This is a genomic window from Acidiphilium sp. PA, assembly GCF_026191915.1.
Taxonomy (GTDB): domain Bacteria; phylum Pseudomonadota; class Alphaproteobacteria; order Acetobacterales; family Acetobacteraceae; genus Acidiphilium.
The window spans coordinates 1-225855 of sequence record NZ_JAIMBY010000003.1 but is presented as its reverse complement, the minus strand read 5'-3'; the positions used below and the strand labels follow the sequence as shown (position 1 = coordinate 225855).

Genomic DNA, 225855 nt, shown 5'->3' with positions numbered 1-225855 from the left:
GATCGCCTGCCACCATTACGCGCCGTTCTTCGTCGCTCCGGACATTCGCGCCGCCTGTGAGTTCCTGGCCGAAGCCGTCGCAACCCGCATTGCCGCGTTCGAGAGTTTCGTGCTGGCGCAGGCCGAGCTAGCGGCCCGGCGGCTGGAACAGCGCATGGCCGAAGCGTTGTCGCGCGAGGGCAACTGGAAAAGCGCGCTGTTCGACAATCCGCCATCGCTGCTGCACCCGGTGCGCGCCACCGGTGCCGCCCTGCTGTTCGACAACGAGGTCACGGTAACCGGCGATGTGCCGGGCACGCAGGACATCCGCGCCATCGGCGCCTGGCTCGACAGCCGGGCGCCACAGTCTGGCGCGGAACCGACCAAGCTTGATCAGGCCATGATCATAACCGCGTCGCTCGCCGGTGAGGCCCAGCAATTCGAGGCGATTAAGGCGGCGGCGAGCGGGGTGCTCGCGGTATCGCTGTCCAGCGAACCCGGCACCTATCTGATCTGGGTGCGGCCCGAACAGGTGCGCACCGTCACCTGGGGCGGCGACCCGACCAAGCCCGTCACGATCGGGGACACACCGGCCGACCTGTCGCCGCGCCGCTCCTTCGCGCAATGGCATCAGGTGATGCGGCTGCAAAGCGAACCATGGACCGAGGCCGATATCGCCGCAGCCCGGCTGATCGGCGCCATGGTCAGCGACGTGGTGCTGCAATCACGCTCGGTGCGCATGCTGATCGCACAGGATCAGCTCGAACGCGTCCGCCGCGAGGTCGCCGTCTCGACCCAGCCGGTGATCGTGGCCGACGTCAACGGTGATATCCTGTTGATCAACCGCGCCTTCACCGCCCTGGTCGCCGGCGCCAACCATCCGCTGCAATCCCTCAGCGACCTGCCGCCCCTGTTCGTCGATGCCGACTCCGTGGCCGACCGGTTGCAGGCGCTGCGGACACACCGGCTCAGCTGGCGCGGTGAAATTGCGATCCGGCGCGACAGCGGCGAAGCGCTGCCCCTGCTGATCCGCGCGGACCCGATTTTGGCCACCGCAGACCGCGTGCTCGGTTTCGCGCTGATCATGAGCGACATGTCCGAACAAAAGGCCGCAAGCGTGGCACGGCGACGTTTTCAGGATGGCATCATCGAACAGAACCGCACGCTCAGCGGCCTGATCGCCTCAAAAGAGGACATGGTCGTGCAGACTCTGCTGAAATCGGTCTTCGAAAACGCCCAACTCGCCGCCCTTGAAATCACCGACCGGCTCGACCCGTCACGTATGCCCGAAATGCTCGAAAGCGTTCGCGATTCCGTCCGCCGCACGACCGCCGTGCTGCAGAACCTGTTCATCCATGATCCGCCGGGCGACGAGGCATGATCCCAACCGCCTCGATCGAGCCGGGCGCGGCAGACAAACCAAGCCGATCGACCCGCCCCGAAAACAGCGCGCTCTCACGGGTCTACTCCCGCTGATCTTTCGCAGCCTCCGCCGCGCGGTCCCGCTTCAGGCTCCGCCGCACCGAAACCAGCGACCAGACCGCCCCGGCCAGGACAACGAGTTCCAGGCCACCGAATTCCAGAAACGTCGCGTAATGGCCGAACAGCTTCAGCATACGGCTCAGTCGATCGGTTCAAGCGTCCGAGCCGGTTCGTGCTGCTTGGCCGCCGGCCGGGGTATCAGCTCAGGCGGCAGCGCAGGCAGGCGCGGCGCGGGCGGGGGTGCCGGTTCGCTGCTGCCCTGACTGGGTTCGGCGACCGGCTGCATCTTGAGCTGAATCCAGATGCCATAGGCCGCGATCACGGCGATCAACCCGCCGAAATCGACCAGCGGAAAAATGCGCGGGCCGCCAAGCGCGTAGTACATGAAACTGGTCTTCACCGCCGCATAGGCCGCGGCGATCTGCAAGATCGGCCGCATGATCTCGCCGGCGGCGAAAATCATCGGGTTGATCGGCTCATACGCCTCCAGCCGCTTCAGCCGGCGGGCGCGAATCCCGTGCAGCACGAAGGCCGCAGCGGTCAGATAGAGCGAAAGTCCGATGGCGGTATCCAACATAGGTCGATCCTCCTCGCACGGATTTAGGGTGGACAGGCGAAATCGCCAGACAGTTCAACACGCACGCCCTGCGCGACACGATCAATCCGCTCCAGCCGCTCGATCAGCATGATCACCCGCGTTCCCGGCCCGATCGACTCGCGCACCGGCAACGCCGCGGCCTCGATCAGAAATTGCGTCTCGGCACAGGTCAGGGCCGGCAGTCGCAACGCGGGCAGCATGGTGCGCGCGACGGCCAGGGCGGCAAGACCCAGCTTGCGCGGGGCCGAGACCCGTGCCCGCCGCGTGATCGAGTCATGACCCGCGCGCGCCAGCCCCCGCCCGATCGCGCGATAGATCATGCGCGCCGCCTGGATCCCCGGCCGGCAATCGAGCGGCAGGCGCGCAATGCCCGGTCGCGCCCGATCGTAGAAACGCTCAGCCTCATCGAGCAATTGCGCAATCACCTGCCCCAGATCCGGCGAAAATCGCGGTGCGGCCAGAAACGCCTCGGCATCGATGCCCCGTGCCGCCAGCCAGTCGAGCGGCAGATACAGCCGCCCCGCGCGGGCATCCTCGCCCACATCGCGCGCGATGTTGGTGAACTGCATCGCAATCCCCAGGTCGCAGGCCGCACCCAGGCTCTCCGCATCGCGCCTGCCCATGATCAGCGTCATCATGGCGCCGACCGAACCGGCCACCCGCGCGGCATAGGCCCGCGCATCGGCAATCGTCTCGTGCCGCCGGCCGGCGGCATCCCAGGCGAGGCCCTCGATCAGGGCATCCGGCAGCGTGCGCGGAATCGCATGGGTTTCGATCATCCGGGCAAACGCGCGATCGACCGCATTGTTCTCGGGCCGGCCGTGATAGGCCCGGTCGAGCCGCTGCGCGAGCCGCGCCACCGCCGCCCCCTTGTCCGCACCGTCATCCACCGCGTCATCCGCGACGCGGCAGAACGCGTAGAGCGCGGTTGCCGGATGGCGGATGCGCGCCGGCAACAGGCGCGAGGCGGCATGAAAACTCAGCGAACCGCCGCGCAGCATCGCGGCACAGGCGGCCATATCCGGATCGACGATCCGCTCAGACATGCTGTCCAACCTCCCGCCGCGCCGCCGACGACATGATGGTCGGCACGAGACCATCGAGCACCCGCGCGGTCGACAGCACCCCCGGCACCCCGGCACCCGGATGCGTCCCGGCGCCGACCAGAAACAAGTTCCGCAATTCCTCGCTTGCATTATGCGGCCGAAACCATGCGCTCTGCGTCAGCACCGGCTCCATGCCGAACCCGGCCCCCAGGGTCGAGGCGTATCGGCTCTCGAAATCCGCCGGCGTCATGATGCGCGAGGTCACCACATGCCCCGCCAGCCCCGGCAGCATGGTCTCTGCCAGCCGCCGTTCCAGCGCCTGGCGATACGACTCGGCCTGCGTTGCCCAATCGATATCACCGCCAAGATGCGGCACCGGCGCCAAAGCATAAAACCCATCGCACCCCGGCGGTGCCAACGAAGGGTCGGTCGCGGTCGGTCGGTGCAGATAAATGCTCATGTCGGTCGCAAGTGTCTTGTGTTCGAAAATATCATCGAGCAGACCGCGGTAGCGTGGCCCCATGATGATCGCGTGATGCGGCACTTCGGGAAATTTGATGTCGGTGCCGAAATACCAGACGAACAGGCCCATCGAATACCGGGTCGCTTTCAGCTTGCGGTCGGTCCAGCGCCGGCGCGGCGCATCGCGCAGCAGATGACGATAGGTATGCGCGGTGCACGCGTTGGAGACCACGATATCCGCTGAAATCCGCGTGCCGTCATCGAGCGCCACCCCGGTCGCCGCGCCATCGGCAATCGTGATCCGGTCGATATTGGTATTCAGCCGGATGCTGCCGCCCTGCCCCGCAATCAGTCGTGCCATGCCCTCGACGATCCGCCCGGTGCCGCCCATGGCGAAATGCACGCCGTGCGCGCGCTCCAAATGCAGGATCATTGCATAGATCGCGCTCACCTTGAACGGATTGCCGCCGACCAGCAGCGGATGAAAACTCAGCGCCGCGCGGATGCGTTCATCGCGCACATGGCGCGCCGCCAGGGCATACACGCTGCGATGCCCGGAGAGCCGCACCAGGTCCGGCAGAATCCGCGCCATGTCCGTCCAACGGCCGAACGGCACATGCCCGAGTTGCTCGAAACCGATTTTATAAATCCGCTCGGTCAGCGCGATGAACCGCTCATACCCCGCCAGGTCGCCCGGCGCGAGCCGCTGGATCTCGGCGCGCATGAACGCCGGATCGGCCGAACAATCGATGTACGATCCGGTATCGAACCGGATCCGGTAGAACGGGTCGATCGGCACCAGCGTCACGTCATCGGCAAACCGCCGTCCCGCCAGCGTCCACAACTCCTCCAGCAGGAACGGTGCCGTAATGATGGTCGGCCCGGCATCGAAGGTGAACCCGTCCTGGCGGAACACCGCGGCGCGCCCGCCCGCCTGCTCGCACCGTTCCACCACACTCACACGCCAGCCCCGCGCGCCGAGCCGGATGGCGGCCGCCAGACCGCCGATCCCCGCCCCGATCACGATCGCATGCGGCCGCTGCGGATCATCCAGTGCGCCGCGCCCGGGCATCGCGTTCATGTCCCGATCACCCCGATCTCGCGGGCGAAATCCGCAATGATCGCCGCGGTTTCGGCCGGTGCCTCCTCATGCGCCAGATGACCGAGCCCGGGCATCGAAACCAGCCGCGCGCCCGGCACGATGCGCGCGATCCGTTCCGCCTCGCGCGGCGGAATCGAGCGATCGTTGGCCCCGGTCACCAGCAGCAGCCTCGACGCCAGGTCCGGCAGACTGGCCTCGATCGGGTCGAGATCCCAGTTCGCCATCATGGTCAGCGCCGCGGCGGCATGGCCGCTGCGGCGCACCAGCGTCGCGTAATGCGCCTCCCCGGCGGCATCGATGGTCGATCCCGTGCTGGCCAGCAGGCGGCGCACGATCGTCGGGTTCTTCGCGCGCCAGGCGAACAGCCGCGGCACCAGCGGGTTCATCGCGAACATTTTGGCGATCGGCGAAAATACCCTGGTCACATTGCCGCGATACGGCAGCAACGCGCCGTTCAGGCTGACCAGCCCGGACGGGGCGACCGTTCCGCCGCCGCACAGATCGATCCCGATCGCCGCGCCCGCCGAATGGCCGATGATGATTGCCGGTGCGATATCAAGCACCCCGAGCAGCGAGGCCACCGCGCCCGCCATGCCCGGCAGCGACATGCGCGGCCAGACGGGCGTTTCGGTGAACCCGTGGCCGGGCAGGTCAGGTGCCACCACGGTGAAATTCGCCGCCAGCGCCGGTGCCAGGTCGCGCCAGGAATGCGTCGCCGCGCCGGTGCCGTGCAACAGCAGCGCCACCGGCCCCTTGCCCATGATCTGCACATGAAACCGCAGCCCGCCCGCCTCGATGAAACGGCTGGCCGCCCGGTTCGGCCAGTTGGTGCCGTCGCGCTGCCAGTTCGGGGCGCCGTCGCCCAGCAACGCCTGCCACAGCGAGGTCTCTTCGATCGTCATTGCCGGCTCGGACATCTCAATGGCCATTCTGGTCATTCCCCTAGGCCGCCTGGGCGCGGACGGCGTTGCTGAGTGCGGCGGCATCGGCGTAGGGCAGCGGCAGATAGCGCCCGTCCATCAGGCGCGCGAGCTCGGCCGCGAACCCGCTGCGGCGCGGCGCGGTATCGATCACCATGCCCGCGAGTCCCGCGGCGGCGCAGGCCTGGGCGGCGGCGCGGGCATCGCGCCCGGCGGCCTCGCGCCCCGGTTTGCCGTCCCGCCCGATATTGGCCCCGCCATCGGTCAACAACACGATCAACGGGCTGGCGCCGCGCCGGCGTTCGGCAATCCCCAGGGCGCACGCGGCATCGATACCCAAGGCCAACGGCGTCGCCCCGCCGCCTGGCAGGGCAGCCAGGCTGCGCCGCGCCCGCGCCAGCGCCCCGGTCGGCGGCAGCAGCAATTCCGCGCTGCGATTCCGAAACGCGATCAGCGCAACCTGGTCACGCCGCACATAGCAATCCGCCAGCAGAATCTGAATCGCCCCCTTCGCCTCGGCGAGCCGGTTGAGCGCGGACGAACCCGACGCATCGACCGCGAAAATCGCCACGGTGCGCACCGGCGCGATGAACCGCTTGATCCGGAAGTCCTCGGCGCGGACCAGCACCCGCGGCATCGGACCCGGGTGTTGCACGGCCCGCTCGCGCCGTCGCAACGGCTGCATGGGCGCCGCGGCGCGCAACGTGTCGATCAAGGCCAGCCGCGCGCCATGGCCAGGCCGCCCGGGCCGCACGCCCGCCGGGCGGCCCCGGACACCCCCCTGCGCGATCGGCGTCTTGCCCCCAGCGGCACGCGCGGCACGGCGCGGCCCACCCGACATCGCCAGCGCCGCCAGCAGATCGAGCGGCAAGGCGCTGCGGGCCGCATCGAGCACACGCTCGGCAAGTTCCTCCGAAGCATCGCCCGGCGGCTCCTCCTGCAACTGGTCATCCCCCTGCGTCTCGCGCGCCTCGGGCGGCGGCGCGGCGTCCGGCTCGTCCTGTGATTCGGGTGGCGGCTCGGGGGGTGGTTCCGGTGCCGGCAGCGTCGTCGCGCGCGGCGCCAGAATCAGCCGCGCCGCCAGAATGGCGTCCGCATCGTCGATGCTGCGCCGTCCGGCCAATGCCGCGGCCGCGCGGGCGGCACGCAACGCCAAAATCGGTGCGCGCGGCGAATCGATCCCTAGCGCCGCCGCCGTGCGGCACAGCGCAATCGTGGTCTCATCACGCAGCACGATCCCAGCCAACCGCCGCCGCGCCCGGGCGATCGCGCGCGCGCCCGGCCAGACGAAATCGTCATCGAGCATCGCCTCGTCGAGCACGAAAGCCAGCCGGTCGCACAGCGTGCCGGGGGCTGCCTCGTCATCGCCGATCCCCTCATCCAGCGCGACGACACCGAACCGTGCATCCCGCTCGCTCATCACGCCATCGCGCGCCACACTTACCACGCCGCGGTCGAGCACCGCCGCCAGCTTGCCGGCCAATGAACGATCCAGCCGTTCCGCCATCGGGATCACCACGACGCCGCCATCGACCTCGGCCAACAGGCCGCTCGCCACGATTCTGGACCCGGCAGACAGGGTCCCCGCCAGATCGAGCCCGCCGAGCAGCCGATCATCGGTAATATGCGTTGGCAGGCGCCGCACCGGCGTGGCGCCGGGCAGCAGGCCGCGCAACCGGCTCAAAAAACCGTCCCGTGCCGGCCCGATCCGGCTGCGGATCACCATGCCGCCCAGCCCGACCGGATCGATCGCGAACAGGCAGGCAGCGAGGCCAGCGTCGCGGGTCGGTTTGCGCGGCGCCGGCAGCGGGCTCATGCGGCAATCGCCGCCTGGCTGAACAGCGCGGCCATGGCACGCTCGACCCGCGCGCCCGCCAGCGATTCATCGAGCGGATCGCGCCGCAACCGATGCCGCAGCGCCGCCGGCGCGACCGCGCGCAAATGGCTCTCGGTCACCACAGTATCACCCTCCAGCGCCGCTTCGGCGCGGGCCGCGCGCAGCAGTGTCAGTTCGCCGCGCAGACCATCGGTGCCAAGTTCGATACAAAGCCTCGCCGCCAGCCGTAAAATTGCCTCCGGCACGTTGACCAGCGGCAGGAGTTTCATCGCCCCCACCAATTGCCGCCGCAACGCCGCCTCATCGGCGGCAAACCGCCGCATGAACGCCGCCCGGTCGTGTTCGAACGCATCGCGCCGCCGGACCACTTCGATCCGCTGGTCCAGATCGGTGGGCGTCTTCACCTCGACGCACAGGCCGAACCGGTCGAGCAACTGCGGCCGCAACTCGCCCTCCTCGGGATTGCCGCTGCCGATCAGCACGAATCGTGCCGGGTGGCGCAGGCTGAGCCCCTCGCGCTCGACCACATTCTCGCCCGACGCCGCGACATCGAGCAGCAGATCGACCAGATGATCCTCGAGCAGGTTGATCTCATCGATATATAAAAAGCCCCGATGCGCGCGGGCCAGCAGGCCGGGCTCGAACGCTTTCACCCCATCGGCCAGCGCCCGTTCCAGATCGAGCGCGCCGACCACCCGGTCCTCGGTCGCGCCGAGCGGCAGATCGACCACGGGAATTCTCACCCGCTCCGATGCCAGCCGCCCCGCCGCCCGGCGGGCGCGGCACTCGGGGCACAGCGCGCTGCGCGAAGCGGGATCACAATGATACCGGCAGCCAACCACTGCGCGCATGGTCGGCAGCAGCGCCGCCAGCGCGCGCACCGCGGTCGATTTGCCGGTGCCACGGTCGCCGAACGCCAACACCCCGCCCAGCGTGGGCTCCACCGTCGCAATCAACATCGCGCGGATCATCTCGGTCTGGCCGACGATCGCGGTGAACGGATACAGCGCCATCACTCGGCCTGCGCGGTGGCCGTGAACGGCGCATTCAGCCGCACGATCACGAGGTTCAGGTAACCGGCAAACGTCACCCAAAGCAGATACGGCACCAACAGCAGCGCCGCGGTGCCGGCAAATTGCGCGGTGGTGACGACCAGCGCCAGAATCGTCAGCCAGAGCGGCGCGATATCGATCAAGGCCAAATCCGGCCGGCGCATCTTAAAAAACAGCACACTCCACGCGAGATTGAACACCGCATTGATGCCGAACAGCACCAGCAGCACCGTCGCGCTCGTCACACTCGGTGCAGCTTCCCACCCGATCACCCCGGCCCCGGCAATCAGGGCGAAAATCAACGTCCAGACCGGGCCGAACAGCCAGGTCGGCGGCTGCCACGAGGGTTTGCGCAAACCGCGATACCAGGGCCCGATCGTTGTCACGGCCCCGCCAGCGCCGGCCACCACCGTCGCGGTCACCGCCGCGACCAGAACCGGTCCCCAATGGCCGCCCAACCAACTCATCTGATTGCGATCTCCTGTCCGCGTGTCACGAAACTGCCCGACCGCCAGCGTCGTCATGCCTGCATCAGCCGGGTCAGCCGTACCATGTTCTTGGCAAAGATGCGCGCGTGCACGATCGGCTTCGCTCGCACCAGCGCCTTGTTCATATAGGCCTGCCAGGTCATCGCCTGAACATCGGAGTCCCCGCAGATAGCCACGAACAATTCGCGCCGCCGGTCGCTGGAATACCAGAAATCCTGCATGAAGCCGAGCACGAAAAACACCATGCCGTGCGTCTTCATGAAGCGCTTGCGCGCGGTCCTCAGCGCCTTGGCATCACCGGTCCGGCAGAATTCGTCCACGGCCTCGCCCGCCAGTTGCCCCCCGAGCATGGCGTAATAGATCCCCTCGCCCGAGGCCGGCGCCACCACCCCGGCGGCGTCGCCCGCGAGCAGCACGTTGATCCCGTCATCCCAGCGCGGCAGGGGTTTGAGCGGCAGCGGCGCGCCTTCCGAGCGGATCGTCTCGGCACCGGTCAAACCCGCCGTGCTGCGCAGATCACCCACGGCCCCGCGCAGCGAAAACCCCTTGACCGCACTACCGGTCCCGATGCTCGCGGTCTCGCCATGCGGGAAAATCCAGGCATAGAAATCGGGCGATACCTTGGCGTCGTAATAAATCTCGCATTGCTGCGGATTCCACCCCGGCGTGCCGGCCGGCGGTGCCTTGATCACCTCATGATAGGCGAACACCCGCTTGTGCTTGTCCGCCCCGGGAATCGTCTGCCGTGCCACCGCTGAAACCGCGCCATCGGCGCCGATCACCGCGCGCGCCACCACCGCACCCACGCCATCCCTGGTCCTGTAGTGAATGATGGTGCGGCCCGTCGCATCGCGCTCGATCCGTTCGAATCGCCCCGTGCGCCGCTCGGCCCCCGCCGCCGCCGCCCGGTCGCGCAGGAACGCATCGAACATATCACGATCGACCATGCCGACATACCCACCGTCATCGATCGGCATCGCGACCTTCTTGGCCTTCGGCGACACGATATTGGCGCCGCGCGCCTTCGCCACGATCAGATGCTCGGGGATCGCGTAATCGCGGATCAGCCGCGGCGGCACCGCGCCGCCGCAGGGCTTGATCCGCCCGTCGCGATCCAGCAGCAGCACGGTGCGCCCGGCGCGCGCCAGCGTCTCCGCCGCGGTCGAACCCGCCGGGCCCCCGCCAACCACCACCACGTCGTATTCGGTCATCTGCGTCATCTCAAACCCCCGTCGCGGCGAGCGCGAACGCGCTGACCAGCATGCCCACAACATAAAGCGTCGTGCCCGTGGCATTGTACCAGGGCGCGCGTTCGCGCGGCTTTTCGAGCAAGCGGCGCATCAGAAACAATTGAACCAGCAGCGAGACCCCGATCAGCGCGGCCGCCAGCGGATGATGCCAGCCGATCATGAATTCGATGACGCACACCTGCGGCACCGCCATGATGATGCACGCCACGATCGAGGCGCGCAGCACACCGAGTTGCGCCGGCAGCGAGCGGACGCCGATTTTCAGATCGCCCTCGATCGATTTGAAATCATTCAGCGTCATGATGCCGTGCGCACCGGCACTGTAGAGAGCCGCGATGATCAGAGTATGCGGTGCGGGCAGCGCGTTGCGCATCACCGCCGCCCCGGTGAACCACGGCACGCCCTCGTAGCAGAGCGCTACGGCGGCATTGCCCCACCAGCCGTTCATCTTGAAGCGGAACGGCGGCGCGCTGTAGCCCCAGGCGGCCGCCAGCGCGAACACCGTGGCGCCGACCCCCCACGGCCCGAGCGGCAGTGCTACCAGCAGCGAAGCGCCCGACCAGATGATCGCGATATACAACCCCCAGCGCCCCGGCATCCGGCCCGACGGGATCGGCCGATCGGGTTCATTGATCGCATCAACATGCCGATCGAACCAGTCGTTCACCGCCTGCGATGTGCCGCACACCATCGGACCGGCCAGCACCATGCCGAGCACCAGCTCCGGCCAGCGTGCCGCAAGCGGCGCGCCCGAGGACACCACCCCGCACATGAAAGCCCAGATCGCCGCAAACCAGGTGACCGGCTTGAGCAGTTCGAGACAGACCTTCAAATCGGGCAGACGCACCGAAGTCGCAGGCCGATCGAAAGTAATGCTGGACTTTTCGGCTGGCGTCATCCGGTCTCCGGTTCTGGGTTATGCGACGCCCAGCGCCTCGGCATCCATCATGCCGTAACGCCGGAGTTTCACGTAAAGACTCTGGCGCGACAGCCCGAGCATCTCAGCCGCCGATGCCCGGTTATCGCCGGTGATCTTCAGCGCTGCCTCGATCGACAGGCGCTCGATCACCTCGGTCGCCTCGCGCACGATCTCCTTGAGCGAAACACGCCCGATCAGCTCACTGATCTGTTCGAGCGAGCGCGGCACCGCACGCGTGGTGGCCGCCGGCGGAATGAACTCGGGCGCGGTCCGCCGGCCGATATTGCGGATCGCAAAGCCAAAGCACGGCTTGCCGCCGTTCATCACCGTCACCGCCGAAATCTCGACCTCGGTCTGGGTGCCGAACTCATCGCGCAGAAACGTCGGGTAGAGCCGCACCGAACCATGTTGGCGCAGGTTGGCACTCAGCACATTCAGATCGACCCCCGGCCGCCCCAGCCAGCGATCGAGCGTCTGGCCATGGGCCTGCTCCTCCGAGCCCAGCTGGGTCATATCCAGAAACGCGGCGTTGGCCGCAAGCAGCCGCCCGTCGTTTCCGGTCACGACGAACCCATCCGGCGCGCTCTCGATCAATTTGAGCAGTTTGGCCTTGCTGTCCGACAACAGATTATGCGGATCGACCGGGCTGACCGGCGACAGGCGCAGCAGATAATTCTGCCCCTCGCCCTGGCGCAGCAGAAACGCCGAAATCCTCATCTCGCCGTCATGATCGGCGAGCCGGATCCGCACGTCATCCATCCGCCCGGCGGCGCGGATGCTGCCGAGCAGCTGCTCCAGCGCGCCCCGGCTCTCGGGCTCGACCAGCCCGGCAAACGCCAATCCGGCCAGTTTGTCGCGATCGCCGAACAACCTTTGCGCCGCCGGATTGGCCTCCACGATCTTTTGCGACTGACCATCGAGCACCAATACCGGCTCGGCCGACATTTGGAACAAAATCCGGTAGCGCGTCTCGACATGGCGCAGCCGCGAGTAATCCCGCTCCAGCGATTGCTGCACATCGACCAGGCGCTGCTGCAACGCGGCCAGTGCCCGCAGGTCCCGCCCGAACGCAATCGCCCGGCCGCTGTGGCCGACCGGAATGGTCGAAAACAGGATCGGCACATCCTTGCCCTCACGCGCCGGGTAATTCACGTGCCGCCCCAGCGGGTTGGGTCGCTCGTCCGCCTTGCCCGCCATGTCCTGCAGCATCTCGGTCACCTTGATCCGGCTCTCGACCGTTACGGTGTCCGCCCAGGGTCGCCCGATCCAGGTTTCACTCTGGTCGAATTCATTGGCGAAGCTGGTACTCTGAAACGCAACATCGCGAACGATGCCCTTACGGTCCACGATCAAGGCGATATCCGCAGCGGCGGCAATCAACATGCCCGCAGCATCGGCATCGACATCGGCAAGCCATTTAGCGGGCGATTTAAAGGCTTTCATACACGACCACACTTTCGAATATATAAGTATCTGCAGATGTAACCTTGTCACCTCTCCGTCAACTTGTTTCGCCTCGTTCCGAGCTCGACACATCCTGGCCCATCATGTGCCGAACCATCCGGGCCGTTCGCTATCGAATTGCCGCGAGGGCACGCTCAATCATCGAGTCCGCCTCGAACAATGCCGCCTGGCCATCCCGCGCCGTCGCATCCGCGCCGACGAACTGCGCGCGCTCGGGATGGTCAGCGAAAGCCCGGCCACCGACCATCACGCCAAGCGCCGGATTGAGCGCCGTGCGCCGCAGCGCGCGGATCACCGCGGGAAGACCCTTCAAGCCACCCTCGCCGCTCACCGAAAGCCCCACCACATCGAACCAGTTACGCCGCACGATCGACATCAGCGACGCCCGGCTCAGCAACGCTTCGGTCTGCACGATCCAGCCCGCCCGGCGGAACAGATCAGACAGCACCGCGATACCGAAACTATGCTGCTCCCCCGGCGCCGCCGCGATCAGAAAGTGCCGCTCGCGGCCTCTGAGCATCGGCGCCTCGCTGACCGGATCGGCGGTATCGCGCAGGATCTGATTGAGCCGGATCATCGCGAGGGTCACCGCGGCGAAATCGGCCCGATCCTCATCCCACAAATCACCGAGACGCCGCGCGGCGGGGGATAACAATCCCTGCAGGATATTGTCACGCGTGGCGCCCGCAGCCACGAACCGGGCGAGCGTCGCATGCGCCTCGATCAAATTCTCGGCCAGGATCAGGTCGACGAATCGCTCCACCTCGACCCGGGTTGAGCAGACCACGGCGGCGGCATCGTCCGGCCGCACACGGCTGGCCAGCATGCGCGGCAACACCTCGGTTGCAATCGTGCGTTCAAGCAGGCTGGACCATGGCCGGATCACCGTCTGGCGGTGCAGTTCGTCCGCGATCGCCTCATAGACATAAGGCTTGGCCGGAACCGCCCCGCCCGGGCTTCTGCGCGGTGAAGGACCGATCGTGGGGCCGGTCGGGCCAACGGCAACACGATCACGTTCAGAACGGCCGGGCTGACCCCGCGATCCTTGGTGCTGTGTGGCGTCTCTCATCGATAGCCCTCCTCAACTCGCGATCGAACATGCACCCGAACCATGTCGAGTGTCAAGTTTGATTGACGTAAATAAAGATTGACAGTTGATATTCCGGGGGGGTAGCTTTCGCCTCGTCGCTGACCCGCGACAGAGGAAACTCTGATGAACCAAGCTACCGAATTGTTCCATTCCCATGGCCTTCTCCCGGTGATCTGGTGCGGTGCCGCAAGCGAAATAGCCGGACACTTATTAACCGATCGTTTTTTCGTGGCGGGATCGAACGCCTCCTTTCAGGACATGTCAAGCGATGTTTACAAAGGTCGTTGAGCGGCTGACCGGTGCCGTCAATTGCTGCCCATGGGAAGGGCACGGCTATGGCCGCCACCAGAGCAGCGCCGCGCAGCCGCGCCGTACGCCGTTCCTCTATAGTGTCGAGGAACGCCGCCGGCGCGACGCCACAAAATGGACGCTGGTGCAGGGCATTCTGGCACCCATCCAGTTCGTGGTCTTCCTGGTCAGCCTCAGCCTGGTCGCGCATTATCTGATCACCGGCAACGGTCTTGCCCTGGCGACCGATTCCATCCTGGTCAAAACCGTTGTGCTGTTCACGATCATGATCACCGGCGCGATCTGGGAACACGAGGTGTTCGGCAAATATCTGTTCGCGCGCGCCTTCTTCTGGGAAGACCTGTTCAGCATGCTGGTGATCGCGCTGCACTCACTCTACGTGCTGGTGCTGTTCATCCATATCGCCGGCCCGCGGACGCAAATGATGATCGCGCTCGCGGCCTATGGCACCTATCTGATCAACGCGATGCAGTTCGTCATGAAACTGCGCGCCGCCCGGCTGGAAGCGCCCGGCCACGGGGCGGTGACGATCTGATGAGCGTCTGCACCACCCCCCCTGCGGCAACCGCGCCCGACATCATCCGCCAGCGCGGCCAGCGTGAAGTCTTCTGCGGCCTGACCGGGATCGTCTGGCTGCACCGGCGGATCCAGGATGCGTTCTTCCTCGTGGTCGGATCGCGCACCTGTGCTCACCTGGTGCAATCGGCAGCAGGGGTGATGATCTTCGCCGAACCCCGCTTCGCCACCGCCATCATCGAGGAGCGCGACCTCGCCGGCCGCGCCGATCTCGATGACGAACTCGACCGCGTGGTGACCCGCCTGATCGAACGCCGCCCGGACATCAAACTCCTGTTCCTGGTCGGCTCCTGCCCTTCCGAAGTCATCAAGCTCGACCTTACCCGCGCCGCCGCACGGCTCGACGAACGGTTCGGCCGCCTTCCCCGCATCCTCGCCTATTCCGGCAGCGGCATCGAAACCACGTTCACCGAAGGTGAAGACGCGTGTCTCGAAGCCTTGGTTCCCACCCTGGCCGATGCAGGCACCGCCAACGGCCTGATGGTGGTCGGTGCGGTGGCCGATATCGTTGAGGACCAGTTCCGCCGCCTGTTCACCGCCATCGGCATCGAACGCATCGATTTCCTGCCCGCCCGCCACGCCGGCGCGATGCCCGCGGTCGGGCCGAATACCAGGTTCATCCTCGCCCAGCCCTTCCTCGCCGCCACCGCACGCGCCCTGCATGAGCGTGGTGCGCGCCGGATCGCCGCGCCCTACCCGCTCGGCGCGGAGGGCACCCGCCTCTGGATCGAAGCCGCCGCCGCCGCCTTCGGCATCGACCCCGCCCGCACCGAAAGCGTGCTCGCCCTGCCCGCCCGCCGTGCCACCGAGTCGCTCGCCGCGGTCCGTGCCAAACTGGCCGGGCGCAAAATCTTCTTCTTCCCCGATTCGCAACTCGAAATCCCGCTCGCCCGCTTCCTTGCGCGCGAATGCGGTGTCGAGCTGGTCGAAGTCGGCACACCCTTCCTCCACCGCGACCTGATGGATGCCGAACTGGCGCTGCTGCCCTTCGCCACGCAACTCTCCGAGGGCCAGGACGTCGAACGCCAGCTCGACCGTTGCCGCGCCGAACAACCCGATCTGGTGATCTGCGGCCTCGGCCTCGCCAATCCGCTCGAAGCCGAAGGCATCGCGACCAAATGGTCGATCGAACTGGTGTTCAGCCCGATCCACGGGTTCGAGCAGGCCGCCGACCTCGGAAATCTCTTCGCCCGGCCGCTCGCGCGCCGCGCTCTGCTGGCGGTATAGCGCCATGCAACTGACCCTCTGGACCTATGAAGGCCCACCCCATATCGGCGCGATGCGCATCGCCACCGCGATGCAGGGCGTGCACTACGTGCTGCACGCACCGCAAGGCGACACCTACGCCGATCTGCTGTTCACCATGATCGAACGGCGGGACCGCCGCCCACCGGTCACCTACACCACGTTCCAGGCGCGCGACCTCGGCTCCGATACCGCAACCCTGTTCAAAAACGCGGTACGTGACGCCTATGATCGTTTCAAACCCGAAGCAATGATCGTCGGCGCCTCCTGCACCGCCGAGCTGATCCAGGACGATCCGGGCGGCCTCGCCGCGGCACTCGGCCTGCCGATCCCGGTCATCCCGCTCGAACTCCCCGCCTATCAGCGCAAGGAAAACTGGGGTGCTGCCGAAACCTTCTATCATCTGGTCCGCGCCGCAACCAACGGCGTCGCGACACCGGATCGCACCGCCCGCCCGGTCGCGGTCAACATCCTCGGCCCGGCCGCACTCGGCTTTCGCCACCGCGACGATCTGATCGAAGTGACCGACCTGCTGGGCAAGCTCGGTGTCTCGATCAACGTGATCGCCCCGCTCGGCGCCCGCTTCGCCGATCTCGCGCGCATCCCGGCGGCCGATGCCAATATCGTGCTCTACCCGGAAATCGCCGGAACCGCGGCGGCCTATCTTGCCCGCAAATTCGGCCAGAAAACCATCACCACCGTACCGATCGGGCTGAACGCCACGCGCGACTTCGCGGCCGAAATCGCGGCCCTGACCGGCCGCGCCGTCCCGGATGATCTGGAAAGCCAGGCCCGCTCGTCCTGGTACGCCCGCTCGATCGACAGCACCTATCTCACCGGCAAGCGCGTCTTCATTTTTGGCGACGCCAGCCACGCCATCGCCCTCGCCCGCATCGCCGCCACCGAAATCGGCTTCACCATCGCAGGCCTCGGCACCTACAGCCGCGAGTTCGCCCGCGAGGTGAAAGCCGCCGCTGCGCTCTACAACGTCGAAGCCCTGATCAGCGACGATTACCTGACCGTCGAAGCCGCCATCGCCGCCGCCCAGCCCGAGCTCGTGCTCGGCACACAAATGGAACGCCACATCGCCAAACGCCTCGGCATTCCCTGCGCGGTGATTTCCGCCCCCACCCATGTGCAGGATTTCCCGGCCCGTCATTCGCCCTTCGCCGGCCTCGAAGGCGCCAACGTGCTGTTCGACACGCTGACCCACCCGCTGATGATGGGTCTCGAAGAGCATCTACTCGGCATGTTCCGCGACGATTTCGAATTCAACGACCAGGCTGCCCCCTCGCATCTCGGCGCCGAAGCCGCCGCACCGGTCGCAACCGCGCCCATCCTCACCGGCTGGGAACCTTCCGCCGAAGCCGAACTCAAGAAAATCCCGTTCTTCGTGCGCGGCAAGGCGCGGAAGAACACCGAAATCTTTGCCGCCGAGCATGGCGTGACCCTCATCACGATTGAAACAATCTACGATGCAAAAGCCCATTTCTCCCGCTGACCAGGCGACGCCGATCCGCGTCGCCATCGTCACGATGGACAGCCATCTCGATGGCGTGATCGAGGCCGGCCGCAAATCCCTGACCCGCGAATACCCCGGCCTGTCGATCGAACTGCACACCGCCGACCACTGGGCGTCCAACAAAACCGCGCTCTCCGCCTGCACCGATGCGATCGCCCGCGCCGATATCGTGATCGCGACCATGCTGTTCCTCGATGATCACATCAAACTGGTCCAACCCGCCCTCGCCGCGCGCCGCGACTCCTGCGATGCGATGCTGTGCGCCTTGTCCGCCGCCGAGGTGGTCAACCTGACCCGTCTCGGCCGGCTCGACATGAGCAAGGAGGGCAGCGCCGCCCTCAAATTCCTGAAAAACCTGCGCCCGAAGCGCAAGGATGCCTCGGCCGCCGAATCCCAGATGCGCACCCTGCGCCGCCTGCCGAAAATGCTGAAACTCATCCCCGGTGCGGCACAGGATCTGCGGAGCTATTTCCTCGCCCTTTCGTACTGGCTGGCCGGCTCGTCGGAGAATATCGAAAGCCTGATGCGGATGCTGATCCGCCGCTACGCAACCGGCCCGCGCGGCGCGCTGAAAAGCAAGCTCGCCGTGCCCGCGCCGCGCGAATACACCGAAGTCGGCGTCTATCACCCCCGCATGAACGGCCGCATCGGCACCGACCGTACCGAGGTGCCGCACTGCACCCGCGCACGCGGCACGGTCGGGCTGGTGCTGCTGCGCAGCCTGCTGATCTCGGGCGATTGCGCCCATTACGACGGCGTGATCTCCGCGATCGAGGCGACCGGCTATCAGGTCCTGCCCGTGTTCGCCGCCGGGCTCGACGCCCGCCCGGCGATGGACCGATATTTCGTCAAGGATGGCATCCCCACCGTCGATGCCGTGATCTCACTGACCGGATTTTCATTGGTCGGCGGCCCCGCCTACAACGATTCCAAATCGGCCGAAGCAGCGCTCGCAGCCCTCGACGTGCCCTATGTCTCGGCCCACGCCCTCGAATTCCAGCCGATCTCCGCCTGGGAAGCCGACCCGCGCGGCCTGACGCCGATCGAGGCGACCATGATGGTCGCCCTGCCCGAACTCGATGGCGGCATCGTGCCGATGACCTTCGGCGGCCGCGTCGGCGGCACCGGCGAGAACGCCCGCGCCATGTCGGTCCATATCGAGCGCGCGGCGATGCTGGCCAACCGCGTCGGCCGGCTGATCCGCCTGCGCAAGGCGGCCCGCGCCGATCGCCGCATCGGCCTCGTCATCTTCAACTTCCCGCCCAACGCCGGCGCCACCGGTACCGCGGCCTATCTCTCGGTGTTCCAGTCGCTGTTCAACACGCTCACCGCCCTGCGCGACGCCGGCTACACCGTCGACCTGCCGTCCGATGTCGAGGCCCTGCGCGCCATGATCTGCGTCGGCAACGCGCCCCAGTACGGCGCGCCCGCCAATGTCGCGGTGAAAATCTCCCGCGACGATCACGTCCGCCGCGAGCCGCATCTCGCCGAGATCGAGACAATGTGGGGCCCCGCACCGGGCCGGCAGAATACCGATGGCGCATCGATCTTCGTGATCGGCGCGCAATTCGGCAACGTCTTCGTCGGCGTCCAGCCAGCCTTCGGGTTCGAGGGCGACCCGATGCGCCTGCTGTTCGAAGGCGGCTTTGCCCCCACCCATGCGTTCAGCGCCTTCTACCGCTGGCTGCGGGAGGATTTCGCGGCCCACGCCGTGCTGCATTTCGGCACCCACGGCGCGCTCGAATTCATGCCCGGCAAACACGCAGGCATGACCGGCAAATGCTGGCCGGACCGGCTGATCGGCGATCTGCCGAATTTCTATCTCTATGCCTCGAACAACCCGTCCGAGGGCATGCTCGCCAAGCGCCGCGCCAACGCGACCCTGATCAGCCACCTCACCCCGCCGGTCACCCAGGCCGGGCTCTATCGCGGCCTGGCCGATCTCAAGGCCAGCATCCTGCAATGGCGCAGCCTGCCGCCGGATGCGCCGGCATCCGAACGGCTCGACCTCGAAGCGCTGATCCAGGCGGATGCCGCCAAGCTCGATCTCGCCCAAGCCGAACCCGCCTGGGGCGATACGGCCGAGCCCGCCATCGCGCAACTCGGCATCGCCCTGCTTGATCTGGAGTATTCGCTCATCCCGATGGGTCTGCACGTGGTCGGCAGCCCGCCGAACGCCGAACAGCGCACCGATCTGCTGAACGCGGCCAACATCACCGACCCCGCCGAGCGCAGCCGGCTCGATGCGCTGCTCGGCGCCGACAGCGAACTCCCCGCCATCATCGCCGCGCTCGATGGTCATTACATCCGCCCCGCGCCGGGCGGCGACATCCTGCGCAACACGGCCATCCTGCCGACCGGGCGCAACATCTACGGTTTCGATCCGTTCCGCATGCCGAGCCCCTACGCCGTCTCCGATGGCGCCCGCCAGGGCGCCCGGCTGATCGCCCGCCACCAGGCGGAATCCGGCGCGCTGCCGGAAACCGTCGCCCTGGTGCTCTGGGGTTCGGACAATCTGAAATCCGAAGGCGGCCCGATCGCCCAGGCGCTCTGGCTGATGGGCGCCCGGCCGCGCCGCGACTCCTACGGCCGCCTCGCCGGTGCCGAACTCATCCCGCTCGATGAACTCGGCCGCCCGCGCATCGATGTGGTCATCACCTTGTCCGGCATTTTCCGCGACCTGCTGCCGCTGCAGACCAAACTCCTCGCCGAGGCCGCCCTGCTCGCCGCCGAAATCAACGAACCGGCCGCGCAGAACTTCATCCGCAAGCACACGCAGGATTTCATCGCCCAGCACGGCGGCAGCATCGAGGACGCGGCGCTGCGGGTCTTCAGCAATGGCGACGGCACCTATGGCGCCAACGTCAACCAGCTGGTCGATTCCGGCGCCTGGCAGAACGAGGATGAACTCGGCAACGCCTTCGTCAAGCGCAAGGGCTTCGCCTACGGTGTCGCCGGCCGCGCCGAACGGCACGATGCGGTGTTCGGCGCCATCCTGAAAACCGTCGATGTCGCCTATCAGAATCTAGAATCGCTCGATCTCGGCGTCACCACGATCGATCATTATTTCGATGGGCTCGGCGGCATGAGCCGCGCGGTCAAGGCCGCCCGCGGCACCGATGCGGCCCTCTACATCGGCGATCAGACCACCGGCGAGGGTACTATCCGCACGCTGAGCGAACAGGTCTCGATCGAAACCCGCACCCGCATGCTGAACCCGAAATATTTCGAGGCGATGCTGAGCCATGGCTCGGAAGGCGTGCGCAACATCGAGGCTTCGGTCACCAACACGCTCGGCTGGTCCGCCACCACCGGCCAGGTCGAGCCGTGGATTTATCGTGAAATCAGCAACGTTTTCGTGCTCGACCCTGAAATGCGCGAGCGGCTTGCAAAACTCAACCCGATCGCCTCGGCCAGGATCGCCGGCCGCCTGCTCGAAGCACACGAGCGCAACTACTGGACACCCGATGACGCCACGCTCGAAGCGCTGCGCGCCGCCGGTGCCGAACTCGAAGACCGGCTCGAAGGGCTGGATATGGAGCGCGCAGCATGAACGACATCAGCACGATCAACAAACTTGCGAGCCGCATCCAGGGTTCGAGCTGCAGCACCTCCTGCGGCGATGGCGAGGGCAGCGTGCAGGTCGCTCTCGACCCGCAGGTGAAAATCACCGGCGCCAAGGTGTTTGCGGTCTATGGCAAGGGCGGCATCGGCAAAAGCACCACCTCGTCCAACCTGTCCGCCGCGTTCAGCAAACTCGGCAAGCGCGTACTCCAGATCGGCTGCGATCCCAAGCATGATTCCACCTTCACGCTCACCAAGCGCCTGGTCCCCACCGTGATCGACGCGCTCGAAGCGGTCGATTTCCACCCCGAAGATCTCCGCATCGAGGATTTCGTCTACGAGGGCTTCGGCGGCGTGCAGTGCGTCGAAGCCGGCGGGCCGCCCGCCGGCACCGGCTGCGGCGGCTATGTCGTCGGCCAGACCGTCAAACTCCTGAAAGAGCACCATCTGCTCGAAGATTCCGACGTGGTGATTTTCGACGTGCTGGGCGATGTCGTGTGCGGCGGCTTCGCCGCCCCCCTGCAGCATGCCGATCGCGCCCTGATCGTCACCGCCAACGATTTCGACAGCATCTTTGCCATGAACCGCATTGTCGCCGCGATCGCGGCGAAGGCGAAAAACTACAACGTCCGCCTCGGCGGCGTGATCGCCAACCGCTCGGCCGCGACCGACCAGCTCGATAAATACAACGCCGCCACCGGCCTCTCGACCCTGGCCCGCTTCGCCGATCTCGACGTCATCCGCCGCTCGCGCCTGAAAAAATCCGTGCTGTTCGAAATGGAAGACAGTCCCGAACTCGATGCGGTGCGCGCCGAATACATGGCGCTGGCCGAAACCCTCTGGGCCGGCGTCGAGCCGCTGACCGCCGTGCCGCTGAAGGACCGCGAGATCTTCGACCTGCTGGGATTCGAATGATGGCAGGCGAAACCTACCAACTCCGGCGTGGCGAGATCGAGACCTATTTCGATCGTACCGCCGCCGCCGCCTGGGCGCGCCTGACCTCGGATGCCCCGGTCAGCGGCATCCGTGCCAAGGTCCGCGCCGGGCGCGATGCGATGCGCGCCACCCTGCTCGGCTATCTGCCGCTCGACCTCACCGGCGCGCGCGTGCTCGATGCCGGCTGCGGCACCGGCGCGCTCGCCATCGAAGTCGCCCGCCGTGGCGCCGATGTCGTCGCGGTCGATCTCTCGCCCACTTTGGTCGACCTCGCGCGCGAACGCGCGGCGAGCGACCCCGCCGCCTCCCGCATCGATTTCCGTGCCGGTGACATGCTCGATGCCGCGCATGGCGATTTCGATTACATGGTCGCAATGGATTCCCTGATCCATTACCGGCGTGACGATGTAGTGACATCCCTCGCCCGCATCGCACCCCGCGTCCGCCACGGCATGATGTTCACCTTCGCCCCGGGCACGCCGCTGCTGATCACCGCCCGCGCGATCGGCCGCCTGTTCCCGCGCAGCGACCGCTCACCCGCGATCGAACCACAGCCCGAGCGCAAACTCCGCCGCGCCATCGCACAAAATCCGGCGCTCGCGGGGTTTTCGCCCCGCCGCACCACGCGGATTTCACGCAGCTTCTACATCTCCCAGGCGCTGGAGTTGTCCCGATGAAAAACCGCGCGATCGAACGCACCAAAACCAAAGGGCGTGCGATCGAACGCACCAAAACCAAAGGGCGTGCGATCGAACGCACGATGACCCCCTTCTGGATGAAGCTCGACACCAGCTGGCTCCCCTTCGCCGATGCCGCGACCCCCGAACTGCCGATGCGCCGCCTGCTGCGCCTGGCTTTGTTCCAGCTCACCGTCGGCATGTCGGCGGCGCTGATGATCGGCACGCTCAACCGGGTGATGATCGTCGAGCTGCACGTCTCGGCCGCCCTGGTCTCGTTCATGATCGCCCTGCCCCTGCTGCTCGCGCCGGTGCGCGCCCTGATCGGATTTCGTTCGGATGGCTATCGCTCGGTGTTCGGCTGGCGCCGGGTGCCGTTCATCTGGTTCGGCACCATGGCGCAGTTCGGCGGCCTCGCGGTAATGCCCTTCGCGCTGATCATCCTGAGCGGCCACGCGGTCGGCCTGCCGATCTGGGGCAAGATCGGCGGCGCGCTGTCGTTCCTGATGGTCGGTGCCGGCATGCACACCACCCAGACCGCCGGCCTTGCGCTTGCGACCGATCTTGCACCCGAGCACGCCCGTCCGCGCGTGGTCGCCATGCTCTGCGCCATGCTGCTCGCCGGCATGATCGGCGGCGCGCTGCTGTTCGGCTGGCTGCTCACCCCCTACAACCAGTTCCATATGATCCAGGTGATCCAGACCACCGCGCTGATCACCATCGTGCTCAACAGCATTGCTCTGTGGAAACAGGAACCCCGCCGCCGCTATGCGGATGACGAGGAATTGCCGGCCCGCCGCGCGGGGATGGAATCGCTCTCGGCCGCCTGGGCACTGTTCCGCGCCCAGCCGCTCGCCATGCGCCGCCTGGTCACCATCGGTCTCGGCACGCTCGCCTTCTCGATGCAGGATATTCTGCTCGAACCCTATGGCGGCCAGGTGCTGCATCTGCCGGTCGGTGAAACCACCGCCCTCACCGCGCTGCTCGCCGCCGGCGCCGGTGCCGCCGCCCTCGTCGCGCGCTGGCGCCTGACCCGCAACGGCGATCCCTACCGCATCGCCGCCGCCGGCACGCTGGTCGGCCTGCTCGCGTTCAGCTGCGTCATCTTCGCCGCCCCGCTGCATTCGGGCCTGATCTTCGGCGGCGGCGTCGGCCTGATCGGCTTCGGCGGCGGGCTGTTCCTGGTCGGCACCCTGTCCGATGCGATGAGCCGCGTCGTCGGCGATATGAGCGGGCTTGCCCTCGGCGCCTGGGGTGCGGTGCAGGTGCTCGCCTCGGGCATCGCCATCGCCATCGCCGGCACGCTGCGCGGCACCATCGCGACACTCGCCGCGCACGGCAGCTTCGGCCCCAGCTTCACCGGCCCGGCCGTCGGCTACGATGCGGTCTATCACGTCGAGATCTATCTCTTGTTCGCAACCCTGATCGCGATCGGGCCGCTGGTCCGCCGCTCCTCCACCGCAACCAACGCGCTGACGCAGCAGGACGCTGCGTTCGGCCTGAAATAACCACGAGGTCCGTCATGCAAACCGGTGCAATCACTCCCTATATCGACGTCGCCCAGCTGGTGCTCTACGCGTTCTGGATCTTTTTCTTCGGCCTCGTGTTCTACCTCCAGCGCGAGAGCAAGCGCGAAGGCTATCCGCTGGTCACCGGCCACAAGGGTGAACGCCTCGAAGGCTTCCCGCTTCTGCCGACCCCGAAGACCTTCATCCTGCCGGATGGCACGACCAAATCCGTGCCCTGGAACGAGCCGATCGAGGTGATCAACGCCCGCGCCAGCGCGCCGTGGGATGGCGCGCCGATCATCCCGCTCGGCAATCCGATGCTCGATGGCATTGGACCAGCCTCGTACACCCAGCGCTCCACCCACCCCGAGCTGATGCCCGAAGGCGAGGTTCGCATCGCCCCGCTCCGCGTCGCGACCGACCATTGGGTCGCCGCCGAAGACCCCGATCCGCGCGGCGCGCCGGTGATCTGCTGCGATGGCGTGATCGGCGGCACCGTCGTCGATATCTGGATCGACCGCGCCGATCAGATGCCGCTCTGGCTTGAAGCCAGCGTCGCATCCGACCCCGCGAGGCGCGTGATGTTCCCGATCGCGCTGTGCCGCGTGATCGCCAACAACAACCCGTTCGACAACGCCTGGGTCAGTTTCGGCAGCATCGTCAGCGGCAGCCGCGGCACCGCCGGCCTGCCCCGCTCGGCCAGCGGCGTCTCGGTGAAACTCGCCTCGGTCACCGCGGCGCAATTCGCCATCGCGCCGCCCATCGCGATGCCTGACATCATCACCCCGCGCGAGGAAGATCGGCTGATGGCCTATTTCGCCTCCGGCCACCTCTACGCGACGCCGCAGCGTTCGGAGCCGCTGCTGTGAGCGGGCGGACCCGCGGTCTGCCGCATGCGCTGCCGCAAGGCGAAACCTTGCTGTGGCAGGGCTCGCCCACCTTCCGCGCCCTGGCGTTGGGGGCGTTTCATGTCAGGGCCTGGGGCCTCTACGTCGCCGTCATGCTGGTCTGGGGCATCGTCAGCGCGCTGATCTCGCATCATTCGCTGCGCGTCGCGGAAGCCGCCGGGTTCTGGTCGCTGTTCCTCGGCCTGCTCGCGCTGGCCGTGGTGCTCGGCTTCGCGCTGCTGACCGCGCGCACCACGATTTACACGATCACCAGCAAGCGCGTCGTGATCCGCTACGGCGCGGCGATCCAGAAACACGTCAACCTGCCGTTCCGCGCCATCCAGGCGGTCGGGCTGCGCACCGCGCCCGATGGCACCGGCGACATCGTGATGACGCCGGAAGCCGATCGCAACCTGTCCTACCTGCTGCTCTGGCCGCATGTGCGCGCGGGCCGGCGCGGCCGGGTGGAACCCGTGCTGCGCGGCATCCCCGATGCCGCCGGCGCCGCCCGCGTGCTCGCCGCCGCGCTCGATCCCTCGCGCGCACCAGCCGCGATCCTGCCGATCGCAGCGCCCCCTGCGCGTGACACCCGCCAGGAGAGCGAGGCGATGAACGCGCTCGCCTCGCGCGGCCACGCGGCATGAGCGGCGCCGCACCCTTCCATGATGACGACGCGCCGCCGCATGTGCCGCGCTGGGCGGTGATCGCGGCGGGGTGCATCATGTTCGGCACCGTCGCCCTCGCCACGATCTCGCGCCTGACCACGCCAGACTACAGCCTGCCCGCCGCCACCGCGCCGATCATGGCGGTCCGTTTCATCCAGAACGAGGCACAGGCCCTGCTGGTGCAGAACGCCGCCAGCGGCCAGCCCATCACCACCATCGCCCCAAGCGCCGATGCCTTTCTGCGCACCACGCTGCGCACCATGATCGAGGCCCGCCTGGCCGATGGGTTCTCACGCACCGCCCCGTTCCTGCTGATCCCCGCCGCCCATCATGTCCTGATCCTCGATGATCCGACCACCGGCGAGCATATCGATCTGCAGGCGTTCGGCCCCAGCAATTCCGGCCAGTTCAAGGCCCTGATGCCTCACCACGGAGACCGCTCATGATCGGCACCAAGCAACGCATCGATCTGCGCTGCCAGATCGACTTCGAACAAACACCGCAAAGCCTGCACGCGCACGCCATTCCGCAGGATATCGAAATCTGGCCCGGTGATGAAATCCTGCTGCATGATGCGCCCGAGATGGTCGGTTTCGGTGAACGCCTGACCGGCGAATGCACCGCGACACTGCTCCGCGCCGGCCGCCTCGAACGGGCGTGGATGCAATTCCGCTCGCTGTTCGAAATCGGCGAGCTTTACGAAGTCGGCTTCCAGCCGCTCGAAGATTTCAACATCGCGCCGACCCATACCGGAGTCTGAGATCATGAACGCCATGACCAGCACGCTTGCCGCGCCCGCCGCCCGCAGCGCGCCGAACGCCCAGACCGAAGCCGCACAGAACAGCACCATGCTGAGCCCGCGGTTCTACACCACCGATTTCGCCGCGCTCGACCGGATCGACGTGGAGCCCATCCGCGATCAGTGGGAAACCCTGATGGCCGAGTTGAAGGCCGACCCGAACAAGGGTCATTTCGCCCGCACCGATGAATTCAAGGTTGATATCTCCGGCATGTCCGAAGGGCTCCGCCGCGAATTCCTCGATTTCCTGGTCAGCTCGGTCACCGCCGAATTCTCCGGCTGCGTGCTCTATGCCGAAATCAAGAAACGCTGCGGCAACGAAGATCTCCGCCGCCTGTTCGGCTACATGAGCCGCGATGAAGCCCGCCACGCCGGCTTCATCAACGAGGCGCTGCGCGACCTGAACACCCGCGTCGATCTCGGGTTCCTGACCCGGGCGAAAAAATATCATTTCTTCAAGCCGAAATTCATCTTCTATGCGACCTATCTGTCGGAAAAGATCGGCTACGCCCGCTACATCACCATATACCGCCAGCTCGAAGCCCATCCCGAGCTGCGCATCCACCCGATCTTCAAATGGTTCCGCGAATGGTGCAACGACGAGTTCCGCCACGGCGAGGCTTTCGCCCTGCTGATGCGCGCCAACCCGTGGATGCTGACCGGCATGAACAGGCTCTGGGTGCGGTTTTTCCAGCTCGCCGTGTTTGCCACCATGTATGTGCGCGACCACGCGCGGCCCAATTTCCACGCGGCGCTCGGGCTCGATCCCACCGCATACGACATGCAGGTGTTCCGCATCACCAGCAAAATCGCCCAGCAGGTGTTCCCGATCACGCTCGACATCGAAAACCCCGCCTTTCTCGCGGGACTCGAACGGCTGCGGAAAATCGACGTCGCGAACCAGGCGATCCGCGATGTGCCGGGCATCGGTGCGAAACTCAAACGGGCGAGCCACGCCGTTCGCGCCGCCGCCAGCTTCGCGCGGCTCTATCTCATGCGCCCCAAGGCCCAGGCATTGCCGGCCGACGTGCGTCTGCAACCCACCTGGTAAGCCTGAGGTTTCCATGAGCAATTACATCATCCCCGGCCTGTTCGCCCTGTTCGTCTGGTGGTTCAGCACCGGCGCGATCATTTTTCTCGATGGTCTGCCCCGGCCCACGTTCAAATGGAGCATGCTGGGTGCCACGACGGTCTTTGCGATCTGTGTCATCGGGCTGGTGAAGGTCAGCAGCGAACAGACCGTCGCCGCCGCGTACTGGGCGTTCGGCTTCGGCCTGTTCGCCTGGGGCTGGCAGGAAATCAGCTTCTACATGGGCTTCGTCACCGGCCCGCGTACCGCCTCCTGCCCGGAAAACTGCAAGGGCTGGAAACATTTCGGCCACGCGATCCAGACCAGCCTGTGGCATGAACTCGCCATCATCGGCTCGGCGGCCATCATCGTCGCGTCCACCTGGGGCCAGCCGAACCAGATCGGCGTCTGGACCTTCATGGTCCTGTGGTGGATGCATCAGAGCGCGAAGCTCAACGTCTTCCTGGGCGTGCGCAACCTGAACGAAGAGTTCCTGCCGGAACATCTGAACTTTCTGAAGAGCTTCCTCAAGCGCAAGCCGATGAACCTGCTGTTCCCATTCTCGATCACGATCTCGACCGTGATCGGCACCATCATGTTCGAACACGCCGGCCGCGCCACCACGGGCTTCGCCCGCGCCGGCGACACCTTCATCGGCGTGATGATGGCGCTTGCCATCCTCGAACACTGGTTCCTCGTCCTGCCGCTGCCGGCCGGCAAACTCTGGAAATGGGGGCTGAAATCCCGTAAACCCGCCCATGCCTTCGACGTGGAAATCGTCGCCGGCTTTCTCGGTGCCGGCAAGACCACCTTCATGCGCCGCCGGCTCGACATGCTCAGCAACATCCCGGTCGAAACCCGCGAAAAGACCGTTGTCCTGGTCAATGATTTCAGCACCGTCGGCATCGATGGCTCGCTGCTGCGCGGCCAGGGTGCGGATGTCGTCGAACTGCCGAACGGCTGCATCTGCTGTACCCTGAAAAACGACCTCGCGAGCCAGCTCGAAGAGGTCGTGGGCAAATTCGCGCCCGACCGCGTGCTGATCGAACCCTCCGGCGTCGCCGATCTCGCCTCGCTGATCGGCGTGCTGGAACGGCCTGCCATCGCCCCGTTCAAGCGCAGCCTGTCGGTCATCACCATGATCGACGCCAGCGCCTTCCTCGGCGATTTCGCTGAAATGCAGGGGCATTTCACCGCCCAGGCCAGGCTCGCCTCGCTGCTGATCGTCAACAAGACCGATCTGGTCAGCGCCGCCGAACGTGACCTGGTCGAGGAAACCCTGCAGCGGCTGAACCCGGATGTGCGGATCATCACCGCCCGCTACGGCTCGGTGCCGGCCGACGTGTTCGCGGCGACCACCAAACCCCGCAAAGACCCCACCGCCGCGGATGACGAACGCGCCACCACCCCCGCGCCTGCCGTGCGGCATGTGCAGGAATACGAAGTCAGACCGGCCCTGGCCCCGATGCCGGCCCCGCAGCCCGCCGCCCGCGCGCCCCATGTGCACGACGACGACCATGCGCACGATCACGCTGGCTGCACCGATACCGGCTGCGACCACCCCGACCATCACCACGATCACGATCACGACCACGCCCACCAGGACGCGCTCGGCTTCAGCTCCTGGGCCGGTACGCTCGATACGATCTGCGACGCCGATGCGCTGCGCCACGTGCTCGATGCCGCCGCCGCCGGCAGTTTCGGCAGCATTGCCCGGCTGAAGGGCCTTGCCCGCATCGGCCGCGGCTGGGTTCAGTTCGACATCGCCGGCCACCGCGCCAGCATGGGTGCCTTCGCCGCCCCGGCCGATGAGGAACCCCGCGTCATCGCGATCGGCCGTAACCTCGACGAAGCCGGCCTCGCCGCCGCCTTCGCCGGCTGCTCCATGCGCCTTGCGGCCGAATAAGCCATCGATCTGGGAGATCATCCGAATGAACTACGAAACTTTCTTCACCGCCGGGCTCGATCAACTCCGCAAGGAAGGCCGCTACCGCGTGTTCGCCGATATCGAACGCCACGCCGGTAATTTCCCCCACGCCACCCAGTACGGCGAAGGCGGTGAGCGCCCCGTTACCGTCTGGTGCTCGAACGACTACCTCGGCATGGGCCAGCACCCCACCGTGCTCAGCGCGATGCACGCCGCCCTCGATCGCTGCGGCGCCGGTGCCGGCGGGACCCGCAACATCGCCGGCACCAACCACTACCATACCGTGCTCGAACATGAACTCGCCGATCTGCACGGCAAGGATGCCGCCCTGCTGTTCAACTCGGGCTATATGTCGAACTGGGCCTCGCTCTGCACACTCGCCCATAAACTACCCAACTGTGTTGTTCTGTCCGATGCGCTCAACCACGCCTCGATGATCGAAGGCATCCGCCACAGCCGCGCCCAATGCGAGGTGTTCGCCCATAACGACCCCGCCGACCTCGCCCGCAAGCTCGCCGCCATCGATCCCGCCCGACCCAAACTGATCGCCTTCGAATCGGTCTACTCGATGGACGGTGACGTCGCGCCGATCGCCGATATCTGCGATGTCGCCGACCAGTACGGCGCGATGACCTATCTCGATGAAGTCCACGCGGTCGGCCTGTACGGCCCGCGCGGCGGCGGCATCTCCGAACGCGACAACATCGCCCACCGCCTCACCGTGATCGAAGGCACGCTCGCCAAAGGCTTCGGCGTCATCGGCGGCTATATCACGGGCTCGACCGCGCTGTGCGACTTCGTCCGCAGCTACGCCTCCGGCTTCATCTTCACCACCGCCCTGCCACCCATGGTCGCCGCCGGCGCGCTCGCCAGCATCCGCCACCTCAAGTCCAGCACCGCCGAACGCGACCGCATGCACGACCGCGTCGCCCGCCTGCGCGCCAAACTCACCCGCGCCGGACTGCCCCACCTCGAAAACCCCAGCCATATCGTCCCCGTCATGGTCGGTGACCCGGTCCAGTGCAAAACCATCAGCGATACCCTGCTCGATCGCTTCGGCATTTACGTCCAGCCCATCAACTACCCGACCGTCCCCCGCGGCACCGAACGCCTGCGCCTCACCCCCTCACCCCTGCACACCGACGCCGATATCGACCACCTGGTCGACGCCCTGGCGACCATCTGGCACGAAATGTCGATCCAGTTGGCGGCTTGATGAGTGGCGCTGGGAATAGGGAAGGCCAGGGGCTCTGCCCCTGGACCCCGTTAAAGGCGGAGCCTTTAAAATCCATTAGTTTTAGGCAAGGGGAGGGCGACACAGGCCAGATCGACGGAAAGTCCGAGGCAGCGCCCTCCCCTTGCCTAAAACTAGCGGGTTCTAAGGGCTAAGCCCTTAGTGGGGGTCGAGGGGGCAAAGCCCCCCGCCTTCCTTACCCCCAGCCTCACCCACCATGCCGCACAACCGGCCACGACATTACGTGGCCGGCGGGGACGATGGGCACCAACGTGGCGATGATGGCATCGACGGTGTCGGTGTCGGTGCAGAATTCGATGGCGAGGGGCAGGTCGACGTCGAAGTGCAGCATGTCGGCGGCGTGGATGATGCCTTTGGCGGAGAGTCCGGCGATGCCGCGCAGGACGGAGGCACCGGTGATGCCTTGGGATTGCAGGGATTTGAGGATGTCATCCATCAGGGATTTGCGTTTGCCGTGATCGGATTCGTGGATGGCGATGCGGATCATGGTGGCTGGCTGGGTCATGGTTGAGCTTCCTTACAGGTTGCGGGCGGCGTAGGCGCCGAGGAACACGCCGGCGAAGCCGAGTCCGACCGAGAGTGCGACGTACAAGGCGGCTTTCAGTGCTTCGCCATTTTCGACCAGCAGCAGGGTTTCGAGTTCGAAGGTCGAGAAGGTGGTATAGCCGCCGAGGAAGCCGGTGAGCACGCCGGTCCGGATTGCGGGTCCGAGGTCGAAGCGTTCGAGGGTTGCGAAGAACAGGAAGCCGATCAGCAGGGAGCCGAGCAGGTTGATGCTGAGCACGGCGAACGGAAAATCGCGTCCCAGGGTGTTCTGCACGGCGATGGTCTGGCCGTAGCGGGCCCAGCAGCCGAGCGTGCCGAAGACGGCGATGGCGAGGAGTGTTTTCATATGTGTCCTTTCGTGATGGCAACCACAGATGCACGCGCGCCGCCCGGTTGGGGGCGGTGTGGCGGGTGTTGGGTCTGCGGTGGATTTGCGGGCACGGCCTGATCCTTCCGAACGACGGATTTGCAAGGAACAGGAGTCATCAGCCCCGCGGGCGGTTATATGGCGAACTCCATCGCCAAAGGCAGATTGTTGGCTCAAGCAAATTTTGTCAAACCAAAAAGTTTTGGCTTCTTTTTTACAAAAAGGAAGCGCTTCCCTGTCCGCCGCCGCCCCTGCCAAACACGTCTGGATTCCACCGATGCCCCATGACCCGATCCCAGTGCTCCGCCAACCGCCGCTCTCGCTGCAGGAACTACGCACCCGGCGCCGGGCGTCGCGCGGCGGGCTTACGCCCGCGCCGGTGCCGATCAAGCGGTTCGACAATCTGGCGGTCTGGATCACCAGCCGGGTTGGCACGATGGGGTTTTTTCTGGTCATTTTCACCTGGACGGTCACCTGGCTGGGCTGGAACGTGCTGGCGCCGAAGCCGTTGCAGTTCGACCCGCCGATGGCTTTCGTGTTCTGGCTGTTCATTTCCAACGTCATTCAGATTCTGCTGATGCCGTTGATCATGGTGGGTCAGAACATTCAGGGCCGCCAGGCGGAATTGCGGGCGGAGCACGATCTCGACATCAATGTCCGTGCCGAGGCGGAAATCGAGGTCATTCTGACCCATCTGGAATATCAGAACGCGCTGCTGATCGCGATGCTGCGCAAGCTCGACATCAATCTCGACGAGGTCCTGGCCAATACCGCGCCGGACGCCTGCGCTAGCGGCGCGCCCGCAGAAACCGGCTGAAGGCGCGCAGCGAGATATCCGACACGTGATGCTCGATGCCCTCGGCATCCGCCTCGGCGGTGTCCGGGGGCACGCCGATCGCTTCGAGCACCTGCACGACCAGCCGGTGGCGCGTGCGCACCCGTTCGGCCAGTGCGAGGCCGGCCTCGGTCAGGAACACGCCGCGATAGGGTTTTGCGGTGGCCAGCCCTTCGCGCTTCAAGCGGTTGATGCTTTTTGCCGCGGTCGGGTGCGAGACGCCGAGGCGCCGTGCGATGTCGATCGGCCGTGCCTCGCCGGTGGCGGCCAGGAGATCGGCGATCAATTCCACGTAGTCTTCGAGCAGGGCGGTCGATTGCGCGGTCCGCGCCCGGCCGAACCGCTCAGCCTGGGTCGGCTCGGCGGGCAGGCCGTCGTCGCGATGCGGGCCGGCGGTCATGATGTCTCCGAAGGCATCTGTCACCCATAGCCGCGCCGGCGGCAAACGCCAATTTTTGGCTATTTGATCCGCTTGGGCAACCACAAGGCCGCGAGGCCCAGCACGGGCAGGAAGGCGCAGATGCGGTAGACGGTGGTGATGCTGGTCCAATCCGCCACCACGCCGAGCCCTGCGGCCCCGAGACCGGCGACCCCGAAGGCGAGGCCGAAAAACAGGCCGGAGACGGCGCCGACGCGCCCGGGCATCAGATCGTTGGCAAACACCACGATCGCCGAGAAGGCCGATGACAGGACCAGGCCGATCACCACGCTGAGCGCCACCGTCGCGGTCAGGCCGACATAGGGCAGCACGAGGGTAAAGGGCAGGACGCCGAGGATCGAGCCGATGATCACCGCGCGCCGCCCGATGCGATCGCCGATCGGCCCGCCGATCATGGTGCCGGCCGCCGCCGCCGCGAGGAACACGAACAGATCGATCTGCGCCTGCTGGACGGTGATGTGGAACCGGTGGATCAGATAGAAAATGTAGTAGGAATTGATGCTGGCGAGATAGACGAATTTCGACATCATCAGCACGCCGAGCAGCACCAGCGGCACCACGACGCTGACCGGCTTGACGCCGGCGACCACGGCGGTGCGGACCCGGGGCCTCGCGTGGCCGCTGGCGCGGAACCAGACGCCGACCGCGGTCAGGATCGCCATGCCGAGCAGCGCGGCGAGCGAAAACCACGCCATGCTTGCGCGCCCGCGCGGCAGGATGAAAAACGCGGCCAGCAACGGGCCGAGCGACTGGCCGAAATTGCCGCCCACCTGAAAGATCGACTGGGCAAACCCGTGCGCGCCGCCGGATGCGACGCGCGCGATCCGCGAGGATTCGGGGTGGAAAATCGAGGAGCCGACCCCGAGCAGGGCCGCGGCGCCGAGCAATTCGGGATAGGTGCGGGCAAAGGCGAGGCCGACCAGACCGGTCAGGGTGAAGCCCATGCCGACCGGGAGGGAAAACGGCTGGGGCCGGGCATCGGTATAGAGGCCGATCATGGGCTGGAGGATCGACGCCGTGACCTGATAGACCAGCGTGATCAGGCCGATCTGCGCGAAATTCAGGTGAAATCCGCCTTTCAGCAGCGGATAGATCGCGGGTAGCAGGACCTGCATCATGTCGTTCAGCATGTGACAGATGCTGATCGCGATCAGGACCGCAAAGCTCGTCCGCGCCACCGTGGAGCGCCGCGTTTCAACCACCATGCTCACGAAAGACTGCCCCCGGCCCAGACGATGATGCGCAGTATTGCGGTAATCGGACAGCAATTACGCCAAATCGGGCGGCGGCGCACCTTTGTTCTCCGCAACGAAGCCATGCTAACCAGCTGGCATGAACGCTTCGACCCCGCATGTCCGCTTCGCACCCTCGCCCACCGGCTATCTCCACGCCGGCAATGCACGGCAGGCGATCGTCAATTATCTGTTCGCCCGGGCGCGGGGTGGGCGGTTCACGCTGCGGATCGATGATACCGATGCCGAACGCTCGCGGCCGGTCTATGAGGCCGCGATCGAGCAGGATCTCGCCTGGCTCGGCGTGACGTGGGATGACAAATTCAACCAATCCGCCCGGCTCGACCGCTATGCCGCGGTGGCCGAGACGCTGAAACGCGCGGGCCGGCTGTATCCGTGCTTTGAATCGGAAGAGGAGCTTGCGGCCAAGCGCGCGCTGCGCGCCAAGCGCAAACTGCCGCCGATCTATGATCGGGCCATGCTGTCGCTGACGCCGGAGCAGCGCGCCGCCGCCGAGGCGAACGGCAAGACGCCGTACTGGCGGTTCAAACTTTCGGACGGGGCTGCAATCTGGGACGATCTGGTGCTTGGCGAGCGGACCATCCGGTTCAATACGCTGTCCGACCCCGTGCTGATCCGCGCCGATGGCACGCCGCTTTATACCTTCACCTCGGTCGTCGATGATCTCGATACCGGCATCACGCATGTGATCCGCGGGGAGGACCATACGACCAATACCGCGGTGCAGATGGATCTATGGCGGGCGCTGGCGCCCGGAAAACCGCTGCCGGCGTTTGCGCATCTGCCGCTGATCTCGGATATCGCAGGGGATAAACTCTCGAAACGCTCGGGCAGTGTTTCGTTGCGGACGTTCCGGCGCGATGGGATCGAACCCATGGCGCTGGCGGCCTATCTGGCGCGGCTGGGCTCGCGGCGGGACCCGGAGCCGCTGACGCTGGCCGAACTCGCCCCGAGCTTCAATCTCGAGGCGTTCTCGCGCGGCGCGCCGCGGTTCGATGCGAAGCAGTTGCTCAGCCTCAACCGCCGCATCCTGCACAATGTTGCGTTCGATTTCGTGGCCGACCGGCTGCCCGAGGGGGCGAGCCCGGCGTTCTGGCAGGCGATTCGCGGCAATATCGATCTGCTTTCCGAGGCCCGGCACTGGTGGGAGATTACCCACGGGCCGATCGACCCGCCGGAGATTCCCGAAGCAAGGTCGATCCTGCAGGCCGCACTGGGCAGCCTGCCCGAGGCGCCCTGGGATGAGACGACGTGGAAATCCTGGACCACGATGATCGCCGCTGCGACCGATACGCGCGGCAAGGCGTTGTTCATGCCGCTGCGGCTCGCGCTGACCGGCGAACCGCACGGGCCCGATCTGGCGGCGTTGCTGCCTCTTATCCCGCGCGCGCTGGTGATCGAACGGCTGGAACGCGCGGCGCGGTGAACGAGGCGGTCGGGCCGGGCGGAACGGTCGGACGATCGCTGGTCGCAGTGGATATGGGCACGGTTCGATCCGAAATCGAACAGGGTCAGATCGACGGTGGCCCGCGTTAATCATCGGGTAACGTCTCGCTTGTAATGGTATCGGCAAGCGGCTGTTTAGCGTCCCGCCGCCCAAATCGAGCTGGCACTGCGCTTACCGGCGCGTGCAAACGCTGAATTAAGGCGTGCTGGACGAGGGGACGGCTGAAAGGACTGATGTGGTGGGAATTTCTGCCCTGTTCGGGACCGGCGGCAGGACGATGGGGGCAAATCCGCCGGTATCATCCGTCGGAACCGCCGTCCGTCACCGGATGAGCGCACGCTGGGCTGCGTTTCGGGCTCTGATGGCTTTGCCCTATGACGATCCGGATCTGGCGCACGCCCAACTGACGGTTCTGGCGCGACAGATCCCGATGCTGTTCATCATTCTGACGACCAATGCCCTGGCGCTGGCGGCTACGCATATCGACACGGCACCGCCGTTCCTTACCATTGTGATGCCGGCGCTGTTCTGTCTGCTCTGTGCCCATCGTGTCAGGTTCTGGCATCGGTTTTCGCTGACATCGGTCGACGGGGCCGGCGCGTTGCGGTTTCTGAGGACGATTACGCGTGTGGTTGCGATCCTGGGGCTGGTGTTCACCGGCTGGTCGCTCGCGCTCTACCCGTATGGCGATTCCTACGCCCACTGCCATGTCGCCTTCTATATGTCGATTACCGTGGTCAGCTGCATTCTCTGCCTGACGCAGCACCGCAGCGCGGCCTTGCTGCTCACGTTTCTCGTGCTGATTCCGTTCACGATTTTTTTCCTGATCACCGAGAATCTCGTGCTGATCGCCATGGTTGGCAATGTTGCTATCGTCACCTGGGGTTTGATCATTATCATGCTCCGCAACAACCGGAGTTTCGCCAAGCTGGTGGTCGCGCAGCGCAACGCGCAGCGATTGTCGAATGAAAACCTGCGGCTGGCCCAGCAGGATGGGTTGACCGGTCTGCCCAACCGCCGGCGGTTCATGGCGGAGCTCGACGATACTCTGGCAGCCGCCCAGCAGTCCGGCGCGTGTTTTGCTGTTGGCATGATCGATCTGGACCGGTTCAAGGCGGTCAATGACAGTTACGGCCATGGCGCCGGCGATCGGCTGCTGGAACAGATCGGCGCGCGGCTGGCGACCATCGCCGGGGCGGATCGGTTCATTGCCCGGCTCGGTGGCGATGAATTCGGTGCGATTTTAAAAGACACCGCCAGCGAGGCTGCCATTCTGGCGTTCGGAGCCCGGCTGCAGGCGTTGCTCGACGCGCCGTTCGCGCTCAACGACACGGCGCTGGCCACCATTGGCTGTTCGATCGGGGTTGCGACCTTTCCGCAGACGGGTCAGACGGCGGAGGATTTGTTCGAACGGGCCGATTACGCGCTGTATGACGGCAAGCAGCATCGCAAGGGCGAAATCGTGCTGTTTTCGCAGGCGCTGGAGACCGAAATCCGCACATCGAGCCAGATCGAACAGGCGCTGCGCAACGCGGATCTTGAACGCGAGCTATGGCTTGCGTTTCAACCGATCGTCGATGCGACGACCAACGCGGTGCCCGGCTTTGAGTCGCTGGCACGGTGGCAGAGCCCGGAGCTTGGGGCGGTCTCGCCTGGGGTGTTCATTCCGATTGCCGAACATGCCCAGTTGATCAACCACATCACGCTTGTGCTGTTCGGCAAATATCTCGATGCCGTGCGTCTGCTACCGGCCCATACGATTGTGAGTTTCAATCTCTCGGCCCATAATCTGAGTTCGCGCGCCACGATGGCAAAAATCCAGGAGATGCTGCGCGGCTCGGGCGTCAGCCCGTCACGCGTCTCGTTCGAAATCACCGAAACGGCGCTGCTGCGTGATTTCGACCTTGCGGCGGAGACGATCGAGACCTTGCACGCCATGGGGGCGAGCATCGCGCTCGATGATTTCGGTGCGGGGTTTTCGAGCCTTGGTTATGTGCATCGCCTGAAACTGGATAAGATCAAGATCGACCGCAGTTTCGTCAGCAATATCGAAAACAGTGAAACGGCGCCGAAAATCATTCGCTCGCTGATCGATCTGTGCCGCAATCTCGAAGTCGTCTGCGTCGTGGAGGGGGTTGAAACGCCGGCGCAGTTGGCGCTGCTGCTCAGCCTCGGCGCCAAACTCATCCAGGGCTATCTGTTTGCAAAACCGATGCGGCTCGAAGCCGTCACGGCCTGGTATGAAAGCCGCAACCGGTTGGCATTGCCGCTCTATCCCGATCGGCTGTGCGGGTGATGTGAGGCCGGGGAAGGCGACAGGATTTCCGGTATTTTGTTACGATATCGTAATGATATGGGCGTGCGAAGATGCTGGGTTCAGGCGGGTTGAATTTTGAAATGGGGGGTTGGGGTTTGGGTGTCGGGTGGGGTGGGGTCTGACGTGCCGAAGAGGATGTGGCGGCGGGAGTCTGGTGGTGGGGATGTGGTGACGGGGGGTTGTGCGGGCAGGTCGATGCCCATGGCGTGGTAGAGCGGGGCGAGGATGCGGATGAGGCGGGGGTTGGCTTCGAGGAGGCCGGCGAATTCGGGGTCGGTGAGGATGGTTTGCAGGGCGAAGCGGGTGAAGCCGGTTTCGGGGATGAGGCGGTAGAGCCAGGCTTCGCGGCACGGCAGGGTGAGGCGTTTGCGGCGGGCGCGGGGTGGCTCAGTGGGTTGGGCTTCGGGGTTGGGTTCGGGGGTTGGTTTGGCGGCTGGTTTGGCGCGCGGTTGGATGGGGCCGCGGGCGAGGGCGGCGAGGAAGCGGGTGGTGAGGTTTTGCAGGCGGGTCCAGATCCGGTTGACCATGGGGATGGGGACGTAGCCGGCGGGTCCGTGTTCGGCCACGGCGTCGCACAGCGCGTTCATCATGACGATGAAGCAGCGGATGACGAAGGGGGGATTGGTTGGAGTTGCGCGCACGCAAGCATGATAGGCGGCAGGCCGGGGGGTGAGAAAGCGTTTTGTTAGGATTTTTGTTAGTTTCAATCGTTTTGTCGTGACAAGGCGCACGGGGTTTTTTGCAACTATATGTCGTTCTGACGCGCAGAGGTCGGCGTTGGCTTGTTGGAGCAGGCATTCGTCCGTGCGTCTGGTCGAACAAGCCGGATCATTTCTCTAGACGTCTCACATATTGATCTTATGCTTATTTTTTCTTGGTCGTTGGCCGATTATTATTCTGCCGATCGGTGCCCGTCGTGACCGATTGCCATTGACCATTGACCGCGTGGAATTTAGAGATCGTTACGCGTCCGATTAAGCCGTCGAACTTGTGATCGATACCGTCTCGATGCAGGCCACCAAAGATAAGAAGGGGAATTATCATGAAGTTAAAGTGTCGGCGTCTCGTCGCTGTGGTTCTTCCAGGGGTGGTGGCCTCCGTGATGTTTGCCTCGGCCGCCCTGGCGGGCGTGATTGGTACCGGGACGACGAATATTTCGTATTCCGGGCAGATTGCTACTGAGACCGTGGGCCAGACGGGTTTGTACGACATCGCGGCGTATGGCGCCGATGGTGGCTCTACTCAGGGCGGCGGGCTGGGTGGCCTTGGTGCCGCGATTGGGGGGCAGGTCGAACTCAGCGCGGGGACAATTCTGGATATTCTGGTCGGCGGGGCCGGCGGTATCGGCATTAATGGGCTTGGCGGCGGCGGCGGTGGGAGTTTCGTGGTCCTGGCCGGGCAAACAGCGTTGACACCGCTCGTCATTGCAGGCGGCGGCGGTGGTGGTGGCGCGGGCACCGGTTTGAATGGCCAGAATGGTAGCGGTGCTGCGGCATCGGGCGTTGCTGGTGCAGGCGGTGCAGGTGGATACAACCATGGCGGTGGCGGTGGTGGTTTTGGCACAGGGTCTACGAACCCGTTCGGTAATGGCGGTGCCGGCGGGAACTACGGTCAGAACGGAGGGTCCGGGACGGTGAGTGGAACCGGCACCGGCGGTGCGGGCGCAGTGTTCGCAGCGTCCAATGGCAGTCCTGGCGGTCATGGTGGCAATGGAGGTTATGGCGGTGGCGGTGGCGGTGGCTGGGGTGCCGGCGGCGGTGGCGGTTACATCGGCGGTGCCGGTGGAAGTGGCGACCTCGGCCATGGCGGCGTCTCGTTTCTGGCTGCGGATGTGACGACGCTGTCCTTATCGAGCGTGTTCAATGAATTCACAGGCGGTGATGGGCTCGTCACTTTCATGTTGGTGCCGACGCAGCCGCCCAGCGACGTTCCTGAGCCGGCTTCGCTGACCTTGCTGGGTGCCGGTGTGGTGGCGCTGGGTCTGGTCCGCCGCCGCCGGACACAAACCTGAGCAATCACCGGCCGGGCGGCTCGTTGGTGATGTAACTTGTCGGCCAGCCATGGTGGTGCCGTGGCGTCCGAACGTTCGTTCATGGTGAAATCCGGCCGGCTGTTTACGCCGAGCACGTTGGTTAGGTCACGGTAGCCTTCCCCCACGCCGGACGCCCAAATTCAAAAAAGTTTTTTGGTTCTTTTTTTCAAAAATGAGCCTTGCGCCGCCCGCTTACCCCGCCCGCCCGCGTCATGACCCGTTGGTCGCTGCAATGCAGGCAGGCGGTGCGGCCCGATGATTGGGACGCACCGCGCGCGGAGGGGCGGATCAGGCGGTTTTGCGGCGGCGGCGGAGCACCACGCCGAGACCGATCAGGCCTGTGCCAAGCAAGGCGAGCGAGCCGGGTTCCGGGACGTTCACCTTGTTGTCCACTTCGGCCAGCAGGATGTTGCCGCTGAGGGCGGTGACGTCGAGATAGCGGTAGGTGCCGATGATGTTGCCGGCGAGATTGCCGATCAGGTTGTCGTTGGTGCCGGTGGCGAGTTGGTGCGTGCTCAGTTTTCCGGCGACGTTGGAGCCGTAGACCGCCCATTCGTCGTTGCCGCTCGTGCTGCCGGCCTGGAAGCTGAGCGCCATGCTGGTGATCTGTGAGGAACTGGCCAGATTGATCAGGTCTAGCTGGATGAAGCTGCCGGGCGTGATTTCGTGATCACCGGAGGGATCGTTGGTCAGGCCGACGCCTTGTTCGCCCGACCCCTGGTCTTTGCCGTAGAGATCCTGGAACTTATAGCGGTTGCCGTCGGCCTTGGTATAGCCGGTCGCGGTGATGTCGATCGGCGGGTTGAGGACGGGGGTGCTTGCGTAGGTATAAGTGTGTCCAAGGCTGCGGTTGCTACCGACAAAGTTCCAGACCACATCGATCGTTCCGGCCTGAGCGGCGCCGAGGCTGACGATGGCCATCGACATTGACGTGGCCGTCAGGAGAAGCAGTTTTTTCAAATTTCGCATTCAATTAACCTTCCGTTGTATCGAGCATGCAATTATGCACAACCGTAATCGGAATATTGCAATTTACGTGCCAATTTTTCATTTCAGTAAAAACAATGACATAAGCGCGTACAATAATTTAGATGTAAAAGATTCCGACACTCGAGGGCGTATCGGGGGCCGTTGTCGTCGACCAACGACAATGAGGTGCAGACTGGTTTCGCTGCCGAGGCCGCGCCGGGCGTTATACAGGCTCGCGGCGAGGGTGGCGGTGATGGTGGGCGGCGCCATGCGCGGACGACCGGATGAAGCTGTTTGTGCCTCCACCCCGGTTCCTGATCACCCAAAGTTTTTTGCTTCTTTTTACCAAAAAAGAAGCCTTACTTTCCCTATTCCTGAAACACCCGCTCGAAAATCGTGTCGATCCGGGCGAGGTGCAGGTTCGGGTTCATGGCGGTGTCGATGGCTTCGGGGGTGATGCGGCCGGCGACCTCGGGGTCGGCGAGGAGGTGGTCGCGGAAGCGTTTGGCGTCGGGGTGGCCGAGGGTGGTCCAGGTGGCCATGGCGTTGCGCTGGATGATTTTATAGGAATCTTCGCGCGAGATGCCGGAGCGGGCGAGCAGGAGGAGAATTTCGCCGGAGTGGACGACGCCGCCGAGGCTTTCGAGGTTTTCGGTCATACGGTCGGGGTAGATGGTCAGTTTGTCGATCATGCCCGCGAGGCGATGCAGGGCGAAGTCGAGTGTGATGGTGGCGTCGGGGGCGATGACGCGTTCGACCGAGGAGTGGCTGATGTCGCGCTCGTGCCAGAGGGTGACGTTTTCTAGGGCGGGGAGTGCGTAGCCGCGCACGATGCGGGCGAGGCCGGTGAGGTTTTCCGACAGGACCGGGTTGCGCTTGTGCGGCATGGCCGACGAGCCTTTCTGGCCGGGGTGGAAGAACTCTTCGGCTTCGCGGACTTCCGAGCGCTGGAGGTGGCGGATTTCGGTGGCGAGGCGTTCGATGCCGGAGGCGATGACCGCGAGGGTGCAGAAATAGGCGGCGTGGCGGTCGCGCGGGATGATCTGGGTCGAGACCGGTTCGACCGCGAGGCCGAGATGGGTGGCGACGTGGGCTTCGATGCGCGGGTCGAGATGAGCGAAGGTGCCGACGGCGCCGGAGATGGCGCAGGTGGCGATTTCGGTGCGTGCGGTGCGCAGGCGAGCGCGGTTGCGGGCGAATTCGGCGTAGTGGCCGGCGAGTTTGAGGCCGAAGCTGGTGGGTTCGGCGTGGATGCCGTGGCTACGGCCGATGGTGGGTGTGAGTTTGTGTTCGAGCGCGCGTTTTTTCAGCGCCGCCATGACGGCATCGATGCCCTGGAGGAGGAGGTCGGTCGCCTGGGTGAGCTGGACGGCGAGGCAGGTGTCCAGCACATCGGAGCTGGTCATGCCGAGGTGGACGAACCGGCTGTCCGGCCCGATCGGCTCGGCGAGCCAGGTGAGGAAGGCGATGACGTCGTGGCGGGTGACGGCTTCGATGTCGGCGATTTTGGCGACATCGGCCTCGGACATCGCGGCGATCGCGGCGCCGCCGCGGGTGCGGATGGCGGCGGCGGCGGCGGCGGGGACATCGCCGGTGGCGACCATGGCTTCGGCGGCCAGCGCCTCGATTTCGAACCAGATGCGGTAGCGGTTCAGATCCTGCCAGATTGCCACCATGAGGGGGCGGGAATAACGCGGTACCATCGGGGTCTCCTTGCTCGCGCGGCGGTTTTGGGCGGGGGCGCCTGGGTTGGCAAGGGGGTGGGCCTGCGGGAAAAGGGAAGGCTTCTTTTTTGGAAAAAAGAAGCAAAAAACTTTTTGACTCGGGGGCACGGGTGTTTGAGGCGGCACGGGCTCGGATTGGTGAAGTTTTTCTGGTTCTTTTTTGTTCGCAAGAAAGACGAGCTACGCCGCCGTGTCCTTGTCCTGGCGTGGCGCGGTGTTGCCGGTATCGAGGATGATACGGTTTCGTCCCAGCTCTTTGCCGCGGTAGAGGGCCTGATCGGCGCGGGCGACGGCGGCATCGAAGGATTCGCCGGGGGCGCGTGTGCTGACGCCCATGGTCAGGCTGATGCTGACGCGGTGTTCGCCGATTTGCAGGTTGAAGGCGGTCAGGCTTTCCTGAAACCGGGTGGCGAGTTCGGCGGCGCCTTCGATCGGCGTATCGGGCAGGATGACGAGAAACTCTTCGCCGCCCCAGCGGGCCAGGACATCCTGGGCGCGGACCAGCTCGCGCAGCTTTGCCGCCACGGCGGTCAGGATGGCATCGCCCGCGCTGTGGCCGAATTTGTCGTTGATGCTCTTGAAATGATCGATATCGGCCAGGATGAACGACAGATCGCCGCCGCCGCGCGTGACCGCGGCGACGCAGTTTGCGGCCATTTCGACGGTGGAGCGGCGGTTGAACAAGCCGGTCAGCGGATCGGTGGTGGCGAGGCGTTTGAGTTTCTGTTCGGCGCTGATCGCGAGGCGGCGGTACATCAGGGTGAAATAGGTGACCATGCCGATCAGGACCGTGACGTTGTAGCCCTGGAGGAACAGGAGCGCGGTGTGGTTGATCGGTGCGAGCGGGTGCAGGGTGGCGCCGAGGATCATCAGGGCGATGAAATAGGCCCATAGACAGCCGATCAGGATGATGGCGCGTTGGCGCGGCAGACTGATTGCAACCGTCGGCACGAACATCAGGAAATAATAGTAATAGCCGCTTTCCCAGCCGCTGAGCAGGGTGCCGATGGTGGCGTGGCCGAACACCTCGGCCCAGATGAGCATGATCGCGGGGCGGTTGTGCCTGCGTTTGAGCAGATTGTAGCTGAGGGCGTAGAGACCGGCGCTGCACAGGTTCATCGCGGCCTGGGCGCGTGAATGCTCGAGGAGGAAGAACGGCACGAACAGCAGATCGTCGAGCCCCGCGACGATAATGATGCGGGCGAGTACGAGCCAGTTGTTTTTCGCGATCGCGGACCCGCGCGCGGGGTCTGGCGCGTCCGCCTGGCTCGACTGGTCCGCCGTTGCGGAAGCGGTCTTCATCGGTCGCGCCCCTCGGGTTCGGACTCATCGGAGATTTCGGTCTGCTATCATGAAGGTCTCAAGAACCGGTAAACGAATTGGTGTTGGGGGCGGCCTGCCGGCACGGGCGCGAAGGCACACGGTGTTTTCCTGCTTTGTTGTTCACGAGAGAGACGATTTTCCCGCCCTTGTCCCTGTCCGTGCCCCTGTTTCCGCCCCTGTCCCTGCCCTGGCATTCCGGTTGACAACCAGCGGCGCAACCGCGAACGACGCGGCATGAACATGGCTCTCGCCGATCTCGCCGTTCTGGCCCAGGTTTTGCTGATCGATCTGGTGTTGGCCGGGGACAATGCGATCGTGATCGGGTTGGCGGTCGCGCGGTTGCCGAAGGCGCAGCAGCGGCAGGCGATTTTGATCGGGGTGGGGGCGGCGACGGTCATTCGGATCGGGTTGGCGCTGGTGGCGTTGCGGCTGCTGGCGGTGATCGGGCTGACGTTGGCGGGCGGGATTTTGCTTTTGTACGTCGCGTGGAAATCGTGGCGGGAGTTTCGGCGCCAGCCGCTCGCTTTGCATGAGGCGGCGCCGTCGCGGTTGCGGGATGCGGCGATCCGGATCGTGATTGCCGATCTGTCGATGAGTCTGGACAATGTGCTGGCGGTGGCCGGGGCGGCGCGCGATCATCCGTGGCTGCTGGCGGGCGGGCTGGTGTTTTCGGTCGCCTTGATGGGGCTGGCGGCGAATATCGTCGCGCGCTTGTTGACGCGGCATCGCTGGCTGGTCTGGGTTGGGCTCGCCATCGTGCTATATGTGGCAATGACGATGATTCACGCCGGCGGCCTGCAGGTCGCCCATCATATGGGATTGCACCTGCCTGCATGGCTCGGATGACGGCGGTTCGGCTTGAGGTTTCCAACGAGGGCGGCGGCACGGTGATCAGCCTGGCCGGGCCGCTGACTGCGACGGCGTTGGCCCCGGTGTGGACGCGCGCGGTGGATGCGGCGCGGCGCGCGGGGGATGGGCTTGCGATCGATGTTGCCGGGGCTGAGCTGGTCGATACATCGGGGGCCGCGCTGCTGCTGGCGCTGGAGCGGGATCATCCGGGGCGGATCGAGTGGCGCGGGCTGGGCGAGAAGCCGACGCAGCTGATGGCGCGGTTGCGCGCGGCGGTGCCGAACGGGGTGACGGCGAAAGTGCCGGCGCGGACGGTGACGCGCACCAGCGTGTGGCAGACGTTCCTGATCCGGGTGACTTTTTTCGGCGAGACGATTCTGGCGACGCTGAGCCTGCCGGGCAAGCTGCGGTTTTTGCGCGGGGGTAATTTTTTCCGGCTGGTGGAGCGGGCGGGAACGCAGGCGATGCCGCTGGTGGGGATGATGGGATTTCTGATCGGGATGATCCTCGCGTTCCAGTCGGCGATTCCCATGCGCCAGTTCGGGGCGGATATTTATGTGGCGGCGCTGGTGTCGCTGTCGTTGTTTCGCGAGCTGGGGCCGCTGCTGGGAGCGGTTATTCTGGCGGGGCGGACCGGGTCGGCCTTCGCGGCCGAATTGGGCACCATGGTGGTCAACGAAGAGGTGGCGGCGCTGACGACCATGGGGATCGACGCCGAGACGATGCTGGTGATCCCCCGGATGGCGGCGGCGATGGTGGTGATGCCGGCCCTGGCGCTGGGGGTGGACATTGCCGGGGTGCTGGGCATGGGGCTGGTGATGATGATCCTGGGGTTTCCGCCGTCGGCGATTCTCAATCAGATCCAGATGGCGACCGGGCCGTATGATCTGTTGCTCGGTCTGTTCAAGGCGGTGGTGTTTGGCGCGGCGATCGGGTTGATCGGGTGCCGGGCGGGGTTGACCGCGGGGGGCGGGCCGCGCGCGGTGGGCGAGGCGGCGACATCGGCGGTGGTGGGTGGCATCGTGGTGACGATTCTGCTCGATGGGTTGTTCGCCGTGATTTTTTATCGGCTGGGCCTGTGAGCGGCGCGGGGGCGCCGGCGATCGTGGTGGATCACGCCGGGCAGAGTTTCGGCGGGCGGGTGATTTTCGAGGATGTGAGTTTTACGGTCGCGACCGGCGAGGTGTTCGTGGTGCTCGGCGGGTCGGGGTGTGGGAAATCGACGCTGCTCAACCAGATGATCGGGCTGCTGACGCCGACCAAGGGGCGGATCACCGTGGGCGGCCATGATGTGGTGGCGCGGGTGGCGGCGGTGCGGCGCGAGATTGGCGTGATGTTTCAGTCGGGCGCGCTGTTCGGTTCGATGACGCTGCTGGAGAACGTGATGTTGCCGCTGGTGATGTTCACGGATTTGCCGGCCCGCGCGCGGGCGGAGATTGCGCGCATCAAGCTCGCGATGGTCGGGCTGGCCGAGGCGGTGAATTTGCTGCCCTCCGAGATTTCGGGCGGCATGGCGAAGCGGGCGGCGATTGCCCGCGCGCTGGCGCTGGACCCGCCGATTTTGTTTCTCGATGAGCCTTCGGCCGGGCTCGATCCGATCACCGGGGCGGGGCTCGATCGGTTGATTTTGGATTTGCGGGCGACGCTGGATTGCACGTTCGTGGTGGTCACGCATGAGTTGCAGTCGATTTTCGCGATCGCGGACCGGTGTGTCATGCTCGATCGCGCGGCGCGCGGCATGATCGCGCTCGGGGAACCGCGCGATTTGCAGCAATCGAGCACGCACCCGACGGTGCGCGCGTTTTTCAACCGGGATGCCCAATGATGGATTGCGAGAGGAACGGCGGCGATGGAGGGTAAGGGGGCGGCGCTGCGGACCGGGCTGTTCGTGCTGGGCGGCATTGTCGTGCTGATTGGCGCGATTTTCATTCTGTCGGGCAATGCGTTCCGCGCCGGGCTGAATTATGAATCGTATTTCGCGGAATCGGTGCAGGGGCTCGATGTCGGCTCGGCGGTGAAGTTCCGGGGTGTGACGATCGGCAAGGTGACCGATATCGGGCTGGTTTCGGCGGAGTATCCGCCCGCCAATCCGGCCGATCTGGTCAAACCGGTGTATCATCAGGTGGTGGTGCGGTTTCGGGTCGATCCCAAGAAGATCGGGCCGGATGCGAATTTCGGCGGGGCGATCGATCATGGGTTGCGGGTGCAGGTGGCGCCGCAAGGGATTACCGGGCTTGCGTATCTGGAGCTCAGTTTCGTCTCGCCGACGCTGCATCCGGTCAAGCCGATCGCGTGGCAACCGCGCAGCGTGGTGATCCCGTCGATTCCGAGCACGCTGACGCAGGTGCAGGATGCGCTGCAGAATTTTCTGACCAATATGAACGGGGTGAAGTTCGATCACACGGTGAAGGTGCTGACCTCGATGATCGATACGCTGAACCAGGAGATCACCAGCGGGGATGCGCACCAGGCGATTGCGAATGCCAACGGGTTGCTGGCGGAACTGAAATCGCAGGTGGCCCAGGCGGATCTGCCGGCGACGACGGCTTCGATCCGTAATCTGGCGGATGGGGCGAAGACCAACGCGATCCTGGATCAACTGTACCGGACCAGCCGCGCCCTGGCGACGGCGACCGCCGCGATGCCGGCGCTGCTGGCCCAGACCAGGGCGACGGTCGCGACGGCCGATCGGACGACCGGGACGCTGACGCGGCAGATGACGCCGATTTTGCGGAACCTGGATCGGGCATCGTCTAACCTTGAGGAATTGTCAGAGACCTTGAAGAATAATCCGGCCGTGGTGCTGCGGGGCGCGCCGCCGCCGCCGTTGACGCCGCGCTGATGTTTGGGAACCGACGCATGATGAGCCTGGATCGCCGCCATTTTCTGCTTCTGACACCGCTGGCACTCGCCGGGTGCGGCGGCATTCTGGCCAAGCAGCCCTATGTCGCGCGGAGCGACTGGCCCTTGGCACCGCCGCCGCCCGCGGGTGGCGGTGCCGGGGGACGCGGCGTGGTGCAAGTGCAGAGCCTGGCCGCCGGGCCGACGCTGAGCCAACGCGGGCTGATCACGCTGCTGGCCGATGGCAGTATTCATCAGGGGTATTACAATCGCTGGGCGACGCCGCCGGCGCAGGCCTGTACCGCGGCGCTGATGGCGTGGCTGCAGGCGACGGGCGCGTTTGCCGCCGTGGTGGGCGACGGGAGTTCGCTGACCCCCGATCTGATCGTGGAGGGCACGCTTGATACGCTGCTGGCTGATCCGGCGGCGCATGTCGCGCGGGCGGCGTTGACGCTGGTGGTGGCCAAGCCGGTGGGGATCGGCGAGCGGCCCCTCGCACAGCGGCGGCTGCGGGCGACGGCACCGCTGGCGGGGGTGACGGCGCCCGATCTGGTCGCGGCGCAAAGGGCGGCGCTGGCGGGGGTGCTGGGGCAGGCGGTGGCGCTGGTACGAGGCATCAACCCAAACTAGCAAAGTCTTTCTGCTTCTTCTTTTATTCACAAAAAAGACGTTCGTACTTGCCTTTCGCGCGGCCCTGAACGACCGGATGATTTGACATCACCGCCGTTCTGCGACACCCGACACCCATGCGTCATTTTCTCGATTTCGAAAAACCGGTCGCCGAACTGGAGGCCAAGATTGAAGAGCTGCGCCGGATGACCGATCCGGGCGAGCTGAACATCGCCGAAGAGGTCTCGCAGCTTTCCGACAAGGCCGAACGGCAGTTGCGCAATTTGTACGGCAGGCTCACGCCCTGGCAGAAGACCCAGGTGGCCCGCCACCCGGAGCGGCCCAAGGCGAAGGACATGATCGCCGGGCTGATCACCCAGTTCACCCCGCTCGCCGGGGATCGGGCGTTTGCCGAGGATGCCGCGATCATCGCGGGACCGGGGCGGTTTCGCGATGAGCCGGTCATGGTCGTCGCGATCGAGAAAGGGTCCGATCTCGATAGCCGGCTGAAGCATAATTTCGGCTCGCCGCGGCCGGAGGGGTATCGCAAGGCGCGGCGGATGATCGAGCTGGCGGGGCGGTTCGGCCTGCCGATCCTGTCGTTCGTCGACACCTCGGGCGCATATCCCGGCATCGATGCCGAGGCGCGCGGCCAGGCGGAGGCGATTGCGCGCGGCATCGATGCGTGCCTTGCCGCCCCGGTGCCGTTCATTGCGACGATCATCGGCGAAGGCGGATCGGGCGGTGCCATTGCGATCGCCGCCGCCGATGTCGTGCTGATGTATGAGCACGCGATCTATTCGGTCATTTCACCCGAAGGCTGTGCGGCGATTCTGTGGGAGGACCGGGCCATGGCCGCGCAGGCGGCCGAGGCGATGAAGGTGACGGCGCAGGATTTGAAGCGGCTGGGCATTATCGACCGGATCGTGCCGGAACCGCTGGGCGGCGCGCATCGTTCGCCGGATGCGGCGGTGGCGCAGCTGGGCGAGGCGATTGCCGCCGCGCTCGCGCCACTCAAAACGGTGGCGCCGGAAGCGCTGCGCGCCAAGCGCCGGGAGAAATTCCTGGCGATGGGGCAGAGCGCCGGGCTGTAGCGCCGCCCCAGCGGCCGGGTTTAGCGGCCGGTCATGATCCGTTCGAACAATTGCTTCACGGTGGGGATGAAGCCGTTGGAATAGAACGGGTCGGTGGCGAAGCGGTAGCCGTTGTGGCCGCTGAACATCAGGTTGCGTTCGACCGATTCCGGGTTTTCGCCGTCATGGGCGATGTCCTGGAGGGTTTTCTGGATGCAGAAGCTGCGCGGGTCGGCTTTCTTGCCGGTGGAGAAATCCGGGCCTTCCTGCGACCAGTTGGAAAACCGGCAATGCGACAGGCAGCCCATGCAATTGACCTGATCGCGCTGGATGTCTTCGAGTGCGGCCTGGGTTTCGAACACCAGCGTCGAATCGGGGGTGCGCAGGGCCTCGACGAAGCCTTCGCGTTCCCAGCCGCGCACACGCTCGAGATCGGCCTTGGTGAGCCAGACGGGGCGTTTGCGCGGGCCGACGCCGTATTCGGCGGTGTGGGCGCCGACCGGCTCGCCGGTGTAGGCGACCTGGCGTTCGGAGCGGGCGCGCAGCCCCTGGATGAAGTCGTTGTTCACCGCGCTGGAATAGAACCCGGTGGGCGAGAAGCGGTTGAGGAAAATGTCGCCCTTCTTGAGGGTGAGCAGGCGCTGTTTCCAGACATCGCTGATCGGGCTTTCCTGGGTCAGCAGCGGGCGCGTGCCGAATTGGAAGGCGATCGGGCCGACGTCCGGGTTATCGAGCCAGTCCTCCCATTCCTCGAGCCACCAGACGCCGCCGGCCATGATGATCGGCGTGGCATCGAGGCCGAATTCGCGCATCTGTTTGCGCAGCGCGATGACGCGCGGCAGCGGGTTTTCGGGTTTGGTGGGATCTTCGGAATTCGACAGGCCGTTGTGACCGCCGGCGAGCCACGGATCTTCGTAGACGACGCCGCCCATCAGATCGGCCGCCTTGTGATAGGCGCGGCGCCACAGCGCGTTGAAGGCGCGGGCGGAGGAGACGATGGGATAGTAGTGGACGTTGAATTTCGAGGCGATTTCGGACAGTTTGTAGGGCATGCCGGCACCGCAGGTGATGCCGCTGATCAGCCCCTTGGCCCCTTCGAGAATCCCGGTGATGACCCGCTCGGCAGCGCCCATTTCCCACAGGATATTGGCGTGGATGCGGCCCTGGCCGTTCGATTCCTCGTGCGCGCGGCGTGCCTGGGCGATGCCGCCGTCGATCGCGTAGGCGACCAGTTCCTCGTGGCGGGCGCGCCTGGTGGTGCCGTGGTAGAGTTGCGGGATCGGCTTGCCGTCCGCATCGTAGGAATCGGCATTGACCGCGCTGAACGTGCCGACGCCGCCCGCCGCGGCCCATTGGCCGGCCGAGCGCCCGTTCGAAATCGCGACGCCTTTGCCGCCCTCGACCAGGGGCAGCACATCGGCCCCGCCCATGCGGATCGCGTTGATCGTTTTCATCGTGTCGGCAACCTGTTCATCGCGCTGCGATTGTTCCTGAAATTCAGACCGCCCTGGCTTGAACGGTCGATCGGTGGCGTATTCATCCCTGTTGTCAGATATAGGGCGGCGGCCGCGGGTTGGAACGTCGGCCGGGTATCCATATCGTTATACGCATGCGTAGCACGGATCGGATGCGCCAAACAGCGCCCGCAGCCGGCCTGTCGAACAAAATTGTCATGTTTCGTCCATCAAATGGCCTGCGTCCCGCGCCGCGTCGCGGTAACGCGCCCAGCCGGCGGCGCGCAGCGCGCACGCCGGGCAGGCGCCACAGCCGTAACCCCATTCGTGCAGCACCGACCGGTCGCCCTTGTAGCAACTATGGCTTTCGGTACGGATCGTCTCGACCAGGGCCGCCCCGCCGAGCGTCTCGGCGAGGCGCCAGGTGGCGGCCTTGTCGCGGACCATCAGGGGTGTGTCGATGATGATCGGCCGATCGAGCCCGAGGCCGAGGGCGGCCTGCATCGCGCGCATCGTGTCGTTGCGGCAGTCGGGGTAGCCGGAATAATCGGTCTCGCACATGCCGCCGACCAGCACGCCGAGGTCGCGCCGGTAGGCGAGTGCGGCGGCGTAGGTGAGGAACAGCAGGTTGCGCCCGGGCACGAAGGTGTTGGGCAGACCGGCGGCGGTGGTGGCGATTTCGATATCCGCCGTCATCGCGGTCTCACCGATCGCGGCGAGCGCGCCGGCGATGTCGAGCAGTTGGTCGGGGCCGAGGGTAGCGCGCCACGGTTGCAGCGCCGCGATGGCGTGGCGGAGCGGTGCGCGGCATTCAAGCTCGACGGCGTGACGCTGGCCGTAGAAAAAGCCGATCGTCTCGACCCGGTCGAACCGGTCGAGCGCATAGGCGAGGCAGGTGGCGCTGTCCTGGCCGCCGGAGAACAGCACGAGTGCCGCTTGGCTTGTCATACGCCGGCTTTTGCCCGCTCAGCGGCAGGCAATCAAGGCGAAGGGCGGCCGGCCGGGGTGTTTTTCAACAACCCGGGCCGTACCGCCCTTGCCTCGTAGCGCTGTTACAGCGGGTTACCCCGCCGTGAAGCCGTGATCAGCCGTTGCGCGCGATCGCCTGCATCTGCTGAGCATGGGCGGTGCGGCCATTGGCGTTGACCGCCTTGTGCTGCGGCTGGGCATGCACGATCAGCGGGCTGGGCGCGTACATCGAGGTGCCGACCGAGCTGGCATTGGCGGCGAGCGGCGCGAAGGCGCCGGCAACGGCCAGGATGGTGAGCAAACGGGTCATTTTACGCATGATAGAAACTCCTAAAAACGAAACATTGGTGCAGGTGACGTCCTGCTCGCTGCCAGAATTGGGAGTTATGCTGCGCTGCAATAACCCGCAGTTGCGGCGTAAGACCTATTCGGCCGGCGTATGAAACCAGACGGCGCGGCGCGGAAAGACTTGGCGTGATCGAACGGCTGCGGTTATGCTCGCGCGCATGAACATCGACCCGCGATTGCACGACTGGACGCCCGAATTCGCCGCCTGGCGGCAGGATTTTCATGCTCACCCTGAAATCGCGTATCAGGAGCACCGCACCGCGGCCCTGGTGGCCGAGCGGCTCGCCTCGTTCGGGATCGCGGTGACGACCGGGGTCGGCGGCACCGGCGTGGTCGGCACGCTGCGGGGCGGGCGGTCGTCCGCCGGGGGCAACCGGGCGATTGCGCTGCGCGCGGATATGGACGCGCTGCCGATGGATGAGGCGAACGATCTGCCGTATAAATCGCAGAATCCAGGGCGGATGCATGCCTGCGGTCATGACGGCCACACCACCATGCTGCTGGCCGCCGCGCGTTATCTGGCGGCGACGCGGGATTTTGCCGGGACGATCCATTTCATTTTCCAACCCGCCGAAGAGGGTGGGGCCGGCGCGCTGCGCATGATCGAGGACGGGTTGCTGGAGCGGTTTCCCTTCGATGCGGTGTTCGGCGCGCATAACGACCCGACGCTGCCCGTCGGTGCGATTTCGGCCTCGACCGGAACGGTGCATGGTGCGACCGATGACATCGTGATCCGCCTGACCGGGCGCGGCGGCCACGCGGCGCGGCCGCATGCAACGATCGATCCGATCGTGGCGGGGGCGCAGATCGTGCTCGGGTTGCAGTCGATCGTGTCGCGCCGGGTCGATCCGCTGGAATCCACCGTCGTATCCATCTGCACGTTCCATGCGGGCAGCGCGACCAATGTGATCCCGGAAAGTGCCACGCTGAGCGGCACCGTGCGCAATCTGACGCCGGCCAACCAGGTACGGCTGGCGCGCGAGATTCCCGAGCTGATCCGGCATCTGGCCCGCGCGGCGGGGGTTGAGGCGGCGGTGGATTACCAGACCGGCTATCCGCCGGTGGTGAATGACGGCGCGATGGCGGGGGTGGTCGCGCGGGCCGCCGGGGCGGTGGTAGGGGCGGCGAATGTCCATACCACGCTGCCGCCGACGCTGGGGGGCGAGGATTTCGCCTATTACGCGCTGCAGCGGCCGGGGTGTTTTTTCCGGATCGGCCAGGCGGATGGCGAAAAAGGCGCGATGCCGCTGCATCATCCGCGCTATGATTTCAATGATGCGATCCTGCCGGTCGGGGCGGCGGTGTTTGCATCCATCGCGGCCAGCGAATTGCCGGGCTGATGACCCTGCTGGCCGAGGCGGCGGACGCGTTTCTGCTTGCGTTCCCTGCCCTGCTCTCGATCGTCAATCCACTGGGCGGGGCGATTATTTTCAATGAGATCACGGCGAGCCGCAGCCACGGGGTGCGGCTCAATCTGGCGCGGCGGGTCGGGCTGAACAGCGCGCTGGTGATGCTGATTTCGCTGTGGGCGGGCAGTTATATCCTGAGTTTTTTTGGCATTTCGCTGAATGCGCTGCGCCTGGCGGGCGGTGCGGTGGTGGCCGCGCGGGCGTTTCAGATGCTGAATGCCCCGGAGGAGCATGAGGAGCGCAAGCAGGCACAGGCCGCGCAGGCGACGGCGCAGGTGAGCGCCGGGGCCGAGACCGAGGAGACCGCGGAAGACATATCGGGGTTTGCGTTCTTTCCACTCACGCTGCCATTCACCACCGGGCCGGGGACCATCGCGGTTGCCGTGGCGCTCGGCACCCAGCACCCGGCCTCGGGGGCGACGCTCGCGATGTTCTTTGCCGGGCTCTCGCTTGCCGCGATCGTCATGGCGCTGTTGATCTGGCTGTCCTACGCGACGGCCGACCGGCTCGGGGCGTTGCTCGGCGCGACCGGGCGGCGGGTCTTATCGCGCCTCGCCGCGTTCATTCTGCTGGGCATCGGGGTGCAGATCATGGTTTCCGGGGCGGTGCCGGTCCTGCATCAGGCGATCCACGGCTAGGCGCGCGGGCGAAACGGGCCTGCGCTGCCCTGACACCGGGCGTGTGACACCGGGCGTGGACGCGTGGCGCGCGCGGCCGTGGCGTTTCAGCGTTCTGCCAGCCGCAGAGCCCCCTGCGAAAAACGCAGAACTGGGACAGTGGCGCTTACTCGTATCAATCGCTATTATCACACGTGTCATGGATACGAACACTTCCTGCGCGCCGCCGGGCGCCGCGACCGAACCCGATATTCTGTATCTGCTGCATGATGTCGCGCGGTTGCTGCGGCGTGAGATCGACCGGCGGGCGCGCATGCACGACATGAACCGGGCGCAATGGGTGATGATGATCCGCCTCGCGCACAATCCCGGCCTGTCGCAGAAGGATCTGGCCGAAATCATCGAGGTCGAGCCGATGACGGTGGCGCGGCTGACCGATCGGCTGGAGGCGCGCGGGCTGGTGGAGCGGCGGGCGGACCCGCGGGACCGGCGGATCTGGCGGCTGCATTTGACCCCGCTGGCGGACCCGTTGCTGCGCGATATCGAGGAACAGCGCGGCATCATTTCGGCATTCGTGACGAGGAATGTGGCGCCCGCCGTGATCGAGGCGACGATCGATGGATTGATGCGGATGAAAACAATTTTACTCGCCGCCGATCGGGCGGCCGATACCTATATGATCAGTGCCGCCAAGGCCGAACAGGAGATGGCTTGATGTCGCAGACGAGTTCAACCGCCGGTGTGGTGACGCGCGATGCCGAGGGCCGCGAGACCACGGGCCGCGACGCCAAGCAACGCTCCGACGGGCGCAGCCGGGGCAGCTCGAAGCTGCTGCGGCCGGTGTTGATGGTCGGCGGGGTGCTGCTGATCTTGCTTGCGGTGCTGCTCTACTGGCTGTTCAGCGGCGGCTCGGTTTCGGTGACCGATACCTATATCAAGGCGGCGCGGGTCAATTTGTCGACCGATGTGTCCGGCCTGGTCGATCAGGTCGATGTGAAGGACCATCAGACGGTGACCAAGGGGCAGATCCTGTTCCGCCTGCAGCCGACCCGGTTCGTGGTGGCCGAGGACCAGGCCCAGGCGAAGCTCGCCGAGGTGAAGCAGCAGATCGAGGGCGCGCGGCACAGCTATCAGGCGCAGATCGCCAAGATCAAGGTGCAGGAGGCGGTGGTCGAGAATGACCGGTTGAATTATCAGCGCTACGCCTCGCTGGTGCATGGCGGCGGCGTGACGCAGTCCGATTATGACAATGCGAAGTACAAGTACCAGGGTGCTGAGGCCAATCTGGCGGCGATGAAGGCGCAGGCCGGGGTGGATCTCGCGAAACTGTCGGGCGATCCGAAAATTCATCTGGCCGATACGCCCCAATACAAGGCGGCGGCGGCGGCGCTCGCGGCGGCGCAACTGAACTACCGGCACTCGATCGTGCGCGCGCCGTTCGACGGCGTGGTGACCGAGACCGAGAAATTGCAGCCGGGCATGTATCTGCCGGCGGGCACGGCGGCGTTCGGGCTGGTGTCGAACAGGGATGTATGGGTGCGCGCCCAGCCGAAGGAAACCGCGCTCACCTGGGTGAAGCCGGGCGACAAGGTGAAGATCCACGTCGATACCTATCCGGGCAAGCTGTGGCACGGCGTGGTGGCGAGCATTTCACCGGCCAGCGGCTCGAGTTTTTCGATCCTGCCCGCGCAGAATTCCTCGGGCAACTGGGTGAAGGTGGTGCAGCGGATTCCGCTGCGGGTGAACATCACCGACGGGCCGAAGCATCTGGTGCTGCGCAACGGCATGACGGCGGAGGTGGATATCATCACCGGTCATCAGCACAAATTATCGAACCTGTTCTGATCGGCTGAATTCCGATGGCCGCGAACGATCAGGCCAAGGGCGGGCCGGGCAAGAACGAGGTGATGCAGGTTTCCGGCACGCCGCGGCTGATCGTGACCGTCGGGTGCATGATCGGCACGCTGATGCAGGCGCTCGATGCGACGATTGCCAACGTGTCGCTGCCGTACATGCAGGGCTCGCTCTCGGCCTCGTATGACGAGATCACCTGGGTTTTGACCTCGTATGTGGTGGCCGCCGCGATCATGACGGCGCCGGTGGGCTGGCTGGCCGGGCGGTTCGGCCGCAAGAACGTGTTCATGGTGTCGATCATCGGGTTCACCGTGACCTCGATGATGTGCGGCATCGCGACATCGCTGGGCGAAATGGTGGTGGACCGGCTGTTTCAGGGCATGTTCGGCGCGGCGCTGGTGCCACTCAGCCAGTCGACCATGCTCGATATCTATCCGCCGGAAAAGCGCGGCCAGGCGATGGCGATCTGGGGCATCGGCGTCATGGTCGGGCCGATCCTGGGGCCGACGCTGGGCGGGTATCTGACGTATTTTTACGACTGGCGTTACGTGTTTTTCGTCAACCTGCCGTTCGGCATCGCGGCGGTGCTGGCGCTCGGGTTTTTCATGCCCAAGCGCGGGGCGGCCAACCGCTCATCCGGCCATTTCGACTGGATCGGCTTTGCCGTGCTCTCGCTGTTTCTGGCGGCGTTGCAGATCCTGCTGGATCGGGGCGAGGAGAAGGACTGGTTCAGCTCGACCGAGATCGTGACCTATGGCGTGCTCGCGGCGATCGGACTCTATCTGTTCATCGTGCATATGTTCACGGCCAAGCAGCCGTTCATTCCGCGCGGCGTGTTCCGGGACCGCAATTTGAACGCCGCCCTGATCGCGATGTTCGCGGTGGGTTCGGTGCTGCTCTCGTCATCGACGCTGATGCCGCCGTTTCTGGAAAAACTCGGCAATTATCCGGTCGAGTTGGCGGGGCTGGTGATGGCGCCGCGCGGGCTGGGCACGATGGGGGCGATGATGATTGCCGGGCGGCTGACCAACAAGGTCGATCCGCGTTATCTGATGTTCGCCGGCTTCCTGCTGCTGATCGTGTCGTTCTGGATGATGATGCAGTGGCTGCCCTCGTCGCCGCAATCGTATCTGATCGAGAGCATCGTCGTGCAGGGGGCGGGGCTTGGCTTCGTGTTCACGCCGTTGCAGGTGGTCGCGTTCTACACGCTCGATCCCGCGCTGCGGACGCAGGGCACCTCGCTGCTCAGCCTGATGCGCAATGTCGGCATGGCGGTCGGGATTTCGATTACCGAGGCGGTGCAGGTGCAGATGTCGCAGGTGGATCATGAATCCGTCTCGAACGCGATCACGCCGTTCAACCGGGCGCTGCAGGTGGGCGGGGCGGTGAGCCACTACCTCAACCCGATGACCACGCGGGGTGCGGCGATGCTGAACACCATGGTCGTGCAGCAATCGGATATCATTTCGTATCTCGATGCGTTCAAATTCATGCTGATGGTTAGTATTCCGGCGATCTTTACGCTGCTGCTGATGCGCAAGCCGCCGGCGCAGGCGGGGGTTAAGGCGGAGAAGCATGAGATGGCGGTGATGGAGTAAGGGTAGGGGAAGAAGGCTTCTTTTTTGTAAAAAAGAAGCAAAAAACTTTTTGACTCTGAGGCACGGGCGCTGAAACCGGCACAGGCCCAAATTAAAAGGAGTTTTTTTGCTTCTTTTTTTGCAAAAAAAGAAGTGCTTCCCTACCCTTTACTTTGCTTCAGCCGACCACGCTCCATGACAAACACCCGCTCCACCAGCCGCAAGCTCTGCGGCCGATGCGTGATCATGATCGTGGTACGCCCCTGCATCAGCCTTTCGAGGGCGGCGAGGACATCGCGTTCCGACACGGCGTCCAGCCCTTCGGTCGGTTCATCGAGGATCAGGATCGGCGCGTCTTTCAGGAAGGCGCGGGCGATGGCGATGCGGCGGGCCTGACCGCCGGACAGGCGCATGCCGGTTTCACCGACGATGGTATCGAGCCCGGCGGGAAAGCTTCGGACTTCATCGAGGATCTGCGCCTGGCGGAGGGCGTCGTGCAGTTCGGCCTCGGTCGCGCCGGGGCGGGCGAGGTGCAGATTGGCGCGGATGGTGGTGTTGAACAGATAGGTCTGCTGGGCGAGCACGGCGCAGACGCCGCGCGTGGTCTCGCCGCGCAGATCGCGCAGCGAAACGCCGCCGAGGGTGATGCTGCCCTCCTGAAACGCCCAGAAGCGGAGGATCACGTTGAGCAGGCTGGTCTTGCCCGAGCCGGTTTCGCCGATGATGCCGATGCGCCCGCCCTCGGGGATGGCGAGATCGATGTGTCGCAACGCCCAGGGGCTATCCGGCGTGTAGCGCATCGACAGGTTCGTGATCCGCAGGTCGAACCGGGTGGGCGGGTCGGCCGGGTGCGCGGGTTCGGCGATGGTGGGTTCGGTATCGATGATAGCGAAGATGCGGCGCGCTGCGGCGAGGGTTTCGCCGAGCGCCTGGAACGCCGCGGGCAGCGGGGCGACGGCTTCGAAACTGCCGAGCACGAACAGCGCGATCATCGGCAGATCGGGGCCGGTGAGATCGCCGCGGCGGACCAGCGGGATGGCGATGATGAGGGCGAGCCCCATGGCGAGATTGGCGGCAAGACCGGCGAGGCCGGCGGCGGGGCCGGCGATCCACGCCTGGCGGCGCTGGCCGGCGATCAGCCGATCGCTCAGCGCGGTGATGGTTTCGGTCTGGCGGGCGGCGGCCTGATAGACCAGCAATTCACCCAGGCCGCGCGCGGTATCGGTGACGCCGGCGCGCAGATCGGCGCGGATGGCGACCGCGCGGCGGCCGGACCAGCGGGCGAGGCGCTGGGTGACGAGCGGCAGGGCGACGCCGGCGAGCCCCAGGAAGCCGAGGTCGATCAGCGCGATTTTAACGCTGAAGGCCGCCATGAAGGCGACGAGCAGGATGATGGTGACGGCGGCGGCGATGGTGGGGGCGAGGACGCGAAGATAGAGATTATCGAGACTGTCGATATCGGCGCGGATGCGGCTGAGTAGGTCGCCGCCGCGGTAATATTGCAGCCGGGCCGGCGCCAGTGGTTCGAGATGCTGGTAGAACCACACCCGTAACGCGGCGAGCAGGCGCAGCGTGGCCTCGTGCGTGACCAGGCGTTCGGCGTAGCGGCCGCCGGTGCGCAGAATGGCGAGGGCGCGGATGCCGGCAGCGGGCGTGAAATACTCGATCAACTGGCCGCTGAGGCCGGACAGCGCCATGGCGGCGATGAACCAGCCGGCGAGTGCGACCAGACCGACATTGGCGAGAATGACCACGACCGACAGGCCGATGCCGGCGAGCAGCCATAACGCGTAGGGCCGGAACAGGCGGAGCAGGCGCAGCAGATCGGTCATGCCGGGACATCCTGCCGCAGCGCGCTCATGGTGGCGTAGAGGCCGCGGCGGGCGATCAGGCTGGCGTGGTCGCCAAATTCGACGATGCGGCCGTGGTCGATGACCAGGATCCGGTCGGCATGGCGGACCGATTCCAGCCGGTGGGCGATGATCAGCATGGTGCGATCGCGCGCGAGGCGTTCGATCGATGCGCCGATCAGCGCGGCGGTGGCGGGATCGAGGCTGGCGTCGGGTTCGTCGAGCACGATCAGTTCGGCGTTTTTCAGAAAGGCGCGGGCGAGTGCGATGCGCTGGATTTCACCGCCCGACAGGCCCTGGCCGCGTTCGCCCACGATTGTGTCGTAGCCCTGCGGCAGGTTGGTGATGAAATGATCGGCGCCGGCCTGGGCGGCGGCGGCGCGCACGGCGGCGGCATCGGCGGTGAGGCCGAGCCTGATGTTGTCGATCACGCTGCCGTGGAACAGCGTCGGGCGTTGCGGCAGCCAGGCGATGCGCGCGAGCCAGGCGGCGGGCGGCAGATCGCGCAGATCGGTGCCGCCGATGCGGATGATGCCGCGGCTGGGCTCAAGAAAGCCGAGCAGCAACTGGCTGATCGTGGTCTTGCCGGCACCGCTCGGCCCGACCAGCGCGAGGCGTTCGCCGGGGGCGAGGGTGAAATCGATGCCGGTGAGGATGGGTTCGCCGGGTTGATAGGCGAAATCGACCTGTTCGAAGCGGAGGGTGAGCGCCGGCTCGGGCGCGGCTTCGGTTTTGGGTGCGTCCGGGGTGGGCGCTTCGGTGGCGAGGAGGCGGACGATCTGTTCGGCGGCGCCGATCGCTTCCATCCGTGCATGGTAGGAGCTGCCCATGTTGCGCAGCGGGCGGTAGAACTCGGGGGCGAGCAGCAGGACGAAGAACCCGGGCAGAAAGTGCAATTCGCGGTAGTAGAGTGCGAAGCCGATATAGACCGCGACCATCGCGATGCTGATGGTCGCGAAGAACTCCAGCACCAGCGAGGACAGAAAGGCGACGCGAAGGACCGCCATGGTGGTGATGCGGTAGTCGTCCGACACGTCGGCGATCATCTGTGCTTCGGCACGGCTGGCGCCGAACAGCTTGAGCGTGGTCAGCCCTTCGATCGCGTCGAAAAAATAAGCGCTCATGCGGGCGAGCTTGCGCCATTGGCGCTGGTTGAGCCGCTCGGCACCCTTGCCGACGATGATCATGAACAGCGGGATCAGCGGGGCGGTGATCACCATGATGATCCCGGCGATCCAGTAGGCAGGGAACACGAACACCAGAATGGCGAGCGGAATGAAGACGGCGAGCGCCATCTGCGGCAGATAGCGCGCATAGTATTGATCGAGCGCCTCGATGCCGTCGATCAGGGTGGTGGCGAGGTCGCCGCTGCGCTCATGGCGGCTCCAGGCCGGGCCCAGGGCGGTGAGATGGGCGTAGGCCTGGCGGCGGATGGCACGCTTGACGCGGGCGGCGGCCTCGAAGCCGATGATGTCGGTGAGCGCGGTGATGATCGCGCGGGCGATGAAGGTGGCCAGCAGGTCGATCAGCAGCGGCCAGACTTGTTGCAGCGCCTGATGTTCGATGATCACGCCATCGATGATGCGGGCGAGCAGCCAGGCCTGCAGGACCAGGAGCACGCCGCCGATCGCGCCGGTGATGATCGTGGCGGTGAGCGGAAGGCGCACGGTGCGCGTAAAGCCGCGCAGCCAGGCTTCCAGGCTTTTCGCCTCGGCGCGCGAGCGCGGGGCGTTGGCCATCGCTCAGCGCCGCGGCGCGCGGCGGACTGCGCGGTATTCGCCCTGGAGCAGAATGCCGAACAGGATGGCGGTGAAGCCGGCCATGCCGAGCGCCATCAACAGCAGGGCGCGCGGCAGGCCGAAAATCGCCTCGACGAGCAGCACACCGAGCGCGGGACCAGCGAGGCACAGGGCGGCGAGGCGCTGGTTGCGCAGCGCCTGGAGCAGCGGCCGATCCTTGCGTGCTGCCGGGGTCATGGGGAGGCGATCAATGCCCGTAGGCGGCGAGTTTGGAGACGCGGGCGCGGAACACCCAGATCTGGTACCAGTTGTACATCAGCATCACCGGGAAAAACCCGGCCATCGCCAGGGTGAAGGTGATGATCGAGACCTGCGGGGTGGCACCGGCGTAGATGGTCCAGGTGTCGGGCACCATCCAGGGGTACATCGTCCACATCATGCCGGTCGCCATCAGCGCGATGGCGGCGTTGAGCCAGAGGATGGCCGCGATGTCGCGCTCGGCGTTGGAGGCGGCGCGCATTTTCACGATGGCGAACAGCACCGCCAGGAAGCCGATGCCATAGACCCAGAAATACGGGCCGAACCATTTGCCCGAGACCCAGGGGAAGATGATCACGCTCCAGCCGATGGTGATCGCGACCGCGCCGATCGCCGCGTAGAACGCGTAATTGGTCCAGCGGGCCGCGTGCTTGCGGATATCTTCCTCGGGCTCGAACCGGGCGCGGATGAACAGGCCGCCGGCGAGCGAGACCGCGATGACCGCGGCAATGCCGGTCCAGATGCTGAACGGGCTGATGAAGCGCAGCGCGCCGCCGACATAGGTCGGCACCTGGTTGGGCACATGGGTGAGCGGAAACCCGTGCAGCGTGGCACCCACCGCCATGCCGCCGAAAAAGGTGGTGGCGAGGCTGGAGATGCCGAAGGCGTAGTCGCTGAACCGCTGATAGCGCTTTTCGGCGAGATGGCGGAATTCGAGCGAGACGGCGCGGGTGATGATGCCCCAGAGGGCGAGGGCGAGCGGCACCATCAGATAGCTGAACAGCGAGCCGTAGACGAAGGGAAACGTGCCGAACAGCACGCCGCCGGCCACGATCAGCCAGGTTTCATTGGCATCCCAGGTGCCGGCCATGGCGGACATGATGGCTCCGCGCTCATCCTCGTCGGATACGAACAGGGAGAACACACCGGCGCCGAGATCGGCCCCGTCGAGAATGATGTAGAGCAGGATGCTCAGCCCCAGCGACATCCACCACACGATGGTGAGGAGGTGCTGGGTCTGGGTCAGGGCGTTCATTGTTTGCATCGGAACTGGTCTTTCCTAAGGCGGATCGGCTCAGGCGGGCCGCAGATATTCGGGCTTGCCGGGCTCGTGGTCGCCGCTATCCTCGATATGGCCGAGCGTCTGATGCCCGTCCTGCGCGACCGGGCTGACCAGATCGGGGCCCTTGCGGATGATCTTGGCCAGGAAATACCAGGTGCCGCCGAACACCGTCAGTTCGAATGTCATGTAGCCGATCAGCCAGAAGATTTCGAGCGGCACCGACATATGGCTGACGCCGGCCGATGTGCGCATCATGCCATAGACGACCCAGGGCTGGCGGGCGACTTCGCGGGTCCACCAGCCGGTCCAGACCGCGAGATAGGGCAGGAAGGCGCTGGCCATGACGGCGCGCAGGAACCAGGGGTTGGCCGCGATGGTATCGGCCGACAGGCGCCGGCGCAGTGCGAGCCAGCCGCCCCAGAAGGCGACCAGCATCATCGCCATGCCGGCCGCGACCATGACCCGGAACGAATAGAACGGCACCACCACCGGCGGACGGTCCTGCGGCTTGATGCTGTTCAGCCCTTCGACCTTGCCGTTCCAGCTATGGGTTTCGAGCAGGCTGAGCACATGCGGAATGGTGATCGCAAAGGCATTGCCGTCGCCCTTGGCGTTCGGCCAGGCGAGGATGTGCCAGCCGGTATTGACCGAGCCATCCTTGTTATAGGTGTTGTAATGGCCTTCCATGGCGGCGAGCGCGGCGGGCTGGTCGTGCGCGACGGTTTCGCCCAGGCCGTCACCCAGATAGACCTGCAGCGGGGCGACCACGACCAGGGCGAGCAAGGCGAAGCGCAGCGGCCGGGCGAACAGCGTGATGTGGCGGCGCTTGAGCACGAACCAGGCGCAGACGCCGGCGACGAAGAACAGCGCGAGCTCGAAAGTGGCCACCAGCATGTGCGGGAAGCCATACATGACATCGGGGTTGAACAGGGCGGCGACCCAGTCGGTCACCTGGAACACGCCGTGCTTGAACACGATGCCGGTGGGGGTCTGCATCCAGGAATTCGCGACCAGAATCCACATCGCCGAGAACGAGGACGAGAGCGCGACGTTGAAGGTCGCGAACAGATGCATTCTTTTGCTGATCTTGCCCCAGCCGAAGATCATCAACCCGATGAAACCGGCCTCGTACATGAAGGCGGTGATGGTCTCATAGCCGAGCACCTGGCCGAAGAACGGGCCGGCCGCCTGCGAGAACGGGCCATAGAGAATGCCGAACGCCATTTCCATGGTGATGCCGGTGGCGACCCCGGCGCCGAAATTGACGATGAACAATTTCTCGAAGAAACGCGACAGGCGGTACCACCGCTCGTCATCGGTCGCGACCCAGCGCCATTCGAAAAAGAACAGAATGACCGCAAGCCCGATGGTGAGCGGCGGATACAGGATATGGAAACTGGTGATCCAGGCGAAATCGATGCGCGACAGGAAGACCGAGAGTGAATTATCCGACATGGCTTGCTCTTTCGGGTTCGTGCGGGAGGCGGATGATGCAGCGGCCCGCGCCGGTGGGGCTGCGCGTTGATCGCTCGTTCAGGTGTGTCGGGTCGCTCATGTTTCCAGTTCCTGTTCGTGCATGTCTGCAGGCCCGCTCTGTGGGTCGGCCACGGGTGGCGCCTCGCGCTGCGCGCGGGCGCGGCCGATCAGCGGCAGGCGGTTTTTCAACTCGAGCAGCGCGACGACGCGGCCGCCGAGCTTGAGCAACTGGACCAGATCGGCAGTGTCGAGCTTCTGGACGTCTTCCGACCAGCGCATGATCAGCTCGATCAGATCATGCATTTCGCGCAGGCGGGTCTGGGCGTAGCGATCGGCCTCGCTGCCGGGGGTCTCCATGATGAGTTCGCGCAGAACGGACAGGGTCGGGTCGATCTCGCGCCGCCGCCGTTCCTCGGCGAGGACACGCACGATCTGCCAGATATCCCCCAAGGTCGAGAAATGTTCACGCCGGTCGCCGGGCAGGTGTTGCAGCCGCACCAGGCGCCAGGATTGCAGCTCCTTCAGCCCGAGCGAGACGTTGGAGCGCGAAAAGCCGAGAATCTCGGCGATTTCATCGGCCGGCAGCGCGCGTTCGGCGACATAGAGCAGCGCGTAGATCTGCCCGACCGTGCGGTTGATGCCCCAGCGGCTGCCCATTTCGCCGAAATGCAGGATGAAGGCTTCGGTCAGGGGCGTGAGCTGCATTTTTGAAATTCCAGAAATTACTGGAATAGCAATAATGTCGAAAACCCGCCTGTCAACCGCCCCGTCCCTGCCATGCAATGGACATGATCGGGCGTTATCGGCCCCAGATCCGCGCCTCTCATCAATCACGGGAATTACGATCATGAAATTACGCGCTTTCGGTCTTGTCATCAGCCTCCTGGGTGCGACGCTCGGCTTGGCCGGCTGCGGCTACACGCCGGGCAGCCGTGCGCTTTCCGGGGGCGCGATCGGTGCCGGCACGGGTGCGATCATCGGCGCGGCGACCGGCACCGGACCCGCGGGCGGCGCCTTGATCGGCGGCGCGATCGGTGCGATCGGCGGTGCCGTGACCAGCGCACGCGCGATCAATCTTGGTCATGGGCTCTGAAATCGTCGCCGCGCAACGAAATATTAACCTCTGCGACCGATACTGAGCGGGCCCGGAGCTGACCGGGCCGATCGTTTCGTGCAGATGAGGTTTGATGGCGATGATGGGTTCCGGGGGTGAGGCGGCTGAGTCCCTGCTCGCGCAGGCTGAAATCGACATGATCCTCGGCACGCAGGGCGAGTCCGCCGCGCCCGAACCGGCCACGCCGCCGCTCAACCGGCTGATCCATGGCAACGCGGTGCGCTACGAACGCCTGCCGATGGCGGAAATCGTGTTCGAGCGGCTGGCCCGCATCCTTGGCGGCAGCCTGCGCAATCTGTTTCAGGACAATGTCGATGTCAGGCTCGCCGCCCTCGCCTCGCAGCGGCTGACCGAGAGCATCGCCGGGGTCAGCGCGCCGGGCAGCGGGCAAACCTCGCTGCTGGCGGTGTTTCGCGCGCTGGAGTGGGATAATCTCGGCATTCTGGTGATCGATTACGACACGATTTACAACCTGACCGAAATCCTGCTCGGCGGCCGCAGCGTGCCCGCGAGCCAGCAGCATGCGATCCGCCCGCTCACCTCGATCGAGCGCAACCTGACCGAACGGCTGATCCGCATCGTGCTGCAGGATCTGACGGTGAGTTTCGCGCCGATCTGTGCGGTGACGTTCGAACTGGAGCGCACCGAGACCGATCCGCGCTTCGCCGCGGTGGGCCGCAATTCCGGCGCGGCGCTGACCGCGCGGATCGGGATGACGACGGCGAGCCGGCAGGGCTCGGTCGGCATCATCCTGCCCTATGCCACGATCGAACCGGTGCGCGAGTTGCTGCTCCAGCAGTTCATGGGTGAAAAATTCGGCCGGGATTCGATCTGGGAGGCGCATCTGGCCGAGGAGCTTTGGCACACCGACATCGAACTCGAAGCCGTGCTCGATCAGCAAACCATGAAGCTCAGCGCGTTGATGGCGCTGAAAGAGGGCGACATCATGCCGCTCGGCACGCCGAGGGGCGCGCCGATCACGTTGCGCTGCGGCGAAATCAGCCTGTTCGACGCGCAGCTTGGCGTGCGCAACGGCCGGATCGCCGCCGCGATCGACCGCAAGGTAACGCCGGTGGATCAGCGTTGATGATCGGGGCGGGCATGCTCCGGCACATTGGTGTAGCGGCGCATGAAACGCCGGTCGATCCGGTCTTTCCAGAGCCAGACCCAGCGCCCTTCGGCACTCCAGGCGCCTTTCACGGCGACCGCCTGGCCATCGCCGGTGCCGATCAGCGCAAGGGCGTGGCGCTGCGGCTGGAACGGCGCCAGCGCCTCGCCGCACAGCGCGCGGCGCAGATTGGCCGCGAGCGGCTTGCCCTGCCGGACCGCATGGACACCGGATTTCGGCACCGCGCGCCCGATGATGCTGGCAATGTCACCCGCCGCGAACACGGCCGGATGCGAGATCGATTGCAGCGTGTCGTGCACCGCGATGAAGCCCCGTGAATCGAGCGCAAGCCCCGTTTGGACCAGCCAGGGCGCGGGTGCACCGCCGGTTGCCCAGATCACATCATCGAGATCGAACCGCGTGCCGTCCGCGCCTTGCAGCGCGCCGTCCGCCGTGGCGCCGATTGCCTGGCCGGTGAACACGCCGATGCCGCGCCGGCGCAGGATACGTTCCAGCCGGCGGCGCGCCGACCCGGCAAAACCGGGCAGTATGGTGGTGGCCTGGCCGAACAGGCTGAAACACGGCGCATCGTGCGGCCGGCCGGCGGCGCGCAGCAAGTCTCCGAGCCGGACTTGCAGCGCGAGCACCAGTTCGACCCCGCCGGCCCCCGCGCCGACGACGCCGATGCGCAATCGCCCCGGCGTGGCCAGCGCGCGGGCGCACAGCGCCTGCCAATGGACAAGAAACGCTGGGATCGGCTTGACCCCGATGCCCGCTGCCTGCGGCGACGGGATGGAGCCGATATCGATCGACAGGCAATCGTACGGCACCGGCGGGCCCGCACGGCACAGCACGCGCCGCCCCCCGAGATCGAGCCCGGCCGCTTCGTCGTGAATGAAACGCGCGCCGGCACGGCGGCAAAGTGCTGCGACATCGATATGCGCTTCGGCATGGGTGTAATACCCGGCGATCAGGCCCGGCAGCATGCCCGAATAGGGCGTTTCGGTCTCGCGACTGATCACCGTGAGTGCGGTGCCGGGTAACGGATTGATGGCAAACGCGCGGATCACTGCCACATGAGCGTGGCCGCCGCCGATCAGGACGAGGGTGCGGGCGGCGGAGGGCATGATGGGTTGTTTCGGCGGGGTTTCGGGACAAGGCAAGAGAAGCGCTCCTTTTTTGAAAAAAAGAAGCAAAAAACTTTCCTACACTGGGGCACGGGCGTTTGGACCACCACGGGCCCAGATTAACGAAGTTTTTTTGCTTCTTTTTTGTTCACAAAAAAGAAGACTTTCCCTTCCCCTGATCTCTCAGCTGTAACCATTGACCCGCTTGGCCCGTATTCCCCCATATCGATCACCCATGGACCCCAATGACTGAACCAGACACCGCCGCGACCGATGCCACCCTGCTCGAGACTCTGGCCAATCTGCGCTGGAACCGGTTTCATACCATCGTCGTCCTGCTGTTCGGCCTCGGCTGGGCGCTCGATGCGTTCGAGGTGACGTTGATCGGCAATGTGCTGGGCGCGCTGCGCCAGCATTTCCACCTCGGCAGCAACGCCATGTCCTTCATCCTCGCGGCCTGGTTCGCCGGGCTGATGCTTGGCGCTTCGGGGTTCGGCATTCTGTCGGACCGGTACGGCCGGCGGCGGGTGTTTCTGGCCAGCCTGGTGCTGTACGGCGCAGCGACGCTGGCGACCGCGTTTGCGCCCGATCTGGCGGCGTTGATGGTGCTGCGGCTGATTGCGGGCATCGGGGTCGTTGCGGAGTATGCGGCGATCAATGCGGCGATCGCGGAGCTGGTGCCAAGCCGTTCACGCGGCCGGGCCTCGGCGATCGTGCTGAATTTCTGGCCGGTCGGCAGTTTCGTCGCCGCCCTGCTGGCCTGGCTGGTGCTGGCGGCGCTGCCGGCCGATCTCGGCTGGCGGGTGGTGTTCGCGCTCGGTGGCGTCATTGCGTTATCGGCGGCGTGGTTTCGCCGGCATCTGCCGGAAAGCCCGCGCTGGCTGATCGAGGCGGGGCGGCGTGAAGATGCGCGGGTGATCATCGCCCGGATCGCGGCGGGGCTGACCGATTCGACCCCCCTGGCGCCCGCGCCGGTGGTGCAACGGGTCCGGCGCGAGGTGAACGGCTTGCGCGTGCTGCTGCGGCATTATCCCGGCCGGCTCGCGCTCGGCGCCGTGCTCGATTTCGCCGAGGCTTCCGGTTACTACGGGCTGTTCGCGTTTCTGCCGATCGTGGTGCTGCCGGCGCTGCATCTGCCGCCGGCGCGCCTGCCGGTGTTTTACCTGGCAGGCAGCGTGGGCGCGCTGATCGGCGGGTTCGCCGCTGCATCGCTGCTCGACCGGCTCGGCCGCGGCGTGACGGTGGCCGGGTTCTATCTGGCGACCGCGCTGGCACTGATCGGCTTTGCCGCCGTCACCGGCATGGGTGCCGGCGCGATCATGCTGGGGTTCGCACTGGTCAATCTGCTCGCGACCGGCAGTTGGATCGCCGCCTATCCGACCTTTGCCGAATTGTTCCCGACCAGCCTGCGCGCGACCGGCATCGGCGCGTCGGTCGCGGTCGGGCGGATCGGGGCTGCGCTGTCGCCGTTTCTGGTCGGCTATGTCGGTGCGCGCAGCATGCCGGCCGCGCTGGTGATGCTGGCGGGGTTCTGGGCGCTGGGGGCGGTGGCGATTCTGGTGTGGCGGCGGCGCGGCGGCATCGAGGCGCGGGGGCTCGCGCTCGAACAACTGGCGGCGGAGCCCGCGCGCTATGTTTGATGGCGAGGCGGCGGTGCCCTTGATCACAGCGACCGGGCCGGTGCTGATTTTCGGCGGCCCGTACAGCAATATTCAGGCGACCGAGGCGCTGTTCGATCAGGCGCGGCGGCTCGGCATCGCGCCGGACCAGATGATCTGCACCGGCGATATCGCGGCCTATGGCGCCGATCCGCAGGCCTGCGTCGATCTGATCCGCGGCCATCGGGTCGCGACCGTGATGGGCAATTGCGAGGAGCAACTCGCCCGGAACGCGCCCGATTGCGGCTGCGGCTTCGCGGCCGGATCGGCGTGCGATCGGCTTTCGGCCGGCTGGTTCGGCTATGCCAATGCGCGCGTCGATGCCGCCGCGAAACGCTGGATGGCGGGGCTGCCGCGCCGGATCGACCTTGCGATCGGCGGCCGGCGTCTCGCGATCGTGCATGGCGCACCGAGCCGGATCAACCGCTTCGTGTTCGGCTCGGACCCTGAGGCGATGCTCGCCGATGAAATCGCGCTGACCGGTGTGGATGGCGTGATCGCCGGGCATTGCGGCCTCGGTTTCACCCGGATGGTGGGCGGCAAGCTCTGGCACAACGCCGGTGCGGTCGGGCTGCCGGCGAACGATGGCACCCCGCGTGGCTGGTTTTCGGTGCTGACGCCGCATGGCGACGGGTTCAGTATTACGCCGATGCCGCTCGCGTTCGATCACGGTGCGGCGGCGTTCGCGATGCGCGCGGCGGGGCTGGCCGAGGACTACGCCGGCGCGATCGAGACCGGGGTGTGGCCCAATTTCGATATCCTGCCGCTCGCGGAACGGGCGGCGACCGCGATGCCGCTGGCGCCCGCAACGGTCGCGGTGCCCGGCGATGCGCCGGCAGCCGCCGCACCGCCGGCCGATGCGGTGGTCGCGCTGGAGCGGCTGGAAACGCTGTGGGTGAACACCGGCACGCTGTGCAATCTGGCATGCGGGGGCTGCTATATCGAGAGCAGCCCCCGCAACGACCGGCTCGCCTATATCGCGCCCGAAATCGTGGCGTCTTTGCTGGACGAGGCGCGGGAGCTCCAGCCTGACCTGCGCGAAATCGGCTTCACCGGCGGTGAACCGTTCATGAACCCGGCGATCCTGCCGATGCTGGGCGATGCGCTCGACCGCGGGTATCGCGTGCTGGTGCTGACCAATGCGATGCGGCCGATGCAGCGGCATTTCGATGCGCTGCGGGCGCTGCGCGCGGCGCATGGGGCAAAGCTCGCGGTGCGGGTTTCGCTCGATCATTTCACCCCGTCCGGTCATGAGGCGTTGCGCGGCGCCGATAGCTGGCAGCCCGCGCTGGCCGGGCTGCGCGCGCTGGATGCGGCGGGATTCGCCCCCTCGGTCGCGGCGCGGTTCGATCCTGCGCTGGCGAGCGAGGCCGAGGTTCGGGCGGGATTTGCCGGGCTGTTCGCGGACGAAGGACTTGCGATCGATGCGACCGATCCGGCGGCGCTGGTGCTGTTTGCGGAATTGACGACCGAGCCAGGCGTGGCCGGCGTGGCGGCGGCGGCGTGGCAGGCGCTGCGGTCGCGCGGGGCGGATGCGATGTGCCGGACCGCGCGGATGGTGGTGCAGCGCAAGGGGGAGTCTCGCGCCTCGATCGTGGCATGCACGTTGCTGCCCTATGAGGCGCGGTTCGATCTCGGATCGACGCTGGCGGCTTCGGCGCGGCCGGTTGCGCTCGATCATCCGTATTGCGCGCAATTCTGCGTGTTCGGCGCCTCCTCCTGCATGGGCGCGCGATGAGCGGCACGGCGGCGCCGCGCGCTCTCTGGGTGCGGCCGGCGGCATTCGGTTCGGTGGTCGTGCTGGTGGCGGCGGTCATCGCGCTCGGGCGGCATCGGCTGACACTGGCGGGGCTGGAGGCGCACGCCGCAGCACTGGGAGACGTGGTGGCGCATCACCGCGTTGCGGCGTTCGCGCTCTATTTCATCCTTTATGTCGTGGCGACGGCGGTCTCGCTGCCCGGTGCGGTCGTGCTGACGCTGGCGGCCGGGGCGCTGTTCGGCGTGGTGGCGGGCAGTCTTCTGGTCTCGTTCGCCGCCTCGATCGGCGCGTCGCTCGCGTTTCTGAGCGCGCGGTTCCTGCTGCGCGATGCAGCGCTGGCGTGGTTTCCTGGCCTGTTCGCGCGGATCGAACGGGGGATCGCACGGGATGGCGCGCTCTACCTGATCTCGCTGCGGCTGGTGCCGGCGGTGCCATTCGTCGCGATCAATCTGCTGGCCGGGCTGACGAGCCTGCCCCTGCGGCGGTTCTATGGTGCGAGCCAGATCGGCATGCTGCCGGCGACGGTGATTTTCGTCAACGCGGGGGCCAGCCTCGCAACCCTCGGGCCGCATCAGGCGATCCTGACGCCACGGCTGATCGCGGGGCTGCTGCTGCTGGCCGCGCTGCCGGTTGCCGCCCCGCTGCTGCGCAACGCGCTCGCGGCACGCCAGCGCTATGCCGGCTGGCGGCGGCCGCGCCGGTTCGATCGGAATCTGGTGGTGATCGGCGCGGGTTCGGCCGGGTTGGTCACCGCCTATGTCGCCAGCGCGCTGAAGGCGAGCGTCACGCTGATCGAACAGGCGGCGATGGGTGGCGATTGCCTGAATACCGGCTGCGTCCCCTCGAAAGCGCTGCTGCACGCGGCGCGCAGCGGCATGGATTACCACGAGGCGCGCAGTGCGGTGCGCGCGGCGATCGCGGCGATCGCGCCGCATGATTCGGTGGCGCGTTATCAGGCCCTGGGGGTCGATGTGCGACGCGGCCACGCGACGATCGAAACGCCCTGGTCGGTCTCGGTTGATGGCGAAACGCTGACGACGCGGGCGATCGTGATCGCGACCGGTGCCGCACCGCTGCTGCCCGACCTGCCGGGACTGGCGGATTGCCCCTTCGCGACGTCGGAAACGCTGTGGGATATCGAGACGTTGCCGGCGCGGCTGGTGGTGCTCGGCGGCGGGCCGATCGGCTGCGAAATGGCGCAGGCTTTCGCACGGCTCGGCAGCACGGTGACCCTGGTGGAACTGGCGGACCGGCTGCTGGGGCGCGAGGATGATGAGGTTTCAGCAGCGATGGCGGCTGCGCTGCGGCGGGATGGTATCGCGGTGCTTACCGGGCATCGTGCCGTCGCGGTGCATCGCGACGATGCGGGGTTTTCGCTCGAAGCCAGGCACGGCGATGCGCCGGTGCGGCTCGGGTTCGACCGCATCCTGGTCGCCCTGGGTCGCGTGCCGCGCACCGCCGGGTTCGGGCTGGAGGCGCTGGGCATCGCGCTGACGCCGGCCAAAACCATCGAGACCGACGCCTGGCTGCAGACGATCCTGCCCAATGTGTTCGCCTGCGGCGATGTCGCCGGGCCGTATCAATTCACCCATGTCGCCGGATTCCAGGCCGGGTTCGCCGCGCTGAACGGGTTGTTCGCGCCGCTCTGGCGGTTCCGGCCGGATTATCGGGCGGTGCCGGCGGTGACCTATACCAGCCCGGAAATCGCGCGGGTCGGGCTGAACCAGCGCGCGGCGCGCGCGGCCGGCATCGCGTTCGAAACGACGCGCTACGCCTTCAGCGAACTCGACCGCGCGATCGCCGAAGGCGATACCGACGGCTTCGTGACGGTGCTGACCAAACCAGGATCGGACCGCATTCTGGGTGCGACCATCGTGGGTACCCAGGCCGGCGAAATGCTGACCGGTTTTACCATCGCGATGCAACACAAGCTCGGGCTGAAAAAACTGCTCGGGGTGATCTACCCCTACCCGACCCGGTCCGAAGCGATCCGCGCCGTGGCGGGGATGTGGCGGCAACGCCATGCCTCGGCGCGGGGGCTCGCGATGCTGGCACGGTTTCACGCCTGGCGACGCGGATGAGCGGGACGCTGACCGTGGTGATCCCGACGCTGAACGAGGCCCCTGCCCTGCCCGGGCTGCTGGCCCTGCTCGCACGATCCGCCCTGGTCGGCGCGGTGGTGATCAGCGACGGCGGCAGCACCGATGGCACCGTGGCGATCGCCGCATCGCACGGCGCGATCGTGGTGAGCGGCGGTGCCGGGCGGGGCGCGCAGGTTTCCCGCGGCATCGCCGCCGCACCCTCGGCGTGGCTGCTGCTGCTGCATGCGGATGCGCTGCCGCAACCCGGCTGGGACGACGTGATGTCCCGTTGCATCGCCAGCAATCGGCCCAGTCTGGCATGGTACGGGCGGTTGCGCCTGGCGAGCGCCGATCCGCGCGCCCGGCTGATCGAATACGGTGCGGCGCTGCGCTGCGCGCTGCTCCGGCTGCCCTATGGCGACCAGGCGCTGCTTATCCACCGCGATACGCTGACCGCGATCGGCGGGATGCCGACCCTGCCGCTGATGGAAGACGTCGCGCTCGCGCGCCGGCTCGGCCGCGCGCGGCTCGCACCCTGCGACATGATCGTCCTGACCGACGCCGCTGCCTATGCGCGCGACGGCTGGCTGCGGCGCAGCCTGCGAAATCTCGCGCGGCTGGCACGGTTTCTCGCCGGCGCCGACGCCGTGCTTCTGGCGGCGCAGTACCGGCGATGAGCCGGCCCGTAATCGTGCTGTTCACCCGCATCCCGCGCCTCGGCGTCGGGAAACGGCGGCTCGCCGCCACCCGCGGCGAGCGCGCGGCCCTGCGGCTCGCCCGCGCCATGCTGGACCGCACCATGCGGGTGCTGCGCTCCATGCGGACGATCGAACGCGTCATCGCGGTCGAACCCGCACACCACGCACGCCTGCCGGCACGAGGCTTCACCATCGTCGGCCAAAGCCGCGGCGATCTCGGTGCGCGCATGCAAGCCCTGTTCCGGCACTACCAACGCCGGCCCGTGCTGATCATCGGCAGCGATATCCCCACCCTCACCGCCGATGACCTGCGCACCGCCTGCCGCCGCCTGCGCGGCGCCGACGCCGTGTTCGGCCCCGCAACAGACGGCGGCTACTGGCTCATCGGCCTCGCGGGGAAACGACCCGACCCGATCTTCCCCGACGTCCGCTGGTCCACCCCCCACGCCCTCGCCGATACCAAACGCACCTTCGCCACCCGCCGCACCTGCACCCTCCGCGAACACGCCGACCTCGATACGTGAGGTTGGGGCTGGGGGTGAGTAAGAAAGGAAGGCGGGGGGCTTTGCCCCCTCGACCCCCACTAAGGGCTTAGCCCTTAGAACCTGCTAGTTTTAGGCAAGGGGAGGGCTGTCCAGGCCAGATCAGCGGCGCCACCGAGGCAGCGCCCTCCCCTTGCCTAAAACTAATGGATTTTAAAGGCTCCGCCTTTAACGGGGTCCAGGGGCAGAGCCCCTGGCCTTGCTTGCTTACACGCCCTGGCCCCGGCCTTACACGTCGAGGTTGGCGACTTTGAGGGCGTTGCCTACGATGAAGTCGCGGCGGGGTTCTACGACGTCGCCCATCAGGGTTGAGAAGATCTGGTCGCTTTCTTCGGCGTCGCCGATGCGGACCTGGAGCAGGCGGCGCAGCGAGGGGTCGAGGGTGGTTTGCCAGAGCTGTTCGGGGTTCATTTCGCCGAGGCCTTTGAAGCGTTGGATCGAGAGGCCTTTGCGGCCGATGGCGAACAGGGCTTCGACCAGGCTGGCGGGGCCCTGGACGGGTTTTTCGATCTCGCCCTGTCGCAGGGCGGGCGGGTTGGTGAACAGGGTGGCGAGGCGTTGGGCGCGGTCGGCGAGCCAGCGGGCTTCGGTGGAGCGCAGGGTGGCGAGGTCGAGGGTGAAGCGTTCGGCGACGCCGCGGACGGTGCGGCCGATGATGATGCCGCCGGCATCGACGGCGACGACCCAGCCACGTTCGTTGGGCGGGGAGATGGCATCGAGCCGTTGGGCGAGGACGGGGGCGCGGTCGGTGACCTGGCCGGGTTCGGCGCCGAGCACGCCGACGATGGCGGCTTGTTCGATGTAGGCGACCGGCATGTCGCGGGCGAGGTCGGTGATGCGGCGGGAGGCTTCGCGCAGGAAGGGGAGTTCGGCTGCGAGGTCGATGCCATCGATGCGGGCTTCGTTGAGGGCGCGCTCGAAGAGGTAGGCTTCCATGGCGTCGTCGTCTTTGAGGTAGCGTTCTTCGTTGCCGCGTTTGGCGCGGTAGAGTGGCGGCTGGGCGATGTAGAGGTGGCCGCGTTCGATTAGTTCGCGCATCTGGCGGAAGAAGAAGGTGAGCAGCAGGGTGCGGATGTGCGAGCCGTCCACGTCCGCGTCCGTCATGATGACGATGCGGTGGTAGCGGAGTTTGGAGACGTCGAAGCCGCCTTGTTCGGGTTCGGTCGGGCCGATGCCGGTGCCGAGGGCGGTGATCAGGGTGCCGATTTCGGCGGAGCCGAGCATGCGGTCGAAGCGGGCGCGTTCGACGTTGAGGATTTTGCCTTTGAGCGGCAGGATCGCCTGGGTTTTGCGGTCGCGGCCTTGTTTGGCGGAGCCGCCGGCGGAGTCGCCTTCGACGATGAAAATCTCGGATTTGGCGGGGTCGCGTTCCTGGCAATCGGCGAGTTTGCCGGGCAGGGTGCTGATGTCGAGCACGCCTTTGCGGCGGGTGAGCTCGCGCGCCTTGCGGGCGGCTTCGCGGGCGGAGGCGGCGTCCATCACTTTCTGGACGATCAGGCGGCCTTCCTTGGGGTGGGTTTCGAACCAGTGTTCGACCGCATCGGCCACGGCGGCCTGGACCAGGGGCTGGACTTCGGAGGAGACCAGCTTGTCCTTGGTCTGCGAGGAGAATTTCGGGTCGGGCACCTTGACCGAGAGGACGGCGGTGAGGCCTTCGCGCATATCCTCGCCGTTGAGGGAGAGGTTGTCTTTTTTGCTGACCTGATCGGCGATTTTGGAGACGACGCGGGTGAGCGCCGAGCGGAAGCCGGCGAGATGGGTGCCGCCGTCGCGCTGGACGATGTTGTTGGTGAAGCAGAGCATGGTTTCGTGGTAGGTTTCGTTCCATGCGAGGGCGAATTCGACGCGGATGCCGCCGACCGCATCGACTTTGTAATCGGTGATCGGGGGCGAGAAGATCGGGGTTTTGGCGCGATCGAGCCAGTTGACGAATTCGATCAGGCCGCCCTTGTAGAGGAAGACGGCTTCCTGCACCGGGGTGTGGCGTTCATCGCGCAGGGTGATGGTGAGTCCGGAGTTCAGGAAGGCGAGTTCGCGCAGGCGGCGTTCGAAGATCGCGTAGTCGAATTCGACATGGGTGAAGGTGCCGGAGGAGGGTTTGAAGGTGACTTCCGAGCCGGTCGGGTGATCGGACGGGCCGACAATTTTCAACGGGGCGACGGCGTCGCCGTGTTCGAAGCGGATGAAATGTTCGAGGCCTTCGCGCCAGATGCGCACTTCCATCCATTCCGACAGCGCATTGACCACGGCGGCGCCGACGCCGTGCAGGCCGCCGGAGACCTTGTAGGAATTCTGGTTGAACTTGCCGCCGGCGTGCAGTTTGGTGAGGACAACCTCGGCGGCGGAGATGCCTTCTTCGTGGTGGATATCGGTCGGGATGCCGCGGCCGTTGTCGGTCACGGTCATCGAGCCGTCGCCGTTGAGCACGACATCGACCCTGTCGGCGAAACCGGCCTGGGCTTCATCGACCGCGTTGTCGATGATTTCGGTGCCCATGTGGTGGAGGCCGGACCCGTCATCGGTGTCGCCGATATACATGCCGGGGCGCTTGCGCACCGCATCGAGGCCGCGGAGCACGCTGATCGAGGCGGCGTCGTACGCGGCATCGGGCTGTTGTTCGGGCGGAATGGGCATAGGGATCGTATCGGCCGTATCGGTCATGCCGGGTGGTTACTCCGAAGGGTGGGATTTGCGGTGTTTCTAGCAGAAATCCGCCGATTCGCCTAATGGCCGGGCGGCGGCGCGCGGGGCGGAAGGCTTTTCGGCGCCTGACCGCGGGGGGATGGGTGTGGCGCCGGCTGCGGTGCGGCGCTTTTCACTATTCGTTATGATATCGTAATGATATGGGCGTGCGAAGATGCTGGGTTCAGGCGGGTTGAATTTTGAAATCCTGGTTTGGGGGTGGGGTGTCGAGTGGGGTGGGGTCTGGCGTGCCGAAGAGGATGTGGCGGCGGGAGTCTGGCGGTGGGGTGGGGGTGACGGGGGGTTGTGCGGGCAGGTCGATGCCCATGGCGTGGTAGAGCGGGGCGAGGATGCGGATGAGGCGGGGGTTGGCTTCGAGGAGGCCGGCGAATTCGGGGTCGGTGAGGATGGTTTGCAGCGCGAAGCGGGTGAAGCCGGTTTCGGGGATGAGGCGGTAGAGCCAGGCTTCGCGGCACGGCAGGGTGAGGCGTTTGCGGCGGGCGCGGGGTGGCTCAGTGGGTTGGGCTTCGGGGTTGGGTTCGGGGGTTGGTTTGGCGGCTGGTTTGGCGCGGGGTTGGATGGGGCCGCGGGCGAGGGCGGCGAGGAAGCGGGTGGTGAGGTTTTGCAGGCGGGTCCAGATCCGGTTGACCATGGGGATGGGGACGTAGCCGGCGGGTCCGTGTTCGGCCACGGCGTCGCACAGCGCGTTCATCATGACGATGAAGCAGCGGATGACGAAGGGGGGATTGGTTGGGGTTGCGCGCACGCAGGCATGATAGGCGGCAGGCCGGGGGGTGAGAAAGCGTTTTGTTAGGGCATCCGTTAGTTTTCAGCGAGGCAACCAGCCGCCCCACCCCCAGTCCCGGATTAAAAAAGTTTTTTGCTTCTTTTTTACAAAAAAGAAGCCTTACGCCGCTCCCCCATCCAATCCGCCCGAGCCCTGACCCGTTGGTGGCTGCGATGCGGGCCGAGCGGGGCGCAGGAGGTCGGCCTCGATCCGGTGCAGGGCGCGGGTGAAGACTGTTTCGTCGTTCAGGGCGCGGGCCAGGACGAGGGCGCCCTGGATGGCGAGCACGGCGGTTTCGGCCTGTTGGCTGGCCTGGGTCTGATCGAGTCCGGTGCGGTGGAGCGCGGTTTCGAGTGCGTTGATCCAGCGGCGGAAGTAGTGGGCGATGGGGGTTGCGAAGCGGTCGCGCGTGCCGGTCAGGGCGAAGGCGCCGACGAGGCAGATGCGGTGGCCGGATTGGAAATAGGTGGTGACGGACTGCATCATCCGCGCGATCGCGGTGGCGGGGTCGCCGGTGCGGAGCGGGGCGAATAGTTCGGTTTCGAACCAGTGATCGATATGGGCGAGGATGTGGGCTGCCATGTCTTCCTTGCCGCCGGGGAAGAAATGATAGAGGCTGCCTTTGCCGAAACCGGTGGCGGCGGTGATCTGGGACAGGCTGGCGCCTTCGTAGCCGTGCTCGCGAAATACTTCCGCGATTGCCGCGACGGCGTCCGATTTTTCGGCCAGCATGCGCGGCATGGGTCAGAGTCCGAGGGCGGCGAGGCCGGGGTGGTCGAGCGGCCGGGGGGCTGTGTTGTTCCAGTGAAACAGGCGATCTTCCGGGGCGATCGGGACGTCGTTGATCGAGGCGTGGCGCTGCGCCATCAGGCCGGACGGGTCGAACAGCCAGTTTTCGTTGCCGTAGGCGCGGAACCATTGGCCGGCATCGTCGTGAAACTCGTAGGCGAAGCGGACGGCGATGCGGTTTTCCGTGCAGGCCCAGAGTTCCTTGATCAGGCGGTAGTCGTGTTCGCGCGCCCATTTCCGGGTCAGGAACTCGACGATCGCCGGGCGGCCTTTGAGGAATTCGCTGCGGTTTCGCCAGATGCTGTCCGGCGTGTAGGCAAGGGCGACGCGGGCGGGGTTGCGGGTGTTCCAGCCATCTTCGGCGGCGCGGATTTTCTGGATGGCGGTTGCGGTGGTGAAGGGCGGCAGCGGGGGGCGGGTTTCAGACATCGACGGGCTCCGATTGGGTTTGTACCGATTGGTATTGATCGTACCGATTGGTACAGAATTGGTCAAGTGGCGTTGCGGAAGGCGGCGCGCGTGGGGGACGGCTTCGGGGAGGTTGCGGACGTTGAGGGCGGGGATGGGTTGCCAGAGAGACCCGATTCGACGGGGTTAGTGATTTTCCAGGGTCAGGTGGGCGATGAAGCCGGAGCGGGTTTCTCCGGCGGCGGCGGCCAGGGCGTCGAGGCGTTTCAGGATGCGGCGGGGTAATGTGATGTTGACGCGGGCGATCGTGTCATCGAGCAGGGCGGGGTCGATCGTGATGATCCCGAAGGTCCAGCCGGCGTAATCGGGGTTGGTGCGGATCGCATCCAGGCTGGTGGGTTTCGGGATGGGTCCGCCCGCGTCGAGTGTGGCGTCGATCCAGGCGGCGGCGGCTTGCTCGGCCGCGGTCAGGGCTTCGTCCAACGTGTCGCCGGCGGAGAAGCAGCCGGGGAGATCGGGGATGGCGACGCCGAAAGCGGTTTGATCGGTGCCGGGTTCGATGGCGATGGGGTAGCGCATGGTGATCTCCTATAGGCCGGCCTGTTTGCGGATGGCGGCGACCAGGCCAGTGCCGAGGTCTTTTTTCGGGTGTGGCACCACGATGTGACCGGGACGCGTGGGGTGTTTGAAGACATGGTGGGAGCCGCGCACGCGATCGAGCACCCACCCAACGCTTTCCAATTCGCGGATGAGATCGCCGCTCTTCATAATGCGCATCATACACATTTGTGCGCGCGGTTCCAAGGCGTTGCCAAGGCGGCGGCCGTGATTACCAAGAGTTTTTTGGTTCTTTTTTGCAAAAAAGGACGGCTTGCCTCCCTTCGCTTGCCCTCAGCCCCACGGCAGGGCAAGACGCGCGGGACGGAGGCCCCTATTCATGCAAGCAGGCATCATTGTTTTTCCCGGCATCAATCGCGAGCGCGACATTGCGATGGCATTGGAGGGGAGTTTGGGGCGCAGGCCGCGGATGATCTGGCATCGGGAGACGGATTTGGCCGGGGTTGATCTGGTGGTGATACCGGGCGGGTTTTCCTATGGCGATTATCTGCGCTGCGGGGCGATGGCGGCGCATTCGCCGGTGATGCGGGCGGTGGCTGATCATGCGGCGCGGGGCGGGTATGTGCTGGGCGTGTGCAACGGGTTTCAGATTCTGACCGAGGCGCAGATGCTGCCGGGGGCGTTGCTGCGCAATGCGGGGCTGCGGTTTTTATCGATGGATTGCCATTTGCGGGTGGAGCGGGCGGATACGGTGTTTACCCGGGCGTATCGGCACGGGCAGGTGTTTCGCGCGCCGATGGCGCATGGCGATGGCAATTATTTCGCGGATGCGGCGACGCTGGATCGGCTGGAGGGCGAGGGGCTGGTGGCGTTCCGGTATGTCGATGCGGCGGGAGCGGCCTCGGCGGCGGCGAATTTGAACGGGTCGGCGCGGCATATCGCCGGGGTGTTGTCGGCGAATTTGCGGGTGCTGGGGTTGATGCCGCATCCGGAAAATCTGGTCGATCCGCTGATGGGCGGGGTGGATGGCAAGCCGTTGTTCGATAGTCTGGCGGCGATTGGAGTGGCGTGATGGATCAGGTGATCGATGCGGCGCTGGCGCGGCGTTTCGGGCTGTCGGCGGAGGAGTATGAGCGGGTGCTCGCCATCATGGGGCGCACGCCGAGCCTGACGGAGTTGGGGATATTTTCGGTGATGTGGTCCGAGCATTGCTCGTACAAATCATCGCGGGTGTGGCTGAAGACGCTGCCGACCAAGGCACCCTGGGTGATCCACGGGCCGGGCGAGAACGCCGGTGTGGTGGATATCGGCGAGGGGTTGGCGGCGATTTTCAAGATGGAGAGCCATAACCATCCGAGTTTCATCGAGCCATTCCAGGGTGCTGCGACCGGGGTGGGCGGGATTTTGCGCGATGTGTTCACCATGGGGGCGCGGCCGATCGCGAATTTGAACGCGCTGCGGTTTGGGGACCCGTCGCTCGCGGTGACCAGGCGGGTGGTGGATGGCGTGGTGCGCGGCATCGGCGGGTATGGCAATTGCGTGGGCGTGCCGACGGTGGGGGGCGAGACCAATTTTCATCGCTCGTACAACGGCAATCCGCTGGTGAATGCGATGACGGTGGGGATTGCGGCGCAGGACCGGATTTTTCTGTCGGCCGCGGCCGGGGTTGGGAATCCGGTGGTGTACGTGGGCTCGAAGACCGGGCGGGACGGGATACATGGCGCGACCATGGCCTCGACCGAGTTTGCTGCGGATTCCGAGGAGAAGCGGCCGACGGTGCAGGTGGGTGATCCGTTCATCGAGAAACTGCTGATCGAGGCGTGTCTGGAATTGATGGCGACGGATGCGATCGTTGCGATTCAAGACATGGGGGCGGCGGGGTTGACCTCGTCTTCGGTGGAGATGGCGGGCAAGGGCGGGGTGGGGATCGAACTCGACCTCGATGCGGTGCCGCAGCGCGAGGCGGGGATGACGGCGTATGAGATGATGCTGTCGGAAAGCCAGGAGCGGATGCTGATCGTGATCGATCCGGCGCGGGAGGCGATGGCGCGGGCGATTTTCGAGAAATGGGAGCTGGATTTCGCGGTGATCGGGCATATTACCGACACCGGGCGGATCATCGTGAAGCACCGGGGTGTGGTGGAGGCGGATATCGCGCTGGGTCCGCTGGCGGAACAGGCGCCGTTGTACGAGCGGCCCTATACCGAGGCGGCGAAGCCGGCGGCGCTGGGGGATGTGGACGATCCGGTGGGCGTGGCCCCTGCCCTGCTGCGGTTGATCGGGTGCCCTGATCTCGCTTCGCGCAGGTGGATTTGGGATCAGTATGACGGAACGGTGGGCGGGCAGACGGTGAAGCGGCCAGGCCAGGCGGATGCGGCGATCGTGAAGATTCCCGGGAGCGCGCGGGCGCTGGCGCTGACCACCGATTGCACGCCGCGTTATTGCGCGGCTGACCCCGAGGCGGGCGGCGCGCAGGCGGTGGTGGAGGCGTGGCGGAACATCACCGCGACCGGGGCGCGGCCGCTGGCGGTGACGGATAATCTGAATTTCGGCAATCCGGAGAAGCCGGCGATCATGGGGCAGATCGTCGGGGCGATCCGGGGCATGGGGGCGGCGTGCAGCGCGCTCGATTTTCCGATCGTTTCGGGCAATGTGTCGTTGTATAATGAGACGGAAGGGTCGGGGATTCTGCCGACGCCTGCGATCGGCGGGTTGGGCGTGATCGCGGATGCGGCACAGGCGGTGGGGATTGCGCTGGCGCCGGGGCTGGATCTGGTGGTGGTGGGCGCGACGCGGGGCGAGCTTGGCCAGTCGCTGTGGCTGCGCGAGATGCTGGGGCGCGAGGATGGCGCGCCGCCGGCGATCGATTTCGCGGTGGAGCGGCGCAACGGCGATTTCGTGCGCGGGTTGATTCTGAGCGGCGCGGTGCAAGCCTGCCATGATGTTTCGGACGGCGGGTTGCTGGTGGCGGTGGCGGAAATGGCGCTGGCCGGCGATGTCGGCGCGGCGTTGAGCCTGGCGCCTGAGAGTGCGGCGCCCAAGGTTGGAGCACATGGGTTCTGGTTCGGTGAGGATCAGGCGCGCTACGTGCTCGCGGTGGCGGATGGCGCGGCGGTGCTGCGGGCGGCGCAGGCGGAAGGTGTGGCCGCCGCCATGCTGGGACGGAGCGGCGGCGATCGATTGACACTGCATGACGGCACCGCCATATCTGTGACGGAAATGCGAACAGCGCATGAACACTTCTTTGCGCGCTGGTTCGCCTGACGCCACCAAGGATCGTATCATGGCCATGTCGGTCGCTGAAATTGAACAATTGATCAAATCCGCCCTGCCGGACGCGAAAATCACGGTCGAGGATCTGGCGGGGGATGGCGATCATTACGCCGCGACCGTGACCAGTGAGCAGTTCCGGGGCATTCCGCGGGTTCGCCAGCATCAGATGGTGTATGCCGCCCTGCAGGGCCGGATGGGTGGCGCGCTGCACGCGCTGGCGCTGCAGACCTCGGCACCCGAATAGCCGATACAACGCGTTTCAGGAGAGTTTCGATGAGCCAGACGACCGACAACCCCGCCTTCGCCGCGATCAGGGCCAGCATCACGGAAAATCCGGTCATGCTGTTCATGAAGGGGACGGCGATGTTTCCGCAATGCGGGTTCTCCGCGCGGGTGGTGCAGATTCTGACGCATAGCGGCGTGCCGTTCAAGACCGCCAATGTGCTGGAAGATCCGGAATTGCGCGACGGGATCAAGGCGTTTTCGAACTGGCCGACGATTCCGCAGCTTTATGTCAAGGGCGAGTTCGTCGGCGGCTGCGACATCGTGACCGAGATGTTCCAGTCCGGCGAATTGCAGACGCTGTTCGAGCAGAACGGGATCGCGAAGACCACTGCAGCCTAAACGCTTCAGCTTCGTCACCGATGAACTGCCGCGGCCGGGGGCGGCTGGGCATCTTGCCTATAATCATGCGCTGATCAGCCATCTGAGCGCGCGCGGTCATCGGGTGGATGTGTATCTGACCCGGCCGCGCCTGCCGCTGCCGGTGATGCGGCTGGCGAAGGGAGGGCCGTTCGCCAGCGTTTCGGGCCCGCGGCTGATGCAGGCCGGGCGATTTCTGACCGCGACGGAACCGCGCGCCGCAGCCGCCGCCCTCGCCCGCGCGATGCTGCCGGGCGGGCTGTGGCGCGGCCGGCGGCAGGCGCCAGGCCATGATGTGGTGCTCGGCGCGTTCATATCGGACGACGAGGCCGCCTGGATCGGCGCGCGGATTGCCGCCGCACCGCCGGATTTTATCCTGATCGACACGATTTTTCGCGCGGGCCTGCTCGACCAGCCGGCGCTGCGCGGTCTGCCTTCGGTCGTGCTGACCCATGATTTGTTTCATCGCCGGCACGCCGCGCTGAAAATGGCGGGCTATCGGGTCGAACCGCGTGTGCTGACGCGGCTGGATGAGGCGGCGCTGCTGGACCGGGCCGGGACGATCGTTGCGATTCAGTCCGAAGAGGCGGCGTTTCTGCGTGACATGTGCCCGGAGCGGCCGGTGGTCACCGTGCCGATGCCCGCCGCCGCGCACCCGCGCCCGCAGGGGGTGCGGCGCGATCCCGATCGGTTGGTGTTCGTGGGGAGTGATACGCTGCCGAACCTCGATGGGCTGCGCTGGTTCTTCGAGGCGATCTGGCCGGGATTGCGGGCCGCGCGGCCGCAGATCGCGCTCGATCTCGCGGGCGATTGCGGCCATGCGATCGGGCGGGTGCCGCCCGGGGTGCGGCGGCTGGGCCGGGTTGTGGATCTTGCGCCGGCGCTGCATGGCGCGGCCCTGGCCATCGCGCCGCTGCGCACCGGGTCCGGGTTGAAGGTCAAACTGCTCGACTATGCGCGGCACGGGCTTTGGACGGTGGCCACCAACGAAGCCCGCACGGGGCTGGCCAGCGACAGCCGGCCGCCGATTTTCGTGGCGGATCAGCCCGCGACGTTCGGCGCCACGATTCTGGCGGCGCTGGCGCAAAAGCCGATCGAGGCCGACGCGCTGGCCTTCATCAGCCGCCATTATGCCGCTGCGCAGGTCTTTGCACCGCTGACCGACCTGCTGGTGGCTTAGGGCCGGCCCCCTGCGCGGCCGGTGCCGGTTTGCAGGGCCGCGAGGATGCGGGCCGGGGTCAGGGGGATGGTGGCGAGGCTGATGGCGAGCGGGCTGAGCGCGTCGTTGACGGCGTTGGCGATGGCGGCGGACGCGGCGGCGGTGCCGGCTTCGCCTGCCCCTTTGGCGCCGATGGTGCTTTCGGCGGTGGGGGTGGTGATGTGGGCGATGGTGATATCCGGCATTTCACCGGCCATGGGGACGAGATAATCGGCCATGCTGGCGTTGAGCATCTGGCCTTCGGCATCGTAGTCGCATTGTTCGAACAGGGCGGCGCCGATGCCCTGGACGACGCCGCCGCGGATTTGTTCATCGACCAGCATCGGGTTGATGACGGTGCCGCAGTCCTCGACGACCCAGTGTTTGAGCAGGGTGATGAAGCCGGTTTCGGTATCGAGCTCGAGCCAGGCGGCCTGGATGCCGTTGGTGAAGGCGAACGGGTATTCGCGCGGCACGTAGTGGCGGGTGGCGATGAGTTCGGCCTGGATGCCTTTGGGCAGCGTGTCGGGGCGGAAATAGGCGATGCGGGCGAGTTCGGCGAGGGTGATGCGTTCGGCGCGGCTGGCGCGATCGATGACGGCGCCGCCTGAGATGTCGAGATTGCCAGAGGTTTCCTGCAGGATGCTGGCGGCGAGGGTGAGGATCTGCGCGCACAGTGCGCGGGCGGCCTGCCAGGTGGCTTCGCCGCCGATGCCGGCGGCGCGCGAGGCCCAGGTGCCGCCGCCGTAGGGGGTGACATCGGTATCGCCGAGCATGACGCGGACATGGTCGAAGGCGACGCCCATGGCTTCCGCGGCGATCTGGGCGAGGATGGTGGTGGTGCCCTGACCCTGTTCGGTGACGCTGGCCTGCACGATCAGGCGGCCGGCTGCATCGAGGCGGAGAGTGGCCCCGTCCTGCGCGGAGATGCGGGCGCCGCCGACGCCGTAGAAAGCGGCGCCGGGGTTGGTGATTTCGATGAAGCTGGCGATGCCGATGCCGCGCATGATGCCGCGTTGGCGCAGACTTGCCTGTTCGGCGCGCAGGGCATCGTAATCCATCAGGGTCAGCAGACGGTCGAGGCAGGCGTGGTGGGAAAGGGCTTCGAAGCGCATGCCGCTGGGTGAGGTGCAGGGATAGGCATCGTCGGGGATCAGGTTGCGGCGGCGGATGGTGACGGGGTCGATGCCGAGGTGGCTTGCGGCGCGGTCGATCAGGCCTTCGGTGACGGAGGTTGCGATCGGGTGGCCGACGGCGCGGTATTGCGACATCATCGCCTTGGTCTGGAAGGCGACGCGGGCGCGGGCGCGGTAATGCGCGAAGCGATAGGGGCCGCCGATCAGGTTGATGACCTGGTTGGCTTCGACCGCCGAAGTGCGTGGATAGGCGGAATAGGGGCCGATGCCGGTCAGATCGTCGATGTCGAAGCCGGTGATCGTGCCGTCGTTCATGATGGCGAGGCGGGCGTGGACGGTGTGGTCGCGGGCGTGGATGTCCGAGACGAAGCTTTCGAGGCGATCGGCCACGAAGCGGACCGGGCGGCGCAGCAGGCGGCTGGCGGCGACGACGGCCATTTCATCGGGGTAGACGTGGATCTTGATGCCGAACGAGCCGCCGACATCCGGGCTGATGACGCGGATCTGGGATTCATCGAGCCCGAGGTGCCGGGCGTAGATGGTCTGCATCATGTGCGGCACCTGGGTGCCCTGGTGGATTGTGAGGCGTTGTGCGCCCTCGTTCCAGTCGGCGAGCACGGCGCGGGGTTCGAGGGGGACGCCGGTGTGGCGGGCGAAGGTGAAATCGGCTTCGATGATGTGATCGGCGGCGGCGAAGGCGGCATCGGTGTTGCCGGTGTCGATGTGACGTTCGAAGGCGAGGTTGTCGCCGAGTTCGGGGTGGATGAGCGGCGCGCCGGGCGCGAGGGCGGCGGCGGCATCGACCACCGGGGGCAGCGGGTCGTAGCTGACCATGATGTGTTCGGCGGCATCTTCCGCCTGGGCGCGGGTGGTGGCGAGCACCATGGCGACGGGTTCGCCCTGCCAGCGCACGCGGCCGACTGCGAGCGGGTATTGCGGTGCCGATTTCAGGCCCTTGAGATGGGTGAGCACGCCGACCCAGGGCGTGCAGAGATCGGCCATCGCGGCGCCATCGAGCACGGCGACGACGCCTGGCATGGTGCGGGCTGGTGCGAGGTCGATCGCGGTGATGGTGGCGTGGGCGTAGGGCGAGCGCAGGAAGGCCGCGTGGACCATGCGCGGCAGGGTGATGTCGCTGGTGAAGGTGCCGCGTCCCTGGGCGAGGGCGCGCGCCTGGGGGCGGGCGCGGGCGAGGCCGATCTGGGCGTCGGGGCGGGTGGGGTCGGAAAACTTCATGGGGTGCGCCGGGCGTTCAGGGTGGTTTCGACGGCATCGATGATCGCTTCGTAGCCGGTGCAGCGGCAGTAATTGCCGGAGAGGTGTTCGCGGATGGCGGCGCGATCGGCATCGGCGGGGGCATGCAGCAGGAAATCCTGTGCGGTCAGCACCATGCCGGGGGTGCAGTAGCCGCATTGCAGGGCGTTGCGGGCGGCGAAGGCGTGCTGGAGGTCCGCGACCTCGCCGCTGTCGGACACGCCTTCGATGGTCTCGACGGTGCAGCCATCGGCCTGGACCGCGAGCACCAGGCAGCCGCGCACAATCGCGCCATCGAGCCGGACGGTGCAGGCGCCGCAGACGCCGTGTTCACAGCCGAGATGGGTGCCGGTGAGGCCGAGGTGGTCGCGCAGGAAATCAGCGAGGTGCAGGCGGGCGGGGATGGTGGCGGTGATGGGTTCGCCGTTGACGGTCAGGGTGATGCTGGTCATGGGTTTGTGCTGTTGGAGGGTGAAGGAAGGTCTTCTTTTTTGTGAACAAAAAAGAAGCAAAAAAAACTTTGCTCATCCGGGCCCGTGGCCGTGACAACGCCCGTGCCCCCATTAAAGAAAGTTTTTTGCTGCTTTTTTACAAAAAAGCAGTGCTTGCTTACCCTTGCCTTCATCGTCCCCCCCAAGCCCCGACCACCCGCCGCAACAACACCCGCGCCAGATGCAATCGCATCGCCGCGGAGGCCTGCGGATCGTCATGCGCGGGCAGATCATCCGCCAGCGCGGTGCAGGCGGCTTCGAGCGGGCCGCCTTCGGTCAGGGTGGCGGCGGCGCGGTGGGCGAGGATGGCGGTCTGGCCGACCGAGAACCAGCCGAGGCGGATCGTGCCGGGCCGGGCGACGGCGGCGAGGCCGACCATGGCGTAGTCGCCGGTGCGGCGCGCGAGTTCGGCGAAGCCCCATTGGGTGTCGCCCTGGATCGGGATATCGACGCCGGTGAGCACTTCATCCGGCGCGAGGGCGGTTTCGAACAGGGCGGTGAAGAATTCGGCGGCGGGGATGCGGCGCGGGCCTGCGGGGCCCTGGGCGTGCATGACGGCATCGAGCGCGAGGGCGCAGGCGGGCAGTTCGGCCGCGGGGTCGGCGTTGGCGAGGCTGCCGCCGAACGTGCCGCGCGCGCGGATGGCGGGGTGGGCGACGTCGGCGAGGGCGCGGGCGATCAGGGGGGCGTGGCGCTGGATGAGGGGGTGGGTCATCACCTGGGCATGGGTGCAGCCGGCGCCGATGTGGAGCGTGCGATCGGCCAGGGTGATGCCGCGCAATGCGGCGAGGCGGCCGATATCGATCAGCAGGCCGGGTGCCGAGAGGCGCAGGTTGAGCGCCGGCAGCAGGCTCTGGCCGCCGGCGATCAGTTTCGCATCCGGCCCGTGCCTGGTGAGCAGGGTGATGGCCGCCCCGAGGGTTTCGGGGCGGATGTAGTCGAAGGCTGCGGCTTTCATGCGGGTTCCGAGTCAGGAAGGAAGCAGTTCTTTCTTGTAAGAAAGAGCCAGAGAACTTTTTTTAACTGAAGCCGGCGACGGCGTGGGGGACGTAGGGGGCTTCCAGTCTGGCGATTTCGTCGTCCGTAAGCACAAGTTTGGTGGCTTCGACCGCGTCGTGCAGGTGGGCGAGCTTGGTGGCACCGATGATCGGTGCGGTGATGCCGGGTTTGGCCAGGACCCAGGCGAGGGCGATCTGCGCGCGGGAGACGCCGCGGGCGGCGGCGACGGTGGCTACCGCATCGACCACCTTGCGGTCGGCATCCGCGGTTTTGGCGTAGAGGGTCTTGCCGAATTCATCGGTTTCGGAACGCGCACTCGCTTCATCCCAGTCGCGCGTCAGGCGGCCGCGGGCGAGCGGGCTCCAGGGGATGACGCCGATGCCCTCGGCACGGCAGAGCGGCAGCATCTCGCGCTCTTCCTCGCGGTAGAGCAGGTTGACGTAGTTCTGCATGCTGACGAAGCGGGTCCAGTTGTGCCGCTCGGCGATCGCGAGCGCCTGGGCGAATTGCCAGGCGTACATCGAGGAGGCGCCGATGTAGCGGGCCTTGCCGGCTTTGACGACATCGTGCAGCGCTTCGAGGGTTTCCTCGATCGGGGTGTGATAATCCCACCGATGGATCTGGTAGAGATCGACATGGTCGGTGCCGAGGCGGCGGAGGCTGTTGTCGATTTCGGCCATGATGGCGCGGCGCGACAGGCCGGCGCCGTTCGGGCCCTTGTGCATCCGCCCGTTCACCTTGGTGGCGATCACGACATCCTGGCGGCTGGCGAAATCCTTGAGCGCGCGGCCGACGATTTCCTCGCTGGTGCCATCGGAATAGACATTGGCGGTGTCGAAGAAATTGATCCCGGCTTCGAGTGCGGCCTTGATGAAGGGGCGGCTGGTCGCTTCATCGAGCGTCCAGGCGTGCGGGCCGCGATCGGCCACGCCGTAGCTCATGCAGCCGAGGCAGATGCGCGACACGTCGAGGCCGGTGCGGCCGAGTTTTACGTAATCCATCGTTGGCAGATCCCTCTTTCGAATGCGATTTTTTCATATGAGCATGGCGCGTGCCGGGTCCAGCCCCTTGCCAGACGCGTCAGCATCCCGGACATAGTTTGCACCAGATCCACGCGAAAGGACACCGCCATGCAGTATCGCACGCTCGGCACCTCCGGCTTGAAAGTCTCGCCGCTCTGCCTCGGCACCATGATGTTCGGCGGCGCGACCGATGAGGCGACGGCGCGCCGGATCGTCGATACCGCCGCCGGACAGGGCATCAATTTCATCGATACCGCGAATGTGTACAACGAAGGCCGCTCGGAGGAGATCACCGGGCGGGCGATTGCGGCGAACCGCAGCCATTGGGTGCTGGCGACCAAATTCGCCAACCCGACCGGGCCGGGGCCGAACGATCGGGGCCTGTCGCGCGTGCACGCGTTCCGCGCGGTGCATGAGAGTCTGCAGCGGTTGAAGACCGATGTGATCGATATTCTCTACATCCACAAGGAAGACCCCGGAACGCCGCTGGCCGAGACGATCGGGGCGATTGCGGATATGATCCGGGCGGGGGACATACGGCATTTCGGGGTGTCGAACGTGCGGGCGTGGCGGATCGCGGAGATCTGCCGGCTGTGCGACGCGATGGGGATCGATCGGCCGGTGGTCAGCCAGCCCTATTACAACGCGCTGAACCGGATGCCGGAGGTCGAGATTCTGCCGGCGTGCCACCATTTCGGCATTGGGGTCGCACCGTACAGTCCGCTGGCGCGCGGCGTGCTGACCGGCAAATATGCGCCCGATGCGAAGCCCGAGGCCGAGAGCCGGGCCGGGCGGGGTGACAAGCGGATCATGGAGACCGAGTTCCGCAAGGAGAGCCTCGATATCGCGCAGACCATCGTGGCGCATGCCAAGGCGCGCGGTATTACGCCCGGTCAGTTCGCGATCGCCTGGCTGCTCAACAACAGGCTGGTCACGTCACCGATCGCCGGGCCGCGCACCGAGGCGCAATGGGCCGATTATCAGGGCGGGCTGACGTACCGGTTCACCGCGGAGGACGAGGCGCTGGTGGATCGGCTGGTGCCGCCGGGCCATCCTTCGACGCCGGGCTATACCGATCCGGCCTATCCGCTGGAGGGGCGCGTCACGGCGTGAGACCGGGTCAGGCGACGCCTTCGTGCTGCCGCGCTTCGCATCCGGGCGCGAGGGAGACGCGGTTGCGGCCGGTGCGCTTGGCTTCGTACAGAGCCTGATCGGCCGAGCGGACCAGGGCATCGAGGTCGGTGGCATCGACCTCGGCATGGGTGTCGCCGGTCGTGACGGCGCCGATGCTGATGGTGACGACGCTGACACCATCCGGGCGGTGGGCATGGCTGAGACGGGCGGCCGCGACGGCATCGCACAGGCGCTGGGCGACCCGTTCGGCCTCGATCATGCTGGCGTTCTGGAGCGAGACGGCGAATTCCTCGCCGCCGTAGCGCGAGACGATATCGCCATCGTGGCGGAGGTTGTCGCGCAGGATCAGCGCGACATTCTGCAGGCAGCGATCGCCCGCCTGATGGCCGTAATGGTCGTTGAAGGATTTGAAGAAATCGACGTCGATCATCAGGATCGCCATCGGCTGGCGGGCGCGGTTGCAATGATCGAGCGCGGCGGCCGCGCGTTCCCCGAAAAAGCGCCGGTTGGGGATCTGGGTGAGGTAATCGATGGTGGAAAGGATCGATAGTTTGAGCTGGGAGCGATAGGATTGCACCAGTTGCTGGTTGATGTCGGTTATCAGGACGGACAGGCCATAGAGGATGACCGGCACCAGCAGCAGCAGAAATCCGTATGATTCCCTGCCGGTCAGCGGCACGGCGGCCATGATCGGCAGCAGCATGACCAGGAGTTGCAGCCGCGCGATCCGTGGTGCGGCGGCGTTGCGCGCGGCGATGGCGCTGGCGGTGACGACGTCGCAGACCAGCACTGCTGTGTGGAGGATGGGATCGCGCGTGGTTGCGAGACACACGAAGGTGAGCGCGCCCCAGGCGAGCGATGAGCCGATCGCGGTGAGGGCGAAGGCGGCGAACCAGGGTGTGAGATCGCCGCAGCGGGTCTTGAGAAAGCGGCGCCGGAACACGATGATGCAGCGGTGGCGGACGAGGACGAGGGCAAGTCCGATCAGGCCCAGCAGCATCGCGGACCAGACGCCGGCGCGGAACGTGGCATAGACGCCGCAGGTTGCGCCGGAGATGCCGACCAGGAGCACGGTGGCCGGACGGCCGTACAGCACGTGCAGCAGGTCTTCCCGCACTTCGTACATCTGGCACCGGTCGGCATCGCTTTGGAGGATCTGCGATATCCAGCCGCAGGTGCGGGGCCACCAGGTCAGCCGGGTGCGGGGCGGTTCACGCGCGACCTGCAATGTCGAGTCGATTGGGTTGACCTGCGAGAGAGGCATACGGGGCGCGGGCACCTTTTCGACCGGCAAGGGGAGCAGTTGTTATGGTTCGGTGTGGTTTGAGGCGATGACTGATTGAGGCGATAAATGATTGAGACTCAGCCAGTTTGCCGACTGACGCCAGCGAACGCAATGATGCTAGAGCGGAATCATTAAAAAATTATTAACAAGTGCGGGTCTTTAAAGGGGCTGTGGTTCCGGGCGCGCGCGCGGAGAGCGTGTCCTTGCCGGGAGGGTGCGCGGTGGGGTTATCCACCCTATCCACCTAATCCACAGGGTGGTGACGCTGTCATGGCGGGCGGCGCGGCGCTAGAAGGGGGTGATGAACGCTATTGATCCTCCGTTGTTCGGCCTGTCGCAACGCCAACCGCCTGCCAATCTTGAAGCGGAACAGGCGCTGCTCGGCGCGTTGCTCGCCAATAACAAGGCCTATGAGCGCGTTTCGGAATTTCTGGCGCCGGAGCATTTCGCCGATGCGGTGCATGGGCGGATTTTCGAGGCGATCGCGCGGCGGATCGAGGGCGGGCAGCTCGCCGATCCGGTGACGCTGCGCGCGACGTTCGAGCATTCCGGCCTGCTCGATGAGGTGGGCGGGCCGGCCTATCTGGCGCAGCTGCTCTCGGCGATGGTGGGGATCATCAATGCCGGCGATTACGGGCGGACCATTTATGATGCGTGGATCCGCCGCCAGCTGATCGATCTGGGCGAGGTGACGGTGAACCGGGCGTTCGGCGCGGAACCCGAACTGGACGGTACCTCGCAGATCGAGGCGGCGGAGCAGGCGTTGTTCGACCTCGCGACCAAGGGTGGCGCCGAGGGCAGCGCGATGAGTTTCGAGGCCGCGCTGACCATGGCGATCAATACCGCCGCCCGCGCGTTCGAGCGCGATGGCAAGGTGTCCGGCCTGACCACCGGGCTTGCCGACCTGGACAGCAAAACCGGCGGGCTGCATCCGTCCGATCTGTTGATCCTGGCGGGACGGCCGGGCATGGGCAAGACCGCGCTGGCGACCAAGATTGCCTATGGCGCGGCGCAGGCGCTGCTGGCGGAGGCGCGGGTTGATAATCCGAACGCCGAGGCCAAGCAGGCGGTGGCGATTTTTTCGCTGGAAATGAGCGCCGAGCAATTGGCCACCCGCCTGCTGGCCGAGGAGGCGCGGGTATCATCGGACCGGATCCGGCGCGGCGAGATCGGGCAGAAGGATTTCGACAATTTCGTCACCGTCTCACGCCGGATTTCGCGGCTGCCGCTGGTGATCGACGATACGCCGGCGATTACGCTCTCGGCCCTGCGGACGCGCTGCCGGCGGCTGAAGCGCACGCGCGGGCTTGCGCTGGTGGTGGTGGATTATCTGCAGTTGATGCGCCCGGCGGCGGGCACCAAGCCGGATAACCGCGTGCTGGAGATCAGCCAGATCACCCAGGGTCTGAAGGCGATCGCCAAGGAGCTGGCGGTGCCGGTGCTGGCCTTGTCGCAATTGTCGCGCGCGGTGGAATCGCGCGAGGACAAGCGGCCGCAACTGTCGGATCTGCGCGAATCGGGCACGATCGAGCAGGATGCGGATGCGGTGATGTTCGTGTATCGCGACGAATATTATTTGCAGATGCGGATGCCCAAGCCCACCGACATGAAGGATTCCGATTTCCAGACCGCGCTCGATGACTGGCAGCGCAAGATGGAACTGGTGCACAACAAGGCCGAACTGCTGCTCGCCAAGCAGCGCCACGGGCCCACCGGTACGATCCAGCTGTTTTTTGAAGCGGAATTCACTCGATTTGCCGATCTGGACACCCAACATGAGTGATTTCGGACCGGGACAGAGGAAGATCACCCATGGCGACGATGATCGGCAACAATGCGTGCGCAGGCTTCAGCGAGGCTGACCGGGTCCTGATCGACCAGGCGGCGTCGCGCTTCGTCGCCTCGCGCGGGCTGTTTACGCGCACGCTCAACCGGATCGGCCGGACGGCGGGCAGCGCGGTGGAACGCGCGATCACCTGGATTGCGCCGAACGGGCGGCGGGCCGTCGAGGAATATGCCTCCGAGGCGATGTGGTCGCTGTTGAGCGCCTCGCGCTTCGGGCTGGCGGGCAAACACGCCGGTAAGGCGCCCGAACAGATCTATCGCAACGCCGTGGCGGCGAGCGGTGCGCTGTCCGGGCTGACGGGCGGGGTGCTGGGGCTTGCCGATATTCCGTTCACGATGACCATGATGTTCCGGGCGATCGCCGAGATCGCGCGCAGCCATGGCGAGGATCTGGACAGTTTCGAGACCAAGCGCGCCTGCCTGGAAGTGTTCGGGTTCGGCACGATTCGCGATGAGAACGAGGATATCGAGGCGTCGTACTGGGCGGTGCGGGGCGCGTTGACCCATGCGCCGCTGTCGATTTTTCTGCGCACGGTGGCGGCGCGGTTTTCGGTGGTGATGTCCGACCAGATCCTGGCATCGATGGTGCCGGTGGTGGGTGCGATGGCGGGTGCGGGGGTGAATTATCTCTTCATGGGCTATTTTCAGACCATGGCGCAGGTTCATTTCACGCTGCGCGCGCTCGAGCGCAAATACGGCGATGCGGATGCGGTGCGGGCGTGTTTCGACCGGTACGTGGAGGATTATCGCCAGCGCAAGCATCTGTTCCGCAACGCCGCCTGATGCCGTGACCGCACCGGTTCTGGGCGTCGATGTCGGAGCGGTGGTGGCGAATTGGCGCAGTCTGGCCGCATCGCACGGGGGCGAAACCGCGGCGGTGGTCAAGGCGGATGCCTATGGGCTGGGGGCCGCGCTGATCGCGCCGGCGCTGGCGCGCGCGGGGTGCCGGCGGTTTTTCGTGGCGACCGCTGATGAGGCGATGGCGTTGCGGGATGTGGCGGGCGCGGCGTGGATTGCGGTGTTGAACGGCTGCCCGGCCGGGTGCGAGGGCGATTTCATCGACCGGGCGCTGGTGCCGGTGCTGAATTCGCTGGCCGATTGCGCGCGCTGGCAGGAGGCGGCGCGCGCGGCGGGCCAAGCGTTGCCGGCGCTGCTGCATGTCGATACCGGGATGAGCCGGCTGGGGCTGGATGCGGGGGAGTGGGCGGCGGTGCTGCGCGATCGATCATGCCTCGACGGGATCGCGCTGCAGTTCGTCATGTCGCATCTGGCGTCGGCGGAGGTGGCGGGTGCACCGGAAACCGCGGCGCAGGTGGCGCGGTTTGCCGCGGTTGCCGCGGCGCTGCCCGGTGTTGCGACCAGCCTGGCCAATTCATCGGGGATGTTTCTCAGGGAAGCGGCGCGGTCCGACCTCGCGCGGCCGGGGGTGGCGCTGTATGGCGGCAATCCGGTGCCGGGCCAGCCCAATCCGATGCGGGCGGTGGTGACGCTGGCGGCGCCGGTTTTGCAGATCCGGGTGATCGGACCGGGCGAGACGGTGGGGTACAACGGGACGTGGCGGGCGGCACGGCGCTCGCGGATCGCAACGATCGGGGTGGGCTATGCGGATGGGCTGGCGCGTACGCTCTCGAACCGTTTGACCGCGCGGCACGAGGGGCGACCCGTCCCGCTGGTCGGCAGGATTTCGATGGATCTGAGTACGTTCGATGTCACTGACCTGCCCGAGATCGTGCCGGGCAGCATGCTCGAGCTGATCGGGCCGGGTCATGCGGTGGATGATGTGGCGGCGGAGGCGGGGACGATCGCCTACGAGATCCTGACCAGCCTGGGGCGGCGCTATCGGCGCGTCGCGAAATCGGTATAATCGGCTCATGAATTTAGTCCTCGACCCGGTGGCCGCGATCGGCCGGCTTGTGATCAATAGTCTTGCGCTGGTGGGCGAATTGGCGGGCTTTACCGCGAGCGCGCTGCTCGGCCTGGTGCGGCCGCCGTTCTATGTGCGCAATTTCGGCCGGGCGCTGCTCGATATCGGGTTTTTCAGCCTGCCGGTGGTCGCGCTGACCGCGGTGTTCACCGGCATGGTGCTGGCGTTGCAGAGCTATGTCGGGTTTTCCAAATTCGACAGCTCGAACGTGATTGCGAGCGTGGTGGTACTGTCCCTGACGCGCGAGCTCGGGCCGGTGCTGGCCGGGCTGATGGTGGCGGGGCGTGCCGGTTCGGCGATGGCCGCCGAGATCGGCACGATGCGGGTGACCGACCAGATCGACGCGCTTTCGACGCTCGCGACCAACCCGATGCGCTATCTGGTGACACCCCGGCTGCTGGCGGGATTGATCGCGCTGCCGCTGCTGGTGGCGGTGGCGGATGTGCTCGGCGTGGCCGGCGGGTTTCTGGTCTCGACCGTGCGGTTGGGGTTCGACCCCACGGCGTATCTGCAGGATACGGTGACCAGCCTGAGCCGGATCGATGTGATTTCGGGGTTGGTCAAGGCGGCGGTGTTCGGCTTCATCATCGCGTTGATGGGCTGTTTTCATGGCTATCGCTCGCGCGGCGGCGCGCAGGGCGTGGGGGGGGCTACGACTTCGGCGGTGGTGTCGGCGTCGATCCTGATCCTGGCGCTCGATTACGTGCTGACGCAGGCGTTCTTCACGCCATGAGCGCCGTTGTGGAGCCGAAGATCCGGGTGCGCGGGTTGAAGAAATCCTTTGGCACCAAGCGCGTGCTCGATGGCGTCGACCTCGACGTGATGCCGGGGACCGGGATGGTGGTGATCGGCGGTTCGGGCACCGGCAAATCGGTGTTGCTGAAATGCATTCTGGGCATGATCACGCCGGATGCGGGTGAGATTTTCATCGATGGCGAGAACCTGTTGACGGTCAAGCCGCGGCGGGCGCGCGAATTGCGCGATCAGATCGGCATGTTGTTTCAGAACGGCGCGTTGTTCGACAGCCGTTCGGTGTGGGAGAACGTGGCGTTCGGCCTGCTGGCGCGCGGGCGCCTCAACCGGTCAGAGGCGCGGGCGGTGGCGGCGCGCGTGCTCGCGCAGGTGGGTCTCGATGCCAGCGTGGGGGATCTGTCGCCATCGGAGCTGTCGGGCGGGATGCAGAAGCGCGTGGCGCTGGCCCGTGCGATTGCGGCGGAACCGTCGATCATGTTTTTCGATGAGCCGACCACCGGGCTCGATCCGATCATGGGGGCGGTGATCGACGGGTTGATCATCGACTGCGTCAAGCGGTTGGGCTCGACCTCGATTGCGATCACGCATGACATGGCGAGCGCGGGGCGGATCGGCGACCGGATTGCCATGCTTCTGGACGGCAGGATCATCTGGGAGGGTGCCGCGGGTTCGGTGATGGACAGCGGCAACCCGATGGTCGATCAGTTCGTGCATGGGCGCAGCGAGGGGCCGATCAAGATGGCGCTGCGCAGGTAGGTTTACGGCTGCGACGGCCGGGCCGGGACATGGTCGCCGTGGGCGGTTGTTTCGTTGATTTTCATACCCCGGCCACAGCGTTACGCGGCGCACAAAAAACCCCCGGGATCGATTCCCGGGGGTTTTCCGTGGAGGCTTCAGATGATGGTCAGGCGATTACGCTACCGCCCTGCGCACCGCTGATCGAGGCGGCATTGACACCGAGGAGGGTGACGTGCGTGCCATCCGACAAGGTAACCAGCGCGCCAGGGGTGCCGTTCAGCGTCGTGCTGCTGATCGACTCGATATTGGTCCCGTTCAGGGCGATCAGTTCGCTGTTCTTGCCGAAGTTGGTGATAATGTCGTTGCCACCGGAGTTGCTTGCATTGCCGAAGAAGAAGACGTTGTTCGCACCGGTCATTGACGAACCGGTCATCGTTGCGGAACCGGTCGAGCCGAAGAAGTACTGCGTGCCCGAACCGGAAGCGGACATGACATCGGCGCCAGAGCCCGCCTGGAGCAGGTTGGAACCGGTAACGGAGCTTGCCAGCAGCGTTTCGTTACCAACGCCCGCGAACAGGTAGTTTGGCGCGGTGACGGTGGTTGCGCCGCCGAACCCTGCCGCCAGGGTATCGCCGTTACCGCCGCCGACGAAGTAGACCGCTCCGCTGCCGCCGATGAGCGAGTTGCTTCCGGCCGAACCACCGAGCACGGTGGCGCCGCCGGCACCTGCCGCAACCGTCGCCGAGCCACTGCCGGCGAACACCGATACGGCGGCGCTGCTGTTGTTGATGAAGTCGATCTTGCCCGCGTAGCCAGACGGCGGTCCGGCGAACACCGAGGCGGAGCCTGTCGCCACGATGGTGTTGCTGCCCGAATATGAGTGAACGATGTCGAGGCCGCCGCTCAATGTCGCGACGTTGGAACCCTGCAGGTTGAGCGTGTCGTTACCGCCTGCACCGAGGATCGTGTTGTTGCCGCCGGTGGTCGTCAGATCGACGTTGGTTGCCGCGCCGAGGATGAAATCGGTATTCAAGCCGCTGCCGGTCAGGGTCAATGTACCGGGAACCTGAGCAATCACGGTTCCGTAAACCGAGGCGATCCCGATCGCTGCGCCGCTGTAAGAACCAGCCGTCGTCGTTCCGTTGGCAAGCGTATTGGTCAATTCGAGGACATAGGGTGCGCTCGCGCTGGTCGGGGGCGGGTTCGAAAAGCTTACCGTACCGCCGCCGACGAGCAGATCGTCATTCGCCAGCCCCACCGAACCGCCGACGATCGAAGCCGTCAGGGCGGTCAATGAACTCTGCAGGCTCGAAAGCGCAGACGTCGATAGGCCAGCAACCGGGACCGATACCAGGCCTGAAATGGTGCTGTTGTTGACACCGCCAACAACCGTTACGGAACTACTCATCAGGAAGCCTCCAAAAAACTTAATTTATGGTTTCCAAATAACTGACCCGATGGTGCAAAGCAAGAAAAACTTCAGCGGCATTCGTTAAAATTTCTTTGCAGGGATTCTAACAAGCGACATAAAACGGCAACATTTGCCTCATTTTCGGGCGACCTCGCCGGTTAATGTTTGACCGGCCGAGGCCGGGCTGCGCCTGTGTTGCAGCGCAGCAAATACCTGACATCGCTGTCAGCGTTAGTGCCGGATGGATGAGTCTCCACGCAAACGCGCGTATGTTGCTAATGTAACACAAAATCTTACTAACCTAGATTTAGTATTATTTTTCCGACATGCGTGCTGTTTTCCATCAATTGATGCGCTTGTGCGACATCTGACCAGGGCAGCGTCGCTGCAATAACCGGGCGAACGGTGCCAGCCTCCAGCCACGACCACACGACATTGTGAAGAGATGTGGCGATTGCCGCTTTTTCGGCTGCGGTGCGGGGCCGCATGGTCGAGCCCGTCACGGTCAGGCGCTTGACCATGATGGGCAGGAGATCGACATCCGACGCGATGGTGCCTTGCATGAAGGCGATCTGGATGAGCCGCCCGCCGCGCTTCAACGCCTGCAGATTACGGTTGGTGTATGGGGCACCGACCATGTCCAGCACCACATCGACACCGGCGCCTTCGGTCATTGCCTTGATATCCGCCAGAAAATCCGCCTCGCGGTAATTGATCACGCCGGCGGCGCCGAGGTCGAGGCAGGCGGCGCATTTCGCTGCCGAGCCTGCCGTGGCGTAGGCCTTGGCGCCGAACGCGGTGGCGAGCTGGATCGCGGTGACGCCGATGCCCGAGGTACCGCCGTGGATCAGCACCGATTCGCCGGGCGTGAGCCGGCCGAGGTCGAACAGATTGGCCCAGACGGTAAAAAACGTTTCCGGCAGCGAGGCCGCCTGGATGGCATCGAATCCGGCGGGCCAGGGCAGGCACTGGCCCGCGGGGATTGCGACATATTCGGCATAGGCGCCGCCGTTGCACAATCCGGTGACGTGATCGCCGATACGCCAGGCGGTGACGCCCTCGCCCAGGGCCACGACCTCGCCGGCGGCTTCCAGCCCGAGAATCGGGCTGGCACCGGGCGGCGGCGGGTAGGCGCCTTTGCGCTGCTGGATGTCCGGCCGGTTGATGCCCGCCGCCGCGACCTTGACCAGAACTTCGCCCGGCTGCGGCTGCGGCACCGGTCCGGTGGTGAACTGCATCACCTCGGGCGCGCCGGGGGTATCGAAGGTGACGTGACGCATCTGGGTCGGGATTGTCATGGCTCGGGTCCTTTTTGGGTATGAGCTTGTCGCGCGGCCGCGTTCACCGGCGCGCGCACTCTCTATATAGGGGATGCATGACCGCTCAACCGCCCGCCCTGCGCGCCGCACCCCTCTCCCGCCGCACCCTGCTGGGCAGCGGCCTCGCGGTGGCGGCATCGAGGCCGGGTGCGGCGGCGGTGCGGGGCGCGGCGGCATCGTCAGCCACGCTTGCGGCATTGTTTCCCGATCAGGGCGCCGAGGCCCTGGCCGGCGATGAGGCGTGGCGGGGCGTGACGCTCGCGATCGCCGATGCCAACCGGGGCCGCAGCCAGAAGATCCGCCTGATCCGCGCCGATGCGGCCGATCCGTCGCGCGCGATCGCGTCACTGGCCAAAACCGATCCACCGGCCGCCTTCATCGGCACCAGCTCATCGACCCTGTCGTTCGTGGCCACGGCGGCGGCGGAACTCGCCAATATACCGTATGTCGAGATCGATGCGCCGGCCGATGCCATCACCACCCGCGGCTTCAAGATGCTCGCGCGCACCGGCCTGACCAGCGCGACGCTGGCCGCGACCGCGACCACGGCGATCGCCGGGCAGATCGCGCCATCCTGGCGCAAGGCCGCGGGCGAACTGCGGATCGCGCTGTTGTTCGATGACGGCGCGACCAATGGCTCCTTCGCGGCGGCCATGCTCGATCTGGCCCGCGCGACCAGACTGCCGGTGGTGCTGACGCTCGGCTATGCGACCGACACGATGGATCTGGCCAGCGAGATCGGCCGGATGCGGCGGGCCAAGATCGACCTGCTGGTCCATGCCGGTCGCGCCGAGCACGTGCTGCTCGCCTATGCGGCGATGGCGACGGCGGGCTGGCGGCCGCGCATGATCATCGGCGCGGGCGGCGGCTATGCGATGACGGGGATCGGGTTCGCGCTGGGCCGGGCGATCGAGAACACCATGGTGGTCGATACGCCGCTTTATACAACGTCAGGCCCGGCGGCGGCCATCGCCCGGGCCTACCAGGCGCGCTATGCGGCCCCGCCGCGCGGCAGCGCGAGCCTGACCGGCTATGTGGGCGCGCAGCTGGTGGCGGCTGCCCTCGGGCAGGACAAGCCGGTGATGGCCGCGCTGCTCGCGACCGACCGGCCGCGGGGCGCGCTCGCCAACGGTTGGGGCTGCGCGTTCAACGGCCAGGGTCAGAACCGGGCGAGTTTCGCGACCTTGCAGCAGTGGCGCGGCGGGCGGTTGATCACGGTCGACCCGACCATCGCCGGCGCCGCGCGGCCGATCACCAGCCTATGAGCCGGGTTTGGCGACCGGCGGCAATGCCGCGAAATAGGCGGCGACCGCCTTGATCTGGGCCGGGCTGAGCAGCACCGCGACATTGCGCATCAGGTGCAGATTGCTCTCGTTGCGCGAGCCTTTCTGCCAATCCGTCAGCTGATTTTCGAGATATTGGGCCGGCTGGCCGGCAAGGCGCGGAAACGCCGGGGCGATGCCGAGGCCACCCGCGCCGTGGCATGAATCGCAGGCCGGAATTGCATGGGTGGTGCCGATGTCCGCACCCTGGACGGCCAGCTTCGCGCCGATGGTATCGGTGGGGGCGGCGGGCAGCGCGGCAGGGGCGACCACCGGCAGGCTATGATAATAGGCGGCGATCGCCTTGCGGTCGGCCGCGGTCAGGCTGTTTGCGAAACTGCTCATCATGCCGTTGTGCCTTGTGCCGTGTTTGAACGCGTACAACTGGGCTTGCAGATAGGCGGTCGGCTGGCCGGCCAGGGCGGGGAATCCCGCCACCGGATTGCCCATGCCGTTCGCCTGATGGCAGCCGGCGCATTGTGCCACCTGCGGCGGCGGTGCGGCCTGTGCGATGCCGATGCCGGCAGCGATGCCCAGCAGCGCGACGAACCCAGCCTTGAAACCGTTCATGCGATTTATCCCCTGTAACGATTACGCGTGTCCCTACACCGTCGGCCCGTTCTGATCCATCCGGCAGGCCGGCGGCGCGGGCGGCACTGGCAGCGTCGCGCTCGGTTTGAGTGCGAAACCGGTGCAGGCCGGCCCCTGGATCGTGCCGGTCAGGACGGTACCGCCCGCCCCCACCGTGCCGGACAGGCCAGTCCACACATAGAACGGCGGTTGCGACAGCCAGCGGATCGGGCTCAGGTGCAGGCGCCTGGTGGCGGGGTCGAAACGACCCTGCATCGAGAAACATCCCTGCGGCACGTGCGGATTGCTCGCGAGGGCATGAAAGTAAAAGACCGCGTGCACCCGGGTCGGGCTGGTCGCGGTGATCTGGAGCGCGAGCGCGGTCTGGCCCTGGGCGCATTTGTAGCGCCCCTGCCACAGGCCGACCGGTGGCAGCGCGGCGGCGAAGGCCGTGCCGGTCAGCCCGGCGGCGAGGCCCACTGCGGCGGCGGCGCGGATCATGGATGATGCCATGCCGATGTATCTAGGCGGTCTGATCATTTCGTCCATGACCCGGCGATTGCCGATGTGACGATCGATGGCGTCAGGATCTGCGGCAGGATTTCGGGCGGTGCGTGATCGGGCGGATAAAACAGGTAGAGCGGCACGCCGTCGCGCCCATGCGCGGCGAGATAGCGCGTGATCGCCGGATCGCGCCGGGTCCAATCGCCGGTCATCAATGTCACGTGATGCGCGCGGAAGGCGGCCTGCACGCGCGCGGGGGCGAGCGCCACACGCTCGTTCACCTGGCAGGTGATGCACCATGCCGCCGTCATGTCGATGAACACGGGCTTGCCGGCAGCGCGCAGGCGCGCGAGGGTTTCGGGCGAAAACGCGACGGCCGAGGGAAGGGCTGCGCTGGTTGCCCGCCCGGTTGCACCGGCCGGGATGATGCGCGGCAGCAGCAGCGCCGCCGCGATCAGCGCGACGATGGCAAGGCTGCGCGCCGCGCGCCGGCGGAACCGCAGCAGCCAGACCGCAAAGCCGATCAGCACGGCGCCGGCACCGACGATCAGCACGCCGCCCGCGCCCGCTTCCAGCGCCATGACCCAGAGCAGCCAGATCACGGTCGCGAACATCGGGAACGCGAGGAACTGGCGCAGCACATCCATCCACGCGCCGGGGCGCGGCAGCAGGCGGGCGATGCCGGGGCTGAGCGCGATGAGCAGGAACGGCAGCGCGATGCCGAGGCCGAGGGCCGCGAAAATGCTCAGCCCGAGGATCACCGGCGCGGCCAGGGCGGCGGCCAGCGCACCCGCCATGAAGGGGGCGGTGCAGGGGGTTGCGACCACCACCGCCAGCAGGCCGGTCGCGAAACTGCCGATCAGGCCGCCGCGCGCGGCGAGGCCGGCGCCGAGATTTTCCAGACCGGCGATTTCGAACGCGCCGGCAAAATTCAACCCGACCGTAAAGATCAGCCAGGCCATGACCGCGATGAACGCGGGGGACTGGAACTGAAACCCCCAGCCGACCGCCGAGCCCGCCGCGCGCAGGGCGAGCAGCACGCCGCCGAGGGCAAGCATCGCGAGGATGGCGCCGGCAGTATAGGCGAGCGATTCGGCGCGCGCGCGGGCCCGGTCGTCATGCCCGAGGCGCGCCACCGCGAGCGCCTTGATCGCCAGCACCGGGAACACGCAGGGCATCAGGTTCAGGATCAACCCGCCGAGCAGGGCACCGCCGATCCAGACATACCAGGGCGTGCGGGTCAGTGGCGGCGGGGGCGCGCCCGGTTGCGCCGCGATGCGCAGCGCCTGGGTCTGGCCCGAGGGGTCGGTGATTTCCAGCACGCCCGCCAGGGATTTCAGCGGTTTCTTGGCATCCGCCGGGTGCAGCGCGAGGGTGAACCCGCCTTTGACGAAGCCGAGGGTCTGCGGGGCGGCGTTGGCGATCGCCGCCGGATCGTCGGGGAAGAGATGCGCGGTCCGGACGGCGGCGCGATCGAGACCGGGCCCGGTGATCGCGAGGATGCCATCGGGCGCGATGGTGGCGTGGAACGGCGAGGGGCGCGGCATTTCGGCGGCGGCCTGCGCGAACAGCGGCGCCTGGGGTGACGCGCCGGCACCGCCGGGCAGCGTGAGGGTAAAGGCGCCGTGCTCGGGGACGCAGATTTGCGGGTTGCAGACCAGCCAGTCCGCCGTCGCGGTGATCCGGGTGGTTCCGGCTTGCGGCAGATGCAGGGTGAAGGGCAGCAGGGCGTTTCCGGTTTCGGTGTAATCGCCCACGCCGCTCGCCACCAGCCAGTGTGGCGCGGGATAGGCGAAGGGGCCGGACGTCGCACCCTTGGGGCTGGTGATCGTGATGCCCGGCGGCTCGCCGGCGTCGCCGGGATCGGACCAGTAGATGTGCCAGTCCGGCTTGAGGCGGAACAGCAGGCCGAGTTTCAGGCTGGTTCCGGTGGCGGCATTGGTCGCCGATACCAGGGAGACGGTCGCGCGCGATGAGGTGACCCGGTTGCTTTCGGCGGCATGGGCGAGGATCGGCGCGAGCAGCCAGAGGGCGAACAGAGGGATCAGGCAATGGATCGATCGCATCGGTCGATTATCGCACGGGACGCGGTTCGGTGCTAACCGGCCGAGCCATGGATGATCTGCCCGTCGCCGCCATGCTGCCCGCGCTGCAAACCGCTCTCGCTGCGCAGCCGAACGCGGTGCTGATCGCCCCCCCCGGCGCCGGCAAGACGACGCTGGTGCCGCCGGCGCTGCTGGCGGCGGATTGGGTGGGCGAGGGGCGGATTGTGATGCTGGAACCCCGCCGCCTCGCTGCCCGGGCGGCGGCGGAGCGGATTGCCGCGTTGATCGGCGAGGCGCCGGGCGGGCTGGTCGGCTATCGGACCCGGCTGGAGGCCGTGGTTGGGCCGCGCACGCGGATCGAGGTGATCACCGAGGGGTTGCTGGTCCGGCGATTGCTGACCGATCCCGGGCTCGACGGGGTCGCCTGCGTGATTTTCGATGAAATCCATGAGCGCAGCCTTGAGGCGGATCTGGCGCTGGCGCTGACGCTCGATCTGCAGCGCGGCTTGCGGCCGGAGCTGCGGCTGCTCGCGATGTCCGCCACGATCGACGGTGTGCGGCTGGCCGGTTTGCTGCAGGCGCCGGTGATCGAAAGCGCGGGACGGATGTATCCGGTCAGCATTGAATACGCGGCGCGCGACCTTGCCGATCCGCGCGATCTGCCGGATGCGCTGGCGCGTGTGGTGCGCACGGCGCTGGCGGCGCATCGGGGCGATATTCTGGCGTTTCTGCCCGGGGTGGGCGAAATCCGCCGCGCCGAGGCGGCCCTGGCCGGGGTGGGTGTGACCGTGCTGCCGTTGTTCGGCGATCTGCCGCCGGGTGAGCAGGCGCGGGTTCTGGCACCCGCCGCCACGAGGCGCGTGATTCTGGCGACCAGTATCGCCGAAACCTCGCTGACCGTGCCGGGGGTGCGGGTGGTGGTGGATGGCGGCTATCGGCGCGCGCCGCAGTTCGATGCCGGGCGGGCGCTGACCCGGCTGGTGACACGGCGGATCAGCAAGGCGGCGGCCGTCCAGCGGGCCGGCCGCGCCGGGCGCGAGGCGCCGGGCGTTGCGATCCGGCTGTGGACGGAGGCGTTGCAGCGCGGTCTGCCGGAGTTCGACCGGCCGGAGATCATGGAGGCGGAATTGTCATCGCTCGCGCTGGCCTGCGCCGCCTGGGGCGAGCGGATCGGCGACCTGCCGTTTCCCGATCCGCCGCCGGATGGCGCGGTGGCGGCGGCGCAGGCGCTGCTGGGCGAACTCGGCGCGCTGGATACGGGCGGAACAATCACCGCGCGCGGCCGGCAGATGGCGGCGCTGGGCGCTGCGCCCCGGCTGGCCGCTTTGATGCTGGCGGCGACCACAGCGGGTGAACAGGCGCTCGCCGCCGATATTGCGGCGCTGCTGGAGGAGCGCGATCCGCTGCGAGAAGCGGGCAGTGCGGAGATTCTGCTCCGGCTGGACGCGATTGCCGGGCGCGGCGCGGGCGATCGGGCCGCACTGGCGCGCATCCGCCAGGCTGGCGCGACCTATCGGGCGCGGCTCGGGCTCGGGCGTGATGAGGCCGCTGCGGGCGATGCAGCCGTGCTGATCGCGGCGGGATTTCCCGACCGGGTGGCAACCCGACGCGGCGAGCCGGGCAGTTTCCGGCTGGCGGATGGCGGTGGCGCGCGGCTGGATCTGGCCGATCCGCTGGCGCGGGCGCCGATGCTGGCGGTGGCATCGCTCGGCGGGCGCGGCGCGCCGAGGATCGGGCTGGCGACACCGCTCGACCCGGCGGTGCTGGAGACGCGGCTGGCGGGGCTGGTGACGACCAGCCGCGATGTCGCGCTCGAGGGCACGTCCGGCGCGGTGATGCTGCGCGAACGGCGGCGGTTCGGCACCATCGTGCTGTCGGATCGGAGCCTGCCGGCCAGCGCGGCGGAGATCGCGGCGGCGCTGCGGGCGGCGGTGGCGGCAAAGCCGGCGCTGCTCGGCTGGAGCGGCGCGGTACGGCAATTGCAGGCCCGGGTCGGCTGGATGCGCTCGATCGAGCCCGGGGGCTGGCCTGATTTCACCGATGCGGCGCTGATCGCGGATTTCGAGACATGGCTGTTTCCCTACCTGGCCGGACTGTCGCGCCTGAAGGAGGTCGCCGGGCTCGATCTGGCGGCGATTTTGCGCGATGTGCTGGGGCATGAGCGGGTTCGCGCGCTAGCCCGGGCGCTGCCCGAACAGATTGCCGCACCCGGGGGCATGGCGACGATCGATTATGAGGCGCCGGTACCGGTCGCCTCCGCGCGGGCGCAGGTGTTCTATGGGCTGGATGCCACCCCGAAACTGGCGGATGGGCGGATCGGCTTGCAGATTGCGCTGCTGTCACCCGCGCAGCGGCCGATTGCGGTGACGGGGGATCTGGCGGGGTTCTGGCGCGGCGGCTGGCTGGATGCGCGCAAGGACATGCGCGGGCGCTATCCGAAGCATGAATGGCCGGAGGAACCGTGGCGCGCCCCGGCATTGCCGCGGCGGCCACGATCCTGATCAGGCGGTTACTTCGAGGTCGTGCCGGCATCGGCCGGCGGCGGGGGCGGCGCGCCCGGACCGCCGTTTGGCCCACCCATCGGCCGCATCATGGCATGGCGCATGCCGGGGCCGCCGTGCGGGCCGTGGCGCCAGCCCGGTCCGGGGCCCATGCCGGGGCCGTGCGGCGGGCGGGGCATGGCGATGCGCGTCAGATCCTTGAAATCGGTGCCGATCTGCTGGACCATCACCACCGAGCCGAGCGCGTTGGTCGTGCCGAACCCGACCGCGGCGATCTTGTCACCCGGCTTGAGCATGTTGGCGACCGAGGCCTTGGCGATCGCCGGGGGCGGCATGTGCAGGGCGGTTCCGTCATCGAGCAGGACGCCGTTCTTCTCGCCACGCGGGCCATAGAGATATTGCGCGACCTTGCCCTGCACCATCATGCGCGTCGGCGCGCCGTGGTGGTGCGGGCCGAAGCCGGCGGGGGGGCCGTTGTCGGTGACGGTGTGGCTGCCGTCGGTGATCGAGACGCCCTGCACCACCGGTTCCTTCGCGGCTTTCAGGCCATGGATGGTGACGCTGTCACCCGTTTTCACCGCGTAGGCGATCTGGGTCGAAAGATAGGGCGGGAACATCACGTCCGTGCCGTTCGACAGGATGATGCCGTCGATCGCGCCGCGCGGGGTGATGGTGAAGTGCTTGACCGTGCCGGTGTAGCTGGGCAGGGCATCCGCGCCGGTCGGCGTGGTGGCGGCGCTGGCGACGCCGGTGCCGAGCAGGCCCGCGGCGGCGCCGGCGAGGAGTAGGGATTTTATCCGTGTCATGTCTGGTCTCCTTACGGCCGGGAGAGTCCGGCCTGAACCGGGCATTGCATGCGCCGTGCCAAGTTTTATCCTGTTGAAATTGCTTGATTTTTATGTCGCGATCACGCCTCGTCGTCGGGATTGCCGACAGCGGGTGTCGGCAGATCCGACATGATTGCCGTTCCGTACCGGTTGATCCGGTCGTAAAGGGCCTGACGGCTGATACCGAGTGCGCGGGCGGCTTCGGTGCGGTTGCCCTGGGCGGTGATCAGCGCGGCGCGGATCAGTGCGATTTCGGTGGCGGCCACGGCTTCGGGCAAATTGGTGGGGCCGGGTGATGCCGCGCCGGGCATGGCCGGCGGGTTCAGGGCGAGATCGGCCGCATCGATCACACCCGAAGGGGTGAGGCTGGCGGCGCGTTCCAGCGTATTGCGCAGTTCGCGGACGTTGCCGGGCCAGGGGTAGGCGAGCAGGGCGTGCTCGGCGGCATCGGTCAGGCTGAGCGGCTGCGCCGGGCGGAGTTCATTCAGGATGTGGCGGGCAAGCAGCAGGATATCGGCACCGCGGTCGCGCAGCTTCGGCACCTCGATCGGGATGACCGCGAGGCGGTAGTAGAGATCGGCGCGGAACTGGCCGGACGTGACGCGCGATTGCAGGTTCTGATGCGTGGCGGCGATGATGCGCGCATCGATCTTCACCGGCGCGCCGCCGAGCGGCGTGACCTCGCGCTCCTGGAGCGCGCGGAGGATTTTCGCCTGGGTGGCCAGCGGCATATCACCGATTTCATCGAGCAGCAGCGTGCCGCCATCGGCCTCGCGGAACCGGCCGCGCTGGGCTGTGGTGGCACCGGTGAAGGCGCCGCGCTCATGGCCGAACAATTCGGATTCCAGCAGATCGGCCGGGATGGCGGCGCAATTGACCGCGACGAAGGGTTTCGCCGCGCGCGCGCTGAAGCGGTGGATCGCCTGGGCCACCAGTTCCTTGCCGACGCCGGTTTCCCCGAGGATCAGCACGCTGGCATCGCCGGCGGCGGCCAGGCCGATGCGTTTCTGGACATCGCGGATCGCCGGGCTGGTGCCGATGATGGTGCCGGGCGGTGCGGGTTCGGCGCGTGCCTGCGGCTCGGCGTGGCGGAGGGCGGATTGCAGCAGGGATTGCAGCGCGGCGCGGCCGACCGGCTTGGTCAGATGATCGAACGCGCCGAGGCGCATGGCGTCGATCGTGTTGTTGCCGGTGGCGAAGGCGGTGAGCACGACCACCCGGGCGGTTGGCTGGGCGGCGCGGATGGCGCGCAGGGCCGCGATACCGTCCATTTCCGGCATCCGCAGATCGAGAAACACGAGGTCGGGCAGGGTTGCGGCGATGGCGGCGATGGCGGGGCCGGCGCGATCGTACGCGGTGACGGCGTGGCCGAAATCGGTCAGTGTTTCGGCAAGACTGTCGCGAAACCCGGCATCGTCATCGATGATGCTGATCGCGGCCATCAACGCGAGCCAAGATCGTCGCTCAGGCGCGGTCCCGGCGTCCAAAAGTTTTTTGGTTCTTTTTTACAAAAAAGAACTGCTTCTTTACGTTTCATCCGTACCCTCCGGCAGTGTAATGACAAACGCAGCCCCCACCGTGGTCGGCGCCTGCACCAGCGTGCCGCCTTGCGCGCGTATCATATCACGCGCGATGGCGAGACCGAGGCCGATGCCGTCGGCGCGGCCCGTCGTGAAAGGCTCGAACGGATCGCCGAGCGCGGGGTCGATGCCCGGGCCGGTATCGGCGATGGTGATGGTGAGGTTTTTGCTGGCCTGGGCCGTGATGGTGATGCGGTCCGCCGGGCCACAGGCCGCTATGGCATTGCGCAGCAGGTTCTCGAGCGCGCCGCGCGTGAGGATGGGGTCGAGCGGCCAGACGATCCCGGTTGGCTCGGCGGCAATGCTGACGGCGACGGGGCCGCCGATTGCGGCGGTGATCAGGGCATCGAGATCGGTGGCGCGAGGCTGTGGCGATGGCGTGGCGGCAAAACCGAGCAGGCTGGTGGTGAGGGCTTCGAGCCGCGCGGCTTCGACCAGGATACGATCGAGCGCCGCGGTCTGGCGGGCAGGATCGGCGGCGGCGAGACCGGTTTCCGCCCGCAGGCGGATGGCGCCGAGCGGGTTGCGGATTTCATGGGCGAGGCCGGCCGCCATCCGGCCGAGGGCGGCGAGGCGTTCGGATTGCGCGATCCTGGTGCGAGCGGCATCGAGCCGCGTGGTTGCGGCGTTCAGGGCTGTGATCAGACGGTCGAGCTCGGCTTCGCCGGTAAGGTTGAGCGTGCCGGGTTGGTCGGACGCGAGGGCGGCCTCGACCCCGGCAAGGCGGCGGGAAAAGCCCAGCACCAACCGGGCCAGAAATCCGGCGGACGCCAGCATGGTCGCGAGCAGGACGGCAAGGCCGCCGAAGGCGAAGCGGGTGAAGGCGGATCGCAACAGATCCGCCTGCAGCACCGTGACCGCGGCGATGTTGGCGACCGGTGTGCCGAGCGGGCCGCCGAGCGGGCAGGTCGCAATGGTGGTGCGGTTGAGAAACCCGCCCTTGGTGGTCACGATCAAACGATCGGCCGCGATGGCATCGTTGATCTGGTCGGCCACCACCGTCGAGAGCGTGGCCGGAATCGTGCCCAACCTGGCGGCCATGCCGGGATTGACCGAAGGATCGGCCGGTTCGATCGCGGCTGCGATATGGCGCTCGCGGCGCAGCGCGACCAGCAATACCACACGCATACCCGCGCGGAAGGCGGCGGCATTGGGCGCGGCATCCATGTTTGCGGTGTAGAAATCATAGTGCGCCGTGATCGCCTGGCAGGCGCGGGCGGCGACCGCGCGGTCGCGCTCGCGATGCGCCGCGGCGGTTTGCCGGAACAGGCCGATGATCAACACCGCGACGACCAGCGAGCCGAACAGCGACATCAGCCACAGGCCGAACAGGCGGGTGCGGAGCGACATGCTCATCGTGGCGCCGCGGCAGAGGGGGCCGGGTAATGGCCTCGAGGGCGGGCGTCTCGTTTAAAAAAAAGCAGCGGAAAACTTTCGCTGATCTGGTGCCGGGGGTGATTCACCGGCCGGAATGCCCCCGGTGGTGTTTGTTTTTCTGCTCGTTTGTTGGTCGGGAGGTGCCGCACCCCTTGCCGCTTGTTCTGCATCATTCGTGCCCCCGCACGACGATATAACGGATTTCGTGGCCAAAGGATTGCCAGCCATGTTAGAGATGCTGGAACTGTCGCGCCGCGGCGCCTATAAGCGTGGCGGCCATAGTGCGGGCGCATTACCGTGGAGGATTTGATTATGCGTACCATCGGATTTTTAAGTGTTGCATTTGCCGGCGCCTTTGTCGCCCCTGCGGCGTGGGGACAGTCGACCGGGCCCTCGGCCTTGCAGATCATTCAGGCGTTGAAGCCATCCAGTCATCTGTCGGCAACGACACGCGGGATCGTGCCGTTGCAGCCCGGCAGCACGGCACCCGCGCCGAAACTGCCCGGTACCGCAAGCGCGCCGGCGGCCGCGCGGATGAGCAGCGCACGGCACACCGCGCCATCGATCAATCTGAACATCGATTTCGCACTTGGCTCGGCGCAACTGACGCCACAGGCGATCACTGAGCTCGATCGCCTGGGACACGCGCTGACCGACCCCAGCCTGGCCTCGTACAAGTTCAAGCTGGTCGGCCACACGGACACGACCGGCACGCCTGCAACCAATCTGGCGCTGTCGAACGCGCGGGCGAAAACCGTCGACCAGTATCTGCAGTCGAAATTCAACATCGCGCCCACGCGCCTCGCGGCGACGGGCGTGGGGGAGAAGGATCTGCTGGTGCCGACCGGGCCGAATACGCCGGAGCGCGCCAACCGCCGTGTTCAGGTCATCAACCTGGGCAAATGATCGATCGGCGGCGCCGGACTTAGGGCGATGGCGCCGCTGAAGCCGAACCGGCGCGAGCCTCGGGCGGATGATGATACGGTGCGGATTCGGCCGCCGGCGCGGGTGCGTCCCGGCTGGCGCATCTGGCTTGGCGCTGGCGGACTTGTTGTTGCCGGGATCATCGTTGCGGTCATAGCGCTCTGGCCACGGCAAGCGCCGCTCCCGGTCGCGGGTGAATCCGCAATCTATCATCACATCGGCCGGCATTTCACCGTATTCCGCTTCGCCGATGACAGATTGGTCCTCGTGGTCGACTGCCCGGATCTGCACGCCCAGGGCTTGATGTTCGACCGCGTCGCTGCCCTGATCGAAAAGGCCGGCGCGCCGAAAGACCGGGTGCTGAGCGCTGCGGCGTTCCATGCGGCCCTCGTCGCGGCCGACCTGACAATCGGCACATACTATTACGGTAATGACTATCCCGCGCGCGCGCTGCGGAAATTTTTCCGCCTGGCGAAGGCCGAGCACCGGCATCTCAACCTGCAGGAGCAGCGGCTGCGCACCATCGCGGCGGCCGCCGGTTTTCTGAAACCAGGCGCGGCTGGTGCCGTCATCTCGATCCCGCAGGCGGGTGGTGCCCATCGGGTTGGCCTGCGCGCACGGGCGGTTATTCTGCGTCACGAATTGTCGCACGGCGCCTATTTCACGATCCCCGCCTATCGGGCCTTCGTGCATCATTTCTACAACACCGCCCTGACCCCGGCGGAGCAGGCCGCCTTTAAAGCGTTCCTGGTCCGGCAGGGGTACGATGGCGACGCGCACGGCCTGATCGTGAACGAGACACTGGCCTATCTTGTGTTCACGCGCGACAGGGAATTCTTTCGCGCCGGCGTGGTCGGGCTGTCCCACGCAAGGGTTACAACGCTCCGCGCGGAATTCATTGCGACGATGCCGGATATCTGGCTGAAGCCGCTGGCCACGGCGCCGCTGCCGGGCGGATGAGAGGCGTGCGGAGCAGGGAAAGATAAAGCAAGATCTTCTTTTTTGAAAAAAGAAGCAAAAAACTTTCATTTATCTGGGGCGCGGGCGTTTTGGGCGGCATGGGCCAAATCAAGAAAGTTTTTTTGCTTCTTTTTTGTTCGCAAAAAAGAAGACTCTTCCCTCCCCTTCCCCGCGCGCACCGCCCCTTGCCGGGCCATGCCGGACCGGGCAGTTTCCCTGTCATACGCATCGAACGGGTGCGACAGATGGGGGATGTTGAACGATGAACGGTGCGGAATCTCTGGTTCACACGCTGATCGCCTGCGGAATCGATACGGTTTTTGCCAACCCGGGCACCAGCGAGATGCATTTCGTTGCGGCGCTGGACCGGATTCCAGGGATAACCTGTGTGCTGTGCCTCGATGAAACCGTGGCCTCGGGGGCGGCGGATGCGTTCTGGCGGGTGAACCGGCGACCGGCGGCGACGCTGCTGCATTGTGGTCCCGGCCTCGGCAATGCGCTGGCCAATCTGCACAACGCCCGGCGCGGCCGGTCCGGCATCGTGAACATCGTGGGCGATCAGGCGACCTATCATCGGCCGCTGGACGCGCCGCTGACCGCCGATACCGAGGGTTGGGCGCGCTCGATCTCGGGGTTTCTGCGCACCGCGACCAGCGCCGCGACGGTCGGGCGTGACGCGGCGGATGCGGTCGCGGCGGCCTGTACCGGTACGATCGCAACACTGATCCTCCCGGCCGACACCGCCTGGACCGAGGGCGGCGTGATCGGCGCCCCGCGGCCGGTGGTGGCGCGGCCAGTGCCGGCCGCGGCGACGATTGCCGCGGTGGCGGACGTGCTGCGCTCCGGCGAACCCGCGATGCTGCTGATGGGTGGGCGGACGCTGAACGACGCCACGTTGCGTGCAGCGAGCGCGATCGTAGCCGGCACCGGCGCCAGAATGCTCGCCGAAGTGTTCAATGCGCGCATGGAGCGCGGCCAGGGGCGTCCGCCCATCGAGCGCATCCCCTACCCGATCGACGCGGCTATCGCCTCGCTCGCGGGGATCAAGCACCTGATACTGGTCGAAGCGAAAGCACCAGTCGGATTTTTCGCCTATCCGGGCAAGCCGGGGCCGCTTGCGCCGGCGGACTGCGCCATTCATGTGCTAGCGCCGATCGATCAGGATGGTTCTGCCGCGATCGCAGCGTTGCAGGCGGCGCTCGGTGTGACGGCGGTTGATATCGCCGTCACGCCGAAGCCCGCGCCGGATACCGGGGCGATTGCGCCGGAGGCGGTGGCGACGTCGCTGGCCGCCCTGCTGCCGGCGGATAGTGTCATCATCGATGAAGGGATTTCGTTTGGCCGTGGGTTTTCGCGCTTCACCCACGGGGCGGCGCCGCACACATGGATGCAGGTGCCGGGCGGGGCGATCGGCGGTGGCTTGCCGATGGCGATCGGCGCGGGGGTTGCGCTCGCGGGGAGCGGGCGGCGGGTTGTGGCCATCCAGGCCGATGGCTCGGCGATGTACAGCATCGCCGCGTTATGGACGGCGGCGCGGCGGCAGCTCGACATCACCTTCGTCATCCTGGCCAATCGCAAATATGCGATCCTGCTGCATGAATACGCGGGCGTCGGTGCCAATCCGGGCCGCACCGCGATGGATATGCTCGACCTGGGTAATCCCGATCTCGATTTCGTGAAATTGGCGGAGGGTATGGGCGTCGCCGGCGCCCAGGCGGCGGATATGAAGACGCTGAACGCGCTGCTCGCGGCGAGTTTCGAACGAAAAGGGCCATTTCTTATCGAATTATTAACGATTTAATCATATCCTTGCGTGGGATCGGTTCAATCGTCGCAATCGATGGATTCGGCGGTTGACCGCGGTTTTTGAGTGCGGCAACAATGAGGAGCCATGATGCTGACACAGACTGACGGCATGTGACCGCTGGGCGGGTGGTCCGTCCGTGATTTCGATTTCCCCAATCCGGGACGCGTTATGGCCAGTTCCACCGTTCGCCGCGATAGCTCGCAGGGTTTCATTGTCGGTTTGAAGCGCCGGTTGAGCGCCGTCACCATCGATGCACCGATGCATCTGCGCGCGCTGGTGCGGACCGATGAACTGTGGCTTGCGGCGCTGGCCATCCTGGTCGGTGTGCTGGGCGGTATCGCGGTCTTCGTGATGGATTTTTTCAGCCATCATTTTCATTTCTGGTTTTTTGCGCTGCCCCATCTGGGTGAGGGCTTATCGCAACAAACCCATATCGACCCGATCCGCGCGATGTTCGTGCCGATCCTGGGCGGCGCGCTGCTCGGCTCGATCACCTGGCTGCTCGCGAAATACCGGCCGGGTAACTTCATCGATCCGGTCGAGGCTAATGCGCTGTACGGCGGCAAATTGTCGTTGCGGGATTCCGTGATCGTCGCGGCACAGACCGTACTGTCCAACGGGGTGGGCGGATCGGTCGGGATGGAAGCGGGTTATGCACAGTTCGGCAGCGGGCTTGCCTCCTGGGTGGGTCAGCAATTCCGCCTGCGGCGCAACGATCTGCGCATTCTGGTGGGCTGCGGCGCCGCCGCCGCGATCGGCGGCGCGTTCAACGCCCCTTTGTGCGGTGCGTTCTATGGCATCGAACTGGTGATCGGCACCTATTCGATGACCAGCCTGCCGCTGATCATCATCGCGTCACTGACCGGCACGCTGGTCGCCGACATGCTGATGGATGGCGGGGTCAAATCGCTCGACGTGGTGCTGCCGAACGTGGTGCCGGGCTACGCCTATCCGCTCGCGATCATTCTGGGGGTTACGGCCGGGTTCGTCGGCATCGCGATCATGCGCGGGGTGACGTCGATCGAGGCGGGGTTCCGCCGGGCCGGCGTGCCGATCTGGCTGCGGCCGATCCTGGGCGGCGTGGTGGTCGGGTTGCTGGGCAGCATCACGCCGAAAGTGATGGCCTCGGGCAATTCATCGCTCCATACCCAGCTGGCCGTGGTCTACCCGCTGCTGCTCGCGGTCACGCTGCTGGTCATGAAATCGACCGCTTCGGCCTTCTCGATCGGCTCGGGCTTCCGCGGCGGCCTGTTCTTTGCCGCGCTGTTCATGGGCTCGCTGCTCGGCCGGGCGTATGGCGATATTGCGGTGCTGCTGCCCTTCGCACACGGTGTGCCGATTGGTTTCTACGCCGTGGTCGGCATGGCCGCGTTGGCGGTGGCCATCGTCGGCGGCCCCATGACGATGACCTTTCTCGTGCTCGAAAGCACCAATAATTTCAGCATCACCGTGGCCGTGCTCGCCGCCGCCATCGCCGCCTCACTCACCGTGCGGCGCGTGTTCGGCTATTCCTTCACCACCTGGCGATTCCACCTGCGCGGCGAAAGCATTCGCAGCGCTGTCGATATCGGCTGGATCCATAACCTTACGGTCGGCCGCATGATGCGGCGCACACAGTACACCGTGCACGAGGAGATGGATATTCCGGCATTCAAATCCGAATATCCGCTCGGGCGGACGCAATACGTCGTGGTGCTCGATGTCGATGACAAATACGTCGGCCTTGCCTATCCATCCGAAGCGCAAACCCCCGGCGAAGACGATCCCCACACCATCCACGACATATTGCGCCACCAGGACGATTTCCTGCTGCCCCAGGCAACCGTCAAAGAAGCCATCAAAGCCTTCGAACGATCGGAATGCGACGTGCTCGCGGTGCTCGACGGACCGGAAACCAGGCGCGTGCTGGGCGTGCTGACCGAACAATACGCGCTGCGACGCTATAGCGAAGAACTCGACCAACGCCGCCGCGAGTTGTCGGGTGAGTGAAGCAAGCAAGGCCAGGGGCTCTGCCCCTGGACCCCGTTAAAGGCGGAGCCTTTAAAATCCATTCGTTTTAGGCAAGGGGAGGGCTCTCCAGGCCAGATCAGCTGAATCACCGAGATAACGCCGTCCCCTTGCCTAAAACTAGCGGGTTCTAAGGGCTAAGCCCTTAGTGAGGGTCGAGGGGACAAAGCCCCTCGCCTTGCTTCCTTCCCAGCGTCACACAAACCGGCGGAGGTCGAGTGTGGTGGGGTGTTCGAGGCTGGTGCCGGGGGGTGCGGGATCGACCGGTCCCGGGGTGTGGCCGAAGGCGAAGAAGCGCGAGCGGCGGCGGGCTTCCGCCTCGTTTGCGTTGACGGGAAATGTCTCGTAGCCGCGGCCGCCGGGGTGGATGGTGTGATGGGTCATGCCGCCGAGGGCGCGGGCGGACCAGCGGTCGATCACGTCGAACACCAGCGGCGTTTGCGGCGGGATCAGCGGGTGCAGTGAGGATGGGGGCGACCATGCCTTGAACCGCACGCCGGCGACGAAGCCGCCGGCCTCGCCGGTGGGTGTGAGCGGCACTGTGATGCCGTTGCAGGTCAGGGCGAAGCGTTCATCGACCCAACCGGAGACCGCGATCTGGACGCGTTCCACCGCGCTATCGACGTAGCGGGCGGTGCCGCCGATGGTTTGTTCCTCGCCCAGCACGTGCCAGGGTTCCAGCGCGTGGCGCAGTTCGAGTTCCATCCCGGCGACGGTGACCGCGCCGAATTTCGGGAAGCGGAACTCCTGATGCGGTACGAACCAGGCCGGGTCGATCGCGAAGCCGCGGACGGCCAGCTCCTCCAGCGCATCGCGCAGGTCTTCGGCCACGTAGTGCGGCAGCATGAACTGGTCGTTCAGCCGGGTACCCCAGCGGATCAGCCGACGCTCGTAGGGGGTCTGCCAGAAGGCCGCGACGCAGGCGCGCATCAAGAGGGCCTGGGCGACCGCCATGCGCGCATCCGGCGGCATTTCGAAGGCGCGGAACTCCACCAGACCCCGGCGGCCGGAGGCGGAACCGGGGGCGTAGAGCTTGTCGATGCAGAATTCGGTGCGATGGCCGTTGCCGGTCATGTCGGTCAGGATGTTGCGGAGCAGGCGGTCGATGATCCAGGGCGGGGTTTCGGCGCCGGGCTTGATCTGGCGGAACGCGGTTTCGAGTTCGAGCAGCGTATCCTCCCGTGCCTCGTCGATGCGGGGGTGCTGGCTGGAGGGGCCGATGAACAGGCCGGAGAACAAATACGACAGGCTCGGGTGATTGTGCCAGAAGCCGAGCAGGGATTTCAGCAGATCGGGGCGGCGCAGAAACGGGCTGTCGGTCGCTTCGGCTGCGCCCATCACGACGTGATTGCCGCCGCCGGTGCCGACATGGCGGCCATCGAGCATGAATTTCTCGGCGGCGAGGCCGGTTTCGCGGGCGAGTTCGTAGAGTTGCAGGGTGCGGCCGACGTGCTCGGCCCAGGTGGCGGCGGGCGGCAGATTGACCTCGATGACGCCGGGATCGGGGGTGACGGAGAAGCTCAGCAGCCGCGGATCGTCGGGCGGTTGGTAGCCTTCGAGAAAAATCTTGCGGCTTTGCGTGGCGGCGACGCGTTCGATCGCCGCGACGAGGGTGAGAAAATCCTCGACCTCGTAGAGCGGCGGCAAAAACACGTGCAGCATGCCGCCGCGCGCCTCGACGGCCAGGGCGGTGCGGACGATGCCGGGCGCCTCGCCCCGCAATTTTACACTGCCGGGAGCAGGGCGGCCGGCCGGCACGAATTCGCGCAGGGCGGCGGCACTCGGCAATGCTTCGCGCGGTGCGAACGGATCGGGCGGGGCGTCGATTTCGGTGGCGGCCGGGTCTTCCCAGGGCAGGCTGTCGAGCGGCAGGCGCAGCCCGATCGGTGAGTCGCCGGGCACCAGGACCAGGTCGCCCCCGCGAAACTTCCAGCGCGCCGACTGCCATTGGCGACCGGCACCGTCCGCCACGCGGCGCAGCGGGAGCACGCTGCCGACGGACTGGCCGAGATCGCCGGCGAACAGGCGGGCCAGGCGGGCACGCTCGATGGGATCGGCAATCCTGCTCGCTTCGGCGCGCACATTGGCGGGCAGGCGGGATTCGCGCCATAGGTAGTAATGGATATCTTCAAAGGCCGGCATCACCAGGGCGGGGTCGATGTGCAGGGTCTCGGCCAGTGCGGCGCAGAACCGCGCGGCGTCCTCGGCGGTTGCGGAGTCGGTATCGTCATCGCTTGCGAGCCACGTCTGATCCTGCCAGACCGGCTCGCCATCGGCCCGCCAATAGGCGTGCAGCGCCCAGCGCGGTAATTGCTCGCCGGGGTATAATTTGCCCTGGGTGTATTGCAGCGCCGCCCCCGGTGCCCAGGCCGGTGCCAACCGGCGCAGCAGCCGGCCCGCCATGGTGCGCTTGGTCGGGCCGAGTGCGTCGATATTCCATTCCGGCGCATCGATATCGGTGGCGGAGACAAAGGTCGGTTCGCCGCCCATGGTCAGCCGTACGTCGCCGATCAGCAGGGCGGCGTCGACCCGCGCGCCGGTAGCGAGAATATCCTGCCACACCGCCTCGCTATAGGGTTTGGTCACCCGCGGCGTTTGTTCGATGCGCCGGACTTCCATGGCGAAATCGAACACGACGCCGCTGGGCTCGACCCCGCCGGAAATCGGTGCCGCCGAAATCGGGTCCGGGCTTGCCGCCAGGGGAATATGCCCCTCGCCGGTCAGCAGGCCGGAGGTCGCATCGAGCCCGATCCAGCCGGCGCCGGGCAGATAGACCTCGGCCCAGGCGTGCAGATCGGTGAAGTCCTGAGCAGGCCCGGCCGGGCCTTCGACCGGCTTCACATCGGCGACCAGTTGGATCAGATAGCCCGAGCAGAAGCGGGCGGCGAAACCCAGATGCCGCAGCAGATGCACCAGCAGCCAGGCGGAGTCGCGACAGGACCCCCGGCCCTCACCCAGCGTTTGTTCCGGCGTCCAGACGCCCGGCTCCATCCGCACCACATAGGCGACGCGCGACTGCACCAGGGCATTGAGGGCAACCAGCTTGTTGACCGTGCTTGCCTCGATCGCCCTTCCCTGTTCGATCAGCGCCGACAGCAGCGGTCCCGGTGCCTGGGTGCGGCGGAACGGGGCCAATTCCTGCTCCAGTACGGGGTCGTAGGTGAATGGCCAGGTTTCCGCCTCGGGTTCGAGGAAGAAGTCGAACGGGTTGATCGTCGCCATATCGGCGATCAGATCGACCGTGACGACGAACGAGGTCACCGGCTCGGGGAAGACGACGCGCGCCAGGAAATTGCCTTGCGGGTCCTGCAGCCAGTTCAGGAAATGCGGCTTCGGCTCGATTTTGAGCGTGTAGGCGAGAATGGGGGTGCGGGTGTAGGGCGCCGGGCGCAAGCGGATGGTCTGCGGCCCGAGACGGATCGGCCGATCATACTGGTAGCTGGTGCGGTGGGTCAGCGCGACATGGATCGACATAAGGGTCCTTCGCAACGCAAGGGGATCGGGAGTTCCTGATTCATCGCATGGCGCATTGCGGTACGCCTGACAATCCGAGAGCTGGTGCCGATGGGGCCGAGATGAGCAAGGGAAAGGAAGGTCTTCTTTTTTGTGAACAAAAAAGAAGCAAAAAAAACTTTGTTAATTTAGGCCCGTGCCCTCGAAACCGCCCGTGCACAAGAGTTAGAAAGTTTTTTGCTTCTTTTTTACAAAAAAGAAGCGCTTTCCTATGTTTCACGCTATGGCTCTGCCGGTGCCAACACGACGCTCACCTTGAGCGTATGCCGCCGCCCGCCGAGAATGATCCCGCAGGTCGGGCTGACATCGGTGAAGTCGCGGCCCCAGGCGAGGGTTACGTGCTCGTCGGACACGATCAGATCGTTGGTCGGGTCGAAATCCACCCAGCCGTGCCGCCAGCCGAGCCAGACCGAAACCCAGGCGTGGGTCTGCTCGGCGCCGGAATAGGCGGTCTCGCCGCCGACGATCTGGCTGCGCAGATAGCCCGATATGTAGCGCGCCGGCAGCTTCAGCGCGCGCAGGCTGGCCAGCATCGCGTGGCTGTAATCCTGGCAGACGCCCTCACGCCGCGCCAACGCGGCCGGGCCGGTGGTCGTTGTCGTGGTCGAGCCGGGGCGATAGCGGAAACGCGCGTAGAGATCGCGCATCATCGCCGTGGTCGCCGCCATCATGTCGGCACCGGGGGTGAAGTGGCTGCGGGCATAGCTCAGCACCGCTTCGTCGGTGCCGGTCAGTTTGGTCGGCAGACGGAATTCGGCGACATCCGCCGTGCTCGCCGCCGCCGCCGCGACCGCCTCCCACGGGAGGCCGGCGTGAGCGATCGGGTGGGGCGGGGTGAGTTCAATGGCCGCTTCCAGCGTGGCGACGAATTCATCGTGCGGCCGATCGAGCTCGACCGATGTGATATGATTGCCGAAATAATCGAGCTCGTCCCATCGGTTCGACGGCGCGGGTTCGATCGCCAGTGAGGATGCTGCCAGCGCCTGTCCCGGTCGCACCCGCGGCAGCAGGTGTAGAAAATGCCGGGCGCGGATCGCTGGAGTCTGGTACGTGTAAGTCGTGCGATGGGTCAGACGGTAGCGAATCATTCAGATCGTCCAGACGGTTTGTTTGATGACAGTATCATTCCGTCCGCCCCGCCGATAGCCGCGATTTACCGCCGATTCCGGTGGAAACCCGCAGAGGCGCGTCACATATACCGTGCTGGCGCAGCTGGCAGGACCCCATGCAGATCTTCTATCGACCCCTCGTGAGGGGAGCTGGCGCATCATGCGTCAGAACCGTCCGGTCATCCGGCGCACCGTCCGGTCGCGCCTGATCTTGCCCGTTCTCGAAGTCCGCCACGTCACCACCTATCGTTACCGCCAGCCGGTTGCGCTGGGGGAACACCGCATGATGTTCCGCCCGCGTGAAGGCCACGATCAGCGCGTTCTGAACGCGAACCTCATCATCAACCCCGCGCCGATCCGTCAGCGCTGGATGCTCGATGTGTTCGGCAATCACGTGGGTTATGCAAGTTTCGGCGCCCGCACCACTGAATTATGCTTCGACAGCTCCGTGACGCTGCAACACAGCCCGAGCCACGCCGAAGACGGCACGGTGCCGGACCTGACGCTCGAAGACTATGCCCTGACCTACCCCTTCACCTACGGCGGTGATGAAATGCCGGATCTGATGCGCCTGATCGAGCGGCACAACCGCGACCCGCATCATGAGGTCGATCGGTGGGCACGCCGATTCCTGTCGCCGAACGGTCCGACCAATACCAGTGCCCTGCTGCGCGGCATCAACCAGGCCATCTGGCAGGGTTTCACCTATGTCGCGCGCGAGGAAAAGGGCTTGCAGGAACCGACCACCACGCTGAAACTCGGCAGCGGCAGCTGCCGCGACTTCGCCCTGCTGATGATGGAAGCGGTGCGCGCGCTCGGCCTCGCCGCCCGGTTTGTGTCGGGTTATCTGCACGTGCCGGGTCGCGGCAACCTTACAAACGTAGGCGGCGGCGCCACCCACGCCTGGCTGCAGGTGTTTCTGCCAGGGGCGGGCTGGGTGGAATTCGATCCCACCAACGGCATCGTCGGCAATCGTGATCTGATCCGTGTCGCTGTGGTCCGCGAACCGGCGCAGGCCGTCCCGCTCTCCGGCACCTGGGTTGGTACCCCGTCCGATCACCTCGCGATGAACGTCGCGGTGACCGTCACCAGAATGGACCCGCCGCCCTTCGACCCCGGCCCGCAGCCTCGTTGACCCCATTTTCGCAAGGAGCGACCTTATTATGAAAATCCGCGCTGGCTTTGAAATCTCGTTCGACTGTCCGACCCCGATTCCGATGCTGTTGATGCTGAACCTGCACCCCTCGCGCGAGCCGGATCTGCTGACGGACGGTCGCCTGGTGTTGGACCCGCCTGTGCCCGTCACCCATTATATCGACGGGTTCGGGAATTGCTGCAGCCGGATCGTTGCCATGCCGGGCCGCCAGACGATGCGCAGCGACTTTCTGATCCGCGATTACGGCGACCCCGACATCGAGCCCCATGGCGCGCCGCAGATCGCCGTCGAACATCTGCCGACCGATATCCTGGTGTTCCTGCTGGGCAGCCGCTACTGCGAGACCGACCGGCTCTCGGATACCGCCATCTCGCTGTTCGGCCATATCGAGCCCGGCTGGCCACGCGTGCAGGCGATCTGCGAATACGTCCATAACCGCATCACGTTCGATTATCAGAGCGCGCGGCCGACCAAAACCGCGTGGGACGCCTTCATGGAACAACGCGGCGTCTGCCGCGACTTCGCCCACCTCGCCATCACCTTCTGCCGCTGCATGAACATCCCCGCGCGCTATTGCACCGGCTACCTCGGTGATATCGGCGTACCACTCTCACCCGACCCGATGGATTTCAGCGGCTGGTTCGACGTCTACCTCGGCGGCCGCTGGTACACCTGCGATGCCCGCCACAACCATCCCCGCATCGGGCGCATCCTGATGGCCCGGGGTCGCGATGCCACGGACGTCGCGATCACCACCACCTTCGGCCAATGCATCCTCACCGGCTTCACGGTTGTCACCGACGAAGTGGCGTCGTGATGTCGGAGGTTTGCGCAAGTTCGGGTTAGGCAGCACAAAGACCCCGCCCCTCACCTTGCTTGATCCCCGCGCCTCGTCCCTCGGCGATCGCCCCGACGGTTCAGGGAACGACGGTGGGGTCGCGGCTGATGCGGACACGTTCGACGCGGCGGCCATTCATGGCGAGGACTTCAAAGCGCCAGCCGCCGTAGGCGATGGCGTCGCCCTGGCGGGGCACGCGTTTCAGCAGCGCGAGCAGGAAGCCGCCGAGAGTGTGGTAGGAGCCATGGGCCGGCAGGTCGTCGAGTTTGAGGCGGTGTGCCACTTCATCGACGGGTTCGAGGCCGTCGAGGTCGAAACGGTCCGGCACGTCCTCGCCGGTTTCGGTGAGGGAGGGTTCTTCGACATCGCCGACGATGGCTTCGAGCAAATCGCCGACGGTGACCATGCCCTCGAAGCTGCCATATTCATCGAGCACGAAGGCGACGCCGAGCGGGTCTGATTTCAGGCGTTCGAGCGCATCGAGTGCCGAGATGGCATCGGGCACGGCGAGGGGCTGGCGGAGTGAAGTGGCGATCGAGATATCCTTGCCGTCGAGCATGCGGTCGAGAATATCCTTGGCCTGGACGATGCCGACGACGTTGTCGATGCTGCGGTCGCATACCACGAAGCGGGAATGGGGCGCCGATTTGAGCGCGGTGATAACCTGGCCGCGCGGCGCGGTGCGGTCGAGCCAGGCGATATCCTGGCGTGGGGTCATGATGGCGCGAACCGGCTTGTCGGCGAGGCGCATGACGCGTTCCATCATGTCGCGTTCCTCGGATTCCAGCATGCCGGATTCGGTGCCTTCGGCAAGGATGGCTTTGAGTTCCTCTTCACTGACCGCCCGGCGGTGCGGATCGACCGGGCCGAACGCCTGCAGCACGATATGGGTGGTCCCGCGCAGCAGCAGCACCAGCGGGCCGGCCATGCGGGCGAACAGATCGAGCGGCAGGGCGACGAGGCAGGCGATGCGTTCGGCGTTGCGCAAGGCGAGCTGTTTGGGCACCAGTTCGCCGAACACCAGGGTCAGGAATGTCACGATGACCACCGTGATGGTCAGCGACAGCGTGCTCGCGACCGGTGCGATGAGGGTGATGTGCCTGAGTTCGGGCGTCAGGGCTTGCGCGAGTTGCGCGCCGCCGACCACGCCGGTCAGTACGCTGATGGCGGTGATGCCGATCTGCACGGTCGGCAGGAACCGGTCCGGCTTGTCGGCCAGGGCGCGCGCTCGGGCGGCGCCGGACATTTGTTTTTGCGCCATCAGCGCAAGCGCCGCCCGGCGGGACGACACCAGCGCCATTTCGGCCAGGGAGAACCCGGCGTTCAGCAGGATCAGGAAAAATAAAAGACCAATTTCTGCAAAGATTTGCATGAAGACCTTGAGATAAAGCAGTAAGCTGGACATAGCATAGCCGATATCGCGATCAGAATAACCCGGCGCCGTTCTAGCACGGCAGACGTGCCGAAACCGTTATAAATGCCCCGGTTTCGCCACAATCCGGCCCGTGCGATGCCGCACTGCACACGCATCTGGGTCCCAACGCAGGATGGTTCTGCGCTCAACCGGATGTTGGTTCATGACGCATCAATCGCAGCTTCGCGCTCTCGCTCCCCAGGTCAGCCGGCCGCGCGCCCGCTCGGGCTGGCGCAATCCCGCCTCGTGGCTGGCGGCTTTTGCTACGGCCGGAGCGACCTTCGGCATCTGGGCGGCGCTGAACCGGCCGGTGACCGATATTCCGCCCTATACGGGTGAGATCGGCGGCTTTGCGTTTTCACCGTTCCATGCCGGCGAGAGCCCGCAGAGCAACGTGTATCCTTCGATCAAGCAGATCAAATCCGATCTCGCGCTGGTTGCCACGAAGACCCATAACATCCGCACCTACACCGTGCAGAACGATCTCGGCGAGATTCCGGCGCTGGCCGCGCGCTATCATCTGAACGTCACGCTCGGCGCCTGGCTCGACCAGCATCCCAAGGCCAACGAGGCCGAGTTGCGGAAAGTGGTGAAAGTCGCCAACGCCAACCGCGACGTCAAAGCCGTGATGGTCGGCAACGAGGTGATCCTGCGCCGCAACCTGACGGTTTCGCAGCTTGCGGCGGATATCGATTACGTCAAATCCCGCGTCCATGTGCCGGTTTCGACCGCCGAGCCCTGGCACACCTGGCTGCATCACCCGGAACTCGCCAAATCGGTCGATTTCATCACCGTGCATCTGCTGCCGTACTGGGAAGGTGTGCCGGAAAAGACCGCCGTGCAATACGCGTTGCACCGGCTGCATCAGGTGCAGCGCGCGTTTCCGGGCAAGCGCGTCGTGATTGGCGAGATCGGCTGGCCGTCCGATGGGATCGATATCGGCGGCGCGCGGGCGTCGCGCGTCTATCAGGCGGCGTTCCTGCGAGACTTTTTCAATATCGCCCAGAAAAAACACCTGACGTATTTCGTGATGGAAGCGTTCGACCAACCCTGGAAGACGAGCTTCGAAGGCCGTGCCGCCGGGTATTGGGGGATGTGGTCGCAGTCGCGCGCACCGAAATGGTCGTTGACGGGCCCTGTGCTGGAGAACCGCGCGTGGTTGCCCTGGGCAGCCGGGGCTTCGCTGCTGGGGCTGCTGATCGCCATCGGTCTGCTGTCGCGCCGGCCGGATATGCGGATCGCCGGGAAGCTGATCTTTGCCGGGCTGGTGCAGGGTTTCGGCACCGCGCTCGCGATGCTGCTGATGACGATGGGCGAGACCTACCTGTCCTGGTCGGCCGCCGCGGTGTGGTCCACCCTCGCGCTGGGCCAGGCGCTGCTGCTGTTTTTGCTGATCGCCGATAGTTTCGACCTGACCGAGACGCTGTTCGGCCGGGTGCGCAAGCGCCATTTCGAGCCGGTGCCGGCACCGCATGGCATGAAACTGCCGAAAGTCTCGCTACATCTGCCGATCTGCAACGAACCGGCAGACATGGTGAAGCAGACGCTCAACGCGCTCGCCGCCCTCGACTACGAGGATTACGAAGTGCTGGTGATCGACAACAACACCAAGGACAGCGCCGTGTGGGAGCCGGTGGCGGCGCATTGTGCGCGGCTGGGCGCGAAATTCCGCTTCTTCACCCTCGGCCAGTATCCCGGCTTCAAGGCGGGCGCGCTCAACTTCGCGCTGCGTGAAACCGCGCCCGATGCCGAGATCATCGGCGTGCTCGACAGCGATTACATCGTCGATCCCGACTGGCTGCGCTGCATGGTGCCGGCCTTCGCCGACCCCGTGGTGGGTTTCACCCAATCGCCGCAGGATTACCGCGACAACGACGGCTCGATCTTCAAGCGCATGATGTTCTGGGAATATGCCGGGTTCTTCCAGATCGGCATGGTCAATCGCAACGAGCGCAACGCGATCATCCAGCACGGCACGATGACGCTGGTCCGCAAGGAAGCCTTGCTCAAGGACACGGCCGATCACACGCGCGGCTGGGCCGAATGGTGCATCACCGAGGACAGCGAACTGGGCATGCGCCTGTTCCGCGACGGGTATGAGGCGGTCTATTCCAAGCGCAGCTTCGGCCGCGGCGTGATGCCGGATGATTTCAACGCCTTCCGCAAGCAGCGCTATCGCTGGGCTTACGGTGCCATGCGCATCACCCGCAAGCATTGGAAAGCCCTGCTCTCGCCGTTCGATCGCACCCTCACGCTCGGCCAGCGCTGGCACTTCGTGACCGGCTGGCTGCCCTGGATGGGCGATGCGCTCGGCCTGGCCTTCCTGTTCCTCGGCCTTGCCTGGTCGGCCGGGCTGATCCTGGACCCGGTGCGCTTCGAGTTCCCGATCATCCTGTTCATGCTGCCCTCGGTCGGTCTGTTTGTCTTCAAGATCGTGCAGATCCTCGCGCTCTACGCGGCGCGGGTGAACTGCAGCCTGCGCGACCGGATCGGTGCCGCCATCGCAGGGCTCGCCCTGTCGCACACGATCGGCAAAGCGGTCTGGAAGGGGCTGTTCACCAACAAACTGCCGTTCCTGCGGACGCCGAAAATGAAGGATGCGCCCGCCCTGGTGCAGGGTTTGGTGATGGCGCGGGAAGAACTCGTGTTGCTGGCCCTCACCTGGGGCGCGCTGCTCGGCGTCGGCATCGGGCATCACTGGGCGACGCCGGAAAGCAAATTATGGTGCGTCGTGCTGTTCACCCAGTCGCTGCCCTACCTTGCCTCGGTCGGCGTCTCGATCGTGGCGGCGCTGCCGGCCAAAGTCGTCAAGAGTTTGCCGGCGCCGGCGCCCGCGCTGCTCCCCGTGTCACGCATGCCGATCTCGGCCCGCACCGCGGCGGGCGATTGATTGCAGGCCAGGGGGCCCGGCCCCCTGGCCTGGTTGCGTTCCCCACCATCATCGGCTAAGGCCCGCAGCGGGTCACGTCCCCCCACCGGGACGCTTTTCTTCTGCAAGGGAGACCGATGATGGATATTTCCGTGCCGGCGAAGCCTGCCGTGCGTCCTGCCAATCCCAATTTTTCGTCTGGCCCGTGTGCCAAACGCCCTGGTTATGCGTTGGAGGCGCTGAGCGGTGCGTTGCTCGGCCGCAGCCACCGGGCGAAGGAGCCCAAGGCGAAGCTCGCCGAGATCATTACGCGGTCGCGCGCCATCCTCGGCCTGCCGGCCGATTGGCGCCTCGGCATCGTACCCGCGTCCGATACCGGGGCGGTCGAGATGGCGCTGTGGTCGATGCTGGGGGCACGCCCGGTCGATGTGCTGGCGTTCGAGAGTTTTTCCGAGGCGTGGGCCACCGATGTCATCAAGCAGCTGAAACTCGCGGATGCGCGGGTGCTGGCCGCGCCGTATGGCCAATTGCCCGACCTGGCTGCGGTCGATTTCAGCCATGATGTCGTCCTCGCCTGGAACGGCACCACCTCCGGCGCCCGCATCCCCAATGGCGACTGGATTGCCGATGACCGCACCGGCCTGGTGATCGCAGATGCCACGTCGGCGGCGTTCGCGATGGATTTGCCGTTCGCGAAACTCGATGTGGTGACCTGGTCGTGGCAGAAGGTGCTGGGCGGCGAGGCGGCGCATGGCATGCTCGCGCTGAGCCCCCGCGCGGTCGAGCGCCTGACCACCTACAAGCCCGCATGGCCGCTGCCGAAAATCTTCCGCATGACCTCCGGCGGCAAACTCACCGAAGGCTTGTTCATCGGCGAGACCATCAACACGCCCTCGATGCTGGCCGCCGAGGATGCGCTCGATGGGTTGCGCTGGGCCGAGGGCATCGGCGGTCTGCCGGCCCTGATCGCGCGCAGCGAGGCCAATCTCGCGGCGGTTGCATCATGGGTGGCGGCGAACGACCGGGTTGCGTTTCTCGCGACCGATCCGGCGATCCGCTCCTGCACCTCGATCTGTCTGACGATTGCGGCGCCGTGGTTCGCCGCCCGCGATGCGGAGGGCAAGGCCAAGGCGGCAAAACGGATCGCCGCGCTGCTGGAAGCCGAAGGCGTGGCCTACGATATCGCCGCCTACCGCGATGCACCGCCCGGCCTGCGGATCTGGGGCGGCGCGACGGTGGAGACCGCGAATATCGAGGCGCTGCTGCCCTGGATCGACTGGGCGATCGATCGGGTGGCGGCCGAGGCGGGCGCGCGATGAAACGCCGGTTCGCGACGGTCGATGTCTTCACCGATCGGGTGTTCGGCGGCAATCCGCTGGCGATCGTGCTGGATGCCGAAGGACTCGGCACGGCGACGATGCAGGCGATTGCCAGAGAGTTCAATTATTCCGAAACCACCTTCGTGCTGCCGCCGGCCGATCCGGCGAACACGGCAAACGTGCGGATTTTCAATCCGGTGATGGAAATGCCGTTCGCCGGGCACCCGAATGTCGGCACCGGATTCTGGCTTGCCCGCCAGGGCGAGGCGTTTGGCAAGGGTCTGGGCGATCGCCTGGTGTTCGAGGAACTGGCCGGCCTGGTGCCGATCACCGCGATCCGCCACGAGGGCAATGCGGTCGGCGCCGATGTCACCGCGCCGAAGCGCCTGACGCGCGGTGAGACCATCCCGGTCGACGCCATCGCCGCCTGCCTTGGGCTCGACCATAGCGACATCGTCACGAAGACCCATGCGCCCTGCATCGCCTCGGTCGGCGCCGATCTGGTGTTCGCCGAACTGCGCGACCGGGCCACGCTCGACCGCATCACGGTGAACACATCTGCATTCCACGCCTTCCCGCCCCTCGCGCGCGGGCTGCATGTGTATGCCTGGGACCCGGACGCCGCGCACACCGGCATCGACATTCATTGCCGGATGTTCGCGCCGCTCGATGGCATTGCCGAAGACCCGGCGACCGGCAGCGCCAACGCAGCACTCGCCGCATTGATCGCCTCGACCCGGCCACCCGCCGATCTGGTACTGCGGATCGCCCAGGGCGATGCGATGGGCCGGCCCAGCCGCCTGCGCGCCACCGTCGACCCCGACGGCACCGTCACCATCGGCGGTACCTGCGTCGTCATCGCCGAAGGCCATCTCTCGATCGATTGAGACTTTCCCTTTCCCCCCGAGGATTTCCCATGCCCAAAGTTTTGATCAGCGACAAATTGTCGCCCGCCGCCATCGACATCTTCAAGCAGCGCGGCGTCGAGGTCGTCGTCAAACCCGGCCTCACACCGGCCGAACTGCGCGCGATCATCGGTGAGTTCGATGGTCTGGCAATCCGCTCCGCCACCAAAGTGACCCGCGAATTGCTCGATGCCGCCACCAATTTGAAAGTGATCGGCCGCGCCGGCATCGGCATCGATAACGTCGATGTCAAATCCGCCACCGCCCGCGGCGTGGTCGTGATGAACACGCCCTACGGCAACGCCATCACCACCGCCGAACACGCGATCGGCCTGATGTTCGCGCTCGCCCGGCAACTGCCCGAAGCCTCCGCCTCGACCAAGGCCGGCAAATGGGAGAAAAACCGCTTCATGGGCGTCGAACTCACCAACAAGACGCTCGGCCTGATCGGCGCCGGCAATATCGGCTCGATCGTCGCGGACCGCGCGGTCGGGTTGAAAATGCGCGTCGTTGCCTACGATCCCTACCTCACCGAAGCCCGCGCCACCGTGCTCGGCATCGAGAAGGTCGATCTCGACACCCTGCTCGGCCGCGCCGATTTCATCACGCTGCACACCCCGCTCACCGAACAGACGCGCAACATTCTCTCGCGTGAAAACCTCGCCAAAACCAAAAAAGGCGTGCGGATCGTCAACTGCGCCCGCGGCGGGCTGATCGACGAGGTCGCACTCTACGACGCCCTGCAATCCGGCCAGGTAGCCGGCGCGGCCCTCGATGTGTTCGAGGTCGAACCCGCGACCGAGAGCCCGCTGTTCACGCTCGACAACGTGGTCTGCACCCCTCATCTTGGCGCGGCCACCACCGAAGCACAGGAGAACGTTGCCCTGCAGGTCGCCGAACAGATCAGCGATTTCCTGCTCACCGGCGCCATCACCAACGCCGTCAACATGGCATCGGTCTCCGCCGAAGACGCGCCCAGGCTGAAACCCTACATGCAGCTGTGCCAGTTGCTCGGCAGCTTCGCCGGGCAACTCACCGAAGCGCGCCACGGCGTCATCACCAAAGTCGGCATCGAATACGAGGGCGCCGCCGCCCACCTCAACCACCGCCCGCTCTCCGCCGCCCTGTTCGCCGGCCTGCTCGCGCCGATGATGGAAGGCGTCAACATGGTCAACGCCCCCGTCTTCGCGCGCGATCACGGCATCGACATGTCCGAAACCGTGCACGACCGTGACAGTGAATACCAAACCCTCGTCCGAATCTCGGTCACCACCGGCGATCAGACCCGTACCGTCTCCGGCACGCTGTTCGGCGGGGCCAAACCGCGCCTCGTCGAAGTCAAAGGCATCAAGGTCGAAGCCGATTTCGGCCGGCACATGCTCTACGTCACCAACCAGGACAAACCCGGCTTCATCGCCAAATGCAGCGCCATCCTGGCCGATCAAGGCATCAACATCGCCACCTTCCACCTCGGCCGCGCCACCCAGGGCGGCGACGCCGTCTGCCTGATCTCGATCGACGAAACCCTGCCCGACCCCGCCCTCACCGCCATCCGCCACCTCCCCCAGGTCATGCAGGCGACCCAGTTGGCGTTCTGAGAGTTGAGGTTGGATTGGACGTGGACGCAGAAGGCCAGGGGACTGTCCCCTGGCCTTATGACAGAAAATAGATTGCCTTAACCCTCCTGCCCGAGGGCGCGGGAGCGGGCGGTTGCCGCCTCGATGGCGGTGCTGATGGCATGTGGCCAGGCATCGGGGGCCATCAGGATTGCCAGGGCGCGTTCGGTGGTGCCGTTGGGGCTGGTGACGGCGCGGCGCAGGTCGGCAGCCGGTTCGGGGCTGGCGGCGAGGAGTCCTGCGGCACCGATGATGGTCTGGCGTGCCATATGCGTCGCCAGTTGTGCCGGAATGCCTTGCTCGATTGCGGCGGCTTCGAGCAGTTCGGCGAGCAGGAACACGTAGGCGGGGCCGCCGCCGGAGACGGCGGTGACGGGGTCGAGCAATTTTTCCGCGGTGACGAATTCAATCGCACCGACGGCTGCGAGCAGCGTTTCCGCCAGATCGCGTTGCGCAGGCGCAACGGTGGGTCCGGCGCAGGCGACCGTGATGCCCTGGCGGATCGCGGCCGGGGTATTGGGCATGGCCCGCACGATCGCGGCGTTGCCTCCCAGGCGGGCGGCGAGCCAATCGATGGTTTTGCCGGCCATGATCGAGACGAACAGGGCGCTGCCGGCGAAACGTGCCAGCGGCGGCACGGCGAGGGGAGCGATCTGGGGCTTTACGGCGAGCACGATGGCCTGGGGAGCAAACTCCGCCGGCACATCGGCGAGTGATGCAACGATTTCCACGCCCTCCCCCGCGAGCGCGCGGGCACTGTCGCCGGGATCGATCACGACGACGCGGGTAATGCCGCGCTCGCGCCAACCGGCGAGCATTGCGGCGCCCATTTTACCGCCGCCGACCAGCAGCAGCGGTGGCAGTCTGTCTGTCATGCTTCGCCGACGCACTCCAGCATGGCGGCTGCCAGGGCGTCATCGGGGGATTTGCCGCCCCACAGCACGAACTGGAACGCGGGGAAAAACCGCTCGCATTCGGTGACGGCGATATCGACCATGTCTTCGACACTTTCGGCGGAGGCCGCGGTCGCGCCGCGCAGGAGAACCGAGTGGCGAAACACTGGCATGCCATCGTCCTGATCCATGCCGAAATGGCCGATCCAGAGTTTTTCGTTGGCGCGTGCCAGCAATTCGTACAGCGCCTTGCGGCGGCGCTCAGGCGCCTTCAAATCGAATGCGCAGGAAAAATGCATCACGGAAATTTCGTGCGACCAGGAAAAATACAGGCCGTAGTCGCACCAGCGGCCGGGCGCCTCGGCGGCGATTTCGCTGTCGCTGCGCCGATCGAACGCCCAATCATTGGCGGCGATCACTTGTTCGACGATATCGAGGGGATTTCCGACCGGATCGGCGGTCTGGGAGGCCAGGGAGGTCATACGCGGGGTCTCCTCCTGAATACGGAAGTCTAGCTGACGGCGGGATCGCCGGTGCCGAATCGGAGTCTACCGGAATTTCGCGCCGCACCGCAATCACCGTATGTATCACCGTATGTCAGGTAAAAGTTACAAAACAATAAACCCGCCACGAAGGGCGGGTCTTTTCGCGGGTCCGGGCGGAGATATCGGCAGCTCAGGCCGATTTCGTCTCCCGCTTCGCGGCGGCCTTGATCACGCGGCGCTTCAGCGTCAACGCTTCCTCGGTCAACTTGCGGTTCGGTGTGGTCAGCAGAAACGCATCGAGGCCACCCTTGTGCTCAATGGTCGAAAGCCCGCGCGGCGTGACGCGCAGGCGCACCGAATGGCCCAGCGCTTCGGATTGCACCGAGCTGTCCTGCAAGTTCGGCAGAAACCGCCGGCGCGATTTGTTGTTCGCATGGCTGACATTGTTGCCGGTAAGCACGCTCTTGCCAGTGATTTCGCAGCGACGGGTCATAACGCAGGCCTCGATCCAATGCCCAGCTCATGCCGGGTCGGTGATAGATAATACAAGATCACCCGCGCTACGGAGGCCGTGACGCGGTGTTGCGCCGCTATATCGCCAAATCCGCCGCGCGGGTCAAGCGCCCGGCGAAATAAGGTGACCGCAGGTCAGGAGTAAGGTCTTCTTTTTTTTGTGAACCAAAAAGACGCAAAAAAACTTTGGTAATCCGGGCGCGTGCCGGTAAAACCGCCCGTGCCCCGGATTTAAAAAGTTTTTTGCATCTTCTTTTCACAAAAGAAGTGCGTCCCTTTACCTTACTTTTATCAGAATCGGCCCCGAGGCTGATGCGTGTTACATGATCCGCTCAACCCCCGTCACAGGAGTTGCGCGTGACCAATCCGAACCCGCTGGGCGACCAGACTTTCCCCGTCGCGGCCGACGCCATCCATGCCGAAGATCGTCCCTATACGCTGAAATCTGACGATTGTTTCGCCATTCTCGGCATCACCGGCGACATGAGCGCCGGCAGTGAAGGGGTCTATTTCCACGACACCCGCCATCTATCGCGCCTCACTGTCACATTGAACGGCGCCCGGCCACGCCTGTTGAGCGGCGCGATGAGCACCGACAATGCGACCCTGGTCTGCGATCTGGCCGCCGCCGCGCCGGATGGCGTGACCGACATGGGGGACGATGCCAACGAAATCTCGCTTCGGCGCGAAACCTTCCTTTGGCATGGTACCCGCCATGATGCGCTCACCCTCGGCAACTGGTCGCGCACACCCCAGACCCTTACCATCGGGATCGGTTTCGCGGCCGATTTTGCCGATCTGTTCGAGGTTCGCGGCACCAAGCGCGCCCGCCATGGTATACTCGAGGCGCCGAGCACTACCGCCCATTGCGTGACGCTCGCCTGCCGCGGCCTCGATGACGTGCGCCGCTGGACCCGGCTGGATTTCGACCCCAAACCGGCGCGGATCGGGGTGGATGAAGCGCAATACAACCTGACCCTGGCGCCGGGTGCCACAGCGCGCATTGCGATCGCGGCGCAATGCGGTGCCGATGACGATCAGGCCAGCATCGAAAACTACCGTGCCGCCCGTAAGGCCGCCGCGCACGGCCGGCGCGCCCTGCGCCGGCAGGCTGCGAGCGTGATCACCGGCAATGCCCTGGTGAACACGGCCCTGCTGCGCGCCCGGGATGATCTGATCATGCTGACCACCGCGACCGAACACGGCCCGTATCCCTATGCCGGTGTCCCGTGGTTCTCCACCGCCTTCGGCCGGGACGCGATCATCACCGCGCTGCAGGTGCTCTGGCTGGCCCCTGACCTCGCGCGCGGCGTGCTCAGCTTTCTCGCCGCCAATCAGGCGACCACGACCGACGCCAGCGCCGATGCCGAACCCGGCAAAATCCTGCACGAATGCCGTGACGGTGAAATGGCCCGCCTCGGCGAAGTGCCGTTCCGCCGCTATTACGGCTCGGTCGATGCCACGCCGCTGTTCGTCATGCTCGCCGGCGCCTACCACGCGCGCACGGGCGATACCGCGTTCATCCGCGGCATCTGGCCGAACATCGAAGCCGCCCTTGGCTGGATCGACGGGCCAGGCGATGAAGACGGCGATGGTTTCGTCGAATACGGCCGCAAGACCGGCCACGGCCTCGCCAACCAGGGCTGGAAGGACAGTCGCGATTCCATCTTTCACGCGGATGGCACGCTCGCCACCGGCCCGATCGCGCTATGCGAGGTGCAGGCTTACGTCTACGGCGCAAAAAACGCAGCCGCCGGCATGGCTGCGGCCCTGGGCGATGCTGACCGCGCGACATCCCTTGCCAGCCAGGCGGCCGGGTTGCGGGCCCGGTTCGACGCCGGGTTCTGGGATGATGAACGACAATTCTACGTGCTCGCCCTCGATGGCGCGAAACGACCCTGCCGGGTGCTCGCCTCCAACGCCGGCCACGCGCTGTTCACCGGCATCGCCCTGCCCGGCCGCGCTGAAGCCGTCGCGACCCGCTTGATGGGGCCCGATTTCTTCTCCGGCTGGGGCATTCGCACGCTCGCACGCGGCCAACCCCGCTTCAACCCGATGTCCTATCACAACGGCTCCGTCTGGCCGCACGACAATGCGCTGATCGGCCTTGGCCTCGCCCGCTACGGCTACCGGGCGTCGGCGGCGCGTCTGTTCGACGCCATGCTCGCGACCAGCACCTGGGCCGAGCGCTACCGGCTGCCGGAATTGTTCTGCGGCTTTCCGCGGAAACCCAACCATGCGCCAACCGCCTATCCGGTTGCCTGCGCGCCGCAGGCCTGGGCGGCCGGCACGCTGCCTGCGCTGCTCGATGCCTGCCTCGGCATCATGTTCGATCCGGCCAGCGGTCGGGCCAATGTTGACAGGCCGGTGCTGCCCGCCGGCATCGACCGGCTGATAATCGAAAACCTCGGTCTCGCGGGTCAGAAGGTCGCGTTGTCGTTCACGCGCACGCAAGGCGGCGTCATCGTCGGCTGAGCCGGCTCGGTCTCGGGCATCAGCAGCCAGACCAGCACGGTCGCGATCAACCCGGCCGCGGCGAGCGCAAAGAACGCCGCGTGATCGCCGATCCGGCTGGCGATTGCTCCGGCGGCCGCCGTGCTCACCGTCGCGCCAAGCCCGACCGCCAGCCCGATCGCCCCCATGATCAGGTTGAAATGCCCCCGCTCGCGCGCGATATCCGCCGCGATCAATGGCAGCAGCACCCCGATGACCGCCGCACTGATCCCATCGATCGACTGGATCAGCACCACCGGCACCGGCGCCGTGACCAGGCCGAACAACACGCCGCGCACCGGCTCGGCGCCGAACCCCAGCAGCAGCACCGCCCGCCGGCCGTAGCGCTGCGCCGCGCGGCCGACCCAGGGCGACATGAGCGCCACCACCGCCTGCGGCGTGACGATGCAGGCCGCGATCACCAGATTGGCGATATTGCCCGCTTTCGCCGCCAGTTCGCTGCCGACGAACGGCAGCATCGCCGCATCCGCCATCTGAAACATCACGATGCAGGCCATGAACGCCAGCAACCGTCGATCGAGGAACAGCGCGCGCAATTCGCCGAGCGTGCCACGCTGCGGCCGCATCGCCGCCATCCGCGCCCGCGCGGTACGCTGCGGCTCGATCCGCGAGAGGGCGAACAGCGATGGCGCGCCAAGCAGCGCGGTCAGCCAGAATACCGAGCCCGGCGCGAAATAATAGCCGCAGGCCCCCATCACCGCCGCCGCGACACCGTTGCCGAGGGAGGCATAGCGCGCATTCCGCCCCAGTCGCTCCCCGAGGGCGGCGGACCCCACCATCGTGATGGTCAGCGCGGCGATCGCAGGGTTGAGCATGCAGCTGGCGAATCCATGCATCACCTCAGCGAGGCCGATCCCGAAATGGCTCGGCAGCAGCACGAACAGCAGCGCGCTTGCGGTGATCGCGCCGATCGCCATGCCAGCCGCCAGCCGCTTGCTCGGCATCCAATCCACCAGCGCCCCGGCCGGCAGCTGGCTGGCCATGGCGACCAGCGTGCCGAGCGAGAGCACGCTACCGATGGCGAGATCAGTCCAACGCTGGGTGGTGAGATAGATCGCGATGAACGGGCCAAAACCGGTCTGCACATCGGCCACGAAAAAATTCAGCCAGTCCAGCCCGCGCAGGCTGCGTTGCGCGCCCTTTCCGCCGGTCAAGGCGTCGCTTTGGTATCGGACGGCGGCGGCTTCCGGGACCTGGCCACAGCAACCGGCACCGAACGGTCGGCCTCCTGATATTCCGGCAATGCCTTGAGCTTCGCGGCATCCAGCGTCACCATGATCGCGATCTGTTCCTTCACCACGGAAAACCGCAACGCGCTCCACGCGACCGCGATCTTGCGATCGCCAACGCCCAGGAACCCGGCGAACTCCACGACCGCGGCCTTCGGCTGGCCGGATTGGTCGATCAGCACATTGACCACATGGCCAATCACCGCGCCTTTCGCATCCACGACCGGCTGGCCGAGCAGGCCCTCGGCGTGAACCTTGGGCAGATGCTCGAGTTTCGGCGGCTTGGGTTGGGGTGGCAGCACGACCGGCGGTGGCGGCGGCAATTGCGCGGTCGGCCCCGCGCCATAGGGTATTTGTGCCGCCGCAGTTAGGGTTGACGCCAGGATTGCCGCCACCACCAGACTATTCCGCATAGATCATCTTGCGCGTCATGCCGCCATCGGCGACGAATTCGGCCCCGGTGATGAAACCGCTCTCGGCCCCGAGCAGAAACGCCGCCAGCGCCGCGATATCATCGACCACCCCGACGCGCCCGACCGGGTGTTGCGCATGATCGCGCGCGGACAGTTCATGCCCTTGTGTATCGATCCACCCTGGGCTGATGCAGTTCACCCGCACGTCCGGCCCCAGCGACATCGCCAGCGCATGAGTCAGCGCGACGATGCCGCCCTTGGCTGCCGCGTAGGATTCCGTGTCCGGCTCGGACATGCGCGCCCGGGTCGATGCCATCGTCACCACCGCACCCTTCGCCGCACGCAGCAGCGGCTCGGCCGCCCGCACCAGCAGAAAAATACTGGTCAGATGCGTATCGATCACCGATCGCCACTCCGCCAGACTAAGCTCGCGGATCGGCTTGCGGATCATGAACCCGGCATTGCACACCAGCGCATCGAGCCGGGCATGCGCGGCACGCACACCCTCGATCAACGCCGCCACGGCTGCTTCATCGCCTACATCGCAGGCCACCAACCGCACCCCCGGCGGGGCCGCAAGCCCCGCGATATTGCGATCCGCCGCGATCACAACATGACCCGAAGCCACCAGGCGCGCCGCGATCGCGGCACCGATGCCACGTCCGCCACCGGACACCAGAGCAACCCGCTGTGCATGATCCATGGCTCACCCCCCTTGTCATTCGTGCAGGACATGGCCAGCGCCGGCGCCGTTTCCAACCCTCGCGGCAATGGGGTTCGGGAAACCGTGATCGGTCTCCATTCAGCCCCCACATGCCGGTCAAGACCGCGCCGCACCGGGTGACGCTCTCTCTGAACGCCGGACGCTTTGAATTCGTCTCCGTCGTTGGGCCATTGGTCCGACCGCAATTTTGCAAATTCAAGGACGGATCTTTACGAAATCTTTATCTATTCCGGTCATTCTTTACGGATGAGACCGACCCTGAAATCCACCCTCGGCGCCATGTTCGAAACTTTCGGCGCACACCGCGCCACCACCCCGCCGTCCGGCGATATCGCCATGGCCGCCCACCTTGCCGTGCTGTTCAAATCCCTGAAAATCGACCTCGTGATCGATGTCGGGGCGGATCAGGGCCAGTTCGGCACGCTGCTGCGCGATCATGTCGGCTACACTGGCCCGATCGCCTCGTTCGAACCGATCCCCGCCTCCTTTGCCACGCTTCAGCACCGCGCCAGCATCGACCCGATGTGGCAGGTTGAACATGCGGTCCTCGGCGAGGCCCTCGGCGATTTGCCGCTCAACGTGATCGACCTGCAGAATTTCCGACCGGCCGCCCCGCCGCACGCTCAACGCGCACCGGCCCGGCACACGGCCAAGATCAAACGCCAGACGATCCCGGTCCGCACGCTCGACGACATTGTCCCCGCGCTGCGGACACGCACCAAGGCAAGACACATCTTTCTGAAACTCGATACCAACGCGCGCGATCGCGCCATATTGCATGGGGGTGAGCACGCGCTCGGCACCATCGCGGCCATCCAGACCGAACTCTACACCGACCGGCAATTCGAGGATCTACCCCACTATCTCGGACTGCTCTCGTTTTTTCAGGCCAAACATTTCACGCCGAACCAGTTCTTTCCCACTACCGCCGAAGCCAACGCGCAACCCACTCGTTTCACCTGCTGCATGGTCAACACATTCCACCGATAAACGCCGCCGCCAGCCTCGCCGCGATCGGGGCTTGCATAGAAAATTTGTCGTCTTATGGTTGCATATCTCCGCATACGTGGGGACAAGGTGGGCAACACCGCCGCTAACGCAACATCTAGGAGAAACAACCATGTGGACGAAACCGAAACTGGTCGAAATCGCCGTTGGAACCGAGATCAACTGCTACGCCTGCGCCGATATCGACTGATTGACTGACAGGCGCCGGGACCGGTGCACGTTATCGGTTCCGGCGATTTTCATCCAACCATGAAACTGATTATCCTTGGTGCGGCCGCGGGTGGCGGTTTTCCGCAGTGGAATTGCGCCTGCCGCAACTGCGCCCGCGCGCGTGCCGGCGATCCTGCGGCGCGGCCGCGCACGCAGGCCGCCATTGCGGTCAGCAGCAACGGATCGGATTACGTGGTCTTCAACGCCTCCCCCGACCTGCGCGCGCAGATTCTGGCAACATCCGCGCTGCATCCGCGCCACGGCTTGCGCGATAGCCCGATTGCCGCGGTCGTGCTGACGGGCGGCGATGTCGATTTCACGGCTGGGCTGCTCAACCTGCGCGAGGGTCAGCAATTCGCTTTGTACGCCGGGCAGCGGATCCTCGATCTGCTCGACGCCAGCGTGATTTTCCGGGTGCTCGCCCCCGATCTGGTACCGCGCCGGCGGCTCGACCAGGATCGAACGACGCCTTTGCAGACCGCGGGGGGACAGGATCTGGGCATCACAGTCGAGCCGTTCGCGGTGCCCGGCAAGGTGGCCCTCTATGCCGAGGATACCAGCCGGGCCGATCTCGGCTCATCGGAGGGCGATACGCTGGGTGTGAAAATCACCAGCGCTGACGGCGGCTGCGTCTATTACATCCCGGCCTGTGCAGCGGTCACACCAGACCTGGCGGCCCGCCTGCGGGGCGCGCCGGTCGTGTTGTTCGATGGTACGCTCTGGCATGATAACGAGATGATCGATGCCGGTTTGCTGCCGAAAACCGGCCGCCGCATGGGGCATATCAGCGTCGGCGGTCCTGACGGTACACTCGCCGCAATGGCCGGGCTCGACATCGGCCGCAAGATTTTCGTTCACATCAACAACAGCAACCCGATGATCCTGGATGATTCGCCCGAGCGTGAGCAGGCGGAACGCGCCGGATGGACCATCGCCCATGACGGACTGGAACTGAGCCTATGACCGTACTGATGAGCCCCGATGAACTCGAAGCCGAACTCCGCGCCCTCGGCGCCGCGCGATACCACAATCGGCATCCGTTTCATCAGTTGCTGCACGGCGGCGCGCTGAACAAGCGTCAGGTCCAGGCCTGGGCGCTCAACCGATACTGCTATCAGGCGGCGATCCCGATCAAGGATGCAACGCTGATCGCCCGCACCGAGGACGCCGATCTGCGGCGCTTATGGCGCCAACGGCTGGTCGATCACGACGGGATGGCGGAAGGCGAGGGCGGCATCGTGCGCTGGATCGCACTGACCGAAGGGCTCGGCCTCGATCGTGACATGGTGACCAGCCGCACCCGCGCCTTGCCGGCAACACGGTTTGCCGTGCAGGCCTATATCGATTTCGTGCGCGACAAGCCGCTGCTGGAAGCTGTCGCCTCGTCGCTGACCGAAATGTTCTCGCCCAGCATCATCTCCGAGCGCGTCTCCGGCATGCTGGCAAGCTATTCGTTCATCACCAAGGAAACGCTGGCCTATTTCAACGCGCGGCTCGATCAGGCGCCGCGCGATGCGGATTTCGCGCTCGATTACGTCAAGCGCCACGCCCGCACGCCCGAGCAGCAGCGCGCGGTAATCGCGGCTCTCGGCTTCAAATGCGATGTCCTGTGGGCGCAGCTCGACGCCTTGCACCATGCCTATGTGCTGCCCGGCATGGTCCCGCCGGGTGCGTTCGGCCATGGCGGCGACTGGTCGTGAGCCTGACCGCGACCAGTGTTCCACGTCTCGCGCGGCATGTGCGTTTCCGGTTCGATGCGGCGCGCAACTGCCACGTGCTGCTGGCGCCGGAGCGGGTGATCATGCCGGATGCGATCGCGGTTGCGGTGCTGGAATGCTGCGATGGCGTGGTGAATGTGGCCGAGATCGCGGATCGTCTCGCCACGCGTTACGAAGCGCCACGCGATGCGGTGCTGGCCGATTGCCTCGAAATGCTCAACGACCTTGCCGACAAGAGTATGATCGCATCATGAACGACCGTGTGGCACCGAGCCTGGCTCCGCCTTTGGCCCCGCCTTTGGCAATGCTCATGGAGCTGACCCATCGCTGCCCGCTGAAATGCCCCTATTGCTCCAACCCGCTGGCGCTGGAGCGGGCACGCGACGAGCTGGATACCGCGACCTGGAAGCGCGTGATCACCGAGGCGGCCGGCATCGGCATCCTCCAGGCGCATTTTTCCGGCGGCGAGCCGATGGTGCGGTCCGATCTGCCGGAGCTCGTGCGCCACGCCCGCGCCGAGGGACTATACACCAATCTGATCACCTCCGCGGTGCTGCTGAATGCGGCGCGGATGGCCGAACTGGCCGAGGCCGGGCTCGACCATGTGCAGATCAGTTTTCAGGGCGCCGATGCGGCGGTGGCCGACCATGTCGCCGGGTTTCGCGATGCCCATGAGAAAAAACTGGCCGCGGCGCGCCTGGTGCGCGACGCCGGGCTGGCGCTGACCCTGAACGCCGTGGTGCACCGCCAGAACCTGCATCAGCTCAGCGCCATGATCGATCTGGCGGTCGACGCCGGCGCGCAGCGGATCGAGGTCGCGCATGTCCAGTATTATGGCTGGGCGTTGAAAAATCGCGCCGCGCTGATCCCGACGCGGGCGCAGCTTGACGAGGCGACCCGCATCGTCACGGCGGCCCGCACAAACCTCGCCGGCATACTCACCATCGATTACGTGGTGCCCGACTATTATGCGGCGCGGCCGAAGGCCTGCATGGGCGGGTGGGCGCGGCAGTTTTTCAACGTCACACCCTCCGGCAAGATGCTGCCCTGCCACGCGGCGGAGACGCTGCCGGGTCTGGTGTTCGAGCGCGTGACCGAGCGCAGCGTCGGTGAGATATGGGCGAACTCACCCGCGTTCGAAAAATATCGGGGCACTGGCTGGATGGCCGCGCCCTGCCAGGGTTGCGAACGCGCCGAAATCGACTGGGGCGGTTGCCGCTGCCAGGCGCTCGCCCTGACCGGCGATGCCGGCGCGACCGATCCGGCCTGCGGGCTGTCGCCCGATCACGCCATGATGGCGGCGCTGGCGATCGCGGAAAGCGGCGCGGCGGTCGATGATTTCGCCTACCGGATGATCTCGTAAAGCGCGACGGCGGCGGCGGCTGAAACGTTCAAACTCTCCATGCCACCGGGCATGGCGAGCGAGACCAGTTCATCACAGGTCTCACGGGTCAGGCGGCGCAGGCCCTCGCCCTCGGCGCCCAGCACCAAAGCGGCGCGGCGTCCGCCGAGCCCGGGGCCGGACAGGCGGGTGGCACCGGCCGCATCCAGCCCCATCACCCAGATATCGGCGGCTTTCAGCGCGATCAGCGCGCGCGCGATGTTCACCGTGCGCAACAGCGGAATCCGTTCCAGCGCGCCGGACGCGGCCTTGGCGAGCGCACCGCCCTCCTCGGGCGCGTTGCGCTCCTGCGCGATCACCAGCGCCGCGCCGAACGCCTGGGCGGAGCGCATGATCGCACCGACATTGCGCGGATCCGTGATCTGATCGAGCACCAGCACCGGACCGGGGCGCTTGAGTGCGTCGGCCAGGCTGGGCGAGGCCAACGGGTCGGTCTGCAGCGCCATGCCCTGATGCACGATGCCGCGGCCGAGCATGGCGTCGAGCCGGTCGCGATCGATTCGCTCCGCCTGGATCGCCCAGGGTTTCGGCAGGCGTGCGGCAAGAGCGGCTTCGGCCTCCTCGGTCAGTAGCAGGCGGCGCACGCGGCGGGCGGGGTTGGCGAGGGCTGCTTCGACCGGATGCATGCCGTAAAGCCATAGGCCGGATGCGGCGGCGGGCCGGCGTTCGCCCTCGTGGCGGCCACGCTGCGGGGGCGGGCCAGAGTGGCGTGGCTTCGGTTTACGGTGGGGGTCGCGCTGATCCATGCGGCTGTCTAGCCTGTGGATCGCCGCGTTGACAACGATGCGGCCCGACCGGCGTCAACGAAGACCGGCGGGTGCCATTTTCACTCAAAAAGGGCGGAAAATTTTTGGGAAGGACGGCTCCGCGCTTTCAACGCGTGGGCGCATCAATGCGCGTGGCGGCGTTGACAAGGCTGCGCTGATCGCAGATTACGGGCGGCGGAAGGGTGCCCGAGTGGCTAAAGGGGGCGGACTGTAAATCCGCTGGCGTACGCCTACGTTGGTTCGAATCCAACCCCTTCCACCATCACCGGAATTCTGAAATATCAACCGTCCGGCGCCGATATCCCGGCCCATTGTCATGGGCCGGGTTTCGCGCTCCCGTGTTACGGGATCATCCATGGCACCAGATATTGTTGCGCCATCACCATCACGCCAAGCAAAGCGGTCAAGAGAACGCTATGCTTGAACGTGCGGGCAAAGACGATGCCTTCCTTGCCTTTGAGGTCGGTGGTCGAAACGCCGGTCGAGATGTTCTGCGGCGAGATCATTTTCGCCATCACGCCGCCCGATGAGTTGGTCGCGGCGATCAGGACCGGGTTGAGGTGCAGCTGATTGGCGGCGACGACCTGCAGATTGCCGAACAGGGCATTGCCCGAGGTATCGCTGCCGGAGAGGAACACGGCCACCCAGCCCAGGAACGGGGAGACCAGCGGGAACAGCACGCCGATCGAGGCGACGCCGAGGCCGAGCGTGTAATTCATGCCGGAATAATTCATCAGATAGGCAAGGCCGATGATCAGCGCCACCGTGAAGATCGCGAGGCGGCTCTGCCGCCAGGTGGTGCCGATCGCCTTGATGAAGCCGGCAGGCCCGACGCCGACGAGGGCGGCGGTGATCACCGCGGCGAGCAGAATGGCCGTGCCGGTCGCCAGCGGCTGGAACACCCAGAGTGCTGCGTAGGGCTTATGATACAGCGAGATGAATACGGCATTGTTCAGCCCGGGCCATTTGATCACCTGCTGGCCGATCGCGAATATTTTCAGATCGGTCCAGATGATGACGACGGCGGACACCACGACCCAGGGGATCCAGCCGCGCCAGCTCGGAATGCCGCTGGCGCGGTGGCCGGCGAGCGCCTCGGCGCGGATCGCGAATTGCGCGTCCGGCGCCGGGCGCCAGACCTGCAGGAACCCGATGGTGATGACCAGCGACACCAGCGAGGCCAGCACGTCGGTCAGCGCGTAGCTGATATAGTTCGAGGTCACGAACTGCGTGACCGCAAAGCTCGCGCCGGCGACCAGCAGCATGGGGAACAGCGCCTTGATCGAGCGCATGCCGCCATACACGCCGACCACATAGAATGGCAGCAGGAAGGCAAAAAATGGCAACTGACGGCCGACCATCTGGCCCAACGTAACAGCGTGCAGCCCGGTCACCTGGCCGAGCACCGTGATCGGCACGCCCAACGCGCCGAATGCGACCGGGGCGGTATCGAAAATCAGCGTGAACGTGAGCGCTTCCAGTGTCGGAAAGCCGACCATGATCAGCAACGCGCTGGTGATGGCGACCGGCGTGCCGAAGCCGGCGATGCCTTCGAGCAGACAGCCGAAGCAGAAACCCACCACCACGAGCACCACACGGCGATCGTTCGGCAGATGCTCGATGATCCATTCGCGGAACGCATCGAAATGGCCGGAGTCGACCGCAATGTTATAGAGCAGCAGTGCGTTGACGACGATCCACATGATCGGCCAGAGCGCGAACACCACGCCGGCGGCGACGCTGTCGAGTGCCAGAAACGTCGGAAAGCGCCAGACGACGATCGCGATCACCAGAGCGGCGATCAGCCCGCCCAGCGACGATTGCCAGGCCGGGCGGCGCAGCACACCAAGCATGACCAGCACAACAGCGATGGGCACGGCGGCGACAACGAAGGACAGCCCGAGGCTGCCCCCGACCGGAGTGAGTAGCTGATGGAACATAATATCTCCCAAGACGATTTATTTCACGGACGCTCGGGGTGATAGGCGATTCGGCGGGGATTTACACTCCCTTGTGATCGGCGGCGGATAAAAACCTGCGGTGCGCCCCGTCTTGGTGCGGCTGCCGGACAGTTTATTGCGCGGCGGCGCCCAGGATGGTGCCGTTATCCTGCTGCACCACCACGGCGATATGGCGCGCCGGACCTGGTGCAATGCGCTGCTCGAACATCGGGCCGGTCCAGGCGCCGAGCGTGGTGATGGCACGCACGACATGGATTTGCCGCAGATCCGCACCCCGGTTCTCACCGCCACCAATTGCGGTACGATCGACCGCATCATAGTGAAAAACCTCGATTTTTGCTGCATGATCGGGCATCGCACCGGTGATCGAGATGCGCCAGCCGAGCGCCGCGCGGTCGATCGCGATGTGAACCGCCGGCTGCGCCGCCCGCGCTAGATCCGCAGCGATGGCGGCGGTTACGGCGGGTCGGTCCGAGCCGACCGCAACGCTGCGACCATCGATGATCGCCTGCGGTGTATAGACATCATGCGCGCCATGCATTGCTGCATACCATTTCTGCCGTGCGGTTGCGGCGGCCAGGGCGAACCGGTCGGTCCAGCGCGGACCATCGAAATAGCCAACATGCTCCGTGAGCACCAGAATGGCAGGATCGGCGGCCTGCAACCGCGCCATCAACGCCTCCGCCGGCGGACAGTCGGAGCAGGATTGCGAGGTATACAATTCGACCACTACGGGGCGGGCCGCAGCGGCCGGTGCGCCGAACGCGGCAGCCGCGACGATTGCGAGCCAAGCGCGCCGGACCTTCATGAGCCACCGAACCAGTTATAGCCCTGTTTTTCCCAGTAGCCGCTGGGAAACTGGTTGGTCACGCCGAGGGCGACGATTGATTTGGCGTTCTTGTAGCCGAGTTTGGTTGGAATCCGCAGCCGCAGCGGTGCGCCGAACGGCGCCGTGAGCGGCGCGCCGAGAAAGTCGAGCGCAAGGATGGTTTGCGGATGTAGGGCCGATTCCATGTCGATACTCTCGAAATACCCATCGGCACACTGAAACGAGACGTAGCGCGCCTTGGTATCGGCGTTGATCCGGCGCAGGAAGTCGCCAAGCCTCACGCCGCTCCACTGGCCAACGACGCGCCAGCCTTCGACGCAGATCAGCCGGGTGATCTGGCTTTCCTGCGGCAAGGCGCGCAGCTGGGCGATCCGCCAGGGCTGCTTGTCGCCGATCCGTCCGGTCAGACCCAGCCGCCAGGTTGCAAGGTCGACCTGTGGCGCCTTGTCGATATCGTAAAACGCATTGAAGCGCGGCGGCCGGGTGATGGCGGAGGCGGGGAATGTCGGAGCCAGCGTGTGCGGGTTGAACAGGGCGGCCTGCACCTCGTCGTTCCAGTGCGACATGGCGTTGAGCACACGATCCGCGACATCGGGGTGCGACGGATCATCGAAATCGCAGCCGGTCAGCGTCGTGGCGGCACCAAGCGCGAGGGCGCGGCCAAGCAGGTTGCGGCGGTTGAGGGTGAGGGCTGGCATTGGTCTACTCCGCGGCTTCCGATTCAGGGTTCGGCAGGTGTCCGCCGGTGATCATCGCGGGCAACACCCGCGGCACCAGGGCCACCAGCAGCAGATGAACGACCAGGAACAGGACGATCCCCGCCATGGCGATGAAGTGGATGACCCGCGAGACGAAAAATCCGCCGAACAGATCGGACAGCGGCCAGAGTTGCACCGGTTTCCACACCGCGAGGCCGCTCAGCACCGCCAGCACGCCGAGCCCGATCACGCCGAGGTAGAGCAGCCGTTGCACCGCATTGTAAACGCCCGGCCGGTGCGGTAGATGAAATCGCGCCGCCGCAATCGTGTCGCGCAGCACCGCGCGCAGGCTCAGCGGCAGCAGCTTGCGCCGGAAGTGGCCGGTCACGAGCCCCCAGCCGAGATAGAGCGCCCCGTTCAGCATCAGCAGCCAGATCGCGGCCAGATGCCAGGCAATCGCACCGCCAAGCCATTGGCCGATCGTGGCCCATTGCGGAAAGGTAAAGGGCAGGAAGGGCGACGCGTCATAGATTTCCCAGCCACTGCCAATTAGAGTCACGATGGCGATGGCGTTGAGCCAGTGCATCACCCGCAAGGCGAGCGGGTGGATCGGTCTGCGATGCGCCATGGGTCGTTCTCCTGAAATCGTGGCGAGGTCTGCCTGCCCTTCATGCACGCGGGGCACCGCCCGCGTCGAGGTATCGAAACCATGCTCAATCGGCATTGGCCGTCAGCGCGTCGCCGCGGCACATCATCGAGGCGTCGGACGGCCCCAGCGGTCGCCGCCGCATCGGACCCGACCATCAACCGCACGGAGATTGCAATGAACCGAAATCTGATCGCTCGCGCACTGACGCTGGGCACACTGACCCTCGCCCTCGCCACCGGTGGCATCGCCCAGGCCCAGTCCGCCAGTAGCACGGCCAAGCCAGACGCGATGAGCCACAGCACGATGACGCACAACACCATGAAGCACAGCGCAATGAAGCATGACACCATGAAGCATGACACCATGAAGCACAGCACCATGAGCCACACACCCGCGCAATAGCCCTCTCCGCCCCGATCGGCCGGGGAGAATCCGGGCCGATCGGGGCACCATCCAACCCGGAGGCCGATCTATGGCAGAGTTTCGGAACGGCGTATGATCAGGACATGAGCCTACAGGACAAGCTCGATGCCGAACGCAACCTCCGTCTGGTCAATGAGACGGTGCGCGCCGCCTACGAGGAAACCGTCGCGACGCTGAGCCGCAACGGGTTGATGCCCGGCGTATTGGTCGAGGAAGCGCCGTTTCCCGACTTCATCTTGCCCAACACCGAGGGTAGACTCGTATCACTGTCTGCCCTGCTCGCGCGTGGTCCGGTAATTGTTCAGTTTTTTCGCGGCGAATGGTGCCCGTATTGCCGCCTGATGCTTGACGCGCTCGTTACTCTTCTACCGGAAATCGAGGCGCTTGGCGCATCGCTGGTCGCCCTAACACCCGATACCGGCCTACCGGCGCGGGACGCCAAGATCAATCATGGCGCCGCATTCGAGGTGCTGTCGGACATCGACTGCGGGGTGGGGCTCGCCGCCGGCGTCGTGTTCCGCCTGCCGCCACTCTATAAGGCCCGGCTGCAGACGGTCGGGCTCGATGTTCCTGGCCGACACGGCAACGACGCGTGGTTCCTGCCGATCCCTGCGACCTTCCTGCTCGATCGCGAAGGTCGGGTCGCCTGGCGGTTTGCCGATGTCGATTTCACGCGGCGTGCGGCGCCCGAACGCATCGTGGCGGCGTTGCGCCAATTGGCCGCACCGGATTAGCGCCGTGGAACTGACGCAGGTTCGTTATTTCGTTGCTCTCAGCCGCTCGCTGAATTTCACCCGCGCGGCCGAGGCCTGCAATGTCACCCAGCCGGCCCTCACCCGCGCGATCCAGCGGCTTGAAGACGAACTCGGCGGCCCCTTGCTGTTTCGTGAACGCAGCACGACCCAGTTGACCGAACTCGGCCGCACCATGCTGCCGCATCTGGATGCGATGCTGATGGCCGCAGACAGCGCGGCGGCCTTGGCCGATGCGCGCCGGCGCCAGCCGATTGCGAGTCTGAAAATCGGGCTCGCACCGGGCATCGGCTGCGGCGCGATCGCCTTCGCGGTGCGCGAAGTCGCCGCCATCCTGCCCGATTTAATGATCCGGCTCGACGAAGCAGCCGCCGCCATGTTGATCGAGTCGATGCTGACCGACATGCTAGATTGCGCCTTGCTGCCCGAGGATTGCGATCTGCCGGACCGGTTCAACCACTGGCCATTGTACGATGATCGCGCCGTGGCAGTCCTGCCGGTCTCGCACGCCCTGGCTGAGCGAACCTCGCTCACCGCTGGGGATCTGCACGGTGAAACCCTGCTGCACGGCGAACGTTGCGGCGGCTTCGCGGCCCTGTTCGACACCATGTGCCAGGGCCAGGCCCGGCTGCGGCGTTGTGACGGCGCGATCGGGCATCTACTCGACCTGGTCCATGCGGGTCTCGGCGTCGCCCTGCTCTCCGAACGCATCGTTCTGCCCGCAACACTGATCGGACTGCCGATCACCGAACCCGCACTGACCCGGCGAGTCCGGCTGGTCGCGATCGCGGGCCGCCCACAGGGTGCGGCGGTGTCCGGGTTCGTGAAACTATGCCGCGCCCGCTGTGGTGTGGACGGCCGCTAGCCCGCCGGCTGGTGGCTGACCTCAGACCAGAGGAGCATTGCCACCCGGCTAAGCCGCCTCACCCGCCGCCACGCTCGATTTCAACTGGCCGCAGGCGGCGAGAATATCGCGGCCGCGCGGCGTGCGCACGGGTGCCGCGTAGCCGGCGTTCATCACGATGTCGGCGAAGCGGTGGATCGCATTGCCGCTCGAGGTTTCATAGGTCGACCCCGGCCATGGATTGAACGGGATCAGGTTCACCTTGGCTGGAATCCCGGCAATCAACCGCACCAGTTCCCGCGCATCGGCCTCGCTGTCATTGATGCCTTTGAGCATGACGTATTCGAACGTGATGCGTCTGGCGTTCGAGGCGGCCGGATAGCGCCGGCAGGCGGCGATCAGTTCGGCGATATTGTATTTGCGGTTGAGCGGCACGATCACGTCGCGCACCTCATCGCGCACGGCGTGCAGCGAAACCGCAAGGTTAACGCCAAGTTCCTCACCGCACCGATCCATCATCGGCACCACACCGGAGGTCGAAAGCGTAATGCGCCGGCGCGACAGGCCGATGCCTTCGCCGTCCATGATGATCTTCACTGCCGCGGCGACGTTTTCGTAATTATACAGCGGCTCGCCCATCCCCATCAGCACGATGGTCGAGAGCAGGCGCGGCGTTTCGCCTTTCGGGCTCGGCCATTCGCCATAGGCGTCCCGCATCGCCATGAACTGTCCGACGATTTCGGCGGCCGACAAATTACGCGTCAGCCGCTGCGTGCCGGTATGGCAGAACCGGCACGACAGCGTGCAGCCCACCTGCGATGATATGCACACGGCACCCCGATCCTCGGTGACATCGGGGATATAGACGGTCTCGACCGCCTCGTTATCGCGAAACCGGAACAGCATTTTGCGCGTCTGATCGGCGCTGAGTTGATCCGCCGCGACCGCCGGCCGGCCGATCACGAAATGCGCGGCGAGTTTTTCACGCAGCGGCTTGGCGATATTCACCATTGCGGCGAAATCGGTCACGCCCTGGTGATAGATCCAGTGCCACAATTGCTTGGCGCGAAACGCCGCCTCGCCGATCGAGGCGACCGCCTCGCCAAGCTCTGCGCGTGACAGTCCAACCAGGTCACGCCGGCCATCCGCCAGCAAGGCCGGCGGCGGCGCGAACAAGGCGGCCTTGGCCAGAATGCGCGTGCGCTCGGCCTCGTCGAGATCGAGCGTGATCGACATGATCTAGCTCTTTTTCGGCGCGGCGCTCGCCGGGCAGGCCTTCTCGATCGCCTTATAGGCGTCGGAGAAGCCATCGAGCCCGAACGTATCGGTCACCGGCTTGCCCGCCGGTGCGGTCGCGGTTGCCACCACCGAGGAACCGCCGAGAAACGCCTGCGTGGTCGCGGCACCCTTCATGGCGTAGGCCATATTATCCTTGGTGAAGAACGCGAGCTTGTTGCTGCCGACCGCGAGCGTCACCTTGGCGTCCTTGGTGTAGGTAATGCCCTGGCTGAGCGAGATTTCGTCGCGAAACCCGGTACGCTCGGTCACCGTCAGCATCGCGGGCGTGGCCTTGCTGCCTTTCGGCAACTTGCTGGTCGTGAAGGCGTAACAGGCCCGATCCGCACCGCTGCCATAGGTTGCGGCGGTCCAGGATTTGAAGACACCGAGTGGTTTCGGCGCATTGGTGGCGGGAGCGGTCGTGGTCGCGGCGAGCGCGCAGCCGGGGGCGGCCAGAACCGTCAGGGCAAGAAAAAGGGCGGGGGCGTGTTTCATGACCGCTAAAATACGCGCACCGCCCCGCCCCGGCAAGCGGCGGCGGCCTATCGGCCGGCTTGAATGCCGAGATTGACCTGCCGGATCGCGCCGTCCACCGCATTCAGCGCCGCAATCCGGTGGCCGCCCTTGTTATGCAGCGCCACCAGAAGCTGTGACCTTGCGGTGTAAAGCGCACTGCGCGCCGCGAACATGTGGCTCTGATACGCCATCGCCACGCCACCCATCACACTCCCCGCCACCAGCGTCGCCCCGACAATCGCAGCCAAACGCGTCTTGCTCAAATTCATCGCCATTCTCCAGTCGTTGTTAGTGCAGTAAAACGTCTTTCGAGATCAATCATGGCGCTGATGAGGCGGTTTGGTAATAAATCGTAACAGATATGCCCCGGGCCATCCCTGCTGCCTTTATCGTAACGATTGCGCCGATGCCATCTGAAGTGTTACCGTTAGTCGCATGAAACCGCTCGCTTTTATTCTGGCGTTGTTTACGAGCTTGATCCTGTCCGGTTGCGCCGACAGCACCACCACCTACTACCATAAACATCCGCATCAACTGATGCGTGAGGTCGTCAATTGTGAGAACAATGGCGGCGCATTGGCCAACACACCCCGCTGCCGCAAGGCGTTGGCGATCAACGCCCAGCTATTTTGACCCGCTATTTCGGTGCACCCAATCGCGCGATCAGCGACGACGTATCCCACCGCCGCCCGCCCATCGCCTGCACATCAGCGTAGAACTGATCAACCAGCGCGGTGAGCGGCAGGCGCGCACCGGTCTCCTTCGCCTGTTCCAGGCAGATGGCCAGATCCTTGCGCATCCAGTCCACCGCAAAGCCGAAGTCGAATGTGCCGGAAACCATGGTTTTCCAGCGGTTTTCCATCTGCCAGCTTTGCGCCGCACCCTTCGAAATCGCGCCGATCACCGCCTCGGGATCGAGCCCCGCCGCCTGCGCGAAGGCGAGCCCTTCGGCCAGCCCCTGCACCGCGCCGGCGATGCAGATCTGATTGACCATTTTCGCCAACTGCCCGCCACCGGCCGCGCCGATATGGCTGATATTGGCGCCATAGCACCCGATCACCGGCTTCGCGCGCGCGAAATCATCAGCACCGCCGCCGATCATCACGGTCAGCCGGCCGTTCTCCGCCCCGGCTTGGCCGCCGGAAACCGGCGCATCCAGCACGCCGAATTTTCCGTCCGCCGCCGCCGCCAATTCCCGCGCCACGGTCGCCGAAGCGGTAGTGTGATCAACGAACAACGCCCCCGCCGCCATGCCCGCAAACGCGCCATCCGCCCCGATCGTGACGGAGCGCAGATCATCATCGTTGCCGACGCAGGCAAACACGAACTCCTGCCCCTCGGCCGCCGCACGCGGCGTCGCCGCCGCCCGCCCACCGTGTTTGGCCACCCACGCCTCGGCCTTCGCCGCCGAGCGATTATACACCGTCACGTCATGCCCACCGGCGGCCAGATGCCCCGCCATCGGAAATCCCATCACGCCGAGGCCGATGAACGCCACTTGAGCCATGTCTAAATCCTAGAAGTTAAAGTTTCATGAATATCCGCCGCATCCGCCCGCACAATGCACGGTTCGTGATGCACCGGAAGGTTGAGCGAGCGCGCGATGAAGCACATCGCATTGGCATCATGGTGCAATCGAAGTGCCGCCGCCGCATCCGATGTCGCAGCGATCGTCACGCGCGGCCGCAGCGTCACGGCAGTAAACTGCCCCGCGCCGGACGCCTCCTCGGTCAAGATCGCATCGGCATCGTCCTCATAATTCAGCACGACAACACCGGCCTCCGCGCACAGATGCAGATACCAGAGTTGATGACACGACGATATCGCCGCCAGCAGCAACAATTCCGGGTTCCACCGTGCCGGATCACCCCGAAATGCCGGGTCGGACGACAGCGCCAAATCAGGCCGCCCGGCAGCCCCCACCGCATGATCACGTCCGTAGGCGCGATAGGCGCTGGTGCCGGAACCGGCGTTACCAGTCCAGTGCAGGCGGGTGCGATACTGATGCACCCGGCTCATCGACGAACGCTCAGAAATCCGTGCACCGCCCGTTGCGTTCCCAATCGCCGTACCGCGTCGGCTCCGGGCCTTTCGGGCCACCGATCTCCTTGGGCATCGGCTTCGGTTCGGGTTTGGTCTCGGTCGGTTTCGTCGTTTCGGTCATGGTTTGGATGTGGCATCGCCCTGCGGCGCCGGCAAGGTTACCGCCGCCTCGCGCAGCCTCTGTTCGGCGAGCGAGCGCCACGGCGCATTCGCCGGCGCCTTGTCCAGCGCCTGATGAAACAGGTTCAGTGCCGTCGGCGTCACATGCCCCGCCGCCTCGGTCTCCGCCTCGGCGGTCTCCGCCGCCAGGGTCGCGTTGAACTTCAGCCCCAACGCGACGGTCCACGCCTTCGCCGCCGCCGCCAGTTTGTTCTGGCTCACCAGCGCCTGGCCCAGCAGCAGATACCCCTGCCGCGCCTGCTCGGAATGCGGGGGAATCTGCGATAATTTCTGCTCCAGCTTCGCAATCAGCGCATCATCCTGCGCCCGCGCCGCCGATTGCGCGTGCAGCACTGCCGAATGCGGCTCCGATGGTACGAACGGCAAGCCGCCCGGCACGAACAACGCCACAGCGGCGACCGGAATCGCCACCAGCGTCGCAATCAGCAGGCCGCGTGCCTGCCCATCCGCCGCCGGCTCGGGAATCGAGTCCGCCACCAGCAGCCGGCGCTGCACCTCAAGCTTCGCGCCCTGAAACTCGGCCTCGGGCAGCCGCCCATCCACCCGGTCGCGCTCGATCTCGTCGAGCTGGGACCGATGCAGCGCCACCGCCGTATCGCGCCGATACCGGATGGTGCCGCGCCGCAGCCATATAACCAACACCGGTGCCACCGCCACCAGCGACAGCACCGCCATCCATAGCCAGATCACGACAGCAATTCCTTCAGACGATCATGCTCGTCGGGCGAAAGCGGGGGTGGCCCCTGTTGTCTACGCCGGCGCGCCAACAGCAGCACCAGCAGGCCCAACGCCAGCGCGATCGCCGGCGAAAACCACAGCAGCCAGGTCAGCGGGATCAACGGCGGCTTCAGCAGTACGAAAATCCCATAGCGATGCACCATGAAATCGATGATCTGTTGGTTGGTCTCGCCCTTCACCACCCGCCGGCGAATGATGCCGCGGAACTGCTTGGCAAGCCCGGCCTGCGAATTCTCCACCGTCTCGTTCTGGCAGACCAGGCACCGCAGGCGATCGCCGATCACCTCGGCCCGCTTTTCCTGCGGAATCGTCAGCACCACCCCGTCGCGCCGGATCGTGGTGGGTGTGTCAGCCGCTGCAATCCCGAGCGCCAGACCCAGCCCGACGAGCGCCATGACCACCAGGCGTTTCATGTCAGCCGCTGCAGCGCCGGCTTGAGCTGATCCTCGATGATCTCCGGGAACAGCGGCCCGGCGGTATGCCAGCGCACCTCGCCGCCCGGCGCGATCAGGAAACTCTCCGGCACGCCGTACACCCCCCAGTTGATCGCAACCCGCCCCTCCGCATCGCTCGCCAGCCGTCGGTACGGATCGCCATTCTTCGCCAGATACAGATCGAGTGCGGCCGCCTTGTCCTGATAAGCGATGCCCCAGATATCCAGCCCGGATTTGGCGATCGCATCCAGATACGGCGCTTCCTCGACGCACGGCACACACCAGGAGGCGAAAAAATTCACTAGCAACGGCCGCTTCTGCGCCATGATCGCCGCCTGGTCGAACCCGGCGTGCCCGTCATGCCCCGGCAGCGAAAAATCAGGCACCTTGTGCCCGACCAGGGGATTGTTGAACGCCTGCGGATTATATGTCCCCCGCCCCATCCGCTCCAGCAGCGCATAGGATGCAACACCCCCCGCCGCCACCGCAACGAGCGGCAGGCCGAACATCAGCCGTCGGGTCAGCATCGTGGCCATGACGCCGCTAGACCGTGGCCGAACCGGCCGGCTTGCGTAACTTCGCCCGCGCCGGCGCGCCGATGCGGAACCGCCGGTCGCTCAACGAAATCGCTCCGCCCAGCGCCATGATGAACCCCCCCAGCCAGATCTCGGGGGCGAACGGGTGCACATTGAACCGGAACTCGCCACCGCCGGAATTATCCTCGCCGGCAAATGTCGCGAACATGTTGCGCACGCCATTGGTGCGGATCGCCGCCGCCACGGTCTTGACCTTCTGCGCCGTGAAATAGCGCCGCTCGGGCTTCAGCACCATCACCAGCTTGCCATGCCGCGTCACGGTAATCGTCGCCTTGCGGGCGGTATAATTCGGCCCGGTGGCCGGCACGATCGAATCGAGCTTCCAGTTGAACCCGCCCAGCGCAACCGACTGGCCAGGATGCAGGACCGTCACGTCATGCACCCGCAACGTCATCCCCGCGATGCCGAGCACCACCACCCCGAACCCGAAATGCCCGAGTGCCGCACCCACCGACGCCCGCGGGATCGTGCCCAGCCGCGCGAACGATTGCCCAAGCGGCACGCGGAACAGCCGCACCCGCTCCCCGATGTCGATCAACGCGCCGATCATCACCCACACCGCACCGGCCAGCCCGAGCGCGGCAATAAAATGGCGCTGGAACGCGTAATAGGCGAACACGATCAGCGCCGCGACGGCGGCGTACCACACCTTGACCAGCGCCGGCCCGATCGCGCCGCGCTTCCACGGCAGCATCGGTCCCACCGCCATCGCCAGGATCAGCGGTGCGACCATCGGCAACACCGCCTGGTCATAGAACGGCGCGCCCACCGAAATCTGCATCCCGAACGCCAGATCGACGAACGGCGGATACATCGTGCCGGTGAACACCACCGCCGCGATGATGCAGAGGAACACATTGTTCAAGATCAGCGCGCCCTCGCGCGACACCGGCGCGAATATCCCCGTGGCCGCCAGCACCGGCGCGCGGATTGCAAACAACAGCAGAGACCCGCCGATGGTCAGCGCCAGCAGTACCAGAATGAACAGGCCCTGGTTCGGCGAAGCCGCGAACGCATGCACGGAGTTCAACAATCCCGAGCGCACCAGGAAGGTGCCGCACAGGCTGAGCGAAAACGTCGCGATCGCCAGCAGCACGCTCCACGTTTTCAGTGCTTCCCGCTTCTCGACCACGATCGCGGAATGGAGTAACGCGGTGCCGGTCAGCCAAGGCAGCAACGCCACGTTCTCGACCGGGTCCCAGAACCAGAACCCGCCCCAGCCCAGCGTGTAATACGACCAGAGCGATCCGAAACAAATGCCGCAGGTCAGGAAGATCCAAGACACCAGCGTCCACGGCCGCACCCAGCGCCCCCAGGCGGCATCGACCCGCCCCTCGATCAACGCCGCCACCGCAAAGGCAAACGCGATCGAAAAGCCGACATAACCAGTGTAGAGAATAGGCGGATGCACCGCGAGCCCCGGGTCCTGCAAAATCGGGTTCACCCCCGCGCCATGCAGCGGTGGCGGCCAGATCCGGCGGAACGGGTCGGATACGGCGAGCGTGAACAGCAAAAACCCGCCCGAAACCAGCCCGAGCACGCCCAGCACGCGGGCGCGCAGGCTGGTCGGAATATTGTTGCCGAACACCCCCACCGTCGCGCCGCACAGCGACAATATCAGGCACCACAGCAGCATCGAGCCGTCATGATTGCCCCAGGTGCCGGTGATCCGGTAAAACAGCGGCGTCGTGCTCGATGAAAATTCGGCGACATTGCGCACCGTGAAATCCGACACCACGCCCGACCACACCAGCGCCGCAAACGCGAGACCCAGCATGATGAACTGGCTGATAGCCAGTGCTGGCGCCGCCCGCAGCACCATCCGGTCCCGCAGCATGGGCCCGAACAGCCCGATCACCGCCTGCGCCCCGGCAATCGCCAGCGCCAGCGCCAGCGCAAAATGACCCAGCGCGGGGATCACGGCGTCAACCCGCGGGTCGGTGCGATCGATCGATCATCCATTGTTATCAGCCTCGATGGTGCGCGGTGATTTGTCATCCCAGGTTGCCGCATTGGGTGCCGGCCCAAATTTCGGGTTCCACTTGCCCGCCTTGCGCAACGCCTGCTCGACCGGCGCCGGCATATAGCTCGCACCATGCTTCGCCAGCACGGTACTGGCCACGAATTCCCGATCGCCCTTGGCCATCGCCCCCACCGTCACCACCCCCTGCCCCTGGCGGAACAGCCCGGGCAGCACACCGGTAAACACCACCGGGATCGAGGCCTGGCCATCCGTGATCCGAAACGTCGTGTAGGGCCGGTTGTCACGCGTGCCCATCACGACGGTATTGGCCTGAACAACCCCGCCCAGGCGGAACACCATGCCCGGCGCGGGATGTTTCGCGACCACCTCCTGCGGCGAGAGAAAAAACGACAGGCTGGACCGAAACGCGACCAGCATCAGCGCCGTCGCGCACGAAACCCCCGCGCCGCACGCGATCACCAGCCACAACCGGCGCGTCTTGCGATTCATCATGATTGTTCATCCTGCATCGCATCCCGCCTCCGCCGCCCGCGGGGCTCCACCGCGGCCAGCCGCCGCCGCGCCGCGCGATAGCGCAGCAGTGAGGTCAGCGACAAACCCCCCAGAATCAGAATGGTGGCCCCATAACTGCCAGCTACATAGGGCATGACATGTTTAATCATGCATCACCCCGCTCGGCCTGCGCCAGCAGCAGCGCGCGCGCCCGGTTCTCCATGATCCCGCTCGAAATCCGCCCGAGACACATCGCCGCGAACGCCAGATAGAATCCGATCGTGCAGACGATCAGCGGGTACAGCATGGTCACGTAAATTTTCGACGGCCCGGTCACCGAAATCGAATTACCCTGATGCAGCGTGTTCCACCAGTAGACGCTGAACACGATGATCGGCAGATTGACCGCACCCACCAGCCCCAGAATCGCCGCTGCCCGATAGCCGTGTTGCGGATTATCGAACGCGCGGATCAGCGCCATATGCCCGAGATACAGAAACAACAGGATCAGCACCGAGGTCAGCCGCGCGTCCCAAACCCAGTATGTCCCCCATTCCGGCCGTCCCCACAGCGAGCCTGAAATCAGGCAGAGCGCGGTAAATCCTGCCCCCACCGGCCCGATTTCCTTGGCCGCGATATCCGCCAGCGGATGCCGCCACACGATCGACAGCAGCGAACAGATCGCCAGCGCCGCATACCCGTTCATCGCCACCCAGGCCGACGGGATATGCACATACATAATGCGTGACGCGATGCCCTGCTGCCAGTCCGCCGGCGCGTAGAAAAACCCCCACACCAAGCCGATAACCGTGGTCAGAAAGGCCACCACCGTCAACCATGGCAAAACCGGTTGCACCAGGCGCTGGAACCGTCCCGGATTTGCAAAGCGATGCAGCCAAGCCCCCGCCTTCGACTGCGGTGCGCCGATCGGTCTGGCCGCGATATCTCCGGTGTAATCCGGCATTCCTGTCCGTCCCATGCACAAGGTCTAATACGAAACCGACGCTTTGCCATCCCCTTTGCCGCGTTTGCGCCGGCCATGCCGATCACATCTTGGCGTTGTTATATATCATACAATCGTGGCAAACACGGCGTGACCGAAAATAAAAGGATATCGCCATGCAATTCATCCTGATCGCCCACGACCGCGCCGATGGTCTGCCCATCCGCAAACAGACCAGGCCGGACCACATCGCCTACCTCACCGAAATCGCCGGCAACATCGTCTTCGGCGGTCCTCTGCTCGATGACGACGGCAATCCCTGTGGCTCGACCATCATCTACGAAGTGCCCGATCGCGCGATGGCCGAAACCCTGGTCGCCAACGACCCCTATTCCCGCGCCCGCCTGTTCGATCGCGTCGAAATCCGCGCGTTCCGCACCGTCGTGCGCGACGGCGCCATCACACCCTGAGCCGCCCGATGCCCAACTACTGGCTGGTCAAATCAGAACCCGATGCGTTCTCGTGGGACCAGCAGGTCGCCAACCGCATCGAGCCCTGGACCGGCGTGCGAAACCACATGGCGAAAAACAACCTCAAAGCCATGCGGCTGGGCGATCTCGCCTTCTTCTACCACTCCAACATCGGCCGCGAGATCGTCGGCGTGGTCGAGATTGTGCGCGAAGCCTACCCCGACCCCAGCATGGAGCCCGGGCCCAAACCGCAGGACTGGGTCGCCGTCGATATGCAGGCCCGCGCCCCGCTGCCCCACCCGGTCACCCTGGCCACCATCAAATCCGACCCCGCCCTCGCCGGCATCGCCCTGATCCGCCTGTCCCGCCTGTCGGTCTGCCCGATCAGCCCCGAACACTGGGCGCATATCTGCACACTGGGCGGCTACCGCGCCTGACGCACCCACCCGGTGCGCGCGATATCATGGCTCGGCCGGAATCGCGCGCCCCGACCCCAAAAACCCTGCCAATGCCGCCACCACCGCCTGCGGCTTCTCCGCATGCAGCCAATGCCCGGTCCCCTCGATGGTCTCGATCATCGCGGCCGGAAAATATCGCCGAATCGCACCATATGCCGAGGCCGGCACATAAGACGACAGCGCCCCCCGCAAGAACAGCGCACCCCCCGGATACGATCCCGCCACCCCCTCCGGCCACGAAACCAGATCGCCCATGGCCCCGGCAATCTCATCCAGGCCCAACCGCCAGCGCGGCGCGGCACCCAGCACCAGATTATGCAGCAGAAACCCCCGCAACGCCGGATCAGGGATCGCCCCCGCCAACGCCGCATCGGCCTGCTGCCGGGTCAAATCCGGCGATAACGCCAAGCCCCGCATCGAAGCGACAAACAAATCATGCTCATGCCCATACGCGACCGGCGCAATATCCAGCACCGCCAGCCGCTCGACCAGCGCCGGATGCACCAAGGCCAGCATCATCGCGATCTTGCCGCCCATCGAATGCCCGACCACCCGCGCCCGCCCCACCCCCAGCGCCGCCATCGTCTCCGCCACATCCGCCGCCATCGTCGCATACCGCATGTCCGCGGCATGACCGCTCGCACCATGATTGCGCGCATCGAGCGCAATCACCCGGAACCGCCCCGCCAAACCGCGCGCGATCACGCCCAGATTGCGGCCCGAGCCGAACAGGCCGTGCAACAACACCACATCCGGCCCCGTGCCGGTGATGGTTGCCTGGAGGCGCATCAGCCGCGCGTCCAGCGGCAAGAAAGGCAAGCGAAAGACTTCTTTTTTGGAAAAAAGAAGCAAAAAACTTTTTGACTCGGGGGCATGGGCGGTTTCACCGGCATGGGCCCAGACAAATAAAGTTTTTTTGCTTCTTTTTTTTCAAAAAAAGAAGTCTACCCCGATCCTTCCTCATCCTTACCCTCGCCTTAAAGTTGAATTCGCTTGAAACTAATCCCCACCAAGCTAGAGTCACCTCATGAACCCCGCAATGCAAGCCGACGCCACCCGCCTCGCCCGCCTGATCACCCGCCAGGCGCAGAAGCGCCACCTCGCCGCCTGCTGGGCCGCAGCCGCCGGCATCGCCCCGGGCATGATCGTGCTCGACATCGGTGCCGGCTCGGGCGCGCTCTCGTTCGAATACGCTGCCCTGGTCGTCCCCGGCGGCCGGATCATCGCGATCGACCCCGATGCCGAATGTATCGCCCACATCAACGAACAAGCCACCAACCGCGCGCTGCCGTTGCACGCCATCACCGGCACCGCCGAAGCCCTGCCGCCCCTGCCAGCACCGCCCGATCGCGTCATGCTGACCGATGCGCTGCACCACATGAACGACCCGACCACCGCCCTGCGCCGCCTGCACGCGATCATGCCGCCCCACGCTATCCTGTTCATCGCGGAATACGACCCCGCCGGCGCCGGTGCCATGGGTGCGAAACTGAGTCGCCGCACCGCCCCCGCAACGGCCACCGCATTACTCGCCGCCGCCGGCTTCACCATCCAGGCTCAGACTGCGGCGCCCGACGAGCATTACACCATCACCGCTATCCCATGATCGCCCCGCCATGATCACAATTGCCCGGCGCGACCCGATCGCCACGGCTGCCATCACCGCCCTGCTCGGCGTCGGCGCCATCGTCTGGCTGATGCCGCCGCTGATCATCCCGCTCCTGGTCACCCTTGCCCTCGCCGTTGCCGCCACCATCGCCTACGCCCGCCCGGTCGCCGCCATGGCGCTCTGGCTGATCCTGGTCGAAACCACCCCGGAGATGTGGCTGTCCGACCTGATCGGCGCACACGAGCTCATCATCGCCCTCCTCAAATCCGCCGGCCTGCTGATCATCGCCCTCGCCGCCCTGCGCACCGGCCCGCGCGCCGACCGTTTCAACCCCTCCTATGCCTTCATCGTCATGTTCATCGATGGCGCGATCCACGGCCTCTGGCCCGGCCTGACCCCGATGGCCTCGCTCCGCTCGCTGATTGGCTCGGCTGCCCCCTTCGCTGCCGGCTACCTCCGCCTCAGCGCGGCGATGCGTACCACCATCATCCGCTGCACCATCATCGGTCCCTCCGTCACGGTCGGCTTCGGCATCGCCCTCGCCGCCCCCGGCATCCGCCCGCTTTACAGCACCCAACTCGGCGCCATCCGCCTCGCCGCCTCCAGCGCCCCCGCCTTTCTGGGCGGTTTCGCGATGATCGCCATCTTCGCCGGCCTGATCGAATATCTGCGCAACGGCAATTCCCGCCACATGCTCTGGATCGCCGTAAACTACCTCATCCTGATCGCCACCGGCGCCCGCTCACCGCTCGCCATGGCCGGATTCATCACCCTCGCTACACTGCTGATCACACCTTCGCCCTTCCTCACCCCGGCCCGCCGCTTCGCAATCCTCGCCTTCGGCAGCGCCAGCCTCGGAATCGTGCTGATGGCCGCCTCCGCCCTGCGGATCATCCGCATTGTCGATCTGATCAACCTCGGCGATGCCGCCAGCCTGTCCAACCGCCAGCTGATCTGGCCCTTCTTTGAAGCCGCCGCCCGCCATTCCCCCTGGATCGGCTGGGGCGTCGGCGCCGGCAAAGTCGTCGTCTCGATGAAATCGCACATCGGCCGCCTGCTCGGCACCAACGCGGCCCACAACGAATATCTGCGCATCACGGTGGAAGGCGGCGTGCTTGGCGCGCTCCTGCTGTTCGCCATGCTCACCCTCTGGCTATGGCGGGGCAGCGCTGCTCTGCCGACAGCCCAGCGCCGCATCATCCGGCTTGTCTTTCTCGCCTTCGCCGTGCAATCCTTCACTGACAATACTTTGATCGCAACGACTAGCCTCGTGTTCTTCACCTGGGCGCGCGCGGTCTTCGTGAACCCCGATGAAAGCCCGCCGCCCACATGACCGGTCCAGCCTCGCTCCCCCGCCGCACACTGTTCGCCGCACCGGCCCTGCTGGCCCTGCCTACGCGCGCGCGCGCCGCATCGGCGGCGCAGCCGCCCATTGCCATCGTCCTGAATTCCGGCGGCGCGACCGTCTCGGTCATCGACATGACCACCCGCAAAATCCTGCGCGACGAGCCCACCTTCCGCGAACCGAGCCACTGGGCCCTCACGCCCGATCACAAAAAGCTGCTGATCGCCGATTCCTCCGGCAACGCCCTCTTCTTTCTCGACCCCGCGACCGGCACGGAACTCGGCCATAAACTCATCCCCGACCCTTACCAGCTCTGGTTCAGCCCGGATGGCACGTACCTCACCATCACCTGCCTCCGCCTCAACCACGTCGATGTCTACCACGCCGCCAGCCTCACCCTGGCGCACCGCTTCAAACTCGGATCGATGCCCTCGCACCTCAGCTACACGCCCGATTCCAGGACCGTCTTCGTCTCGATGCAGGACAGCGGCACCCTGGTCGCGATCGATCTTGCGAATATGACCCCGCGCTGGACCACCAAAGTCGGCAAAACCCCCGCCGGCGTCATGTGGCACGACGGCGTCGTCCTCACCGCCATCATGGGCAGCGATCATGTCGCCGTGCTCGACCCCGCAACCGGCCGCATCACCCGCACCATCCTGACCGACAAGGGTGCCCACAACATCTTCCTCACGCCCGATCGTACCCAGCTCTACGTCACCAACCGCGTCGCCGGCTCCCTCACGGTGCTCGATGCCAGGACCCTCGGCTTCGTCAAGCGTATCGCCATGCCCGGCGGCCCGGACGATCTGTGCTTCGCGCCCGACGGCAAACTCTGGATCGCGCTGCGCTTCGCGTCGCGTGTCGCCGTCCACGACCCCGTCACCGGCGCCACCGACCACATCAGCGTCGGCCGCTCGCCCCACGGCATTTTCATCTCCACCCTGTTGACCGACCGGCCGGCCCTCGCCGCAATGCGCCTCGCCTGATGCAAATGATGGCACAGGTTCTCTCGCACGTACCCGCCCACCCGTTCAACGACGTCGCGGGCTGGATCGAGCAAACCGCCGTCCTGCCCCTCCTCTACCGCGCCGGTCTCATGCAATGGAGCGAGTTGTCCTTCGGCTGGACCCTCGTTGCGGTCTACGGCATCACGCAGATGATCCTCGCCTACGCCGTCTGCGTCCCGCTCGAACGCTTCCACCCGCTGGAACGCTGGACCACGAGCAAACCCGTCCTGGTCGACGTGTTCTATACCTTCCTCGCGCGTGTCGGCGTCCTTCCCATCATGACCTTCGTGCTGTTCTACGCCGCCCAGGTTCAACTCGATGGCTTCCTCGCGGACCGCGGCTATGTGCCGCCGATGCTCGAAACCATCATCCCGGCCTTGTTCGGCCACCCCGTCGTCACCTTCGCGCTCTACGCCCTCATCCTCGATTTCACCGATTACTGGCGCCACCGTCTCTCGCACCGGTTCTCGATCTGGTACGCGCTCCACGCGGTCCATCACGCCCAGCGCCAGATGACCTTCTGGTCCGACGACCGGAACCACGTCATCGATGAAGTCCTGAGCTTCCTCTGGTTCATGCTCATCGGCCTGTTGATCGGCATCCCACCCCTGCAGTTCCCGCTGCTGATCCTGATGCTGCGCTTCGTCGAAAGCCTCAGCCACGCCAACACGACATTGTCTTTCGGTAAAATCGGCGATCGCCTGCTCGTCTCGCCACGCTTTCACCGCACCCACCACGGCATCCTCGCCGCCGGCCAGAAATCCTGCAACTACGGCGCCGTCTTCCCGCTCTGGGATATCATCTTCAAAACCGCCGACTTCGCCCGGCCTCCAACGCCCACCGGCGATCCGACCGCCCCCGAAGCCATGGCCACTGGGACTTATCTGGCCCAGCAATGGTCGGGCATCGCCCACACCGTTCGGGCATTGCGCGGATAAGCCAGCAGCGCTTCGCCTCAAAGCCGCGCCGCAGACCTCAGCCCAGGGCCACGATCGCTGACACCAGCACGATCGCCGTGATCGCCACGCTCGCATGTGCGCCAATCACCACGCCCGACAAACGCTTGCCCCGCCACGCCGCCATGATCACCAGCAGCCCCAGCAAAATCGCAAGCCCGAGCAACGCTTCCGCGCCGACGCCAAACCCCGCCACCCCATCCGCCGCCGGTGGCGGATGCCGATCGAGCCCGATCACCAGCTCCAACAGCCCGGCGGCACCTACCACGCCATGCACCAGGCCCAACATCCACCCCGCGGCCGGCGGCGGTGTGCCGCGCAGATAGCCAATCGACAAATACCCGCCCAGTGCGGCGGCCAGGAGCAGGAAAACCAGGGCAATCGTCATGCGCTAGCTCGTATCATTGTCCGTACCGTCTGATAAAGACTCGGAAAAGTTTACAAAGACCGTCTTCTTTCAAAGTCGGGACGGAAAATTCCCCAGCGGTCAACGACCCGATGCGGATGATACGGCACGGTCGCAGTTTGCAACACTTCGCTACGCACCCGAGTGCTAGGCGTCTCCCATGGACAGCGACATCACCCACGCCATGATCCGCTTCGGCTTCGGTGCCGGCGGCACTGCGCCGGCCAGCACCAATCCGCGCGACTGGCTGCACGCCCAGCTCAAGGGGCCGGACCCGGCCCTCGCCGACCCTTCCTTCGCCAACCTGCCCAGCGGGGCGGATGCGCTGCAAGCCCGCCGCACGGACGCGGTGCAACGCAAGCGCATCCTCGCCGCCGGCAAACCCCTCAAGGGCAATTTCAAACCGCTAAGCCGCGCGATGTTCCTCGGCGATGCCAAGGCCCAGCTCGACTGGACGATCAACACATCCGCCCCGTTCCGCGAACGCCTGGTCTGGTTCTGGGCCAATCACTTCACCACCTCGATCCGCCAGGGCGGCGTCGAAGCCCTGGTCGGCCCGTTCATGCGTGAAGCGATCCGCCCGCACGTAACCGGCAACTTCACCGACATGGTGCTCGCCGCCGAACGCCATCCCGCCATGCTGCTCTACCTCGCCAACGCTTTCTCGGTCGGCCCGAACAGCCGCGCCGGCCTGCGCTTTCATCGGGGCCTGAACGAGAACCTCGGCCGCGAATGCATGGAACTCCACACCGTGAGCCTGCGCGCCCGTTACACCCAGACCGACGTGACCAACATGGCCAAGCTGCTCACCGGCTGGTCGGTCAACCCGCAAAACCAACCGACCGGGTTCATGTTCCGCCCCTTCGCGCACGAACCCGGCCCGCAAACCGTGCTCGGTCATCAATTCCCGCCCGGCGAGGCAGGCGGCATCGCGGCACTGCGCTTCCTGGCCACCCACCCCACCACCTACCAATCCCTCGCGACGAAACTCGCCTGGCATTTCTGCGGCGATCATCCGCCCCAGGCCACGGTCGACCACCTCGCCGCAGTCCTCACCGACACCAAAGGCGACCTCGGCGCCGCCTCCGCCGCTTTGATCGACCTGCCCGCCGCCTGGCAGCCGCTCACCAAAATCAAAACACCATTCGACTACACGATCTCGCTCGCCCGCGCCGCCCGCATCACCAACGCCCCGGTCGGCTTTTACCTCGGCACGCTCCGCAAACTCGGCCAACCGCTCTGGGCCGCCCCGCTGCCGAACGGCTGGTCCGATCACGGGGCCGACTGGACCGGGTCGGACGCGGTGCTCGCCCGGGTCGATTTCGGCTTCACCGCCGCCGCCCGCGCCAACAGCACGCCACCGATGGATATTGCCCGCTCAACGCTCGGCCCCCTGCTGCGCCCGGCCACCGAAACCGCCATCGCCACCGCCGGCTCGCCGCGCGAAGCCTTGGCCATGCTGTTCGCCGCCCCCGAATTCCAAAGGAGATAGGTTGCGATGAACATCGCCCTCACCCGCCGCGCCAGCCTGCTCGGCCTCGCCACGATCGCCGCCGCCGGCCGCGCCAAACTCGCCCTCGCCAGTGCCCCGACCGAGCAACGCCTCGTCGTCGTGCTGCTGCGCGGCGCGCTCGATGGCATGGCCGCCGTCGTGCCCTACGGCGATCCCAACCTGCAATCCCTGCGCGCCGCCCTGGTGCCGCCGCAATCCGCCCTGCTCGACCTCGGCGGTTTCTTCGCCTTCCACCCCGCGCTGAAAAACCTGCACGCGCTCTATCAGAAAAACGAAGTCCTGCCGGTCCACGCCATCGCCGGCCCCTACCGCACGCGCAGTCATTTCGAAGCCCAGGACTTCCTGCAGACCGGCATCGATCAGGTCGGCATCACCTCCGGCTGGCTCAACCGCCTGATCGCGGAACTTCCGTCTGGCGGCGTCACCGGCCAAGGCCTCGCGGTCGGTATGGGCATGCCCTTACTGTTGCGCGGCGCCACGCCTGTCGCCTCCTACGCCCCGGCCGGCTTCGCCAAACCCTCACCCGCGCTCTACGCCAATATCGCCGCCCTCAACCGGCCCGATCCGGCATTCGGCCCCGCCATCGCGGAAGGTCTGCGCGCCGCCCGCTTCGATCACGCCACCCTCGATGCTCCATCCATGGATGACGATACCGACCACACCATGGCGCCGCCTCCCCAGGCCCACGGCTTCCCCACCCTTGCGCGCGCCGCTGGCACCTTGCTCGCCGCCCCCGGCGGCCCGCGCATCGCCGCCTTCCAGCTCGAAGGCTGGGATACCCACGGCAACCAGATGAACCTGCTCCACGCCCCGCTCGCCGATCTCGATGCCGGTATCGCAACCCTGCGCACCGCCCTGGGCCCGGCCTGGGCCAGCACCACGATCCTGGTCATGACCGAGTTCGGCCGCACCGCCCGCATCAACGGCACCCACGGTACCGATCATGGTACCGCAACCGTCGCCTTCCTTGCCGGCGGCCGCGTCGCCGGCGGCAAAATCCGCACCACCTGGCCCGGCCTCAACCCCACCAAACTCTTCCAGAACCGCGACCTTGCCCCCACCGCCGACATCCGCAGCCTCGCCAAAGGCGTCATCCAGGCCCAGTTCCACCTCACGCCCGCCGCCCTCGCCCGCGTGTTTCCCAACAGCAGCGACGCGCCCCCCATGGGGGGGCTGTTGCGGGCTTGATGAGTTGAAAAGCAAGTGAGGCGAGGGGCTATCTCTACGGAGCCATTCCAGCGACGGAGGTGGTTTCCCGTGTCATGTGTCGGGCGTCCTATTTTCCCTCCGCTGGCTTTCCACCGGCTTCACCGTTAAAACCTTCGCCAGCTCCGCCCATTCCTCGTTTTGTTCGAGCAAAAGCGCTCCGATAAGCCTGACGACGGGGGCTGCGTTGGAGGCGATTCTAACGGCATCGGCGCGGGGTTTGATTTCGCCATTTAACCTGTACAACGCGTCGGCTGAATGGATTTTGGCCCGGTGCCGGGGGGGGGAGTCCATGTCGGCGCGCACATCGGCTTCGGCTTCATCGAATGGGCCGGCGAGTTTGGGCAGCCGCGAACGACTCTGGTCGACGACGTCGCGCCCGTGTTTGCGCGCGCTCGCGAGTGCGGGCGATTTTATCGCTGTTCCGAAGGGCGCACCCGCGTTGGCGAAAAAGACGACTGAGCTGCCCCGCGACAGATTGCGCGATGAAGCCCCCGCGTGGGTGGTGCGCTACGGTAAATATATCTCGGCGCGCTGGCCGGGCGATACGCACATTTTTGCGGCCATGTTCGATCGTGTGCTCGCCGAAGCAAAAAGCGCCAGGTCTGATCCGCAACCGCGCAGTTGATCAAAAGGTCTCTTGAAGGCTGCAAGTCTGTTGCTCAGCCTTGCGGGAGCCAGGGCGTGGCGTCATTCAGGGGATTCCCATGAAAGCGCTGGCGTGATTGCGGGCCGGTCAACCAATGCCCAGGTTGACCCGAGCGCCGCGACGCCCTGCGTGATGAGCAATGGGACCGCATTCGCGATCCGCTGCCGGGCCTGGAGGGCCATGTCGTGTCAGGGCGGCGGCTAATCGCCTGTTCGTGGAACGGCAGCGTTATCGAACTGCCGCACGCCGCCGGCAAAACGGCCCGAAACTTCCCCGCCGCCCTCTACTCGGCCTTTATAGCCATCTGCCTCAATTGACGACACGCCCCAGCGCATGGCGCCGGCATGAACCGATCGGGCAATGACTAATCCGCGTTGGTGAGATTGCTTGCATAGCGAAGCTCGACCCGGCAGTATCGCTTGCGAGCGGTTTTCATCGAGGCCATCGTGAATCCCTCCGTTGTTGAGACCGACTGAATGACAACACACTGAAATCGTTTAACTATCGTTTTCGTTCATGCTCTGACGGAACTTAAAGACTCCGCCTCTGGCGGGGTCAAGGGGCAGAGCCTCTGGTCTTCTTCATCACCCAACCGAGGACTTATCCATGCAAGCGTGTGACCTGACAGCGACCGAAGCGCGGCACCTGATCGGCGGGCGGCGGCTTTCGCCGGTTGAGCTTGTGGACAGTTGCATCGCGCGGATCGAGGCGGTTGATCACGCGGTGAACGCAATGGTCGCGCGCGATTTCGAGCGTGCCCGGTCGGCGGCGATCGCGGCCGCGGCAGCGGTCATGGCGGGCGGAGCGATCGGTCCGCTGCACGGCCTGCCGATCGGCGTAAAGGACCTCGAAGACACCGAAGGGTTGCGCACCACCTACGGCAGCGTAATGTTCCGCGATCATGTGCCGAAGGCGGATCAGCAACTGGTGGCAAATATCCGCCGGGCCGGCGGCATCGTGCTGGGCAAGACTAACACGCCGGAGTTCGGTGCCGGTGCCAATACGCGCAATGCCGTCTATGGCGCGACCGGGAACCCGTTCGATCCGATGAAATCGGCGGCCGGTTCATCCGGTGGATCGGCGGTGGCGCTGGCGACTGGAATGGTGCCGCTCGCGACCGGTTCGGACATGGGCGGCAGCTTGCGCAACCCGGCCTCGTTCTGCGGCATCGTCGGCATGCGGCCTTCGGCGGGGCTGGTGCCGTCCGAAAAACGGCTGCTCGGCTCATCCGCCCTGTCGGTCCTGGGGCCAATGGCGCGTAACGTGCCGGATCTGGCTTTGATGCTCGGCGCAATCACGCATTACGACACGCGTGACATGCTGGCGTTTCCCGACGCAGCGCTGCAACGGCAAGCGGTCGACCTCGGCACGCTGCGCGTTGCGTTCACGCCGGATTTCGGTTTCGCGCCGACTGCAAAGGCGGTCCGCGAGGCCTTCGCTGCCAAGACGGCCCTGCTGGCGCCGCTCTTCGGCGCAGCCGAGGCCGCAACACCCGATTGCGCCGGCGCGGATGAGGCCTTCGCCATTCTACGGGCTGTCAATTTCCTCGCCGGATTCGGTGCGACCTACCACACCAACCCGGATCGGCTGGGGCCGAACGTGCGCACCAATGTCGAGGAGGGCTTGCGCTACAGCGCGACCGATGTCGCGCGGGCAATGGTGATCCAGACCCGGATGTACCAGGCATGGCAACAGTTTTTCGGCCAATACGACGTGTTGATCGCACCCAGCGTAACCATCACGCCACGCCCCTGGAGCGAATTGTTCCCCGCCCAGATCGACGGCGTCGCAACCCAATCCTACTATCACTGGTTGGCCCTGGCCTACGCCGTAACACTGACCGGCCACCCCTCGCTGTCGCTGCCACTGGGGCGCGATGCCGATGGCATGCCGTTCGGCGTACAAATCATCACCGCCCGCCATACCGATGCCAGAACTCTTGCCGTGGCCAGCGCGATTGAAACCTTGTGCGCCGATAACCCAAACCTCGCCCGCCCCACCCCTGACATCGCCAAACTGACCACGGCGCCCGCACTCAGCACCTCCCCAGGCTTTCAAGACGTTGCATGACCCGCTGCGGGGACGAGCGGCTAAGTGCCGGGCGCGGCGGGCACTTCCGTGAGTGGAACCGGCGGCTCTGCTTTGGACCCACCAGAGCACGATGACCTCGATCTGGTTCGATTGGGGGGATTCGGGCGTGGTTTGAACGGTAATTCAAGCTCACTCCTGGATTTCGAAACCCGCACTGGGTGGCGAAGTCCTATTCGATGGACTTACGTGAACGCGTTTTTGGTGCGGCCACCAGCGCGAGATCGGCAGTGTTGCGCCCTCACAAATCGATGGCCGCAAGCCTCGTATATTAACCTGTACGGTGCGCGCCTGACTGATTGCCCAGGCCGCGCCTGACTGTACGCTTCGCGGGCTTGTCACAGAACTGTCCGCCAAATTTGGCGTGAACGTGGACTATGTTAGGCTCTGGCGCTTTGTTCACCAGGAATGGCTTCGCTTTATGCAAAGGTGTTCTGCCGGCGGAGCCGCGCCCTCCAGGGTCGCACGACATCGCGAGCGGTGGCAAAAATATCAAAAGCGGGTTGATCCGGCAGTTTTGATTTTTGTCGATGAGACCTGGGCAAAAACAATATGGCGCCCTCGCCCGGCTGGGTGTGGCCGGGCAGCGTCTGAATGCAAAGGTGCCTTATGGCCACTGTAACACGATGATTTTCAGCGCATCATCATGCTGCGATCGGGTCGATGCGCCGTTCGTTTTCGGACAGCCGATCAACCTTGCTAGTTGCACCATCTGGATCAAACGGCAGCTATGCCCAACGGTCAGGCCGGGCAACATCGTGGTGCAATACATCCAGCCACAAAAAACCCGCCATTAATGGCGTCACTCACGCCAAACGTACCACGCTGCCGGTATTGCCGCCCTATGGCCGCGAGCTCAATCCCATCGACCACGTCTTCGCCGAGCTCTGGCCGGAGACGGTTTATGCCAATAGGGACTTTCTCAACCTTTCCGCCCCTAAACTAAGGCCACTTCACCTCGGGTGGCATGCTCATGAGGATGGCTTCGGTGTTGCCGCCGGTTTTAAGGCCGAAGGTGGTGCCGCGATCGTAGAGGAGGTTGAATTCGACGTAGCGGCCGCGGCGGATGAGTTGGGCTTCGCGTTCTTCGGCGGTCCAGGCCTCGTTCATGCGGCGGCGGATGATGGTGGGGTAGGATTGCAGGAAGGCCAGGCCGACGTCACGCGTGAAGGCGAAATCGGCTTCGGGGTTGGATTCGAGATAGTCGTAGAAAATACCGCCGGCACCGCGGGTTTCGTTGCGGTGGGGAAGGAAGAAGTACTCGTCGCACCATTTTTTGAATTTTGGATAATATTCGGGGTTGTGGGCATCGCAAGCGTGCTGGAAAGCGGCGTGGAAGGTGGCGGCATCGGACCGGGCGGCTTCGGTGCCGGGCTGGAGGGGGGTAAGGTCGCCGCCGCCGCCGAACCAGCCTTTGGAGGTGACGATCATGCGGGTGTTCATGTGGGCGGCGGGCACGCGCGGGCTGTGCATGTGCGAAACCAGGCTGATACCGGCCGCCCAGAAGCGGGGGTCTTCCGCGGCGCCGGGGATGGATTTTGCGAATTCGGGGCTGAAGGTGCCGCCGACGATCGAGATGTTGACACCGACTTTTTCGAATACACGGCCGCGCATGACGCCCATTTCGCCGCCACCTTCGAGGTGGTTTCTGCCGTCGGGCTCGCGCGTCCAGGGCGTGATGGTGAAGCGGCCGGCGGGGCGGTCGGCCAAGGGGCCGGCATAGTCGGCTTCGATCGATTCGAAGGCGGCGCAGATGCGGTTGCGCAGTTCGGCGAACCAGGCCGCGGCGGCGGGTTTGAGGGATTCGTGGGGGATGGCGGGGCGTGCTGCGGTCATGCCTGCCGTTATAGCCGATTCGCGCGGTATTGAAATTTCGGCCGTTTGGGGTCATGCGAGGAGCTATCGCGGCGCAATACAATGGAATGAACGAGGGTATCGATGGCTGAAATCGGCGCGGGCGCGGGTGGGCCTGGACACGGAGCACATTTGGATGAGGAGCGGCGACCGTTTCTGCCGATCCTGTTCGGCGGGCTGGTGCTGGTGGGCGTGTTGGCGCTGGTTTGGGGATTCGCGGCGGCGCTGCGACCGCCGGCCGCAGCGATGAGCGCGGCACCGGTGGCCAAAGGGCCGGCCGCGATGCTGAAAGGGTTGCATTCATGAGTGATGCGCAATCAGGCCTGAGCGGTGCCGCACGGCCGTCGTCGGGATGGCTGGAGACACGATTGCCGGTCACAGCGTGGTATCGCACGCTGTGGCAGGAGCATCAGGTGCCCGACAATCTGCCGTTTGCGTGTTCATTCGGCGCGATGGTGGGCGTGGCGCTGGCGGTGCTGACGCTGAGCGGCATCTGGCTCGGTCTGGCCTATGTGCCGACGCCGGGGGGGGCGGCGTTGTCGATGGTCGAATACGCGCGCAATGTGCCGTTCGGGTGGTTGATGGTCGATCTGCACCGCGATGGCGCAACGATGCTGTTCATCGTCGTGTATTGGACGCTGTTTCACGGGATTTATCACGCGGCATATCGAAACCGCCGCGAACTGGCCTGGGTGATCGAGATCGTGCGCTTCGCCGCGTTCCTGGTGGTCGGGTTCTACGGATTTGCCATGACCGGCGGGCCGGATGCACAGGCGGCAATGCTGGCGATGGCGGCGCATGTCGCGGCTGTCCCGGTGATCGGGGCATCGGCGGCGCAAGATTTTCTGGGCGGCGATGGGCTGAGGGCAACCAGCATCGCGCATATGACAATGGCGCATGTCGCGATCGGGTTTTTGGTGCTGCTGATCGCAGCGCTGGGCTACACCGCCGTGCGGGTCGCACCGCCCCAACCGGGGCGACTGGTGCCGCGCGCTGCCTATGCACCGCAGTTGTTCGGCGCGTTTCTGCTGTTCGCGCTGATCTTCGCGTTGATCGTTACGGTCGATCCAGGTCTGGGTTATCCGGTAGGTCCGATCCTGCCGGACCCGCTGGCAGTGCCGTTGCAAGCCGTACCGCCATGGTATTTGCTGGTGTTTCATGGATTTGCGCGGGCCGGGGTGACGCCCGGTGGCGGCGCGTTTCTGACAATTCTGGCGTTGGTGCTGATGGGCGCCCTGCCCTGGCTCGATCGCGGTGCGGGCGCGGCCGGTGGCGCGCGACCGGTTTATGCCGCGTTCGTCGTGGCACTGGCGCTGGACGTGGCGGTGCTGGCGATCGCTGCGGCGGCGCCCGCGGGCGGCATATGGTCGGTGGTGGTGGATCTGACGACGATTTGGTTTTTCATCCATTTTCTGGTGGTGACGCCGTTGGTGACGATGTTCGAACGGCCGCGTGCGGTAACGACAATGGGGGTCGCGTGATGCGGGCGATCCTGTTGGCGTTGGCGGTGTTGCTGCCGGCGGTGGCGTTTGCGGGTGCGCCGCAGTTCGGCTTCCAGTCCTGGTTCGGCGGGTTCGACAAGGCCGAACTGCAAATCGGGTTTGCCACCTATCAGGCAAATTGCGCGCGTTGCCATAGTTTGAATCTGGTTTCGCCTAATGAATTACAGACGCTGGGACTGACGCCTGCGCAGGTGACCGCGCTTCTGGCCAAGGGCAAGCCGGTTACCAAGCCGGAAGCGGGCGGCGCGGTTGCCGGGGATCTGTCGCTGTACGAAGCCGGGCATCGGCATGGCGCATCGGCGGTGTTCGATTTGATGACCGGCTATCGAACCGCTTTGCCGAACATGACGATGCTGCCGGGACATTATTACAATATCGCCTATCCCGGCGGCCAGATTGCGATGGCACCGTCTTTAAAGCCGGGGTCCGTCATGCTGGCTGATGGCAAGGCGGCGAGCGTGCCGGTGATGGCGCATGACGTCGCGGCGTTTCTCGCCTGGACGGCGGACCCGACGCTCGATGAGCGCAAGGCAACCGGGCTGCGGGCAATTTTATTTCTACTGGTGCTCGGCGTGGTCGGGTTTCTGGTGATGGCGACGAGGATGACGCGATGAGCGATGACGTACGGGCGCCGGTGATCGGGATCATCGGCGGCTCAGGCCTGTATGACATCGAAGGGCTGGCGGATCAGCGCTGGCAGCGGGTTTCGAGCCCCTGGGGCGAGGCTTCGGACGAGCTGCTGTTCGGCACGCTGGAGGGCGTGTCCGTCGTGTTTCTGCCGCGCCATGGGCGGGGGCATAAACTGTCGCCGACCGATCTGAATTACCGCGCGAACATCGACGTGATGAAGCGGGCCGGCGTGACGGACATTCTGTCGCTCTCGGCAGTGGGGAGCCTGAAGGGCGAGTTGCCGCCTGGACATTTCGTGATCGTGGATCAATTTATCGACCGGACCTTCGCGCGGGCCAAGAGTTTTTTCGGCACCGGCTGTGTCGCGCATGTGTCGATGGCGGACCCGGTCTGCCGGCGGCTCGGCGATGCGCTGGAGCGTGCGGCGACTGATTTGGGCCTGCCGGTGACGCGCGGCGGGACCTATCTGGCGATGGAAGGACCGCAGTTTTCGACACGGGCCGAGAGCAATTTGTATCGCAGCTGGGGCTGTTCAGTGATCGGCATGACCAACATGCCGGAGGCGAAGCTCGCACGCGAGGCGGAGATTTGTTATGCGACCGTAGCAATGGTGACCGACTTCGACTGTTGGCACACCGAACACGAGGCGGTGACGGTGGAACAGGTCGTGAAGGTGCTGCTCGGCAATGCCGATAAAGCCCGAGGGTTGGTGCGCGCCGTAGTGCCGGGCCTGGGCGGTGAACGGCATGTGTGCGGGGCCGGATGCGATCACGCGCTCGATTATGCGATCATTACGCCGCCCGCCGCGCGCGATCCCGAGGTGGTTGCCCGATTGGACGCGATAGCCGGCCGGATGCTCGCTTGATTTCGAAACGGTCCTGATCCTGTTTTCCGGTCAAGAACGCTTTCTTGATCTTTATCTGCCCAAGTTTGAGGCAGAAATGGGAAGAACCGCACCCAAACCGGGGATCTGCACCGGCATAAATCTTGCTTTCCAGGGATAGGATCGTTCGAATGCAGGAGCGTCAAAATGGCTGAAGCGGCACCGCTGACAATCGAAAACAAAGGGATCATGCCGGTCACGCCGGCGGAAGCGCACGGGCGGCCCCGGGCATTGTTCGGGCTCTGGATGGCGGCAAACGTCGAATTCGCGACAATCACCACCGGCGCACTCGCAACCGGCGCGTTCGGGCTTTCCGCGACCGATGCGATCATCGCGATCGTGCTGGGCAATGTAATCGGTGCGGTCCTGCTGGCGTCATTTTCAACCCTTGGGGTCGAGTACGGACTGCCGCAGATGATCCAGGGCGCCGCCTGGTTCGGGCGCAAGGGCAATAAACTACCCTCGTTCCTGAATTTTTTTGGCGGTTTTTCATGGTTCGGGGTCAATACGATCATCGGCGGCTACGCGCTGCAATACATGCTCGGTACCGGGCTGATCCTGAACATCCTCGTGCTGTGCGCCGTGCAGGTGGCGATTGCCGCCGTCGGGCATGACCTGATCCATGCGGCAGAGAAATATTTTTTCTATTTGCTGGTCGCCATTTTCATCGTCCTGAGCGTGATCGCGGCGGCACATATTGGACATCTGCCCGCTGCGCAGCCGAAACTGCTCAAGAACGTCGGTGGCACCTCCGGTGCTTTCATCCTGACCACGTCGGTCGTCGCCGCTTATGTGATGGGGTGGATCCCCTACTCGTCGGACTACACCCGTTACCTCCGCCAGCATGGCGATAACGGCGCCACCAAACGTGCCGTGTTCATTAATACATTCTGGGGCACACTGATCTCGTGCATCTGGATGGAGGTGCTCGGCGCCATCATTGGCGCGACCGTCGCCCTTAGCAAGCCGTCCGATCTGTTCACCGCTTGGATGCCACACTGGTTTCATGCACCGCTCATTATCGCGATCGTGATTGGCACGATCAGCGCGAATATCCTGAACATTTACTCCGCCACACTCTCTTCGCTTGCGCTCGGCATCCGGCTGAGACAAAGCCAGGCTGCACTGATGTGCGGGGTCATCGGCACCATTATCTCCGTGCTCGCCGCGACCAATTTCATCAAGAATTACGAGGATTTCCTGTTCTTCCTCGGCTACTGGACTGCACCCTGGATCGTTGTCACGCTGCTCGGCCACTTCGGGCGGCGCCACTCACGGCTCGGCACCATCAGCGCCGGCTTCGTCGCCTGGATCGTCGGCTTCGCCGCGAGCGTGCCCTTCTTTAACCAGTACCCGCTGTTCGTGGGTGCGTTCGCCGCAGCCCACCCGGGTTTCGGCGATATCTCATTCCTGGTTTCGGCCCTGGTCGCAGGCATCGCATATCTGGCCCTGACCACCTCCAACCAAGGCGCGGCCAAATTCGAACACCCCCAGGAAATGATGCGAATTTAGCGCAAGCGGCCGGCATAGACCTCGCATATTGACCGGACGCTGCGCGACCGGGGTTAGAGGCAAAAGGCTCCGCGCACCGCCCAGGGTGCCGCCTGTTCCAATTGGGCTGCCAGACGCAATAAAGTCGCTTCGCCGCCGAACCGGGCAACGAACTGCACCCCCACCGGCAGCCCATCCGATCCTTGGTGCAACGGCATCGACATGGCTGGCACGAACGTCAGATTGGCAAGCTGGGTGAACGGGGTGCGTTCCAGATTTTTGAATGAAAGTTCATCGATAATACCAGATTTCAGCAGCAGACGGCCTGCCCCGAGCCGGTCGATCACGGCAGACAACAGCTGAAGGGGGCGTGGCGTATCGAGCGCACCGATGCGGGCAGGGCCAAGTGCCGTTGTGGGGGTCAGGAACAGATCGTAGGTGGCGTGGAACTCAGCCAGAGCGCGAGCAAATCCGTTCCAATGCGCCCGCAACTCGACGAAAGCACCGGCCGACATTGCCCGGCCGAGCGAAGCGAGCGCCCTGGTATCAGGGTGAAACGATGAGGCTGAACATGAAGTTTCGCGGCAAATCCGCGCGGTCATTGCAGCAACGTGGCCGAAATACAGCCCCATGTAGCAGCGCGCCAGCAAGCCCCCGTCTATCGACGGCTCGGCTTCCTCAACATGATGCCCGAGTGATTCCAGTAGAAGAGCGGTTTTGTGAACGCCCTCGATCATATCCGACTCGACGCGGCCACCCACCGGCGAACGCACGGAAAATCCGATACGCAGCCGGCCGGGATCATGGCCAAGTTCCGCTGCAAAGGGACGCGCCGGCGGGGTAATCACGAACGGATCGCCTGGCTCCGCACCGGCCAGCACATCGAGCATTGCTGCGGAATCGCGCACGGACCGGGTCAGCACATGGGTGCATACCGCGCCCTCCCACCCCTCACCCAGCGCCGGCCCTTCAGAAACCCGGCCGCGTGAAGGTTTGAGGCCGAACAGCCCGCAATAGGCCGCTGGAATCCGGATCGATCCACCACCGTCCGAAGCACCGGCCATCGGCACATAGCCGGCCGCAACCGCCGCGGCCGCCCCGCCGGAGGAACCACCCGGGGTACGATCGAGATCCCAAGGATTGCGCGTGGCCCCATGCAGCATGGTCTCGGTGGTGGCCTTCAGGCCCAATTCGGGCGTCGTGGTCGCGCCGATAATCACGAGGCCCGCGCGCCGACAACGCTCAACGTAAGCGGATGTCGTCTTGGCGACATGATTCTTAAGGGGCAGGGCCCCCATGGTCATGCGTGCGCCGGCGTATTCCTGAAAAATGTCCTTGAGCAGAAACGGCACGCCGGCAAACGGTCCAGCGATCGGCCCGGCAATCTGTTCGCGCCCACGCTCACGCAGATCAACCGCAATGGCGTTGAGGCGTGGTTCCGCCGCATCGATCCGCGCGAGAGTTGCGTCCAGCACTTCCGCCGCCGATAGGCTGCCATCGGCAATCAACGCCGCAAGGCCGGTGGCATCGTAATCCTGCAACGCGACGGCCATGTCGGCGCCTCCTACAGCGACAGTTTGAGCTTCGCCCCCAATTCGCCGATCACCCCACGGCGGAACATGAGCACGCAGGCGATGAAGATCACACCCTGGATCACAGTAACCCAATCGCTGAAGCCTGCCAGGTAATATTGCATCGCGATAATGATCGCAGCGCCGATCAAAGGGCCATAAACCGTGCCGATACCGCCGACCAGCACCATCAGCACCACAATGCCCGACGTCGAATTGCTGACGTCAGACAAGGTCGCGATCCCCATCACCAACGCCTTCATCGCGCCAGCAACCCCGGCCAGCACAGCGGCCAGGATGAAGATGATCCACTTATAGTGCTCGACCTTGTACCCCAGCGAGATCGCGCGATTCTCGTTCTCGCGGATTGCCTTGACCACCTGCCCGAACGGCGAATGGATCACCCGGTGTACGAAGATGAAGCCGATCATGAACACCGCCAACACCAGCCAGTACATCTGCAGGTCATGTCCAAGCGGCAACGCGCCGAACAACCGGCCCCGGTGAATGTTCTGAATGCCGTTTTCCCCCCCGGTAAAGGATGTATCCTGCACCGCGAAAAACTCCACCAACTGCGCGAGCGCAAGGGTCACCATCGCGAAATAGATGGTCTGCCGCCGGATCGATAACCAACCGAACACCACGCCAATCGCGCCACCCACCAAGCCGCCGAGCAGAATTCCCACTTCTGGAGTCAGATGCAGCGTCTGCACACTATAGCCAGCAATATATCCACCCATGCCGAAGTAAGCTGCCTGGCCAAGTGAGAGCAGCCCCGTATAACCCATCAACAAATTGGCACCCATCGCGAATAATGCGAAGCACATTACCTGCATCACGAAAATGGGATAAGCAACGAACGGAGCCACGATCAGGAGCCCCAGCATCACGAAAAACCCGACCGCCTGCGCGCGCGTGAACCCGAACATCATGCCACCCGGCCGAACAGGCCGGCCGGCCTGGCCAGCAGCACGACCGCCATCACCGCAAACACCACGACTGACGATGCCGCCGGATAGAACACTTCGGTGAAGCCTTGGATAATGCCAAGTCCGAACCCGGTCAGGATCGCCCCGCCGATCGAACCCATGCCGCCGATCACCACCACCGCGAACACGGTGTTGATCAGGCTGGTGCCCATGCCCGGATTGACGGAATACAACGGCGCCGCCAGCACCCCCGCCAAACCCGCAAGCGCCACCCCGCCTGCGAAGGTCAATGAGATCAACCGCGGCACATTCACGCCGAACGATTGCACCAAGGCCGGATTTTCAGTTGCGGCGCGCAGCAATGCCCCGAGCGAGGTTTTTTCGATCGTGAACCATACGCCAAAACAAATCACGATCGCCGCGAACACCACGAACGCCCGATAGACCGGCAAATACATGAAGCCCAGATTCAACGTTCCCGACAAGATGTTCGGCCCGCCATATGATACGCCCGAGCTGCCGAAACCATTGGTGAAAATTCCCTCCAACACCAGCGCCAGCCCGAACGTTAACAGCAACCCGTACAGGATATCGAGCTTATAGGTGAAACGGATCAGCGTCCGCTCGATCAGCAACCCGAATGCACCCACCATCAGCGGTGCAATAATCAGGGCAGGCCAAAAACCGATTCCCAAATAATGGAGTAAGCCCCAAGTGACGAACGCGCCGACCATGAACAAGGCGCCATGGGCAAAATTGATCACGTTCAGTAATCCGAAAATGATCGCAAGACCGAGTGACAGCATCGCATAGAACGACCCGTTGATGATCCCCAGTAACAATTGCCCGAACAACAACGGCGCTGGCTTTCCGAGAATCATCATCATGGCACGGGTAACATCCTGTCTGGTAGAGCGAGGGTTGCGCACCTCGTCAGAGAATAAGGCAAAAACTTTCTGCTCGTTCGGTGCAAAATTCGATCTGTCGGATCGACGAAGGATCGCCAATATAAGTTACGATACAATAACGACCCTCCGCCCTCGTCACCTCACGTCTTGATCAACGGGCACCCTTCTGCCGCCATAGGCATGAATGCCTGATCGGCCGGGGTCGTCGCGAGCAAATCATAATAATCCCAAGGCCCCTTGCTTTCGGCCGGTGTTTTCACGCGGAATAGATACGCGTTGCACATGAACCGCCCATCCTCGCGGATCGACGCCTTGCCATAGGCGTCATCATCCGTCGGCATCTTCTTCATCTGTGCCACCACGGCGGCGCCGTTCTTCACGTCGGCCATATTGTTCATCGCCTCGACCGCCTTCATGAAATGCAGCACGCCGGAATAGCAACCGGCCTGACCCATCGAAGGATAGTTATTCGGCGTACGCGGCTTGACCCGTGCCATGAATGCGCGCGTGCGATCGTTCATATCCCAGTAGAAACTTTCAGTCAGCGTCAAGCCCTGCGCGATGTCAAGTCCCATGCCATGCACATCATTGATGAACACCAGCAGACCGGCAATTTTCATTGTCTTGTTGATGCCAAACTGATGCGCCTGCTTCACCAGGTTAACGGTATCCTTGCCTGCACTGGCCAGCCCGAGCACGTCCGCACCCGATGATTGCGCCTGGATCAGGAACGAGGAGAAATCGGTTGTCTGTGGAAACGGAAAATTGACGTTGCCCATCTCCTGGCCGCCCATCTGCTTGACGACCGCCGCCGTCTGGTCGTGCAGCAGATGGCCGAACGCGTAATCGGCCGTGATGAAAAACCACTTCTTGCCACCGCCCTTCACCATTGCGCCACCGGTGGAGTGCGAGAGCATATAGGTATCATACGTCCAGTGCACGGTCTGCGCATTGCAGAATTTACCGGTAATTTCCGAAGACGCCGAATTGGTGTTGATATAAGCCCGGTTTTTGTCATGGGCGACGCCTTCAATCGCGATCCCGATCGCCGAATTCGGCACGTCGATCACCAGATCGACACCTTGATCATAAAACCGCTGGGCCAGCGCCGTGCCAACCGCTGGGCTCTCCTGATGATCTCCTTGCAGTACCGTAACATCGTAGCCTTTGTCCTTGGCGCCGAAATCGGCCAGTGCCTGATGAACGCAAGCAACCGAGGTCGGCCCGCCGATATCACGATAGGGCCCGGAAAAATCACTGATCACTGCAATCTTGAGTGATTTGCTGGCCGCGCGGGCGCGGCCAAACGGCAGAGCGGCGGCCGCAACGCCGGTTGCGGCAGTGCCGAGCAGGGTACGTCTGGAAATCGTCATGAAAGTTCCTCCGGTTATGGTCAGATGCCGAGGCGGCGATGCAGCCCCTCCGCGCGCGCAGCGAGTTCGTGATTGGGGATCATATCCACCACCTGCCCGTGCTCGACCAGGTAGTGGCGATCCGCCAGTTTGGATGCGAAACGAAAATTCTGTTCGACCAGCAACACAGTAAACCCGCGCCGCTTTATTTCGAGGATCATCTCGCCGATCTGTTGCACGATTACCGGGGCCAGCCCCTCGGTCGGTTCATCGAGCAGCAGCAGCTTTGCTCCCGTCCGCAGAATGCGTGCTATCGCGAGCATCTGCTGCTCCCCACCCGATAATTTTGTACCAGGACTTTTGGCCCGTTCGGCAAGATTGGGAAACAGCGCGTGAATATCAGCGACACTCATGCCACCAGGCGCAACTACCGGTGGCAGCATCAAATTCTCCGACACACTCAATCCGGCGAAAATCCCGCGATCTTCAGGGCAAAACCCTATGCCCGCCCGACCGACGATATCGGGTCGCGCAGCGATCAGCTCGGCGCCCCGAAACCGGACGCTGCCGGTTCGTTTTTGAATCAGCCCCATGATCGATTTAAGCGTGGTCGATTTACCGGCACCGTTACGGCCCAACAAGGTTACGCATTCACCCTCGCGCACCTCGAAATCCATGCCATGGAGCACATGGCTCTCATCGTACCAGGCGTTCAGCCCGCGGACCTCAAGCATCGGCGTGATCCGACCCCAGATATGCGGTCACCACCGCCTCGTTGGCCGACACGCTTGCGTAGTCGCCCTCCGCCAGAACACGTCCACGGGCCAGTACCGTAATCCGGTCCGACAATCCGGACACGACGGATAAATTATGTTCCACCATCAAAATCGTTCGTCCGCCGCGAATTTGCCGGATCAGCTCAACAATCCGCGCAACATCCGATTCGGTCATGCCCGCAGTCGGTTCATCGAGCAGCATCAGCCGCGGGTCCAATGCCAGAGTCGTTGCAATTTCCAGTGCACGCTTTCGGCCATATGAAAGCTCCGCTGCCGGAACATCGACACTGTCCGATAGACCGACATCGTGAAGCAACGCATGGGCCCGGTCGTTATATCGCGTCAGGACGCGCTCACCACGCCAGAAATCAAAATTGCCGCCGCGCGCCCGGGCCAACGCGATCCGGACATTTTCAAGTGCCGTCATATGACCGAACACCGCGGATATCTGAAAGCTCCGCACCATACCCCGCCGCGCCACCGCCGCAGGCGAAAGCGAGGTGATATCCTCACCTTCAAAACTGATGCTCCCGGAGCTCGGCGCCAGAAATTTCGACAAGAGATTGAAGCACGTCGTCTTGCCGGCCCCGTTTGGACCAATCAGGGCATGAATACTGTCTTTTTCGATGGAAAGATCGACATCCTGGACGGCCATGAAGCCGCGAAAACCTTTGGATAAACCACGCGCCTGCAGGATGTACTCGCTCATTTCCCCAATCCGGCGCAACACATGACAGCGCCATAATTTATTGTTCATGAATGTGACATACCGAGAGATGTGGCGCAATCCCTGGACCCCACCTTTCAAAGGATCACGCCAGTATCCGATACCAGTTTGACCGAATATGGCGCACCTGCGCTGTCCAGGGACGGACCGCATACGGCAAACTCATATAAGTACGGCAACGATACAATTCATCTCTGAGGCAAACCTTTGCCGAAGCCTGCCTCAGGTGCGCCCCGTCAAACCTTGAGGATCAGCTTGCCAAAATTCCCGCCGGTGAAAAGCTTCTGCAAGGTTTCCGGGAAGGTCTCAATCCCGTCGACGATATCCTCGCGGCTTTTCAGCCGGCCTTCCTTCATCCACCCCGCCATCGCGCGCACACCTTCCGGGTACCGGTCGGCATAGTCAAATACAATCATACCTTGCATCCGGGCCCGATTGACCAACAACGCCAAGTAGTTCGATGGCCCTTTCACCGGTGTCGTATTGTTATATTGCGAAATCGCGCCGCAGATCACGATCCGCGCGCGCAGATTGATCTGCGCCAGGCAGTCGTCAAGAATCTGGCCACCGACATTGTCGAAATACACATCGATGCCCTTGGGACAAAACTCTCTCAGCTTGGCGGCCACGCTATCCAATTTGTAATCGATCGCAGCATCAAATCCCAGATCATCGACAATATACCGGCATTTCTCCGCGCCACCGGCAATCCCGACCACCCGGCACCCGTGAATTTTCGCGATCTGCCCCACCAGCGCACCAACCGCGCCAGCCGCACCTGACACCACAACCGTCTCGCCGGATTTAGGCTCCCCGACCACCAGCAGTCCGAAATACGCGGTCATGCCCGGCATGCCCAGTGCGGAGATGAACAAAGGCTTGGGCGCAAGACTTGGATCGACCTTGACGCAGTCCTTGGCCGCCAGCGTCGCAACCGTCTGTATACCCAGCGCTCCGGTCACCACATCACCGGGCATGAAGCCATCAGCCTTGCTCTCGATGATGGTGCCAACACCACCGGCTCGCATCACGTCGCCCAACTTGACTGGCGCAATGTAGGATTTGCCTTCGTTCATCCATCCGCGCATCGCCGGATCGAGCGACAGATATTCGACCCCGACCATGATTTCGCCAGCCTCGGGTGCGCGCGCAGGCTCGGTGCGGAACTCGAAATCCTCGCGCTTGACGTGCCCGACCGGACGACGGATCAGGCGAAACTGTCGGTTTTCTGGTTGGCTCATGGCATTGCTCCTCGTTTGACCGACACGGTAGGGGTTGCAGCCGCAAGGAGCAAGCCGCCGCTGTCGCCGATCAGATTTCGTTGCAGCACCCGCGCCATAGGTCTTGAACTCAATCATGAATTCGCAGATTGAAGGTCTGTCGATCTCAGGGGAACTTAGCCATGCCTGCCAACGCCAAAATTCTTATCGAATCATACTATGCTGCGTTCAATGCGGGCCAGCCCCAGGCGATGCTCGATTTGCTCAGCAGGGACGTCGTCCACGACATCAATCAGGGCAAGCGCGAAATCGGCAAGGACGCCTTCGCGGCCTTTCTCGATCACATGAATATTTCGTATCGGGAGCGGTTGACCGATATTGTGGTGATGACCGCCGCCGATGGGACGCGCGCCGCTGCCGAATTTATCGTGCATGGCGCATATCTGCGCACCGATCCTGGCCTGCCCGTAGCCCACGGCCAGAAATACGTGCTCCCCGCCGGCGCCTTTTTCGAAATCCGGGACGGGCTGATCACACGCGTGACCAACTATTACAATCTCGAGGACTGGCTCAATCAAGTCGGCGCCAAATGAACTCTCCGGTGTTGACCACAGCACGACTATGCTTGATACCCGTTACGCTTGACGACGCTGATTTCATTCAGTCCGAGTTTCCCCACTGGGACATCGTGAAATTCATGAATGCCCGCGTGCCCTGGCCCTACCCAGCTGACGGGGCACGGCTGTTTCTGCATGATCTTCTACTGCCGCAGATTGCCCGCGGCGAGGCCTATGCGTGGAGTATCCGGCTGCGCACCGCACCTGACAGCAGGGTCGGCTTGATCAACCTTCGGATCGGTTCGACCGAAAACCGCGGCTTCTGGATCGCGCGCGCCCATCAGGGCCAGGGGTTCGCGAGCGAAGCGGCACATGCCGTCACCGAATTTTATTTCAACACGCTCGATCAACCCGTTTTGCGCGTCTCCAAGGCGGTCGCTAACCTCGCGTCATCCCGTCTGTCGGCACGCCAGGGCATGCGCATGATCGGCAGGGGCGAGACGGATTACGTCTCCGGCCGCCACCCATCCGAAACCTGGGCGATCACGCGGGACGAGTGGCGCGCGCGAAACTCGTCATGAATTTGTAAATATCCAATCCTTGTCATCAGAGTTTCATTAGGTGAGACGCGGTCGGATCGCGTAACGAGCGCGCATGACAGCAGCAGCCGCGATCACACGCTATCGCAGCGTGTTCATCTCCGACACTCATCTCGGCACGCGGGGCTGCCGGGCTGATTTTCTGGCCGATTTTCTGCGGCGGAACACAGCCGATCACATTTACCTGGTCGGCGACATCATTGATGGCTGGCGCCTCAAGCGCGGCTGGTATTGGGACAGTCATCACGACGACGTCCTGACATCCATTCTCCGCCACGCCAGGAACGGATCGAAAATCATTTACGTGCCAGGCAATCACGACGAAGTGGTGCGCCGCTTCCTGCCGCTGGGGCTGGAAATGGCAGGCGTCACCTTCCAGGCCGAGGCCGAACATACCACCGCGGCCGGCCAGCGGCTTTTGATTACCCATGGCGACCAGTTCGACTCGGTCGTCTGCTACGCCAAAACCCTCGCGCTGCTCGGCGACTGGGCCTACACCGCCGCTCTGGTGCTGAACCGTTACTTCAACATGGCCCGATCCTACCTGGGCTACCCGTATTGGTCGCTGTCGGCCTATCTCAAGCGGCAGGTCAAGGAAGCCGTGAAGGCGATCGATCGGTTCGAGACCGCGCTCGCGGCCGATGCCCGGGGCCGTGGCTTCGATGGCGTGGTGTGCGGCCACATCCACCACCCTGAAATGCGCATGGTGGATGGCGTACTGTACATCAACGATGGCGATTGGGTGGAAAGCTGCACCGCTCTGGTCGAACATTGGGATGGGCGGCTGGAACTGCTCGACTGGGCAGTGTTGAACCGACTATCGTTCCTCGCTCCGCGCAAAGCCATGCCCGTGCAAGGCGCGTTGGATGCAGCGCCTGCCTGAGCCGTCCCGCATCCTGATCGTCACGGATGCATGGCACAGCCAGGTCAACGGCGTGGTGCGGACGTTGTCGATGCTGACGACGCAGCTTGAGCGCCTCGGCCAACGCGTGCTGGTGGTCGGGCCGGATCGCTTCCATACGCTGCCGTGTCCCAGCTACCCCGAAGTCCGATTGTCGCTATTTCCGCGCCGGCGCATGGCGCGCCTGTTCGATGAGTTCCAGCCCGATGCCCTGCATATCGCAACCGAAGGCCCGCTCGGCATCGCGGCGTCGCGCCTGGCCCGAAGGCTCGGTTGGCAATTCACCACGGCATATCATACGCGCTTCCCCGATTATCTGGCCGCCCGCACTGCATTGCCCCATCGCATTGCCTATGCCTGGCTGCGCCGCTTTCACGATCGTGGCTCGGGAACCATGGTCGCAACACGATCGCTGGCGGCGGAATTGCGCGGGCATGGGTTCGCCAACACCTTGTTATGGTCGCGCGGCGTCGATGCCGCCCTGTTCAACCCAGACCGCGCCACGGCCCTGCCATACCCCGGCCCGATCTTTCTATCGGTCGGACGTTTGGCGGTTGAAAAGAACCTGACGGCGTTTCTGGATCTCGATCTGCCGGGCACCAAACTGATCGTCGGCGATGGGCCGGAACGCAAACGGCTGGAACAGCGCTACGCCGGCGAACGCACGCTGTTTCTCGGCACCCGCCAGGGCCGCGAGCTTGCCACCCTGTTCGCGAGCGCGGATGTCTTCGTATTTCCCAGCCGTACCGACACATTCGGGCTGGTCGTGCTCGAATCGCTCGCCGCGGGTACGCCGGTGGCGGCCTTTCCGGTCTGCGGTCCAAGGGACATTTTTGGCGGCGCGTTCCCCCGCGTCGGCATACTCGACGATGATCTGCGCGCGGCCGCGATGGCCGCTCTGAAGATCGATCGGCAGGATTGCCGCCGGTTCGCCGAGCAATTCTCATGGGAGGCCTGCGCCACCCTATTTATAAAAAATCTGGTCCCGATCGGGCCGAACTGACGCCCCCGGGCGCCAAAGCTCCCGGGGAACACCAGGTATTCAACTCCGCAGTGTCGCTGTGACTGCGTTAGCCCATATTATGCTGCAACCGCCTTCGCGGCCTCGACCACCGCGGCAAACCCAGCCGGATCATCGAACGCCATTGCCGAAAGCACCTTGCGGTCCAGTTCGATATTCGCGGCTTTCAACGCCGCGATAAACTGGCTGTAGGTCATGCCGTGCTCGCGGACCGCGGCGTTGATCCGCTGAATCCACAGCGCGCGGAACTCACGCTTCTTAACCCGGCGATCGCGATATGCGTATTGAAGCGACTTTTCGAGCCGTTCGAGCGCAATCCGATAGCTGGTCGAAGAGCGGCCGACGAAGCCCTTCGACTGTTTGAGAACTTTTTTGTGCCGTGCGTGGGTGGTAACACCCCGTTTGACGCGTGCCATGATGCGTTTTCCTTAACCGAGACCGTAGGGAGCCCATTGCTTGACGGTTTTACCGTCCTGCTCAGGCAGCGCCATCGTGCCACGATTGGTGCGCTTCATTTTGGTGGAACGATTGATCAGGCCGTGGCGCTTATTACCATGGCCACACAGAACTTTGCCGGTCGCGGTAATCTTGAACCGCTTCTTGACCGACGACTTGGTCTTCATCTTCGGCATTTTCATCTCCTTCAAGTCCATGCCCACAGCCACGCGGCTCCGGGTGCGCGTTGTGCGGCCGGGCATGCCAAAACGCCCGGGCTCGCGACAGGATCGCGCTGGAGTGCGGCGTATAGGCACATTGCCGGGCAGATGCAACCGCTCGCCGGACAATGATGGCCACGCCCCCGCCTCATCGGCGCGCCCTGACAAAACTCATCGCCTCCAACAATTTTAAAATTTTTTGCAGTGCAAGACGAATCAACGTGAGGTAGTCTATTTTGGCAAAGCCGATGGCGAACGGTCGACCGGGGCAGATCAAAAAAGGACAGCAGAATGGTGTTACGGCCTGAGGCGGGCATGATTGGCGCAGATACGAAAAAGCGGATGATGCCCGCGCGACCCGGGCGCGTCATTCTCGGATTTCTCGACCGGATCGAAGATGCCGCATTGGCCGGCTGGGCGGTCGACCCGATGGCCGCCGACCAAGCCCTGACCATGCGCGTGCTGGTCGATGGCCAGATCGCCGACGTCATCAAATGCGACGTGAACCGCCCCGATACCGGGCCGCTCAACCTGCCATCGACGCGGGTCGGATTTGAATACGCCATCCCCTCCCGCTTTCAGGATGGTCTTCGCCACGTGCTGTCCTTCGCGACGCTGGATGGTGATCCAATCCATCTGCCCGGCCGCGGTGGCCTGATGCTGCCTGAACTGCACTTCTGCCTTACGCAGCGCACGCATATCGAAGGCGTGCTCGATGGGTTGATCGATGGCATGATCCAAGGCTGGGCATTGCGCGTCGATGAACGCACCAACGCCAAGACCGGCGGCATCCGGGTACTCATCTCCACCAAAGGCCAGCCCCTGGCCGAATTGCAGGCCAACGAATTCCGCGCCGATGTCGGGGAGGCGCTGGGGGCCGACCCAAGCTGCGGCTTTTCCTATGCATTGCCGCCGGAGCTCAGGAACGGCAAGACCATCGTGCTGGATTTCCACGCGATGCCGGACCGGATTCTGCTGCGTGGCAGCCCAATGGAAATTGCGATCCCGGCAGAGGCCGAGCGCACCCGCATCGCCAATCTGATCGACCGTGCGGATGAATTGTTCCGCTATGCGTACCATCTGCGGCGCGAACTCAAGGCGGCCATGCCGGCCGAACGGCTGTCGCTTGCGAGTTATGCGTCCTGGGCACGCCAAAACCAGCCGCTGATCACCCAGCGCGCGATCGCGCGATACGGTGCGATCACCGATGCCCCGCTGGTTTCGGTCCTCTGCCCGGTGTTCCGGCCCAACCAGGGCGAGTTCCTCGCCGCGATCGACTCGGTGCGCGCCCAGACCTATCAGAACTGGGAGTTGATCCTCGTCGATGATGCCAGCCGGGACGAAGCCCTGAGCGAAACGCTGGAGCGCCTCGGCCGCGTCGATCACCGGATAAAAGTGATCGTCCTGCCCAAAAACCTCGGCATCGCCGCCGCGACCAACCAGGCCCTCGCCGCCGCCCGCGGCGGGCTGGTCGCATTTTTCGACCACGACGATGTGCTGGAGCCGTGCGCGCTCGATGTCATGCTGCGGGCCCGATCCGCCACCGGTGCGCGCTTGCTGTATTCTGACGAGGACAAGATCGACCGTAACGGCCATCTCTCCGAACCTAATTTCAAGCCCGATTTCAATTACCGCTTCCTGCTCGACCTCAATTACATCTGCCACCTCGTCGTCGCCGAAACCGCGCTGGTGCGCGAACTCGGCGGTCTCGACCCGCGGTTCGATGGTGCACAGGACCACGATTTATTGCTTCGCATGAGCGAGCGCCTGCTGGCGCACGAGATCCATCACGTGGCAGAAATCCTCTACCACTGGCGCATTACGCCGGCTTCGACCGCCGGCGGTGCCGCTGCCAAGCCCCGCGCCGCGCTTGCAGGCGAAGTTGCGGTCGCCGAACACCTCAAGCGACGCAATCTGCCCGCGAAAACCGAGCGGCGCGGCGCGCTCACCTGCTACCGCACCAGCTTTGCACTCGATGGCGATCCGGGTATCTCGATCCTGATCCCATTCCGAAATCATATCGACCTGACCCGTCAATGCGTCGAAGCGATCCGCACCCACTCTGAAGGCCTGACGATCGAAATCATCCTGCTCGACAATTGGTCCCAAGGCAGCGAGGTCGAGGCGTTCTGCACCGAACAAGGCAACTATCCCGATACCAGGATCCTGCGCATCGCCGAGCCGTTCAATTACTCCCTGATCAACAATCGTGGCGTCGCCACCGCATCGCACCCGTTCCTTTTATTCATGAACAACGACGTCATCGTGAGCGATCCAGATTGGTTGCGCACCATGCTGAACGAAGCCCTGGCCGACCCGCAGGTCGGCGCGGTCGGCGCCAAGCTGCTATACCCGAACGGCACGATCCAGCATGCAGGCGTGGTCCTCGGCGTCGGTGGCGTCGCCGACCATGCATTTCGTGGCCTGTCCGGCACCGCTCCCGGTTATATTGCCCACGCCATCGCGGCACGCGAAGTCGCAGCCGTCACCGCCGCCTGCATGCTGGTCCGGCGCAGCGCATTCGAAGCCGCCGGCGGTTTCGATGCGACGGAGCTAGGCGTCGCATTCAACGATGTCGATCTTTGCATCAAAATCCGCGAGGCGGGCTACCGGATCATCTTCACGCCGGACGTCGTCTGCGAACATCGGGAAAGCATGAGCCGCGGCGATGACCTCGATGAAGACAAATTGTCGCGCTTCATGCGCGAGAACGAGGCGATGCGGCTACGCTGGGAGCACGTGCTGCCGAACGATCCGTTCTACAATCGCCATTTCGCGCGCGAAGGCGGCTTGTACCGCGATCTCCGCCGGCTCGACCCCGAGGACGAGCAGAAACTCGGCCGACCCGCCCCGCAAACCCACCCGATCGCGCCGGTCCATGCCACAAGGCCCGCACCGAAGGCGTCGGCCGGCAAGGCACTGAACGGAGCGGCGAAGCTCCCTGTCGCACGCGGCAAACCCGCCAAAGTCACCGCACCGGCAAAGTCAAAGCCACGGTCCCACACTGTAGTGGACTAGCGCTGCCACGATAACGACCGCTCCCGCGCGAAAGGTCTGAAATTGAATGGTGCGGGCGGTCGGAATCGAACCGACACTCCTCTCGGAACCGGATTTTGAGTCCGGCGCGTCTACCAGTTCCACCACGCCCGCAGCCAAGTCCGGCGCTTAGCACAACTCATCCCATCCCAAAAGAGGCCGAAAACAACCGGTGCGCCGCATACCGCCACCCCCCTGTTGCCAATCGCCGTCGGCTTGGCTAAGAGGCGCACCACGGTTCCCGGATAGCTCAGTTGGTAGAGCAAGCGGCTGTTAACCGCTTTGTCGCAGGTTCGAGTCCTGCTCCGGGAGCCAAGGTTTCCAAACAGCTTGCATCGCTTCCGACGTTGATTTCATGGCGTGCGGATCGCTACCGCGCCAACGAAAACAGTGCGCACGCGAACATCCAGCCCCACGTCGATCGCGACCGGCAGCGCATTGGCCAATCACCATCACTGCGTTACCACTCCTGGTCGCGACAACTCCATGCCAATTCACCGCTCCCGGCGCGTCCTGATCCATGCCCTGTGCGCGATATTAAGTTTTTCTAAATGCTTTAAAAATTTTTTTATCTTTACTGAGTTAATCCAACCCTGTCATCGTGCCGGGGCCGATGCCGCAGAGCATCGCAGGGAAAACCGCACGAGCCTTGAAGGTGGTGCTGTCACGAGAGGAAACGCGATGTTCGCCCACGCCGGACTCGAAATCCATCCAATCCGTGGCAACACGGCATGACGCCAGCGCTCCCCCAGTTCTTCGGGCTTGGGGTCTACATCATTGCCATCATCGCAATGACATGCGTCATGGTCGGCGGCTCTTATCTGCTCGGTCCCCGCAGACGCGGTCCGGCCGACCCAAACCCGTTCGAATCCGGCATCATGCCGATCCACGATGCGAAAATCAGGTTTCCCAGCCAGTTCTACTTGGTCGCCATGCTGTTCGTCGTTTTCGACCTTGAAACGGTCTTCGTTTTCGCCTGGGCAATCGCCGCCCGTCGTGCCGGCTGGCCGGCCTATGGCGGCATCATGTCATTCCTCACCTTGCTCTTGATTGCACTGGCCTATCTCTGGCGCTCCGGCGCGCTGGATTGGCGGCCACGGGCGCGGATGCCTTTGCCGGCCCGGAATCGGGCGCTGTGAACCACCCAGCGCCGGACCCGACCGGCGCCAACCAGAAGTTCATGCTCGGCAAGCTGGAGGATCTCGTCTCCTGGGGTCAGAAACACTCGCTCTGGCCGTTCAATTTCGGCCTGTCCTGCTGCTACGTCGAAATGGCAACTTCGTTCACCTCCAAATTCGACATCGCACGCTACGGTGCCGAGGTTCTGCGCGCGACGCCCCGCCAGGCGGACGTCATCGTCATCGCCGGCACCGTATTCCTGAAAATGGCGCCGGTGGTGAAATATCTCTACGATCAGATGCTCGAGCCGCGCTGGGTCATCTCGATGGGCTCCTGCGCCAATTCCGGCGGCATGTACGACGTCTATAGCGTCGTCCAGGGCGTCGACAGCATCCTGCCGGTCGATGTCTATGTGCCAGGCTGCCCACCCCGGCCCGAAGCGCTGTTCGAGGGCCTGCTACTGCTCCAGAACGCGATCAGCGCCACAAAACGCCCGTTGAGCTGGATGATCGGCGACACCGGACCGGTTCCCTACACCCCGCCCAGCCAGCGCGACCTCAAGACCGACGCCCGCATGGCCATGCGGACATCACCGCTGCCGGATCGCCTGTAATGAGCGTAACCTTGTCCGACGCCATTGCCCCGCCGGCTCTGAAATCCTGCCCGCCCGCCGCCCAACCGGGGCAACCCGTGCCGCCATCGCCGCAAGCCACCACCGATGCCATCGAAACCATCTGGTGCGACGCCGATCATCTGATCCACCAGATGCAGTACCTCAAAACCGACCAGACCCAGAATTATCGGCTCCTGCTCGATATCACGGCGATCGACGAACGGCAGCGCACCCACCGCCCGCATCCAAATTGTGCCGATTTCACCCTGCTATACCACGTGCTTCGCCCGACCGACGGCAGGCAGCTGCGGGTGAAAATTCCCCTGACGCAGGATGCGCTGATCGCCCCGACCCTGTGCCCGGTGTTTCCGAACGCAAATTGGTACGAGCGCGAAATATGGGACATGTTCGGCATCCGCTTCGCTGGGCATGACAATCTCCGTCGCATCCTGATGCCCGAAAGCTGGCAGGGTCACCCGCTCCGCAAGGACCACTACAGCCGTGCGACGGAACGCGGCCCGTTCGTCTTGCCAGCCTCGACCGAACAGGCCGAACAGCATGCCCTCCGCGACATTCCAGCGCTCGCCGGCATGATCGACGATACCGACGATGATCCCGAAACCATGATCATCAACCTCGGCCCCAACCACCCCAGCCTGCACGGCGTCCTGCGGCTGGTGGTCAAGCTGCGTGGCGAAGAAATCATCGATGTCGTCCCCGAAATCGGCTTTCATCATCGGGGCGCCGAAAAAATCGGCGAACGTCAGTCCTGGCACAGCTTCATCCCCTACACCGACCGCATCGATTATGTTGCCGGCGTGATGAATAATTTCCCCTACGTGATGGGCGTGGAGCAACTGGCCGGCATCACCGTCCCAGCCCGGGCGCAGATGATCCGCATCATGCTGGCCGAGATTTTCCGGATCATCAGCCATCTCGTCTTCTTCGGCACCATGGTCCAGGACGTCGGCCAGTTATCGCCCGTGTTCTACGTCTTTACCGACCGTGAACGCGCCCTCGAACTGATCGAAATGATCTGCGGCTTTCGCATGCACCCCTCGTTCTTCCGGATCGGCGGCGTCGCCGCCGATCTGCCCCAGGGCTGGGATGCCAGGGTCCGCGCATTTCTCGCCTATCTGCCCCGGCGGCTCGACGAATATCAATCGATGGTGATGCGCAACCGCATATTCAAAGCCCGCACCATCGGCATCGGTGAATACAGCGCAGCCGAAGCGCTCGACTGGGGCGTCACCGGCCCGGGCCTGCGCGCTACAGGCATCGCGTTCGACTATCGCAAAATCCATCCCTATTCCGGCTATGACCAGCTCGCGTTCGACATCCCGATCGCCCAGCGCGGCGATTGCTACAACCGCGTTCAACTGCGGCTCGATGAAATGCGCGAGAGCCTGCGAATCATCGCCCAGTGCCTGAAACAAATGCCGCCAGGCCCTGTCAAATCGAACCATCCGCTCGCCATGCCGATGCCGCGCGAAGCCGTGCTGCATGACATCGACACGCTGATCCCGCATTTCCTCAACGCGACCTGGGGCGCCGTGATTCCCCCCGGCGAGGTATCGAGCACGATCGAAGCGACCAAGGGCCTCAACACCTATCACCTGGTCAGCGACGGCACTACCCAGCCCTACCGGGTGCGCATCCGCACCCCCTCCTTCGCCCATCTGCAGATCATCCCCGCGATCAGCCGCGGCGCCTATCTCGCCGACCTCATCGCGATCATCGGCAGCATCGATTTCGTAATGGCCGATGTCGATCGTTGAGACCCAGCCCCCGCTCGATCCGGCCGAGCGCACCGAAATCCGCAATCTGCTCCGCCACTCCCCGACCGCGCGTGCCGCCGCGATCGATGCACTGAAACTCGTCCAGCAAAGGCGGCGCTACATCGCCGACGACATCCTGACCGAAATCGCCCATCTGCTCGGCCTTCCCGTCGCCGAACTCGACGGCATCGCGACATTCTACAATCTGATCTACCGCAAACCCGTCGGCCAGACCGTTATCCTGTTGTGCGACAGCATTACCTGCTGGATCACCGGGCGCGATCATCTGGCACAGCACATCGAACGCCGCATCGGCATCAAGCCAGGCGAGACCTCGACCGACGGCCGGTTCACACTTCTGCCCATCGTATGCCTCGGCCATTGCGATCACGCCCCGGCGATGATGGCGAACGATGTCCTGCACGGCGACGTCGATCCCGCCACGCTCGATGCAATGTTCGACACCACGCCGCTCCCATGAAGACCCCGCCCGACCGCCCGTTGACGCGCAACATCCATCGCGGCGCACCACATTTCGATATCGCCGCCTACGAACGGGCCGATGGCTATCGCGCGGTCCGCGATACGCTCGGCAAGACCGAGCCCGCCGCGATCGTACACATGGTCGCCGAGTCCGGCCTCGCCGGCTGCGGCGGCGGCGGCTTTCCAACCGGGCGCAAATGGCAGTTGATGCCAGGCGCCGCACAACGGCCCGGCCCCCGCTACTTCGTCGTCAATGCCGATGAAATGGAACCCGGCACCTTCAAGGACCGCCTGCTGCTCGAAGGCGACCCCCACCAGATGATCGAGGGCATCATCCTGAGCGCCTACGCTCTCGAAGCGAACCTTTCCTATATCTTCGTGCGCGGCGAATACGTCACCGCCATCGAGCGCCTGAACACCGCAATCGCCGAAGCGACGGCCGCAGGCCTGCTCGGTCAGAATATCCTGGGCTCCGGCTATAATCTTTCGATCCATGTGCACGCCGGCGCCGGGCGCTACATCTGCGGCGAGGAAACCGCGCTGCTGAACGCGCTGGAAGGCCATCGCGCCATCCCCCGCGCCAAGCCGCCATTTCCGCAGATCAGCGGCCTCTGGGGCTGCCCGACCATCGTCAACAACGTCGAGACCATCTGCAACATTCCGCATATCGTCCGCTACGGTGCAGCGTGGTACCGCAGCCTCGGCATCAATGGCGGCCTCGGCACCAAAATCTACGGCGTCAGCGGGCGGGTGAACCACCCGGGCGCCTTCGAACTGCCGATGGGCACGACACTCCGTGACATGATCGAACACCATGCCGGCGGCATGAAACCCGGCTATGAACTGCGCGCCGTCCTGCCCGGCGGTGCTTCGACCGGGTTTCTCCCAGCCGATCAGCTCGACGTCAGCATGACCGCGCAAACCATGGCCGCCCACGGCACCAGGCTCGGCACCGGCACGGCCATCGTACTCGACGATCACACCTGCCCGATCGGATTCATTGCTAATCTTCAACAGTTTTTTGCCCGCGAATCCTGTGGCTGGTGCGCCCCGTGCCGCGATGGTCTGCCCTGGGTCGAACGCATCCTGAAATCGATCGAGGCCGGTACCGGTGTAGCGGATGATCTCGATACGCTTGAAGACATGACCGGCAATCTCGGTCCGGGCCGCACCTTCTGTGCCCTCGCACCCGGTGCGATGGCATCGCTGCAAACCGGCCTGCGCTATTTCAGCGCCGAATTCACCCGGCACATCGAAACCAGGACCTGCGCATGGACCTGAACCATCTCCACCTCGATGTCGATCGCACGATCATCACGGCCCAACCCGGCCAGACTGTCCTCGAAGCCTGCTTGTCGGCCCAACTCGACCTCCCCTATTTCTGCTGGCACCCCGCGCTCGGCGCGGTCGGCGCCTGCCGGCAATGCGCCGTCAAACTGTTCAACGGCCCGGAGGATCACACCGGCCAGATCGTCATGGCCTGCATGACCCCGGCGACGTCGGGCATGCGTCTGTCGATCACCGATCCAGCCACCGCGCAATTTCGCGACCGGGTGATCGAATTTGTCCTGACCAATCATCCGCATGATTGCCCGGTCTGCGACGTCGGCGGCGAATGCCATTTGCAGGACATGACCGCTCTCGTCAAACATACACAACGACGCTACCGCTTTACCAAGCGCACCCATCTCAACCAGGATCTTGGCCCGTTCATCCGCCATGAAATGAACCGCTGCATCGGCTGCTACCGCTGCGTCAGGTTCTACCGCGACTATGCCGGCGGCGATGATTTCGGCGTATTCGGCGCCAACCGCAACATCTATTTCGGCCGCGCCACCCCAGGCACGCTGGAAAGCGAATTCGCCGGCAATCTCGTGGAAGTGTGCCCGACCGGCGTGTTCGTCGACAAACCCTTCGCAACCCGGTTTCGCCGCAAATGGGACATGCGCGCCACCCCCTCGATCTGCCCGCACTGCGCCGTCGGCTGCAACATCACGGTGCAGGAACGCGAAGGCGAATTCAGGCGCGTCGTCAATCGTCATAACGCGGCGCTGAACGGGTATTTCCTTTGCGACCGCGGACGGTTCGGCATCGATTTCATCCGCTCGCCGGCACGACTTCGCAGATCCACCCAGCGGGACGCGCAAGGCCCCGGAACGCCCGTCGCTATCCCAGCCGCGACCGCCGCACTCGCTGAACTGTTACGAACAAACAACGTCATCGGCATCGGATCGCCGCGCGCCTCGCTCGAAGCCAACGCGGCTCTGCGCCTTCTGGTCGGGCCCGCGCATTTCTACGCCGGCGTGTCGGATCACGATGCCGATATCATCGCCACCGCCATCACCATCCTGCGCGATGCGGCGGTCCCGATCGCAACACCGGCCGATGCCGCGCAATCCGATGCCGTGCTGATCCTCGGCGAAGACCCGTCCGACATCGCACCCATCCTCGCCTTGTCGCTCCGCCAGTCCGCCCAGCGCCCAACCAGCGAGGCCCTGGCGATCCGGCAGATCCCCGCCTGGAACGACAGCGCCGCCCGCCGCAGCGCATTCGGGTCGCCAACACCGCTGATCATCGCGACACCGATGAGCACGAGGCTCGATGATTGCGCAACAACCTGCCACCGCATCGCCCCGGCCGCACTGCTCACCCTCGCCGCTGCCATCAAAACCCAACTCGAACACCCGTCACCCGCGGATCCAACCGCCATCGCCGCCACCCTGCGCCGCGCCTCCGCCCCGGTCATCGTGGTCGGAGGCGACAGCGCCCTGATGCGCGCCGCCGCCAACATCGTCACAACCCTGCGCCGCAAAGGTATCGCCGCGCGCCTGTCGATCCTGCTGCCCGAAGCCAACAGCCTCGGCCTCGGCTTGTTCGGCGCACCCCCGTTATCCGCCGCCCTGGCCGCAATCCAAACCGGGACGGCACCACATGTCATCGTGCTGGAAAACGACCTGCACCGCCGCTGCGAAACGGGTCCACTGGAAGGCACCTTCCACCGCATCGCCTCACTCAGCGTACTCGACTGCATTGAAACCCCGACCACCGCGACAGCCGATCTCGCCATCGCGGTCGGCAGCTTCGCCGACGCCGATGGCACGACCGTCAACCAGGAAGGCCGCGCCCAGCGCAGCTTCAAGGCGATCTTCAGCACCGACGACGCCCCGCCTTCCTGGCACGTCCTGCGCAACGCCGGCATCGCCGCCGGCCGGCTCGACGCAACCGCCTGGGCTACCCACCGCGAGCTGATCGATGCCATGGCTGCAAACATCCCCGACCTCGCCGCCTGCCGCGCCCTCTGGCCGCATACGCATGACAACATTATGCAGCGCCCCGCCACACTGCCGCACCGCTACAGCAGCCGCACCGCCGTCAATGCAGCCGCCAATGTGCGCGAACCTCCGCCCTTCACAAACCCCGATTCCCCGCTCGGCCCGACGATGGAGGGCCTCATGCCGCGCAGCGGCCTGATGCCCCATGTCTGGTCACCCGGCTGGAACTCCGTGCAGGCAAACCTCAAATTCCCCTCGGCAGCCGAGCCGGGCGTCATGCTCTTCCCGACCAGCGCATGCATCCCCACCGAACTGCCGCTCCCCCATCCGCCACCACCAGCGCCGGGTATACTCGCCCTGCCGATTCGGCGCGTATTCGGCTCGGATGAGCTGAGCAATCTCGCACAAGCGGTCGCATCACGCGTGGGCGGCCCCATCCTCCGCGTGAACCCCGCCGATGCCGCAACGCACGGCCTGTCCGCCGGCACGAGGGTCGATTGCACGATCGGCACAACCACGGTCCGCCGCGCCATCGCGCTCGACCCGGCCATGGCCGCAGGCGTCGCCGGCCTTACCATCGGCGTGCAGGGCGAACCGGGCCTGCCCCTACCCGGCAGCCTCACGATCACCGCAATCCACCCCGGCGAACCGTCATGAACGCCATCCTGCTATCCCTGATCCAGGCTGTCGCCGTCCTGCTCGGCATCACCCTCCTCGCCGCCGGCCTCACCTTCGCCGAGCGCCGCCTGCTCGGCTTCTGGCAGGACCGGCTCGGGCCCAATCGGGTCGGCTGGCAGGGCACGCTGCAAATCGTCGCCGACATGATCAAGATTTTCTTCAAGCAGGATTGGACGCCGCCCTTCGCCGACAAAATCATCTTCACCGCGGCACCCATCATCGTGCTGACCACGGTGGTGCTCGCCTTTGCCGTCATCCCGCTCGGCCCGCTCGCCGGCATCATGCCCAACCTCAACATCGGCCTGCTGTTCTTCCTCGGCATGACGTCGCTGTCGGTCTATGGCGTCATCCTCGCGGGCTGGTCGTCGAACAGCAAATTCGCGCTGCTCGGCGGCATGCGCGCGGCGGCGCAAACCATCAGCTACGAAGTGTTCATGGGCCTCGCCGTGGTCGGCGTGGTCATGCTGACCGGGTCGTTCAACCTTGAAACCATCGTCGCGGCGCAAACCCGCGTCTGGTTCGTGATCCCGCAATTCTTCGGCTTTCTGCCCTTCCTGATCGCCGGCATCGCGGAAGCGCACCGCCTGCCATTCGACCTGCCGGAAGGCGAAAACGAGCTGGGTGCCGGATTTCACACTGAATATTCCAGCATGAAATTCGGCATGTTCTTCATCGCCGAATACGCCAGCATCGTGCTGATCTCCTCGATCACCGTCGTGCTCTATTTCGGCGGCTGGCACGGCCCGTGGCTGCCGCCCGCCGTCTGGTTCGCCCTGAAAATCGGCGCATTCATCGCCTTCTTCATCCTGCTGCGCGCCGCCCTGCCCCGCCCGCGCTACGATCAATTGATGTCATACGGCTGGAAGCTGATGCTGCCGCTCACCATCGCCAATCTCGCGATCACCGGCGCGCTGATGCTCGGCGGCATCGAGTAACCCCGCATGTTCATCACCAGCGCCATCCGCACGATGTGGCTCACCTTCCTGCACCTCTTCCACAAGACCGAAACCGTTCAATATCCGGAACAAAAACCCTATCTCGCACCGCGCTACCGCGGCCGTATCGTCCTCACCCGCGATCCGGACGGCGAGGAACGATGCGTCTCCTGCTATCTCTGTGCGGCGGTCTGCCCCTGCGACTGCATCAGCCTGCAAAGGACGGCGGCGCCTGGCCAGTGGACCCCCGAGCATTTCCGGATCAATTTTTCCCGCTGCATCTTCTGCGGCTTCTGCGAGGAAGCCTGTCCAACATCCGCCATCCAGCTCATCCCCGATTTCGAAATGAGCGAAATCTCCCGCCAGAGCCTGGTCTATGAAAAAGAGCATCTGCTGATCGCGGGCACCGGCAAAGTCCCCGACTACAATTTCTACCGCATCGCCGGCGTCGCAACCGCCGGCAAGCCCAAAGGTGCCGGGCTCAACGAAAGCCCGCCGGTCGACCCTCGGGGGCTGCTGCCATGAACCTCTCGGGTTACGACATCGTCTTCTACGCTGCCGCCGCCTTCGCCCTGCTCACCACGGCCATCGCGATCACCCGCGCCAACCCGCTCTACGGCCTGCTCAATTTCGTCCTGTCGCTGCTCGGCATGGCCGTGGTGTTCTACACGCTCGGCGCGCCGTTCGCGGCCGCGCTCGAAGTCATCGTCTACGCCGGCGCCATCATGGTCCTGTTCCTGTTCGTCGTGATGATGCTCCGGCTCGACCGCACCGCCATCGCGCGCGAATCCGGCTGGCTGACACGCACGATCTGGATCATCCCCATCCTGGCCGGCGCCGCACTCGGCGGCGAATTGCTCTACGGCCTGCTCCGCGGCACCGGCCCCACCCACGCGCACCACATCGTCTCGCCGCAGGCGGTCGGCCTCGAATTGTTCACCTCCGATATCGCCGCGGTCGAACTCGCCTCGATGCTGCTGCTCGCCGGGCTGATCGGCGCCTACCACCTCGGCCGCCCGGCCAGGGCGCGGGACTAGCGCAATGGTCAGCCTCTCCTGGCACGCCCCGGCTGTCCTTGCCGCCATGCTGTTGATCATCGGCCTGATCGGCCTGCTCGCCCGCCGCAGCCTGATCTTCGTGCTGATGTCGATCGAAATCATGCTGAACGCCACCGGCCTGCTGTTCATCACCGCCGGCATGCGCTGGGGCAACCCGCAGGGCCAGATCATGTTCATCTTCGTGATCAACCTCGCTGGCGCCGAGCTCGCCCTCGGCCTGATCCTGCTGCTCCGCCTGCGCAACCTCCTCACCACGCTCGACGGCGATGCCGCCAACCGCCTGCGGGATGTCGAGGCATGAACCATCTCCTCTGGCTGGTCCCCGCAAGCCCACTCCTCGGCGCCGTCATCCTCGGCCTGTGCGGCACAATGCTGCCAGCCCGCGCCACAGCCCTCATCGGCACCGCAAGCGTCGGCATCGCCGCCCTCATCGCAATCCTGATCGGGCTCCACTGGTATGCAGCCGCACCGCCATCGCACATCTTCATCCAACATCTCTGGACCTGGCTGACCCTGCCCGGCCTCACGGTCGATATCGGCCTCTATCTCGATCCCGTCTCCCTGCTGATGATGCTCGTCATCACCATCATCGGCACGCTGATCCATCTGTTCTCGACCGCCTATATGGCGGGGGAGGACGGCTACAGCCGCTATTTCGCCTATCTCAACCTGTTCGTCGCCGCGATGCTGCTGCTGATCCTGGCAAGCGATCTGCTGGTCCTGTTCGTCGGCTGGGAAGGCGTCGGCGTCTGCAGCTACCTGCTGGTCGGCTTCTGGTTTCAGGACGCCGCCAACGGCTATGCCGCGCGCAAATCCTTCATCGTCACCCGCATCGCCGACATCGCGATGCTGGCCGGCATTCTGCTGCTGGCCGTCAAACTCGGCACGCTCGCGATCCAGCCGATGCTCGCGCGCGCAACCGAACTCTGGCCGCACGGTGGCACATGGCCAACCCTCGCCGCAGGCCTGCTGCTGATCGGCGGTCTCGGCAAATCCGCCCAATTCCCGTTCCAGACCTGGCTGCCCGACGCCATGGCCGGGCCAACGCCGGTCAGCGCGCTGATCCATGCCGCGACTATGGTCACCGCCGGCGTCTATCTCGTGGTGCGGCTCCACGTGCTGTACCTGCTCGCGCCGGACGTGCTGCTCACGATATCGATCGGCGCCGGCATCACCATCCTGCTCGCGGCGCTGGCCGCCCTGGTGCAGTCCGACATCAAACGCGTACTCGCCTACTCCACGATCAGCCAGATCGGCTACATGTTCCTCGCCCTCGGCGTCGGCGCCTGGTCGGCCGCGATGTTCCATTTCCTCACCCACGCCGTCTTCAAGGCGCTGCTGTTCCTCTCGGCCGGCGCCATCGCCATGCGGCTCGACCATGAGCAGGACATCTTCAAAATGGGCGGCCTGCGCACAAGCCTCCCGCTCGCCTTCTGGAGCTTCCTGATCGGCGCCGCCTCGCTCGCCGCGGTGCCGATCGTCAGCGCAGGCTCGTTCAGCAAGGAAATGATCCTCGGCGCCGTCTGGTTCGCCCCCGGCATCGGCCCCGGCTTATGGGCGGCCGGGCTGCTCGGCGCGCTGATCACCGCGACCTATAGTTTCCGGGTGGTCTTCCTGGTGTTTTTCGGCCCGACCCATACCCCGGTCACCGGCCGGTCCGGCGCGCCGATCGCCGTACCGCTCGTGCTGCTCGCCGCCGGATCGCTGCTGATCGGCTGGCTCGAAACACCGTCGTTCCTCGGCGGCGATCGTCTGGTGATGACCCTGCTGCACCCCGTGCTCGGCAGCCCCGCATCCCGATCGGCGTTGACGATCCTGATCGAGGCCGCCGGTTTCATCGTCCCGCTGCTCGGCATCGCCATCGCCTACACGCTGTATCGCAGCGGCCATTGGCAGCGCGCCGCCGCCGCCCAACCGGGCGCGCTCCGCCGCCTGCTGCGCTCTGGTTTCGGTTTCGATGCGCTCTATGAAATCCTGCTGGTCCGCCCGTTCATGGCGCTGGTGGGCGCGCTCCGGCACGACCCGGTCGACCATGTCGTTACCCTGATCAGCGCCACGACGCTGCAGCTGCACCAGACCCTCCGCCGCAGCCAGATCGGCCAGCTCCGCCGCTACGCTGCCTGGCTGATGGCCGGCTCGATCGCAACCATCGCCCTGTTGGTGTTCGCATGATCCTGGCCTGGCTCCTGATCATCCCCCTGCTCGGCGGCCTGCTTGCCTGGCCGGCCGACCGCATCGCCCCGATGCTGCCGCGCGCCATCAGCCTCGCCACCCTGCTGCTCGAACTCGCCCTCATCCTGCCCCTGGTCCATGGTTCGGGCACCGCCATCCTCAGCACACCCAGCCCGATCCAATCGGGCCACTGGCTCGCCACCTTCGACGCACGCTGGATTCCCACCTTCGGCATCGGCATCCGCCTCGATCTCGATGGGTTGAGCTGGCTGCTGATCGTGCTGACCATCCTCATCGGCCTGTTCGCCGTCATCGTGTCCTGGCGCGAGATCGATCACGGCACCGGCTTTTTCCATGCCAACCTGCTATGGTCCCTGGCCGGATCAATCGGCGTGTTCCTCGCGCTCGATCTATTCCTGTTCTTCTTCTTCTGGGAAGTGATGCTGGTGCCGATGTATTTCATCATCGCCATCTGGGGCCACGAACACCGCCGCCGCGCCGCGATCAAATTCTTCCTGTTCACCCAGGGCAGCGGGCTGCTGATGCTGCTATCGATCCTGGCGCTCGCCTTCCGCCACCAGCAGCAGACCGGCGTGCTGACCTTCGATTATGTCGCCCTGCTGGCCAGCCAGCCGACCGGCCGCCTCGGCATGCTCATCATGCTCGGCTTCTTCATCGCCTTTCTGGTGAAACTGCCCTCGTTCCCGGTGCACAGCTGGCTGCCGGACACGCATACCCAAGCCCCCACCGCCGGCTCCGTCATCCTTGCCAGCATCCTGCTGAAAACCGCCGGCTACGGGCTGATGCGCTTCGCCGTGCCACTGTTCGTCACCGTCGCGCATCACATCGCCCCCCTGGCGATGGCGCTCGGCACGATCAGTATTTTCTATGGCGCCATCCTTGCCTACGGCCAGTCGGATCTGAAAAAACTGGTCGCCTATTCCAGCATCGGCCACATGGGCTTCGTGCTGATCGGCATCTACAGTTTCAACGCCATCGCCTGGCAGGGCGCGGTGATCCTGATGATCGCGCACGGCGTCAGCACCGGGGCGCTGTTCATCACGGTCGGCAGCATCCAGCACCGCCTGCACACCCGCGACCTCACGCGGATGGGCGGGCTCTGGACCGACCTGCCCCGCCTGTCCTCGTTCGGCACGTTCTTCGTCATCGCCTCGATGGGTCTGCCTGGCCTTGCGAATTTCGTGGGCGAGTTCCTCATCCTGCGCGGCGTCTATGCAGCGTCTCCCGCCATCGCCGTCCTCGCCGCGATCGGCCTGATCCCGGCAGCGCTCTATTCCCTGATCGCGATCCAGCGCGCCTTTCACGGCGGGGCGAGTGCCGCGCGCCACACGCATGATCTCAGCGCGCGCGAAACCGCCCTGATGCTCGCGCTGGGCACCGCCGTCATCTGGCTCGGCGTCGATCCCCAGCCGGTCCTGAAAATCGCCGCACCCAGCATCGCTGCACTTCTGCCGATCACCCATGCCGCGGCAATCCCCGCCACTAGGCGCGGCACATGATCACCCCGATGCAGGCCGCCGCCCCGTTGGTCGTCCTCGGCCTCACCGTCACCGCGATGCTCACCGCACTCGCGATCCGCCGCTCCTTCGCCACCACAACGATCATCGCCGCAACCGGCCTCTTCCTTGCCGCCGCCGGCATCCCCTGGGCGCTCGCCGCCCGTGCCAGCCCGTCCCCAAGCCTGTTCAATCTCACCCCGGATGCGCTCGGCTTCGCCGGGCTGATCCTGCTCGCCGGCCTGGCCACCCTGACCTTCGCGACACTCTATCTGACCCGCGACCTTGCATTGCCGCGCGAGGAATATCCACTGCTCCTCGTGCTCGCGACGCTCGGTGCCGTCACCATGGCGACCAGCGCCGGGTTCATCACCCTGTTTCTCGGCCTCGAGACCATGACGATCGCGATGATCGGCATGATCGCCTACCCGCGCGACCGACCGGAGGCCGAGGAAGCCGCGCTGAAATACCTGGTACTGTCCGGCATGTCTTCGGCGCTCGTGCTGTTCGGCATCGGCCTCGCCGCTCTCGCCACCGGCCATCTCACCTACGCCCCGCTGCTGGCCGCCGGCCCGAACCCCATCGTCCTGACCGCCCTGGCGCTGATCGGCGCCGGCGCCGGGTTCAAACTGTCGGTGGTCCCCTTCCACCTCTGGGTACCCGACATCTACGCCGGCGCACCGGCGCCCAGCGCCGCCTATGTCGCGGTCATCCCCAAAATCGCGGTGATCGCCGTCATCCTGCACCTGCTCGCGATGCCGGGCAGCGCCGTCTCGCCCCTCCTCGCCAGCGCGGTTGCGGTCGTGGCCATCCTGTCGATGCTGGTGGGTAACCTGCTCGCCCTGATGCAGGAAAACCTCAAGCGTGTGCTCGGCTATTCCTCGATCGCGCATCTCGGCTACCTGCTGGTCGCCCTGCTCGCGGCAGGCTCCATCGGCCGTGCCGGCGTGATCTTCTATCTCGTGACCTACACGATCACCGTGATCGGCGCATTCGGCGTCATCGGCGTCCTGTCGCGCGCCGGCTCAGCGCGCGATGCGGATCGGATCGACGATCTGCACGGTCTGTTCTGGCACCGCCCGCTGCTTGCCACCGTCATGACGCTGATCCTGCTCTCGCTTGCCGGCATCCCGCCTGCGATCGGCTTCATGGCCAAGCTCTACATCATGGCCGCCGGCGTCAGCGCCGATCTGCGCGTGCTCACCGCGACGCTGGTGCTGAGCAGCGTGATCGGCCTGTTCTATTATCTGCGAATCATCATGGTGATGGCGCTGAAGCCTGCCGACCGCACCGAACCCGCGACCGGCACGCTCGCCATTCCGCTCGGCGGCTGGCTCACCATGGCCAGCCTCGGGGCCCTGATTCTCGGCTTCGGCATCGCGCCGCAATCATTGATGTCGCTGCTGCACGCCGTGTTCAAATGACCACGGCACACCGCCGCGGCGGCGCTCAGCGAAGCGTACGATTGGGTGCGATCAGGCGGATTTTATGCGCAACCGGCGCTTCCGCGACCTCGGTGCCGCCACTGTTGGCATAGACCAACCCGTTGGATTGTTTGGGATAGATAAATCCGTAGGTGGGATAGGTGGACCCGAACCGGCCGTCCCCGATAGACACCTGAACCTCCGACCAGTTGTTGTTCGGTGACACATCGATCACCGGCACGTCGTGACTGACCTGGTCCGGCACCCAGTTCGCCTGGTTGACCAGAATTTCCCGGCTGTTGATCACCCGGGCGACCACGGCGACATGACCCATCGGTATCCGACGGCTCGAGCGGAAGTTGAGCACCGCGCCCGCCTCCGGCCGCTCGCCTCGGCCATACCGCCCCGCCGCCTCGGCCCACCACAGGAAGGCATCGCCGGTCAGATCGATATGCGACACGTCGCGCGCATAGGGCACACACCACAGATAATCGGCGCGGCGGACGTAATGATACAGGGCATGATGCACCACGTAGCCATGCCGGTAATCCGGGCGCCGCGCCGCTACCCGGCGATAGACGGCATGATGATAAGCGGCCACGCGAACTTCAGGATGGCGGACGATATCGTGCCGGATCACCGCATGATGTTCGACGATGTGACGCAGGACCGGCCGCCGGATAGAAACCTTGTGGCTCACGGCGCGGTCATGAAACACCGCTTTATGGGCTACGACCGGGCGATGGGGCGCGACGTGGATGGTTTTATGGGTGGAATTCGCATGACTGATTTGTGAGAAACCAAACAGGGCAGAAAGGCATCCAAAAATACGGACCGCGCCTTTGATCTTATTGCCACCCTGCCTCATGCCCTGCTCGTCCCCAATCCGTCCCGAAACCAGTTCTTACGCAGCAAAACGCCCGCCAAACAAGCCCTTAACCCGGAATGTTCCGGTACAATTTTAACAAAACCCGCTGTTTTCAACGCAGCGACTCTATCTCCGACCCACTCGACATCTGCATTCTTGTTACGGGGGCACTGCAAAATCTGCAACCCTCGATGCTGACAAAAATGTCACGAGGTAGAAAATTCTAATCTTCCACCGTCTCGATTGGCGTAAATTAAGATCAATTTCCTAAAATTTTATTAAGGGCTGCGCATTATGTGCTGATCGGAAAACTCAGCGGCACGCCGTCACCATGATCTCGACCAGATACCGCGGATCGGCCAGTTTCGCTTCCACACAGGCCCGCGCCGGCGCACCACCCGCGGGCAGCCACGCGCTCCACACCGCATTGAGTGCCGCGCGATCATCGATCGATTTCAACCAGATCTGCGCCTGCAGCAGGCGGGTCTTGTCCGTCCCGTGCAATTCCAGCAGCGCGTCGATCTGATCGAGCACATTCCGCGTCTGCGCCGCCACATCGCCTTCCAGATCGGTCGCGACCACGCCCTGCGTATAGATGAAGCCGTGATATTCGACGACTTTCGCGAGAACGTCGTTGGCTTCGGTGCGAATGATACGGCTCATCACGGATCCTCCTGATTGAGCCCGCCTTGTATCGAACCGCCGCGCCGTCACGCAACCCATGGTCGCACGATTGCGCTGGACAAACGCCAGACTCAGTCCCTATTCTGCAACCTAGGCGCGATATTTTTCCGAAAGGTCCGGCGCGATTGTGGGAGAAACTGCTACGCGGCATCCGCAAGGCCCCGGACCACGATTTCCCGGAAGCGCCCACGCGGCCAGCCCGCAAAGGCTTCGCCGAACGTGACCAGTTCGATGCGGCCAGCACGGCCGCGCTGCCCTTCGCCAGCACCGGACCCCACGGCCACCGCGGCCGCATGCGCGACAAACTGCTCGACCGCGGCGCCGACGCCCTGGCCGACTACGAATTGCTCGAAATGCTGCTGTTCCTCGCCTTCAAGAAGGGCGACACCAAACCGCTCGCCAAATCGCTGATCAACCGGTTCGGCTCCTACGCCGGCGTCCTCGCCGCGCCGATCGAGTCGCTGTTCGCGCACGAGGGCGTCGGCATCCACAGCGTCGCCGCCATCAAACTTATCCACGCCTCGGCACTCCGCCTCGCCCGCACCGAGCTTGCCGACCAGCCGGTGCTGAACAATTGGGACCGGCTGATCGACTACCTGACCATCGCCATGGCGCGCGAATCCATCGAACAATTCCGCGTCCTCTATCTCGACAACCGCAACCGCCTGATCGCTGATGAAATCGCCTCGCGCGGCACGGTCAATCACACGCAGGTCTACGTCCGCGAACTGGTCACCCGCGCCTTGCAGAACCATGCGACCGCCCTGATCCTGGTGCACAACCACCCAAGCGGCGACCCCACCCCCTCGCGCGACGATATCGAAATGACCAAGGAAATCCAGCGCGCCATCGCCCTGCTCGAAGTGACGCTGCACGACCACATCATCATCGGCAAAGGCGCGTGGCTCAGTTTCCGCCGCGAAGGCCTGTTGCGCGCCGCATGAGCATCGCCCGGGTCCAGACCTTCTCGTTCTCCGGCATCGAAGCCCTGCCGGTCGAGGTCCAGGTGCAGATCGCCCCCGGCCTGCCGCTGTTCCTGATCGTCGGCCTCGCCGACAAAGCCGTCGGTGAATCGCGGGAACGGGTGCGCGCGGCGCTGACCGCCATGGGCCTCGCCCTGCCGCCCAAACGCATCCTGGTCAACCTCGCCCCCGCCGACCTGCTCAAGGAAGGCAGCCATTTCGACCTGCCGATCGCCCTCGGCGTGCTCACCGCGATGGACATCCTGCCCGCCGAGGAAATGGCCCGCTTCGCAGCCCTCGGTGAACTATCGCTCGATGGCCGCCTCGCCCCGGTCGCTGGCGTCCTGCCCGCGGCCATCGCCGCCGGGGCGCGCGACCTCGGCCTGATCTGCCCGGAATCCCAGGGTGCCGAAGCCGGCTGGGCCGGCGAAATCGGCGTGCTGGCACCGCCCGACCTGCTGTCGCTGATCAATCACTTCAAAGGCGACGGCATCCTCACCCCGCCGCCGCGCGGCACGCTCGACCGCACCGACGACGGCCCCGACCTCGCCGATGTCCGCGGCATGGCCACCGCCCGGCGCGCCGTTGAAATCGCGGCCGCCGGCGGTCATAACCTGCTGATGATCGGCCCGCCCGGCGGCGGCAAATCCATGCTCGCCGCGCGCATCCCCGGCCTGCTGCCGGACCTCACGCCGCGCGAGGCGCTCGAGGTCAGCATGGTTCACAGCGTCGCCGGCATGCTGAACGAAGGCAGGCTCGTCACCCGCCCGCCGTTCCGCGAACCGCACCATTCCGCCAGCATGGCGGCGATCGCCGGCGGCGGCAATCGCGCCAAACCCGGCGAAATCTCGCTCGCCCATCGCGGCATCCTGTTCCTCGACGAATTTCCCGAATTCCCCCGCGCCGCGCTCGAAGCCCTGCGCCAGCCCCTCGAATCCGGCCGCACCACCGTCGCCCGCGCCGCCGCCCACGTGACCTACCCCGCCCGGTTCCAACTGGTCGCCGCCATGAACCCCTGCCGCTGCGGCTACCTGTTCGACCCTGCCCGCGCCTGCGGCCGCGCACCCCGCTGCGGCGAAGACTACCAGAGCAAGATCAGCGGCCCGCTGATGGACCGGATCGACATCGTGATCGAAATCAGCCCGGTCACTCCGGCCGAGCTGCTGCACGCACCGCCCGGCGAACCAACCCCGCATGTCGCCGCCCGCGTTACCGCCGCGCGCGCCCTGCAGCGCGCCCGCTACGGCGATACCGCCGCCAACAACGCCGAAGCCGCCGGCGATGCGATCGATCTGATGCCGGATGCCAAAGCCTTCGTCGAACAGGCCGCCGAAAAACTCCGCCTCTCGGCGCGCGGCTTCACCCGCATCCTCCGCGTCGCCCGCAGCATCGCCGATCTCGCCGGCGCCCCGCTGGTCCGGCGTGCCGATATTGCCGAAGCCCTTGCCTATCGCCACCGCATCCCCGGCCGCAATCCGCTCGCCAGTCCCACCATCAAACTGGTCGCCTCGCGTGATGCCGGTTGAAAGCGCCCACTGGCAGGAGCATGTTCTTGCCATGACAAAACAGTTCCCGGCGCCTTGGATGAACCCGGCCTACAGCCTCAACCTCATGTGGCAAACCACCAGGATGACGCTCGATGCCCAGGCGATCATCGCCCTGCGCCTCGCCAAAATCGCCACCGGCGGTGCCGCCGGGCAGGCGGAAGCGAGCCTGATGGTCAATGAAAAACTCCGCGCGCTCGGCGAAAGCCAAATGATCGCGCTGCGCGCCCTCGGCACGCCGGATGGCGGCGCCGCGCGCATCACCCGCCTCTATCAGCGAAAACTCGCCGCCAACCGCAAGCGGCTCACGAAAGCCTAATCGAGCACGCTCCGGCTTGCATACATCGCGCTGATCTCGGCCTCGCCATAGCCGAGTTCGGTCAGCACCTCCTGCGTATCCGCGCCCGGCCGCGGCACGTCGCGCCGCACGCCGGGCCGCTGGCCAGCCATGCTGATCGGCAGCGCCGGCAGCCCGACCATGCGGCCATCCGGCAGGCTGACATCCACCAGTCCGCCCGAGGCCCGCAGATGCGCATCGTCGAACAATTCCACCGGCCGCGCGATCGGCGCGAACGGCAGGCCCAACCGCTCGCAGCGCGCCGCAAGCTCCGCCTTGGTGAATTGCGCGAACGCGGCGGCGATCACCGGCAGCGTGCGCGGCCGTGCCGCCCGCCGTTCCGCCTGGGTGGTCAGTTCAGGGTCGCGCGCGAGCGCCTCGAGCCCGAATTCGGTGCATAATACCTGCCATTGCGTATCGGTCACCACGCCGATGAAAATCTGCGCGTCATCGGCGGTTGCGAAAATATCATACACCGGCCAGGCGACGTCCCGCGCGCTCATCGGCTTGGGTTCGATGCCGGTGATCGCCGCCTGCGCCATATGCTGCGCCATCAGCATCGCGACCGATTCGAACAGACCCGATTGCACCAGCTGCCCCTTGCCGGTCCGCTCGCGCTCGGCCAGTGCCGCGAGCACCGCAACCGCGCCATAGGTGCCGCCCATGATGTCGATCACCGACGATCCGGCCCGCAGCGGCTGGCCGATCGGCCCGGTCATGTAGGCAAGCCCGCCCATCATCTGCACCACCTCATCGAGGGCGGTGCGATTCTCATACGGGCCGGGCAGAAACCCTTTCAGCGAACAATAGATCAACCGCGGATTGGCCGCCGCGCAATCGGCATAGCCCAGACCGAGCTTGTCGAGCGCGCCGGGCCGGAAATTCTCGGTCATCACATCGGCCCGCGCGATCAACCGCCGCGCCACATCGAGCCCCGCGGCTGATTTCAGGTCGAGCACGACGCTGCGCTTGTTGCGGCTGGTCATGGTGAAAAACCCGATGCCCGAGCCGGTCAGCCGCCGCGTGTTATCCCCCGCCGGCGCCGGTTCGATCTTCACCACATCGGCGCCGAGATCGGCCAGGATCAATCCGGTGGTCGGCCCCATCACCATATGCGCGAATTCGACGACGCGCAGCCCAGCCAGCGGGGTCGCACTCATGCGGCGCGCTGGAATATCCGGGGAATGCCGGCCTTGGCCAACTGCCCGTGCATCGCCTCATCCGGCAGTCCCTGATGCAGCAGTGCGCGCGCCGCGATCAGCCCATCGAGATCGATGCCGGTCGCAAACCCCATGCTCTCCAGCATGAAGACCAGATCCTCGGTCACGATATTGCCCGAAGCCCCCGGCGCGAACGGGCAGCCGCCCAGCCCCGCCAGAGCCGCGTCGAAATCGCGGATCCCGACCTCCAGCCCCGCCAGCGCATTGGCAATGCCGAGGCCCATGGTGTCGTGCAGATGCAGCCCGACCAGCGCAGGCCCCACCTCGGCCCGCACCGCCCGCACCACCGAGCGGATCTGCGCGGGGTTGGCATAGCCCACGGTATCGGCCAGCCCGATCTGCGACACCCCATGCGCCGCCAGCGCCGCGGCGATCCGCACCACCTCGGCCTCCGGCACCACACCATCGATCGAGCAACCGAACGCGGTCGAACACGCCACTTCCAGCTCGACCCCCGGCGCATTGTCGCGCATCCACGCGACGATCCCGCCCACCACCGCGACCTGCTCGTCCGGCGAGCGGTTCAAATTCGCCCGCGAATGCCCCTCGCTCACCGAAACCGGCACACTGACCCGGTGCGCCCCCGCCGCCACCGCCGCCTGCGCGCCGCGCAGATTGGGCGCCAGGGCGACCACGGTGAGCCCGGCGATCCCTTTGGCGAAGCGCACCACCGCATCGGTATCGGCCATCTGCGGGATCAGCCTAGCCGGCACGAAGCTGCCGACCTCGATTTCCCGCACCCCGGCCGCCGCCAGCCCAGCAATCCAGGCGCATTTTGCCTCGGTGGTCATGATGGACTTCGCCATCTGCAACCCGTCGCGCGGGCCGACCTCGCAAACCGTCACTATTTCCCTCATCGGGCCAGTTTGCCCCCGCCCGGCGAACCAGGCAAGGGCACGCGGCGCCCGCTGCCGGAACGCCGGCCGCGGTTCCTTTTGCGACCGCCCGGAGGACGCCGCGTTCAGAACTTCACCGTCACCGTGCCGTAGAACGCGCGCGGCGCACCCGGATTGGCAATGGCGTAGCCGCCGGTCGGCGTATTGAAATAGCCGCCTGCCGAGATGTACTCGGTCGCGTTATATTTCCGCCCCAGCAGGTTGGTCACAAAGAAGCTCACATCGACCTCGCCGAGCTGCGAGACATACCGGTTGAAATACGGTGTCTTCAGCGTGATCGAGGCGTTCAGCAGGTTATACGGCACGATGGCTGTATGCGTCGGCGCGCCGATCGCGTTGTTGAACAGATAGCGCTTGCCGACATACTGATCCCACAGATTGGCGCCGATCAGGTTGGTACCCGCGAACACCTGATACCGCACGCCGATATTGGCGGTATCGCGCGGCGAGGCCGGGTCCGGCAGGTTCTGATACACATTGCCCGAGGGCGCGGTGTAGGTCAGGTAGCGTGCATCGAGATAGCCAAGATTGGCGAACGCCATCCAGTGGAAATTGAAATTCGCGCGCAGGCTGGCGTTCACCCCTTGCAGGCGCCCGGAACCGAAGCCGAAAGTGGTCTGCGTCGGGTTGTTCGGGTTGGCGATGCCGACGGTTTCATCCTCGAGATCGTCGCGGAAATAGTTGATGTCGGCCGATGCGCTGTCGAGCCCGAGGAAGCCGCGCTGGAACATCCGCACACCGATTTCGTAATCGGTGCTCTTGACCGGTTTCAACGCCGGCAGGTTGATCTGATTGTTCGCGAAATTGCCGCCGGTCGGGTTCTGATAGGTCACCGCGAAATTGCCGTACAGCGTCGCCCAGGGCAGCACGTCGTAGCTCGCCCCGAGCGAGGGCTGCACCCGGTTGAAATCCTTGCTGGTGTTGGGATAGGTGTTGAACCCCGTCCCCGGCAGATTGATCGCGGCGATCGGCGATTGATTGACATAGCGGGTTTCGTAATTGACCAGCTGCACGCCCGGCACGATCCGCAGCCCCGCGATCGGTTCGATCTTGTCCTGCAAAAATGCCGCCAGGTACAGATTGTTATAGACATCGCGCGTGATCGAGGCCGGGTTCTGCCGCGTCGTGCCGAGGTTGGTGTTGTAGCCGTCGTAAATGTCATGCGTATGCGCATTGATGACATAGGCGCCGTAGCTGATCGTGTTGTATTTCAGCTTGGTATCGAAATCGAGCTTGTCGCCGATCGTATCCGAATACGGCGCATAGTATTCAGTGTCCTGCGACGACGCGCCGATGAAACCGTAGTTCAACCGGTAATGGATCACATCGCCGTGCCGGTACCAGAACAGATCATGCAGCGTGGTATTGTCGGAAAGCCGCTTGGTCAGCTTGGCGTAGCCGATGTAATCGATGATCTGGTTCTCCTTGAACCAGACATTGTTCGGCAGATCGGAATAGAACCCCGAAGTCTGCTGACTGTACAGCGGCGCGTTGGCGTTGAGCCCGCCGAGCGTGACACCCGCCTGCGGTGCGACCGGGATCTGATTCGGCCGGAACTCGCGGTTGTGGATGTAATAGCCACCCAGGCTGACGTGCCCGCCATCGAACCGCCTGGTGATCTTGAAATAGACCTGATCGTTGCGCGCCGGCCAGTCGTACGGCCCCTGGCGGAACGTGTGGTTGAAGGCGTGGTTCAACCCGATCACGCCCTCCCAGCCGTCGTGCAGCCCGGTTTGCGCGACCAGGCTGTACACCTGACTGTCGAAACTACCGTAGGAGGCCGAAGCGGTCGCGGATGCCTTAGCACTGGGCTGGACGGGAATGAAATTCACCGTCCCGCCCAGACTGTCGAACCAGCGATCACGCGGATTGCCCGGCCCGTAGATCACGTTCACACCGGCCAGCAGCGCGCCGAACGGGATCTGCACCGAATGGAACCCGGTGCCCTGGATCAGGCTGTTCAGCGGAATACCGTCGAACAGATTGGTGATGCCGTTGGTTTCGATGTCACCGGGTACCGAGTTGAACCCCACCTTGATGCCGCGGATCGAAATGGTCGACCGCGCCGTGCCCGCACTCGACGAATACCCCGAAATCACCACGCCCGGCAGGGTCGAGATTGCCTGGGTGCCCGAGGCGATCGGCGCCAGCAACTCGATCGTGCTTTTCTTTACCACCGAAACCGATTGCGCCTGCTGCTTCACCGCCTTGCGCGTCAGGACCCGATCGGCATAGCCGCCCGGCGTCGCCGCCGCGCCCTGTGCCGAAACCGTTCCGGCGTTCACCGCCTGAGCATGTCCCTGCGCCATCACCGCCAGCGCACTGGCCGCGCCCAACAGAATCGTCCGCATGCGCCGTCGTGGCGCAACCCGACCATGGTTCATTGCAAAGCATCCCTCTGTCATATACCGGCAACCATCGTTGACGACGGTCGCTCACGCTGCGGGGCGTAGCCGGAACGGCCCATGGATGGTGTTAAGATTACACGACGGTTTTGCGTCAGTTTGGCGACAGCGCAGCTCGCACTGGTCTGCCCATCCCGCCGATACCGCGCCAAAACGATTTACAGCCGCGCCGTTTTCCGACACGCTCACATGACACAGGGTTAGCGCGCGCAGGAGCAGGATCGGATGACCGCCACCAATCTCAACGACAGTCTCGGGACCTTGAGCGCCGATCAGCAGGCGATCGTCAGTTTCGAGAGCAATGCCAACCCGAACCTCACGCCGGCCAACCCCTCGTTCAACACCTATCTGCTCGGCAGCGCCGAAATCCAGACGCCGGAGGCAACCCTCCAGGCCGGCGCCACCATCACCTATGCATTCTCGCCCGGTTCCTACACCGCCGCCCAGCAGGCCGATATCGAACAGGCGATGGCGGCGTGGTCCGGCGTCTGCAACGTCACCTGGGTCTACCAGCCGAACTACGCGGCGAACCCGGCGACCGGGCTTTCGACCACCGCCGCGCTTTCGCTGATCAACATGAACAACAACCCGGGCGGCGAGTACGACCAGACGATCCGGTCCGTCCCGGCCGGGCAACCCGGCGTCTATCAATCGACCCAGGAGGAAATCGTCACCGATCTGGGCGGCAGCTACGGCACGCTCGGCGATTACGCGACCGGCGGCTACGGCCAGGGCGCGATCCTGCACGAACTCGGCCATGTGCTCGGCCTGGGTCACACCGGCGCCTATAACGGCGGGGGCGCCGATGCAGCACAGACCAACGCCTACGACACCCGCGCATGGTCCGTGATGTCCTATGTCGATCCCAATGATCCGGCGGCGAAATACTACGCCCAATCGGCAACGCCGGGCGCCGATTACAACGGCAACACCGGCACCGGCCCGATGGGGCTCGACATCTATGCCGTGCAGCGCCTGTACGGTGCGCCGACCAGCACCATGTTCGCCGGCGGCCAGATTTTCGGCTTCAACAGCAACATCACCTACACCACGCCCGCCGGCACCAGGGCCGCCGTCGAGATGTACAATTTCGCGGTCAATACCAACCCGGTCATCACGCTCTACGACTACGGCACCGGCAACACGCTCGACCTGTCCGGCTACAGCAGCAACGACCGCGTCAACCTCAACCCCGGTTCGTTCAGCAGCGTGAACGGCTATGTCGATAACATCTTCATCGAATACGGCACCGCGATCGACCGGTTCATCGCGGGCAGCGGCAACGACGTCATTTTCGTCAACAGCCAGGCCGACACGATCATCGGCGGGTCCGGCAACGACATCGTCACCTTCGCCGACCCGTTCGCCGATTATTCGTTCAGCCGCAGCGGCGGGTCTCTCGATGTGTCAGGCCTCGGCGTGACCGATACGCTCAGCGGCGTCACCACCTTGCAGTTCAGCGACCGCTCGGTGCTCGCCGCCACCCTCGCCTGCTTCGCTGCTGCCACGCGCATCGCAACCGAAGCCGGGCCGGTCGCGGTCGAACAGCTCGCCATCGGCGATCGCGTCGTGCTCGCCACCGGCGGCAGCCTGCCGATCGTCTGGATCGGCCACCGCGTGGTCGATCTTGCGCATCACCCGGCACCCGACCTCGTCCAACCCATCCGCATCGAACCGGGCGCGCTCGCGGATGGCATCCCGGCGCGGCCGCTGCTGGTCTCGCCCGATCACGCCCTGTTCTGCGCGGGCCATCTGATCCCTGCTAAAGCGCTGATCAACGGCACCACCATCCGCCAAATCGAGCGGGCCAGCATCACCTATTACCATGTCGAACTGCCCCGGCACGCCGTGCTGCTCGCCGAAGCCGCACCGGCGGAAAGCTACCTCGACACCGGCAACCGCACCGGATTTTCCAATGCCAGTGGCCCGGTCGCGCTGCACCCGGCGTTCGCGCAACAGCGCCGCGAACAGTCCGGCTGCGCCCCCTTCGCCGAGGCCGGCCCGGTGGTCGAGGCGGTGCGGACCGGAATCCTCGCGCGCGCCTGCATCGTCACCACCGCCGATCCTGGCTTGGCGATCCGCCACACGGGGGGTGCGGCGATCATCGCCAGCCGCAGCGCCATCCCCGGCCACCTCACGCCCGACCCGCGCGACCGCCGCCGCCTCGGCGTGAAAATCGCCAGCCTCAGCGCCGGCGGAACCCCCATCCCGCTCGATCACCCGGCGTTGCGCCACGGCTGGCACGATCCCGAACCCGATGGCCGCTGGACCGATGGAGACGCGCTCGTACCGGCTGAACTGCTCGCAGGGGCGCGGCTTGAGGTCGGCCTTGCCGCTACTGTGCAGTATCCGGTCGAGCGGGGCGGCGAAAGGATGAAGGGCAGGGCTTCTTTTTTGTAAAAAAGAAGCAAAAAACTTTTTGACTCCGGGGCACGGGCGGTTTCACGGGCATGGGCCCAGATGAATGAAGTTTTTTTTGCTTCTTTTTTGTTCACAAAAAAGAAGGCTCTCCCCTTCCCTCCCTGCGCTTGAGCTTTCCCCCTGCGGTGTTAAACCGCTCCGCCATGACCGCGCTCACACCCCATCATCCCGCGCCGGATGCGATCAGCGCCCCGCTGGTGCTCGCCCTGCCCAAGGGCCGCATCCTGGCCGAATGCGCCCCGCTGCTGACCCGCGCCGGGATTGTGCCGGAAGCGGACTACACCGATGAAAACAGCCGGCGCCTGCGGTTTCACACCAGCGCGCCGGATCTCGATGTCATTCGCGTCCGCAGTTTCGATGTCGCCACCTTCGTCGCGTTCGGCGCGGCCGACATCGGCATCTGCGGCGGCGATGTGCTAATGGAGTTCGACTATCCGGAAATCTACGCCCCGCTCGATCTTAACATCGGCGCCTGCCGCATCGCCGTCGCCGAACCGGCCGATGAAGCCGGCACCACCGATTTCACGCGGCTGTCGCGGGTGCGGGTCGCCAGCAAATATCCCAACACGACGCGCCGGCATTTCGCCGCCCGCGGCATCCAGGCCGAGATCGTCGCGCTCAATGGCGCAATGGAACTCGCCCCCGGGCTCGGCCTGTCGCGCCTGATCGTCGATCTGGTGCAGACCGGCTCGACGCTGGTGGCCAACGGCCTGGTCGAGACCGAGGTGATCGCGCATGTCACTTCGCGCCTGATCGTCAACCGCACCGCCCTGAAAACCCGACCCGAAGCGATTTCCGGTTGGATCGCCCGGTTCCGCGCGGCGCTCGCCGCGCCATGATCAACCGGCTCACGACCACCGAGGCGGGGTTCGACGCCCGGCTCGACGCGCTGATCGCGGACCGCGCCAGCGCGACCGATGTTACGGCACCGGTCGCCGCCATCATCGCCCGCGTCCGCGCCGAGGGCGATGCCGCGCTGATCGACCTGACGGCGCGGTTCGACCGGTTCGCGCTCACCAGCGAAACCCTGCGGGTGAGCGCCGCCGCGATCGACGCGGCGGTGAACGCCCTGCCGGAAGCCCAGCGCGCCGCGATCGATCTGGCCGCAACCCGGATCGAGGCGTTCCACCGCGCGCAGCGGCCGGCCGATTTTACCTTCACCGATGCCGAAGGGGTCACGCTCGGCCTGCGCTGGGGGCCGCTCGATGCCGTCGGGCTTTACGTGCCGGGCGGCAAGGCGAGCTATCCGTCGTCCGTGCTGATGAACGCCATCCCCGCCCGTGTCGCCGGAGTGGCCCGCATCGCGATGGTGGTGCCGACGCCGGAGGGCGTGATGAACCCGCTGGTTCTCGCCGCCGCGCGCCGCGCCGGGGTGAGCGAGATTTACCGGATCGGCGGGGCGCAGGCGGTGGCGGCGCTGGCCTATGGCACCGCGACGATCGCGCCGGTCGACCGTATCGTCGGGCCGGGCAACGCCTTCGTGGCCGAGGCCAAACGCCAGGTGTTCGGCCGGGTCGGGATCGATTCGATCGCCGGCCCTTCGGAAGTGCTGATCATCGCGGATGCCGATAACGATGCCCGGCATATCGCGCTCGACCTGATCGCCCAGGCGGAACACGCCGAAGACAGCCAGTCCATCCTGGTCACCGACAGCGCCGATCTCGCCGATGCCGTGGCCGCCGCGATCGGCGCCGCGCTGGAGACCTTGCCGCGTGCCGCGATCGCCGCGGCGTCGCTGGCATCGCACGGCGCGATCATTCTGGTGCGCGACCGCGCCGAGGCGATCGCGCTGACCAACCGGATCGCGCCCGAGCATCTGCAGATCATGACGGCGGACCCGGCGGGCGATTTCGCTGAAATCCGCCATGCCGGGTCGGTGTTTCTCGGCCGGTACGCGCCCACCGCGATCGGCGATTACGCGGCGGGACCCAACCATGTGCTGCCGACCGCGGGCACGGCGCGGTTTTCTTCGGGGCTTTCGGTGTTCGATTTTCTCAAGCGGACCAGCACGACATCGCTCACCCGCGACGGGCTCGCCGCGATCGGGCCGGCGGCGGCGGTCCTGGCGGAGGCGGAGGATCTGGCGGGTCATGGCAGGTCGATCACGGCGCGGATCGGTTAGCGGCGGGGTTCGCCGGCTGCAAAACGGCGGCGCTTGCCAGCCAAGCCCGCCGCAAACCTTGACCTCGCGGCCCTCACGGCTCATGTGAGGCCCGCACGTAACGACCTTATATCGAGGATAGATGTCGAAAGAAGACATGATCGAGTTCAGCGGCACGGTCGCCGAACTGCTTCCCAACGCCATGTTCCGCGTCAAGCTGGACAATGAGCACGTCATTCTGGCGCACACCAGCGGCAAGATGCGCAAGAACCGGATTCGTGTCCTGGCCGGCGACCGGGTTAATGTCGAGATGACGCCCTACGACCTCACCAAGGGCCGGATCACGTTCCGATTCAAGTAACGCGCCTGATCCTCGCCTCGTCGAGCCCGCGCCGGCGCGACCTGCTCGCCCAGATCGGCATTATTCCGCACGCCATCGTCAGCCCCGAAATCGATGAAACGCCGTTGCGCGATGAGACGCCACGGGCGCTCGCCGCGCGACTCGCCCGCGCCAAGCTGGCGGCGGTGCCGCTTGAGGATGCGTTCATCATCGCGGCGGATACCGTGGTCGGGCTGGGCAGCCGCGTTTTGCCGAAAGCCGAGACCGAGGCCGAGGCGCGCGCCTGCCTCCTTCGCCTCGCCGGGAGGCGGCACAAGGTTTATTCCGCCGTTGCGGTGCGCGCGCCGGATGGGCGGATCGCCGCCCGCACCGTCGCGACGGTGGTGGCGTTCGCGCGGATCGAACCCGCCGCGATCGAGGCGTATCTGGCGAGCGGCGAATGGCAGGGCAAGGCCGGGGGTTATGCCATCCAGGGGCGGGCGGCGGGGTTTGTCGATTTTCTGTCGGGTTCCTATTCCGGCGTGGTCGGGCTGCCGCTGCACGAGACGCTGAACCTGCTGCGCGGTCTGGGCTGGCGGGCGGCATGATCCTCGCGACCCTGCGGGCGGGCGTGGTGCATCTGGCGCTGCTCGAAGACATGGTGCTGGCGGATTACACGATCTGGCGGCCGGACGCGCCGGATGGCGTGGGCGATCGCTATACCGGGCGGATCACCGCGCGGGCCCATGCGCTTGGCGGGGTGTTCGTCGATCTGGGTGACACGGTCGGCTTTCTGCCGGACAGCGCCGGCGGCAGGGCGCGGGGCGAAGGGGATCTGGTCGATGTGCGGATCACCCGCGCGGCGCAGGGCGGCAAGGGGCCGCGGCTGGTGCTGGCGGGCGGTGAGGCGGGCGGCAAGGTGGGGCTGCGCGCGCCTGGGTCCGGGCCGATCGGGGATTTCCGGGCGCGGCACCCTGATGCGCCGATTCTGGCGGACCGTTTCGAACTGGTTGCCCGGCTGCGGTCGGATTTTGACGGGGTCGAGCACCGGCCGGATTGTTTCGCGCCGATCGAGGATGAGGTGGCGGCGCTGGCCGAGCCGGTCGCGGCACTGGCGCATGGGGCGCGGGCGATTTTCAGCCCGACGCCGGCGTTGACCGCGATCGATATCGATGGCGGGGCGGCGAGCGGTGCGCGGGGGGAGAAAGCCGGGGAACAGGCGCGGCTCAACCGCGCGATCATCCCGGGCCTCGCGCGTCAGATCCGGTTGCGCAATCTGGGTGGGGCGATCCTGATCGATTTTGCCGGGATGAAGGCGAGCGCGCGGCCGAGCCTGGCCCCTGATCTGACGGCGGCGCTGGCGCGCGACCCGTTGAAACCGCGGCTGCTTGGTTTTACGTCACTGGGGTTCGCGGAGGTGCTGCGCCCGCGCATCCGCCCGCCTTTGCATGAGAGCCTGCCATGACAGCCAAGCCCTGCCCGATCTGCGGCAAACCCAGCATTCCCGACCAGGCGCCGTTCTGTTCGCGCCGGTGCCGCACGGTCGATCTCGGGCGGTGGTTCGGCGAGGATTACAAGGTCTCGACCGAGGAACCGGCGGCCGAGGAGGGCGAATAGGCTTCGAGCCGGGCGAGGGTTGCCGGCACGTCGGCCACGATTTCGAACAGGTCGCGGGCCGAGGGTTTTGCGAAGCCGGCGGTGATGACGGCATCGAGCAGGGCAGCGACCTGGGTTGCCCAGCCGAGGATGTCGATCAGGATGATCGGCTTGGCGTGGCGTTCGAGCTGTTTCCAGGTGAGGATTTCCATCAGCTCGTCGAGCGTGCCGAGGCCGCCGGGCAGGACCACGAAGGCATCGGCCCGGGCGAACATGCGGCGTTTGCGGGTGTGCATCGAGTCGGTGACGATCAGTTCCGACAGGCCGGGGAACTCGATTTCGCGGGCGCGCAGGAAATCGGGGATGATGCCGGTGACATGGCCGCCGGCACCGCGCGCCGCACCGGCGACCGCGCCCATCAGGCCGACATTGCCGCCGCCGAACACGAGTTTCATGCCGTGCCGGGCGATGCCTTCACCGAGGGCGTGGGCCGCCGCCAGATAATCGGGGGACATGCCCGGGGATGATCCGCAAAATACCGTGACCGAAATGTGACTCATATTCCAGAATTGCCTCATGAACCTATCGAGAAGCTCAACTTCGTGGCAGGGTAATCAAATCGAAGCAAGTTATTGGCAAAGTCATTTTCATGGCACTCGACGCACAACATACGGACGGCGATAAATCGGCTCGGCCTGCGGTTCCCGGATGGCTCGCGCCTGCGGCGATCGGCGGGCTGGGGGTGGCGGCGTTGCTGGGTCTGGTGTTCCTGGGCGGCAAGCAGCATTTCGAACCGACCAAGCCGATTGCGCCGGCGGCGCAGACCACGGTGAGTACGCCGGCGAAGCCGAGCGGTCCGAGTTTCGATACCGTGCGGGTCGATGCGGGGGGGAATGCGGTGATCGCGGGGCATGCGACGCCGGGCGCGACGGTGACCATTACGGCCAATGGCAAGACGATCGGCACGGCGAAGGCGGATGATACCGGCAGTTTCGCGTTCGTGACCTCGGTGCCGTTGCCGGCGGGCGGGCAGCAACTGGCTTTGTCCGAGCTCTCGAAAAATGGCCAGCAACTCGCGAGCGCGCGCGACGTGACCGTTTCGGTGCCGAACGCACCGAACGAAGGGGCTCTCGCGGTGCTGGGCGGGACCGGCAAGACGCCGTCGCAGGTGTTGAGCGGACAAGGGCCGAAACCGGGGACGCTGGGTCTTGGTTCGGTCGATTACGACGGTTCGGGCAAAGCGGTGATGGCCGGGACGGCCCAGCCGGGTGCGACGGTTTCGCTGTTCATCGGGCACACGAAGCTCGGCACCGCGGTTGCCGACCAGAAGGGCCGCTGGACCATGCGAACCAGCCACCTGCCCGCCAAGCCCGGGACGTTCCGCCTGGAAGCGACCGGGCCGCATGGCAAAAGCGTCCAGACGATGCAGACCGCCTATGCCCCGCATAAAGTCGGCAAAGTGATGCCCGGGGAGGTGGTGATCGCGCGGGGGCAGTGCCTGTGGCTGATCGCGCGCAAATTGTATGGGCATGGCGTGGATTATTCGCTGATCTACCGGGCGAATGAACGGAGCATTCGTGATCCGAACCTGATCTATCCTGGTCAGCATTTTACGGTGCCGAAGACGGCGAGCTGAGGGCGGGAGGAAGGGAAGGCTTCTTTTTTGTAAAAAAGAAGCAAAAAACTTTCTGACCCTGAGGCACGGGCGTTTTCACCGGCACGGGCCCAGATTAACAAAGTTTTTTTTGCTTCTTTTTTGTTCACAAAAAAGAAGAGCTTCCCTTGCTTCTTTGCCTTTTTCGTTATGATATCGTAACGATTTAGGCGTGCATCAGCCCCGCGGGCCTTTGCGCCACATTTTTTTGGCGTCGAACGAGGGCACGAAGGGGTGGTGCCAGGGCGGGACGGGTGGTGGGGGTGGGCCGAGGATGTCGCGCAGTTGTTCGGGGGTGAAGTCGATGCTGCCGTCGGGGTTGACTTTGTATTGGGCCATGAAGTCGGGCTGGCGCTTGGGGCGGGGGCGTTTGGGGCGGGGGGTGGCGGGGTTGGTGGGTTCGCCTGTGGGTTCGCTCCGGGGTTTTCTGGGGCGTTTGATGATTTGGGGGGGACGCAGGCCGAGCATGGTGTGGAGGGGGCGGAGGATGCGGCCGAGGCTGGGGTGGGTGGCCAGCAGGTCCAGCACGATGGGGTCTTCCATGAAGCACTGGAGATCGGCGCGGGCGGCGGCACCGGCGACGACGGTGGCGGGGCCGTTGGGCAGCAGGCGGATCAGCCAGGCGAAGCCGCGCGGCAGGGTGACGGGTGGTTTGGGTTTGGGGTTGGGTTTGCGCTCGACCGTTGAGGGAGCGCGCGGGGTTCGTGGCGGGCTGGCGGCGATTTTGGCGAAGCGGGCGATCTGGCGGGCGAGGTAGTTCCAGATCAGGACGATGAGCGGGCCGTGGATTTTGAGGCGGTAGCCGTTGTCCGCGACCGAGCGCTGCAGGGCGCGGAAGATCACCGTGAAGCGCTCGGTCGGATCGGCAGGCATGAACGGCGCGTTTGCGATCATGGGTAAGTGTAAACCATGATTGGTGGGGGGTGAGAAAGCGTTTTGTTAGGGGTGCGTTAGAATTTGGGTTGTGGGGTGTGGTGGAGCTGGATTGCCGCGCTGCGCTCGCAATGACGGGATGGGGTTGGGGGCTTGGTGCAAGACCGTAGAGGTGATGCGTGATTTAAGTGGTGGGGTGCGGAAGAGCACCCCACCCTTGGCTCGCTTCTGCTATCGTTTTAGCCGCACGGTCGTGAAAAAATAACCGAAAAACTTTTGTTGGTTTGGTGGTTGCCGTGGCGCGGTAAAGCGGCGAGGTTGCAGGTATGTCACAGACCGATCCGCTTGCTGATTATCTGGATTCATTGAGCCTGGTTCGCAGTTTGAATGCGGGAACGCCGGAGACTTCGTATTATCCGGCGTTGTCATCGTTGTTCAATGCGGTTGGCAAGACGCTGTCGCCTCCGGTGTTCTGCCTTAGTCATGTTTCGGGCAAGCGGGCGGGGATTCCGGATTTCGGGTTGTTCGAGCGACCGAACCGGCTGAAGCGCGGCGAGACGCCGGAGTGGCGGGAGGGCGTGCCGCCTGACCGCGGGGTGATCGAGGTCAAGGGGATTGATCAGACCATCGATCGGCTGGTGGCGTCGGACCAGGTGCAACGGCAGTATCTGCCGGCGTTCGGGTTAGTGCTGGTGACGAATTTGTTTCAGTTTCGGCTGATCAGCCGGGACGGGGTGATCGATCGGTTCGATCTCGCGGATACGGCGGCGGATTTCATCGCGCTGCTGCATGGCGTGCGGCCGAAGGCGTTGGGGATACGGTTCACCGATTTTATCAGCCGCTGCCTGCTGACCGCGGCGCCGTTGGCGACGCCGGCGCAGCTTGCGTTTTTTCTGGCCTCCTATGCGCGGGATTCGCTGGCGCTGCTCGACGAGCGGGCGGCGCTGCCGGCTTTGGCTTCGCTGCGGCAGAGCATGGAGCAGACGCTGGAGTTGAGTTTCGATGCGAAGGAGGGCGAGCATTTGTTTCGCTCCACGCTGGTGCAGACGTTGTTTTATGGGTTGTTTTCGGCCTGGATTGTCGAGGCGCGGGCGGGGCGGGCGGGGCGGTTCGACTGGCGTTCGGCGCAATGGTCGCTGACGGTGCCGATTGCGCGGTTTTTGTTCCAGCAGGTGGCCACGCCGGAGGCGCTGGCGCCGCTGGGGATTGTGGGGTTGCTGGACGCGGCGGCGGGGGCGCTGGCGCGGGTGGACAAGCCAGCGTTTTTCACCGCGTTTCGCGAGACCGAGGCGGTGCAGTATTTTTATGAGCCGTTTTTGGAATATTTCGATCCGCAACTGCGGCGGGATTTGGGGGTTTGGTACACGCCGCCGGAGATTGTGACCTATATGGTCGAGCGGGTGGATCGGCTGTTGCGGAGCGAGTTGGGGATTGCCGACGGGTTGGCCGATGAGAGCGTGGTGGTGCTGGACCCGTGTTGCGGGACCGGGAGTTTTCTGGTCGCGGTGCTGGCGCGGATACGGCGAACCCTTGAGGGCAAGGGGCTGGGGTCGCTGGTGGGCGCGGAGTTGAAGCGGGCGGCGATGACGCGGGTGCATGGGTTCGAGATTATGACGGCACCCTTGGTGATTGCGCATTGGCAGATCGGCGAGGCGCTGGCGGAGGCGGGTGCGCCGTTGGGGATGGCGGAACGGGCTTCGGTGTTTTTGACCAATGCGCTGACCGGGTGGTCCGAGAGCGGGGAGAAGCCGCCGATACCGGGGTTCGAGATGCTGACGCAGGAGCGGAGTGCGGCGCGGGTGGTGAAGCGGGCGGCACCGATATTGGTGGTGCTGGGGAACCCGCCATACAATGCGTATGCGGGGACGGCGCCTGAGGCGGAGGGTGATCTGGTCACGCCCTATAAGGCCGGATTGCAGAGCGAGTGGGGGGTGAAGAAGTTCAACCTCGATGATCTGTATGTGCGGTTTTTCCGGATTGCGGAGCGGCGGATTGCGGAGGGGGCGGTTGGTGCAGCGGGTGCGCCACGGCGCGGCATTGTTGCGTATATTTCGAATTATTCGTGGCTGTCGGGTGCGTCGTTCGTGGTGATGCGCAAGCGGTTGCTGGAGTCGTTCGATCGGATTTGGATCGATAATTTGAATGGGGATAGCCGTGAGACGGGCAAGGTGACGCCTGAGGGCGAGCCTGATCCATCGGTGTTTTCGACTGAGCGTAATCGCGAGGGGATAAGGGTCGGGACGGCGATTGCGATGCTTGTGCGCACGGGGGCGCGGTCGTGAAGGAAGCCGTTGTCAAGTTTCGCGAATTCTGGGGCGTCGATAAACGCGCGGCGCTGATCGAATCGCTCGATGCCCATGATTTCGACGCGGGTTATGAGGTTCTCAATCCGAAGGCGTCCAACAAGTTTTTGCTTCGGTCGGGGACGGCTTTGGCAGATTATGAGGGATGGCCGGCGCTCTCTGATCTAGTGCACTGACTCATTCGGATGGTTCAGGGATTTGAGCGAGCTTTTCGAAGATTGAGGCTGGGGTTGCGGTCCAGAGGAATGGCTTGGAATTCTTGTTGTGCGCCTTGATGTAGCGCTTGATAGCGTCTTCGAG

Annotated in this window: 218 protein-coding genes, 3 tRNA genes and 1 riboswitch (1 of these 222 only partly in view); of the genes, 123 read left to right on the top strand and 98 right to left on the bottom strand. The window is 65.3% G+C overall.

The window, feature by feature from the left end; all coding sequences use genetic code 11:
* Positions 1–1360 carry the 3' portion of a GAF domain-containing protein gene (locus AruPA_RS07230; RefSeq protein WP_265635978.1) on the top strand. Its footprint begins 854 nt before the window's first position, so the window shows 1360 of its 2214 coding nt (coding positions 855–2214); its start codon lies beyond the left edge, outside the window; it ends in the stop codon at positions 1358–1360.
* A gap of 82 nt (positions 1361–1442) precedes the next feature.
* On the opposite strand, the gene AruPA_RS07225 is transcribed toward AruPA_RS07230, so the two are convergent.
* The 12 genes from AruPA_RS07225 to AruPA_RS07170 all read right to left on the bottom strand — a co-directional run bounded on the left by AruPA_RS07225 (position 1443) and on the right by AruPA_RS07170 (position 13668).
* On the bottom strand, positions 1443–1595 hold the full coding sequence (locus AruPA_RS07225) for a hypothetical protein (protein WP_156038111.1): 153 nt from the start codon (positions 1593–1595) through the stop codon (positions 1443–1445).
* Between the two features lie 5 nt (positions 1596–1600).
* Positions 1601–2038, bottom strand: a complete 438-nt coding sequence (locus AruPA_RS07220) for a hypothetical protein (RefSeq protein WP_265635977.1) — start codon at positions 2036–2038, stop codon at positions 1601–1603.
* 23 nt (positions 2039–2061) lie between these two features.
* The gene (locus AruPA_RS07215) at positions 2062–3105 is read right to left on the bottom strand and encodes a phytoene/squalene synthase family protein (protein WP_265635976.1); all 1044 of its coding nucleotides are present in this window, start codon (positions 3103–3105) and stop codon (positions 2062–2064) included.
* Positions 3098–4648: a phytoene desaturase family protein gene (gene crtI, locus AruPA_RS07210; protein ID WP_265635975.1), complete on the bottom strand. Its 1551-nt coding sequence runs from the start codon at positions 4646–4648 to the stop codon at positions 3098–3100. The genes AruPA_RS07215 and crtI overlap by 8 nt, the downstream gene beginning before the upstream one ends.
* Positions 4645–5598 carry an alpha/beta fold hydrolase BchO gene (gene bchO, locus AruPA_RS07205; protein WP_322784387.1) on the bottom strand — a complete coding sequence of 318 codons (954 nt, stop codon included), beginning with the start codon at positions 5596–5598 and terminating at the stop codon, positions 4645–4647. The genes crtI and bchO overlap by 4 nt, the downstream gene beginning before the upstream one ends.
* A gap of 13 nt (positions 5599–5611) precedes the next feature.
* Positions 5612–7405 (bottom strand): magnesium chelatase subunit D, encoded by a 1794-nt coding sequence (locus AruPA_RS07200; protein WP_265635974.1) that lies wholly within the window; start codon positions 7403–7405, stop codon positions 5612–5614.
* Positions 7402–8439, bottom strand: coding sequence for a magnesium chelatase ATPase subunit I (bchI, locus tag AruPA_RS07195; protein WP_265635973.1), 1038 nt, complete (start codon positions 8437–8439; stop codon positions 7402–7404). Before bchI ends, AruPA_RS07200 begins: the two co-directional genes overlap by 4 nt.
* Positions 8439–8945, bottom strand: coding sequence for a TspO/MBR family protein (locus AruPA_RS07190; RefSeq protein ID WP_265635972.1), 507 nt, complete (start codon positions 8943–8945; stop codon positions 8439–8441). Before AruPA_RS07190 ends, bchI begins: the two co-directional genes overlap by 1 nt.
* Before the next feature lie 53 nt (positions 8946–8998).
* Positions 8999–10186 carry a geranylgeranyl diphosphate reductase gene (locus AruPA_RS07185; protein WP_265635971.1) on the bottom strand — a complete coding sequence of 396 codons (1188 nt, stop codon included), beginning with the start codon at positions 10184–10186 and terminating at the stop codon, positions 8999–9001.
* A 1-nt stretch (position 10187) separates the two neighbouring features.
* Positions 10188–11114 carry a chlorophyll synthase ChlG gene (gene chlG, locus AruPA_RS07180; protein WP_265635970.1) on the bottom strand — a complete coding sequence of 309 codons (927 nt, stop codon included), beginning with the start codon at positions 11112–11114 and terminating at the stop codon, positions 10188–10190.
* An 18-nt stretch (positions 11115–11132) separates the two neighbouring features.
* Positions 11133–12578: a transcriptional regulator PpsR gene (gene ppsR, locus AruPA_RS07175; protein WP_265635969.1), complete on the bottom strand. Its 1446-nt coding sequence runs from the start codon at positions 12576–12578 to the stop codon at positions 11133–11135.
* 130 nt (positions 12579–12708) lie between these two features.
* Complete coding sequence (locus tag AruPA_RS07170) at positions 12709–13668, bottom strand: B12-binding domain-containing protein (RefSeq protein ID WP_265635968.1); 960 nt, start codon at positions 13666–13668, stop codon at positions 12709–12711.
* A 144-nt stretch (positions 13669–13812) separates the two neighbouring features.
* Here AruPA_RS07170 and AruPA_RS07165 point away from each other — a divergent pair, with 144 nt between their 5' ends.
* Genes AruPA_RS07165 through hemA form a run of 15 tightly spaced genes read left to right on the top strand, consistent with a single transcriptional unit; the run spans position 13813 to position 30589 of the window.
* Positions 13813–13977, top strand: a complete 165-nt coding sequence (locus AruPA_RS07165) for a hypothetical protein (protein WP_265635967.1) — start codon at positions 13813–13815, stop codon at positions 13975–13977.
* Positions 13958–14533, top strand: coding sequence for a 2-vinyl bacteriochlorophyllide hydratase (gene bchF, locus AruPA_RS07160; RefSeq protein ID WP_265635966.1), 576 nt, complete (start codon positions 13958–13960; stop codon positions 14531–14533). Before AruPA_RS07165 ends, bchF begins: the two co-directional genes overlap by 20 nt.
* The gene (locus tag AruPA_RS07155) at positions 14533–15801 is read left to right on the top strand and encodes a ferredoxin:protochlorophyllide reductase (ATP-dependent) subunit N (protein ID WP_265635965.1); all 1269 of its coding nucleotides are present in this window, start codon (positions 14533–14535) and stop codon (positions 15799–15801) included. Before bchF ends, AruPA_RS07155 begins: the two co-directional genes overlap by 1 nt.
* A 4-nt stretch (positions 15802–15805) precedes the next feature.
* On the top strand, positions 15806–17320 hold the full coding sequence (gene bchB / locus AruPA_RS07150; protein ID WP_265635964.1) for a ferredoxin:protochlorophyllide reductase (ATP-dependent) subunit B: 1515 nt from the start codon (positions 15806–15808) through the stop codon (positions 17318–17320).
* Entirely contained in the window at positions 17295–20894 is a 3600-nt protein-coding gene (locus tag AruPA_RS07145; protein ID WP_265635963.1) for a magnesium chelatase subunit H, read from the top strand. Before bchB ends, AruPA_RS07145 begins: the two co-directional genes overlap by 26 nt.
* Positions 20891–21820: a ferredoxin:protochlorophyllide reductase (ATP-dependent) iron-sulfur ATP-binding protein gene (gene bchL, locus AruPA_RS07140; protein WP_265635962.1), complete on the top strand. Its 930-nt coding sequence runs from the start codon at positions 20891–20893 to the stop codon at positions 21818–21820. Before AruPA_RS07145 ends, bchL begins: the two co-directional genes overlap by 4 nt.
* The gene (bchM, locus tag AruPA_RS07135) at positions 21820–22518 is read left to right on the top strand and encodes a magnesium protoporphyrin IX methyltransferase (protein WP_265635961.1); all 699 of its coding nucleotides are present in this window, start codon (positions 21820–21822) and stop codon (positions 22516–22518) included. Before bchL ends, bchM begins: the two co-directional genes overlap by 1 nt.
* Complete coding sequence (locus AruPA_RS07130) at positions 22515–24026, top strand: BCD family MFS transporter (protein WP_265635960.1); 1512 nt, start codon at positions 22515–22517, stop codon at positions 24024–24026. The genes bchM and AruPA_RS07130 overlap by 4 nt, the downstream gene beginning before the upstream one ends.
* 14 nt (positions 24027–24040) lie before the next feature.
* Positions 24041–24895, top strand: coding sequence for a photosynthetic reaction center subunit H (gene puhA / locus AruPA_RS07125; RefSeq protein ID WP_265635959.1), 855 nt, complete (start codon positions 24041–24043; stop codon positions 24893–24895).
* The gene (gene puhB, locus AruPA_RS07120) at positions 24892–25557 is read left to right on the top strand and encodes a photosynthetic complex putative assembly protein PuhB (RefSeq protein ID WP_265635958.1); all 666 of its coding nucleotides are present in this window, start codon (positions 24892–24894) and stop codon (positions 25555–25557) included. Before puhA ends, puhB begins: the two co-directional genes overlap by 4 nt.
* On the top strand, positions 25554–26024 hold the full coding sequence (gene puhC / locus AruPA_RS07115) for a photosynthetic complex assembly protein PuhC (RefSeq protein ID WP_265635957.1): 471 nt from the start codon (positions 25554–25556) through the stop codon (positions 26022–26024). The genes puhB and puhC overlap by 4 nt, the downstream gene beginning before the upstream one ends.
* The gene (locus tag AruPA_RS07110; protein ID WP_265635956.1) at positions 26021–26338 is read left to right on the top strand and encodes a hypothetical protein; all 318 of its coding nucleotides are present in this window, start codon (positions 26021–26023) and stop codon (positions 26336–26338) included. The genes puhC and AruPA_RS07110 overlap by 4 nt, the downstream gene beginning before the upstream one ends.
* A gap of 4 nt (positions 26339–26342) precedes the next feature.
* Positions 26343–27428 (top strand): magnesium-protoporphyrin IX monomethyl ester (oxidative) cyclase, encoded by a 1086-nt coding sequence (acsF, locus tag AruPA_RS07105; RefSeq protein WP_265635955.1) that lies wholly within the window; start codon positions 26343–26345, stop codon positions 27426–27428.
* 13 nt (positions 27429–27441) lie between these two features.
* On the top strand, positions 27442–29352 hold the full coding sequence (gene puhE, locus AruPA_RS07100; RefSeq protein WP_265635954.1) for a putative photosynthetic complex assembly protein PuhE: 1911 nt from the start codon (positions 27442–27444) through the stop codon (positions 29350–29352).
* Between the two features lie 25 nt (positions 29353–29377).
* A complete protein-coding gene (hemA, locus tag AruPA_RS07095) occupies positions 29378–30589 on the top strand; it encodes a 5-aminolevulinate synthase (protein ID WP_265635953.1) in 1212 nt (403 codons plus the stop codon).
* 226 nt (positions 30590–30815) lie between these two features.
* Here the strand turns inward: hemA and AruPA_RS07090 are convergent, their stop codons facing one another.
* Together AruPA_RS07090 and crcB are read right to left on the bottom strand one after the other, a co-directional pair.
* A complete protein-coding gene (locus AruPA_RS07090) occupies positions 30816–31133 on the bottom strand; it encodes a DUF190 domain-containing protein (protein WP_265635952.1) in 318 nt (105 codons plus the stop codon).
* 12 nt (positions 31134–31145) lie between these two features.
* Positions 31146–31520, bottom strand: coding sequence for a fluoride efflux transporter CrcB (gene crcB, locus AruPA_RS07085; RefSeq protein WP_265635951.1), 375 nt, complete (start codon positions 31518–31520; stop codon positions 31146–31148).
* 123 nt (positions 31521–31643) lie between these two features.
* A riboswitch (Fluoride riboswitch) is annotated at positions 31644–31706 on the bottom strand.
* Between crcB and AruPA_RS07080 the strand changes: the two genes are divergently transcribed.
* Positions 31680–31829, top strand: a complete 150-nt coding sequence (locus AruPA_RS07080) for a hypothetical protein (RefSeq protein ID WP_265635950.1) — start codon at positions 31680–31682, stop codon at positions 31827–31829. (Overlaps the previous riboswitch by 27 nt.)
* Positions 31819–32358 carry a DUF1003 domain-containing protein gene (locus tag AruPA_RS07075; RefSeq protein ID WP_265635949.1) on the top strand — a complete coding sequence of 180 codons (540 nt, stop codon included), beginning with the start codon at positions 31819–31821 and terminating at the stop codon, positions 32356–32358. The genes AruPA_RS07080 and AruPA_RS07075 overlap by 11 nt, the downstream gene beginning before the upstream one ends.
* Here AruPA_RS07075 and mntR read toward each other — a convergent pair.
* Entirely contained in the window at positions 32330–32776 is a 447-nt protein-coding gene (gene mntR, locus AruPA_RS07070; protein ID WP_265635948.1) for a manganese-binding transcriptional regulator MntR, read from the bottom strand. The two genes, AruPA_RS07075 and mntR, sit on opposite strands and share 29 nt — an antisense overlap.
* A 59-nt stretch (positions 32777–32835) precedes the next feature.
* Positions 32836–34026, bottom strand: coding sequence for an MFS transporter (locus tag AruPA_RS07065; protein WP_408858580.1), 1191 nt, complete (start codon positions 34024–34026; stop codon positions 32836–32838).
* Between the two features lie 121 nt (positions 34027–34147).
* Between AruPA_RS07065 and gltX the strand changes: the two genes are divergently transcribed.
* Both gltX and AruPA_RS07055 read left to right on the top strand, forming a co-directional pair.
* On the top strand, positions 34148–35494 hold the full coding sequence (gene gltX, locus AruPA_RS07060; protein WP_265635946.1) for a glutamate--tRNA ligase: 1347 nt from the start codon (positions 34148–34150) through the stop codon (positions 35492–35494).
* 349 nt (positions 35495–35843) lie between these two features.
* Positions 35844–37811 (top strand): bifunctional diguanylate cyclase/phosphodiesterase, encoded by a 1968-nt coding sequence (locus AruPA_RS07055; protein ID WP_265635945.1) that lies wholly within the window; start codon positions 35844–35846, stop codon positions 37809–37811.
* A gap of 80 nt (positions 37812–37891) precedes the next feature.
* Here the strand turns inward: AruPA_RS07055 and AruPA_RS07050 are convergent, their stop codons facing one another.
* Complete coding sequence (locus AruPA_RS07050) at positions 37892–38473, bottom strand: hypothetical protein (protein WP_265635944.1); 582 nt, start codon at positions 38471–38473, stop codon at positions 37892–37894.
* A 401-nt stretch (positions 38474–38874) separates the two neighbouring features.
* Here AruPA_RS07050 and AruPA_RS07045 point away from each other — a divergent pair, with 401 nt between their 5' ends.
* Positions 38875–39843 (top strand): PEP-CTERM sorting domain-containing protein, encoded by a 969-nt coding sequence (locus AruPA_RS07045; RefSeq protein WP_265635943.1) that lies wholly within the window; start codon positions 38875–38877, stop codon positions 39841–39843.
* 309 nt (positions 39844–40152) lie between these two features.
* On the opposite strand, the gene AruPA_RS07040 is transcribed toward AruPA_RS07045, so the two are convergent.
* The 3 genes from AruPA_RS07040 to AruPA_RS07030 all read right to left on the bottom strand — a co-directional run bounded on the left by AruPA_RS07040 (position 40153) and on the right by AruPA_RS07030 (position 43859).
* On the bottom strand, positions 40153–40791 hold the full coding sequence (locus AruPA_RS07040) for a PEP-CTERM sorting domain-containing protein (protein WP_265635942.1): 639 nt from the start codon (positions 40789–40791) through the stop codon (positions 40153–40155).
* Positions 40792–41201: 410 nt separating this feature from the next.
* Positions 41202–42536 (bottom strand): adenylosuccinate lyase, encoded by a 1335-nt coding sequence (purB, locus tag AruPA_RS07035; RefSeq protein WP_265635941.1) that lies wholly within the window; start codon positions 42534–42536, stop codon positions 41202–41204.
* A gap of 201 nt (positions 42537–42737) precedes the next feature.
* Complete coding sequence (locus AruPA_RS07030; protein WP_265635940.1) at positions 42738–43859, bottom strand: GGDEF domain-containing protein; 1122 nt, start codon at positions 43857–43859, stop codon at positions 42738–42740.
* A gap of 255 nt (positions 43860–44114) precedes the next feature.
* Here AruPA_RS07030 and AruPA_RS07025 point away from each other — a divergent pair, with 255 nt between their 5' ends.
* From AruPA_RS07025 to AruPA_RS07000, 6 genes are all read left to right on the top strand, one after another.
* Complete coding sequence (locus AruPA_RS07025) at positions 44115–44726, top strand: YjbE family putative metal transport protein (RefSeq protein ID WP_265635939.1); 612 nt, start codon at positions 44115–44117, stop codon at positions 44724–44726.
* Positions 44714–45811 (top strand): ABC transporter permease, encoded by a 1098-nt coding sequence (locus AruPA_RS07020; protein WP_265635938.1) that lies wholly within the window; start codon positions 44714–44716, stop codon positions 45809–45811. The genes AruPA_RS07025 and AruPA_RS07020 overlap by 13 nt, the downstream gene beginning before the upstream one ends.
* Positions 45808–46554, top strand: a complete 747-nt coding sequence (locus AruPA_RS07015) for an ABC transporter ATP-binding protein (protein WP_265635937.1) — start codon at positions 45808–45810, stop codon at positions 46552–46554. Before AruPA_RS07020 ends, AruPA_RS07015 begins: the two co-directional genes overlap by 4 nt.
* A 24-nt stretch (positions 46555–46578) precedes the next feature.
* On the top strand, positions 46579–47571 hold the full coding sequence (locus tag AruPA_RS07010) for an MlaD family protein (RefSeq protein ID WP_265635936.1): 993 nt from the start codon (positions 46579–46581) through the stop codon (positions 47569–47571).
* 20 nt (positions 47572–47591) lie between these two features.
* Complete coding sequence (locus tag AruPA_RS07005; protein ID WP_265635935.1) at positions 47592–48200, top strand: ABC-type transport auxiliary lipoprotein family protein; 609 nt, start codon at positions 47592–47594, stop codon at positions 48198–48200.
* Between the two features lie 116 nt (positions 48201–48316).
* Positions 48317–49273 carry an acetyl-CoA carboxylase carboxyltransferase subunit alpha gene (locus tag AruPA_RS07000; RefSeq protein WP_265635933.1) on the top strand — a complete coding sequence of 319 codons (957 nt, stop codon included), beginning with the start codon at positions 48317–48319 and terminating at the stop codon, positions 49271–49273.
* A gap of 20 nt (positions 49274–49293) precedes the next feature.
* Here the strand turns inward: AruPA_RS07000 and AruPA_RS06995 are convergent, their stop codons facing one another.
* From AruPA_RS06995 to AruPA_RS06985, 3 genes are all read right to left on the bottom strand, one after another.
* Positions 49294–50706 (bottom strand): nitronate monooxygenase family protein, encoded by a 1413-nt coding sequence (locus AruPA_RS06995; protein WP_265635932.1) that lies wholly within the window; start codon positions 50704–50706, stop codon positions 49294–49296.
* Between the two features lie 216 nt (positions 50707–50922).
* The gene (gene queC, locus AruPA_RS06990) at positions 50923–51654 is read right to left on the bottom strand and encodes a 7-cyano-7-deazaguanine synthase QueC (RefSeq protein WP_265635931.1); all 732 of its coding nucleotides are present in this window, start codon (positions 51652–51654) and stop codon (positions 50923–50925) included.
* 136 nt (positions 51655–51790) lie between these two features.
* Positions 51791–51994 (bottom strand): hypothetical protein, encoded by a 204-nt coding sequence (locus AruPA_RS06985; protein WP_265635930.1) that lies wholly within the window; start codon positions 51992–51994, stop codon positions 51791–51793.
* A 187-nt stretch (positions 51995–52181) separates the two neighbouring features.
* Between AruPA_RS06985 and AruPA_RS06980 the strand changes: the two genes are divergently transcribed.
* The 5 genes from AruPA_RS06980 to AruPA_RS06960 all read left to right on the top strand — a co-directional run bounded on the left by AruPA_RS06980 (position 52182) and on the right by AruPA_RS06960 (position 57501).
* Positions 52182–53363 (top strand): amidohydrolase, encoded by a 1182-nt coding sequence (locus AruPA_RS06980; RefSeq protein ID WP_265635929.1) that lies wholly within the window; start codon positions 52182–52184, stop codon positions 53361–53363.
* Positions 53363–54070: a MarC family protein gene (locus AruPA_RS06975; RefSeq protein ID WP_265635928.1), complete on the top strand. Its 708-nt coding sequence runs from the start codon at positions 53363–53365 to the stop codon at positions 54068–54070. The genes AruPA_RS06980 and AruPA_RS06975 overlap by 1 nt, the downstream gene beginning before the upstream one ends.
* Before the next feature lie 178 nt (positions 54071–54248).
* Positions 54249–54764, top strand: a complete 516-nt coding sequence (locus AruPA_RS06970; RefSeq protein WP_265635927.1) for a MarR family winged helix-turn-helix transcriptional regulator — start codon at positions 54249–54251, stop codon at positions 54762–54764.
* On the top strand, positions 54764–55894 hold the full coding sequence (locus AruPA_RS06965) for an HlyD family secretion protein (RefSeq protein WP_265635926.1): 1131 nt from the start codon (positions 54764–54766) through the stop codon (positions 55892–55894). The genes AruPA_RS06970 and AruPA_RS06965 overlap by 1 nt, the downstream gene beginning before the upstream one ends.
* Before the next feature lie 14 nt (positions 55895–55908).
* Positions 55909–57501 (top strand): DHA2 family efflux MFS transporter permease subunit, encoded by a 1593-nt coding sequence (locus AruPA_RS06960; protein ID WP_265635925.1) that lies wholly within the window; start codon positions 55909–55911, stop codon positions 57499–57501.
* Positions 57502–57641: 140 nt separating this feature from the next.
* Here AruPA_RS06960 and cydC read toward each other — a convergent pair whose 3' ends face one another.
* From cydC to AruPA_RS06930, 6 genes are all read right to left on the bottom strand, one after another.
* A complete protein-coding gene (cydC, locus tag AruPA_RS06955) occupies positions 57642–59312 on the bottom strand; it encodes a thiol reductant ABC exporter subunit CydC (RefSeq protein WP_265635924.1) in 1671 nt (556 codons plus the stop codon).
* On the bottom strand, positions 59309–61069 hold the full coding sequence (gene cydD / locus AruPA_RS06950; protein WP_265635923.1) for a thiol reductant ABC exporter subunit CydD: 1761 nt from the start codon (positions 61067–61069) through the stop codon (positions 59309–59311). The genes cydC and cydD overlap by 4 nt, the downstream gene beginning before the upstream one ends.
* 3 nt (positions 61070–61072) lie before the next feature.
* Positions 61073–61306, bottom strand: coding sequence for a hypothetical protein (locus AruPA_RS06945; protein WP_265635922.1), 234 nt, complete (start codon positions 61304–61306; stop codon positions 61073–61075).
* Between the two features lie 10 nt (positions 61307–61316).
* Positions 61317–62363: a cytochrome d ubiquinol oxidase subunit II gene (locus AruPA_RS06940; RefSeq protein WP_265635921.1), complete on the bottom strand. Its 1047-nt coding sequence runs from the start codon at positions 62361–62363 to the stop codon at positions 61317–61319.
* 39 nt (positions 62364–62402) lie between these two features.
* A complete protein-coding gene (locus AruPA_RS06935; protein ID WP_265635920.1) occupies positions 62403–63845 on the bottom strand; it encodes a cytochrome ubiquinol oxidase subunit I in 1443 nt (480 codons plus the stop codon).
* 96 nt (positions 63846–63941) lie between these two features.
* A complete protein-coding gene (locus tag AruPA_RS06930) occupies positions 63942–64571 on the bottom strand; it encodes a GbsR/MarR family transcriptional regulator (protein WP_265635919.1) in 630 nt (209 codons plus the stop codon).
* A gap of 142 nt (positions 64572–64713) precedes the next feature.
* Between AruPA_RS06930 and AruPA_RS06925 the strand changes: the two genes are divergently transcribed.
* Positions 64714–64959 (top strand): YMGG-like glycine zipper-containing protein, encoded by a 246-nt coding sequence (locus tag AruPA_RS06925; RefSeq protein ID WP_265635918.1) that lies wholly within the window; start codon positions 64714–64716, stop codon positions 64957–64959.
* Between the two features lie 94 nt (positions 64960–65053).
* Positions 65054–66067 (top strand): FliM/FliN family flagellar motor switch protein, encoded by a 1014-nt coding sequence (locus AruPA_RS06920; protein WP_265635917.1) that lies wholly within the window; start codon positions 65054–65056, stop codon positions 66065–66067.
* Here AruPA_RS06920 and AruPA_RS06915 read toward each other — a convergent pair.
* A complete protein-coding gene (locus AruPA_RS06915) occupies positions 66058–67251 on the bottom strand; it encodes an FAD-dependent oxidoreductase (protein WP_265635916.1) in 1194 nt (397 codons plus the stop codon). The genes AruPA_RS06920 and AruPA_RS06915 overlap by 10 nt on opposite strands.
* Before the next feature lie 209 nt (positions 67252–67460).
* On the opposite strand from AruPA_RS06915, the gene AruPA_RS06910 reads away from it, so the two are divergent.
* From AruPA_RS06910 to AruPA_RS06890, 5 genes are read left to right on the top strand one after another with little or no spacing between them, the layout of a single operon-like run.
* Entirely contained in the window at positions 67461–68855 is a 1395-nt protein-coding gene (locus AruPA_RS06910) for an MFS transporter (protein ID WP_265635915.1), read from the top strand.
* Entirely contained in the window at positions 68848–70611 is a 1764-nt protein-coding gene (locus tag AruPA_RS06905; RefSeq protein WP_265635914.1) for a radical SAM protein, read from the top strand. Before AruPA_RS06910 ends, AruPA_RS06905 begins: the two co-directional genes overlap by 8 nt.
* The gene (locus AruPA_RS06900; RefSeq protein WP_265635913.1) at positions 70608–72713 is read left to right on the top strand and encodes an FAD-dependent oxidoreductase; all 2106 of its coding nucleotides are present in this window, start codon (positions 70608–70610) and stop codon (positions 72711–72713) included. Before AruPA_RS06905 ends, AruPA_RS06900 begins: the two co-directional genes overlap by 4 nt.
* Complete coding sequence (locus AruPA_RS06895; RefSeq protein ID WP_265635912.1) at positions 72710–73390, top strand: glycosyltransferase; 681 nt, start codon at positions 72710–72712, stop codon at positions 73388–73390. Before AruPA_RS06900 ends, AruPA_RS06895 begins: the two co-directional genes overlap by 4 nt.
* A complete protein-coding gene (locus AruPA_RS06890; protein ID WP_265635911.1) occupies positions 73387–73935 on the top strand; it encodes a TIGR04282 family arsenosugar biosynthesis glycosyltransferase in 549 nt (182 codons plus the stop codon). Before AruPA_RS06895 ends, AruPA_RS06890 begins: the two co-directional genes overlap by 4 nt.
* Before the next feature lie 246 nt (positions 73936–74181).
* Here AruPA_RS06890 and gyrB read toward each other — a convergent pair whose 3' ends face one another.
* The 6 genes from gyrB to AruPA_RS06860 form a co-directional block, all read right to left on the bottom strand.
* Entirely contained in the window at positions 74182–76614 is a 2433-nt protein-coding gene (gene gyrB, locus AruPA_RS06885) for a DNA topoisomerase (ATP-hydrolyzing) subunit B (RefSeq protein WP_408858579.1), read from the bottom strand.
* Between the two features lie 205 nt (positions 76615–76819).
* Positions 76820–77401: a hypothetical protein gene (locus AruPA_RS06880; RefSeq protein WP_265635910.1), complete on the bottom strand. Its 582-nt coding sequence runs from the start codon at positions 77399–77401 to the stop codon at positions 76820–76822.
* 141 nt (positions 77402–77542) lie between these two features.
* Positions 77543–78163: a TetR/AcrR family transcriptional regulator gene (locus AruPA_RS06875; RefSeq protein ID WP_265635909.1), complete on the bottom strand. Its 621-nt coding sequence runs from the start codon at positions 78161–78163 to the stop codon at positions 77543–77545.
* A 3-nt stretch (positions 78164–78166) separates the two neighbouring features.
* Positions 78167–78640 carry a nuclear transport factor 2 family protein gene (locus tag AruPA_RS06870; protein WP_265635908.1) on the bottom strand — a complete coding sequence of 158 codons (474 nt, stop codon included), beginning with the start codon at positions 78638–78640 and terminating at the stop codon, positions 78167–78169.
* Positions 78641–78805: 165 nt separating this feature from the next.
* Positions 78806–79198, bottom strand: a complete 393-nt coding sequence (locus tag AruPA_RS06865; protein ID WP_265635906.1) for a type II toxin-antitoxin system HicB family antitoxin — start codon at positions 79196–79198, stop codon at positions 78806–78808.
* A gap of 9 nt (positions 79199–79207) precedes the next feature.
* Positions 79208–79387, bottom strand: a complete 180-nt coding sequence (locus AruPA_RS06860) for a type II toxin-antitoxin system HicA family toxin (protein WP_265636038.1) — start codon at positions 79385–79387, stop codon at positions 79208–79210.
* Positions 79388–79556: 169 nt separating this feature from the next.
* On the opposite strand from AruPA_RS06860, the gene purQ reads away from it, so the two are divergent.
* From purQ to AruPA_RS06835, 5 genes are all read left to right on the top strand, one after another.
* A complete protein-coding gene (gene purQ / locus AruPA_RS06855) occupies positions 79557–80249 on the top strand; it encodes a phosphoribosylformylglycinamidine synthase subunit PurQ (protein ID WP_265635905.1) in 693 nt (230 codons plus the stop codon).
* Positions 80246–82441: a phosphoribosylformylglycinamidine synthase subunit PurL gene (purL, locus tag AruPA_RS06850; protein ID WP_265635903.1), complete on the top strand. Its 2196-nt coding sequence runs from the start codon at positions 80246–80248 to the stop codon at positions 82439–82441. The genes purQ and purL overlap by 4 nt, the downstream gene beginning before the upstream one ends.
* A 19-nt stretch (positions 82442–82460) precedes the next feature.
* Positions 82461–82694 carry a BolA family protein gene (locus AruPA_RS06845; RefSeq protein WP_029313441.1) on the top strand — a complete coding sequence of 78 codons (234 nt, stop codon included), beginning with the start codon at positions 82461–82463 and terminating at the stop codon, positions 82692–82694.
* A 29-nt stretch (positions 82695–82723) separates the two neighbouring features.
* The gene (grxD, locus tag AruPA_RS06840; RefSeq protein WP_265635901.1) at positions 82724–83074 is read left to right on the top strand and encodes a Grx4 family monothiol glutaredoxin; all 351 of its coding nucleotides are present in this window, start codon (positions 82724–82726) and stop codon (positions 83072–83074) included.
* 103 nt (positions 83075–83177) lie between these two features.
* Positions 83178–84272: a glycosyltransferase family 4 protein gene (locus tag AruPA_RS06835; protein ID WP_265635900.1), complete on the top strand. Its 1095-nt coding sequence runs from the start codon at positions 83178–83180 to the stop codon at positions 84270–84272.
* Here AruPA_RS06835 and AruPA_RS06830 read toward each other — a convergent pair.
* The 4 genes from AruPA_RS06830 to AruPA_RS06815 form a co-directional block, all read right to left on the bottom strand.
* Positions 84269–86662, bottom strand: a complete 2394-nt coding sequence (locus AruPA_RS06830) for a xanthine dehydrogenase family protein molybdopterin-binding subunit (RefSeq protein WP_265635899.1) — start codon at positions 86660–86662, stop codon at positions 84269–84271. The two genes, AruPA_RS06835 and AruPA_RS06830, sit on opposite strands and share 4 nt — an antisense overlap.
* Positions 86659–87132, bottom strand: a complete 474-nt coding sequence (locus AruPA_RS06825; RefSeq protein WP_265635898.1) for a (2Fe-2S)-binding protein — start codon at positions 87130–87132, stop codon at positions 86659–86661. The genes AruPA_RS06830 and AruPA_RS06825 overlap by 4 nt, the downstream gene beginning before the upstream one ends.
* A 169-nt stretch (positions 87133–87301) precedes the next feature.
* Positions 87302–88129 (bottom strand): xanthine dehydrogenase family protein subunit M, encoded by an 828-nt coding sequence (locus AruPA_RS06820; protein ID WP_265635897.1) that lies wholly within the window; start codon positions 88127–88129, stop codon positions 87302–87304.
* Positions 88130–88190: 61 nt separating this feature from the next.
* A complete protein-coding gene (locus tag AruPA_RS06815) occupies positions 88191–89171 on the bottom strand; it encodes an aldo/keto reductase (protein WP_265635896.1) in 981 nt (326 codons plus the stop codon).
* A 129-nt stretch (positions 89172–89300) separates the two neighbouring features.
* On the opposite strand from AruPA_RS06815, the gene AruPA_RS06810 reads away from it, so the two are divergent.
* The gene (locus AruPA_RS06810; protein WP_265635895.1) at positions 89301–90305 is read left to right on the top strand and encodes an aldo/keto reductase; all 1005 of its coding nucleotides are present in this window, start codon (positions 89301–89303) and stop codon (positions 90303–90305) included.
* Positions 90306–90312: 7 nt separating this feature from the next.
* Here the strand turns inward: AruPA_RS06810 and AruPA_RS06805 are convergent, their stop codons facing one another.
* The gene (locus tag AruPA_RS06805) at positions 90313–91590 is read right to left on the bottom strand and encodes a diguanylate cyclase (RefSeq protein ID WP_265635894.1); all 1278 of its coding nucleotides are present in this window, start codon (positions 91588–91590) and stop codon (positions 90313–90315) included.
* Positions 91591–91912: 322 nt separating this feature from the next.
* On the opposite strand from AruPA_RS06805, the gene AruPA_RS06800 reads away from it, so the two are divergent.
* From AruPA_RS06800 to AruPA_RS06780, 5 genes are read left to right on the top strand one after another with little or no spacing between them, the layout of a single operon-like run.
* Complete coding sequence (locus tag AruPA_RS06800) at positions 91913–93394, top strand: replicative DNA helicase (protein WP_265635893.1); 1482 nt, start codon at positions 91913–91915, stop codon at positions 93392–93394.
* 29 nt (positions 93395–93423) lie between these two features.
* The gene (locus tag AruPA_RS06795; RefSeq protein ID WP_265635892.1) at positions 93424–94239 is read left to right on the top strand and encodes an EcsC family protein; all 816 of its coding nucleotides are present in this window, start codon (positions 93424–93426) and stop codon (positions 94237–94239) included.
* Positions 94240–94243: 4 nt separating this feature from the next.
* Complete coding sequence (gene alr / locus AruPA_RS06790; RefSeq protein ID WP_265635891.1) at positions 94244–95320, top strand: alanine racemase; 1077 nt, start codon at positions 94244–94246, stop codon at positions 95318–95320.
* Between the two features lie 7 nt (positions 95321–95327).
* Positions 95328–96113 (top strand): ABC transporter permease, encoded by a 786-nt coding sequence (locus tag AruPA_RS06785; protein ID WP_265635890.1) that lies wholly within the window; start codon positions 95328–95330, stop codon positions 96111–96113.
* Positions 96110–96889 (top strand): ABC transporter ATP-binding protein, encoded by a 780-nt coding sequence (locus AruPA_RS06780; protein WP_265635889.1) that lies wholly within the window; start codon positions 96110–96112, stop codon positions 96887–96889. Before AruPA_RS06785 ends, AruPA_RS06780 begins: the two co-directional genes overlap by 4 nt.
* A gap of 148 nt (positions 96890–97037) precedes the next feature.
* Here the strand turns inward: AruPA_RS06780 and AruPA_RS06775 are convergent, their stop codons facing one another.
* Positions 97038–98279, bottom strand: coding sequence for a hypothetical protein (locus AruPA_RS06775; RefSeq protein ID WP_265635888.1), 1242 nt, complete (start codon positions 98277–98279; stop codon positions 97038–97040).
* Between the two features lie 299 nt (positions 98280–98578).
* Positions 98579–99580: an NAD(P)H-quinone oxidoreductase gene (locus AruPA_RS06770; RefSeq protein WP_265635887.1), complete on the bottom strand. Its 1002-nt coding sequence runs from the start codon at positions 99578–99580 to the stop codon at positions 98579–98581.
* A 77-nt stretch (positions 99581–99657) separates the two neighbouring features.
* Between AruPA_RS06770 and AruPA_RS06765 the strand changes: the two genes are divergently transcribed.
* A complete protein-coding gene (locus tag AruPA_RS06765; protein ID WP_265635886.1) occupies positions 99658–100866 on the top strand; it encodes an ABC transporter substrate-binding protein in 1209 nt (402 codons plus the stop codon).
* On the opposite strand, the gene AruPA_RS06760 is transcribed toward AruPA_RS06765, so the two are convergent.
* The 3 genes from AruPA_RS06760 to AruPA_RS06750 are packed head-to-tail and all read right to left on the bottom strand — an operon-like array spanning position 100861 to position 104063.
* Complete coding sequence (locus tag AruPA_RS06760) at positions 100861–101493, bottom strand: c-type cytochrome (protein ID WP_265635885.1); 633 nt, start codon at positions 101491–101493, stop codon at positions 100861–100863. The two genes, AruPA_RS06765 and AruPA_RS06760, sit on opposite strands and share 6 nt — an antisense overlap.
* 33 nt (positions 101494–101526) lie before the next feature.
* Positions 101527–102006 carry a hypothetical protein gene (locus tag AruPA_RS06755; RefSeq protein ID WP_265635884.1) on the bottom strand — a complete coding sequence of 160 codons (480 nt, stop codon included), beginning with the start codon at positions 102004–102006 and terminating at the stop codon, positions 101527–101529.
* Between the two features lie 23 nt (positions 102007–102029).
* Positions 102030–104063: a protein-disulfide reductase DsbD gene (locus tag AruPA_RS06750; RefSeq protein WP_265635883.1), complete on the bottom strand. Its 2034-nt coding sequence runs from the start codon at positions 104061–104063 to the stop codon at positions 102030–102032.
* A gap of 47 nt (positions 104064–104110) precedes the next feature.
* On the opposite strand from AruPA_RS06750, the gene hrpB reads away from it, so the two are divergent.
* Positions 104111–106543 carry an ATP-dependent helicase HrpB gene (hrpB, locus tag AruPA_RS06745; RefSeq protein WP_265635882.1) on the top strand — a complete coding sequence of 811 codons (2433 nt, stop codon included), beginning with the start codon at positions 104111–104113 and terminating at the stop codon, positions 106541–106543.
* Between the two features lie 8 nt (positions 106544–106551).
* On the opposite strand, the gene AruPA_RS06740 is transcribed toward hrpB, so the two are convergent.
* The 3 genes from AruPA_RS06740 to AruPA_RS06730 all read right to left on the bottom strand — a co-directional run bounded on the left by AruPA_RS06740 (position 106552) and on the right by AruPA_RS06730 (position 110306).
* Complete coding sequence (locus AruPA_RS06740; RefSeq protein WP_265635881.1) at positions 106552–107349, bottom strand: hypothetical protein; 798 nt, start codon at positions 107347–107349, stop codon at positions 106552–106554.
* A gap of 101 nt (positions 107350–107450) precedes the next feature.
* Complete coding sequence (locus tag AruPA_RS06735; protein ID WP_265635880.1) at positions 107451–108812, bottom strand: sigma-54 dependent transcriptional regulator; 1362 nt, start codon at positions 108810–108812, stop codon at positions 107451–107453.
* Positions 108813–108896: 84 nt separating this feature from the next.
* Positions 108897–110306 carry an ATP-binding protein gene (locus AruPA_RS06730; protein ID WP_265635879.1) on the bottom strand — a complete coding sequence of 470 codons (1410 nt, stop codon included), beginning with the start codon at positions 110304–110306 and terminating at the stop codon, positions 108897–108899.
* Between the two features lie 333 nt (positions 110307–110639).
* Between AruPA_RS06730 and AruPA_RS06725 the strand changes: the two genes are divergently transcribed.
* The 4 genes from AruPA_RS06725 (at position 110640) to AruPA_RS06710 (ending at position 116007) form a co-directional block, all read left to right on the top strand.
* Complete coding sequence (locus AruPA_RS06725) at positions 110640–111233, top strand: OmpA family protein (protein WP_265635878.1); 594 nt, start codon at positions 110640–110642, stop codon at positions 111231–111233.
* Positions 111234–111260: 27 nt separating this feature from the next.
* Positions 111261–112211: a hypothetical protein gene (locus AruPA_RS06720; protein ID WP_265635877.1), complete on the top strand. Its 951-nt coding sequence runs from the start codon at positions 111261–111263 to the stop codon at positions 112209–112211.
* Positions 112212–112473: 262 nt separating this feature from the next.
* A complete protein-coding gene (locus AruPA_RS06715; RefSeq protein WP_265635876.1) occupies positions 112474–114012 on the top strand; it encodes an acetolactate synthase large subunit in 1539 nt (512 codons plus the stop codon).
* Between the two features lie 174 nt (positions 114013–114186).
* Positions 114187–116007: a chloride channel protein gene (locus AruPA_RS06710; protein ID WP_265635875.1), complete on the top strand. Its 1821-nt coding sequence runs from the start codon at positions 114187–114189 to the stop codon at positions 116005–116007.
* Positions 116008–116220: 213 nt separating this feature from the next.
* Here AruPA_RS06710 and AruPA_RS06705 read toward each other — a convergent pair whose 3' ends face one another.
* Both AruPA_RS06705 and AruPA_RS06700 read right to left on the bottom strand, forming a co-directional pair.
* Positions 116221–119499 (bottom strand): DUF2126 domain-containing protein, encoded by a 3279-nt coding sequence (locus tag AruPA_RS06705; protein WP_265635874.1) that lies wholly within the window; start codon positions 119497–119499, stop codon positions 116221–116223.
* A gap of 260 nt (positions 119500–119759) precedes the next feature.
* Positions 119760–120626: a transglutaminase family protein gene (locus AruPA_RS06700; RefSeq protein WP_265635873.1), complete on the bottom strand. Its 867-nt coding sequence runs from the start codon at positions 120624–120626 to the stop codon at positions 119760–119762.
* A gap of 181 nt (positions 120627–120807) precedes the next feature.
* Here AruPA_RS06700 and AruPA_RS06695 point away from each other — a divergent pair, with 181 nt between their 5' ends.
* Complete coding sequence (locus AruPA_RS06695) at positions 120808–121782, top strand: transglutaminase family protein (RefSeq protein WP_265635872.1); 975 nt, start codon at positions 120808–120810, stop codon at positions 121780–121782.
* A 28-nt stretch (positions 121783–121810) separates the two neighbouring features.
* Positions 121811–122620 (top strand): transglutaminase family protein, encoded by an 810-nt coding sequence (locus AruPA_RS06690; RefSeq protein ID WP_265635871.1) that lies wholly within the window; start codon positions 121811–121813, stop codon positions 122618–122620.
* A 100-nt stretch (positions 122621–122720) separates the two neighbouring features.
* Here the strand turns inward: AruPA_RS06690 and AruPA_RS06685 are convergent, their stop codons facing one another.
* Complete coding sequence (locus AruPA_RS06685; protein WP_265635870.1) at positions 122721–124013, bottom strand: hemolysin family protein; 1293 nt, start codon at positions 124011–124013, stop codon at positions 122721–122723.
* Positions 124014–124218: 205 nt separating this feature from the next.
* On the opposite strand from AruPA_RS06685, the gene AruPA_RS06680 reads away from it, so the two are divergent.
* The 4 genes from AruPA_RS06680 to serA all read left to right on the top strand — a co-directional run bounded on the left by AruPA_RS06680 (position 124219) and on the right by serA (position 130746).
* The gene (locus tag AruPA_RS06680; RefSeq protein WP_265635868.1) at positions 124219–126945 is read left to right on the top strand and encodes a glycosyltransferase; all 2727 of its coding nucleotides are present in this window, start codon (positions 124219–124221) and stop codon (positions 126943–126945) included.
* Positions 126946–127061: 116 nt separating this feature from the next.
* On the top strand, positions 127062–128243 hold the full coding sequence (locus AruPA_RS06675; protein ID WP_265635867.1) for a phosphoserine transaminase: 1182 nt from the start codon (positions 127062–127064) through the stop codon (positions 128241–128243).
* Complete coding sequence (locus AruPA_RS06670; protein WP_265635866.1) at positions 128240–129130, top strand: PhzF family phenazine biosynthesis protein; 891 nt, start codon at positions 128240–128242, stop codon at positions 129128–129130. Before AruPA_RS06675 ends, AruPA_RS06670 begins: the two co-directional genes overlap by 4 nt.
* A 29-nt stretch (positions 129131–129159) precedes the next feature.
* A complete protein-coding gene (gene serA / locus AruPA_RS06665; protein WP_265635865.1) occupies positions 129160–130746 on the top strand; it encodes a phosphoglycerate dehydrogenase in 1587 nt (528 codons plus the stop codon).
* Positions 130747–130823: 77 nt separating this feature from the next.
* Here the strand turns inward: serA and proC are convergent, their stop codons facing one another.
* The 3 genes from proC to rpmB all read right to left on the bottom strand — a co-directional run bounded on the left by proC (position 130824) and on the right by rpmB (position 132635).
* Positions 130824–131639, bottom strand: coding sequence for a pyrroline-5-carboxylate reductase (gene proC, locus AruPA_RS06660; RefSeq protein ID WP_265635864.1), 816 nt, complete (start codon positions 131637–131639; stop codon positions 130824–130826).
* Entirely contained in the window at positions 131636–132139 is a 504-nt protein-coding gene (locus AruPA_RS06655; protein WP_029312125.1) for a YbjN domain-containing protein, read from the bottom strand. The genes proC and AruPA_RS06655 overlap by 4 nt, the downstream gene beginning before the upstream one ends.
* A gap of 193 nt (positions 132140–132332) precedes the next feature.
* A complete protein-coding gene (gene rpmB / locus AruPA_RS06650) occupies positions 132333–132635 on the bottom strand; it encodes a 50S ribosomal protein L28 (RefSeq protein WP_265635863.1) in 303 nt (100 codons plus the stop codon).
* Positions 132636–133012: 377 nt separating this feature from the next.
* On the opposite strand from rpmB, the gene AruPA_RS06645 reads away from it, so the two are divergent.
* Positions 133013–135130, top strand: a complete 2118-nt coding sequence (locus AruPA_RS06645) for an amylo-alpha-1,6-glucosidase (protein WP_265635862.1) — start codon at positions 133013–133015, stop codon at positions 135128–135130.
* On the opposite strand, the gene AruPA_RS06640 is transcribed toward AruPA_RS06645, so the two are convergent.
* From AruPA_RS06640 to AruPA_RS06630, 3 genes are read right to left on the bottom strand one after another with little or no spacing between them, the layout of a single operon-like run.
* Entirely contained in the window at positions 135076–136323 is a 1248-nt protein-coding gene (locus AruPA_RS06640) for an MFS transporter (protein WP_265635861.1), read from the bottom strand. The two genes, AruPA_RS06645 and AruPA_RS06640, sit on opposite strands and share 55 nt — an antisense overlap.
* Positions 136320–136811 carry a PRC-barrel domain-containing protein gene (locus AruPA_RS06635; RefSeq protein WP_265635860.1) on the bottom strand — a complete coding sequence of 164 codons (492 nt, stop codon included), beginning with the start codon at positions 136809–136811 and terminating at the stop codon, positions 136320–136322. Before AruPA_RS06635 ends, AruPA_RS06640 begins: the two co-directional genes overlap by 4 nt.
* Positions 136801–137514: an SDR family oxidoreductase gene (locus AruPA_RS06630; protein ID WP_265635859.1), complete on the bottom strand. Its 714-nt coding sequence runs from the start codon at positions 137512–137514 to the stop codon at positions 136801–136803. The genes AruPA_RS06635 and AruPA_RS06630 overlap by 11 nt, the downstream gene beginning before the upstream one ends.
* A 267-nt stretch (positions 137515–137781) precedes the next feature.
* On the opposite strand from AruPA_RS06630, the gene AruPA_RS06625 reads away from it, so the two are divergent.
* The 6 genes from AruPA_RS06625 to pqqE all read left to right on the top strand — a co-directional run bounded on the left by AruPA_RS06625 (position 137782) and on the right by pqqE (position 141834).
* A complete protein-coding gene (locus AruPA_RS06625) occupies positions 137782–138525 on the top strand; it encodes an FkbM family methyltransferase (protein ID WP_265635858.1) in 744 nt (247 codons plus the stop codon).
* A 130-nt stretch (positions 138526–138655) separates the two neighbouring features.
* The gene (pqqA, locus tag AruPA_RS21785) at positions 138656–138733 is read left to right on the top strand and encodes a pyrroloquinoline quinone precursor peptide PqqA (RefSeq protein ID WP_076454351.1); all 78 of its coding nucleotides are present in this window, start codon (positions 138656–138658) and stop codon (positions 138731–138733) included.
* Positions 138734–138792: 59 nt separating this feature from the next.
* Entirely contained in the window at positions 138793–139716 is a 924-nt protein-coding gene (pqqB, locus tag AruPA_RS06620) for a pyrroloquinoline quinone biosynthesis protein PqqB (protein ID WP_265635857.1), read from the top strand.
* Positions 139713–140453: a pyrroloquinoline-quinone synthase PqqC gene (pqqC, locus tag AruPA_RS06615; RefSeq protein WP_265635856.1), complete on the top strand. Its 741-nt coding sequence runs from the start codon at positions 139713–139715 to the stop codon at positions 140451–140453. The genes pqqB and pqqC overlap by 4 nt, the downstream gene beginning before the upstream one ends.
* Complete coding sequence (gene pqqD / locus AruPA_RS06610) at positions 140450–140725, top strand: pyrroloquinoline quinone biosynthesis peptide chaperone PqqD (RefSeq protein WP_265635855.1); 276 nt, start codon at positions 140450–140452, stop codon at positions 140723–140725. Before pqqC ends, pqqD begins: the two co-directional genes overlap by 4 nt.
* Positions 140726–140775: 50 nt before the next feature.
* Complete coding sequence (gene pqqE, locus AruPA_RS06605) at positions 140776–141834, top strand: pyrroloquinoline quinone biosynthesis protein PqqE (RefSeq protein WP_408858578.1); 1059 nt, start codon at positions 140776–140778, stop codon at positions 141832–141834.
* On the opposite strand, the gene rlmB is transcribed toward pqqE, so the two are convergent.
* Positions 141816–142619: a 23S rRNA (guanosine(2251)-2'-O)-methyltransferase RlmB gene (rlmB, locus tag AruPA_RS06600; RefSeq protein ID WP_265635853.1), complete on the bottom strand. Its 804-nt coding sequence runs from the start codon at positions 142617–142619 to the stop codon at positions 141816–141818. The genes pqqE and rlmB overlap by 19 nt on opposite strands.
* A 197-nt stretch (positions 142620–142816) precedes the next feature.
* Between rlmB and AruPA_RS06595 the strand changes: the two genes are divergently transcribed.
* Positions 142817–142902 (top strand) — tRNA-Tyr (locus AruPA_RS06595).
* A 79-nt stretch (positions 142903–142981) separates the two neighbouring features.
* Here the strand turns inward: AruPA_RS06595 and AruPA_RS06590 are convergent.
* The 4 genes from AruPA_RS06590 to AruPA_RS06575 form a co-directional block, all read right to left on the bottom strand.
* On the bottom strand, positions 142982–144580 hold the full coding sequence (locus tag AruPA_RS06590) for an L-lactate permease (protein ID WP_265635852.1): 1599 nt from the start codon (positions 144578–144580) through the stop codon (positions 142982–142984).
* A 133-nt stretch (positions 144581–144713) separates the two neighbouring features.
* Complete coding sequence (locus AruPA_RS06585; RefSeq protein ID WP_265635851.1) at positions 144714–145409, bottom strand: DUF1223 domain-containing protein; 696 nt, start codon at positions 145407–145409, stop codon at positions 144714–144716.
* Positions 145406–146128: a molybdopterin-dependent oxidoreductase gene (locus AruPA_RS06580; RefSeq protein WP_265635850.1), complete on the bottom strand. Its 723-nt coding sequence runs from the start codon at positions 146126–146128 to the stop codon at positions 145406–145408. The genes AruPA_RS06585 and AruPA_RS06580 overlap by 4 nt, the downstream gene beginning before the upstream one ends.
* A 4-nt stretch (positions 146129–146132) precedes the next feature.
* On the bottom strand, positions 146133–146852 hold the full coding sequence (locus tag AruPA_RS06575) for a cytochrome b/b6 domain-containing protein (RefSeq protein ID WP_265635849.1): 720 nt from the start codon (positions 146850–146852) through the stop codon (positions 146133–146135).
* A gap of 99 nt (positions 146853–146951) precedes the next feature.
* On the opposite strand from AruPA_RS06575, the gene AruPA_RS06570 reads away from it, so the two are divergent.
* The 3 genes from AruPA_RS06570 (at position 146952) to AruPA_RS06560 (ending at position 148817) form a co-directional block, all read left to right on the top strand.
* Positions 146952–147179: a pentapeptide MXKDX repeat protein gene (locus tag AruPA_RS06570; protein ID WP_265635848.1), complete on the top strand. Its 228-nt coding sequence runs from the start codon at positions 146952–146954 to the stop codon at positions 147177–147179.
* Between the two features lie 104 nt (positions 147180–147283).
* Positions 147284–147934, top strand: a complete 651-nt coding sequence (locus AruPA_RS06565) for a peroxiredoxin-like family protein (protein ID WP_265635847.1) — start codon at positions 147284–147286, stop codon at positions 147932–147934.
* A gap of 4 nt (positions 147935–147938) precedes the next feature.
* Entirely contained in the window at positions 147939–148817 is an 879-nt protein-coding gene (locus AruPA_RS06560; RefSeq protein ID WP_265635846.1) for a LysR family transcriptional regulator, read from the top strand.
* A gap of 48 nt (positions 148818–148865) precedes the next feature.
* Here AruPA_RS06560 and rlmN read toward each other — a convergent pair whose 3' ends face one another.
* The 3 genes from rlmN to AruPA_RS06545 are packed head-to-tail and all read right to left on the bottom strand — an operon-like array spanning position 148866 to position 150859.
* Positions 148866–150032, bottom strand: a complete 1167-nt coding sequence (gene rlmN / locus AruPA_RS06555) for a 23S rRNA (adenine(2503)-C(2))-methyltransferase RlmN (protein ID WP_265635845.1) — start codon at positions 150030–150032, stop codon at positions 148866–148868.
* Positions 150033–150035: 3 nt separating this feature from the next.
* Positions 150036–150569 (bottom strand): invasion associated locus B family protein, encoded by a 534-nt coding sequence (locus AruPA_RS06550; RefSeq protein ID WP_265635844.1) that lies wholly within the window; start codon positions 150567–150569, stop codon positions 150036–150038.
* 47 nt (positions 150570–150616) lie between these two features.
* Complete coding sequence (locus AruPA_RS06545; RefSeq protein WP_265635843.1) at positions 150617–150859, bottom strand: hypothetical protein; 243 nt, start codon at positions 150857–150859, stop codon at positions 150617–150619.
* Between the two features lie 166 nt (positions 150860–151025).
* On the opposite strand from AruPA_RS06545, the gene AruPA_RS06540 reads away from it, so the two are divergent.
* Positions 151026–151223, top strand: coding sequence for an EexN family lipoprotein (locus AruPA_RS06540; RefSeq protein WP_265635842.1), 198 nt, complete (start codon positions 151026–151028; stop codon positions 151221–151223).
* A gap of 4 nt (positions 151224–151227) precedes the next feature.
* Here the strand turns inward: AruPA_RS06540 and AruPA_RS06535 are convergent, their stop codons facing one another.
* From AruPA_RS06535 to AruPA_RS06490, 10 genes are read right to left on the bottom strand one after another with little or no spacing between them, the layout of a single operon-like run.
* Entirely contained in the window at positions 151228–152097 is an 870-nt protein-coding gene (locus AruPA_RS06535) for an NAD(P)-dependent oxidoreductase (protein WP_265635841.1), read from the bottom strand.
* A gap of 2 nt (positions 152098–152099) precedes the next feature.
* Positions 152100–152609 (bottom strand): OsmC family protein, encoded by a 510-nt coding sequence (locus AruPA_RS06530; RefSeq protein ID WP_265635840.1) that lies wholly within the window; start codon positions 152607–152609, stop codon positions 152100–152102.
* A gap of 10 nt (positions 152610–152619) precedes the next feature.
* Complete coding sequence (locus tag AruPA_RS06525) at positions 152620–152754, bottom strand: DUF1674 domain-containing protein (protein WP_076454336.1); 135 nt, start codon at positions 152752–152754, stop codon at positions 152620–152622.
* The gene (ccmI, locus tag AruPA_RS06520; protein ID WP_265635839.1) at positions 152751–153503 is read right to left on the bottom strand and encodes a c-type cytochrome biogenesis protein CcmI; all 753 of its coding nucleotides are present in this window, start codon (positions 153501–153503) and stop codon (positions 152751–152753) included. The genes AruPA_RS06525 and ccmI overlap by 4 nt, the downstream gene beginning before the upstream one ends.
* Positions 153500–153964 carry a cytochrome c-type biogenesis protein gene (locus tag AruPA_RS06515; RefSeq protein WP_265635838.1) on the bottom strand — a complete coding sequence of 155 codons (465 nt, stop codon included), beginning with the start codon at positions 153962–153964 and terminating at the stop codon, positions 153500–153502. The genes ccmI and AruPA_RS06515 overlap by 4 nt, the downstream gene beginning before the upstream one ends.
* Positions 153961–154521, bottom strand: a complete 561-nt coding sequence (locus AruPA_RS06510) for a DsbE family thiol:disulfide interchange protein (protein ID WP_265635837.1) — start codon at positions 154519–154521, stop codon at positions 153961–153963. The genes AruPA_RS06515 and AruPA_RS06510 overlap by 4 nt, the downstream gene beginning before the upstream one ends.
* Positions 154522–154528: 7 nt before the next feature.
* Positions 154529–156502, bottom strand: coding sequence for a heme lyase CcmF/NrfE family subunit (locus AruPA_RS06505; RefSeq protein ID WP_265635836.1), 1974 nt, complete (start codon positions 156500–156502; stop codon positions 154529–154531).
* Between the two features lie 33 nt (positions 156503–156535).
* On the bottom strand, positions 156536–157057 hold the full coding sequence (gene ccmE / locus AruPA_RS06500; RefSeq protein WP_265635835.1) for a cytochrome c maturation protein CcmE: 522 nt from the start codon (positions 157055–157057) through the stop codon (positions 156536–156538).
* On the bottom strand, positions 157054–157227 hold the full coding sequence (gene ccmD, locus AruPA_RS06495; RefSeq protein WP_265635834.1) for a heme exporter protein CcmD: 174 nt from the start codon (positions 157225–157227) through the stop codon (positions 157054–157056). Before ccmD ends, ccmE begins: the two co-directional genes overlap by 4 nt.
* Complete coding sequence (locus tag AruPA_RS06490; RefSeq protein WP_265635833.1) at positions 157224–158036, bottom strand: heme ABC transporter permease; 813 nt, start codon at positions 158034–158036, stop codon at positions 157224–157226. The genes ccmD and AruPA_RS06490 overlap by 4 nt, the downstream gene beginning before the upstream one ends.
* A 140-nt stretch (positions 158037–158176) precedes the next feature.
* Here AruPA_RS06490 and AruPA_RS06485 point away from each other — a divergent pair, with 140 nt between their 5' ends.
* Both AruPA_RS06485 and AruPA_RS06480 read left to right on the top strand, forming a co-directional pair.
* Entirely contained in the window at positions 158177–158470 is a 294-nt protein-coding gene (locus AruPA_RS06485; protein WP_265635832.1) for a YciI family protein, read from the top strand.
* An 8-nt stretch (positions 158471–158478) separates the two neighbouring features.
* Positions 158479–158907 carry an EVE domain-containing protein gene (locus tag AruPA_RS06480; protein WP_265635831.1) on the top strand — a complete coding sequence of 143 codons (429 nt, stop codon included), beginning with the start codon at positions 158479–158481 and terminating at the stop codon, positions 158905–158907.
* A gap of 24 nt (positions 158908–158931) precedes the next feature.
* On the opposite strand, the gene AruPA_RS06475 is transcribed toward AruPA_RS06480, so the two are convergent.
* Positions 158932–159738 (bottom strand): alpha/beta fold hydrolase, encoded by an 807-nt coding sequence (locus AruPA_RS06475; protein WP_408858577.1) that lies wholly within the window; start codon positions 159736–159738, stop codon positions 158932–158934.
* 217 nt (positions 159739–159955) lie between these two features.
* Here AruPA_RS06475 and AruPA_RS06470 point away from each other — a divergent pair, with 217 nt between their 5' ends.
* From AruPA_RS06470 to AruPA_RS06455, 4 genes are read left to right on the top strand one after another with little or no spacing between them, the layout of a single operon-like run.
* Positions 159956–160534 (top strand): class I SAM-dependent methyltransferase, encoded by a 579-nt coding sequence (locus tag AruPA_RS06470; protein ID WP_265635830.1) that lies wholly within the window; start codon positions 159956–159958, stop codon positions 160532–160534.
* A gap of 10 nt (positions 160535–160544) precedes the next feature.
* Positions 160545–161870 carry an O-antigen ligase gene (locus AruPA_RS06465; RefSeq protein ID WP_265635829.1) on the top strand — a complete coding sequence of 442 codons (1326 nt, stop codon included), beginning with the start codon at positions 160545–160547 and terminating at the stop codon, positions 161868–161870.
* Positions 161867–162871 (top strand): YncE family protein, encoded by a 1005-nt coding sequence (locus AruPA_RS06460; RefSeq protein WP_265635828.1) that lies wholly within the window; start codon positions 161867–161869, stop codon positions 162869–162871. Before AruPA_RS06465 ends, AruPA_RS06460 begins: the two co-directional genes overlap by 4 nt.
* Before the next feature lie 8 nt (positions 162872–162879).
* Positions 162880–163830: a sterol desaturase family protein gene (locus tag AruPA_RS06455; protein WP_265635827.1), complete on the top strand. Its 951-nt coding sequence runs from the start codon at positions 162880–162882 to the stop codon at positions 163828–163830.
* Positions 163831–163867: 37 nt separating this feature from the next.
* Here the strand turns inward: AruPA_RS06455 and AruPA_RS06450 are convergent, their stop codons facing one another.
* Positions 163868–164236, bottom strand: a complete 369-nt coding sequence (locus AruPA_RS06450) for a hypothetical protein (protein WP_265635826.1) — start codon at positions 164234–164236, stop codon at positions 163868–163870.
* Between the two features lie 178 nt (positions 164237–164414).
* Between AruPA_RS06450 and AruPA_RS06445 the strand changes: the two genes are divergently transcribed.
* Both AruPA_RS06445 and AruPA_RS06440 read left to right on the top strand, forming a co-directional pair.
* On the top strand, positions 164415–165746 hold the full coding sequence (locus AruPA_RS06445) for a DUF1800 family protein (protein ID WP_265635825.1): 1332 nt from the start codon (positions 164415–164417) through the stop codon (positions 165744–165746).
* Positions 165747–165758: 12 nt separating this feature from the next.
* Entirely contained in the window at positions 165759–166955 is a 1197-nt protein-coding gene (locus AruPA_RS06440; protein WP_265636036.1) for a DUF1501 domain-containing protein, read from the top strand.
* A 72-nt stretch (positions 166956–167027) separates the two neighbouring features.
* Here AruPA_RS06440 and AruPA_RS21780 read toward each other — a convergent pair whose 3' ends face one another.
* A complete protein-coding gene (locus tag AruPA_RS21780; RefSeq protein WP_408858583.1) occupies positions 167028–167390 on the bottom strand; it encodes a transposase in 363 nt (120 codons plus the stop codon).
* A gap of 61 nt (positions 167391–167451) precedes the next feature.
* On the opposite strand from AruPA_RS21780, the gene AruPA_RS06430 reads away from it, so the two are divergent.
* From AruPA_RS06430 to AruPA_RS06420, 3 genes are all read left to right on the top strand, one after another.
* Positions 167452–167601: a hypothetical protein gene (locus AruPA_RS06430; RefSeq protein WP_265635823.1), complete on the top strand. Its 150-nt coding sequence runs from the start codon at positions 167452–167454 to the stop codon at positions 167599–167601.
* A gap of 627 nt (positions 167602–168228) precedes the next feature.
* On the top strand, positions 168229–169692 hold the full coding sequence (locus AruPA_RS06425) for an amidase (RefSeq protein WP_265635822.1): 1464 nt from the start codon (positions 168229–168231) through the stop codon (positions 169690–169692).
* Positions 169693–170240: 548 nt separating this feature from the next.
* Entirely contained in the window at positions 170241–170507 is a 267-nt protein-coding gene (locus AruPA_RS06420) for a hypothetical protein (protein ID WP_265635821.1), read from the top strand.
* A 145-nt stretch (positions 170508–170652) separates the two neighbouring features.
* Here the strand turns inward: AruPA_RS06420 and hemF are convergent, their stop codons facing one another.
* Positions 170653–171546 carry an oxygen-dependent coproporphyrinogen oxidase gene (gene hemF, locus AruPA_RS06415; RefSeq protein WP_265635820.1) on the bottom strand — a complete coding sequence of 298 codons (894 nt, stop codon included), beginning with the start codon at positions 171544–171546 and terminating at the stop codon, positions 170653–170655.
* A 102-nt stretch (positions 171547–171648) separates the two neighbouring features.
* On the opposite strand from hemF, the gene AruPA_RS06410 reads away from it, so the two are divergent.
* The 5 genes from AruPA_RS06410 to AruPA_RS06390 all read left to right on the top strand — a co-directional run bounded on the left by AruPA_RS06410 (position 171649) and on the right by AruPA_RS06390 (position 176091).
* Positions 171649–171870 (top strand): hypothetical protein, encoded by a 222-nt coding sequence (locus tag AruPA_RS06410; protein ID WP_265635819.1) that lies wholly within the window; start codon positions 171649–171651, stop codon positions 171868–171870.
* Positions 171867–173045, top strand: coding sequence for a cytochrome b N-terminal domain-containing protein (locus tag AruPA_RS06405; protein WP_265635818.1), 1179 nt, complete (start codon positions 171867–171869; stop codon positions 173043–173045). The genes AruPA_RS06410 and AruPA_RS06405 overlap by 4 nt, the downstream gene beginning before the upstream one ends.
* On the top strand, positions 173045–173680 hold the full coding sequence (locus tag AruPA_RS06400; protein WP_265636035.1) for a cytochrome c1: 636 nt from the start codon (positions 173045–173047) through the stop codon (positions 173678–173680). Before AruPA_RS06405 ends, AruPA_RS06400 begins: the two co-directional genes overlap by 1 nt.
* Positions 173677–174561 carry an S-methyl-5'-thioadenosine phosphorylase gene (locus AruPA_RS06395; protein ID WP_265635817.1) on the top strand — a complete coding sequence of 295 codons (885 nt, stop codon included), beginning with the start codon at positions 173677–173679 and terminating at the stop codon, positions 174559–174561. The genes AruPA_RS06400 and AruPA_RS06395 overlap by 4 nt, the downstream gene beginning before the upstream one ends.
* 165 nt (positions 174562–174726) lie before the next feature.
* On the top strand, positions 174727–176091 hold the full coding sequence (locus tag AruPA_RS06390; protein ID WP_265635816.1) for a cytosine permease: 1365 nt from the start codon (positions 174727–174729) through the stop codon (positions 176089–176091).
* A gap of 53 nt (positions 176092–176144) precedes the next feature.
* Here the strand turns inward: AruPA_RS06390 and AruPA_RS06385 are convergent, their stop codons facing one another.
* The 7 genes from AruPA_RS06385 to AruPA_RS06355 all read right to left on the bottom strand — a co-directional run bounded on the left by AruPA_RS06385 (position 176145) and on the right by AruPA_RS06355 (position 183691).
* On the bottom strand, positions 176145–177623 hold the full coding sequence (locus tag AruPA_RS06385) for an amidase (protein WP_265635815.1): 1479 nt from the start codon (positions 177621–177623) through the stop codon (positions 176145–176147).
* An 11-nt stretch (positions 177624–177634) separates the two neighbouring features.
* Positions 177635–178570: a branched-chain amino acid ABC transporter permease gene (locus AruPA_RS06380; protein ID WP_265636034.1), complete on the bottom strand. Its 936-nt coding sequence runs from the start codon at positions 178568–178570 to the stop codon at positions 177635–177637.
* Entirely contained in the window at positions 178570–179457 is an 888-nt protein-coding gene (locus tag AruPA_RS06375) for a branched-chain amino acid ABC transporter permease (protein WP_265635814.1), read from the bottom strand. Before AruPA_RS06375 ends, AruPA_RS06380 begins: the two co-directional genes overlap by 1 nt.
* Before the next feature lie 161 nt (positions 179458–179618).
* A complete protein-coding gene (locus AruPA_RS06370; protein ID WP_265635813.1) occupies positions 179619–180851 on the bottom strand; it encodes an ABC transporter substrate-binding protein in 1233 nt (410 codons plus the stop codon).
* A gap of 20 nt (positions 180852–180871) precedes the next feature.
* Positions 180872–181564 (bottom strand): ABC transporter ATP-binding protein, encoded by a 693-nt coding sequence (locus AruPA_RS06365; protein WP_265635812.1) that lies wholly within the window; start codon positions 181562–181564, stop codon positions 180872–180874.
* Positions 181557–182315, bottom strand: coding sequence for an ABC transporter ATP-binding protein (locus AruPA_RS06360; RefSeq protein ID WP_265635811.1), 759 nt, complete (start codon positions 182313–182315; stop codon positions 181557–181559). The genes AruPA_RS06365 and AruPA_RS06360 overlap by 8 nt, the downstream gene beginning before the upstream one ends.
* A gap of 254 nt (positions 182316–182569) precedes the next feature.
* Positions 182570–183691, bottom strand: coding sequence for an NADP-dependent oxidoreductase (locus tag AruPA_RS06355; RefSeq protein ID WP_265635810.1), 1122 nt, complete (start codon positions 183689–183691; stop codon positions 182570–182572).
* 44 nt (positions 183692–183735) lie between these two features.
* On the opposite strand from AruPA_RS06355, the gene AruPA_RS06350 reads away from it, so the two are divergent.
* From AruPA_RS06350 to AruPA_RS06335, 4 genes are all read left to right on the top strand, one after another.
* A complete protein-coding gene (locus tag AruPA_RS06350; RefSeq protein WP_265635809.1) occupies positions 183736–184146 on the top strand; it encodes a ketosteroid isomerase-related protein in 411 nt (136 codons plus the stop codon).
* A 32-nt stretch (positions 184147–184178) separates the two neighbouring features.
* The gene (locus tag AruPA_RS06345; RefSeq protein ID WP_265635808.1) at positions 184179–184691 is read left to right on the top strand and encodes a GNAT family N-acetyltransferase; all 513 of its coding nucleotides are present in this window, start codon (positions 184179–184181) and stop codon (positions 184689–184691) included.
* A gap of 73 nt (positions 184692–184764) precedes the next feature.
* Positions 184765–185592, top strand: coding sequence for a UDP-2,3-diacylglucosamine diphosphatase (locus AruPA_RS06340; protein WP_265635807.1), 828 nt, complete (start codon positions 184765–184767; stop codon positions 185590–185592).
* Entirely contained in the window at positions 185576–186613 is a 1038-nt protein-coding gene (locus AruPA_RS06335; protein ID WP_265635806.1) for a glycosyltransferase family 1 protein, read from the top strand. The genes AruPA_RS06340 and AruPA_RS06335 overlap by 17 nt, the downstream gene beginning before the upstream one ends.
* 77 nt (positions 186614–186690) lie before the next feature.
* Here AruPA_RS06335 and rplT read toward each other — a convergent pair whose 3' ends face one another.
* Together rplT and rpmI are read right to left on the bottom strand one after the other, a co-directional pair.
* Positions 186691–187047 (bottom strand): 50S ribosomal protein L20, encoded by a 357-nt coding sequence (gene rplT / locus AruPA_RS06330; protein ID WP_265635805.1) that lies wholly within the window; start codon positions 187045–187047, stop codon positions 186691–186693.
* A 12-nt stretch (positions 187048–187059) separates the two neighbouring features.
* A complete protein-coding gene (gene rpmI / locus AruPA_RS06325) occupies positions 187060–187263 on the bottom strand; it encodes a 50S ribosomal protein L35 (RefSeq protein ID WP_029311499.1) in 204 nt (67 codons plus the stop codon).
* A 315-nt stretch (positions 187264–187578) separates the two neighbouring features.
* Between rpmI and AruPA_RS06320 the strand changes: the two genes are divergently transcribed.
* On the top strand, positions 187579–190305 hold the full coding sequence (locus AruPA_RS06320; protein WP_265635804.1) for a glycosyltransferase family 2 protein: 2727 nt from the start codon (positions 187579–187581) through the stop codon (positions 190303–190305).
* A gap of 47 nt (positions 190306–190352) precedes the next feature.
* Here AruPA_RS06320 and AruPA_RS06315 read toward each other — a convergent pair.
* Positions 190353–190437 (bottom strand) — tRNA-Leu (locus AruPA_RS06315).
* 125 nt (positions 190438–190562) lie between these two features.
* On the opposite strand from AruPA_RS06315, the gene AruPA_RS06310 reads away from it, so the two are divergent.
* A tRNA-Asn gene (locus AruPA_RS06310) sits at positions 190563–190638 on the top strand.
* Between the two features lie 267 nt (positions 190639–190905).
* Here AruPA_RS06310 and AruPA_RS06305 read toward each other — a convergent pair.
* The gene (locus AruPA_RS06305) at positions 190906–191034 is read right to left on the bottom strand and encodes a hypothetical protein (RefSeq protein WP_265635803.1); all 129 of its coding nucleotides are present in this window, start codon (positions 191032–191034) and stop codon (positions 190906–190908) included.
* A 20-nt stretch (positions 191035–191054) separates the two neighbouring features.
* On the opposite strand from AruPA_RS06305, the gene ndhC reads away from it, so the two are divergent.
* Genes ndhC through AruPA_RS06240 form a run of 13 tightly spaced genes read left to right on the top strand, consistent with a single transcriptional unit; the run spans position 191055 to position 205372 of the window.
* A complete protein-coding gene (gene ndhC, locus AruPA_RS06300) occupies positions 191055–191462 on the top strand; it encodes an NADH-quinone oxidoreductase subunit A (protein ID WP_265635802.1) in 408 nt (135 codons plus the stop codon).
* Positions 191459–192055, top strand: coding sequence for an NADH-quinone oxidoreductase subunit B (locus AruPA_RS06295; RefSeq protein WP_265635801.1), 597 nt, complete (start codon positions 191459–191461; stop codon positions 192053–192055). Before ndhC ends, AruPA_RS06295 begins: the two co-directional genes overlap by 4 nt.
* Positions 192055–193833 carry an NADH-quinone oxidoreductase subunit C/D gene (gene nuoC, locus AruPA_RS06290; protein ID WP_265635800.1) on the top strand — a complete coding sequence of 593 codons (1779 nt, stop codon included), beginning with the start codon at positions 192055–192057 and terminating at the stop codon, positions 193831–193833. Before AruPA_RS06295 ends, nuoC begins: the two co-directional genes overlap by 1 nt.
* Complete coding sequence (gene nuoE, locus AruPA_RS06285) at positions 193820–194314, top strand: NADH-quinone oxidoreductase subunit NuoE (protein WP_265635799.1); 495 nt, start codon at positions 193820–193822, stop codon at positions 194312–194314. Before nuoC ends, nuoE begins: the two co-directional genes overlap by 14 nt.
* Complete coding sequence (nuoF, locus tag AruPA_RS06280) at positions 194311–195597, top strand: NADH-quinone oxidoreductase subunit NuoF (protein ID WP_265635798.1); 1287 nt, start codon at positions 194311–194313, stop codon at positions 195595–195597. Before nuoE ends, nuoF begins: the two co-directional genes overlap by 4 nt.
* A complete protein-coding gene (gene nuoG, locus AruPA_RS06275) occupies positions 195588–198245 on the top strand; it encodes an NADH-quinone oxidoreductase subunit NuoG (protein ID WP_265635797.1) in 2658 nt (885 codons plus the stop codon). The genes nuoF and nuoG overlap by 10 nt, the downstream gene beginning before the upstream one ends.
* Complete coding sequence (nuoH, locus tag AruPA_RS06270; protein ID WP_265635796.1) at positions 198242–199201, top strand: NADH-quinone oxidoreductase subunit NuoH; 960 nt, start codon at positions 198242–198244, stop codon at positions 199199–199201. The genes nuoG and nuoH overlap by 4 nt, the downstream gene beginning before the upstream one ends.
* A 6-nt stretch (positions 199202–199207) precedes the next feature.
* Entirely contained in the window at positions 199208–199726 is a 519-nt protein-coding gene (nuoI, locus tag AruPA_RS06265) for an NADH-quinone oxidoreductase subunit NuoI (protein WP_265635795.1), read from the top strand.
* The gene (gene nuoJ / locus AruPA_RS06260; protein ID WP_265635794.1) at positions 199723–200238 is read left to right on the top strand and encodes an NADH-quinone oxidoreductase subunit J; all 516 of its coding nucleotides are present in this window, start codon (positions 199723–199725) and stop codon (positions 200236–200238) included. Before nuoI ends, nuoJ begins: the two co-directional genes overlap by 4 nt.
* A 4-nt stretch (positions 200239–200242) precedes the next feature.
* A complete protein-coding gene (gene nuoK, locus AruPA_RS06255) occupies positions 200243–200560 on the top strand; it encodes an NADH-quinone oxidoreductase subunit NuoK (protein ID WP_265635793.1) in 318 nt (105 codons plus the stop codon).
* On the top strand, positions 200557–202431 hold the full coding sequence (nuoL, locus tag AruPA_RS06250; RefSeq protein ID WP_265635792.1) for an NADH-quinone oxidoreductase subunit L: 1875 nt from the start codon (positions 200557–200559) through the stop codon (positions 202429–202431). Before nuoK ends, nuoL begins: the two co-directional genes overlap by 4 nt.
* The gene (locus AruPA_RS06245; protein ID WP_265635791.1) at positions 202428–203951 is read left to right on the top strand and encodes a NuoM family protein; all 1524 of its coding nucleotides are present in this window, start codon (positions 202428–202430) and stop codon (positions 203949–203951) included. Before nuoL ends, AruPA_RS06245 begins: the two co-directional genes overlap by 4 nt.
* Positions 203948–205372 carry an NADH-quinone oxidoreductase subunit N gene (locus AruPA_RS06240; RefSeq protein WP_265635790.1) on the top strand — a complete coding sequence of 475 codons (1425 nt, stop codon included), beginning with the start codon at positions 203948–203950 and terminating at the stop codon, positions 205370–205372. Before AruPA_RS06245 ends, AruPA_RS06240 begins: the two co-directional genes overlap by 4 nt.
* A 25-nt stretch (positions 205373–205397) precedes the next feature.
* Here the strand turns inward: AruPA_RS06240 and AruPA_RS06235 are convergent, their stop codons facing one another.
* Positions 205398–205973 (bottom strand): CHAP domain-containing protein, encoded by a 576-nt coding sequence (locus AruPA_RS06235; protein WP_265635789.1) that lies wholly within the window; start codon positions 205971–205973, stop codon positions 205398–205400.
* Positions 205974–205985: 12 nt separating this feature from the next.
* On the opposite strand from AruPA_RS06235, the gene AruPA_RS06230 reads away from it, so the two are divergent.
* On the top strand, positions 205986–206168 hold the full coding sequence (locus AruPA_RS06230) for a hypothetical protein (RefSeq protein WP_265635788.1): 183 nt from the start codon (positions 205986–205988) through the stop codon (positions 206166–206168).
* A 384-nt stretch (positions 206169–206552) separates the two neighbouring features.
* Here the strand turns inward: AruPA_RS06230 and AruPA_RS06225 are convergent, their stop codons facing one another.
* The gene (locus tag AruPA_RS06225) at positions 206553–206903 is read right to left on the bottom strand and encodes a RidA family protein (protein WP_265635787.1); all 351 of its coding nucleotides are present in this window, start codon (positions 206901–206903) and stop codon (positions 206553–206555) included.
* A gap of 146 nt (positions 206904–207049) precedes the next feature.
* On the opposite strand from AruPA_RS06225, the gene radC reads away from it, so the two are divergent.
* The 3 genes from radC to AruPA_RS06210 are packed head-to-tail and all read left to right on the top strand — an operon-like array spanning position 207050 to position 209749.
* Positions 207050–207868 (top strand): DNA repair protein RadC, encoded by an 819-nt coding sequence (gene radC / locus AruPA_RS06220; protein ID WP_265635786.1) that lies wholly within the window; start codon positions 207050–207052, stop codon positions 207866–207868.
* On the top strand, positions 207865–209412 hold the full coding sequence (locus AruPA_RS06215; RefSeq protein ID WP_265635785.1) for a YifB family Mg chelatase-like AAA ATPase: 1548 nt from the start codon (positions 207865–207867) through the stop codon (positions 209410–209412). The genes radC and AruPA_RS06215 overlap by 4 nt, the downstream gene beginning before the upstream one ends.
* A gap of 31 nt (positions 209413–209443) precedes the next feature.
* Positions 209444–209749 carry a hypothetical protein gene (locus AruPA_RS06210; protein ID WP_265635784.1) on the top strand — a complete coding sequence of 102 codons (306 nt, stop codon included), beginning with the start codon at positions 209444–209446 and terminating at the stop codon, positions 209747–209749.
* On the opposite strand, the gene AruPA_RS06205 is transcribed toward AruPA_RS06210, so the two are convergent.
* The 3 genes from AruPA_RS06205 to AruPA_RS06195 form a co-directional block, all read right to left on the bottom strand.
* Positions 209746–210927: a CaiB/BaiF CoA-transferase family protein gene (locus tag AruPA_RS06205; RefSeq protein WP_265635783.1), complete on the bottom strand. Its 1182-nt coding sequence runs from the start codon at positions 210925–210927 to the stop codon at positions 209746–209748. The two genes, AruPA_RS06210 and AruPA_RS06205, sit on opposite strands and share 4 nt — an antisense overlap.
* Positions 210924–211832: a hydroxymethylglutaryl-CoA lyase gene (locus AruPA_RS06200; protein ID WP_265635782.1), complete on the bottom strand. Its 909-nt coding sequence runs from the start codon at positions 211830–211832 to the stop codon at positions 210924–210926. Before AruPA_RS06200 ends, AruPA_RS06205 begins: the two co-directional genes overlap by 4 nt.
* A gap of 116 nt (positions 211833–211948) precedes the next feature.
* Positions 211949–214234, bottom strand: a complete 2286-nt coding sequence (locus tag AruPA_RS06195; protein WP_265635781.1) for a TonB-dependent receptor — start codon at positions 214232–214234, stop codon at positions 211949–211951.
* Between the two features lie 279 nt (positions 214235–214513).
* Between AruPA_RS06195 and AruPA_RS06190 the strand changes: the two genes are divergently transcribed.
* The 7 genes from AruPA_RS06190 (at position 214514) to AruPA_RS06160 (ending at position 220746) form a co-directional block, all read left to right on the top strand.
* Positions 214514–216688, top strand: coding sequence for a Hint domain-containing protein (locus AruPA_RS06190; RefSeq protein ID WP_265635780.1), 2175 nt, complete (start codon positions 214514–214516; stop codon positions 216686–216688).
* 164 nt (positions 216689–216852) lie between these two features.
* Positions 216853–217548 (top strand): ATP phosphoribosyltransferase, encoded by a 696-nt coding sequence (gene hisG / locus AruPA_RS06185; RefSeq protein ID WP_265635779.1) that lies wholly within the window; start codon positions 216853–216855, stop codon positions 217546–217548.
* The gene (gene hisD / locus AruPA_RS06180) at positions 217545–218831 is read left to right on the top strand and encodes a histidinol dehydrogenase (RefSeq protein ID WP_265635778.1); all 1287 of its coding nucleotides are present in this window, start codon (positions 217545–217547) and stop codon (positions 218829–218831) included. The genes hisG and hisD overlap by 4 nt, the downstream gene beginning before the upstream one ends.
* Positions 218832–218952: 121 nt before the next feature.
* The gene (gene infA / locus AruPA_RS06175) at positions 218953–219171 is read left to right on the top strand and encodes a translation initiation factor IF-1 (protein ID WP_029311525.1); all 219 of its coding nucleotides are present in this window, start codon (positions 218953–218955) and stop codon (positions 219169–219171) included.
* Entirely contained in the window at positions 219162–219737 is a 576-nt protein-coding gene (locus AruPA_RS06170) for a nucleoside triphosphate pyrophosphatase (protein WP_265636033.1), read from the top strand. Before infA ends, AruPA_RS06170 begins: the two co-directional genes overlap by 10 nt.
* Positions 219734–220594 carry a ribonuclease E/G gene (locus AruPA_RS06165; RefSeq protein WP_265635777.1) on the top strand — a complete coding sequence of 287 codons (861 nt, stop codon included), beginning with the start codon at positions 219734–219736 and terminating at the stop codon, positions 220592–220594. Before AruPA_RS06170 ends, AruPA_RS06165 begins: the two co-directional genes overlap by 4 nt.
* Positions 220591–220746 (top strand): DNA gyrase inhibitor YacG, encoded by a 156-nt coding sequence (locus tag AruPA_RS06160; RefSeq protein ID WP_265635776.1) that lies wholly within the window; start codon positions 220591–220593, stop codon positions 220744–220746. The genes AruPA_RS06165 and AruPA_RS06160 overlap by 4 nt, the downstream gene beginning before the upstream one ends.
* Here AruPA_RS06160 and AruPA_RS06155 read toward each other — a convergent pair.
* Positions 220701–221285 (bottom strand): TIGR00730 family Rossman fold protein, encoded by a 585-nt coding sequence (locus AruPA_RS06155; protein WP_265635775.1) that lies wholly within the window; start codon positions 221283–221285, stop codon positions 220701–220703. The two genes, AruPA_RS06160 and AruPA_RS06155, sit on opposite strands and share 46 nt — an antisense overlap.
* An 89-nt stretch (positions 221286–221374) precedes the next feature.
* Here AruPA_RS06155 and AruPA_RS06150 point away from each other — a divergent pair, with 89 nt between their 5' ends.
* Entirely contained in the window at positions 221375–222361 is a 987-nt protein-coding gene (locus tag AruPA_RS06150; RefSeq protein ID WP_265635774.1) for an Ig-like domain-containing protein, read from the top strand.
* Between the two features lie 195 nt (positions 222362–222556).
* Here AruPA_RS06150 and AruPA_RS06145 read toward each other — a convergent pair whose 3' ends face one another.
* Positions 222557–223273, bottom strand: coding sequence for a hypothetical protein (locus AruPA_RS06145; protein WP_265635773.1), 717 nt, complete (start codon positions 223271–223273; stop codon positions 222557–222559).
* A gap of 305 nt (positions 223274–223578) precedes the next feature.
* Here AruPA_RS06145 and AruPA_RS06140 point away from each other — a divergent pair, with 305 nt between their 5' ends.
* Together AruPA_RS06140 and AruPA_RS06135 are read left to right on the top strand one after the other, a co-directional pair.
* Positions 223579–225534 (top strand): N-6 DNA methylase, encoded by a 1956-nt coding sequence (locus AruPA_RS06140; RefSeq protein ID WP_265635772.1) that lies wholly within the window; start codon positions 223579–223581, stop codon positions 225532–225534.
* Positions 225531–225731, top strand: coding sequence for a hypothetical protein (locus tag AruPA_RS06135; protein WP_265635771.1), 201 nt, complete (start codon positions 225531–225533; stop codon positions 225729–225731). Before AruPA_RS06140 ends, AruPA_RS06135 begins: the two co-directional genes overlap by 4 nt.
* Positions 225732–225855: the final 124 nt, after the last annotated feature.

Coding starts and splice junctions, on each gene's coding strand:
- AruPA_RS07225 (WP_156038111.1), bottom strand. CDS start 1,595: ATGCTGAAGCTGTTCGGCCATTACGCGACGTTTCTGGAATTCGGTGGC.
- AruPA_RS07220 (WP_265635977.1), bottom strand. CDS start 2,038: ATGTTGGATACCGCCATCGGACTTTCGCTCTATCTGACCGCTGCGGCC.
- AruPA_RS07215 (WP_265635976.1), bottom strand. CDS start 3,105: ATGTCTGAGCGGATCGTCGATCCGGATATGGCCGCCTGTGCCGCGATG.
- crtI (WP_265635975.1), bottom strand. CDS start 4,648: ATGAACGCGATGCCCGGGCGCGGCGCACTGGATGATCCGCAGCGGCCG.
- bchO (WP_322784387.1), bottom strand. CDS start 5,598: ATGGCCATTGAGATGTCCGAGCCGGCAATGACGATCGAAGAGACCTCG.
- AruPA_RS07200 (WP_265635974.1), bottom strand. CDS start 7,405: ATGAGCCCGCTGCCGGCGCCGCGCAAACCGACCCGCGACGCTGGCCTC.
- bchI (WP_265635973.1), bottom strand. CDS start 8,439: ATGGCGCTGTATCCGTTCACCGCGATCGTCGGCCAGACCGAGATGATC.
- AruPA_RS07190 (WP_265635972.1), bottom strand. CDS start 8,945: ATGAGTTGGTTGGGCGGCCATTGGGGACCGGTTCTGGTCGCGGCGGTG.
- AruPA_RS07185 (WP_265635971.1), bottom strand. CDS start 10,186: ATGACGCAGATGACCGAATACGACGTGGTGGTGGTTGGCGGGGGCCCG.
- chlG (WP_265635970.1), bottom strand. CDS start 11,114: ATGACGCCAGCCGAAAAGTCCAGCATTACTTTCGATCGGCCTGCGACT.
- ppsR (WP_265635969.1), bottom strand. CDS start 12,578: ATGAAAGCCTTTAAATCGCCCGCTAAATGGCTTGCCGATGTCGATGCC.
- AruPA_RS07170 (WP_265635968.1), bottom strand. CDS start 13,668: ATGAGAGACGCCACACAGCACCAAGGATCGCGGGGTCAGCCCGGCCGT.
- AruPA_RS07165 (WP_265635967.1), top strand. CDS start 13,813: ATGAACCAAGCTACCGAATTGTTCCATTCCCATGGCCTTCTCCCGGTG.
- bchF (WP_265635966.1), top strand. CDS start 13,958: ATGTTTACAAAGGTCGTTGAGCGGCTGACCGGTGCCGTCAATTGCTGC.
- AruPA_RS07155 (WP_265635965.1), top strand. CDS start 14,533: ATGAGCGTCTGCACCACCCCCCCTGCGGCAACCGCGCCCGACATCATC.
- bchB (WP_265635964.1), top strand. CDS start 15,806: ATGCAACTGACCCTCTGGACCTATGAAGGCCCACCCCATATCGGCGCG.
- AruPA_RS07145 (WP_265635963.1), top strand. CDS start 17,295: ATGCAAAAGCCCATTTCTCCCGCTGACCAGGCGACGCCGATCCGCGTC.
- bchL (WP_265635962.1), top strand. CDS start 20,891: ATGAACGACATCAGCACGATCAACAAACTTGCGAGCCGCATCCAGGGT.
- bchM (WP_265635961.1), top strand. CDS start 21,820: ATGGCAGGCGAAACCTACCAACTCCGGCGTGGCGAGATCGAGACCTAT.
- AruPA_RS07130 (WP_265635960.1), top strand. CDS start 22,515: ATGAAAAACCGCGCGATCGAACGCACCAAAACCAAAGGGCGTGCGATC.
- puhA (WP_265635959.1), top strand. CDS start 24,041: ATGCAAACCGGTGCAATCACTCCCTATATCGACGTCGCCCAGCTGGTG.
- puhC (WP_265635957.1), top strand. CDS start 25,554: ATGAGCGGCGCCGCACCCTTCCATGATGACGACGCGCCGCCGCATGTG.
- AruPA_RS07110 (WP_265635956.1), top strand. CDS start 26,021: ATGATCGGCACCAAGCAACGCATCGATCTGCGCTGCCAGATCGACTTC.
- acsF (WP_265635955.1), top strand. CDS start 26,343: ATGAACGCCATGACCAGCACGCTTGCCGCGCCCGCCGCCCGCAGCGCG.
- puhE (WP_265635954.1), top strand. CDS start 27,442: ATGAGCAATTACATCATCCCCGGCCTGTTCGCCCTGTTCGTCTGGTGG.
- hemA (WP_265635953.1), top strand. CDS start 29,378: ATGAACTACGAAACTTTCTTCACCGCCGGGCTCGATCAACTCCGCAAG.
- AruPA_RS07090 (WP_265635952.1), bottom strand. CDS start 31,133: ATGACCCAGCCAGCCACCATGATCCGCATCGCCATCCACGAATCCGAT.
- crcB (WP_265635951.1), bottom strand. CDS start 31,520: ATGAAAACACTCCTCGCCATCGCCGTCTTCGGCACGCTCGGCTGCTGG.
- AruPA_RS07080 (WP_265635950.1), top strand. CDS start 31,680: ATGGCGAACTCCATCGCCAAAGGCAGATTGTTGGCTCAAGCAAATTTT.
- AruPA_RS07075 (WP_265635949.1), top strand. CDS start 31,819: ATGCCCCATGACCCGATCCCAGTGCTCCGCCAACCGCCGCTCTCGCTG.
- mntR (WP_265635948.1), bottom strand. CDS start 32,776: ATGACCGCCGGCCCGCATCGCGACGACGGCCTGCCCGCCGAGCCGACC.
- gltX (WP_265635946.1), top strand. CDS start 34,148: ATGAACGCTTCGACCCCGCATGTCCGCTTCGCACCCTCGCCCACCGGC.
- AruPA_RS07055 (WP_265635945.1), top strand. CDS start 35,844: ATGAGCGCACGCTGGGCTGCGTTTCGGGCTCTGATGGCTTTGCCCTAT.
- AruPA_RS07045 (WP_265635943.1), top strand. CDS start 38,875: ATGAAGTTAAAGTGTCGGCGTCTCGTCGCTGTGGTTCTTCCAGGGGTG.
- AruPA_RS07040 (WP_265635942.1), bottom strand. CDS start 40,791: ATGTCGATGGCCATCGTCAGCCTCGGCGCCGCTCAGGCCGGAACGATC.
- purB (WP_265635941.1), bottom strand. CDS start 42,536: ATGGTACCGCGTTATTCCCGCCCCCTCATGGTGGCAATCTGGCAGGAT.
- AruPA_RS07030 (WP_265635940.1), bottom strand. CDS start 43,859: ATGAAGACCGCTTCCGCAACGGCGGACCAGTCGAGCCAGGCGGACGCG.
- AruPA_RS07025 (WP_265635939.1), top strand. CDS start 44,115: ATGAACATGGCTCTCGCCGATCTCGCCGTTCTGGCCCAGGTTTTGCTG.
- AruPA_RS07020 (WP_265635938.1), top strand. CDS start 44,714: ATGGCTCGGATGACGGCGGTTCGGCTTGAGGTTTCCAACGAGGGCGGC.
- AruPA_RS07010 (WP_265635936.1), top strand. CDS start 46,579: ATGGAGGGTAAGGGGGCGGCGCTGCGGACCGGGCTGTTCGTGCTGGGC.
- AruPA_RS07005 (WP_265635935.1), top strand. CDS start 47,592: ATGAGCCTGGATCGCCGCCATTTTCTGCTTCTGACACCGCTGGCACTC.
- AruPA_RS07000 (WP_265635933.1), top strand. CDS start 48,317: ATGCGTCATTTTCTCGATTTCGAAAAACCGGTCGCCGAACTGGAGGCC.
- AruPA_RS06995 (WP_265635932.1), bottom strand. CDS start 50,706: ATGAAAACGATCAACGCGATCCGCATGGGCGGGGCCGATGTGCTGCCC.
- queC (WP_265635931.1), bottom strand. CDS start 51,654: ATGACAAGCCAAGCGGCACTCGTGCTGTTCTCCGGCGGCCAGGACAGC.
- AruPA_RS06985 (WP_265635930.1), bottom strand. CDS start 51,994: ATGCGTAAAATGACCCGTTTGCTCACCATCCTGGCCGTTGCCGGCGCC.
- AruPA_RS06980 (WP_265635929.1), top strand. CDS start 52,182: ATGAACATCGACCCGCGATTGCACGACTGGACGCCCGAATTCGCCGCC.
- AruPA_RS06975 (WP_265635928.1), top strand. CDS start 53,363: ATGACCCTGCTGGCCGAGGCGGCGGACGCGTTTCTGCTTGCGTTCCCT.
- AruPA_RS06970 (WP_265635927.1), top strand. CDS start 54,249: ATGGATACGAACACTTCCTGCGCGCCGCCGGGCGCCGCGACCGAACCC.
- AruPA_RS06965 (WP_265635926.1), top strand. CDS start 54,764: ATGTCGCAGACGAGTTCAACCGCCGGTGTGGTGACGCGCGATGCCGAG.
- AruPA_RS06960 (WP_265635925.1), top strand. CDS start 55,909: ATGGCCGCGAACGATCAGGCCAAGGGCGGGCCGGGCAAGAACGAGGTG.
- cydC (WP_265635924.1), bottom strand. CDS start 59,312: ATGACCGATCTGCTGCGCCTGCTCCGCCTGTTCCGGCCCTACGCGTTA.
- cydD (WP_265635923.1), bottom strand. CDS start 61,069: ATGGCCAACGCCCCGCGCTCGCGCGCCGAGGCGAAAAGCCTGGAAGCC.
- AruPA_RS06945 (WP_265635922.1), bottom strand. CDS start 61,306: ATGACCCCGGCAGCACGCAAGGATCGGCCGCTGCTCCAGGCGCTGCGC.
- AruPA_RS06940 (WP_265635921.1), bottom strand. CDS start 62,363: ATGAACGCCCTGACCCAGACCCAGCACCTCCTCACCATCGTGTGGTGG.
- AruPA_RS06935 (WP_265635920.1), bottom strand. CDS start 63,845: ATGTCGGATAATTCACTCTCGGTCTTCCTGTCGCGCATCGATTTCGCC.
- AruPA_RS06930 (WP_265635919.1), bottom strand. CDS start 64,571: ATGCAGCTCACGCCCCTGACCGAAGCCTTCATCCTGCATTTCGGCGAA.
- AruPA_RS06925 (WP_265635918.1), top strand. CDS start 64,714: ATGAAATTACGCGCTTTCGGTCTTGTCATCAGCCTCCTGGGTGCGACG.
- AruPA_RS06920 (WP_265635917.1), top strand. CDS start 65,054: ATGGCGATGATGGGTTCCGGGGGTGAGGCGGCTGAGTCCCTGCTCGCG.
- AruPA_RS06910 (WP_265635915.1), top strand. CDS start 67,461: ATGACTGAACCAGACACCGCCGCGACCGATGCCACCCTGCTCGAGACT.
- AruPA_RS06905 (WP_265635914.1), top strand. CDS start 68,848: ATGTTTGATGGCGAGGCGGCGGTGCCCTTGATCACAGCGACCGGGCCG.
- AruPA_RS06900 (WP_265635913.1), top strand. CDS start 70,608: ATGAGCGGCACGGCGGCGCCGCGCGCTCTCTGGGTGCGGCCGGCGGCA.
- AruPA_RS06895 (WP_265635912.1), top strand. CDS start 72,710: ATGAGCGGGACGCTGACCGTGGTGATCCCGACGCTGAACGAGGCCCCT.
- AruPA_RS06890 (WP_265635911.1), top strand. CDS start 73,387: ATGAGCCGGCCCGTAATCGTGCTGTTCACCCGCATCCCGCGCCTCGGC.
- gyrB (WP_408858579.1), bottom strand. CDS start 76,614: ATGACCGATACGGCCGATACGATCCCTATGCCCATTCCGCCCGAACAA.
- AruPA_RS06875 (WP_265635909.1), bottom strand. CDS start 78,163: ATGCCGCGCATGCTGGCCGAAAAATCGGACGCCGTCGCGGCAATCGCG.
- AruPA_RS06870 (WP_265635908.1), bottom strand. CDS start 78,640: ATGTCTGAAACCCGCCCCCCGCTGCCGCCCTTCACCACCGCAACCGCC.
- AruPA_RS06865 (WP_265635906.1), bottom strand. CDS start 79,198: ATGCGCTACCCCATCGCCATCGAACCCGGCACCGATCAAACCGCTTTC.
- AruPA_RS06860 (WP_265636038.1), bottom strand. CDS start 79,387: ATGAAGAGCGGCGATCTCATCCGCGAATTGGAAAGCGTTGGGTGGGTG.
- purQ (WP_265635905.1), top strand. CDS start 79,557: ATGCAAGCAGGCATCATTGTTTTTCCCGGCATCAATCGCGAGCGCGAC.
- AruPA_RS06845 (WP_029313441.1), top strand. CDS start 82,461: ATGGCCATGTCGGTCGCTGAAATTGAACAATTGATCAAATCCGCCCTG.
- grxD (WP_265635901.1), top strand. CDS start 82,724: ATGAGCCAGACGACCGACAACCCCGCCTTCGCCGCGATCAGGGCCAGC.
- AruPA_RS06830 (WP_265635899.1), bottom strand. CDS start 86,662: ATGAAGTTTTCCGACCCCACCCGCCCCGACGCCCAGATCGGCCTCGCC.
- AruPA_RS06825 (WP_265635898.1), bottom strand. CDS start 87,132: ATGACCAGCATCACCCTGACCGTCAACGGCGAACCCATCACCGCCACC.
- AruPA_RS06820 (WP_265635897.1), bottom strand. CDS start 88,129: ATGAAAGCCGCAGCCTTCGACTACATCCGCCCCGAAACCCTCGGGGCG.
- AruPA_RS06815 (WP_265635896.1), bottom strand. CDS start 89,171: ATGGATTACGTAAAACTCGGCCGCACCGGCCTCGACGTGTCGCGCATC.
- AruPA_RS06810 (WP_265635895.1), top strand. CDS start 89,301: ATGCAGTATCGCACGCTCGGCACCTCCGGCTTGAAAGTCTCGCCGCTC.
- AruPA_RS06805 (WP_265635894.1), bottom strand. CDS start 91,590: ATGCCTCTCTCGCAGGTCAACCCAATCGACTCGACATTGCAGGTCGCG.
- AruPA_RS06800 (WP_265635893.1), top strand. CDS start 91,913: ATGAACGCTATTGATCCTCCGTTGTTCGGCCTGTCGCAACGCCAACCG.
- AruPA_RS06795 (WP_265635892.1), top strand. CDS start 93,424: ATGGCGACGATGATCGGCAACAATGCGTGCGCAGGCTTCAGCGAGGCT.
- AruPA_RS06785 (WP_265635890.1), top strand. CDS start 95,328: ATGAATTTAGTCCTCGACCCGGTGGCCGCGATCGGCCGGCTTGTGATC.
- AruPA_RS06780 (WP_265635889.1), top strand. CDS start 96,110: ATGAGCGCCGTTGTGGAGCCGAAGATCCGGGTGCGCGGGTTGAAGAAA.
- AruPA_RS06775 (WP_265635888.1), bottom strand. CDS start 98,279: ATGAGTAGTTCCGTAACGGTTGTTGGCGGTGTCAACAACAGCACCATT.
- AruPA_RS06770 (WP_265635887.1), bottom strand. CDS start 99,580: ATGACAATCCCGACCCAGATGCGTCACGTCACCTTCGATACCCCCGGC.
- AruPA_RS06765 (WP_265635886.1), top strand. CDS start 99,658: ATGACCGCTCAACCGCCCGCCCTGCGCGCCGCACCCCTCTCCCGCCGC.
- AruPA_RS06760 (WP_265635885.1), bottom strand. CDS start 101,493: ATGAACGGTTTCAAGGCTGGGTTCGTCGCGCTGCTGGGCATCGCTGCC.
- AruPA_RS06755 (WP_265635884.1), bottom strand. CDS start 102,006: ATGGCATCATCCATGATCCGCGCCGCCGCCGCAGTGGGCCTCGCCGCC.
- AruPA_RS06750 (WP_265635883.1), bottom strand. CDS start 104,063: ATGCGATCGATCCATTGCCTGATCCCTCTGTTCGCCCTCTGGCTGCTC.
- hrpB (WP_265635882.1), top strand. CDS start 104,111: ATGGATGATCTGCCCGTCGCCGCCATGCTGCCCGCGCTGCAAACCGCT.
- AruPA_RS06740 (WP_265635881.1), bottom strand. CDS start 107,349: ATGACACGGATAAAATCCCTACTCCTCGCCGGCGCCGCCGCGGGCCTG.
- AruPA_RS06735 (WP_265635880.1), bottom strand. CDS start 108,812: ATGGCCGCGATCAGCATCATCGATGACGATGCCGGGTTTCGCGACAGT.
- AruPA_RS06730 (WP_265635879.1), bottom strand. CDS start 110,306: ATGAGCATGTCGCTCCGCACCCGCCTGTTCGGCCTGTGGCTGATGTCG.
- AruPA_RS06725 (WP_265635878.1), top strand. CDS start 110,640: ATGCGTACCATCGGATTTTTAAGTGTTGCATTTGCCGGCGCCTTTGTC.
- AruPA_RS06720 (WP_265635877.1), top strand. CDS start 111,261: ATGGCGCCGCTGAAGCCGAACCGGCGCGAGCCTCGGGCGGATGATGAT.
- AruPA_RS06715 (WP_265635876.1), top strand. CDS start 112,474: ATGAACGGTGCGGAATCTCTGGTTCACACGCTGATCGCCTGCGGAATC.
- AruPA_RS06710 (WP_265635875.1), top strand. CDS start 114,187: ATGGCCAGTTCCACCGTTCGCCGCGATAGCTCGCAGGGTTTCATTGTC.
- AruPA_RS06705 (WP_265635874.1), bottom strand. CDS start 119,499: ATGTCGATCCATGTCGCGCTGACCCACCGCACCAGCTACCAGTATGAT.
- AruPA_RS06700 (WP_265635873.1), bottom strand. CDS start 120,626: ATGATTCGCTACCGTCTGACCCATCGCACGACTTACACGTACCAGACT.
- AruPA_RS06695 (WP_265635872.1), top strand. CDS start 120,808: ATGCGTCAGAACCGTCCGGTCATCCGGCGCACCGTCCGGTCGCGCCTG.
- AruPA_RS06690 (WP_265635871.1), top strand. CDS start 121,811: ATGAAAATCCGCGCTGGCTTTGAAATCTCGTTCGACTGTCCGACCCCG.
- AruPA_RS06685 (WP_265635870.1), bottom strand. CDS start 124,013: ATGCAAATCTTTGCAGAAATTGGTCTTTTATTTTTCCTGATCCTGCTG.
- AruPA_RS06680 (WP_265635868.1), top strand. CDS start 124,219: ATGACGCATCAATCGCAGCTTCGCGCTCTCGCTCCCCAGGTCAGCCGG.
- AruPA_RS06675 (WP_265635867.1), top strand. CDS start 127,062: ATGATGGATATTTCCGTGCCGGCGAAGCCTGCCGTGCGTCCTGCCAAT.
- AruPA_RS06670 (WP_265635866.1), top strand. CDS start 128,240: ATGAAACGCCGGTTCGCGACGGTCGATGTCTTCACCGATCGGGTGTTC.
- serA (WP_265635865.1), top strand. CDS start 129,160: ATGCCCAAAGTTTTGATCAGCGACAAATTGTCGCCCGCCGCCATCGAC.
- proC (WP_265635864.1), bottom strand. CDS start 131,639: ATGACAGACAGACTGCCACCGCTGCTGCTGGTCGGCGGCGGTAAAATG.
- AruPA_RS06655 (WP_029312125.1), bottom strand. CDS start 132,139: ATGACCTCCCTGGCCTCCCAGACCGCCGATCCGGTCGGAAATCCCCTC.
- rpmB (WP_265635863.1), bottom strand. CDS start 132,635: ATGACCCGTCGCTGCGAAATCACTGGCAAGAGCGTGCTTACCGGCAAC.
- AruPA_RS06635 (WP_265635860.1), bottom strand. CDS start 136,811: ATGCGGAATAGTCTGGTGGTGGCGGCAATCCTGGCGTCAACCCTAACT.
- AruPA_RS06630 (WP_265635859.1), bottom strand. CDS start 137,514: ATGGATCATGCACAGCGGGTTGCTCTGGTGTCCGGTGGCGGACGTGGC.
- AruPA_RS06625 (WP_265635858.1), top strand. CDS start 137,782: ATGAGACCGACCCTGAAATCCACCCTCGGCGCCATGTTCGAAACTTTC.
- pqqA (WP_076454351.1), top strand. CDS start 138,656: ATGTGGACGAAACCGAAACTGGTCGAAATCGCCGTTGGAACCGAGATC.
- pqqB (WP_265635857.1), top strand. CDS start 138,793: ATGAAACTGATTATCCTTGGTGCGGCCGCGGGTGGCGGTTTTCCGCAG.
- pqqC (WP_265635856.1), top strand. CDS start 139,713: ATGACCGTACTGATGAGCCCCGATGAACTCGAAGCCGAACTCCGCGCC.
- pqqE (WP_408858578.1), top strand. CDS start 140,776: ATGCTCATGGAGCTGACCCATCGCTGCCCGCTGAAATGCCCCTATTGC.
- rlmB (WP_265635853.1), bottom strand. CDS start 142,619: ATGGATCAGCGCGACCCCCACCGTAAACCGAAGCCACGCCACTCTGGC.
- AruPA_RS06590 (WP_265635852.1), bottom strand. CDS start 144,580: ATGTTCCATCAGCTACTCACTCCGGTCGGGGGCAGCCTCGGGCTGTCC.
- AruPA_RS06585 (WP_265635851.1), bottom strand. CDS start 145,409: ATGAAGGTCCGGCGCGCTTGGCTCGCAATCGTCGCGGCTGCCGCGTTC.
- AruPA_RS06580 (WP_265635850.1), bottom strand. CDS start 146,128: ATGCCAGCCCTCACCCTCAACCGCCGCAACCTGCTTGGCCGCGCCCTC.
- AruPA_RS06575 (WP_265635849.1), bottom strand. CDS start 146,852: ATGCCGATTGAGCATGGTTTCGATACCTCGACGCGGGCGGTGCCCCGC.
- AruPA_RS06570 (WP_265635848.1), top strand. CDS start 146,952: ATGAACCGAAATCTGATCGCTCGCGCACTGACGCTGGGCACACTGACC.
- AruPA_RS06565 (WP_265635847.1), top strand. CDS start 147,284: ATGAGCCTACAGGACAAGCTCGATGCCGAACGCAACCTCCGTCTGGTC.
- rlmN (WP_265635845.1), bottom strand. CDS start 150,032: ATGTCGATCACGCTCGATCTCGACGAGGCCGAGCGCACGCGCATTCTG.
- AruPA_RS06550 (WP_265635844.1), bottom strand. CDS start 150,569: ATGAAACACGCCCCCGCCCTTTTTCTTGCCCTGACGGTTCTGGCCGCC.
- AruPA_RS06545 (WP_265635843.1), bottom strand. CDS start 150,859: ATGAATTTGAGCAAGACGCGTTTGGCTGCGATTGTCGGGGCGACGCTG.
- AruPA_RS06540 (WP_265635842.1), top strand. CDS start 151,026: ATGAAACCGCTCGCTTTTATTCTGGCGTTGTTTACGAGCTTGATCCTG.
- AruPA_RS06535 (WP_265635841.1), bottom strand. CDS start 152,097: ATGGCTCAAGTGGCGTTCATCGGCCTCGGCGTGATGGGATTTCCGATG.
- AruPA_RS06530 (WP_265635840.1), bottom strand. CDS start 152,609: ATGAGCCGGGTGCATCAGTATCGCACCCGCCTGCACTGGACTGGTAAC.
- AruPA_RS06525 (WP_076454336.1), bottom strand. CDS start 152,754: ATGACCGAAACGACGAAACCGACCGAGACCAAACCCGAACCGAAGCCG.
- AruPA_RS06515 (WP_265635838.1), bottom strand. CDS start 153,964: ATGAAACGCCTGGTGGTCATGGCGCTCGTCGGGCTGGGTCTGGCGCTC.
- AruPA_RS06510 (WP_265635837.1), bottom strand. CDS start 154,521: ATGGCCACGATGCTGACCCGACGGCTGATGTTCGGCCTGCCGCTCGTT.
- ccmE (WP_265635835.1), bottom strand. CDS start 157,057: ATGATGAATCGCAAGACGCGCCGGTTGTGGCTGGTGATCGCGTGCGGC.
- ccmD (WP_265635834.1), bottom strand. CDS start 157,227: ATGATTAAACATGTCATGCCCTATGTAGCTGGCAGTTATGGGGCCACC.
- AruPA_RS06490 (WP_265635833.1), bottom strand. CDS start 158,036: ATGGGACGGACAGGAATGCCGGATTACACCGGAGATATCGCGGCCAGA.
- AruPA_RS06485 (WP_265635832.1), top strand. CDS start 158,177: ATGCAATTCATCCTGATCGCCCACGACCGCGCCGATGGTCTGCCCATC.
- AruPA_RS06480 (WP_265635831.1), top strand. CDS start 158,479: ATGCCCAACTACTGGCTGGTCAAATCAGAACCCGATGCGTTCTCGTGG.
- AruPA_RS06470 (WP_265635830.1), top strand. CDS start 159,956: ATGAACCCCGCAATGCAAGCCGACGCCACCCGCCTCGCCCGCCTGATC.
- AruPA_RS06465 (WP_265635829.1), top strand. CDS start 160,545: ATGATCACAATTGCCCGGCGCGACCCGATCGCCACGGCTGCCATCACC.
- AruPA_RS06460 (WP_265635828.1), top strand. CDS start 161,867: ATGACCGGTCCAGCCTCGCTCCCCCGCCGCACACTGTTCGCCGCACCG.
- AruPA_RS06455 (WP_265635827.1), top strand. CDS start 162,880: ATGGCACAGGTTCTCTCGCACGTACCCGCCCACCCGTTCAACGACGTC.
- AruPA_RS06450 (WP_265635826.1), bottom strand. CDS start 164,236: ATGACGATTGCCCTGGTTTTCCTGCTCCTGGCCGCCGCACTGGGCGGG.
- AruPA_RS06445 (WP_265635825.1), top strand. CDS start 164,415: ATGGACAGCGACATCACCCACGCCATGATCCGCTTCGGCTTCGGTGCC.
- AruPA_RS06425 (WP_265635822.1), top strand. CDS start 168,229: ATGCAAGCGTGTGACCTGACAGCGACCGAAGCGCGGCACCTGATCGGC.
- AruPA_RS06420 (WP_265635821.1), top strand. CDS start 170,241: ATGAGACCTGGGCAAAAACAATATGGCGCCCTCGCCCGGCTGGGTGTG.
- hemF (WP_265635820.1), bottom strand. CDS start 171,546: ATGACCGCAGCACGCCCCGCCATCCCCCACGAATCCCTCAAACCCGCC.
- AruPA_RS06410 (WP_265635819.1), top strand. CDS start 171,649: ATGGCTGAAATCGGCGCGGGCGCGGGTGGGCCTGGACACGGAGCACAT.
- AruPA_RS06405 (WP_265635818.1), top strand. CDS start 171,867: ATGAGTGATGCGCAATCAGGCCTGAGCGGTGCCGCACGGCCGTCGTCG.
- AruPA_RS06400 (WP_265636035.1), top strand. CDS start 173,045: ATGCGGGCGATCCTGTTGGCGTTGGCGGTGTTGCTGCCGGCGGTGGCG.
- AruPA_RS06395 (WP_265635817.1), top strand. CDS start 173,677: ATGAGCGATGACGTACGGGCGCCGGTGATCGGGATCATCGGCGGCTCA.
- AruPA_RS06390 (WP_265635816.1), top strand. CDS start 174,727: ATGGCTGAAGCGGCACCGCTGACAATCGAAAACAAAGGGATCATGCCG.
- AruPA_RS06385 (WP_265635815.1), bottom strand. CDS start 177,623: ATGGCCGTCGCGTTGCAGGATTACGATGCCACCGGCCTTGCGGCGTTG.
- AruPA_RS06380 (WP_265636034.1), bottom strand. CDS start 178,570: ATGTTCGGGTTCACGCGCGCGCAGGCGGTCGGGTTTTTCGTGATGCTG.
- AruPA_RS06375 (WP_265635814.1), bottom strand. CDS start 179,457: ATGATGATGATTCTCGGAAAGCCAGCGCCGTTGTTGTTCGGGCAATTG.
- AruPA_RS06370 (WP_265635813.1), bottom strand. CDS start 180,851: ATGACGATTTCCAGACGTACCCTGCTCGGCACTGCCGCAACCGGCGTT.
- AruPA_RS06365 (WP_265635812.1), bottom strand. CDS start 181,564: ATGCTTGAGGTCCGCGGGCTGAACGCCTGGTACGATGAGAGCCATGTG.
- AruPA_RS06360 (WP_265635811.1), bottom strand. CDS start 182,315: ATGAGCGAGTACATCCTGCAGGCGCGTGGTTTATCCAAAGGTTTTCGC.
- AruPA_RS06355 (WP_265635810.1), bottom strand. CDS start 183,691: ATGATTGAGTTCAAGACCTATGGCGCGGGTGCTGCAACGAAATCTGAT.
- AruPA_RS06350 (WP_265635809.1), top strand. CDS start 183,736: ATGCCTGCCAACGCCAAAATTCTTATCGAATCATACTATGCTGCGTTC.
- AruPA_RS06340 (WP_265635807.1), top strand. CDS start 184,765: ATGACAGCAGCAGCCGCGATCACACGCTATCGCAGCGTGTTCATCTCC.
- AruPA_RS06335 (WP_265635806.1), top strand. CDS start 185,576: ATGCAGCGCCTGCCTGAGCCGTCCCGCATCCTGATCGTCACGGATGCA.
- rplT (WP_265635805.1), bottom strand. CDS start 187,047: ATGGCACGCGTCAAACGGGGTGTTACCACCCACGCACGGCACAAAAAA.
- rpmI (WP_029311499.1), bottom strand. CDS start 187,263: ATGCCGAAGATGAAGACCAAGTCGTCGGTCAAGAAGCGGTTCAAGATT.
- AruPA_RS06320 (WP_265635804.1), top strand. CDS start 187,579: ATGGTGTTACGGCCTGAGGCGGGCATGATTGGCGCAGATACGAAAAAG.
- AruPA_RS06305 (WP_265635803.1), bottom strand. CDS start 191,034: ATGGATTTCGAGTCCGGCGTGGGCGAACATCGCGTTTCCTCTCGTGAC.
- ndhC (WP_265635802.1), top strand. CDS start 191,055: ATGACGCCAGCGCTCCCCCAGTTCTTCGGGCTTGGGGTCTACATCATT.
- nuoC (WP_265635800.1), top strand. CDS start 192,055: ATGAGCGTAACCTTGTCCGACGCCATTGCCCCGCCGGCTCTGAAATCC.
- nuoE (WP_265635799.1), top strand. CDS start 193,820: ATGTCGATCGTTGAGACCCAGCCCCCGCTCGATCCGGCCGAGCGCACC.
- nuoF (WP_265635798.1), top strand. CDS start 194,311: ATGAAGACCCCGCCCGACCGCCCGTTGACGCGCAACATCCATCGCGGC.
- nuoG (WP_265635797.1), top strand. CDS start 195,588: ATGGACCTGAACCATCTCCACCTCGATGTCGATCGCACGATCATCACG.
- nuoH (WP_265635796.1), top strand. CDS start 198,242: ATGAACGCCATCCTGCTATCCCTGATCCAGGCTGTCGCCGTCCTGCTC.
- nuoI (WP_265635795.1), top strand. CDS start 199,208: ATGTTCATCACCAGCGCCATCCGCACGATGTGGCTCACCTTCCTGCAC.
- nuoJ (WP_265635794.1), top strand. CDS start 199,723: ATGAACCTCTCGGGTTACGACATCGTCTTCTACGCTGCCGCCGCCTTC.
- nuoK (WP_265635793.1), top strand. CDS start 200,243: ATGGTCAGCCTCTCCTGGCACGCCCCGGCTGTCCTTGCCGCCATGCTG.
- nuoL (WP_265635792.1), top strand. CDS start 200,557: ATGAACCATCTCCTCTGGCTGGTCCCCGCAAGCCCACTCCTCGGCGCC.
- AruPA_RS06245 (WP_265635791.1), top strand. CDS start 202,428: ATGATCCTGGCCTGGCTCCTGATCATCCCCCTGCTCGGCGGCCTGCTT.
- AruPA_RS06240 (WP_265635790.1), top strand. CDS start 203,948: ATGATCACCCCGATGCAGGCCGCCGCCCCGTTGGTCGTCCTCGGCCTC.
- AruPA_RS06230 (WP_265635788.1), top strand. CDS start 205,986: ATGGCGGACGATATCGTGCCGGATCACCGCATGATGTTCGACGATGTG.
- AruPA_RS06225 (WP_265635787.1), bottom strand. CDS start 206,903: ATGAGCCGTATCATTCGCACCGAAGCCAACGACGTTCTCGCGAAAGTC.
- AruPA_RS06215 (WP_265635785.1), top strand. CDS start 207,865: ATGAGCATCGCCCGGGTCCAGACCTTCTCGTTCTCCGGCATCGAAGCC.
- AruPA_RS06210 (WP_265635784.1), top strand. CDS start 209,444: ATGACAAAACAGTTCCCGGCGCCTTGGATGAACCCGGCCTACAGCCTC.
- AruPA_RS06205 (WP_265635783.1), bottom strand. CDS start 210,927: ATGAGTGCGACCCCGCTGGCTGGGCTGCGCGTCGTCGAATTCGCGCAT.
- AruPA_RS06195 (WP_265635781.1), bottom strand. CDS start 214,234: ATGCGGACGATTCTGTTGGGCGCGGCCAGTGCGCTGGCGGTGATGGCG.
- AruPA_RS06190 (WP_265635780.1), top strand. CDS start 214,514: ATGACCGCCACCAATCTCAACGACAGTCTCGGGACCTTGAGCGCCGAT.
- hisG (WP_265635779.1), top strand. CDS start 216,853: ATGACCGCGCTCACACCCCATCATCCCGCGCCGGATGCGATCAGCGCC.
- hisD (WP_265635778.1), top strand. CDS start 217,545: ATGATCAACCGGCTCACGACCACCGAGGCGGGGTTCGACGCCCGGCTC.
- infA (WP_029311525.1), top strand. CDS start 218,953: ATGTCGAAAGAAGACATGATCGAGTTCAGCGGCACGGTCGCCGAACTG.
- AruPA_RS06165 (WP_265635777.1), top strand. CDS start 219,734: ATGATCCTCGCGACCCTGCGGGCGGGCGTGGTGCATCTGGCGCTGCTC.
- AruPA_RS06160 (WP_265635776.1), top strand. CDS start 220,591: ATGACAGCCAAGCCCTGCCCGATCTGCGGCAAACCCAGCATTCCCGAC.
- AruPA_RS06155 (WP_265635775.1), bottom strand. CDS start 221,285: ATGAGTCACATTTCGGTCACGGTATTTTGCGGATCATCCCCGGGCATG.
- AruPA_RS06150 (WP_265635774.1), top strand. CDS start 221,375: ATGGCACTCGACGCACAACATACGGACGGCGATAAATCGGCTCGGCCT.
- AruPA_RS06145 (WP_265635773.1), bottom strand. CDS start 223,273: ATGATCGCAAACGCGCCGTTCATGCCTGCCGATCCGACCGAGCGCTTC.
- AruPA_RS06140 (WP_265635772.1), top strand. CDS start 223,579: ATGTCACAGACCGATCCGCTTGCTGATTATCTGGATTCATTGAGCCTG.